The sequence below is a fragment of the Mycobacterium senriense genome, from assembly GCF_019668465.1.
Taxonomy (GTDB): domain Bacteria; phylum Actinomycetota; class Actinomycetes; order Mycobacteriales; family Mycobacteriaceae; genus Mycobacterium; species Mycobacterium senriense.
The window spans coordinates 2,283,871-2,514,556 of record NZ_AP024828.1 but is presented as its reverse complement, the minus strand read 5'-3'; the positions used below and the strand labels follow the sequence as shown (position 1 = coordinate 2,514,556).

211 protein-coding genes, 4 tRNA genes, 1 other RNA gene and 4 pseudogenes (2 of these 220 running past the window's edge) are annotated in these 230,686 nt (G+C 67.9%); 91 read left to right on the top strand and 129 right to left on the bottom strand.

From position 1 onward, the window contains the following. A protein-coding gene (locus MTY59_RS11970; protein ID WP_221045819.1) for a fatty acyl-AMP ligase crosses the window boundary here: on the top strand, nt 1-232 show its end. The gene continues 1,403 nt to the left of window position 1, outside the view; the window shows 232 of its 1,635 coding nt (coding positions 1,404-1,635); its start codon lies beyond the left edge, outside the window; it ends in the stop codon at nt 230-232. 57 nt (nt 233-289) lie between these two features. Then, nucleotides 290-1,099 (top strand): GAF and ANTAR domain-containing protein, encoded by an 810-nt coding sequence (locus MTY59_RS11965; RefSeq protein ID WP_221045818.1) that lies wholly within the window; start codon nt 290-292, stop codon nt 1,097-1,099. Nucleotides 1,100-1,104: 5 nt separating this feature from the next. On the opposite strand, the gene MTY59_RS11960 is transcribed toward MTY59_RS11965, so the two are convergent. From MTY59_RS11960 to MTY59_RS11925, 9 genes and pseudogenes are all read right to left on the bottom strand, one after another. Further along, on the bottom strand, nt 1,105-1,863 hold the full coding sequence (locus MTY59_RS11960) for a GAF and ANTAR domain-containing protein (protein ID WP_221045817.1): 759 nt from the start codon (nt 1,861-1,863) through the stop codon (nt 1,105-1,107). Nucleotides 1,864-1,907: 44 nt separating this feature from the next. Beyond that, the gene (locus tag MTY59_RS11955) at nt 1,908-2,615 is read right to left on the bottom strand and encodes a GAF and ANTAR domain-containing protein (protein WP_221045816.1); all 708 of its coding nucleotides are present in this window, start codon (nt 2,613-2,615) and stop codon (nt 1,908-1,910) included. 333 nt (nt 2,616-2,948) lie between these two features. Further along, nucleotides 2,949-4,185 (bottom strand): annotated as a pseudogene (locus MTY59_RS11950) (fatty acid desaturase family protein). Nucleotides 4,186-4,682: 497 nt separating this feature from the next. Further along, on the bottom strand, nt 4,683-5,372 hold the full coding sequence (locus MTY59_RS27340; protein ID WP_250160809.1) for a PP2C family protein-serine/threonine phosphatase: 690 nt from the start codon (nt 5,370-5,372) through the stop codon (nt 4,683-4,685). A gap of 267 nt (nt 5,373-5,639) precedes the next feature. Continuing rightward, nucleotides 5,640-5,858 (bottom strand): PAS domain-containing protein, encoded by a 219-nt coding sequence (locus tag MTY59_RS27335; protein WP_250160808.1) that lies wholly within the window; start codon nt 5,856-5,858, stop codon nt 5,640-5,642. Continuing rightward, nucleotides 5,849-6,650: pseudogene (locus MTY59_RS11940) on the bottom strand (alpha/beta fold hydrolase). The gene MTY59_RS27335 and the pseudogene MTY59_RS11940 overlap by 10 nt, the downstream one beginning before the upstream one ends. 107 nt (nt 6,651-6,757) lie before the next feature. Then, nucleotides 6,758-6,955: a hypothetical protein gene (locus MTY59_RS11935; protein WP_221045815.1), complete on the bottom strand. Its 198-nt coding sequence runs from the start codon at nt 6,953-6,955 to the stop codon at nt 6,758-6,760. Nucleotides 6,956-7,081: 126 nt separating this feature from the next. Beyond that, complete coding sequence (locus MTY59_RS11930; RefSeq protein ID WP_347881617.1) at nt 7,082-8,215, bottom strand: glycosyltransferase; 1,134 nt, start codon at nt 8,213-8,215, stop codon at nt 7,082-7,084. Between the two features lie 499 nt (nt 8,216-8,714). Further along, on the bottom strand, nt 8,715-10,853 hold the full coding sequence (locus MTY59_RS11925; RefSeq protein ID WP_221046400.1) for an acyl-CoA dehydrogenase family protein: 2,139 nt from the start codon (nt 10,851-10,853) through the stop codon (nt 8,715-8,717). A gap of 341 nt (nt 10,854-11,194) precedes the next feature. On the opposite strand from MTY59_RS11925, the gene kstR reads away from it, so the two are divergent. Next, a complete protein-coding gene (gene kstR, locus MTY59_RS11920) occupies nt 11,195-11,794 on the top strand; it encodes a cholesterol catabolism transcriptional regulator KstR (RefSeq protein ID WP_221045813.1) in 600 nt (199 codons plus the stop codon). Nucleotides 11,795-11,806: 12 nt separating this feature from the next. On the opposite strand, the gene MTY59_RS11915 is transcribed toward kstR, so the two are convergent. Next, nucleotides 11,807-12,886: an Rv3575c family transcriptional regulator gene (locus tag MTY59_RS11915; protein WP_221045812.1), complete on the bottom strand. Its 1,080-nt coding sequence runs from the start codon at nt 12,884-12,886 to the stop codon at nt 11,807-11,809. Nucleotides 12,887-13,090: 204 nt separating this feature from the next. Here MTY59_RS11915 and MTY59_RS11910 point away from each other — a divergent pair, with 204 nt between their 5' ends. From MTY59_RS11910 to MTY59_RS11895, 4 genes are all read left to right on the top strand, one after another. Beyond that, nucleotides 13,091-13,801: a sensor domain-containing protein gene (locus tag MTY59_RS11910; protein ID WP_221045811.1), complete on the top strand. Its 711-nt coding sequence runs from the start codon at nt 13,091-13,093 to the stop codon at nt 13,799-13,801. Between the two features lie 61 nt (nt 13,802-13,862). Beyond that, the gene (locus tag MTY59_RS11905) at nt 13,863-14,621 is read left to right on the top strand and encodes a LamB/YcsF family protein (protein WP_221045810.1); all 759 of its coding nucleotides are present in this window, start codon (nt 13,863-13,865) and stop codon (nt 14,619-14,621) included. Next, nucleotides 14,621-15,538 (top strand): MBL fold metallo-hydrolase, encoded by a 918-nt coding sequence (locus MTY59_RS11900; RefSeq protein WP_221045809.1) that lies wholly within the window; start codon nt 14,621-14,623, stop codon nt 15,536-15,538. The genes MTY59_RS11905 and MTY59_RS11900 overlap by 1 nt, the downstream gene beginning before the upstream one ends. Nucleotides 15,539-15,551: 13 nt before the next feature. Beyond that, nucleotides 15,552-16,793: an SLC13 family permease gene (locus MTY59_RS11895; RefSeq protein ID WP_221045808.1), complete on the top strand. Its 1,242-nt coding sequence runs from the start codon at nt 15,552-15,554 to the stop codon at nt 16,791-16,793. Here the strand turns inward: MTY59_RS11895 and MTY59_RS11890 are convergent. Beyond that, complete coding sequence (locus MTY59_RS11890; RefSeq protein ID WP_221045807.1) at nt 16,790-19,432, bottom strand: LuxR C-terminal-related transcriptional regulator; 2,643 nt, start codon at nt 19,430-19,432, stop codon at nt 16,790-16,792. The two genes, MTY59_RS11895 and MTY59_RS11890, sit on opposite strands and share 4 nt — an antisense overlap. A 170-nt stretch (nt 19,433-19,602) precedes the next feature. Here MTY59_RS11890 and MTY59_RS11885 point away from each other — a divergent pair, with 170 nt between their 5' ends. Further along, complete coding sequence (locus tag MTY59_RS11885; protein ID WP_221045806.1) at nt 19,603-21,012, top strand: FAD-dependent oxidoreductase; 1,410 nt, start codon at nt 19,603-19,605, stop codon at nt 21,010-21,012. On the opposite strand, the gene MTY59_RS11880 is transcribed toward MTY59_RS11885, so the two are convergent. From MTY59_RS11880 to carD, 6 genes are read right to left on the bottom strand one after another with little or no spacing between them, the layout of a single operon-like run. Then, on the bottom strand, nt 21,009-21,962 hold the full coding sequence (locus tag MTY59_RS11880) for a glycerophosphodiester phosphodiesterase (RefSeq protein ID WP_221046399.1): 954 nt from the start codon (nt 21,960-21,962) through the stop codon (nt 21,009-21,011). The genes MTY59_RS11885 and MTY59_RS11880 overlap by 4 nt on opposite strands. Before the next feature lie 44 nt (nt 21,963-22,006). Then, nucleotides 22,007-22,942: a 23S rRNA (guanosine(2251)-2'-O)-methyltransferase RlmB gene (gene rlmB, locus MTY59_RS11875; RefSeq protein WP_221045805.1), complete on the bottom strand. Its 936-nt coding sequence runs from the start codon at nt 22,940-22,942 to the stop codon at nt 22,007-22,009. Further along, the gene (cysS, locus tag MTY59_RS11870; protein WP_221045804.1) at nt 22,943-24,361 is read right to left on the bottom strand and encodes a cysteine--tRNA ligase; all 1,419 of its coding nucleotides are present in this window, start codon (nt 24,359-24,361) and stop codon (nt 22,943-22,945) included. 49 nt (nt 24,362-24,410) lie between these two features. Next, nucleotides 24,411-24,881 carry a 2-C-methyl-D-erythritol 2,4-cyclodiphosphate synthase gene (gene ispF / locus MTY59_RS11865; protein ID WP_415822877.1) on the bottom strand — a complete coding sequence of 157 codons (471 nt, stop codon included), beginning with the start codon at nt 24,879-24,881 and terminating at the stop codon, nt 24,411-24,413. A gap of 14 nt (nt 24,882-24,895) precedes the next feature. Then, nucleotides 24,896-25,609, bottom strand: coding sequence for a 2-C-methyl-D-erythritol 4-phosphate cytidylyltransferase (gene ispD / locus MTY59_RS11860; protein ID WP_221045802.1), 714 nt, complete (start codon nt 25,607-25,609; stop codon nt 24,896-24,898). Between the two features lie 16 nt (nt 25,610-25,625). Then, nucleotides 25,626-26,114 (bottom strand): RNA polymerase-binding transcription factor CarD, encoded by a 489-nt coding sequence (carD, locus tag MTY59_RS11855; protein ID WP_007166539.1) that lies wholly within the window; start codon nt 26,112-26,114, stop codon nt 25,626-25,628. 278 nt (nt 26,115-26,392) lie between these two features. Between carD and MTY59_RS11850 the strand changes: the two genes are divergently transcribed. From MTY59_RS11850 to disA, 3 genes are read left to right on the top strand one after another with little or no spacing between them, the layout of a single operon-like run. After that, nucleotides 26,393-26,953: a copper chaperone PCu(A)C domain-containing protein gene (locus MTY59_RS11850; RefSeq protein ID WP_221045801.1), complete on the top strand. Its 561-nt coding sequence runs from the start codon at nt 26,393-26,395 to the stop codon at nt 26,951-26,953. Between the two features lie 49 nt (nt 26,954-27,002). Continuing rightward, on the top strand, nt 27,003-28,439 hold the full coding sequence (gene radA, locus MTY59_RS11845; protein ID WP_221045800.1) for a DNA repair protein RadA: 1,437 nt from the start codon (nt 27,003-27,005) through the stop codon (nt 28,437-28,439). Nucleotides 28,440-28,445: 6 nt separating this feature from the next. Continuing rightward, on the top strand, nt 28,446-29,519 hold the full coding sequence (disA, locus tag MTY59_RS11840) for a DNA integrity scanning diadenylate cyclase DisA (RefSeq protein WP_221045799.1): 1,074 nt from the start codon (nt 28,446-28,448) through the stop codon (nt 29,517-29,519). Nucleotides 29,520-29,544: 25 nt separating this feature from the next. On the opposite strand, the gene MTY59_RS11835 is transcribed toward disA, so the two are convergent. Then, the gene (locus MTY59_RS11835; RefSeq protein WP_221045798.1) at nt 29,545-30,354 is read right to left on the bottom strand and encodes a hypothetical protein; all 810 of its coding nucleotides are present in this window, start codon (nt 30,352-30,354) and stop codon (nt 29,545-29,547) included. Nucleotides 30,355-30,478: 124 nt separating this feature from the next. After that, nucleotides 30,479-31,096: a carbonic anhydrase gene (locus MTY59_RS11830; RefSeq protein ID WP_065027970.1), complete on the bottom strand. Its 618-nt coding sequence runs from the start codon at nt 31,094-31,096 to the stop codon at nt 30,479-30,481. On the opposite strand from MTY59_RS11830, the gene MTY59_RS11825 reads away from it, so the two are divergent. Next, nucleotides 31,095-31,994 (top strand): HhH-GPD family protein, encoded by a 900-nt coding sequence (locus MTY59_RS11825; protein WP_284145694.1) that lies wholly within the window; start codon nt 31,095-31,097, stop codon nt 31,992-31,994. The genes MTY59_RS11830 and MTY59_RS11825 overlap by 2 nt on opposite strands. A gap of 4 nt (nt 31,995-31,998) precedes the next feature. Here MTY59_RS11825 and MTY59_RS11820 read toward each other — a convergent pair whose 3' ends face one another. Then, a complete protein-coding gene (locus MTY59_RS11820) occupies nt 31,999-32,769 on the bottom strand; it encodes an alpha/beta fold hydrolase (RefSeq protein ID WP_221045797.1) in 771 nt (256 codons plus the stop codon). A 63-nt stretch (nt 32,770-32,832) separates the two neighbouring features. Between MTY59_RS11820 and mhuD the strand changes: the two genes are divergently transcribed. Both mhuD and MTY59_RS11810 read left to right on the top strand, forming a co-directional pair. Next, complete coding sequence (gene mhuD / locus MTY59_RS11815; protein ID WP_007772332.1) at nt 32,833-33,153, top strand: mycobilin-forming heme oxygenase MhuD; 321 nt, start codon at nt 32,833-32,835, stop codon at nt 33,151-33,153. Further along, nucleotides 33,128-34,492 carry a serine hydrolase gene (locus MTY59_RS11810; protein ID WP_221045796.1) on the top strand — a complete coding sequence of 455 codons (1,365 nt, stop codon included), beginning with the start codon at nt 33,128-33,130 and terminating at the stop codon, nt 34,490-34,492. The genes mhuD and MTY59_RS11810 overlap by 26 nt, the downstream gene beginning before the upstream one ends. A 3-nt stretch (nt 34,493-34,495) precedes the next feature. Here the strand turns inward: MTY59_RS11810 and MTY59_RS11805 are convergent, their stop codons facing one another. The 18 genes from MTY59_RS11805 to MTY59_RS11720 all read right to left on the bottom strand — a co-directional run bounded on the left by MTY59_RS11805 (nt 34,496) and on the right by MTY59_RS11720 (nt 51,825). Then, nucleotides 34,496-35,044: a histidine phosphatase family protein gene (locus MTY59_RS11805; protein WP_221045795.1), complete on the bottom strand. Its 549-nt coding sequence runs from the start codon at nt 35,042-35,044 to the stop codon at nt 34,496-34,498. Then, nucleotides 35,041-35,832: a CbtA family protein gene (locus MTY59_RS11800; protein WP_221045794.1), complete on the bottom strand. Its 792-nt coding sequence runs from the start codon at nt 35,830-35,832 to the stop codon at nt 35,041-35,043. The genes MTY59_RS11805 and MTY59_RS11800 overlap by 4 nt, the downstream gene beginning before the upstream one ends. A 9-nt stretch (nt 35,833-35,841) precedes the next feature. Next, complete coding sequence (locus MTY59_RS11795; protein ID WP_221045793.1) at nt 35,842-36,057, bottom strand: CbtB domain-containing protein; 216 nt, start codon at nt 36,055-36,057, stop codon at nt 35,842-35,844. Between the two features lie 188 nt (nt 36,058-36,245). Beyond that, complete coding sequence (gene clpC1, locus MTY59_RS11790) at nt 36,246-38,792, bottom strand: ATP-dependent protease ATP-binding subunit ClpC (protein ID WP_221045792.1); 2,547 nt, start codon at nt 38,790-38,792, stop codon at nt 36,246-36,248. Between the two features lie 323 nt (nt 38,793-39,115). Then, nucleotides 39,116-39,454, bottom strand: coding sequence for a histone-like nucleoid-structuring protein Lsr2 (lsr2, locus tag MTY59_RS11785; RefSeq protein WP_007772320.1), 339 nt, complete (start codon nt 39,452-39,454; stop codon nt 39,116-39,118). Nucleotides 39,455-39,581: 127 nt separating this feature from the next. Beyond that, nucleotides 39,582-41,078 (bottom strand): lysine--tRNA ligase, encoded by a 1,497-nt coding sequence (gene lysS / locus MTY59_RS11780; protein ID WP_221045791.1) that lies wholly within the window; start codon nt 41,076-41,078, stop codon nt 39,582-39,584. Nucleotides 41,079-41,156: 78 nt separating this feature from the next. Further along, the gene (locus MTY59_RS11775; protein ID WP_221045790.1) at nt 41,157-41,972 is read right to left on the bottom strand and encodes a type III pantothenate kinase; all 816 of its coding nucleotides are present in this window, start codon (nt 41,970-41,972) and stop codon (nt 41,157-41,159) included. A 2-nt stretch (nt 41,973-41,974) separates the two neighbouring features. Further along, nucleotides 41,975-42,394, bottom strand: a complete 420-nt coding sequence (panD, locus tag MTY59_RS11770) for an aspartate 1-decarboxylase (RefSeq protein WP_221046397.1) — start codon at nt 42,392-42,394, stop codon at nt 41,975-41,977. Then, a complete protein-coding gene (gene panC / locus MTY59_RS11765) occupies nt 42,394-43,332 on the bottom strand; it encodes a pantoate--beta-alanine ligase (RefSeq protein WP_221045789.1) in 939 nt (312 codons plus the stop codon). The genes panD and panC overlap by 1 nt, the downstream gene beginning before the upstream one ends. Further along, nucleotides 43,329-44,240, bottom strand: a complete 912-nt coding sequence (locus MTY59_RS11760) for a Rossmann-like and DUF2520 domain-containing protein (RefSeq protein WP_221045788.1) — start codon at nt 44,238-44,240, stop codon at nt 43,329-43,331. The genes panC and MTY59_RS11760 overlap by 4 nt, the downstream gene beginning before the upstream one ends. A 62-nt stretch (nt 44,241-44,302) precedes the next feature. Continuing rightward, on the bottom strand, nt 44,303-45,826 hold the full coding sequence (locus tag MTY59_RS11755) for a DUF6779 domain-containing protein (RefSeq protein WP_431190734.1): 1,524 nt from the start codon (nt 45,824-45,826) through the stop codon (nt 44,303-44,305). 126 nt (nt 45,827-45,952) lie between these two features. Next, nucleotides 45,953-46,429, bottom strand: coding sequence for a DUF3180 domain-containing protein (locus MTY59_RS11750; protein ID WP_221045787.1), 477 nt, complete (start codon nt 46,427-46,429; stop codon nt 45,953-45,955). Then, nucleotides 46,429-46,977 carry a 2-amino-4-hydroxy-6-hydroxymethyldihydropteridine diphosphokinase gene (gene folK / locus MTY59_RS11745; protein WP_221045786.1) on the bottom strand — a complete coding sequence of 183 codons (549 nt, stop codon included), beginning with the start codon at nt 46,975-46,977 and terminating at the stop codon, nt 46,429-46,431. The genes MTY59_RS11750 and folK overlap by 1 nt, the downstream gene beginning before the upstream one ends. After that, nucleotides 46,974-47,378, bottom strand: a complete 405-nt coding sequence (gene folB, locus MTY59_RS11740) for a dihydroneopterin aldolase (protein ID WP_221045785.1) — start codon at nt 47,376-47,378, stop codon at nt 46,974-46,976. Before folB ends, folK begins: the two co-directional genes overlap by 4 nt. Beyond that, a complete protein-coding gene (gene folP / locus MTY59_RS11735) occupies nt 47,371-48,222 on the bottom strand; it encodes a dihydropteroate synthase (protein ID WP_221045784.1) in 852 nt (283 codons plus the stop codon). Before folP ends, folB begins: the two co-directional genes overlap by 8 nt. After that, complete coding sequence (gene folE / locus MTY59_RS11730; protein ID WP_221045783.1) at nt 48,219-48,821, bottom strand: GTP cyclohydrolase I FolE; 603 nt, start codon at nt 48,819-48,821, stop codon at nt 48,219-48,221. The genes folP and folE overlap by 4 nt, the downstream gene beginning before the upstream one ends. Nucleotides 48,822-48,837: 16 nt before the next feature. Then, a complete protein-coding gene (ftsH, locus tag MTY59_RS11725) occupies nt 48,838-51,273 on the bottom strand; it encodes an ATP-dependent zinc metalloprotease FtsH (protein ID WP_221045782.1) in 2,436 nt (811 codons plus the stop codon). Nucleotides 51,274-51,411: 138 nt separating this feature from the next. Beyond that, the gene (locus MTY59_RS11720) at nt 51,412-51,825 is read right to left on the bottom strand and encodes a VOC family protein (RefSeq protein WP_221045781.1); all 414 of its coding nucleotides are present in this window, start codon (nt 51,823-51,825) and stop codon (nt 51,412-51,414) included. Nucleotides 51,826-51,931: 106 nt separating this feature from the next. Here MTY59_RS11720 and MTY59_RS11715 point away from each other — a divergent pair, with 106 nt between their 5' ends. Genes MTY59_RS11715 through MTY59_RS11695 form a run of 5 tightly spaced genes read left to right on the top strand, consistent with a single transcriptional unit; the run spans nt 51,932 to nt 57,489 of the window. Continuing rightward, complete coding sequence (locus MTY59_RS11715) at nt 51,932-52,897, top strand: alpha/beta fold hydrolase (RefSeq protein ID WP_221045780.1); 966 nt, start codon at nt 51,932-51,934, stop codon at nt 52,895-52,897. Further along, nucleotides 52,894-54,081, top strand: a complete 1,188-nt coding sequence (locus MTY59_RS11710) for an LLM class flavin-dependent oxidoreductase (protein ID WP_221045779.1) — start codon at nt 52,894-52,896, stop codon at nt 54,079-54,081. Before MTY59_RS11715 ends, MTY59_RS11710 begins: the two co-directional genes overlap by 4 nt. After that, nucleotides 54,081-55,094, top strand: a complete 1,014-nt coding sequence (locus MTY59_RS11705) for a zinc-binding dehydrogenase (RefSeq protein ID WP_221045778.1) — start codon at nt 54,081-54,083, stop codon at nt 55,092-55,094. The genes MTY59_RS11710 and MTY59_RS11705 overlap by 1 nt, the downstream gene beginning before the upstream one ends. A gap of 33 nt (nt 55,095-55,127) precedes the next feature. Next, on the top strand, nt 55,128-56,711 hold the full coding sequence (locus tag MTY59_RS11700) for an HNH endonuclease signature motif containing protein (RefSeq protein WP_221046396.1): 1,584 nt from the start codon (nt 55,128-55,130) through the stop codon (nt 56,709-56,711). 37 nt (nt 56,712-56,748) lie between these two features. Further along, entirely contained in the window at nt 56,749-57,489 is a 741-nt protein-coding gene (locus tag MTY59_RS11695) for an SIMPL domain-containing protein (protein WP_221045777.1), read from the top strand. A gap of 76 nt (nt 57,490-57,565) precedes the next feature. On the opposite strand, the gene hpt is transcribed toward MTY59_RS11695, so the two are convergent. From hpt to dacB, 4 genes are read right to left on the bottom strand one after another with little or no spacing between them, the layout of a single operon-like run. After that, on the bottom strand, nt 57,566-58,177 hold the full coding sequence (gene hpt / locus MTY59_RS11690; RefSeq protein ID WP_221045776.1) for a hypoxanthine phosphoribosyltransferase: 612 nt from the start codon (nt 58,175-58,177) through the stop codon (nt 57,566-57,568). A 50-nt stretch (nt 58,178-58,227) separates the two neighbouring features. Next, complete coding sequence (gene tilS, locus MTY59_RS11685; protein ID WP_221045775.1) at nt 58,228-59,202, bottom strand: tRNA lysidine(34) synthetase TilS; 975 nt, start codon at nt 59,200-59,202, stop codon at nt 58,228-58,230. Next, complete coding sequence (locus MTY59_RS11680) at nt 59,181-60,242, bottom strand: zinc-dependent metalloprotease (protein WP_221045774.1); 1,062 nt, start codon at nt 60,240-60,242, stop codon at nt 59,181-59,183. The genes tilS and MTY59_RS11680 overlap by 22 nt, the downstream gene beginning before the upstream one ends. After that, the gene (gene dacB, locus MTY59_RS11675) at nt 60,239-61,624 is read right to left on the bottom strand and encodes a D-alanyl-D-alanine carboxypeptidase/D-alanyl-D-alanine endopeptidase (RefSeq protein ID WP_221046395.1); all 1,386 of its coding nucleotides are present in this window, start codon (nt 61,622-61,624) and stop codon (nt 60,239-60,241) included. Before dacB ends, MTY59_RS11680 begins: the two co-directional genes overlap by 4 nt. A 104-nt stretch (nt 61,625-61,728) precedes the next feature. Here dacB and MTY59_RS11670 point away from each other — a divergent pair, with 104 nt between their 5' ends. Both MTY59_RS11670 and MTY59_RS11665 read left to right on the top strand, forming a co-directional pair. After that, complete coding sequence (locus MTY59_RS11670; protein WP_221045773.1) at nt 61,729-62,217, top strand: inorganic diphosphatase; 489 nt, start codon at nt 61,729-61,731, stop codon at nt 62,215-62,217. 76 nt (nt 62,218-62,293) lie between these two features. Continuing rightward, the gene (locus tag MTY59_RS11665) at nt 62,294-62,986 is read left to right on the top strand and encodes a hypothetical protein (protein ID WP_221045772.1); all 693 of its coding nucleotides are present in this window, start codon (nt 62,294-62,296) and stop codon (nt 62,984-62,986) included. Here MTY59_RS11665 and MTY59_RS11660 read toward each other — a convergent pair. After that, nucleotides 62,983-64,074 carry a DUF475 domain-containing protein gene (locus MTY59_RS11660; protein WP_221045771.1) on the bottom strand — a complete coding sequence of 364 codons (1,092 nt, stop codon included), beginning with the start codon at nt 64,072-64,074 and terminating at the stop codon, nt 62,983-62,985. The genes MTY59_RS11665 and MTY59_RS11660 overlap by 4 nt on opposite strands. A 128-nt stretch (nt 64,075-64,202) precedes the next feature. Here MTY59_RS11660 and MTY59_RS11655 point away from each other — a divergent pair, with 128 nt between their 5' ends. From MTY59_RS11655 to MTY59_RS11645, 3 genes are read left to right on the top strand one after another with little or no spacing between them, the layout of a single operon-like run. After that, on the top strand, nt 64,203-65,471 hold the full coding sequence (locus MTY59_RS11655; protein ID WP_221045770.1) for a hypothetical protein: 1,269 nt from the start codon (nt 64,203-64,205) through the stop codon (nt 65,469-65,471). Nucleotides 65,472-65,506: 35 nt separating this feature from the next. Next, nucleotides 65,507-66,202: a glycosyltransferase family 2 protein gene (locus tag MTY59_RS11650; protein WP_221045769.1), complete on the top strand. Its 696-nt coding sequence runs from the start codon at nt 65,507-65,509 to the stop codon at nt 66,200-66,202. 13 nt (nt 66,203-66,215) lie between these two features. Beyond that, nucleotides 66,216-66,557 carry a DUF2304 domain-containing protein gene (locus tag MTY59_RS11645; RefSeq protein ID WP_221045768.1) on the top strand — a complete coding sequence of 114 codons (342 nt, stop codon included), beginning with the start codon at nt 66,216-66,218 and terminating at the stop codon, nt 66,555-66,557. Here MTY59_RS11645 and MTY59_RS11640 read toward each other — a convergent pair. Beyond that, nucleotides 66,554-67,498: an NAD-dependent epimerase/dehydratase family protein gene (locus MTY59_RS11640; RefSeq protein WP_221045767.1), complete on the bottom strand. Its 945-nt coding sequence runs from the start codon at nt 67,496-67,498 to the stop codon at nt 66,554-66,556. The two genes, MTY59_RS11645 and MTY59_RS11640, sit on opposite strands and share 4 nt — an antisense overlap. Between MTY59_RS11640 and MTY59_RS11635 the strand changes: the two genes are divergently transcribed. Continuing rightward, on the top strand, nt 67,464-69,281 hold the full coding sequence (locus MTY59_RS11635) for a hypothetical protein (RefSeq protein WP_221045766.1): 1,818 nt from the start codon (nt 67,464-67,466) through the stop codon (nt 69,279-69,281). The genes MTY59_RS11640 and MTY59_RS11635 overlap by 35 nt on opposite strands. A 4-nt stretch (nt 69,282-69,285) precedes the next feature. Here MTY59_RS11635 and MTY59_RS11630 read toward each other — a convergent pair. After that, nucleotides 69,286-69,361 (bottom strand) — tRNA-Thr (locus tag MTY59_RS11630). A gap of 64 nt (nt 69,362-69,425) precedes the next feature. Next, complete coding sequence (locus MTY59_RS11625) at nt 69,426-70,634, bottom strand: DNA polymerase III subunit delta' (protein ID WP_221045765.1); 1,209 nt, start codon at nt 70,632-70,634, stop codon at nt 69,426-69,428. Between the two features lie 154 nt (nt 70,635-70,788). Between MTY59_RS11625 and MTY59_RS11620 the strand changes: the two genes are divergently transcribed. Continuing rightward, on the top strand, nt 70,789-72,417 hold the full coding sequence (locus MTY59_RS11620; protein ID WP_250160807.1) for an adenylate/guanylate cyclase domain-containing protein: 1,629 nt from the start codon (nt 70,789-70,791) through the stop codon (nt 72,415-72,417). Between the two features lie 6 nt (nt 72,418-72,423). Here the strand turns inward: MTY59_RS11620 and topA are convergent, their stop codons facing one another. From topA to cspA, 3 genes are all read right to left on the bottom strand, one after another. After that, nucleotides 72,424-75,234 carry a type I DNA topoisomerase gene (topA, locus tag MTY59_RS11615; RefSeq protein WP_221045764.1) on the bottom strand — a complete coding sequence of 937 codons (2,811 nt, stop codon included), beginning with the start codon at nt 75,232-75,234 and terminating at the stop codon, nt 72,424-72,426. A 214-nt stretch (nt 75,235-75,448) separates the two neighbouring features. Next, a complete protein-coding gene (locus tag MTY59_RS11610) occupies nt 75,449-76,048 on the bottom strand; it encodes a hypothetical protein (protein WP_221045763.1) in 600 nt (199 codons plus the stop codon). A 165-nt stretch (nt 76,049-76,213) separates the two neighbouring features. Next, nucleotides 76,214-76,417, bottom strand: coding sequence for a cold shock protein CspA (gene cspA / locus MTY59_RS11605; RefSeq protein ID WP_007166602.1), 204 nt, complete (start codon nt 76,415-76,417; stop codon nt 76,214-76,216). 283 nt (nt 76,418-76,700) lie between these two features. Here cspA and MTY59_RS11600 point away from each other — a divergent pair, with 283 nt between their 5' ends. Then, nucleotides 76,701-79,079, top strand: coding sequence for a DEAD/DEAH box helicase (locus MTY59_RS11600; RefSeq protein ID WP_250160806.1), 2,379 nt, complete (start codon nt 76,701-76,703; stop codon nt 79,077-79,079). Between the two features lie 249 nt (nt 79,080-79,328). Further along, nucleotides 79,329-80,366, top strand: a complete 1,038-nt coding sequence (locus tag MTY59_RS11595) for a PAS domain-containing protein (RefSeq protein ID WP_221045762.1) — start codon at nt 79,329-79,331, stop codon at nt 80,364-80,366. On the opposite strand, the gene MTY59_RS11590 is transcribed toward MTY59_RS11595, so the two are convergent. The 7 genes and pseudogenes from MTY59_RS11590 to ssd form a co-directional block, all read right to left on the bottom strand. Beyond that, nucleotides 80,363-80,665, bottom strand: coding sequence for an Rv3654c family TadE-like protein (locus tag MTY59_RS11590; RefSeq protein WP_347881616.1), 303 nt, complete (start codon nt 80,663-80,665; stop codon nt 80,363-80,365). The genes MTY59_RS11595 and MTY59_RS11590 overlap by 4 nt on opposite strands. Nucleotides 80,666-80,705: 40 nt before the next feature. Then, nucleotides 80,706-80,999: pseudogene (locus tag MTY59_RS11585) on the bottom strand (TadE family type IV pilus minor pilin); the annotation flags it as partial. Between the two features lie 23 nt (nt 81,000-81,022). Further along, nucleotides 81,023-81,223 carry a DUF4244 domain-containing protein gene (locus MTY59_RS11580; RefSeq protein ID WP_221045760.1) on the bottom strand — a complete coding sequence of 67 codons (201 nt, stop codon included), beginning with the start codon at nt 81,221-81,223 and terminating at the stop codon, nt 81,023-81,025. Nucleotides 81,224-81,241: 18 nt separating this feature from the next. After that, nucleotides 81,242-81,835 (bottom strand): type II secretion system F family protein, encoded by a 594-nt coding sequence (locus MTY59_RS11575; RefSeq protein WP_221046392.1) that lies wholly within the window; start codon nt 81,833-81,835, stop codon nt 81,242-81,244. Nucleotides 81,836-81,896: 61 nt separating this feature from the next. Continuing rightward, on the bottom strand, nt 81,897-82,694 hold the full coding sequence (locus MTY59_RS11570; protein ID WP_221045759.1) for a type II secretion system F family protein: 798 nt from the start codon (nt 82,692-82,694) through the stop codon (nt 81,897-81,899). Continuing rightward, nucleotides 82,691-83,854: a TadA family conjugal transfer-associated ATPase gene (locus MTY59_RS11565; protein WP_221045758.1), complete on the bottom strand. Its 1,164-nt coding sequence runs from the start codon at nt 83,852-83,854 to the stop codon at nt 82,691-82,693. The genes MTY59_RS11570 and MTY59_RS11565 overlap by 4 nt, the downstream gene beginning before the upstream one ends. Beyond that, nucleotides 83,851-84,903, bottom strand: coding sequence for a septum site-determining protein Ssd (gene ssd, locus MTY59_RS11560; RefSeq protein WP_221046391.1), 1,053 nt, complete (start codon nt 84,901-84,903; stop codon nt 83,851-83,853). The genes MTY59_RS11565 and ssd overlap by 4 nt, the downstream gene beginning before the upstream one ends. Nucleotides 84,904-85,397: 494 nt before the next feature. Between ssd and MTY59_RS11555 the strand changes: the two genes are divergently transcribed. Beyond that, the gene (locus MTY59_RS11555) at nt 85,398-86,255 is read left to right on the top strand and encodes an HAD-IB family hydrolase (protein ID WP_221045757.1); all 858 of its coding nucleotides are present in this window, start codon (nt 85,398-85,400) and stop codon (nt 86,253-86,255) included. A gap of 461 nt (nt 86,256-86,716) precedes the next feature. Here MTY59_RS11555 and MTY59_RS11550 read toward each other — a convergent pair whose 3' ends face one another. From MTY59_RS11550 to MTY59_RS11530, 5 genes are read right to left on the bottom strand one after another with little or no spacing between them, the layout of a single operon-like run. Then, nucleotides 86,717-87,475 carry a Fic family protein gene (locus MTY59_RS11550; protein WP_221045756.1) on the bottom strand — a complete coding sequence of 253 codons (759 nt, stop codon included), beginning with the start codon at nt 87,473-87,475 and terminating at the stop codon, nt 86,717-86,719. Between the two features lie 4 nt (nt 87,476-87,479). Beyond that, nucleotides 87,480-89,099 (bottom strand): dipeptide ABC transporter ATP-binding protein, encoded by a 1,620-nt coding sequence (locus MTY59_RS11545; RefSeq protein WP_221045755.1) that lies wholly within the window; start codon nt 89,097-89,099, stop codon nt 87,480-87,482. 47 nt (nt 89,100-89,146) lie between these two features. Beyond that, complete coding sequence (locus MTY59_RS11540; RefSeq protein ID WP_221045754.1) at nt 89,147-90,010, bottom strand: ABC transporter permease; 864 nt, start codon at nt 90,008-90,010, stop codon at nt 89,147-89,149. Beyond that, nucleotides 90,003-90,929, bottom strand: coding sequence for an ABC transporter permease (locus MTY59_RS11535; protein ID WP_221045753.1), 927 nt, complete (start codon nt 90,927-90,929; stop codon nt 90,003-90,005). Before MTY59_RS11535 ends, MTY59_RS11540 begins: the two co-directional genes overlap by 8 nt. A gap of 2 nt (nt 90,930-90,931) precedes the next feature. Continuing rightward, nucleotides 90,932-92,569, bottom strand: coding sequence for a peptide ABC transporter substrate-binding protein (locus MTY59_RS11530; protein ID WP_221045752.1), 1,638 nt, complete (start codon nt 92,567-92,569; stop codon nt 90,932-90,934). Between the two features lie 74 nt (nt 92,570-92,643). On the opposite strand from MTY59_RS11530, the gene MTY59_RS11525 reads away from it, so the two are divergent. Then, nucleotides 92,644-93,441, top strand: coding sequence for a hypothetical protein (locus tag MTY59_RS11525; RefSeq protein WP_221045751.1), 798 nt, complete (start codon nt 92,644-92,646; stop codon nt 93,439-93,441). A 5-nt stretch (nt 93,442-93,446) separates the two neighbouring features. Here MTY59_RS11525 and MTY59_RS11520 read toward each other — a convergent pair whose 3' ends face one another. Continuing rightward, on the bottom strand, nt 93,447-93,989 hold the full coding sequence (locus MTY59_RS11520) for a DUF4232 domain-containing protein (RefSeq protein ID WP_221045750.1): 543 nt from the start codon (nt 93,987-93,989) through the stop codon (nt 93,447-93,449). 137 nt (nt 93,990-94,126) lie between these two features. Here MTY59_RS11520 and acs point away from each other — a divergent pair, with 137 nt between their 5' ends. Further along, nucleotides 94,127-96,076: an acetate--CoA ligase gene (gene acs / locus MTY59_RS11515; protein WP_221045749.1), complete on the top strand. Its 1,950-nt coding sequence runs from the start codon at nt 94,127-94,129 to the stop codon at nt 96,074-96,076. A gap of 13 nt (nt 96,077-96,089) precedes the next feature. Here acs and MTY59_RS11510 read toward each other — a convergent pair whose 3' ends face one another. Beyond that, nucleotides 96,090-96,788, bottom strand: a complete 699-nt coding sequence (locus tag MTY59_RS11510) for a S1 family peptidase (RefSeq protein WP_221045748.1) — start codon at nt 96,786-96,788, stop codon at nt 96,090-96,092. A gap of 251 nt (nt 96,789-97,039) precedes the next feature. On the opposite strand from MTY59_RS11510, the gene MTY59_RS11505 reads away from it, so the two are divergent. Both MTY59_RS11505 and MTY59_RS11500 read left to right on the top strand, forming a co-directional pair. After that, entirely contained in the window at nt 97,040-97,582 is a 543-nt protein-coding gene (locus MTY59_RS11505) for a phage holin family protein (protein WP_221045747.1), read from the top strand. After that, entirely contained in the window at nt 97,583-98,542 is a 960-nt protein-coding gene (locus MTY59_RS11500) for an alpha/beta fold hydrolase (RefSeq protein WP_221045746.1), read from the top strand. 10 nt (nt 98,543-98,552) lie between these two features. Here MTY59_RS11500 and marP read toward each other — a convergent pair whose 3' ends face one another. Genes marP through nth form a run of 4 tightly spaced genes read right to left on the bottom strand, consistent with a single transcriptional unit; the run spans nt 98,553 to nt 101,965 of the window. After that, nucleotides 98,553-99,746: an acid resistance serine protease MarP gene (marP, locus tag MTY59_RS11495; protein WP_221046390.1), complete on the bottom strand. Its 1,194-nt coding sequence runs from the start codon at nt 99,744-99,746 to the stop codon at nt 98,553-98,555. Nucleotides 99,747-99,751: 5 nt separating this feature from the next. Beyond that, nucleotides 99,752-100,567 (bottom strand): NUDIX hydrolase, encoded by an 816-nt coding sequence (locus tag MTY59_RS11490; RefSeq protein WP_221045745.1) that lies wholly within the window; start codon nt 100,565-100,567, stop codon nt 99,752-99,754. 29 nt (nt 100,568-100,596) lie between these two features. Continuing rightward, the gene (locus tag MTY59_RS11485; RefSeq protein ID WP_221045744.1) at nt 100,597-101,253 is read right to left on the bottom strand and encodes a TlpA family protein disulfide reductase; all 657 of its coding nucleotides are present in this window, start codon (nt 101,251-101,253) and stop codon (nt 100,597-100,599) included. Between the two features lie 31 nt (nt 101,254-101,284). Further along, nucleotides 101,285-101,965 (bottom strand): endonuclease III, encoded by a 681-nt coding sequence (gene nth / locus MTY59_RS11480; RefSeq protein ID WP_221045743.1) that lies wholly within the window; start codon nt 101,963-101,965, stop codon nt 101,285-101,287. Nucleotides 101,966-102,138: 173 nt separating this feature from the next. Here nth and MTY59_RS11475 point away from each other — a divergent pair, with 173 nt between their 5' ends. Beyond that, nucleotides 102,139-102,534, top strand: a complete 396-nt coding sequence (locus tag MTY59_RS11475; protein WP_250160805.1) for a hypothetical protein — start codon at nt 102,139-102,141, stop codon at nt 102,532-102,534. 103 nt (nt 102,535-102,637) lie between these two features. After that, the gene (gene crp, locus MTY59_RS11470; RefSeq protein WP_036465140.1) at nt 102,638-103,312 is read left to right on the top strand and encodes a cAMP-activated global transcriptional regulator CRP; all 675 of its coding nucleotides are present in this window, start codon (nt 102,638-102,640) and stop codon (nt 103,310-103,312) included. A gap of 221 nt (nt 103,313-103,533) precedes the next feature. On the opposite strand, the gene MTY59_RS11465 is transcribed toward crp, so the two are convergent. From MTY59_RS11465 to sp36, 3 genes are read right to left on the bottom strand one after another with little or no spacing between them, the layout of a single operon-like run. Then, nucleotides 103,534-104,337 (bottom strand): MBL fold metallo-hydrolase, encoded by an 804-nt coding sequence (locus tag MTY59_RS11465; RefSeq protein ID WP_221045742.1) that lies wholly within the window; start codon nt 104,335-104,337, stop codon nt 103,534-103,536. 5 nt (nt 104,338-104,342) lie between these two features. Continuing rightward, on the bottom strand, nt 104,343-104,798 hold the full coding sequence (locus MTY59_RS11460) for a RidA family protein (RefSeq protein WP_221045741.1): 456 nt from the start codon (nt 104,796-104,798) through the stop codon (nt 104,343-104,345). A gap of 13 nt (nt 104,799-104,811) precedes the next feature. Next, entirely contained in the window at nt 104,812-104,973 is a 162-nt protein-coding gene (gene sp36 / locus MTY59_RS11455) for a Sp36 family protein (RefSeq protein WP_007772224.1), read from the bottom strand. Between the two features lie 70 nt (nt 104,974-105,043). On the opposite strand from sp36, the gene bagA reads away from it, so the two are divergent. Both bagA and bagB read left to right on the top strand, forming a co-directional pair. Beyond that, nucleotides 105,044-106,063, top strand: coding sequence for an ATPase BagA (gene bagA, locus MTY59_RS11450; protein ID WP_221045740.1), 1,020 nt, complete (start codon nt 105,044-105,046; stop codon nt 106,061-106,063). Next, nucleotides 106,060-107,211: an ATPase BagB gene (gene bagB / locus MTY59_RS11445; protein ID WP_221045739.1), complete on the top strand. Its 1,152-nt coding sequence runs from the start codon at nt 106,060-106,062 to the stop codon at nt 107,209-107,211. The genes bagA and bagB overlap by 4 nt, the downstream gene beginning before the upstream one ends. Before the next feature lie 102 nt (nt 107,212-107,313). On the opposite strand, the gene MTY59_RS11440 is transcribed toward bagB, so the two are convergent. Then, entirely contained in the window at nt 107,314-107,664 is a 351-nt protein-coding gene (locus MTY59_RS11440) for a WhiB family transcriptional regulator (RefSeq protein WP_221045738.1), read from the bottom strand. A 350-nt stretch (nt 107,665-108,014) separates the two neighbouring features. Between MTY59_RS11440 and ponA2 the strand changes: the two genes are divergently transcribed. The 5 genes from ponA2 (at nt 108,015) to MTY59_RS11415 (ending at nt 113,737) form a co-directional block, all read left to right on the top strand. Further along, nucleotides 108,015-110,444, top strand: a complete 2,430-nt coding sequence (ponA2, locus tag MTY59_RS11435; RefSeq protein ID WP_221045737.1) for a transglycosylase/D,D-transpeptidase PonA2 — start codon at nt 108,015-108,017, stop codon at nt 110,442-110,444. A gap of 137 nt (nt 110,445-110,581) precedes the next feature. Continuing rightward, nucleotides 110,582-111,541, top strand: coding sequence for a metallophosphoesterase (locus MTY59_RS11430; protein WP_221045736.1), 960 nt, complete (start codon nt 110,582-110,584; stop codon nt 111,539-111,541). Beyond that, nucleotides 111,538-112,644: an L-cysteine desulfhydrase Cds1 gene (gene cds1 / locus MTY59_RS11425; protein WP_221045735.1), complete on the top strand. Its 1,107-nt coding sequence runs from the start codon at nt 111,538-111,540 to the stop codon at nt 112,642-112,644. The genes MTY59_RS11430 and cds1 overlap by 4 nt, the downstream gene beginning before the upstream one ends. Before the next feature lie 61 nt (nt 112,645-112,705). Then, nucleotides 112,706-112,782 (top strand) — tRNA-Pro (locus MTY59_RS11420). 265 nt (nt 112,783-113,047) lie between these two features. Continuing rightward, on the top strand, nt 113,048-113,737 hold the full coding sequence (locus MTY59_RS11415) for a GAF and ANTAR domain-containing protein (protein WP_221045734.1): 690 nt from the start codon (nt 113,048-113,050) through the stop codon (nt 113,735-113,737). Nucleotides 113,738-113,793: 56 nt separating this feature from the next. Here MTY59_RS11415 and MTY59_RS11410 read toward each other — a convergent pair whose 3' ends face one another. The 3 genes and pseudogenes from MTY59_RS11410 to MTY59_RS27835 form a co-directional block, all read right to left on the bottom strand. Then, the gene (locus MTY59_RS11410) at nt 113,794-114,441 is read right to left on the bottom strand and encodes a restriction endonuclease (protein WP_221045733.1); all 648 of its coding nucleotides are present in this window, start codon (nt 114,439-114,441) and stop codon (nt 113,794-113,796) included. 119 nt (nt 114,442-114,560) lie between these two features. Further along, nucleotides 114,561-114,860 carry a DUF4193 domain-containing protein gene (locus tag MTY59_RS11405; RefSeq protein ID WP_221045732.1) on the bottom strand — a complete coding sequence of 100 codons (300 nt, stop codon included), beginning with the start codon at nt 114,858-114,860 and terminating at the stop codon, nt 114,561-114,563. A 197-nt stretch (nt 114,861-115,057) separates the two neighbouring features. Further along, nucleotides 115,058-115,373 (bottom strand): annotated as a pseudogene (locus MTY59_RS27835) (hypothetical protein). Nucleotides 115,374-115,615: 242 nt separating this feature from the next. Between MTY59_RS27835 and MTY59_RS11395 the strand changes: the two are divergent. Next, nucleotides 115,616-116,299, top strand: a complete 684-nt coding sequence (locus tag MTY59_RS11395) for an HAD family hydrolase (protein ID WP_221045730.1) — start codon at nt 115,616-115,618, stop codon at nt 116,297-116,299. Nucleotides 116,300-116,314: 15 nt separating this feature from the next. Here the strand turns inward: MTY59_RS11395 and MTY59_RS11390 are convergent, their stop codons facing one another. Together MTY59_RS11390 and MTY59_RS11385 are read right to left on the bottom strand one after the other, a co-directional pair. Next, a complete protein-coding gene (locus MTY59_RS11390) occupies nt 116,315-116,815 on the bottom strand; it encodes a DUF6328 family protein (RefSeq protein ID WP_221045729.1) in 501 nt (166 codons plus the stop codon). A gap of 219 nt (nt 116,816-117,034) precedes the next feature. Continuing rightward, entirely contained in the window at nt 117,035-117,403 is a 369-nt protein-coding gene (locus MTY59_RS11385) for an STAS domain-containing protein (RefSeq protein ID WP_221045728.1), read from the bottom strand. A 160-nt stretch (nt 117,404-117,563) separates the two neighbouring features. Here MTY59_RS11385 and MTY59_RS11380 point away from each other — a divergent pair, with 160 nt between their 5' ends. The 6 genes from MTY59_RS11380 to MTY59_RS11355 all read left to right on the top strand — a co-directional run bounded on the left by MTY59_RS11380 (nt 117,564) and on the right by MTY59_RS11355 (nt 123,221). Next, a complete protein-coding gene (locus tag MTY59_RS11380) occupies nt 117,564-118,466 on the top strand; it encodes an STAS domain-containing protein (RefSeq protein ID WP_065054536.1) in 903 nt (300 codons plus the stop codon). 22 nt (nt 118,467-118,488) lie between these two features. Then, on the top strand, nt 118,489-118,878 hold the full coding sequence (locus MTY59_RS11375) for an STAS domain-containing protein (protein ID WP_221045727.1): 390 nt from the start codon (nt 118,489-118,491) through the stop codon (nt 118,876-118,878). Then, nucleotides 118,868-119,278 (top strand): ATP-binding protein, encoded by a 411-nt coding sequence (locus MTY59_RS11370; RefSeq protein ID WP_221045726.1) that lies wholly within the window; start codon nt 118,868-118,870, stop codon nt 119,276-119,278. Before MTY59_RS11375 ends, MTY59_RS11370 begins: the two co-directional genes overlap by 11 nt. Before the next feature lie 46 nt (nt 119,279-119,324). Further along, the gene (locus MTY59_RS11365; RefSeq protein WP_221045725.1) at nt 119,325-119,897 is read left to right on the top strand and encodes a SpoIIE family protein phosphatase; all 573 of its coding nucleotides are present in this window, start codon (nt 119,325-119,327) and stop codon (nt 119,895-119,897) included. Continuing rightward, the gene (locus MTY59_RS11360) at nt 119,894-122,128 is read left to right on the top strand and encodes a SpoIIE family protein phosphatase (protein WP_221045724.1); all 2,235 of its coding nucleotides are present in this window, start codon (nt 119,894-119,896) and stop codon (nt 122,126-122,128) included. Before MTY59_RS11365 ends, MTY59_RS11360 begins: the two co-directional genes overlap by 4 nt. Before the next feature lie 82 nt (nt 122,129-122,210). After that, nucleotides 122,211-123,221 (top strand): iron-containing redox enzyme family protein, encoded by a 1,011-nt coding sequence (locus MTY59_RS11355; RefSeq protein WP_221046388.1) that lies wholly within the window; start codon nt 122,211-122,213, stop codon nt 123,219-123,221. Here MTY59_RS11355 and MTY59_RS11350 read toward each other — a convergent pair. The 9 genes from MTY59_RS11350 to selD all read right to left on the bottom strand — a co-directional run bounded on the left by MTY59_RS11350 (nt 123,148) and on the right by selD (nt 132,816). Further along, nucleotides 123,148-123,402 carry a CDGSH iron-sulfur domain-containing protein gene (locus tag MTY59_RS11350; protein WP_221045723.1) on the bottom strand — a complete coding sequence of 85 codons (255 nt, stop codon included), beginning with the start codon at nt 123,400-123,402 and terminating at the stop codon, nt 123,148-123,150. The genes MTY59_RS11355 and MTY59_RS11350 overlap by 74 nt on opposite strands. Further along, nucleotides 123,399-124,088 carry a HemK2/MTQ2 family protein methyltransferase gene (locus tag MTY59_RS11345; RefSeq protein WP_221045722.1) on the bottom strand — a complete coding sequence of 230 codons (690 nt, stop codon included), beginning with the start codon at nt 124,086-124,088 and terminating at the stop codon, nt 123,399-123,401. Before MTY59_RS11345 ends, MTY59_RS11350 begins: the two co-directional genes overlap by 4 nt. Nucleotides 124,089-124,194: 106 nt before the next feature. Then, nucleotides 124,195-124,749 (bottom strand): type 1 glutamine amidotransferase domain-containing protein, encoded by a 555-nt coding sequence (locus MTY59_RS11340; protein ID WP_221045721.1) that lies wholly within the window; start codon nt 124,747-124,749, stop codon nt 124,195-124,197. Nucleotides 124,750-124,780: 31 nt separating this feature from the next. Beyond that, nucleotides 124,781-125,188 (bottom strand): malate dehydrogenase, encoded by a 408-nt coding sequence (locus MTY59_RS11335; protein ID WP_221045720.1) that lies wholly within the window; start codon nt 125,186-125,188, stop codon nt 124,781-124,783. A 190-nt stretch (nt 125,189-125,378) separates the two neighbouring features. Next, nucleotides 125,379-126,365 carry an LLM class F420-dependent oxidoreductase gene (locus MTY59_RS11330; RefSeq protein WP_221045719.1) on the bottom strand — a complete coding sequence of 329 codons (987 nt, stop codon included), beginning with the start codon at nt 126,363-126,365 and terminating at the stop codon, nt 125,379-125,381. 46 nt (nt 126,366-126,411) lie between these two features. Then, nucleotides 126,412-127,497: an NrfD/PsrC family molybdoenzyme membrane anchor subunit gene (gene nrfD, locus MTY59_RS11325; RefSeq protein ID WP_250160803.1), complete on the bottom strand. Its 1,086-nt coding sequence runs from the start codon at nt 127,495-127,497 to the stop codon at nt 126,412-126,414. Then, the gene (locus MTY59_RS11320; protein WP_221045718.1) at nt 127,494-128,477 is read right to left on the bottom strand and encodes a 4Fe-4S dicluster domain-containing protein; all 984 of its coding nucleotides are present in this window, start codon (nt 128,475-128,477) and stop codon (nt 127,494-127,496) included. Before MTY59_RS11320 ends, nrfD begins: the two co-directional genes overlap by 4 nt. Continuing rightward, nucleotides 128,452-131,787 (bottom strand): formate dehydrogenase, encoded by a 3,336-nt coding sequence (gene fdh, locus MTY59_RS11315; protein WP_250160802.1) that lies wholly within the window; start codon nt 131,785-131,787, stop codon nt 128,452-128,454. Before fdh ends, MTY59_RS11320 begins: the two co-directional genes overlap by 26 nt. A gap of 27 nt (nt 131,788-131,814) precedes the next feature. Next, nucleotides 131,815-132,816 (bottom strand): selenide, water dikinase SelD, encoded by a 1,002-nt coding sequence (gene selD, locus MTY59_RS11305; RefSeq protein ID WP_415823003.1) that lies wholly within the window; start codon nt 132,814-132,816, stop codon nt 131,815-131,817. A gap of 45 nt (nt 132,817-132,861) precedes the next feature. Between selD and MTY59_RS11300 the strand changes: the two genes are divergently transcribed. The 3 genes from MTY59_RS11300 (at nt 132,862) to MTY59_RS11290 (ending at nt 135,958) form a co-directional block, all read left to right on the top strand. Continuing rightward, nucleotides 132,862-132,956: transfer RNA gene (locus MTY59_RS11300), tRNA-Sec, on the top strand. Between the two features lie 18 nt (nt 132,957-132,974). Beyond that, entirely contained in the window at nt 132,975-134,267 is a 1,293-nt protein-coding gene (gene selA, locus MTY59_RS11295) for an L-seryl-tRNA(Sec) selenium transferase (RefSeq protein WP_221045714.1), read from the top strand. After that, nucleotides 134,255-135,958: a selenocysteine-specific translation elongation factor gene (locus MTY59_RS11290; RefSeq protein WP_221045713.1), complete on the top strand. Its 1,704-nt coding sequence runs from the start codon at nt 134,255-134,257 to the stop codon at nt 135,956-135,958. Before selA ends, MTY59_RS11290 begins: the two co-directional genes overlap by 13 nt. On the opposite strand, the gene MTY59_RS11285 is transcribed toward MTY59_RS11290, so the two are convergent. Then, nucleotides 135,942-136,406 carry a GatB/YqeY domain-containing protein gene (locus MTY59_RS11285; protein ID WP_221045712.1) on the bottom strand — a complete coding sequence of 155 codons (465 nt, stop codon included), beginning with the start codon at nt 136,404-136,406 and terminating at the stop codon, nt 135,942-135,944. The genes MTY59_RS11290 and MTY59_RS11285 overlap by 17 nt on opposite strands. Here MTY59_RS11285 and MTY59_RS11280 point away from each other — a divergent pair. Genes MTY59_RS11280 through MTY59_RS11260 form a run of 5 tightly spaced genes read left to right on the top strand, consistent with a single transcriptional unit; the run spans nt 136,405 to nt 141,882 of the window. Then, on the top strand, nt 136,405-137,769 hold the full coding sequence (locus MTY59_RS11280; RefSeq protein ID WP_221045711.1) for a DUF7847 domain-containing protein: 1,365 nt from the start codon (nt 136,405-136,407) through the stop codon (nt 137,767-137,769). The genes MTY59_RS11285 and MTY59_RS11280 overlap by 2 nt on opposite strands. Before the next feature lie 24 nt (nt 137,770-137,793). Beyond that, nucleotides 137,794-138,447 carry a DUF4129 domain-containing protein gene (locus MTY59_RS11275; RefSeq protein WP_221045710.1) on the top strand — a complete coding sequence of 218 codons (654 nt, stop codon included), beginning with the start codon at nt 137,794-137,796 and terminating at the stop codon, nt 138,445-138,447. Next, on the top strand, nt 138,447-139,586 hold the full coding sequence (locus MTY59_RS11270; RefSeq protein WP_431190739.1) for a DUF4350 domain-containing protein: 1,140 nt from the start codon (nt 138,447-138,449) through the stop codon (nt 139,584-139,586). Before MTY59_RS11275 ends, MTY59_RS11270 begins: the two co-directional genes overlap by 1 nt. Beyond that, a complete protein-coding gene (locus MTY59_RS11265; protein WP_221045708.1) occupies nt 139,583-140,560 on the top strand; it encodes an AAA family ATPase in 978 nt (325 codons plus the stop codon). Before MTY59_RS11270 ends, MTY59_RS11265 begins: the two co-directional genes overlap by 4 nt. After that, entirely contained in the window at nt 140,560-141,882 is a 1,323-nt protein-coding gene (locus tag MTY59_RS11260; RefSeq protein ID WP_221045707.1) for a DUF58 domain-containing protein, read from the top strand. Before MTY59_RS11265 ends, MTY59_RS11260 begins: the two co-directional genes overlap by 1 nt. A gap of 18 nt (nt 141,883-141,900) precedes the next feature. Here MTY59_RS11260 and MTY59_RS11255 read toward each other — a convergent pair whose 3' ends face one another. Continuing rightward, nucleotides 141,901-142,893, bottom strand: coding sequence for a stage II sporulation protein M (locus MTY59_RS11255; protein WP_221045706.1), 993 nt, complete (start codon nt 142,891-142,893; stop codon nt 141,901-141,903). Nucleotides 142,894-142,970: 77 nt separating this feature from the next. Between MTY59_RS11255 and MTY59_RS11250 the strand changes: the two genes are divergently transcribed. Beyond that, on the top strand, nt 142,971-143,903 hold the full coding sequence (locus tag MTY59_RS11250; protein ID WP_221045705.1) for an RDD family protein: 933 nt from the start codon (nt 142,971-142,973) through the stop codon (nt 143,901-143,903). Here MTY59_RS11250 and MTY59_RS11245 read toward each other — a convergent pair. Continuing rightward, nucleotides 143,900-144,289 carry a hypothetical protein gene (locus MTY59_RS11245; RefSeq protein ID WP_221045704.1) on the bottom strand — a complete coding sequence of 130 codons (390 nt, stop codon included), beginning with the start codon at nt 144,287-144,289 and terminating at the stop codon, nt 143,900-143,902. The genes MTY59_RS11250 and MTY59_RS11245 overlap by 4 nt on opposite strands. Nucleotides 144,290-144,481: 192 nt before the next feature. Here MTY59_RS11245 and MTY59_RS11240 point away from each other — a divergent pair, with 192 nt between their 5' ends. After that, on the top strand, nt 144,482-145,198 hold the full coding sequence (locus MTY59_RS11240) for a PadR family transcriptional regulator (RefSeq protein ID WP_221045703.1): 717 nt from the start codon (nt 144,482-144,484) through the stop codon (nt 145,196-145,198). Between the two features lie 31 nt (nt 145,199-145,229). On the opposite strand, the gene glpK is transcribed toward MTY59_RS11240, so the two are convergent. Next, complete coding sequence (glpK, locus tag MTY59_RS11235; protein ID WP_221046386.1) at nt 145,230-146,756, bottom strand: glycerol kinase GlpK; 1,527 nt, start codon at nt 146,754-146,756, stop codon at nt 145,230-145,232. Nucleotides 146,757-146,891: 135 nt separating this feature from the next. Between glpK and MTY59_RS11230 the strand changes: the two genes are divergently transcribed. Together MTY59_RS11230 and MTY59_RS11225 are read left to right on the top strand one after the other, a co-directional pair. Next, on the top strand, nt 146,892-148,367 hold the full coding sequence (locus MTY59_RS11230; RefSeq protein WP_221045702.1) for a glutamate-cysteine ligase family protein: 1,476 nt from the start codon (nt 146,892-146,894) through the stop codon (nt 148,365-148,367). 20 nt (nt 148,368-148,387) lie between these two features. After that, nucleotides 148,388-149,056 (top strand): class I SAM-dependent methyltransferase, encoded by a 669-nt coding sequence (locus MTY59_RS11225; protein WP_221045701.1) that lies wholly within the window; start codon nt 148,388-148,390, stop codon nt 149,054-149,056. Here the strand turns inward: MTY59_RS11225 and egtE are convergent. The 12 genes from egtE to MTY59_RS11165 form a co-directional block, all read right to left on the bottom strand. Then, nucleotides 149,053-150,210, bottom strand: coding sequence for an ergothioneine biosynthesis PLP-dependent enzyme EgtE (egtE, locus tag MTY59_RS11220; protein ID WP_221045700.1), 1,158 nt, complete (start codon nt 150,208-150,210; stop codon nt 149,053-149,055). The two genes, MTY59_RS11225 and egtE, sit on opposite strands and share 4 nt — an antisense overlap. Beyond that, nucleotides 150,207-151,172, bottom strand: coding sequence for an L-histidine N(alpha)-methyltransferase (gene egtD / locus MTY59_RS11215; RefSeq protein WP_221045699.1), 966 nt, complete (start codon nt 151,170-151,172; stop codon nt 150,207-150,209). The genes egtE and egtD overlap by 4 nt, the downstream gene beginning before the upstream one ends. Continuing rightward, a complete protein-coding gene (gene egtC / locus MTY59_RS11210; RefSeq protein WP_221045698.1) occupies nt 151,172-151,891 on the bottom strand; it encodes an ergothioneine biosynthesis protein EgtC in 720 nt (239 codons plus the stop codon). The genes egtD and egtC overlap by 1 nt, the downstream gene beginning before the upstream one ends. Next, complete coding sequence (gene egtB, locus MTY59_RS11205; RefSeq protein ID WP_221046385.1) at nt 151,891-153,207, bottom strand: ergothioneine biosynthesis protein EgtB; 1,317 nt, start codon at nt 153,205-153,207, stop codon at nt 151,891-151,893. The genes egtC and egtB overlap by 1 nt, the downstream gene beginning before the upstream one ends. Nucleotides 153,208-153,275: 68 nt before the next feature. Then, nucleotides 153,276-154,589, bottom strand: a complete 1,314-nt coding sequence (egtA, locus tag MTY59_RS11200) for an ergothioneine biosynthesis glutamate--cysteine ligase EgtA (protein WP_221045697.1) — start codon at nt 154,587-154,589, stop codon at nt 153,276-153,278. A gap of 180 nt (nt 154,590-154,769) precedes the next feature. Next, a complete protein-coding gene (locus MTY59_RS11195; protein WP_415823012.1) occupies nt 154,770-155,396 on the bottom strand; it encodes a sensor domain-containing protein in 627 nt (208 codons plus the stop codon). A gap of 77 nt (nt 155,397-155,473) precedes the next feature. After that, nucleotides 155,474-156,922 (bottom strand): catalase, encoded by a 1,449-nt coding sequence (locus MTY59_RS11190; protein ID WP_221045695.1) that lies wholly within the window; start codon nt 156,920-156,922, stop codon nt 155,474-155,476. A 180-nt stretch (nt 156,923-157,102) separates the two neighbouring features. Next, on the bottom strand, nt 157,103-157,633 hold the full coding sequence (locus tag MTY59_RS11185; protein WP_221045694.1) for a hypothetical protein: 531 nt from the start codon (nt 157,631-157,633) through the stop codon (nt 157,103-157,105). Nucleotides 157,634-157,787: 154 nt separating this feature from the next. Beyond that, nucleotides 157,788-158,240 carry a hypothetical protein gene (locus tag MTY59_RS11180; RefSeq protein ID WP_250160801.1) on the bottom strand — a complete coding sequence of 151 codons (453 nt, stop codon included), beginning with the start codon at nt 158,238-158,240 and terminating at the stop codon, nt 157,788-157,790. A gap of 160 nt (nt 158,241-158,400) precedes the next feature. Further along, nucleotides 158,401-159,552 (bottom strand): DUF4185 domain-containing protein, encoded by a 1,152-nt coding sequence (locus tag MTY59_RS11175; protein ID WP_221045693.1) that lies wholly within the window; start codon nt 159,550-159,552, stop codon nt 158,401-158,403. 7 nt (nt 159,553-159,559) lie between these two features. After that, on the bottom strand, nt 159,560-160,594 hold the full coding sequence (locus MTY59_RS11170; protein WP_221045692.1) for an aspartate-semialdehyde dehydrogenase: 1,035 nt from the start codon (nt 160,592-160,594) through the stop codon (nt 159,560-159,562). Beyond that, nucleotides 160,595-161,860: an aspartate kinase gene (locus MTY59_RS11165; protein WP_221045691.1), complete on the bottom strand. Its 1,266-nt coding sequence runs from the start codon at nt 161,858-161,860 to the stop codon at nt 160,595-160,597. A gap of 293 nt (nt 161,861-162,153) precedes the next feature. Between MTY59_RS11165 and leuA the strand changes: the two genes are divergently transcribed. Further along, nucleotides 162,154-163,953 (top strand): 2-isopropylmalate synthase, encoded by a 1,800-nt coding sequence (leuA, locus tag MTY59_RS11160; protein ID WP_415823009.1) that lies wholly within the window; start codon nt 162,154-162,156, stop codon nt 163,951-163,953. A 51-nt stretch (nt 163,954-164,004) separates the two neighbouring features. On the opposite strand, the gene MTY59_RS11155 is transcribed toward leuA, so the two are convergent. The 3 genes from MTY59_RS11155 to MTY59_RS11145 form a co-directional block, all read right to left on the bottom strand. Continuing rightward, nucleotides 164,005-164,493: a hypothetical protein gene (locus MTY59_RS11155; RefSeq protein WP_221045690.1), complete on the bottom strand. Its 489-nt coding sequence runs from the start codon at nt 164,491-164,493 to the stop codon at nt 164,005-164,007. Beyond that, entirely contained in the window at nt 164,490-165,056 is a 567-nt protein-coding gene (locus MTY59_RS11150; RefSeq protein WP_221045689.1) for a hypothetical protein, read from the bottom strand. Before MTY59_RS11150 ends, MTY59_RS11155 begins: the two co-directional genes overlap by 4 nt. Before the next feature lie 107 nt (nt 165,057-165,163). Next, nucleotides 165,164-165,319, bottom strand: a complete 156-nt coding sequence (locus MTY59_RS11145; RefSeq protein WP_221045688.1) for a DUF6131 family protein — start codon at nt 165,317-165,319, stop codon at nt 165,164-165,166. Between the two features lie 113 nt (nt 165,320-165,432). Between MTY59_RS11145 and MTY59_RS11140 the strand changes: the two genes are divergently transcribed. Then, nucleotides 165,433-166,104, top strand: a complete 672-nt coding sequence (locus tag MTY59_RS11140; protein WP_221045687.1) for a response regulator transcription factor — start codon at nt 165,433-165,435, stop codon at nt 166,102-166,104. 27 nt (nt 166,105-166,131) lie between these two features. On the opposite strand, the gene MTY59_RS11135 is transcribed toward MTY59_RS11140, so the two are convergent. Next, a complete protein-coding gene (locus tag MTY59_RS11135) occupies nt 166,132-167,124 on the bottom strand; it encodes a DEDDh family exonuclease (RefSeq protein ID WP_221045686.1) in 993 nt (330 codons plus the stop codon). A 122-nt stretch (nt 167,125-167,246) separates the two neighbouring features. Here MTY59_RS11135 and MTY59_RS11130 point away from each other — a divergent pair, with 122 nt between their 5' ends. The 3 genes from MTY59_RS11130 (at nt 167,247) to MTY59_RS11120 (ending at nt 170,598) form a co-directional block, all read left to right on the top strand. Beyond that, complete coding sequence (locus MTY59_RS11130; RefSeq protein WP_221045685.1) at nt 167,247-168,476, top strand: Mur ligase family protein; 1,230 nt, start codon at nt 167,247-167,249, stop codon at nt 168,474-168,476. 4 nt (nt 168,477-168,480) lie between these two features. Continuing rightward, on the top strand, nt 168,481-169,176 hold the full coding sequence (locus tag MTY59_RS11125) for a type 1 glutamine amidotransferase (protein WP_221046382.1): 696 nt from the start codon (nt 168,481-168,483) through the stop codon (nt 169,174-169,176). 141 nt (nt 169,177-169,317) lie between these two features. Beyond that, nucleotides 169,318-170,598 (top strand): MFS transporter, encoded by a 1,281-nt coding sequence (locus MTY59_RS11120; RefSeq protein ID WP_415823014.1) that lies wholly within the window; start codon nt 169,318-169,320, stop codon nt 170,596-170,598. 18 nt (nt 170,599-170,616) lie between these two features. Here MTY59_RS11120 and recR read toward each other — a convergent pair whose 3' ends face one another. Further along, nucleotides 170,617-171,228 carry a recombination mediator RecR gene (gene recR / locus MTY59_RS11115; RefSeq protein ID WP_008263246.1) on the bottom strand — a complete coding sequence of 204 codons (612 nt, stop codon included), beginning with the start codon at nt 171,226-171,228 and terminating at the stop codon, nt 170,617-170,619. A gap of 14 nt (nt 171,229-171,242) precedes the next feature. Beyond that, the gene (locus tag MTY59_RS11110) at nt 171,243-171,587 is read right to left on the bottom strand and encodes a YbaB/EbfC family nucleoid-associated protein (protein ID WP_007772122.1); all 345 of its coding nucleotides are present in this window, start codon (nt 171,585-171,587) and stop codon (nt 171,243-171,245) included. Nucleotides 171,588-171,685: 98 nt separating this feature from the next. Between MTY59_RS11110 and MTY59_RS11105 the strand changes: the two genes are divergently transcribed. After that, entirely contained in the window at nt 171,686-172,447 is a 762-nt protein-coding gene (locus tag MTY59_RS11105; RefSeq protein ID WP_221045684.1) for an Rv3717 family N-acetylmuramoyl-L-alanine amidase, read from the top strand. A gap of 433 nt (nt 172,448-172,880) precedes the next feature. Here the strand turns inward: MTY59_RS11105 and MTY59_RS11100 are convergent, their stop codons facing one another. The 3 genes from MTY59_RS11100 to MTY59_RS11090 all read right to left on the bottom strand — a co-directional run bounded on the left by MTY59_RS11100 (nt 172,881) and on the right by MTY59_RS11090 (nt 175,770). Beyond that, nucleotides 172,881-173,066 carry a hypothetical protein gene (locus MTY59_RS11100; protein ID WP_221045683.1) on the bottom strand — a complete coding sequence of 62 codons (186 nt, stop codon included), beginning with the start codon at nt 173,064-173,066 and terminating at the stop codon, nt 172,881-172,883. A 164-nt stretch (nt 173,067-173,230) separates the two neighbouring features. Further along, nucleotides 173,231-174,862, bottom strand: a complete 1,632-nt coding sequence (locus MTY59_RS11095) for an ABC transporter permease (protein ID WP_221045682.1) — start codon at nt 174,860-174,862, stop codon at nt 173,231-173,233. Further along, nucleotides 174,859-175,770 (bottom strand): ABC transporter ATP-binding protein, encoded by a 912-nt coding sequence (locus tag MTY59_RS11090; RefSeq protein WP_221045681.1) that lies wholly within the window; start codon nt 175,768-175,770, stop codon nt 174,859-174,861. The genes MTY59_RS11095 and MTY59_RS11090 overlap by 4 nt, the downstream gene beginning before the upstream one ends. Nucleotides 175,771-176,287: 517 nt before the next feature. Here MTY59_RS11090 and MTY59_RS11085 point away from each other — a divergent pair. From MTY59_RS11085 to MTY59_RS11065, 5 genes are all read left to right on the top strand, one after another. Continuing rightward, nucleotides 176,288-183,412, top strand: coding sequence for a non-ribosomal peptide synthetase (locus MTY59_RS11085; protein ID WP_250160800.1), 7,125 nt, complete (start codon nt 176,288-176,290; stop codon nt 183,410-183,412). 283 nt (nt 183,413-183,695) lie between these two features. Next, complete coding sequence (locus MTY59_RS11080) at nt 183,696-183,962, top strand: hypothetical protein (RefSeq protein ID WP_221045679.1); 267 nt, start codon at nt 183,696-183,698, stop codon at nt 183,960-183,962. Nucleotides 183,963-183,972: 10 nt separating this feature from the next. Then, a complete protein-coding gene (locus MTY59_RS11075; RefSeq protein ID WP_221046696.1) occupies nt 183,973-196,119 on the top strand; it encodes an amino acid adenylation domain-containing protein in 12,147 nt (4,048 codons plus the stop codon). Between the two features lies 1 nt (nt 196,120). Then, the gene (locus tag MTY59_RS11070; protein WP_221045678.1) at nt 196,121-197,104 is read left to right on the top strand and encodes a class I SAM-dependent methyltransferase; all 984 of its coding nucleotides are present in this window, start codon (nt 196,121-196,123) and stop codon (nt 197,102-197,104) included. A gap of 44 nt (nt 197,105-197,148) precedes the next feature. Beyond that, nucleotides 197,149-197,934, top strand: coding sequence for a class I SAM-dependent methyltransferase (locus MTY59_RS11065; RefSeq protein ID WP_415823101.1), 786 nt, complete (start codon nt 197,149-197,151; stop codon nt 197,932-197,934). Here MTY59_RS11065 and MTY59_RS11060 read toward each other — a convergent pair. Continuing rightward, nucleotides 197,931-198,368, bottom strand: a complete 438-nt coding sequence (locus tag MTY59_RS11060) for an SRPBCC family protein (RefSeq protein ID WP_221045676.1) — start codon at nt 198,366-198,368, stop codon at nt 197,931-197,933. The two genes, MTY59_RS11065 and MTY59_RS11060, sit on opposite strands and share 4 nt — an antisense overlap. An 83-nt stretch (nt 198,369-198,451) precedes the next feature. Here MTY59_RS11060 and MTY59_RS11055 point away from each other — a divergent pair, with 83 nt between their 5' ends. Together MTY59_RS11055 and MTY59_RS11050 are read left to right on the top strand one after the other, a co-directional pair. Further along, nucleotides 198,452-199,843, top strand: a complete 1,392-nt coding sequence (locus tag MTY59_RS11055; RefSeq protein WP_221045675.1) for an FAD-binding oxidoreductase — start codon at nt 198,452-198,454, stop codon at nt 199,841-199,843. Next, nucleotides 199,840-201,150 carry a class I SAM-dependent methyltransferase gene (locus MTY59_RS11050; RefSeq protein WP_221045674.1) on the top strand — a complete coding sequence of 437 codons (1,311 nt, stop codon included), beginning with the start codon at nt 199,840-199,842 and terminating at the stop codon, nt 201,148-201,150. The genes MTY59_RS11055 and MTY59_RS11050 overlap by 4 nt, the downstream gene beginning before the upstream one ends. Nucleotides 201,151-201,154: 4 nt before the next feature. Here MTY59_RS11050 and MTY59_RS11045 read toward each other — a convergent pair whose 3' ends face one another. The 3 genes from MTY59_RS11045 to ffs form a co-directional block, all read right to left on the bottom strand. Further along, the gene (locus MTY59_RS11045) at nt 201,155-203,020 is read right to left on the bottom strand and encodes a DNA polymerase III subunits gamma/tau (RefSeq protein WP_221045673.1); all 1,866 of its coding nucleotides are present in this window, start codon (nt 203,018-203,020) and stop codon (nt 201,155-201,157) included. A gap of 49 nt (nt 203,021-203,069) precedes the next feature. After that, a complete protein-coding gene (locus MTY59_RS11040) occupies nt 203,070-204,362 on the bottom strand; it encodes an aspartate aminotransferase type Ic (RefSeq protein WP_221046380.1) in 1,293 nt (430 codons plus the stop codon). A gap of 85 nt (nt 204,363-204,447) precedes the next feature. Continuing rightward, nucleotides 204,448-204,544, bottom strand: an RNA gene (gene ffs, locus MTY59_RS11035) — signal recognition particle sRNA small type. A gap of 76 nt (nt 204,545-204,620) precedes the next feature. Here ffs and MTY59_RS11030 point away from each other — a divergent pair. Together MTY59_RS11030 and lucA are read left to right on the top strand one after the other, a co-directional pair. Beyond that, nucleotides 204,621-204,709 (top strand) — tRNA-Ser (locus MTY59_RS11030). 90 nt (nt 204,710-204,799) lie between these two features. Beyond that, on the top strand, nt 204,800-205,642 hold the full coding sequence (gene lucA, locus MTY59_RS11025; RefSeq protein ID WP_221045672.1) for a lipid uptake coordinator LucA: 843 nt from the start codon (nt 204,800-204,802) through the stop codon (nt 205,640-205,642). A gap of 124 nt (nt 205,643-205,766) precedes the next feature. Here the strand turns inward: lucA and MTY59_RS11020 are convergent, their stop codons facing one another. After that, nucleotides 205,767-206,147 (bottom strand): hypothetical protein, encoded by a 381-nt coding sequence (locus MTY59_RS11020; RefSeq protein ID WP_221045671.1) that lies wholly within the window; start codon nt 206,145-206,147, stop codon nt 205,767-205,769. A gap of 169 nt (nt 206,148-206,316) precedes the next feature. On the opposite strand from MTY59_RS11020, the gene MTY59_RS11015 reads away from it, so the two are divergent. Together MTY59_RS11015 and MTY59_RS11010 are read left to right on the top strand one after the other, a co-directional pair. Then, on the top strand, nt 206,317-207,384 hold the full coding sequence (locus tag MTY59_RS11015; protein ID WP_221045670.1) for an NAD(P)H-dependent amine dehydrogenase family protein: 1,068 nt from the start codon (nt 206,317-206,319) through the stop codon (nt 207,382-207,384). Beyond that, on the top strand, nt 207,381-208,022 hold the full coding sequence (locus MTY59_RS11010) for a cutinase family protein (RefSeq protein ID WP_221045669.1): 642 nt from the start codon (nt 207,381-207,383) through the stop codon (nt 208,020-208,022). Before MTY59_RS11015 ends, MTY59_RS11010 begins: the two co-directional genes overlap by 4 nt. Before the next feature lie 157 nt (nt 208,023-208,179). Here MTY59_RS11010 and MTY59_RS11005 read toward each other — a convergent pair whose 3' ends face one another. Further along, a complete protein-coding gene (locus MTY59_RS11005; protein WP_221046695.1) occupies nt 208,180-208,338 on the bottom strand; it encodes a hypothetical protein in 159 nt (52 codons plus the stop codon). 59 nt (nt 208,339-208,397) lie between these two features. Here MTY59_RS11005 and MTY59_RS11000 point away from each other — a divergent pair, with 59 nt between their 5' ends. Genes MTY59_RS11000 through MTY59_RS10990 form a run of 3 tightly spaced genes read left to right on the top strand, consistent with a single transcriptional unit; the run spans nt 208,398 to nt 210,306 of the window. After that, nucleotides 208,398-208,571 (top strand): CsbD family protein, encoded by a 174-nt coding sequence (locus MTY59_RS11000; RefSeq protein ID WP_221045668.1) that lies wholly within the window; start codon nt 208,398-208,400, stop codon nt 208,569-208,571. Further along, nucleotides 208,571-209,293 (top strand): cutinase family protein, encoded by a 723-nt coding sequence (locus MTY59_RS10995; RefSeq protein ID WP_221045667.1) that lies wholly within the window; start codon nt 208,571-208,573, stop codon nt 209,291-209,293. The genes MTY59_RS11000 and MTY59_RS10995 overlap by 1 nt, the downstream gene beginning before the upstream one ends. A 26-nt stretch (nt 209,294-209,319) precedes the next feature. Continuing rightward, nucleotides 209,320-210,306 carry an SDR family NAD(P)-dependent oxidoreductase gene (locus MTY59_RS10990; RefSeq protein WP_221045666.1) on the top strand — a complete coding sequence of 329 codons (987 nt, stop codon included), beginning with the start codon at nt 209,320-209,322 and terminating at the stop codon, nt 210,304-210,306. Between the two features lie 12 nt (nt 210,307-210,318). Here the strand turns inward: MTY59_RS10990 and MTY59_RS10985 are convergent, their stop codons facing one another. Continuing rightward, nucleotides 210,319-210,708 (bottom strand): PPOX class F420-dependent oxidoreductase, encoded by a 390-nt coding sequence (locus tag MTY59_RS10985; RefSeq protein WP_221045665.1) that lies wholly within the window; start codon nt 210,706-210,708, stop codon nt 210,319-210,321. Nucleotides 210,709-210,818: 110 nt separating this feature from the next. On the opposite strand from MTY59_RS10985, the gene MTY59_RS10980 reads away from it, so the two are divergent. The 3 genes from MTY59_RS10980 to MTY59_RS10970 all read left to right on the top strand — a co-directional run bounded on the left by MTY59_RS10980 (nt 210,819) and on the right by MTY59_RS10970 (nt 211,980). Continuing rightward, nucleotides 210,819-210,974, top strand: coding sequence for a hypothetical protein (locus tag MTY59_RS10980; protein WP_221045664.1), 156 nt, complete (start codon nt 210,819-210,821; stop codon nt 210,972-210,974). A gap of 178 nt (nt 210,975-211,152) precedes the next feature. Then, nucleotides 211,153-211,350, top strand: a complete 198-nt coding sequence (locus MTY59_RS10975; protein ID WP_221046694.1) for a hypothetical protein — start codon at nt 211,153-211,155, stop codon at nt 211,348-211,350. Between the two features lie 24 nt (nt 211,351-211,374). Continuing rightward, nucleotides 211,375-211,980, top strand: a complete 606-nt coding sequence (locus tag MTY59_RS10970; protein ID WP_221045663.1) for a TetR/AcrR family transcriptional regulator — start codon at nt 211,375-211,377, stop codon at nt 211,978-211,980. Between the two features lie 7 nt (nt 211,981-211,987). Here the strand turns inward: MTY59_RS10970 and MTY59_RS10965 are convergent, their stop codons facing one another. Beyond that, nucleotides 211,988-213,190 (bottom strand): cytochrome P450, encoded by a 1,203-nt coding sequence (locus MTY59_RS10965; RefSeq protein WP_221045662.1) that lies wholly within the window; start codon nt 213,188-213,190, stop codon nt 211,988-211,990. A gap of 10 nt (nt 213,191-213,200) precedes the next feature. Then, nucleotides 213,201-214,034, bottom strand: coding sequence for a mycofactocin-coupled SDR family oxidoreductase (locus MTY59_RS10960; protein ID WP_221045661.1), 834 nt, complete (start codon nt 214,032-214,034; stop codon nt 213,201-213,203). A 119-nt stretch (nt 214,035-214,153) separates the two neighbouring features. Between MTY59_RS10960 and MTY59_RS10955 the strand changes: the two genes are divergently transcribed. Both MTY59_RS10955 and MTY59_RS10950 read left to right on the top strand, forming a co-directional pair. Beyond that, nucleotides 214,154-214,303 (top strand): hypothetical protein, encoded by a 150-nt coding sequence (locus tag MTY59_RS10955; protein WP_221045660.1) that lies wholly within the window; start codon nt 214,154-214,156, stop codon nt 214,301-214,303. Nucleotides 214,304-214,555: 252 nt separating this feature from the next. Further along, a complete protein-coding gene (locus tag MTY59_RS10950; RefSeq protein ID WP_221045659.1) occupies nt 214,556-215,386 on the top strand; it encodes a rhomboid-like protein in 831 nt (276 codons plus the stop codon). Here the strand turns inward: MTY59_RS10950 and MTY59_RS10945 are convergent. Together MTY59_RS10945 and ligD are read right to left on the bottom strand one after the other, a co-directional pair. After that, a complete protein-coding gene (locus tag MTY59_RS10945; RefSeq protein WP_221045658.1) occupies nt 215,327-217,369 on the bottom strand; it encodes a glycoside hydrolase family 172 protein in 2,043 nt (680 codons plus the stop codon). The genes MTY59_RS10950 and MTY59_RS10945 overlap by 60 nt on opposite strands. A gap of 1,289 nt (nt 217,370-218,658) precedes the next feature. Then, the gene (gene ligD, locus MTY59_RS10940) at nt 218,659-219,690 is read right to left on the bottom strand and encodes a non-homologous end-joining DNA ligase (RefSeq protein WP_221045657.1); all 1,032 of its coding nucleotides are present in this window, start codon (nt 219,688-219,690) and stop codon (nt 218,659-218,661) included. Between the two features lie 26 nt (nt 219,691-219,716). Here ligD and MTY59_RS10935 point away from each other — a divergent pair, with 26 nt between their 5' ends. After that, nucleotides 219,717-220,787 carry an ATP-dependent DNA ligase gene (locus MTY59_RS10935; RefSeq protein WP_221045656.1) on the top strand — a complete coding sequence of 357 codons (1,071 nt, stop codon included), beginning with the start codon at nt 219,717-219,719 and terminating at the stop codon, nt 220,785-220,787. A gap of 120 nt (nt 220,788-220,907) precedes the next feature. Here the strand turns inward: MTY59_RS10935 and MTY59_RS10930 are convergent, their stop codons facing one another. Beyond that, nucleotides 220,908-222,155: an HNH endonuclease signature motif containing protein gene (locus MTY59_RS10930; RefSeq protein WP_221045655.1), complete on the bottom strand. Its 1,248-nt coding sequence runs from the start codon at nt 222,153-222,155 to the stop codon at nt 220,908-220,910. Between the two features lie 173 nt (nt 222,156-222,328). Then, nucleotides 222,329-222,619, bottom strand: coding sequence for a CDGP domain-containing protein (locus MTY59_RS10925; protein ID WP_221045654.1), 291 nt, complete (start codon nt 222,617-222,619; stop codon nt 222,329-222,331). Nucleotides 222,620-222,779: 160 nt separating this feature from the next. Between MTY59_RS10925 and MTY59_RS10920 the strand changes: the two genes are divergently transcribed. Then, nucleotides 222,780-223,148, top strand: a complete 369-nt coding sequence (locus MTY59_RS10920; RefSeq protein WP_221045653.1) for a hypothetical protein — start codon at nt 222,780-222,782, stop codon at nt 223,146-223,148. On the opposite strand, the gene MTY59_RS10915 is transcribed toward MTY59_RS10920, so the two are convergent. From MTY59_RS10915 to MTY59_RS10890, 6 genes are all read right to left on the bottom strand, one after another. Continuing rightward, nucleotides 223,145-224,404 (bottom strand): cytochrome P450, encoded by a 1,260-nt coding sequence (locus MTY59_RS10915; RefSeq protein WP_221045652.1) that lies wholly within the window; start codon nt 224,402-224,404, stop codon nt 223,145-223,147. The genes MTY59_RS10920 and MTY59_RS10915 overlap by 4 nt on opposite strands. 35 nt (nt 224,405-224,439) lie before the next feature. Further along, entirely contained in the window at nt 224,440-225,345 is a 906-nt protein-coding gene (locus tag MTY59_RS10910) for a haloalkane dehalogenase (RefSeq protein WP_221045651.1), read from the bottom strand. Nucleotide 225,346: 1 nt separating this feature from the next. Beyond that, nucleotides 225,347-225,832, bottom strand: coding sequence for an NUDIX hydrolase (locus tag MTY59_RS10905; RefSeq protein WP_221045650.1), 486 nt, complete (start codon nt 225,830-225,832; stop codon nt 225,347-225,349). A gap of 6 nt (nt 225,833-225,838) precedes the next feature. After that, complete coding sequence (locus MTY59_RS10900; RefSeq protein ID WP_221045649.1) at nt 225,839-227,194, bottom strand: WS/DGAT/MGAT family O-acyltransferase; 1,356 nt, start codon at nt 227,192-227,194, stop codon at nt 225,839-225,841. Nucleotides 227,195-227,308: 114 nt separating this feature from the next. Further along, nucleotides 227,309-227,692: a DUF1330 domain-containing protein gene (locus tag MTY59_RS10895; RefSeq protein WP_221045648.1), complete on the bottom strand. Its 384-nt coding sequence runs from the start codon at nt 227,690-227,692 to the stop codon at nt 227,309-227,311. Nucleotides 227,693-227,737: 45 nt separating this feature from the next. After that, on the bottom strand, nt 227,738-228,595 hold the full coding sequence (locus MTY59_RS10890; protein WP_221045647.1) for an SDR family oxidoreductase: 858 nt from the start codon (nt 228,593-228,595) through the stop codon (nt 227,738-227,740). 112 nt (nt 228,596-228,707) lie between these two features. Between MTY59_RS10890 and MTY59_RS10885 the strand changes: the two genes are divergently transcribed. The 3 genes in view from MTY59_RS10885 to MTY59_RS10875 are tightly spaced (each overlapping or abutting the next) and all read left to right on the top strand, a layout consistent with a single transcriptional unit that may run on beyond the window. Next, a complete protein-coding gene (locus MTY59_RS10885) occupies nt 228,708-229,793 on the top strand; it encodes an NAD(P)H-dependent amine dehydrogenase family protein (RefSeq protein ID WP_221046379.1) in 1,086 nt (361 codons plus the stop codon). Beyond that, nucleotides 229,790-230,293 (top strand): VOC family protein, encoded by a 504-nt coding sequence (locus MTY59_RS10880; RefSeq protein WP_221045646.1) that lies wholly within the window; start codon nt 229,790-229,792, stop codon nt 230,291-230,293. The genes MTY59_RS10885 and MTY59_RS10880 overlap by 4 nt, the downstream gene beginning before the upstream one ends. Beyond that, nucleotides 230,290-230,686, top strand: partial view of an SDR family NAD(P)-dependent oxidoreductase gene (locus MTY59_RS10875; protein ID WP_221045645.1) — the 5' portion only. Its footprint extends 377 nt past the window's final position; the window shows 397 of its 774 coding nt (coding positions 1-397); the start codon lies at nt 230,290-230,292; its stop codon lies beyond the right edge, outside the window. The genes MTY59_RS10880 and MTY59_RS10875 overlap by 4 nt, the downstream gene beginning before the upstream one ends.

Genomic DNA, 230,686 nt, shown 5'->3' with positions numbered 1-230,686 from the left:
GGCGGTGCGACTGGAAGCGGGACATGCGCGAGAGACGTTCGCGATCGCCGTGGAGTCCAACGACTGGCAGAACACGGCCGAGGTGCGCCGCATCGAGCAACAGGTGGCACACGAGGTGGTTGCCGAGGTCGACGTCCGGCCGCGCAACGTGGTGGTGCTCGAGCCCGGAACAATTCCCAAGACGCCGTCGGGCAAGCTGCGGCGCGCCCACACGTTGGCACTCATCGGCTGACTTTCGGTACTCGACCGAGAGTAAGTTTGTGGTCGAGGGTGTACGCGAGGAGGGAAGTTGGCCGACTTCGACGCCCAACCGAACCGTATGACGCCGCGATTGCCCGAACTCTCCGCTACCCAGCGGGAGGCAGACGCGGCAGAGCTCTACGCGGGGCTCCGTGGAGTGGCCGGGATTGTGGCCGGTGGCCGCGGGGTGATCGACCTTCTCCGGGATGTGGCGGAGTTCGCGTCGCAGGCGATTCCGGGCGCCGACGGTGTCGGGGTCGCACTGATCGATCCGGAGCAGGGCATCTCCGGCGTCCGTACCTGGGCCGCGACAGCGGTGCTCGTCCACGACATCGACACCGTACAAGACAGCGAACTGCACGAAGGTCCGTGCATCACCTGCATGGAGTCCCAACGCCCTACCGTGAGCGGATCGCTGGGCAGTGACATCCGTTGGCCGCACTTCGGTGGCCGGGTGGCCCGCAGCCCGCATGCGCACCCACTCCGCGTTAGCGCTGCGCTGATCGTCGGCGACCAGGTAATCGGTTCGATCAATGCCTACGCAGCAACCCGCGACGCGTTCGCCGACCACGCGGTGCAGTTAGGGTCCCAATTCGCCAAACCCGCCGCCGTTTCGGTGTATAACGCCCAGTTGCTGGCCGTCGCACATGAACGGACACTGCGATTACAGCGGGCATTGGACAGCCGATCGGTGATCGATCAGGCGATCGGCATCATCCGTAGCCGATCGGGTGCGGGCGCGGAGGAGGCATTTCAACGTCTCGCCCAGATCAGCCAAATTGAGAACGTCAAGCTGCACACCGTCGCCGAGCGGCTGGTCGAGGAATCCGCGCGGCGCGCGCGAGCGCGGCGTCGCTGAGGCCGCTAGTGCGGTCGCGCGGCCAGGAAGTCGGCCAACTCCGCCACAAGTATCGGGCGGCAATACCGATCAGTCATCAATCTGCGGGAAACGTCGGTCAAGTGTTCGCCGTGGGCCCGCGCGTAGCTCCGCAACAGTTGGAACGCCTCCTCTACAGATACATCCAGCATTTCGCGGAGGAAGCCCTTGGCCTGCTCGACGATGACGCGGCTGTTCAGCGCGGAGCGTAAATGCGGCACGAGGACGGCGGGTGTGGGTGCGTGTTCCTGGAGGATCGCGACACATGCGATGTGGGCCAGGGTCTGGCCAACGAGCAGATCGGCCTCGTTGAGCCCGCCCGGGCGGGTGCCGAACAAGTTGAGCGCGCCCAACACCATGCCAGCGGCGCGCATCGGGACGGCGTGCACGGAGGCGAAGCCGGCGCCAACGGCGGCGGGGACGAACCGCGGCCACCGCTCTATTGCCCCTTGGATGTCGGCGACCGAGACCGGTTGGCCGGTGGCATAGCAATCCAAGCACGGGCCTTCGTCGGCTTGTAACTGGAAGAGCTCGAGTTCGCGGGCCCGCTCCGACGTCGCGGCCAGCAGGCGGAGCTGGTTCAGCGGGTCGGCGAGCAGAAATCCCGCGGCGTCGATGTCGAGCAGCTCAGCACTGCGCTCCGTGAGCACGGTCAGCAGCTCAACCACGTCGAAGTCGTCGAGCAGGCTGTCGACGAGCGAGACGACGGCGTCGAGTACGCGGGTTTCACGAGGGGTGTCAGTCACTTCGCCCTCTCACTTCCTGGACTGTCTAGTCCGCCAGGCGCACATCAGTCGGCCTCGAGCCGCAGGCGGCGGTCGAGGATGTCGCGCGCGACGTCGGTGGCGCTGCGGCCGGTGGCGTAAGCATGGGCGCGCAGCCGGACCAAGGCCTCGGTCGGCTCGATCTCCAGCTGAGCAACGAGCATGCCGGTGGCCTGGCTGACCTCCGCGCGGCTCAGTGCGTTGAGTTCGGCCCAGGCATTGCTTTTAGGGTCTGCGACCGCCGCCTGCAGGTCAGCGTCCACGAGATCGAGCAGCGAAATGCCTGCGAGCTCTGCGGCGGCGACAGCACTGGTCAGGCCCTCGCCCGGCAGCGGGCCCGGCTGCGCGCGGAAGAGGTCGAGCGCACCGACGAATTCGCCGGCAACCACGACGGGGATCGCGTAGACGCCTCTGATCTGGTGGGCAAGCATGGCGGGCCCGTACGCGGGCCAGCGAGCCTCCTCAGGATCGGCGAGGTCGACGACCAGAACCGGATTCCGCCGGGCGACAGACTCCAGGCACGGGCCCTCCCCGAGGATGAACTGGAGTTCGTCATACATACGGGCAGGTTCGCCGCTGGCGCCCAGCGTTCCGCTGCTCGCGCCGTCGAACACGATGGAGATCGCGGCTGCGTCAACGTCGAGCAGGTCCACGCAGGCCTCGCAAAGGCGGTCCGCGGCCGCTATCCCGCGTCGGCCGTCGACAGCAGCGCGGAGCTGCTCGTGGATTGCCACATTTAGCCGAACAGGAGCCAAGCGGCAGCATTGATGCCCAGCTGGCTCGTTGGGGACGTCATCCTCCCAGCCTGTCACTAATTGGGTCGCTTTACGAGCGCGACGCCGTTGTCGTGGCCGACCGGGCTCGGCGGCCGGGTAAATGTGTCATTGACCGGTGCGGTTGAGGAGGAGAATCCTCAGGTGATCGCCGGGACGAAATCGCGTCTACTACGGTGACGGCGGCGAAGAGATCGATTCGCGGTACGTTGTCGGTCTCGTCAATCGCCAGGTACGGGAGTGACCGAAGCGATAACGACCCACACGGCCGAATTCCGTTTCGTGCCACCTTGATTAGGAGGCGTCAGCGGCGAACGGGCGCCGGCTTCGGCGCCCGCCAGAGTTGCTTCGGGCGATGATCGCGGTCGACAATCCCCGCCGCTTTGCATCCTCGCCTGCACCCGAGCGGCGCGACGGTTCCCTCGCAATCCGAAACCTGTTCTCCGAGGCCGTTTCTGGTGCGTCGTCAGAAGAAGCGGACAGGAACCGGTCCGGCAACGCCAATTTGCAGAGGTACGGACGGTCAGCAAGTACTGACGAACCCACGGGCCGGTCGTGTACGGAAGGTCGTAAGCGACGCACAACGCGCGGACCCGCGCGGCAATCTCGGGGTACCGATTACTTGGCAGGTCGGGGAACAGGTGGTGCTCGATTTGGTAGCAGAGGTTTCCGCTCATGAACGCCATCACCGGTCCGGCGTGGAAGTTTCGGTGCCCAGCATCTGCCTGAGATACCACGCGGCCTTCGTCTCATCCTCCAGCACGGCCTCGGTGAACTTTTCCGCACCATCGGTGAAGTGACCGCAGACGATGACCAGATACGCCCACGCATTGCGCAGTCCGTTGGCCACCACGTTGGCCCCCAGGGTACGGCGCCACCGCCGGCGACTCAGCATAGGGAACAGAACATAGTCTTTGCCGACCTGGCGAGCGATTTTGCGGCGCAGGGCTTTTGCGTGGGCCGATTTACCGGCAGCTGTCTTCTCGCGTTCCTGCACCGAGTACAAGCAGTGCAGTGCCACGCCCCACTCAAACAAGAGGGCCAGCAGCACCGCCCGCAACGGTTGCACCAAGGCGCCCCGCTGCCAATTCTCGTCACGAGTGACGCGCATGATGCCGAACCCGAGGTCGTCGTCGACGCCGACGACGTTCGCGAAGACGTGGTGCCGGTAGTTGTGGGAGTGTTGCCACTGCGAGGAGAGACCGGTACTGGAATGGATTTCGGGATCGTTCATCCAATCCCATTGGCCGTGGCTGACGTTATGGCCGAGCTCCATGTTCTCAATGCACTTGGCCGCGGCCAGAGCCGCCGTGCCGACGGCCCATCCGCGCTTGCCTCTGCTCGTGGCAATGACCAGCCGCGCCGCGATCTCCAGGCAACGCTGAAAAGCGATTGCCCGCACGATGTATGCCCGGTCCTTGGCGCCGCGCGAAACCTCAATATCGCAACGGATCGCTTCCAGATCGGCCGCGAACGCCTCGAGGTCCTCGTCGCTCAGATGAGCGTATTCAGGTAATTCGGTAATAGCCATTGGAAATCATCGAAATTCGGGCGCGTTGATCGGGGTCAGGCCACGACGACGCGCAGCCCGGGACAGTTTGCGAAACGCAGCATGAGTAAATAGGTCCGATCTATGGGAGTCAGTCGCCCGCGAGCCACGACATTAGGGCGCAAGGTCAGCTAAGCCGGACAATTCTCGGTCAGCAGAACTGCGGCATCGGGCGACAAGCTACTTCTGTCGGCCGCGAATACGGCTGCACTACTGGTGCAGTTACCGTCGTTGCCCTCGTCACCGGAGTCGGACCGTACGGCCTGCCCGGACCCCTAGGGATCCGGAGGGCGTTGAGCCATTCTGCTTGACACACCTGCCTTAGCGGCTCTACGCCGTGAGCCCTGACCGTAGGCCTTCGGGGCACACTCATGCAACACGCTGACGCGTGGGCGACCCCGACGCTACCTCAACCGGCGGATCCCCCGCGCTGCGCGTGACTGTGGTGATCGAATCGAGATTCGCGGCCGGTCAGTGAGTTACTGGAACTCGCCGGCGGAAAGCGGCACGCTAAGCGCCAGCACAGCGACGTCGTCCTCGACTCCCGAACCGAGGCCGTCGAGCAACGCGTGGACAGCTTCGACGATGCCTGACGCCGTCGCCGGCGCATGGGATGTTGCGAAGCGCAGCAGGGCCCCTCGGTCGTCGAATCGTTCGCGGCCGACACCGGTACTGGCCTCGGTGAGTCCGTCTGTGTACAGCACGAGGGTGTCGCCGGGCCCGAGATGGAACCTGATGGCCACGAAGCGCGGTTCTGTGACGAGGCCGACGGCGTGACCCCCGATGCTATCCACGTAGTGGGCACCGCCGTCGGCGTGCAATTGCAGAGGAGGTAGATGGCCGCCGCTGCCGAGCTCGACGTCAAAGCCAGTGCCCCGCCTGGTCAGGTTGCCGTAGATCACGGTGCAGAAGCTTTCGCTCCGGGTGCCGAGCTTCTGGCCGAGGACGGCGTGGAGGTTGTGCAACACCTGCACCGGGTCGTCGTCGGATACAGCCGCGGAGCGCAGCACATACCTGGTCAGTCCGGTGACCACCGCGGCCTCAACCCCTTTCCCCACGACATCACCGAGGAAGAAGCCCCACTTCGTGCGGGACAGCGGGAAGAGATCGTAGAAGTCGCCGCCGACGTCGTCATCGGCCGCCGTGTGGTAGTAGTCTGCTGCGTCCAACCCGTTCGGGGGGACAGCACCGGCGGCAGCAACGAGCGGCGTAACGTGTCGGCAAACGCCCGTACCCGGTCGTGCTCGGCCTCGGCCAGCCGGCGCTGTTCCAAAAGCTCCCGCTCGTAGGCCCGGCGGTCGGCCGCGTCGACCGCGCTGATCGCAGCAATTCCGGCTGCCCCTGCGGGCCCGTCTTGACGTTGGCGGTGAGAAACATGGGCAGACGTGCCCCGTCGGCCGCCACGAGGTCGACCGTGACACCGTTGAGTTCACCGCTCATGTGGAGCAGCGGCTCGAAATGGGTCTCGTAGTGGATCCGACCCCAGCGGTGAAGAGATCGCTGAAGAGCGTTCCCTGCAATGCATTTGGTTCATAGCCCAACCAGCGGATCATGGTGTGGTTGACCCGGACGATTCGGCCGTCGGGCTGGGCGATGAGCTGGCCACAGGGACTGTTCTCCCAGAAGTCCTCCAGATTAGGCTCGGTCACGCCCATCGGACGAAAGCCGAAATCGCGGACGCGGTGGCGTCCGGGGCGCCCACCTGGGGGCAGTGGCCAGTGGCATCGAGAGTGATCAATCGACTGTCCGGAACGTGTTCGTGGACATACGCGCCGACCTCGCGCGGTGCGATCGCATCCGTGGCACACTCAATCACCAACGTGGGAACTGGGATCCGTGCAAGGTCGTCGCGGTTGTCGGAAAGGAATGTGGCGCGGGCGAACACGCGAGCATGCGCGGGGTCGTTGCGGCAGAAGGTATCGACCAGTTCGTCCTGCAGCGCGGGCCGATCCGGGGTCCCCATGATGACGGGTGCCATCGCGTGCGACCAGCCACAGGTAATTGAGCTCCAAGGATTCAAGGAGTTCGTCGATATCGGACTGCGAGAATCCGCCCCGATAGCCGTCGTCATCGATGTAGCACGGCGACGGTGTGAGCATGACCAGCTTCGCGAACCGATCGGGCTCGGCGATGACCGCCAGCGTGCCGATCATGGCCGCCACAGAGTGCCCGACGAACACGACATCGCGCAGGTCAAGTTCACGAACTATGTCGACGATATCGGCGGCGTATCCCGTCAGCGACGAATATTTCTGCGCGTCCCAGCACGCCGGATCCGACTCCCCGCAGCCGACGTGGTCGATGAGCAGCAGGCGAAAGTCCCACTGCAGCCGGTCGACGACCCGACGCCACAGCTGCTGATCGCAGCCGAACCCATGCGCGAGGAGGATCAGTGGCCAGTCCGGAGCGCCAACGATCTTGATGTTGTTCCTGGCGTAGACGTCCACGCTTCCACTGTAAGCTGCCCCGCGGCGCGGATCGCCGAGCCGTGACGCGGTGAGGATGCTCTCCCCGCTGCAGGCGAGGACCCGGCGAACCACTGCCCCCGGTGGGATCAATCCCAGAAACGGAACTTCTTCCAACTTTTTTCGTCGCCCGAAACGTCGGACCACTCGTCGCGCGCATACGTGTGCGGTCGTTTGACGCCACTGCGAATGACGTCGAGCGTGCCATCGCTGTGCTTACGGTAGGCGTCGCCGAATCGCATATACCTTTCGATTGCTCCGTCTCGCAGAGTCACGGTAACTGCCATAGTTGAACCTCCAAGATCGCCGGCCAAACGCCGACGGTCGTCCTTTGACAACGAATAGCGTTGCGGCGTCCTGTGATTCGCTTAGCCGCAGCAGATTGTTGGATATCGAAGCCGGTGACGTTGTGGTCATGCCCATACCCGTCGCTGCGCAACGACTTGACGCGCCAGCACCAGATAGGCGCCGGCGACGACCGGCCAGGCCATCTCAGGCGCCAATCGGCGGGCCTCGGCCGCCATCGCACTCGCGAACCGCGGCTCCGTCAGCACACGACGCAGGGCAGCTACCAGCGCATCCGGCTCGTCATGCCCGACGACGATTCCAGCGCCGGTTCCCAGCAGCTCGACGGCGTGTGGGAACGCGGTGGCCACAACTGGCCGGCCACTCGCGACAGCATCGACCAGGGCCCCCGAAGTGACCACATCGGCCGAGTCGTAGGGCAAGACGACGACGGCCGCGGCCTGAATGAGGGCGGTCAGCATCGGGCCGTTGCGGTAACCCGCATCGAAGAACACCGAATCCGCGACGCCACATCGCAGTGCCTGAGCGGTCAAGGCATCGCGATACTCCTCACCAGCGGTGGCGAGCACCCTGGGCTGTGTCGGACCAGCAATCAGGTACCGCGGCCGCCCGGGCAAACCGCTCAACGACCCCATCGCGTCAATCACCCGCTCGATACCCATGCCGGGTCGAAGCAAGCCCCACGTCAACAGGGTCGGTCGACCGCCCCGGATGCACGCGCTCATCGGCACACTCGCTCCGTGCGGGATGACGGCGAGTTTGCGGCGGTCGATATCGAAGCCGCAGCTTAACTTCTCGCCGGCCACGTCGGACATCACGATCACTCGATCGGCCCGCGCGGCAATGGCCTCGAACACGGTACGCTGTTGTCGCGTCGGGCTTTTGAGGACAGTATGGGCGATCACAATCGACGGCACGCGCAGTCTCTCGACGATGTCCAGCACCGCGTCTTCGTCGACGCCTCCGTGTACGCCGTGCTGATGCTGGATGACCGCGACGTCGCTCTGGTTCAACAAGTCAGCGCATGCCGCGACGGAGGCCGGTGAGTCATTGATCAGCTCTCCAATGACGTGGGTGCTCAAGGACGGCGCGGCGTCGGACACTCGCACGACGCTGACGTCGGCGCCATAAGCGGTCAACCCAGAGACAAGCCCGGCGCCGAACCGCGCCGGCCCGCATCGCGTCGGTGGAAAAGCACCCAGGATGCCAAAACTAGGGACATTGGAAATTACCGGGTCCACAATGGGATCCGCCGGTCTACGAAGTGGAGCCAAAGCGCTCAAGCGATCCCAACTGCAGTGGGCACCGGCGTGAGCGGCGTGAGCGGTTGCTCGGCGCGGTCAGCTCGAAATGGCTAACTCATCCCGGATTAGCTGGGCCTACTGATTAGATTGACGATACACCAATAAGCGGTTGATAACGCCGACGCGCAACCTGAGCCCGAAGATCGCGCACTCGCAGCATTCCGCCTCGATCCCACCCATTCATACACCCGTGACGAGACACACTTGAGCACAACGAGTTTCGGTTCACACGGTGGCGGCGTGGTCTGCGCCGCGCCTGCATGCCGCCGCGGTTGCGTATCGAAAGGGGCCCGCAGCCTTGTGTTAAGGCCGCGCGCTGAACTGTCTCAATTGACTATTTCCCTACGCTTTTCGTCTTTAAGGGTACCTTGCGAGCTAGCTATCGGCCGTTGAGGCGGGCGAACCCAGGCAACGACCCCAGTGGTCGAAAGCCTTGTCAGCGCGGCAGGCCGAGAAGTCGCTCCGCCGCGACGGTGAGCAGGATCTGCTCCGTGCCGCCGGCGATGGTCAGGCAGCGGGTGTTGAGGAAGTCGAACACCGCTCGGTCGCCGTCGGCCCGGCGGTCGACCAGCCCGCCGCCCTCGGACACGTCCATCGTGAACTCCGCCAGGGCCTGGCGGTAGCGGACACCGACGAGCTTGCGCACGCTGGACTGCGCCCCGGGGTCTTGGCCGCCCACGGCCAGCTGGGCGATCCGCTGATCCAGCAGCGCGCCGGTCTGCGCGGTAACGATCAACCGCCCCAACCGATCTTGCTGCGCGGCGTCGAGGTCGAGCTCGGCCAGCAGCTCGAGCAGTTCCTCCATCGGGTTGCCCAGCGCCGTTCCGTTGGCCATCGCGACCCGCTCGTTGGCCAGCGTGGTGCGGGCCAGCCGCCAACCGTCGTTCACCTCGCCGACCACCAGCTCGTCGGGAACGAACACGTTGTCCAGGAAGACCTCGTTGAACAACGAGTCACCGGTGATCTCACGCAGCGGACGGATCTCGATGCCCGGGGAACTCATCTCCACCAAAAAGTAGGTGATGCCTTTGTGTTTCGGCGCATCCGGATCGGTACGGGCCAGGCACACGCCCCACTTCGCCTTGTGCGCGGCCGACGTCCACACCTTCTGCCCGGTCAGGTTCCAGCCACCCTCGGTGCGGACCGCCTTGGTGCGCAGCGAGGCCAGGTCCGAACCCGCCCCGGGCTCGGAAAACAGCTGGCACCAAAGGAATTCGCCACGCGTAGTGCCCGGCACGAAGCGCTCGACCTGTTCCGGTGTGCCATGTTCGAGGATGGTCGGCGCCGCCCACCAGCCGATCACCAGGTCGGGCCGGGCCACGCCGGCCGCCGTCAGCTCCTGATCGATCAGCAGCTGCTCGGCCGGACCCGCGCCGCGTCCGTATGGCGCCGGCCAGTGCGGTGCCTGCAGGCCCGCCTCGGCCAGGGACGCCTGCCGCTTCTCCTCGGGCAGCTCGGCGATCTGGGCCACGGCGGCGGCGATCTCCGCCCGCCGGTCCTCGACCTCGGTCAGGTCGATCTCCAGCCGGCGCCGCACACCCGCCTGGGTCAGCGCGGTGATGCGGCGCAACCAGGTCTCGGCCCCGCCCAGAAATCGGCCGATGGCATGCGCCCGGCGCAGGTACAGGTGCGCGTCGTGCTCCCAGGTGCAGCCGATGCCGCCGAGCACCTGGATGCAGTCCTTGACGTTGGCCTTCACCGCGGCGATGCCGGTGCTCGCGGCCAGGGCCGCGGCGATGGAGAACTGGGATTCGTCGCCCTCGGCGGCGGCGCGCGCGGCGTCGGCGGCGGCCACCTCGGCCTGCTCTGCGCGGCACAGCATTTCGGCGCAGATGTGCTTGATGGCCTGGAAGCTGCCGATCGGCTTGCCGAACTGCTCGCGGACCTTGGCGTAGTCGACGGCGGTCTCCAGCGACCAGCGGGTGATGCCTGCCGCCTCGGCCGCCAGCACCGTCGCCGCCAGCTCCTCGACGCGTGCGCGGGTGTCCGACACCACCGTGGCCGTGGCCGAGTTCAGCACCACCCGGGCCAACGGCCGGGAGAAGTCGCTGGCAGCCAGGGGCTCGATCTGCACACCCGCACCGCCGGTGTCGATCAGCAGCCACTTCCCGTCGGCCGGCGCCAACAGCACGGCGCCCTCGGCCACGCCCAGCGCGAACGGCAGGGTGCCCGACGCCTTTGACGTCGCGCCGTCGAACTCGATCTCGCCTTCCAGCGCCAGCCCCGCGAAGCGCTCCCCGGAAGCGAGCGCCCCCAGCAAGTCGGGATCCGAGACCACCAACGTGGCCAACGCGGTGGTGGCTACCGGCCCGGGGACCAGCGCTTTCGCCGCTTCCTCGACCATCGCGCACAGGTCTTCGATGCTGCCGCCCGCGCCGCCCGACTCCTCCGGGATCGCGACGCCGAAGATCCCCAGCTCGGCCAGGCGGGAGAACACCGGCCGCCAGGCGTCGGTCTTGCCCTGCTCCACGTCACGGATCGCCGCGGTGCCGCCCGGCCCCGACGTCGCATTGCGGGCCCAGTCGCGCACCAGGGCGCGCGCGGCAAACTGCTCGTCGGTGACGGTCGCTACCACCTTGAGGACCTCCGCGTCCTTGACTCCACGGACAAGGGGGTTGGACCCCTGTCCTGATTGTGCGATCTGCCCGCCAAGCGGGTATGTCTCCATCACGTGTTGGCACGCAACCCGCTCTCTCGAGACTAGAACGTGTTCTAATAGTGCCAGTGATCGACCGTCAAGTCGAACGCCATTACAGCAGCACAGCGCTTGTCCGCGGCGGTATGGAGGTGGGAAATTCACACGCAGAATGCGTATCGTTTGCAAGCGAACCGCCGGGAACAGGAGCAAACCGTCACATGCCAGCCAACGCAAATCCGAGCCGCGTGTCTGACGCGCAGCCGCGAGAGGTCATAAACGTGGCGGTACTGGCGGAATCCGAACTGGGGTCGGAGGCGCAGCGGGAACGCCGCAAGCGCATCCTGGACGCCACCATGGCCATCGCCTCCAAGGGCGGCTACGAGGCAGTTCAGATGCGGGCAGTGGCCGACCGCGCGGACGTCGCGGTGGGAACGCTCTACCGGTATTTCCCGTCGAAGGTGCACCTGCTGGTGTCGGCGCTGGGCCGCGAGTTCAGCCGCATCGACGCCAAGACGGACCGCACGGCGATGACCGGTGGCACGCCGTTCCAGCGGCTCAACTTCATGGTGGGCAAGCTCAACCGCGCGATGCAACGCAATCCCCTCCTGACCGAGGCGATGACGCGTGCCTACGTGTTCGCCGACGCGTCGGCGGCCAGCGAGGTCGACCAGGTCGAGAAGCTCATCGATTCGATGTTCGCGCGCGCGATGGCCGACGGCGAGCCGACCGAGGACCAGTACCACATCGCCCGGGTGATCTCCGACGTGTGGCTGTCGAACCTGCTGGCATGGCTCACCCGGCGGGCCTCGGCCACCGACGTCAGCAAGCGGCTGGACCTGGCCGTGCGGCTGCTGATCGGCGACACCGAACAGGCCTAGTCTCCAACCGGCTCACGCCGGCGGGCCGGCGGTGCGGCCCCGGACGAGCTCGGTGTCCAGCAGTTCCACGGCCGGCAGACCCGAGCGCGGCGGCTTCAGCAACAGCTCTCCGGCCCTGCGGCCCTTCTGCAGGCTGGATTGCGACACCGTGGTCAGGCCGCGGTTGACGGCCTCGGGCACGCCGTCGAACCCGGTGACGGTCATCTGGCCGGGCACGTAAATGCCGTGCGCGCGCAGGTAATCCATGGCGGACAGGGCCAGGATGTCCGCGGTGCACATGAGCGCGGTGATCCGCGGATTGGTCTCGAGGGCCACCTTGGCGGCCGCGCCGCCCGATTCGGGCAGGTGCTCGTAGCTTTCCACCACGGTCAGGGAATCGGGGTCGACCCCGGCGGCCGACATCGCCTCCCACACGCCGACGATGCGCTCGCGCTGCACGTCGAAGGCGGGTGAGCGCAGCCGGTCGGCGTCCACCAGACCCTGGCGCCGGTCGCGGCCCAGCCGCATGGTCAGCAGCCCGATCTCGCGGTGCCCCAGGCCCAGCACGTAGTCGGCGAGTTCGCGCATCGCGGCGCGGTCGTCGATGCCGACCCGGGAAACGCCGGCCAGCCCTTTGGGTTGGTCGACCACCACGACCGGCAGCCGGCGCTGCAGCGCCACCTGCAGGTAGGGATCGTCGTCGCACACCGAATACACCACGAAGCCGTCCACGCCGGCCGAAAGCACCGCGGCCGTCCCGTCTTTGAGGCTGCGGCTGGGCCCGACGGCCACCAGCAGCAGCCCCTGCCCCAACGCCTCGCACGACTGCGCCACCCCGGTGACGAAGTCCCGCGCGGCCGGGTCGCTGAAGAAGTAGGTCAGGGGTTCGGCCATCACCAGGGCGACCGCGCCGGCCTTGCGGGTGCGCAACGATCGCGCCACCGGGTCGGGGCCGGCGTATCCGAGCCGCTTGGCCGTCGCGAGCACACGCTCACGCAAATCGGGCGAGAGCTGATCGGGCCGATTGAAGGCATTCGAGATCGTCGTGCGCGAAACGTTGAGCTCGTCCGCCAACGACGCCAGAGTCGCACGCCGGCGCGGTGTGGGACTCACGTTCGGTGAGGGTACAGCGGATCGGGGCCCGCGCGTACGCGCTTCAGCGTGCGGGGTCGTAATGGAAACAGTTTTCATCTGGATCGGCCGGGGCGATCGCGAGCGTCTCGTTTCTGATCTACCTGATTTGCTGGCTGATCGGGCGCCGGCAAGAGTCCGCCGCCTAAGCTTGTTACACACATTGGCCCCACGTCGGAGAAGGCAGTGGTGCGCAGGCGAATCGCGTTCCCGGTGCTTGCGGCAGTGTGCGCCCTGACGGCCGGCTGCACCAACGTCGTCGGCGGCCGCGCTTCGCCCGCGGATGCCGTCGGTCCAGTGCCCCAGACCCCGCTGACCGCCGCGGCCCTCGACGGGCTGCTGCTCGATAAGGACCAGATCAACTCCTTGCTCAACGCGGGGATGCGGCTGCGCTACGGCGTGCAGGAGATGTGGGACTGGAGCTCGACTTTCAGCGACAAGAGCTGCCTGGCAATGGACGGCCCGGCCCAGGCAGCCGTCTACGCGGACACCGGCTGGACGGCGATGCGCGGCCAGCGCCTCGACGACAACTTCGATGACCCGGCGGTCCGCAACGACTCCGCCATCCAGGCAGTGATCGCGTTCCCGTCCGCGCGGAAGGCCGACACGTTCTACGACGCCTCGGTGCGACGGTGGTTCGCGTGCGCCAATCGCAAGTTTTCCGAACGTCCCACGGGCAAGCCCGAAATCGTGTGGGCGGTAGGCGAGACCCACAAGGTCGGGGGCACGCTGAGCACATCCGAGGTTCAGGACAGCAGCGACGGCTGGACGTGCCAGCGGGCGTTGACCGCGCGCAACAACGTCGTCATCGACGTCGCCACCTGCGGCTCCTTCCTGCCCGGCGGGTCCGCGGTCGACCTCGCCCAACAGATCGCGGCCAAGGTCACCAAGCGGTAGGCGGGCGCCGCACAGCCGCCTGGCCTAGGCCGGCCCGACCGCGCCCCCATAAGCTGGGCGGGTGGCCGGTATCGACCTCAACGCCGACCTGGGCGAGGGCTTTGGCGTCTGGCGCCTGGGTGACGACGACGCCATGCTCGGCATCGTCACGAGCGCCAACGTCGCGTGCGGTTTTCATGCGGGCGACCCCGCGGGCCTGATCCGGGTATGCCGGTCGGCCGCCGGGCGTGGGGTCCGCATCGGGGCGCAGGTGAGCTATCGCGACCTGGCCGGATTCGGCAGGCGCTTCATCGACGTCGCCGCCGAGGACCTGATCGCCGACGTGGTGTATCAGATCGGCGCGCTGCAGGCGATAGCGCACGCGGCCGGCTCGTCGGTGGCCTACGTCAAACCGCATGGCGCGCTGTACAACACGATCGTGACCCACACCGAGCAGGCCGCCGCCGTGGCCGAGGCGGTGCGCCTGGTGGATGCCGGGCTGCCGGTGCTGGGCATGGCGGGTTCGGCGTTTTTCGACGAAGCCGCCCGCCGCGGGTTACGCACGGTCGCAGAGGCTTTCGCCGACCGGGCGTACCGGCCCGACGGCCAGCTGGTGTCCCGTCGTGAGCAGGGCGCGGTGCTGCACGACCCGGCCGAGATCGCCGACCGGGTGGCCACCATGGTCACCTCGGGGCAGGTCACCGCGACCGACGGCACGCGGCTCGCTTTGACGGCGGAATCCGTTTGTGTGCATGGTGATTCGCCGGATGCCGTGCAGATCGCCGCCGCCGTCCGCGGCCGCCTCGAGGCGTCCGGCGTCAAGATCGGGGCCTTCTGCTGATGCGCCTGAAACTCGGGCGGCCCGACATCGCGCGCTACGCGGACCGGTTCGACGCGCCCCCCGCCGAACCCGGCGCGCCCTCGGTGACCTGGATGGGTGTGGCGACCCTGCTGATCGACGACGGCTCGTCGGCGTTGATGACCGACGGCTACTTCTCCCGGCCGGGCTTGGCCAGGATCGCGGCCGGCAAGGTGGCGCCCTCGCCGGCGCGGGTCGACGGATGCCTTGCCCGGGCGAAGATCTCGCGGCTGGCGGCGGTCATTCCGGTGCACACCCACATCGACCACGTGCTGGACTCCGCGCTGGTCGCCGATCGCACCGGCGCGCAGCTGGTCGGCGGGCAGTCCGCGGCCAACGTCGGGCGCGGGTACGGGCTGCCCGAGAACCGGATCGTCGTCGCGGTCGACGGCGAACCGATTCGGTTGGGCGCCTACGACGTCACCCTGATCGAATCGCACCACTGCCCGCCCGACCGGTTCCCCGGCGTCATCGACGAGCCGGTGACCCCGCCGGTGAAGGCGTCGGCGTACCGCTGCGGGGAATCCTGGTCGGCGCTGGTGCACCACCTGCCCACCGACCGGCGGCTGCTGATCCAGGGCAGCGCCGGCTTCGTCAAGGGCGCCCTGGCCGGCCACCGCGCCGACGCCGTGTATCTGTCCGTCGGGCAATTGGGGCTGCAGCCGCGCTCGTACCTGGTCGACTACTGGACCGAGACGGTGCGCGCGGTGGGGGCGCGACGGGTGATCCTCATCCACTGGGACGACTTCTTCCGCCCGCTGACAAAACCGTTGCGCGCCTTGCCCTATGCGGGTGACGACCTGAACGTCTCCGTCGGCATCCTCGACGAGCTGGCCGCACAGGACGGTGTCGCGGTGCACATGCCCACGGTGTGGCGACGCGAAGACCCTTGGCAGTGAAGCGGATCTGACGTTGGCCCTGACGCTTGCGCTGTTGCTGCTTGCTGTTGTCCTGGCGTTCGCCGTCGCGCGCCCCGGGGGCTGGCCCGAGGCGCTGGCGGCCGTCCCGGCGGCCCTGATCCTGGTCGCGGTCGGCGCGATCTCGATGCACCAGGCGGCGAAACAGATCGCCGACCTGTCCGGGGTGGTCGCGTTCCTGGGTGCGGTGCTGGTGCTGGCCAAGCTGTGCGACGACGAGGGCCTGTTCGAGGCCGCGGGCGCGGCGATCACGCGGGGACGGGTCGGGTCGGGCGGCCTACTGAGGCGGGTGTTCGTCATCGCGTCGGTGATCACCGCGGTGCTGAGCCTGGACGCCGCCGTGGTGTTGTTGACCCCGGTCGTGCTGGCCGCCGTGCGGCGACAGCGCACCCGGGTGCGGCCGTACGCCTACGCCACCGCGCATCTGGCCAACGGCGCCTCGCTGTTGCTGCCGGTGTCGAACCTGACCAACCTGCTGGCCTTCCACACCGCCAACATCTCGTTCACCAAGTTCACTCTGGTGATGGCGGTGCCCTGGCTGGGTGCGGTGGCCGTCCTCTACCTGATCTTCCGGTGGTTCTTCGCCAAGGATCTGCGGGTGCAGCCCGATCCGGAGGAGCTGGGCGTGCCGCCGCGCCCGCCCGTCTTCGTGCTGGTGGTCGTCGCGCTGACGCTGGCCGGGTTCGCGGTGGCCCAGTCCGTGGGGATCGCGCCGGCCTGGGTGGCGCTGTGCGGGGCGGTCGTCCTCGCGGTGCGCAGCCTGCGCCACCGGCACACCTCGGTGTCCGACATCGTGCGCTCGGTGAATGTGTCGTTTCTGGTGTTCGTGCTGGCGCTGGGTGTCGTGGTGCAGGCGGTCATGCTCAACGGGATGGACCGGGCGATGTCGGCGGTGCTGCCGTCGGGTTCGGGCCTGCCGGCGTTGCTCGCCATCGCCGCGATAGCCGCCGTGCTGGCCAACGTCGTCAACAACCTGCCCGCCACGCTGGTGCTGCTGCCGCTGGTTGCGCCGAGCGGGCCGGTGGCGGTGTTGGCCGTGCTGATCGGGGTGAACATCGGCCCCAACCTGACCTATGTCGGTTCGTTGTCGAACCTGTTGTGGCGGCGCGTGTTACGCCAGCACGACGTCGACGCCGGTGTCGGCGAATACACCCGCCTCGGCGTGTGCACGGTGCCCGCCTCGGTGGCGGTGGCGGTGCTCGCGCTGTGGGCGTCGGCGCGGCTGCTGGGTCTCTAGGGCGGGGTCGAGCCGCAGGGGCCCGATCGGATGATCGACGCCAGTTCCTCGCGCGACTGGGCCCCCACCCGCTGGCAGGCCCGGTACACGTGGCCTTCCACGGTGCGCACCGACATCACCAGCTTCTCCGCGATCTCGCGATTGGACAGGCCGGCGACCACGAGTTCGACGACGGCGCGCTGTCGGCCGGACAACTTCAGGCCCGTCGGGGTGTGCAGCGCCGGCGTGTGCAGGCCACCGCACTCGTCGGCCAGTTCCCTGGCCAGCGCCGCGGCGTACATTCCGCGGCGACGGTGTTGGTGTTCGTCGAACACCACCGAGGCCTGCGCGGCCGCGTCGGCGGCCGCGACCCGATCACCGATCCCCCGGTACGCCGCCGAGGCCGCCAGCAGGCCCTCCCCATCGCGGGCCGACAGCGCCTCCGCATGCGATGCGACGGCCTCGGCCAGCGGCAGCGACAACGCGCCGGCCAGCTCCCGCGCCCGCGCCGCGTGCGTGGCGTCACCCCATTGCGCCGCCGCCTGGATGCAGGCCAGCTCGTGGGTGGGCTGGCCACGGTCGCGCGCCAGTCGCACCGCGTCCGTTGCGCATGCTACGGCCTCGTCCAGCCGTCCGCTCGCCGCCATCGCCCACCCCTCGGCCAGGGACAGGCCGGTGTGCATGAACCGAAAGTCGGCCGGCACGCATGACCGCGCCGCGGCGACCGCGTCGTTCGCATCGTCGGCCTGCCCGAGCTTGGCGTGCGCCTCGGCCAGTGCGAAATAGCTCGCCGGCCGCAAACCCGTTGTCACATAGTGTGTTTGCACCCCGGCCGCCGCCTCGTGCACCAGCCGGGCCGCCTCGGCGACGGCGCCGCGAGCCAGCTCGGCGGTGCCGGACAATAGGGCCAGGTTCGCATACGCAAGGCCAGGAATATCGCGGGACGATTCGGCCAGTTGCCTTGCCGTGCTGACGAATTCATCGATCCGACCGGTCAACCGGCAGGCGCGACCGTAGACCGCGCCGAACCAGAACCGCATATGCGATGCCTGAAACGACGTCGTCGCACGCCGCAGCGTCTGCTCGGCCACGCCGGCGAGCTCATCGACCTGACCCAGCGCCCCCATCGCCATGATCAGCGCGAGCGAGGCCATCATCGTATGGAAGCCGGGCAGGTCGAGAAAACCCAAGGCGGCCCGGGCATTCGCGGCCGCGGTTTCGCAGCGCGCCGTCACCGCATCCAGGCAGGCCTGCACCGCCAACCGCTCCGCTCGCTGGGCGGGAGTCTCGGAGTCAAGCGCGGCAAGCCCGTCGAGGATCTCGGCCGCTGCGTTGGGGTCGAAGAGATTCCACATCAGGTTGGCCGCCCGCACGGTCGCCCAGTGATGGCCGTCGGGCAGGTCGCTGCCGGCCATCGCGCGCAGCGCCGACTCGGCCGGATCGCCGCGTCCCTGCAGCGCCAGGTTCATGGCCCGCACCCCCGCCGCCCCGGGCGCACCGGCTTCCGTTGCGGCGGTGGCGAATCGGTCGGCCAGATCCAGATCCAGCAGGGTCATCGCATGGCGCGCCGATTCCAGGTACAGCCCGGGGTCGGGATCGAGGTTCGACTCGAGGCGCAGCAACGCGCGCCGGACCGTGGCCTGCATGTCGGCGTCACCGTCGTCGCCCAGCCGCGCCGCCAGCCTGCCGCGGATCTCCGACAGATACAGCTCGCCGGCGCTCGCGCGGCGCAGCTCACCGAACAGCGGGTGGGCGAGTCTGGCCGTCAAGCCGGCGCCGGTGCGTTCGATGCTCACCAGGCCCATCCGCTCGGCTGCCGCCAGGTCGCTGCGCCGCGCCACGTCGCACAGCACGTCGACGGCCAGCGGCTCACACTGCGACAACGTGTCGATCACCATCGCCACTTCCGGGCTGAGCCGCCCCATCTGACGGCCCACCGTTTCGGACAGGCTCGCCGAGACCGCGACGTCGCCGTCCCACATCCATACCCCGGCCGTCTTGCGCATCCGCCCGGCGGCCACCTGATCCGCCAGCAGCTGCCGCAGGAACAGTGCGTTGCCACCGGTCAGCCTCTGGAACCGCGCTGCGCTGAGCGCATCGACCGGACCGCCCAGCTTGCTCTCGATGACCTCGCGTGTCGCCGCAGCCGAAAATGGTTTGAGATCAAGCCTTTCCAACAACCCGTCTTTCCACAGCGCCGTCACCGCGTCCGGTTCGTCGAGGCCGATGCGTACGGTGACCACCAGCCGTACCCCACCCGACTGCGCCAACTGGTGGACGACCATCGCGGACAATCCGTCCAACAGGTGCGCGTCGTCGACCCCGATCAGCACACGGCGTTGACGCTGTTGCGCGACAAACGAATTGATCACCCGTCGCACATCGGTCAAAGGATCCGACTGCGCCTCGTTCAGAGCCTCGGTCATCGACCCGATGAACGCTCCCAGTGGCAGCGCCTGCGCCGAGTCGGTGCCGACGATCCACCTGGTCCGCTCCCCGGACGCCTCGGCGCGCCGCAGTGCCTCGTGGGCGAGCCGGGTCTTGCCCACTCCGGGGGCTCCGGCGATCACCACGCCCGTGTGGTTGCCGCCCGCACTCAGGGCGCGGCGAATGATTCCCAATTCGCTGGCGCGCCCGGCCAGCGGCTCGGTGCCGATCATTCGGCGACTATAACGGGCCGCGCGCATCGCGCGGAGCCGCTTTGGCGGCGTTCGCTGGCATCGCGAGTAGCCGCCCCGTGGCAATGGCGTAGTCGGCTACGCTGTCGGCCCCCGTTTCCGGCCATGAGCATGGTTTTCGTCGGGTACGCGCTCAGCACAGGCGGTGGGCTATGGCAATGATCGGCGATCACGCGGTGGTCTTGGGAGCGAGCATGGCCGGCCTGGTGGCCGCGCGATCGCTCAGCGAGTTCTTCGGCACGGTCACGGTGGTGGAGCGCGATCCACTGCCCGACATCCCTCCCGAAACGGCCTGCGCTCGTCGCGGTGTGCCGCAGGGTCGCCACCTGCACGGCCTGCTGCCTCGCGGCGCCCTGGTGCTCGAGCAATTGTTCCCCGGCGTCCTCGATGCGATGGTCGTCGACGGCGCGCATCACCTCGACGGCCGTGATCTCTCGCAGCTGTACTACAGCTTGGGCGACCACCTGATGGTGCGTTCGGGGGGCGCCCCTTCGTTCGCCGCCTATCTGGCCACCCGGCCGTTCCTCGAGGAGCATGTCCGAGCGCGACTGCGCCGGATCCCCGGCGTCACGCTGCTCGACGAGCACGACATCGTGGACTTGACCACGACATCGGATCGCCGACGGGTGACCGGCGTCCGGGTGGTCGACCGTCGCACCCGCGACGGCGTTACGCTGAGCGCGGATTTGGTGCTCGATGCCACCGGGCGCGGAGCGCGCACCCCGGCCTGGCTGACCGCCCTGGGCTACCAGCGCCCGGCCGAGGTTCATGTGCCGGTGCAGCTGACCTACGTGAGCCAACGCCTGCGGATGGCGCCGGACGCACTGCACGAATTCGGTTTCATCGTCGGAGCGGTGCCGGGGCGTCCGCGCGGGGTGGGCATGTTGCGCTCGGAGAACGACACCTGGATGTTCACCGTGTACGGCATAGCGGGCCACGGGCCGCAGCCCGACCTGACATCGATGTGCGAGTTCGTCGAGGACTGCGCCCCGGCCCATCTGCTGGCCGCGGTCCGAGCCGCCGAACCCATCGGCGATCCCACCCGGCACGGTCAGCCGACCAGCCAGTGGCGCCGCTACGACAAGATGCAACGCTTCCCGGAAGGCCTGCTGGTGATGGGCGACGCGATCTGCAGCTTCAACCCGATCTACGGCCAGGGCATGACGGTCGCCGCACTGGAGGCGGTGGCGCTGCGCGACTGCTTGTGGGAGGGCACAGAGGATTTGGCGCGGCGATTCTTCCGGGCCGCCGCGGTGCCGATCCGCCAGGCGTGGGAGCTGTCGGCGAACCCGGACCTGTGCCTGCCCGAGATCGAGGGCACGCCACCGCTGCTCACCCGGCTGCTCAACGGCTACATCGATCGCATACTCACTGCGACCGAATACGACGCCGTCGCGGTCGATCGGTTCGTCAGGGTCACCGCACTTATCGATCCCGCTTCCCGACTGCTGCGCCCGGGCATGATGTGGCGGGCCGCGTGCGCGAACCTTCGCCGACCGCGACGCGGCGACGAGCAGCCTGCTCGGGACAACGGCGATCTGGCCGGCAGCATCGCCCGCTAGCCCCGCCGGTAGGACGGCGGCAACGGCATCGCCAGTTCGGCGAGCACGCCGCGCAGCAGCGTCGGATAGTCGGTGATGATGCCGTCGACCCCGTATCCGATCTGCTGACGCATGGCGGCGGTGTCATTGACCGTCCACGGAAGCACCTTGAGCCCCAACGCATGTGCGCGGTCGACGTACGCCTGGCCGGTGACCAGTCGATAATCCGGTGAGACGATGCCGGCGCCCACCATCCGCGCACCGATCAACGGATCGCCGATGAGCGTGGGGTTTTCGCCGGCCAGCCAGGGCGAGTCCGGCACCCAGGTGTGCCCGTCGTACAGGGCCGCCAACGGAATTGACGGATCGGCGCGCCGCACCAGCGGCAGGGTGCGCCAGTCGAAGCTCTGAATCTCCACCCGATCGGCCTTGCCCGCGGACCTGACCGCGGCCAGGATCACGTCGACGAACTCCTGCGGCTCGGCCGATGTGCCGGGCCGGTCGGCCTCCACCTTGGTTTCGATGTTGTAGCGGATCCCGTCGGCGCGATAGGAGTCGGTGAGCGCGAAAACCTGCGGCAGCGTCGCTACCTTGTTGCCCCGCACCACCTCTGCCCGGGGAAACTCATCGAGCAGGCGGCCGCAGTCCAGGGTTTCGACCTGCGCCAGGGTGAGTTCGTGCACGAGCTTGCCGACGTACGGGTACTGCGGGTCACCGGCGAACGCGGGCGCGGTGTCGGCGCACTTTTCGGCCTGGATGGTCGGATCATGCCACACCAGCGGTTGCCCGTCCTTGGTCAGCACGACGTCGAGTTCCAATGTGCTGACGCCCAATTCGAGCGCCTTGGCGAACCCGCGCAGGGACTCCTCGGTGGTCTCCCCGCGCCCCCCGCGGTGGGCCTGCAGGTCGAAGTCGGTCGCCTGGGCCCGGGCAGCGCCGACCGGCCACAGCGCCACGGCCAGCAGCACCACCGCCACCGCGGCACGAAGGCGCGCGGGCCGGCCGGGCAACGGGATTAACCCCTGCGCTGGCGGGTGATTTCGGCGAGTACCACGCCGGCGGCCACCGACGCGTTCAGCGATTCGGTGTTTCCGGCCATCGGGATGGACACGACTTCGTCGCAGTTCTGCCGCACCAGCCGCGACAGCCCCTTGCCTTCCGAGCCCACGACGACCACCAGCGGATCGGTGCCGTCGACGTCGTCGAGCGTGGTGCCACCGCCGGCGTCCAGACCGATCACCCGCAGGCCGCGCCCGGCCCAATCCGTCAGTGTCCTGTTCAGATTCGTGGCGCGCGCCACCGGGATGCGGGCCGCGGCCCCCGCGCTGGTGCGCCAGGCCACCGCCGTCACCGAGGCCGACCGGCGCTGCGGGATCAGCACCCCGTGGCCGCCGAATGCCGCCACCGATCGGACGATCGCGCCCAGGTTGCGGGGATCGGAGATGTTGTCCAGCGCGACCAGCAGCGCCGGCGGCGAGGCGAGCGCGGCGGCAACCAGGTCATCGGGGTGGGCGTAGTTGTAGGGCGGCACCTGCAACGAGATCCCCTGATGCAGGTGGTTGCTGGTCATCCGGTCCAGATCGGTACGCGGTACCTCGAGGATGGAAATCCCCAGATCGGCGGCCCGGGTGACGGATTCGGTGAGCCGTTCGTCGGCCTCGGTGCCCAGCGCCACGTATAGCGCGGTGGCCGGCACCCCCGCCCGCAGGCATTCGAGCACCGGGTTGCGGCCCAGCACCGTCTCGGCTTCGTCGGTTCGGGGGCCGCGCGCCGGCCGACGGCTCTGGGCCTTGGCGCGCTTGGCCGCAGGATGGTTCGGGCGCATATGCGCGGGCGGGGTGGGGCCGCGTCCTTCCAGGCCGCGGCGGCGCTGGCCCCCCGAACCCACGGTCGGGCCCTTCTTGGTGCCCTCCTTGCGGATCGCCCCACGGCGGCGCGAGTTTCCGGCCATCTACTTGTCGCGCTTTTCTTCGTGGGCCAGTAGCGACCACTGCGGCCCGTCGGCGGTGTCGGTGACCTCGATGCCGGCGTGCTTGAGCCGGTCGCGGATCTCGTCGGCGAGCGCCCAGTTGCGTTCCTCGCGCGCCTTCTGCCGGTTCTCCAGCTCCGCCTGGACCAGCACGTCGACGGCCGCGAGCGCCGCCGAGGTTTCGTCGCGGGTCTCCCAGCGTTCGTCCAGCGGGTCGCAACCCAGGATGCCCATCATCGCGCGGATGGCGCCGGCGTGTCGCAGCGCGCCTTCGTGATCTCCGGAGTCCAGCGCCCGGTTGCCTTCGGCGCGCGCCTGGTGAACCTCGGCCAGCGCGGCGGGTACCGCGAGGTCGTCGTTGAGCGCGCCGGCGAATTTCTGCGTCCACTGCCCGGGCTCGACGCCACCGACCCGCACCCGCACCCGGTGCAGGAATTCCTCAACGCCGACATAGGCTTTCACGGCGTCCTGCAGGGCGTTGTCGGAGAATTCCAGCATCGACCGGTAGTGGGCGCTGCCCAGGTAGTAGCGCAGTTCGGCGGCGCGCACCCGCTGCAGCAACGCCGGTATGGCCAGCACGTTGCCCAGCGACTTGCTCATCTTCTCGCCGCCCATCGTCACCCAGCCGTTGTGCAGCCAGTAGCGGGCGAAGCCGTCGCCGGCGGCGCGGCTCTGGGCGATCTCGTTCTCATGGTGCGGGAAGACCAGATCCATGCCGCCGCAATGGATGTCGAATTCCGGTCCCAGATACGTGCGGGCCATCGCCGAGCACTCCAGGTGCCAGCCCGGGCGGCCACGGCCCCACGGTGTCGGCCACGACGGCTCCCCGGGCTTGGCGGCCTTCCACAGCGTGAAGTCGCGCTCGTCGCGCTTGCAGGTGGCCACGCCCTCACCCTGATGGACGTCATCGATCCGGTGGCCGGACAGCTGCCCGTACTCGGGGTAGCTGAGCACGTTGAAGTAGACGTCACCGCCGGCGGCGTAGGCGTGATCGGTTTCGATCAGCCGTCCCATTAATTCGACCATCTGGGTGATGTGCCCGGTGGCTCGCGGCTCGGCCGACGGCGGCAGCACGTCCAGGGCGTCGTAGGCGGCGCTGAAGGCGCGCTCGTAGGTGGCCGCCCACTCCCACCACGGCCGGCCCGCCGCGGCGGCCTTGTTGAGGATCTTGTCGTCGATGTCGGTGACGTTGCGGATGAACGCGACGTCACAGCCGCGCGCGATCAGCCATCGACGCAGGATGTCGAAGGCCACGCCGCTGCGGACATGGCCGATGTGCGGCAGGCCCTGCACGGTGGCGCCACACAGGTAGATGGAGACGTGACCCTCGCGCAGCGGAACGAAATCACGGACGGCACCGGCCGCCGTGTCGTGTAGCCGCAAGCGGGCGTGATCGGTCACGACGTGCCAGCTTACCGGGTAGTTCCCCGGCGCCCGGCGCTGCGCGGGCTTACCCGGTGGGGACCACCAGCGCGGTGGCGATGGCGGCGAGACCCTCGCCGCGTCCGGTCAGCCCCAACCCGTCGGTCGTCGTCGCCGACACCGAGACGGGCGCGCCGAGCAATTCCGACAACACCAGCTGCGCCTCGTCGCGACGCGGACCGACCTTCGGCCGGTTGGCGATGACCTGCACGGCGGCGTTGCCGACCCGGAAGCCGTGCTGCGACACCAGATCCGCGACATGGCGCAGCATGTCGGCGCCGCTGACGCCCTTCCAGCGCGGATCGTCGACCCCGAATACCGCTCCCAGGTCGCCCAGCCCGGCGGCCGAGAGCACCGCGTCGCACAGCGCGTGCGCCCCGACGTCGCCGTCGGAATGGCCGGCACAGCCGTCGGCGTCGGTGAAAAGCAGACCCAGCAGCCGGCACGGCCGGCCGGGTTCGATCGGGTGCACGTCGACGCCCAGCCCGACCCTGGGCAGGGCGGGTAGCGCGGTCACCGGCGCACCACGGTCTCGGCCAGCAACAGATCGAGCTGGGTGGTGATCTTGAACGCCAGCGGATCGCCGTCGACGACCTGGACCTGGCCGCCGACATGCTCGACCAGCGACGCGTCGTCGGTGAAACCGGCGCCGCCGCCGGCCTGGTAGGCCCCGTAGGCGCGCAACAGCAGTTCGGTGGCGAAGCCCTGCGGGGTCTGCACGGCACGCAGCCCGGCGCGCTCCGGCGTCCCCAGGACCACCCCGTTGGCGTCCACGGCCTTGATGGTGTCATGCAGCCGCAGCGCGGGCACCACGGCGTCGTGACCGGCCCGCAGCGCCGCCACCACGCGGGTGATCAGCGCCGGGGGCGTCAGCGCCCGTGCGGCGTCGTGCACCAGCACGTACTCAGGCGGCGCCGTCGGCAGGGCCGCCAGGGCGAGGTTGACGGATTGGGTGCGTTCGGACCCGCCGGCGACGACGGTGGCCTGCCCGGCGCCGACGTGGCCGCCCAGCACCTGCTTGGCCTCGTCGACGCGGTCGGCGGGAACCGCCACCACGACGTGATCGACGACCCCGGAATCCAACAAACCGGCGACGGCGCGCTGCAGCAGCGTGCGGCCGTCAACCAAGCAGAATGCCTTGGGAATTCCTGCGGCCAGCCGTACACCCGAGCCTGCGGCGGGGACGACTGCGACTACTTTGCCTGGGGTGCCCGTCTCCTGGCCCACCGAAGTGTCAGGCCCTTCAGGAAGCGGCGGCCAGAACCTCGTCGAGGATGGTCTCCGCCTTGGCGTCGTCGGTGCTCTCGGCCAACGCCAATTCACCGACCAGAATCTGACGGGCCTTGGCCAGCATCCGCTTCTCGCCGGCCGACAGACCGCGCTCCTGATCGCGACGCCACAGGTCGCGGACTACCTCGGCGACCTTGTTGACATCGCCGGAAGCAAGCTTTTCGAGATTGGCCTTGTAGCGACGCGACCAGTTCGTCGGCTCTTCGGTGTGCGGCGCGCGCAGCACCTGGAAAACCTTGTCCAAACCTTCTTGTCCGACGACGTCGCGGACACCCACGTACTCAGCGTTATCGGCGGGAACTCGAACTGTCAGGTCTCCCTGCGCCACCTTCAAGACGAGATATTCTTTTTGTTCCCCTTTGATCGTCCGGGTTTCGATCGCCTCGACTAACGCCGCACCGTGATGCGGGTAAACAACGGTGTCGCCGACCTTGAAGATCATCTGATTCGAGCCCCTTTCGTTACTTCATCCTAACACGGCCGCCTAGCTACGCGCGAAGCAACGATGCAGGTCAGGGGCACAACACGCGCAGATTAGGGGTTGACATGGGGATCAAGTCGTGCAGTGCAGCACATTACCAACGCCCCGGAAGCGGCCCGGCGGCGGCCTATTCGGGCGCTCCTGCGCTGGTCTGGCGCCCCCCGCTATCGTGCGCGGGACGTTCCTACTACTGTGCATAGTTGCATCAGTCGGACCGGCTCAGCAGGAGGCCTGAGAGAGTGAACCGCTTCAAGATCCGCCTCGGCCTTCCCACGCTCGCCCTCGCCGGGGTGATGGCCGTTCTGGCCGCCCTGCTGAGCGGTTGCGGAGCCGGCCAGGTGTCGCAGATGGCGGTCCAGGAGCCCGCCATCAACGGCAACAAGGTCACGTTCAACAACGTGGCGTTGCGCGACATCCGGATCCAGGCCAGCCAAACCGGCGACTACCTCAAGCCGGGCCGGACCGTGGACCTGGTGCTGGTGGCCGTGAACCAGTCGCCGAACACCGAAGACCGGCTGGTCGGCATCACCACCGACATCGGCACGGTGACGGTCAGCGGCGACCCTCGGCTGCCCGCCGGCGGGACGCTGTTCATCGGCACGCCCGAAGGTCAGAAGGTGGCCCCCGGACCGGTCGGCTCCAACACCGCGGCGGCCAAGGCGACCATCAGTTTGGCCAAGCCGATCTCCAACGGCCTCACCTACAACTTCACCTTCAACTTCGAGAAGGCCGGGCAAGCCACCGTCGCCGTGCCGATTTCGGCCGGCCTGGCGCCGCCCCAGCAAAACCAGGCGGGGTAACCGCCTGTCGTGACGCGGGCTTGTCGTAGCGGCTCGATACCGTCTTGGCGTGGCAACTGCGCGCTCTCAATATCGGTGTTCGGAATGCCGGCATATCACCGCGAAGTGGGTGGGCCGCTGCATGGAGTGCGGCAGCTGGGGCACCGTTGACGAGGTCCCGCTACTCAGTGCGGTCGCCGGCCGGCGTAGCGGCGCGGCCACGGCATCGCCGGCCGTGCCCATCACCTCCATCGAGCCCAACGCCAGCCAGCACCGCACGACGGGTGTAAACGAACTCGACCGCGTGCTCGGCGGCGGTGTGGTGCCCGGTTCGGTCACGCTGCTGGCCGGTGATCCGGGGGTGGGCAAGTCGACGCTGCTGCTCGAGGTCGCGCATCGCTGGGCGCAATCCGGCCGCCGGGCGCTGTACATCTCGGGTGAGGAGTCCGCGGGCCAGATCCGGCTGCGCGCCGACCGCATCGGCTGCGGCAGCGATGAGCTTTATCTGGCCGCCGAATCCGACCTGCACACCGTGCTCGAGCACATCGCCACGGTCAGGCCCGCGCTGGTGATCGTGGACTCGGTGCAGACCATGTCCACCACCGAGGCCGACGGCGTGGCCGGCGGCGTCACGCAGGTGCGCGCGGTGACGTCGGCGCTGACCGCCGCGGCCAAAACCAATGCGGTCGCGCTGATCCTGGTCGGGCACGTCACCAAGGACGGGGCCATCGCCGGGCCGCGTTCCCTTGAGCATCTGGTGGACGTGGTGCTGCACTTCGAAGGCGACCGCAACGGCTCGCTGCGCATGGTCCGGGGGATCAAGAACCGGTTCGGGGCCGCCGACGAGGTCGGGTGTTTCCTGTTGCACGACAACGGGATCGAGGGCGTCGCCGACCCGTCGAACCTGTTCCTGGATCAGCGTCCGGCCCCGGTCCCGGGCACCGCGATCACCGTGACGCTCGACGGCAAACGGCCGCTGATCGGCGAGGTGCAGGCGCTGCTGGCCACGCCGGCGGGCGGATCGCCGCGGCGCGCCGTCAGCGGCATCGACCACTCCCGGGCCGCGATGATCACCGCGGTGCTGGAAAAGCACGCCAAGTTGCCCGTCGGCGCCAACGACATCTACCTGTCCACGGTCGGCGGCATGCGATTGACCGATCCGTCGTCGGACCTGGCAGTGGCGGTCGCGCTCGCTTCGGCGCTGGCCGACCTGCCGCTGCCCACGACGGCGGTGATGATCGGCGAGGTGGGACTGGCCGGGGACCTCCGGCGGGTCAGCGGCATGGAGCGGCGCCTGTCCGAAGCCGCGCGCCAGGGCTTCAGCATCGCGCTCATCCCGGACGGTGACGATCCCCGGCGCGAGATCGTGCCGAACGGGATGCGGGCGCTGCGCGCACCCACCATCGTCGCGGCGCTGGAGCACATGATCGACATCGCCGACCACCGCGGCGGCGCGCCCGCAAACCCGCGGCGGCTGGACGAGTGGCGCGCCGGGCCTGAAGAATGACCTTTTGTGACTCGTCCGACACTGCGTGAGACTGTCGGCCGCCTGGCCCCGGGCACCGGGCTGCGCGACGGCCTGGAACGCATCCTGCGTGGGCGTACCGGCGCCCTGATCGTGCTGGGCAACGACGAGGCCGTTGAGGCAATCTGCGACGGCGGCTTCGCTCTGGACGTGCGCTACGCGCCGACCCGGCTGCGCGAGCTGGCGAAGATGGACGGCGCCGTCGTGCTGTCCACCGACGGCAGCCGCATCGTGCGGGCCAACGTGCAGCTGGTCCCGGATCCGTCGATCGCCACCGACGAGTCGGGGACCCGGCACCGCTCCGCGGAACGGGCCGCGATCCAGACCGGCTACCCGGTGATCTCGGTCAGCCACTCGATGAACATCGTGACCGTCTACGTGGGCGGCGAGCGCCACGTCGTCGCAGACTCGGCGACCATCCTGTCCCGGGCGAACCAGGCCATCGCCACCCTGGAGCGGTACAAGATCCGGCTCGACGAGGTCAGCAGGCAGCTGTCGCGCGCCGAGATCGAAGACTTCGTGACGCTGCGCGACGTCATGACTGTGGTGCAGCGGCTCGAGCTGGTCCGTCGGATCGGCCAGGTGATCGACAACGACGCCGTCGAACTCGGCACCGACGGGCGCCAACTGCGGCTGCAGCTCGACGAGCTGCTGGGCGGCAACGACAACGCCCGCGAGCTGATTGTGCGTGACTATCACGCCAGCCCGGAGCCGCTGTCCGAGGTGCAGATGTCGGCCACGCTGGACGAGCTGGATGCGCTCTCGGATACCGAGCTGCTCGACTTCACCATCCTGGCAAAGGTTTTCGGGTATCCGACGACCAGCGAGGCGCAGGACTCGGCGGTCAGCCCGCGCGGCTACCGGGCGCTGGCCGGCATCCCGCGGCTGCAGTTCGCCCACGCCGACTTACTGGTCCGCTCGTTCGGGACCCTGCAGAACGTGCTGGCGGCCAGCGCCAGCGACCTGCAATCCGTCGACGGCATCGGCGCGATGTGGGCCCGCCACGTGCGGGAGGGACTGTCGCAGCTGGCGGAGTCGACGATCACCGACTCGTTGAGCTAGATCTTGCGCTGAATCGCGTTCAGCCTCAGCCGGCCGGCTGCGGGGGCACCGGCGGCGCCTCCGGCTGGGGCACGGCGCCGGGCTGACCCGGCCCGGGCACCGGACCCGGTGGCGGCGGCGGCTGGTTCATGATGAACGGAACCGGCATCGAGCGCAGATTGCCCAGCTGCACCACGAGGTTGTAGGTGCCCGGCCCGATAGCCGGACGCGGCAGCGGGCAGTGCGGAGCCGAGCCCATGCCCGTCCACGTGACCGCGGTGGTCACCTGCTCGCCCGGCGTGAAGGTTTTGATCAGCGTCTCGTTGGACGGGGCGCAGTCCAGGTTCGACCACAGCCGCTTGTTGTCCAGTGAGTAAACGTAGGCCGCCAGCACCGCGGCGCCGACGTCGCGCTTGCAGGCCACCAGGCCGATGTTGGTGACGACCATGGTGAACTTCGGCTGATCACCGATGAAGTACTGGGGCGCGTTGGTCAGACCCTTGACCGCCAGCGTCGAATCGGGGCAGTCGTCGCCCTCCTTCAGCACCGGCGGCGGCTGGACCGCGGCGGTGGGTGTGGGGGTTTCGGGGTTTTGGCCCTGCGCCGGCGGTGCCGCCGGAGCGGGACCCTCGGGTCCCGGCGGTGGGGGGGCTTGGGGCGCAGGCGATCCCGGCTTGTTCTGAGCGGCACTGGCTTTATCGGCATGGGCGGGCTTGGCTCCCGCGTTCTGCCCCATGAAGGCGATGACGATGGCGGCCACGATCCCGATCACGACGACCGCGATACCAATGGCCAGGCCTCTGCGCCGCCAATAGATCTCGGTGGGTAGCGGGCCACGCGGTTCCAGATCGAGCACGTTCGCAGCGTAGGCCCAGGTCACATCGATTCGGCTGACCCGCCCCGGCGTGTCGCCAGGTTTGCTGGGCAACCGGCGTGTAGTGGCGCTGCGGAACTCGGCCCCGTAGGTGCCCTATCCGGGGCTATTCCCCTATGTCGCCGGCGTGGTCGCACAACTCCGCCCGCCCGTCCGCAAGGTGGTAGGTGACTCCGGCCACCGCGACGGTGCCCGCCGCCACCCGCTCGGCGATGATCGCCGAGCGAGACGTCAGTTGCGCAACGGTTTCGCAGACGTGTCGCTTCTCGAACTCGTCCACGCGGCTCAGGCCCTCGCGCCGGCCCATCAGGATCGATGGGGCCACGCGTTCCACCACATCACGCACGAAACCGCCCGGTATCGTGCCGTCGTCGATCGCGGCCAGGGCCGCCTTGACGGCGCCGCAGCTGTCATGCCCCAACACGACGATGAGCGGCACATTGAGGACCGCGACGGCGAATTCGATGGAGCCCAGCACCGCCGAATCGATGGCCTGCCCGGCGGTGCGCACCACGAACATGTCGCCCAGGCCCTGATCGAAGATGAGCTCGGCGGCCACCCGGCTGTCGGCGCAGCCGAACACGACCGCGGTGGGGCTCTGACCCGCGGCCAGGCTCGCCCGATGCTCAACACTTTGGCTGGGATGCTGTGGCTTACCGGCGACGAATCGCTCGTTACCCTCTTTGAGTGACTTCCACGCGGTTACCGGACTGGTGTTAGGCATGGCTGACATCATGCCGCACGCGCGGATGATCGTCTCCGCGAACAAACTTCTCGACTGGTACGACCGGTCGAGTCGCGATCTGCCGTGGCGGGAGCCCGGAGTGAGCGCCTGGCAGATCCTGGTCAGCGAATTCATGCTGCAGCAGACGCCGGTCTCCCGGGTGCTGCCGATCTGGACCGACTGGGTCCAGCGCTGGCCCACCCCATCGGCCACGGCCGCGGCCAGTACCGCCGACGTGCTGCGCGCCTGGGGCAAGCTGGGTTATCCGCGGCGGGCCAAGCGGTTACACGAGTGCGCGGTCGTGATCGCGCGCGATCACGGCGACGTCGTGCCCGACGACGTCGACACCCTGCTGACGCTGCCCGGTGTCGGCAGCTACACCGCCCGCGCCATCGCCTGCTTCGCCTACGGCCAATCGGTACCGGTGGTGGACACCAACGTGCGCCGGGTGGTGGCGCGCGTGGTGCACGGGCTGGCCGACGCGGGCGCGCCGTCGGCGACGCGCGACCACGCCGACGTGTCGGCGCTGCTGCCCGCCGACGCAACGGCACCGAAGTTCTCCGTCGCGCTGATGGAACTGGGGGCGACGGTATGCACGGCGCGTGCGCCGCGTTGCGGGCTGTGCCCGCTGGACCGGTGCGCCTGGCGGGACGCCGGTCATCCGCCCGCGCAAGGCCCGGCCCGCCGCGTTCAGACCTACGCCGGAACCGACCGCCAGGTCCGCGGTCGGCTGATGGATGTGTTGCGCGCCAACGACTCTCCGGTGCCCCGCGCCGAGCTGGACGTGGCCTGGCTGACCGATACCGCGCAGCGCGACCGCGCGCTGTATTCGCTGCTGGCCGACGGCTTGGTGACGCAGACGCGCGACGGCCGGTTCGCGCTGGCCGGCGAGGAGTAGCCGGTCAGGCCGACGGGCGCGGTGCCCCGAGAAACGATTCGACCGCCTCGCGGTACAGCCGGGGCGCCTCGTCATGAATCAGGTGTCCGGCGTTCGGAGCTCGCAAATATGTTGTCGCGGAACGGGTTTTGGCCATCTCCTGCATCTGTCCGGGCGGGGTCACCGAATTGCCGGCCTCGATGAGCAGCGCGGGGGCGCGCACCGCGCGCCACTGCGCCCAGTAGTCCCGGGTGCCCCACTCGGCGGCGATGTCGATCCAGCGCGCGGTGTGACCGTGCAGCCGCCAACCGGTTTCGGTGCGGTCGAAGGCCTCCAGAAAATACTGGCCGGCGACGGGCCCGAATTCGGCGAAAACCTGTTCGGCGGAATCGAATTCGACCGGAAGGGCATGCAGCCACGGTTCCCAGGGGCCGGTGGTGCGGCCGCGGAAGTCCGGCGCCATGTCCTCGAGCACCAGGGCGGAAACCAGTTCGGGCCGCTCGGCCGCCAAACACCACGAGTGCAGGGCCCCCATCGAATGCCCGACCATCCTGGCCGGGACCGCCAGCGAGCCCACCGCGTCGGCCAGGTCGGCCACGAACCGTTCGGTGCTGATCGGGTGTGGATCGTCGACGTCGCGACCCCGGTGCCACGGGGCGTCGTAGGTGTACACGGTGCCCAGCCGGGTCAGCCAGGGCAGTTGCCGCGGCCAGGTGGTCCCCCGCCCCATCAGGCCGTGCACCAGCACCAGCGGCTCACCGTCTCCCCCGCGGCAAGTCAGCAGTTGGCTGGGCATAGCACCATCTTGCGGGGACCGCCCTCGGCTCGAGCACGGGGATGGGCGGGGTAGCCTAGCGGCATGTCGCCAGTGGTGAAGATCAATGCAATCGAAGTACCCGCCGACGCCGGCCCAGAGCTGGAGAAGCGGTTCGCCCACCGGGCGCATGCCGTCGACAACCAGCCCGGCTTCCTCGGCTTTCAGCTGCTCCGCCCGATCAAGGGTGAGAACCGCTACTTCGTGGTGACCCAGTGGGAGTCCGAAGAGGCATTCCAGGCGTGGGCGCAGGGGCCGGCGATCGAGGCGCACTCCGGTGAGCGGGCGAAGCCGGTTGCGACCGGGGCCTCGCTGCTGGAATTCGAGGTTGTGATGGACGTTGCCGGCAACAAGCAGGCTGGCTAGCGGGCTGTCGGCCTGGCGCCGCGCATTGACGCTGAGCGCGGCGGCCGCACTGGTGGTGACATCGGCGCCCGGGTGCGCCCCCAACCCTTCCCCGCAGGCGAACGCGGCCAATCCGGGACGGCAGATCGACACTCGGACCCCGCCCGGGATCCGGGCGCAGCAGACGTTGGACATGCTCAACTCGGACTGGCCCATCGGCCCGGTCGGGGTCGGCACCCTGGCCGCACCCGACAAGGTCGAGTCGGTGGAAACCACCATGGAGGCGCTGTGGTGGGACCGTCCGTTCGCGCTCAACGGCGTCGACCTCGGCGCGAGCGTCGCGACCCTGCACCTGACCTCGTCCTACGGTGCCCGGCAAGACATCCGGATTCACACCGACGACGGCGGTTATGTCGATCATTTCGACCTCGACACCCAGGCGCCCAGGATCAACTCGTGGCACGACATCGACGCGGTGTTGGGCAAGACCGGTGCGCGCTACTCCTATCAGGTCGCCAAGGTCGACGACGGGCACTGCGACCCCGTGGCGGGCACCAACACGCACGAATCTTTGCCACTGGCATCCATTTTCAAGCTGTACGTGTTGCATGCGCTGGCGGGCGCGGTCAAGAACGGGACGGTGTCCTGGGATGACCAGCTGACCGTCACCGACAAGAGCCGGGCCGTCGGCTCGTCGGGATTGGCTTTGCCTACCGGAGCGCACGTTTCGGTACGCACCGCCGCAGAGAAGATGATCGCCACCAGTGACAACATGGCGACCGACCTGCTGATCGGGAGAATGGGCACGCACGCCATCTCCGAAGCGCTGGCCACCGCGGGTCATCACGACCCGGCCAGCATGACCCCGTTCCCCACCATGTACGAGTTGTTCTCGGTCGGCTGGGGCAGGCCCGACCTGCGCGACCAATGGGAACACGGATCGCCGCAAGTCCGCGGGCAGCTGCTGGAGCAGGCGAACTCGACGCCCTATGACCCGGATCCGATGCGGGCGCACTCGCCGGCATCCTCCTACGGCGCGGAGTGGTACGGCAACGCCGAGGACATTTGCCGCGTCCACGCCACGTTGCAGGCCGATGCGGTCGGCAAGGCCGCACCGGTTCGCGAGATCCTCTCCGCGGTCGCGGGCATCCAGTTGGACCGCAACGTGTGGCCGTATATCGGCGCGAAAGCCGGTGGCCTGCCCGGTGATCTGACGTTCAGCTGGTATGCCGTCGACAAGACGAAACAGCCGTGGGTGGTGAGCTTTCAGCTGAATTGGCCGCGCGATCACGGCCCGACGGTGACCAGCTGGATGCTGAAGATCGCCAAGCAGGCCTTCGCGCTGATCGCCCCGCGCTGAGGCTCACAAGCGCAGCGTCCAACGGCCGCCCCGGAAGTGCAGGACGACCCGGGTGACCGGCTCGACGTCGATCCGCCAAAACGACGCCGGGGTGATGTCCAGCGCCGCCACGATCGCCGCGCGGATCACCGCCGGGTGCGTCACCGCCACCGTGCGTAATGGGTTGGCGGTCAACGACTCCAGCCAAAGCGAAACCCGTGAGATCAGGTCGGCGATCGACTCGCCGCCGTGTGGCGCGGCACCCGGTTGACCCAGCCACGCCTCGAGTTCGTTGGGCGGCAGGACCGCAAGCGACTCGCCGCGCCACCGTCCGCAGTCGAGGTCGGCCAACCGTGGCTCGCTTTCGGCTTGCAGGCCAAGCAGTTTCGCGGTCTGCCGGGTGCGTTGCTCGGGTCCGCAAAGCCGGCGCTGTGCGGAACCGGCGACGCCGTCCATCGCCTCAACCTGGCGGCGGCCGACCGCGTTCAGCGGTTCGTCGGCGGGAAATCGGCCGTCCGCCATGGCATCTGTCATGCCATGCGAGAGCAGGGTCAGCCGGGCGACCTCGGTCACGCCGCGATGCTCGACGCCTGCCCGCCCGGCTCCCGAACCGAAAGCAGCCGCCCGCTGATCGTCGCGAAGACCAGGCCGATGCCCGTCCACAGCACCAGCTGGGTGGCCAGCGACAGCAACCTGAATTCGTAGAGGACGTCGGCGGGAAAGCCCGGATAGACGATCGTCCCGGCGGCGTCGCGCAGCGGTTCGGGTGTCTCGTCCACGCTCGGCAGCAGCACCGCGGCCACGATGATCGCCACCAGATACGCACCCGCCGCGAGCAGCCTTGCGTTCCACGCGCCGAACCGGTCGGCCAGGCGACGCGCCAGCCATACCGCGCCGATAACCAGCACCACCGACACCAGCACCATCGCCAGGTACCAGCCGGTGCGCGCCGCGATCGTGTCGGACTGTCCGACCGCCGGTGGGTTCGGCGGATACTTCACGAACGGCACCACGTACACCGCGCCGAAGGACCCAGCCGCCAACAACAGCGAAAGCGCTTGCGGTTGAGCGGTTTCCGTCCGCGCATAGACGACGCTGAACAACACGGCGAACAGCGCCCCCATGGCGAGGCCGAAGATCAGCACACCGAATCCCAGCCCGGGGCCGGACTGCACGCCGCGGGTGAACAACTCGGCGCCGTGCTCGTGCACGCCATGCGCGTTCTCGGCGTCGGTGCGGCCGTCTTCAAAAGCGATTGCGCGGCCGATGACGGGCTCGGCGCACAGGCGGGCGAAGACGAACGCCAGCACCGCGCCGATGGCACCCGCCAGAAGACCGCCCCCGATCAGGCGTCTCTCCACGAGGCCGGGTCAGTGGCAGGGGAAGCCGAGGAGGTGCCGCGCGTCGTGCACGAATTCGTGCACGTGCGAGTCACTTCCGAACAGCGAGACCGCCCCCTGGTCGACGCCGACGAAGTACAGCGCCAGCAACGCGAGGAAGACGGTCGCGGCGAACCAGAGCGCGGTACGTGCCGCGGACAGGTCAACGGATCGGCTGCGACTGCCGGTTAGCTGCGGGTGGGACACAATCGACTCCTTCTGGGGATAACGCGTCCCCGTGGGTATGACGAGTCTCGGGTCTGACTTTGGACAGTGGCGCGACCGTTCTGGACTTTCACCAGATTCCGTTACACGTCGATGACAACGGTCAGTCTAGGGGGCAGCGAAAACGGGCGGTAGTCCGAGATCGACTACCGCCCGTTTTCCGTTGGTCGCTACTGCGCGTCCGGCCCCGGCTCGCCGGCGCTGTGCGCTCCGGCCTTCGCCAGGTCGGGCTCGGCCGGCGGCTTGCGGGTTCCCGTGAAGGTGAACTTCGCGTCCTCGCCGGAGCTTTCGCCGTCCCAGTTGTCGACGTCGACCGTGACGACCTGCCCCGGACCGACCTCCTCGAAGAGGATCTTCTCGGACAGCTGGTCCTCGATCTCGCGCTGGATCGTGCGCCGCAGCGGACGGGCACCCAGCACCGGGTCGAAGCCACGCTTGGCCAGCAGTGCCTTGGCCTTGTCGGTCAGCTCCATCGCCATGTCTTTGGTCTTGAGCTGCTTGCCGACGCGCTCGATCATCAGGTCGACCATCTGGATGATCTCGTCGCGTGTCAGCTGGTGGAAGACGATGATGTCGTCGATGCGGTTGAGGAACTCCGGGCGGAAGTGCTTCTTCAGCTCGTCGTTGACCTTCTGCTTCATCCGCTCGTAGTTGTTGTCACCGCCGCTCTGGGTGAAGCCCAGGCCGACCGGCTTGGAGATGTCGGAGGTGCCGAGGTTGGAGGTGAAGATCAGCACGGTGTTCTTGAAGTCGACCGTGCGGCCCTGACCGTCGGTGAGCCGGCCGTCCTCGAGGACCTGCAACAGGCTGTTGTAGATCTCCTGGTGGGCCTTCTCGATCTCGTCGAACAGCACCACCGAGAACGGCTTGCGCCGCACCTTCTCGGTGAGCTGGCCGCCCTCTTCGTAGCCGACGTATCCCGGCGGGGCGCCGAACAACCGCGACGCGGTGAACCGGTCGTGGAACTCGCCCATGTCGATCTGGATGAGCGCGTCGTCGTCGCCGAACAGGAAGTTGGCCAGCGCCTTGGACAGTTCGGTCTTACCGACACCGGACGGGCCGGCGAAGATGAACGAACCCGACGGGCGCTTGGGGTCTTTCAGCCCCGCGCGGGTGCGGCGGATCGCCTTGGAGACGGCCTTGACGGCGTCCTCCTGGCCGATGATCCGCTTGTGCAGCTCGTCCTCCATGCGCAGCAACCGGGTGGTCTCGGCCTCGGTCAGCTTGAACACCGGGATGCCGGTCCAATTGCCCAGCACCTCGGCGATCTCGTTGTCGTCCACCTCGGCAACCACGTCGAGATCGCCTGAACGCCACTGCTTTTCGCGCTCGGCGCGCTGACCCACCAGTTGCTTCTCGCGGTCGCGCAGGCTGGCAGCCTTCTCGAAGTCCTGGGCGTCGATCGCCGATTCCTTCTCCCGGCGCGCCTCGGCGATCTTCTCGTCGAACTCGCGCAGGTCTGGCGGCGCGGTCATCCGCCGGATGCGCATCCGGGCGCCGGCCTCGTCGATCAGGTCGATCGCCTTGTCGGGCAGGAACCGGTCGTTGATGTAGCGGTCGGCCAAAGTGGCCGCGGCCACCATCGCCCCGTCGGTGATGGACACCCGGTGGTGCGCCTCGTAGCGGTCGCGCAGACCCTTGAGGATCTCGATAGTGTGCTCCACCGTCGGCTCGCCCACCTGCACCGGCTGGAAGCGGCGCTCCAGGGCGGCGTCCTTCTCGATGTACTTGCGGTACTCGTCGAGCGTGGTGGCGCCGATGGTCTGCAGCTCGCCGCGGGCCAGCTTGGGCTTGAGGATGCTCGCGGCGTCGATCGCGCCCTCGGCGGCGCCCGCACCGACCAGGGTGTGCAGCTCGTCGATGAACAGGATGATGTCGCCGCGCGTGTTGATCTCCTTGAGCACCTTCTTCAGGCGCTCCTCGAAGTCACCGCGGTAGCGGCTGCCCGCCACCAGCGAACCCAGGTCCAGCGTGTAGAGCTGCTTGTCCTTCAGCGTCTCGGGGACCTGACCGTGCACGATGGCCTGCGCCAGGCCCTCGACCACGGCGGTCTTACCGACGCCGGGCTCGCCGATCAGCACCGGGTTGTTCTTGGTGCGCCGGCTCAGCACCTGCATCACCCGCTCGATTTCCTTTTCGCGGCCGATGACGGGGTCGAGCTTGCCTTCCATCGCAGCAGCCGTCAGGTTGCGGCCGAACTGGTCGAGCACCAGCGAGGTGGACGGGCTGCCGGATTCGCCGCCGCGGCCACCGGTGCCGGCCTCCGCGGCCTCCTTGCCCTGGTAGCCGCTCAGCAGCTGGATCACCTGCTGGCGCACCCGGGTCAGCTCGGCGCCCAGCTTCACCAGCACCTGCGCCGCCACGCCCTCACCCTCGCGGATCAGGCCCAGCAAAATGTGCTCGGTGCCGATGTAGTTGTGGCCGAGCTGCAGCGCCTCGCGCAGGCTCAGCTCGAGGACCTTCTTGGCGCGCGGCGTGAACGGAATGTGTCCCGACGGGGCCTGCTGACCCTGGCCGATGATCTCCTCGACCTGGCTGCGAACGCCCTCGAGCGAGATGCCCAGCGACTCCAGCGACTTCGCCGCGACGCCTTCGCCCTCGTGAATCAAACCCAGCAGGATGTGCTCGGTGCCGATGTAGTTGTGGTTGAGCATCCGGGCCTCTTCTTGCGCCAGGACGACGACCCTGCGGGCACGGTCGGTAAATCTTTCAAACATCGGGTTACCTGCTCTCCCTCACATCGGTACAAACCTGTTGGCGGCCCAGTGCCGGTCCCCTGTGGCCGGAATCGCGTACCTGTCTCCACTGTAATGGTCGGCTTGCCAGCGGGCCTAACCTTGTCGTGCCTTCTTCGCTACGGACCCGCTCGGTGTTTCCGGGCAAATCTCACCCGCCGCTGCCAGCGGCGTTGCGCGCCATAACTGAAGAAACGTCGTGGACTTCCATTTCGTTTCCGCGAACCGCCAGGCGATTGTTTCGCGCCCAGCGAAACGACAAACCGGCGCCCGGGCTTGGAGCCCGGACGCCGGTTTGAGGACTGCTAGGTGGCCGCGTGGAATGCGTCGATCACGTCGGCCGGGATGCGGCCACGGGTCGACACGTTGTGCCCGTTACGGCGGGCCCATTCGCGGATGGCCGCGCTCTGCTCACGATCGATCGCGCCACGGCCGCGGCCCGTGCCGGAACGCCCACGGCGACGGCCGCCGACGCGGCGACCGGCCTCCACCCATTGCTTCAGATCCCCGCGCAGTTTCGCGGCATTCTTGGACGAAAGATCAATCTCGTACGTCACCCCGTCAAGCCCGAATTCCACCGTTTCGTCGGCCGCGCCGGCACCGTCGAAATCATCGACCAAGGTGACGGTCACTTTTTTTGCCATTCGCTTACCCTCGCATTTCGTCCTGAGCGGTTACTGAGCAGATTGTCGGACCTCCCCGGTCACCAATCTGCCATAACAGCGAAGCATACTCAATCTGTACGGAAGTCGCACAGTTGAAATCTTTCAACTACGACTGCGGCCGAACAATCGGGAACAAAACTGTCTCTCGAATTGACAGACCGGTCAATGTCATCAACAACCTGTCGATACCCATTCCCGTTCCGGTGCATGGGGGCATCGCATACTCGAGTGCGGCAAGAAAATCCTCATCGAGCACCATAGCTTCGTCGTCGCCCGCGGCGGCGGCACGCGCTTGCGCGGCAAACCTCTCGCGCTGCACCACGGGATCATTCAATTCGGAATACCCGGTGGCGAGTTCGACACCACGCACATACAGGTCCCACTTCTCGGTGACACCCGCAATGCTGCGGTGCTGACGCGTCAAAGGCGTTGTCTCGACCGGAAAATCTCTTACGAACGTGGGAGCGACAAGCGAGTTTCCCACCGTGTGCTCCCACAGTTCCTCGACGATTTTTCCGTGACCATAGCCCCGGTCAGCGGGAATCTCGACGCCGAGCCGATCGGCGATTGCGAGCAGTTGTTCGGCAGACGTCTCAGGGATGATCTCTTCACCGAGTGCCGACGACAGTGACGGGTACATTTGTATCGAAGCCCATTCCCCGTCTATGTCGTAGACACTGCCGTCGGGCAGTGGTAGTTGTCGGGTTCCGATCGCCTCGTCGGCCACCTCTTGAATAAGCTCACGCGTCACTACTGCCGAATCGTCATAGGTTCCGTACGCCTGGTAGGTCTCCAGCATGGAAAATTCCGGAGAATGGGTGGAATCCGCACCTTCGTTTCGGAACACTCGATTTAGTTCGAAAACCCGGTCGAAACCACCGACGACGCACCGCTTGAGGAACAGTTCCGGTGCGATCCTCAAGTAGAGATCGATGTCCAGTGCATTGGAATGTGTGCTGAACGGCCGCGCGGCCGCGCCACCGGCCAGCGTCTGCAACATTGGGGTTTCGACTTCGAGAAACCCGCGCCGTTCCAATGCGTTGCGGATGGCGCGGACGACGGCGATCCGCTGCCGGGCCACGGTGCGCGCCTGCGGCCTAACGATCAGGTCGACATAGCGCTGCCGCACCCGCGCCTCTTCGCTCATGTCCTTGTGCGCGACGGGCAGCGGACGCAGGGACTTGGACGCCATCTGCCAGGAGTCGGCCAGCACGGACAATTCGCCGCGCCGCGAGCTGATCACGTTGCCGTGCACGTAGACGATGTCGCCGAGGTCGACGTCGGCCTTCCACGCGTCGAGGGATTCCCGGCCCACCTTGTCGAGGCTGATCATCACCTGCAGGCTGGTGCCATCACCCTCCTGCAGGGTGGCGAAGCAGAGTTTGCCGGAGTTGCGGGCGAAGATCACCCGGCCGGCGACGCCGACGAGGTCGTCGGTGGCGGTGTCGACCGGCAGATCGGGATGGGCGGCACGGACCTGGGCCAGCGTGTGGGTGCGTTGGACGGCGACCGGGTATGGGTCGTGCCCCTCGGCGAGCAGCCGAGCGCGCTTATCGCGGCGGATTCGGTACTGCTCGGGGATATCCAGATCGTCGGCACTCACGACGTGCCAGCTTAAAGGACTGGGCTTTGAGGCCACGCCGACGGCTTTGCCCGCGCGGTGCGGCGCGAGGCCGGTGTGTCAGCGCGCCGTCTTCAGCCGGCCGCGCTGGGCGTCGCGGTTGCGTTCGAAGATCAGCCGCAGCCCGTGCAGGGTCAGGTGCTGGTCGTAATGGCTGACGGTCTGCAGCTCGGGCAGCAACAGCGGCGCGGTGTGGCCGGTGGCGACGATCGCGACGTCGTCGCCGGCAAAGCCGTCCACGTCCTCGCGGATGCGCCCGACTAAGCCGTCGACCAGCCCGGCGAAACCGAACACCGCGCCCGCCTGCATGCACTCGACGGTGTTCTTGCCGACCACCGAACGCGGGCGGGTCAGCTCCACCCGGCGCAGCGCGGCCGAGCGGGCCGCTGCGGCGTCGGAGGACACCTGCAATCCGGGCGCGATCGCACCGCCGAGGAATTCGCCCTTGGCCGACACCACGTCCACGCAGATCGAGGAACCGAAGTCGATGACGATGGCGGGGCCGTTGAACCGATGGAAGGCCGCCAGACAGTTGACGATTCGGTCCGCGCCCACTTCCTTGGGGTTGTCGACCAGCAGCGGGATGCCGGTGCGCACCCCGGGCTCGATCAGCACGTGGGGCACCGAGGGCCAGTACTGGTCGAGCATCAGCCGCACCTCGTGCAGCACGGAGGGGACGGTGGACAGCGCCGCGGCGCCGGTGAGCCGTTCGGAGTCGTCGCCGATGAGGCCGTCGATGGTCAGCGCCAATTCGTCGGCGGTGATCTCCGCTTCGGTGCGAATCCGCCACTGCTGCACGACGTTTGCGTGCTCCTTGGATCCCGATATCAGCCCGACGACGGTGTGGGTGTTACGGACGTCGATCGCGAGCAGCACGGCTACCGCGCAACGATCCGGGGATCCAGCAGTTCGGCCGCGTCGGCGGGCACGAATGCCGGATCGTGGCCGAGGTCGATCGGCTTGTTGTCGGCGTCGACGAAGACGACCCGCGGCTGGTATGCCCGCGCCTCCGCCTCTTCCATGGTCCCGTAGGCGATCAGGATCACCAGGTCACCCGGGTGGACGAGATGTGCTGCCGCACCGTTGATTCCGATCACACCGCTGCCGCGCTCGCCGGTGATCGCGTAGGTGACCAGCCGGGCGCCGTTGTCGATGTCGACGATGGTGACCTGTTCGCCCTCGAGCAGGTCCGCGGCGTCCATCAGATCGGCGTCGATGGTCACCGAGCCGACGTAGTGCAGGTCGGCCTGCGTGACGGTGGCGCGGTGGATCTTTGACCTCAGCATCGTCCGTAACATCAATTCCTCCAACGTGATTGGGCGTATTCGTGGTGTCCGTCCGGCCCACCGGTGCCGGCGGGTGTTTCGATCTGAATTTCGATGTTGTCCAGCAGCCTGGTGGTGCCAAGCCGGGCCGCGACCAGCAGCCGGGCCGAACCGTGGGCGGGCGCCGGGCCGAGCCCGGCGTCACGCAACTCGAGGTAGTCGACGGTGAGGTCGGGCACGGCGTCGAGCACCGCGCGCGCCGCGGCCAGCGCAGCCGTGCCGCCGTGGTGCGCGGCGTGCGCGCCGGCCGTCAGTGCGGCCGAAAGTGTCACGGCCAGTTCGCGTTGCGTGGGGTCCAGGTAGCGGTTGCGCGACGACATCGCCAGGCCGTCGGATTCCCGGACCGTCGGCACTCCGATCACTTGCGCGTCGATGTTGAGGTCGGCGACCATCTGGCGGACCATCACCAGCTGCTGATAATCCTTCTCGCCGAAGAAGATCCGGTCCGGGCGCACGATCTGCAGCAGCTTGCACACGACGGTGAGCATGCCGGCGAAATGGGTCGGCCGGACGGCGCCCTCCAGCTCGGCGGCCAGCGGCCCCGGCTGCACGGTGGTGCGCAAACCGTCGGGATACATTGCGGCGGCCGTTGGGGTGAAGACGATCTCGACGCCCTCGGAGCGCAGCAGGGCGACGTCGTCGTCCAGGGTCCGCGGGTAGGCGTCGAGGTCCTCACCGGCGCCGAACTGCAGCGGGTTGACGAAGATCGATACCACCACCACCGCGCCGGGCACCCGCTTGGCCGCGCGCACCAACGCCAGGTGCCCGTCGTGCAGTGCGCCCATGGTGGGCACCAGCATCACCCGGCGCCCGGTGTGGCGCAGGGCGCGGCTGACGTCGGCAACATCGCGCGGGGCGGAGTAGACGTTGAGGTCGCCCGCCGTGAAGGCCGGTGGCTTGCCGGGTCTCATGGCGCCAGCACCTCCACGACTTCCTGGGGGGCGTGCGCGCGCTGGGCGGTCCGCAGGGCGTTCACCCGGTACGCCTGCGCCAACTCCGGGCCGACCTGACCCAGCGCGGCCAGATGCCCGGCGACCGCGGCCGCGTCGCCGCGCGCGACCGGACCGGTGAGCGCGGCCTGCCCGCGCTGCAGGGTGTTCTCCAGCGCGGCCCTGGCCAGCGGCCCGATGATCCGTTCGGCGATGCCGCCCGGCTGGTCGTCGACGGATTGTTGGCCGAGCAGTTCGCTGCCGCGCAGCGCGGCGCGCAACGCATCGAGCGCGTCGGCGAGCACGGTCACGATGTGGTTGCCTGCGTGGGCCAGCGCGGCGTGGTAGAGCACGCGGGCGTCCTCGGCGACGCAGAACGGTTCGCCGCCCATCTCCAGGACCAGCGATTGCCCGATCGCGTACCCGATTTCGTCGGCGGCGGTGACGCCGAAGCAGGAATCCGATAGCCGGCCGATGTCCTCGTCGGACCCGGTGAACGTCATCGCCGGGTGAATCGCCAGCGGGATGCAGCCGTTCTGGGCCAGCGGGTCGAGAATGCCGATCCCGTTGGCGCCCGACGTGTGGACCACGATGGTTCCGGGCCGCACCGCCGACGTAGCGGCCAGCCCGGACACCAGGCCGGCGAGTTCGCTGTCGGGAACCGCGAGCAGCAACAGCTCGGCACCGGCCGCCACATCCGGCGGCGTCGCCACCGGCGTATCGGGCAGCCGGCGTTGCGCGCGCTGCCGCGACGCATGGGAGATGGCGCTACACGCCACCACGACGTGGTCCGCGCGCTCCAGCGCGACACCCAGGGCGGTGCCGACCCGGCCGGCCGAGATGATTCCCACCTTGAGCCGAGCGGGGCGCAGACCGTCGAACTGCACCATCGCAGACGACCTCACAGATACTTGTTTCGTTCCGGTCCCACTTCGTGGGTACCGTTCGGTCACTACGACTGTAGTCGATTACCAGGCATTACCCAATGTGAGGAAGCTCCCAGCTCAGCCTTCGCGGCGGCGGCGCCGGCCGCCCTCGGAGGGCTGCACCTGCAGGCGGGCCAGCAGGTCGGCCACCGACTGGCCGCCCGTGGAGGTGCCTTCTGCCGTGCCGCCGGGGTCATCTTGCTCCGCGTCACCGCCGTGCCGTGGCGCCTGCTCGGGGGCGGGCGGCGGCGCCAGGCGTGGTGGCGGCGGCGCGCCGGCGGACGGGCCCGGGTGCATCGGGGGTGGCGGGGGGCGGCGGCGCCGCGGCGGCCGGCGGGGGGCGGCCCGGCGGCGGGTGGCAGCCCGGCCGGCGGCTCGTTATTGGGCGAGAAGTTGCGCACCCCGTAGTCGCGGTACTCGGCCGAGTGGCGCGACCGTGCCCGGCGACCGGAATCGCCGTACGGCGGTGGCGGCACCGGCTCGACGGGCAGGCCGTCCCAGGCCTCGTCGACGCCCGAATGCCGGGCACGCCGCCGGCCACCGGCCGATTCCGCGGACGAATCGGTGCCGGCCCAATTGCTGCCCGGGGCGCCGGGCGGCAACCACTGGCCTTCCGCCGCGGTCGGCTGCCAACCCTGCCCCGGCCACTGCCCCCCGGGCTGTCGCTGCGGATCCTCCGCCGGCTCCGGCTCGGACCGCGGTGCGGGCTCCGGCTGCGGCTCCGGCTGGAACTGGGCCGCGGGCGCCGGCGACGGTTGGTGACGGGACTCGAAGCGCGGCTCGGCCGGTCCCGCATACGGCGACTCCTCGGCGTATGCGGGCTCTTCGGCGTAGGCGGGCTCTTCGGCGTACGCCGGGTCCGGTTCGTACTGGTGACGAACCCGCTCCCGCCGGGACGGCGGCTGCTGACGGGGCGGGATCAGCGGCTCCTCGGGCACGTCGATGATGGCGTCGTCGGCCCGGCCGGCGTTGTCCTGCGGCACCGACGTCACCCGGTCGCTGGCCACCCAATCGACCGGGGTGTCGCGGGGGTTCTCGCCGTTGCGTTCCCACTCGCTGTAGGCGCGCTCCGGTTGCGGCTCGGCCTCGGGGGTGCCGCCGAGGGCCGGGCGGTGCGCGAGGTCGGTGTCGAACAGGATTTCCAGGCTGGTCCGCAGGGCGGAAAGTTCCGCGCGCAACTCGGCCAGATCGTCGGCGGCCTGGGCGCGCAGCTCGGAGGCCAGCTCGCGGCGCAGCTGGGACTCGACGGTCAGCTCGTATTCACGCCGGGCCGAGATCTCGCGGTCCAGCTGCAGGTCGTAGACGAGCTTGAGGTCGCGGACGCGGGACTGATCGGCGTCGCTTTGGCGCCGATAGAGCACGGAAACGAAGGCGCCGGCGACTGCGGCCCACAGCGCCAGGATCACAGCGAGCTTGAGGAGTTCCACCCGATTGGTGAAAACCAGCGCGGAACTGGCCCCGATCGCGAGGACCAGCAACGCTGTCAAGAGCACCCACCCCGGCCTGCGGCCGCCGCGCCGCACCCGGGCGCCGCGGGACAGAACGGTCATGGCCTGAGAGTACCTGCGGGAGGTCAATCCGCGTGTCGCGCGGCTCCGGCGATTCTCGCGCGGGTTACCGGTGGCGTCGCCAGCGAAGGTGATCCCCCGCCGGCGGCCGGCAATCGCGGCGCCGGGCTAGGTTTCCGCACCCTCGCCGTGCTCAGTCTGATCCGGCGGTGATTTGCAGCAATGTTGCAGCCACAGCGCGGCAATCAGCAGCGCCAACGCGCTGACGGCCGCGACCACGGTCCCCGAGGTGTCCTCGGCGGCGGCCCGCAACCAGGACTTGCGCGGCAAAAAGTACACCAGGATGCCGACCCACCAGCCCAGCATCACCGCACCCACCCAGGCCGAGGCCTTGGCGACCATCAGGCTGCGCGCCACCGCAAGCGGGTGCAGCCAGCCCGGACCGGACCCGATCTCGCCCTCGCTGATCCTGGCCCGCACGTAGCGCGCCCACAGCGCCTCGACGACGGCCACCGCCAGCAGCGACAGGCCGGTCCACACGGTGATCGGCGGAAACCACCGGTAGAGGCCCTTGACCAGCAGATATCCCACAAAGGCGGCGCCCACCACCGCGGCGGTGAGGTCACGCTTGCGGGTGGGTCCCATCAGGCCGTGGGCCCCTGATCGCCCGGCCGCTTTCCGTTCGGCCGAAGCGTCAGGCCGGTCGGGCGCACGCCGTCCCGGTCGGCCGCTTCCAGCTGGGCCAGCAGGCCGGCGGCCGGCTGCGGCCCGTCGGCCAGCGTCAGCTGCGCGTCCGGGTCGACATCCAGCCATGGGATGAGCACGAACGCCCGCAGGTGGGCCAGCGGATGCGGCAAGGTCAGGTTGTTCTCCCGGGAGATCACCTCGGTCGGGCCGTAGCAGGCGATCAGGTCGACGTCGAGGGTGCGCGGGCCCCAGCGTTCGCCGCGCACGCGGCCCGCCGCCCGCTCGAACTCCTGCGCCCGCCGCAGCCAGCCCTGCCCGTCGCAGGCCGGGTCGTCGGCGATCAGCACCGCATTGAGAAACGGCGCCTGGTCCACCCGCCCCCAGGGGTCGGTCTCGTACACCGGCGACACGGCGAGCACCTTCTCCCCGAGCCCGTCGACGACCGACTGCAACCGCGCCAGCCGGTCACCCAGGTTGGAGCCGATGGACAGCACGACGCGCGTCATACCGACGACCCGCCCGCCGGGACCACCGACCCGCGGCCGCCGCGGCGCGACCGTCGCACCACCACCGCGACGTCGGCGAACTGCTGCGGGATCGGGGCCTGCGGCTTGTGCACCACCACCTCGACGGCGTGCACGCGTTCGTCGTCCATCACCTGGTCGGCGATCTGGGCCCCGACGGTTTCGATCAGATTGCGCGCGGGGCCGGCCACCACGTCGGCGGCCAATTGGGCCAGCGCGCCGTAGTCGTAGGTGTCGGCCAGTTCGTCGCTGGCGGCGGCGCCGTCAAGGTCGATCCACACCGTGATGTCGACGACGAAGTCCTGCCCGTTGGCGCGCTCGTGGTCGAAAACCCCGTGTTGTCCGCGAACCTTCAATCCGCGCAACTCGATTCGATCAGCCATTGTCTCCAGCCAGTTCCGTGTGCGACCCGTCGGTCCAGGCCGCCACGACCTTGAGGGCGTCGACCGTGGCCCGCACATCGTGCACACGCACCCCCCAGGCCCCGTGCAGTGCGGCCAGCGCGGACACCACCGCGGTGGCCGTCTCACGCCCATCGGGCGGTCGCGGCGAGCCGTCGGCCCCGGCCAACAACGTACCGAGGAACCGTTTGCGTGATGCACCCAGGAGCACCGGGATGCCGGAGGCGACCAATTGCGGCAGGGCGTGCAGCAGCGCCCAATTGTGTTGTCCCGTCTTGGCGAATCCCAGTCCGGGATCGATCATCAGCTTGCCGGGGTCGACACCGGCGGACACCGCGGCGTCGACGCTGGCCAGCAGTTCGTCGCGGACCTCGGCGACCACGTCGCGGTAGTGCGGCGCCGTGTGCGGCCGTTCGGCCGACACCGAACGCCAATGCATCAGTACCCAGGGCACTTTCGCGTCGGCCAGCAGCGGCGCCATCCCGGGATCGGCGCGGCCGCCGGACACGTCGTTGACGATCCGCGCTCCCGCGCACAACGCCGCCCGCGCGACATCGGCGTGCATGGTGTCGATGCTGACGGTGATGCCCTGTGCTGCAAGTTCTTTGACGACGGGGACGACCCGGGATGTCTCGACGTGAGGATCGATCCGGGTGGCGCCGGGCCGGGTCGACTCCCCCCCGACGTCGACGATGTCGGCGCCGTCGGCAACCAGGGCCAAACCCTGCGCCACGGCCTTGTCGGGGTCGAGATAGCGGCCGCCGTCGGAGAACGAATCGTCAGTGACGTTCAGAACTCCCATTACCTGCACAGGCGCCAGACTCACTTACGCAGGATTAGGTCGAGCGCCTCGGCTCGAGAAGCAGCGTTGGTCTTGAACAGGCCGCGCACGGCCGAGGTGGTGGTGACGGCGCCGGGCTTGCGGACGCCGCGCATCGCCATGCACAGGTGCTCGGCCTCCACCACGACCATTACGCCGCGCGGGTTGAGCTTTTTCACCAGGGCGTCGGCGATCTGACTGGTGAGCCGCTCCTGCACCTGGGGCCGCTTGGAATAGAGGTCGACCAGCCGGGCGATCTTGGACAGGCCGGTGACCCGGCCGTCGTTGCCCGGGATGTAACCCACGTGGGCCACGCCGTGGAACGCCACCAGGTGGTGCTCACACGTGGAATACAGCGGAATTTCCTTGACCAGCACCAGCTCGTCGTGGTCCTCGTCGAACATGGTGTTCAGCACGCTGTCGGGATCGGTGTAGAGCCCGGCGAACATCTCGCGATAGGCGCGCGCGACGCGCGCCGGCGTTTCCCGCAGGCCATCCCGGTCGGGGTCTTCGCCGATCGCGTGCAGCAATTCGCGGACCGCGGCCTCGACGCGCTCCTGATCGAACACCCGCGGCGCGCGCATCGCGGTATCCGGCAACGCCATCGAATCCTCCGTTTGCTCAGCCGTGAGCCGGCGGGTTGGACCGGCTTACGTCGTCATCCTGCCGGTCGGGCGAGGCGCCCTCCGGGGCGGGTTGGCCCGGCGGCGGATACGGCGGATACGGCGGGTAGGCGGGACGCGGCTGGCCCAGGTGGCCCGCGGCGCCCTGCTGACCGGGATGACTTTGCTGACCACCCGGGTGACCCTGCTGGCCGGGATACCCCTGGGGCGCCGGGTAGCCACGGGCCGGCTGCTGCCAGTAGGGCTGCTGTCCGGGCTGCGCGGGCGGGTGCCAGTAGGTCGGCTGCTGTTGCTGCGGCGGCCATCCGGGTGCGCGCCAGCCGGCCGGTGCGCCGTAGTCGGGCTGGGTGGGGCCCTGCTGCTCCCCCTGACGATTGCGGCTGCCTTGAGCGCCGTGAGAACCGTTGCCGCCGTTGGCGTTTCGGTCGGCCTCCACCCGGGCGGCGGCAGCGGCTTCGGTGGCCCGCGCGATCGCCGCCTTGAAGGCCGGCTCGGGGGTCGGCGGCGGCCACGGCTCGCCGCGCTCGATGGCCAGCTCGCCGGGTGTCTTGATCGGCGGCTTGTCCGACGGGATGCGGCCGCCGAAGTCGTCGAACACGGTTAGCCTGGGCCGCTTTTCGACTCCGGAGAAGATGGCCTCCAGCTCGGCCCGGTGCAGGGTTTCCTTTTCCAGCAGCTGGCCCGCCAAAATGTCGAGTATGTCCCGGTATTCGGTGAGGATCTCCCACGCCTCGGTGTGGGCGGCCTCGATCAACTTGCGGATCTCGTCGTCGATGTCACGGGCGACCTCGTGTGAGTAGTCCGCCTGCGTCCCCATGGTGCGGCCCAGGAACGGGTCGCCGTGCTCCGAACCGTATTTGACCGCACCGAGTTTGGAGCTCATCCCGAATTCGGTCACCATCGCGCGCGCGATCTTGGTCGCCTGCTCGATGTCGGACACCGCGCCGGTCGTCGGCTCGCGGAAGACCAGTTCCTCGGCGGCGCGTCCCCCCATCGCGAACACCAACTGCGCGATCATCTCCGAGCGGGTCCGCAGGCCCTTGTCCTCCTCCGGCACCGCCACCGCGTGCCCGCCGGTGCGCCCACGCGCCAGGATCGTCACCTTGTAGATGGGCTCGATGTCGGGCATCGCCCAGGCCGCCAGGGTGTGTCCGCCTTCGTGGTATGCGGTGATCTTCTTTTCCTGCTCGCTGATGATCCGGCCCTTGCGGCGCGGCCCGCCGATCACCCGGTCCACCGCTTCCTCCAGCGCGGCGCTGGTGATGACGGTGCCGTTCTCGCGGGCGGTCAGCAGTGCGGCCTCGTTGATGACGTTGGCCAGGTCGGCGCCGGTCATGCCGACGGTGCGCTTGGCCAGCCCGGCGAGGTCGGCGTCCGGGCCGATCGGCTTGCCCTTCGAGTGCACCTCCAGCACCGCTTTGCGACCCGCCAGGTCCGGGTTGGAGACCGGGATCTGCCGATCGAAGCGGCCGGGGCGCAGCAGCGCCGGGTCCAGGATGTCCGGCCGGTTGGTGGCGGCGATCAGGATGACCCCGGCCCGCGGGTCGAATCCGTCCATCTCGACCAGCAACTGGTTCAGCGTCTGCTCGCGCTCGTCGTGCCCGCCGCCCAGGCCCGCACCGCGCTGGCGGCCCACGGCGTCGATCTCGTCGACGAAGATGATGCAGGGGTTGTTCTGCTTGGCCTGATCGAACAGGTCGCGCACCCGGGACGCGCCGACGCCGACGAACATCTCGACGAAGTCGGAGCCCGAGATCGTGAAGAACGGGACACCGGCCTCCCCGGCGACCGCGCGGGCCAGCAGCGTCTTACCGGTTCCCGGCGGGCCGTAGAGCAGCACGCCCTTGGGGATCTTGGCGCCCAGCGCCTGGTAGCGGCCGGGGTTCTGCAGGAAGTCCTTGATCTCGTAGAGCTCCTCGACCGCCTCGTCGACGCCGGCGACGTCGACGAACGTGGTCTTGGGCATGTCCTTGGAGAGCTGTTTGGCCCGCGATTTGCCGAAGCCGAAGCCCATCCGCGCGCCGCCCTGCATGCGGGAGAACATCACGAACAGCCCCACCAGCAGCAGTAGCGGCAGGACGTAGACCAGCAGTTCGCCCAGGATGCTGCCCTGGTTGACGACCGTGCTGACCTTCGCGTTCTTGGCACTCAGCGCGTTGAACAGGTCGACCGCGTAGCCGCTGGGAAACTTGGTGATGACCTTGTCGGAATTGTCGGTGTCACCATTGCCCTTCTTCAGGGTCAATCGCAGTTGCTGTTCGCGGTCGTCGATTTGCGCGCTTTTGACGTTGTCGCCGTTGATCTGGGACATCGCCACGGATGTGTCGACGGGTTTATAGCCGCGGGTGTCGTCGCTGAAGTAGAAGAACGACCAACCGAGCAGCACCACGACAGCAATTGCCGTGATGGTGCGAATCACGTTTTTCCGGTTCATCAATCATCGGCCGTAACGGCCAGGTCCTTCCCCGATATACACGCAGCTGAAAAAGTCCAGGCTACCGCTAGCGGCGATCGCCAGCTCCGGCAGAGCGGTCGCCACCGCTTCTATCAGTTAACGACCGGCAGTTCCCGGCTAGCCGTAATACCGGGCCTCGACCACGTTTCCGTCCGGATCGGCGAAGTAGTACCCCTGCGGTGCCCATCCGCGCGCGCCGAAGCTCCGGTTCAGCCGCGCGCCGGTATCCACGCCCTCGGCCTGAAGCCGCCGGTCCAACGCGTCATATTCGGCCTTCGACAGGGCCAGGCAGACGTGATTCACCGGATGGCCGGCGCTGCCCTCGGTGCGCGTCAAAGTCTCGGTCGCCGAAATGTCTTCGGTGGGCATCAGGTCGATGATGGAGTCCGCACAAATCCGCACGCTCGGGAACGGCGCGTCTCCGGCCTCGTATTCGGCGAAGCGGACCGGTTCCAGCCCGACGACGCGGGTGTAGAAGTCCATCGACGCCCGCGGGTTCCTCGTCCAGAGCACCACGTGGTCCAAGCGCATCGAACCAAGTATTCCCGGCGTGCGCCTTCTCGATCGCCAACCCGGCGCGGACGAGCCAGACGATTCGGGCCTTCTCAGTCAGCAACCGTTGTGCTTTGGTGAGACGATGCCCCCAACCGAACGGTTAGTAGAGACCAATGGTGCGCGGCTACGGGTGATCGAAGCGGGCGACCGCGGCGCCCCGGTGGTGCTCCTGGCGCACGGCTTTCCCGAACTCGCCTACTCCTGGCGCCACCAGATACCCGTCCTCGCCGATGCCGGCTACCACGTGCTGGCACCCGATCAGCGCGGCTACGGCGGTTCGGACCGTCCGGACGCCGTCGACGCCTACGACATTCATCAGCTGACCGCCGACCTGGTCGGGCTGCTCGACGACGTCGGCGCGCAGCGCGCCGTGTGGGTCGGGCACGACTGGGGCGCCGCCGTGGTGTGGAACGCCCCGCTGCTGCACCCGGACCGGGTCGCGGCCGTCGCGGCGATGAGCGTGCCGGTGACCCCGCGCCCGCGCGTCGCGCCGACGACGGCGTGGCGCAAGACCTTCGGCGAGAACTTCTTCTACATCCTGTACTTCCAGGAGCCCGGCGTCGCGGACGCCGAGCTGAACGCCGATGCCGCCCGGGTGATGCGACGCATGATGGGCGGCCTGCGCACGCCCGACGACAAGGCCGCGGCGCTGCGACTGGTGGCGCCGGGTCCGGAGGGCTTCATCGAGCGGCTACCCGAACCCGACGGGCTGCCGGACTGGATAAGCCAGGACGAGCTCGACCACTACATCGCCGAGTTCGCCCGCACCGGCTTCACCGGCGGCCTGAACTGGTATCGCAATTTCGACCGCAACTGGGAGACCACTCCCGAGCTCGACGGCGTGAAGATCTCGGTCCCGTGTTTGTTCATCGGCGGCACGGCCGATCCCGTCCTGTCCTTCACCCGGACCGACCGCGCCGCCGACGCGATCTCAGGCCCGTACCGACAGATGATGATCGACGGCGCCGGGCATTGGCTGCAGCAAGAGCGTCCCGACGAGGTGAATGCGGCCTTACTGGAATTCCTCAACGGATTGGAGCTGCAATGAGCGCGCCGCTGCGTTTCGGTGTCTTTATCACCCCGTTCCACCCCACCGGCCAATCCCCAACGGTGGCACTCGAATACGACATGGAACGCGTCGTCGCCCTGGATCGGCTCGGATTCGACGAGGCGTGGTTCGGCGAACACCACTCCGGCGGCTACGAGCTGATCGCCTGCCCGGAAGTCTTCATCGCGGCGGCGGCGGAGCGGACCAAGCACATCCGGCTGGGCACCGGCGTGGTGTCGCTGCCCTACCACCATCCGCTCATGGTGGCCGACCGGTGGGTGCTGCTCGATCACCTGACCCGCGGCCGGGTGATGTTCGGTACCGGGCCCGGCGCGCTGCCGTCGGACGCCTACATGATGGGCATCGACCCCATCGAGCAGCGTCGGATGATGCAGGAATCGCTCGAGGCGATCCTGGCGCTGTTCCGCGCCGCACCCACCGAGCGAATCGACCGGCACTCCGACTGGTTCACCCTGCGTGACGCCCAGTTGCACATCCGGCCCTACACCTGGCCTTACCCCGAAATCTCCACGGCGGCAATGATTTCGCCTTCGGGACCGCGGCTGGCCGGCGCGCTCGGCACATCGCTGCTGTCGTTGTCGATGTCGGTGCCCGGCGGCTACGCGGCGTTGGAAACCACCTGGGACGTGGTCCGTGAGCAGGCCGCGAAGGTGGGGCGGGACGAGCCCGACCGGGGCGACTGGCGCGTGCTGAGCATCATGCACATCGCGGACAGCCGCGAGCAGGCCATCGACGACTGCACCTACGGGTTGCAGGATTTCGCGAATTACTTCGGCGCCGCCGGATTTGTGCCGCTGGCCAACAGCGTGGAAGGCACCCAGACGCCGCACGAGTTCGTCGCCGACTACGCGGCCAAGGGAAACTGCTGCATCGGCACCCCCGAGGACGCCATCGCCCATATCGAGGACCTGCTCGACCGCTCCGGCGGCTTCGGCACCCTGCTGATGCTCGGCCACGACTGGGCCTCGCCGCAGGCGACGTACCACAGCTATGACCTGATGGCGCGCAAGGTGATTCCCCACTTCAAACGGCAGCTCGAAGCGTCCCGCTCGTCGCACGACTGGGCCAGGGGCAAGCGCGACCAGTTGATCGGCCGGGCCGGCGAGGCCGTCGTCAAAGCCATCACCGAGCACGTCGACGAGCAGAAAGACGCGGTGCACTGATGCGCGCTGCGGTGTTGCGGGACGGCCGGATGGTCTATCGGGACGACGTGCCCGACCCGATACCCGAGGCGGGCCAGGTGCTGGTGGGCGTGCGTGCGTGCGGAATCTGCGGCTCCGACCTGCATTTCGCCGCCCACGGCGCGCAGGTGCTGGAAATGAGCGATCGGGTGGCCGGCGGGTCGGGCGCCATGCACGTCGACCTGGACCACGACATCTTCATGGGTCACGAATTCAGTGCCGAAGTACTCGAAGCCGGCCCCGGCACCGATACCCATCCGCCGGGCACCCTGGTCACCTCGTTGCCGGTGCTGTTGTCCGCCAGGGGCGTCGAGCCGATCGTCTACAGCAACAGCACGGTCGGCGGCTACGCCGAACGGATGCTGCTGTCGGCGCCGCTGCTGCTGCCCATCCCCAACGGCCTGGACTTCAAACACGCCTCCCTCACCGAGCCGATGGCGGTGGGGCTGCACGCGGTCAACAAGTCCGATATAGGGCCCGACGAGACGGCCCTGGTGCTCGGCTGCGGCCCGATCGGGATCGCGATCATCGCCTCACTGCGCGCGAGGGGCGTGGAACCCGTTGTGGCGTGCGACTTTTCGCCCAAGCGCCGCGAGCTGGCCATCGCGATGGGAGCCCACCAGACGCTGGATCCGGCGCAGGGTTCACCCTTCGACACCGTCAAGCCCGCGGTGGTGTTCGAGGCGGTCGGTGTGCCCGGCATCATCGACGACGTACTCCTTCGAGCGCGGCCCGGCACCCGCCTGGTGGTCGCCGGCGTGTGCATGCAACCCGACACCGTGCACCCGTTCTTTGCGATCGCCAAGGAGATCAACGTGCAGTTCGTACTCGCCTACACCCCCGAGGAGTTTTGCCATTCGCTGCGCGCCCTGTCCGAGGGCGACATCGACGTCAGCCCGCTGATCACCGGCGAGGTCGGCCTCGACGGGGTCGGTGCGGCGTTCGACGACCTCGCCGACCCCGAGCGGCACTGCAAGATCCTCGTCACGCCCTGAAGGTTGTCGGTCGGCCCCCCTATAATCGAACGTATGTTCGAGTGGCGATCGGATCCGTCCGCCCTGCTGGAGATGATCGAGTCCACCCACCGGGAGGAGTCGATCCTGGTGGCCCGCCGGCTGGCGGCGGTGGCGGCGCTGCTCCGGCATCGGGTTGCGGTCGCCGAGCGGTCGGACCGGGAATACGCGGAAATCGACGGCTTCGAGCAGACCGCCGCCGAGGTCGCCGCCGCGATGAACCTCTCCCCCATGGGCGCCAGCTACCTGGTGTCCTATGCGGAGGCGCTCGACGTCAGGCTGCCCAACATCGCGGCGCTGTTGATGACGGGCCGAACAGATTGGCGCACAGTGCGGTTGATCATCAGCCGCACCGATCTGGTCACCGACGAAACGCTGATCGCCAAGCTCGACCATTCGCTGGCCGAGCGCATCGGCGACTGGCACGGCTGGTCCAGGCAGCGCATCGTCAACGCCGTCGACGCCGCCGTGCGAACCGCCGATCCCGACGCCGCCCGCGAGCGCCGGCTGACCGCCGAGGGCGAACGCTGCATCGGAATCAGCGCCGCGGCCGACGGGATGGCCGAGGTGCACGGATCGGTCGCGGCCTCGGCCGCCGTCGCTTTCGATCGGCGGCTGTCCCAGCTCGCCAGGCAGGTGTGCCCGGCGGACCCGCGAACCATGGACCAGCGACGTGCCGACGCATTGGGCGCGCTGGCGCAAGGGCGTGAATTGGGTTGTGCCTGCGGCCAAGCGGAGTGCCCTGTCCGGGTGGACGATCGCGATCTCGATGACGATCGGGCCGGCGCGCGCGTCGTCATCAACGTGGTGGCCAGCGAGCGGATCGTCCATGACAATGGAGCCGAGCCCGGCTATCTGGAGGGCTATGGCGTCATCGACGCCGAGCAGGTGCGCCAATTGGCCGCCGCCGCATCCGTACTCGTCGCCAGCCCGGTGACCAGCCCTGTCGAAGCGCTGCGCTATCAGCCGTCCGCCGCTCTGGAGCGGGCCGTTCGATGCCGGGATCTGACGTGCCGCTTCCCCGGATGCAGCCGTCCGGCGGTGGTCTGCGACCTCGACCACACGGTTCCGTTCAACCACCAGCATCCGGCGGCAGGCGGACCCACCACCGCGGAAAACCTCAAATGCCTTTGCCGTCAACACCATCGACTGAAGACGTTCGGTGGCTGGCGCGACAAACAGCTTCCCGATGGCACCGTGGTGTGGACGGCTCCGAACGGACGGACCTATCGGACCTCGCCTGCCGGCGCCGACCTGTTCCCACAGCCGCGCGGCCCGGCATGCATCACGCCGCTCCCGAAACGGCGGGCCAGATCACAACACCGCAGCGCACGAATTGCCCGAGCCCGCAAGCACAATCGCGAGCAACGGCCGATCAACGAGGCCCGGATGCTGCTCGAGCAGGCGCGAAAACAGGAAATCGCGTCGCGCAAGTTCCGAAACCATATGCGCGACATGCTCTTCCTGTTCAAGGGCGTACCGAGCACCAGCCCCTACTGCATCTGGGTGAACGATCCCAGGGAGCCTGAAGAGTTGCCGGCGGATTGGCGCCCCGCCGAGGCCGTTCTGGAGCCCCTGCCCGACGACCCACCCTTCTAGAACCATCGACGGCGGCCCAGCGGCTAGGGTGCCAGGCATGTCGGTCGCAACGAACGCCTCGAAGTTCATCCGCCGATCGATCGCCGTGGCGGCGGCCGGCCTGACGATCGCCGCGATCTCGGCATGCGACAAACACAACCCGCCGCAGCCCGGGGCCAATCCCCGTCAGGTCACGGTTGTGGGCACCGGTCAGGTGCAGGGCGTCCCGGACACCCTGACCGCCGACGTCGGCATCGAATTCACCGCGCCCGACGTCACCACGGCGATGAACCAGACCAACGACCGTCAACAGGCGGTCATCAACGCCTTGACCGGCGCCGGAATTGACCGCAAGGACATCAGCACCACCGAGGTCACCCTGTCGCCGGAATACAACAACCCCGGGCCCAGCGGTACCGCCGCCATTACGGGGTATCGCGCCACCAACGCCATCGCGGTCAAGATTCACCCCACGGATGCCGCGTCGCGCCTGCTGGCCCTCATCGTCGGCACGGGCGGTGACGCCACCCGGATCAAGTCCGTCCGCTATTCCATCGCCGACGATTCCCAACTGGTGAAGGACGCCCGGTCGCGGGCCTTCAACGATGCCAAGGATCGCGCCGATCAGTACGCCCAGCTGTCCGGGCTCCGGCTGGGCCGGGTGCTGTCCATCTCGGAAGCCACCGGCAACACCCCGCCGCCGGTCGGGGCGCCGCGGGCCATGCCGTCGATGGTTCCGCTGGAGCCCGGCCAGCAGACCGTGAACTTCTCGGTGACGGCGGTGTGGGAGCTGGACTAGCGGCGATCGCAAGCGCGGCGTAGCCGGGCGCAGCGGGTCGTCGCCATTGGACTGACCCGACGGATCCGGGCGGGCCCTACTGCTGGTAGACCCTGGGGTCCAGGGTGCCAATGTAGGACAGGTCGCGGTAGCGCTCGTCGTAATCGAGGCCGTAGCCGACGACGAAGTCGTTGGGGATGTCGAAGCCCACATAGGCGATGTCGACGTGGGCGCCCTGCGCGTCGGGCTTGCGCAGTAGCGTGCACACCCGCAGCGAACGCGGGTGCCGCGTCTTGAGGTTGCGCAGCAGCCACGACAGCGTCAGGCCCGAGTCGACGACGTCCTCGACGATCAGCACGTCGCGGCCCTCGATATCGCGGTCCAGGTCCTTGAGAATCCGCACCACGCCCGAGGAGGACGTCGACGACCCGTAGGAGCTGACGGCCATGAATTCGAACTGGGTGGGCAGCGGAATCGCGCGGGCCAGGTCAGTGACAAAGATCACAGCGCCCTTGAGCACGGTGATCAGCAGCAGGTCCTGTCCGGTCTCGGTCGCGGCGTCGCGGTAGTTCTCGCCGATTTCGCGGCCGAGTTCGGCGATTCGCGCCTGAATTTGCGCCGACGTCAGCAGGACAGACTTGATATCCCCGGGGTACAGCTCCACGGGTTGGGCTGGGGTGATCGCCGAGGAGATCTGGGCCACGCCCACAGAGTGCCATGACGACGGGCGAATAACCAACGGCAGCCCCGATATTGCGGCTAATGGATCGGTTTGCCGACCGGCTCGCGCCACAGCGTCAGCACGCCGTCGCGGCGGCCCGCGAACAACCGCTCCTCGGGCAGCGACGACCCGACCGCCACCCCGCCCTGCCCGTGCCATCCGGTGACCAGGGCGTCCACCCCACGAATCTGCTTGTCGGTCAGGTTCGTTGCGCCACCGGCCAACAACCAGGCCCGGATCACCCGGCGGCGCACCGGGGCGTCCAGCGTCGCCAGCGCCTGCACCCGCAGGCCCGAGTCCGCCTTGACCTCGGGCAGGGCCCGGGCCGCCAGCGCGTCGATCAGCTCGGAGTCCTCCCGCAACGACGTCGCGGTGCGGGCCAGCGCCTCGGCCACGCCACCGCCGAGCGCGTCCTCCAGCAGCGGCAGCACCTCGGTGCGCAGCCGGGTCCGGGTGAAACGGCGGTCGGTGTTGTGCGGGTCCTGCCAGGGGGTCAGCCCCAGCTCCGCGCAGGCGGCGTGGGTGGTGGCGCGCCGAACCTCCAGCAACGGGCGGCACCACGGCGGGTCGTAGGGGCGCATCCCGGCGATCGAGCGCACCCCGGACCCGCGGCCCAGCCCCAGCAGCACCGTCTCGGCCTGGTCGTCGAGCGTGTGCCCCAGCAGCACCGGGCCGGTGTGATAGGCGCTCAACGCAGCGTAGCGGGCCGCGCGCGCCGCCGCCTCGGGACCGCCCTGGTTGCCCACCTGCACCCGAACCACTTGAGCCCCAACGCATCCCAACGCGATGGCCTGCGCCCGGGCGGCCTCGGCGACGGCGGCCGACTCGGATTGCAGGCCGTGGTCGACGATCACCGCCGTGGTGGGCCGCAGCGGGGCCGCGACCGCGGTCAGGGCCAGGGAATCGGGGCCGCCGGACAGCGCCACGCACCACTGTTCGACGGCGGCGAGGTGGGTCTTGACGAACGCCTCGACGGCCGCGCGCAGCCGGCCTACAGCACCCGGTCGATCCATCGCTGGGGTTCTTCGATCTCGGCGGGCAGCGGCAGTGTGTCGGGGCCCGTCCAGATGGCGTTGAACCGCGCCATGCCAACCTGGCCGACCACCTGGTCGACGAACGCCTTGCCGCGGGTGTACTGGCTGAGTTTGGCGTCGAGCCCCAGCAGCGCACGCAACAACCGCTGCAGCGGGGGCTGCTTGCGGTGGCGGCGCTCGTCGAACCGGCGGCGGATGGTGGCCACCGACGGCACCGCCATCGGCCCCACGGCATCCATGACGTGATCGGCGTGGCCCTCCAGCAAGGTGCCCAGCACCAGCAGCTGATCCAAGGCCTGCCGCTGCGGTTCGGACTGGACCGCACGCACCAGCCCGAGGATGCCCGACGAGTTGGCGTCGGATTCCGACGTTCCGGCGCCACGGTTGCGGGCGTAGTCGGCGAGCCGGCCGATCACCTGGCCCAAGTCCTCACCGGCATCGCGGGTCAGCAGGGCCAGCGCCTGCGACATGTAATCGGGCAGCCACGGGTTGGCGGTGAACTGCACACGATGGGTGACCTCGTGCAGGCACACCCACAGCCGGAAGTCGGACGGCTCGATCCGGAGCTGGCGCTCGACGGCGATGACGTTCGGATAGACCAGCAGCAGGCAGCCGGTTCTGGCCCCGTCATTGGCGGCGAACGGGTCGTATTGGCCGAGGATCCCCGAGGACACGTAGGCCAGGACGGCGCCGGTCTGCGCGCCGGTGACGCGGCCGGTGAGAAACCCGCGCGGCTCCTCGGCGCCGTTCATCATCACCCGCATCGACTCGGTGGCCGCGGCGATCCAGTCCGGGCGGTCGACAATCCGGGCCGCGGGCACCGCGCCGTCGGTGACCAGGCCGGTGACGTCCCGCACCAGCGGCTCGGCTTTGGTGGACGCGGTGGCGAGTTCGTCCATTACCTGGCGGCGGGTGTAGTCGCTGGACGGCGGACCCGGACGGGCCAGCCGCCGACCGACCGTGGCCGCGAACCGCCAGTCGACGGCGGTGCCCAGCGTCAGGTCCGGCGACGGCGTCATGAGCACCCGCAGGACCACAACCGCGTGGCCAGGGCGTCCATCACGTTGCGGCCGTTCGGGCCGGCGTTGTTGGAGATGAACGCGAAGGTGAGCACCCGGCCGCTGTGGTCCGTGAGCACCCCGGCCAGCGCGTTGATGGCGGTCAGCGAGCCGGTTTTGGCCCGCAACCAGCCCGCCGGGCCCTGGGCCGTGGAGGCGTCGGTGAAGCGATCGGCCAGCGTCCCGCTGCCGGCGGCGATCGGGAGCAGATCCAGCAGCGCCCGCAGCGACGGCTGGTCGGGCCCGGCCGCGGCCTGCAGGACGCCGTCGAGCGTCTTGGCCGTCAGCCGGTCGTCGACAGAGAGCCCACTGGAATCGAGCAGCGCCACACCCGCCGTGTCGACGTGCGCGGTGGTCAGCCGGTTGGTCACCGCGTCGGCGGCCCCGGCGAAGCTGCGCGGCCGGTTGATGGCGGCCGCCACCTCGCGGGCGATGCTTTCGGCCAGCACGTTGTCGGAATGGTCCATCATCTCGGACAGCCGCTGGACCAGCGGCGCCGACTGCACGACCGCCACCTGCCGGGCCCCCGACGGCGCGGTGGCGGTCGTCACCGCGTTGGGGTCCAGGCCCAGCGCCTTGGCCAGTTCGCGCCCGGCATCGAGCGCCGGGGTCCGGGACCGCCGCGAGTTGACCGTCGACGGCTGGATGCGTCCGGCGTCGATCATCACCGACTCGATCGGCGCGATGTCGCCGTTGTCGACGTCGGCGAGGTCCCAGCCCTGCGCCATCGTCGGTCCGCTGAACGCGGAGGTGTCCACCTGCACCGAGGTCGGCGTCACGCCGCTGCGGCGGATCTGTTCGACGAGATCGCTGAGCCGCGCCGACCCCCGATACCAGGTGTCCACGCCGGGCGGCGCCGCCGACAGTGCCGGATCACCCGCGCCCACCAGCACGACCGGCCCCTGCGCGTTTTGGCTGCCGGCCACCACGCGGGTGCTGATCCGGGCCTGGCGGTCCAGCGTCAGCAAGGCCGCGGCCGCCGTGAGCACCTTGTTGGTCGATGCCGGCACCAGCGGCATGTCGTCGCCGACCTGCCACAGCTCTTTTCCGGTGATGGCGTCGGTGACCCGTCCGCCTAACCGGCCCAGGTTGGGGTCGCCCGCCACCGGCGCCAGCATCGCGGCGACGCCGGGTCCGCTGGGTAGCTCGGCGGTGTCGCTCACCGGGACCATGCCCGGCTTCACCGCCGGCGCGTGCGGGGGCGGGATCGGGGCATGCGCGCTGTTGGCGCCGTGTCCGGTCGTGGTGAAAAACGTTGCCGCCACCACTACGGCGACGACAAACGCCAGCACGCCCAACCCGATGAGCACTGGGGTGGATTTTTGCCAGCGAGTACGGGCCATCACTCTCCTGACTGTCTCAACCCATTCTGCCGAATCGGCGGCGACGCGCTCGACTAGGGTGTAGCAGAGCAAAATTGGCCTGCCTAAAAGAAGGAGTCCACGCGGTGGAATTCGACGTGACCATCGAGATCCAAAAGGGCCAGCGGAACAAGTACGAGGTCGACCACGAGACTGGACGGCTACGTCTGGACCGCTACCTGTACACCGCGATGGCCTACCCGACCGACTACGGCTTCATCGACGACACCCTCGGCGAAGACGGCGATCCGCTGGACGCGATGGTCCTGTTGCCGCAGTCGGTGTTCCCCGGCGTCATCGTGGAGGCCCGTCCGGTCGGCATGTTCCGGATGACCGACGAAAAGGGCGGCGACGACAAGGTGCTGTGCGTGCCGGCCGGCGATCACCGCTGGGACCACATCCAGGACATCGGCGACGTTCCGGAGTTCGAGCTGGACGTGATCAAGCACTTCTTCGTGCACTACAAGGACCTGGAACCGGGCAAGTTCGTCAAGGCCGCGGACTGGGTCGGCCGCGAAGAGGCCGAGGCGGAGATCCAGCGCTCGATCGAGCGGTTCAAGACCGAAGGGCACTGAACAACACCGGCGCGTTGATGCTTTCGGCGTAATCGCGCGCTCGCCGCTGCGGGATTCTCGGTGGCATCCTGGCGATGTGACCCCGGTGCTGCATTTCGCCGCGAATTTCTGGTGGCTGGTTTTCCCGCTGGGCGGCGTGATCGGCGGCGGGCTGAGGGCCATCGCCGCGGCCAACGAGCGTCGAGCCGAGCGCCGGATGGAGCGTTACCGGTTGAAGCAGCAGGCCAAGATCGCGGTGGCCGAGGCATCCGGGCGGGGGCGGACCCAAGAGCAAGCCGACCGCCGGGAACTCGCCAAGCTCGTTGCCGCACATGACCGTACCGACGCCCGGTGGTTCGACTATGAGGTCGACATCGCAAAGCTGTTGGACTTCCCGCTGATGACCAACATGCGCGACCCGCTCACCATCGCCTTCCATAAGGCGAAGCGCCGCGCCGACCTGCTACGGCCGGAACCGCCCGACGCCCTGGTGGGTGACCGGGATGCGCTGCTGGACTACCGCGATGCCGTCCACGAGTACCTCAGCGCGTTCGAGATCGCCGAGGCCGAGGCGATCCGGCGGCGGCGCAGCGACTTCTCGGCCGACGACCAGCAGCGGCTGGCGCGCGCCCAGAACCTGCTGCACCTGGCGAACGACGAAGCGGCGACCCGCGAGGAACGCCAGAACGCCTACGCGCGGGCGACCAAGGAGCTCGACGGTTTGATCGCGCTTCCCGCCCCCGCGCGGGCCGCCATCGAACAGCGCATCGCCGGACAGATCGAGGCCTAGACCGTCGCGCCGGCGCGGGCGGCGCGGCGATTGCGCAGGATGCTCCATCCCAGCGCCGCCGCGATGAAGACCACGCCGACCGAGGCGGTGACGGCCTCGGGTACCTCGAACTTCGGCTCGATGGAGGCCAGCATGATCACGGCCAGCGCCCCGATCGCCCAGTGCGCGCCGTGTTCCAGATAGACGTACCGGCCCAAGGCCTCCTGGCGGACCAGATAGATGGTGATCGACCGGACGAACATCGAGCCGACCAGTCCCAGCCCCAGCGCGATGACGATCGGGTCCGAGGTGATGGCGAACGCGCCGGTGACGCCGTCGAAGGAGAAGGCGGCGTCGAGGACCTCGAGGTAACCGAACAGGGCCAGCCCGGCCCAGCGCGTCGCCGGGCCGACCCTGCCGGCGTCGGTGGGGGTGTCGGTGTCGGCCGGCCGGAATGCCCGGCTCAATCCGTTGACCACCAGATAGGTGACCATGCCCAGCAGTCCGGCGGTCAGCACCGTCGCGGCCTCGTCTGCGGAGTGCGTCAATTGCGTGCCCACCAGCACCAGCGAAAGGCCGGTGACCACCAGCGACACCTGCCCCAGCCGGCCGATGCGCGCGAAGGGGATCTCAATCCACTTGAGCCACTTGATGTCTCGGTCATAGAAGACGAAATCCAGGAACAGCATCAACAGGAAGATGCCGCCGAACGCGGCGATCTGGGGATGCGCGGCGATGACGAGCTTTTCGTAGCTGGGCGAGCCGTCCGGAAACTCCAGCGCGCCGTGCGGCGGCGGATGCAGCGCCAGCTCCATGGCGCGCACCGGTTCCAGCCCCGCGGTCGCCCAGACGATGAGCAGCGGGAAGAGCAGTCGCATGCCGAACACGGCGACGAGGATCCCGATCGTCAGGAACATCCGCTGCCAGAAGCGGCTCATCCGCTTCAGGATCGAGGCGTTGATGATGGCGTTGTCGAACGAGAGCGACACCTCGAGGGCGGCCAGCACCAGCAGCAGATAAAGACCTTTGAAGCCGCAGTAGGCATATCCGAGGCACAGCGCCGCCGCGGTGACCACCAGCGAGATCCCGAAGGTGCGCAGAGCGGACATGGATCCTTTCCGACAGCCGATCACACTAGCGAACCGGATCGCCGCGATGGGCGATCGCTGCGGGCCGCATAGAATTTTCAAATTGTGGCGAAACATCGGGGCAGTCGGCCGAAAGCGCCGCGGACCCGATGACCGAGATCAGCGCCTCGCAGGGGCCGGTGGCGCGTGGCAGCATGGCCCGGGTCGGCACCGCCACCGCCGTCACGGCGTTGTGCGGTTACGCCGTAATCTATCTGGCCGCTCGTGACCTGGCGCCGAGCGGGTTCTCGATATTCGGCGTGTTCTGGGGGGCTTTCGGACTGGTCACCGGCGCGGCCAACGGCCTGCTGCAGGAAACCACCCGCGAAGTCCGCTCGACCCCCTACATCAGCGACCTGGCCGCACTGCCGGCGCACGGCGAGCCCCGCACCCACCCGATGCGCGTCGCGATGCTGGTCGGGATCGCCGCGGCCGTCCTGATCGCCGGCAGCTCCCCGCTGTGGAGCGGCCGGGTGTTCGTCGAGTCGCGGCTGCTGTCGGTGGCCCTGCTCAGCGTCGGGCTGGCCGGGTTCTGCGTGCACGCCACCCTGCTGGGCATGCTGGCCGGCACCAACCAGTGGACCCGCTACGGCGCGCTGATGGTGACCGATGCCGTCATTAGGGTGCTGGTGGCCGCGGCCACCGTGGCGCTGGGCTGGCGATTGGTCGGCTTCCTGTGGGCGACGGTGGCGGGCGCGGTCGCCTGGCTGCTCCTGCTGGTGGCCTCGCCGGCCACCCGGGCCACCGCCCGCCTGCTGACCCCGGGCGGCACCGCGACCTTCCTGCGCGGCGCGGCGCATTCGATCACCGCGGCCGGCGCCAGCGCCATCCTGGTGATGGGATTTCCGGTGCTGCTGAAGCTGACCAGCGCGGAGCTCGGCGCGCAGGGCGGGGTGATCATTCTGGCCGTCACGCTGACCCGCGCGCCGCTGCTGGTGCCGCTGACGGCCATGCAGGGCAACCTGATTGCCCATTTCGTCGACGAGCGCAGCGACCGGATCCGCGCGCTGCTCGCCCCGGCGGGGATCGTCGGGGCGATCGGCGCGGTCGGGGTGGTGGCCGCGGGTGTGGTGGGCCCGTGGCTGTTGCGGGTCGCGTTCGGGCCGCAGTACCACGCCAGCAGCGCCTTGCTGGCGTGGCTGACCGCGGCCGCGGTGGCGATCGCCATGCTGACACTGACCGGGGCGGCCGCCGTGGCCGCCGCCCTGCACCGCGCCTACTCGCTGGGTTGGGTGAGCGCCACGGTCGCGTCGGGACTGCTGCTGTTGCTGCCGCTGTCCCTGCAGACCCGGACCGTGGTCGGGCTGTTGTGCGGCCCGGTGGTGGGGATCGGCGTCCATCTACTGGCGCTGTCGCGCGCCGCGCGCTCTACCGGCTGATATGACCTGCACCAACGTGTACCTTGTGGGCTTAGATGGGTACTGAAACGGATGTCGTCTGGGTCGTCATTCCCGCCTTCAACGAAGCAGCTGTCATCGGCGAGGTGGTCGCCGATGTGCGCTCGGTGTTCGACCACGTCGTCTGCGTGGACGACGGCAGCGCCGACGACACCGGTGAGATCGCGCTGAGGGCCGGGGCTCACCTGGTGCGGCATCCGATCAACCTCGGGCAGGGCGCCGCCATCCAGACCGGCGTCGAGTACGCCCGCAGGCAGCCGGGGGCCCAGATCTTCGCCACCTTCGACGCCGACGGCCAGCACCGCGTCAAGGACCTGGCGACCATGGTGGACCGGTTGCGGGCCGGCGATGTGGACATCGTCATCGGCACCCGGTTCGGCACGCAACAAAGCGCCCGGCCGCCGTTCGTCAAGCGGATCGTGCTGCAGACCGCCGCGCGGTTGAGCCGGCGCGGCCGCCGGCTTGGCCTGACCGACACCAACAATGGGCTGCGGGTGTTCAACAAGAAGGTCGCCGACGGCCTGGACATCACCATGAGCGGCATGAGCCACGCCAACGAATTCATTATGCTGATCGACGAAAACCATTGGCGCGTCGCCGAAGAGCCGATCGAGGTGCTCTACACCGAGTACTCGAGGTCGAAGGGGCAACCCTTGCTCAACGGCGTCAACATCATTTTCGACGGGTTCCTGCGAGGACGGCTCCCGAGATGAAAAGGGTTAGAAAATGAACTGGATTCAGGTGCTGCTGATCGGGTCGATCGTCGCGCTGCTGGTCTATCTGCTGCGCTCACGCCGCAACGCGCGGTCCCGGGCCTGGGTCAAGGTGGGCTATGTGGTGTTCGTGCTGGGCGGCATCTACGCCGTGCTGCGACCCGACGACACCACGGTGGTGGCCCAGTGGTTCGGGGTGCGCCGCGGCACCGACCTGATGCTCTACGCGCTGATCATGGCGTTCTGCTTCACCACGCTCAGCACCTATATGCGGTTCAAGGACTTGGAGCTGCGCTATGCGCGGCTGGCCCGGGCGGTGGCGATGGACTCCGCCCAGGCGCCCGAGGTGGTCTAACCGGCCTGCGTCTGCCGGAAGAATTCCACCGTGCGGGCCACCCCGTCGGATAGCTCGACCTTCGGTTTCCAGCCCAGAACCTCTGCGGCCGAACCGATGTCGAGGCAGGAGCGCTTGAGGTCGCCGAGCCGCGGCGGCGCGAACTCCGGATCGTCGGGCCCCCCGACGGCGGCCGCCACCGCCGAATGCAATTGGCGGTCCGAGGTTTCGATGCCGGTGCCGATGTTGAAGCGCTGCCCGCCGCCGGCGTCCCCGGACGCCTTGACGAAGGCGTCCACGACGTCGTCGACGAACACGTAGTCGCGGGTGTTGCTGCCGTCGCCGAAGACCTTGGTGGGCTTACCCGAGAGCAGCGCCTGGGCGAAGATCGCCACCACGCCGGCCTCGCCGTGCGGATCCTGGCGGGGGCCATAGACATTCGCCGGAGCGATGTGTGAGCAGTCCAGGCCGTAGAGGTGCCGGAACGTGTTCAGGTAGATCTCGCCCGCCACCTTGCCCGCGGCATACGGCGACGCGGGGTCGGTCGGCACGGTCTCGGGGGTGGGGTACCGCGGCGGGGTGCCGTAGATGGATCCGCCCGAGGAGGTGTGCACGATCTTGCGGACCTGCGCCCGGCGGGCCGCCTCGGCCAGGCGCACCGTGCCGATGACGTTGACCGAGGCGTCGAACTGCGGGTCGGCCACCGAGTGCCGCACGTCGATCTGGGCGGCCAGGTGGAACACCACCTCCGGGCGGTGCTCGGTGAGGATGGCCTCCAGGTCGGCGGTCACGATGTCGGCCTCGACGAAGGCGTGAGCGGGATTGTCGGCCAGGTGCTCGAGGTTGGTCGCGCGGCCGGAGGCGAAGTTGTCCAGCCCCACCACCGCATGGCCGTCGGCTAACAGACGGTCGACTAGCGTCGAGCCGATGAATCCGGCCGCCCCGGTAACCAGTGCACGCACCGGCCCACCATACATAGCGATCGCGGCCGCCGCGCTTATCGCGGTGCAGCTGGCGGTGCGGGCGGTGCTGGCGTTCGGCGGCTACTTCTACTGGGACGACCTGATCCTCATCGGCAAGGCCGGCACCCACAACCTGCTCGCGCCGTCCTATCTGTTCGACGACCACGACGGGCACGTCATGCCGGGGGCATTTCTGGTCGCGGGCACCATCATCCGGCTGGCGCCGCTGAACTTGACCTGGCCGGCGGTCAGCCTGCTGGTGCTGCAACTGCTGGCGTCGCTGGCGTTGTTGCGCGCGCTGTACGTCATTCTGGGCTGGCGGCCGGTGCTGCTGATCCCGTTCACGTTCGCGTTGTTCACGCCGCTGGCCGTGCCCGGATTCGCCTGGTGGGCGGCGGCGCTGAACTCGCTGCCGATGCTGGCCGCGCTGGCCTGGGTGTGCGCCGACGCCATCCTGCTGGTACGCACCGGCAAACAGCGCTACGCCGTGACGGGGGTGCTGGTCTACTTCGGCGGGCTGTTGTTCTTCGAGAAGGCCGCGGTGATCCCGTTCGTCGCGTTCGCGGTGACCGCGTTGCTGTGTCACGTCACCGCCGATCGGGGCCTGGGGTCGGCGCTGGCCACGGTGTGGCGGGCCGGCCGGCGATTGTGGATCGCTGCGCTGGTCCTCACCGCGGCCTGGATCGCGCTGTATCTGGCGGTGGTCAACCAGCAGCGGTGGAGTTCCGACCTGTCGATGACGGGCCGGCTGCTGATGCGCTCCATCACGCACGGCATCGTGCCGGGGTTGGCCGGGGGGCCGTGGCACTGGGACCGGTGGGAGCCGGCCTCGCCGTGGGCGACGCCCCCGCCGTCGGTGATGGCGCTGGGCTGGCTGGTGCTGGCCGCGATCGCGGCCGTGTCGCTGCTGCGCAAGGAGCGCATCGGACCGGTGTGGCTGATCGCCGTCGGCTACGCCGTCGCCTGCCAGGTGCCGATCTACCTGATGCGGTCGTCGAAGCAGACCGCGCTGGAACTCGCGCAGACGCTGCGCTACCTGCCGGATCTGGTCGTGGTGCTGGCGCTGCTGGCCGCCGTGGCGTTGTGTGCCCCGAACCGGCAGACCGGCCCGCGCTGGCTGGACGCCTCGCCGAAACGCACCGCGGTGGTCGCGGTTTTGGCGGTGTTGTTCGCGGCCAGCAGCCTCTACTCGACGGCCACGTTTTTGACCAGCTGGCGCGACAACCCCGCCCAGCCCTATCTGCGCAACGCCCAGGCTTCGCTGGCCGCGGCCCACGCCGCCTCGGCCGTGCCGCTGCTGGACCAGGAGGTCGATCCGTTGGTGCTGCAGCGGGTGGCCGCACCGGAGAACCTGGCCAGCCACCTGTTCGCGCTGCTGCGGGAAAGACCCGAATTCACGCCCGCGACAACGCAATTGCGCATGTTCGACCGCTCGGGCCGGCTGATCAAGGCGCGGGTCACCTGGGTGCGGACCATCGCGCCCGGGCCGATCCCGCGGTGCGGCTACTTCGCCCAGCCGGACAAGCCGGCCCGCCTGGTCCTCAACGGCCCGCTGCTGCCCGCCGACTGGACCGTGGAACTGAACTACCTGGCCAACAGCGACGGCTCGATGACGCTGAAGATGACGCAGGGCCCCGAGGTCAAGGTGCCGGTGCACCCAGGACTCAACCGGGTCTTCGCCAGGCTGCCGGGCGCCGGCGACGCGATCACCGTGCGCGCCAACACCACCGCGCTGGCGTTGTGCCTCGCGTCGGGCCCGGTGGGCTTCGTCGCGCCCGCGTAAAAGATGGAGCCGCCTGGGGGAATCGAACCCCCGACCTATTCATTACGAGTGAATCGCTCTACCGACTGAGCTAAGGCGGCATACCCGCACGCCGGGCGGCACGAGTCTACGGCAGAAGGGCAGGCACTCCCAAGCCGCCCGCAATCAGTCGCGCAGTTCCTGGCCGATGGTGGCGACCATGGCGTCGACGGCGAACTTCTGCTTGACGTTGATCGCCAGCGCCTCGCGGCATTCGAGCACCGCTTCGATGCAACGCAGCAGCCGCGCGGGCGGGGCGTGGGCGGCCAGCGCCGCGACCTTCTCGGCCATATCCGGATGATTGGCGGACACCGCCCCCGCGTGGGCAGAGGTCATCAGCGCGTCCCGGAAATAGGTGGCCAGGTCGATCAGCGCACGGTCCAGTGCGTCGCGCGAGGCCCGGGTCTGCCGCGACTTCTGCCGTCGCTCAAGGTCCTTCATCGCCCCGGCCGCGCCGCGCATCGCGCCCGCGGTGCCCTTGCCGGTGCCGCCGGCACCCAGGGCGGTGCGCAGTTCCTCGGTCTCGGCCTCGGCGCGGCCCGCGGTCAGCACGACGGCCTCGGCCTCGGCCGCGGCCACCAGCTCTTCGGCGGCGGCGTAGGCCCGCGACGGGGTCGCGGCATCGCGTACCAGCGACAGCGACCGCTCCCGGCGCTCCCTGGCCTCGGGGTCGGTGGCCAGCCGGCGCGCCCGGCCCACGTGGCCGCCGCTGACCGACGCCGCCCAGCTCGCCGTGTCCGGGCTCAGGCCGTCGCTGTCGACCAGCACGTGCGCGATCGCCTCGGTCGACGGCGTCACCAGCGCCACATGCCGGCACCGGGAGCGCAGCGTGATGGCGATGTCCTCGGGATCCACCGACGGCGCGCACAGCAGGAACACCGTCGACGGCGGCGGTTCCTCGACCACCTTCAGCAGGGCGTTGGCGGCGCCCTCGGTCAGCCGATCGGCGTCCTCGATCACCACGACCTGCCAGTGCCCGGTGGCCGGGCGTCGCGACGCGATCTGCACGATCGACCGCATCTCGTCGACCCCGATGGACAGGCCTTCGGGAATCACCCGCCGCACGTCGGCGTGGGTGCCGGCCATGGTCGTCGTGCACGCGTGGCAGCGCCCGCAGCCCGGGTCCCCGTCTGACGTGCACTGCAGCGCGGCGGCGAAGCACAGCGCCGCCACCGACCGCCCCGAACCCGGCGGACCGGTGATCAGCCACGCATGTGTCATAGTCCCGGCGCCCACCGCGTTGTGGCCTGAGTCACCACGAGCGGCTCGGGCGGCGGCCAGCAGCTCGGCCGTCACCGCGTCCTGGCCTACCAGCCGCGTAAACACCCCGGACATCACCGGTAACAGTAGTGGCGCTGCCGACAGATACCGAACGGCCACCGTACCGCGACCATTCCGTTATCTTCGGCGTCGGCGACTGTACCCGAACGACCTGCCGAGATCCTTATTAAGTTTCCGGGAGGTCGGCGGTGACCGATACGGTGGGTTAGTGACAACGGCGGCGGCACTACCGGGGCGGATCAGCGCATTCGTCCGCTGGGTGATGCGCACGCCGTGGCCGCTGTTCTCGCTGAGCATGCTGCAGGCCGACATCATCGGCGCCCTGTTCGTGCTCGGCTTCCTCCGCTACGCGCTGCCGCCCGAGGACCGCATCCAGTTGCAGGATCTGCCGGTCTTGAACGTGGCGATCTTCGCCACCGCGCTGGTGGTCGTCTTCCTCACCGGGTTGGCCGTGACGCTGCGGCTGCTGATGCCGGTGTTCCGGTGGCAGCGCCGCGACAACATGCTCGCCGAGGCCGATCCGGCGGCCACCGAACTGGCCCGCAGCCGCGCGCTGCGAATGCCGTTCTACCGCACCCTGATCAGCATCGTGGCCTGGGCCATCGGCAGCGTGGTGTTCATCATCGCCAGCTGGTCGGTGGCCCGATACGCCGCGCCCGTGGTCGCGGTGTCCACCGGGCTCGGCGCCGCGGCCACCTCGATCATCGGCTACCTGCAGTCCGAACGGGTGTTGCGGCCGGTGGCGGTGGCCGCCCTGCGCAGCGGGGTGCCCGAGAACGTCAAGGCGCCCGGCGTCATCCTGCGGCAGATCCTGACCTGGATGCTGTCCACCGCCGTGCCGGTGCTGGCGATCGTGCTGGCGGTGGTGGCCGACAAGACGTCGCTGCTGCACGCCACCCCGGAGAAGCTGTTCACGCCCATCCTGTTGCTGGCGGTGGCGGCGCTGGGCATCGGGCTGGTCAGCACGCTGCTGGTGGCCATGTCGATCGCCGACCCGCTGCGCCAGCTGCGCTGGGCGCTCTCCGAGGTGCAGCGCGGAAACTACAACGCGCACATGCAGATCTACGACGCCAGCGAGCTGGGCCTGCTGCAGGCGGGCTTCAACGACATGGTCCGCGACCTGTCCGAGCGGCAGCGGCTGCGTGACCTGTTCGGCCGCTACGTCGGCGAGGACGTGGCCCGCCGGGCGCTGGAGCGCGGCACCGAACTGGGCGGCCAGGAGCGCGATGTCGCGGTGTTGTTCGTGGACCTGGTCGGCTCCACCCAGCTGGCCTCGACCCGGCCGCCCGCCGAGGTCGTCCACCTGCTCAACGAGTTCTTCCGGGTGGTCGTGGACACCGTTGGCAAGCATGGTGGTTTCGTCAACAAGTTCCAGGGTGACGCCGCGCTGGCCATCTTCGGCGCGCCGATCGAGCACCCCGACTCACCCGGTGGCGCGCTGGCCGCGGCCCGGGAACTGCACGACGCGCTGCTGCCGGTGATCGGTTCGGCGGAGTTCGGCATCGGGGTGTCATCCGGGCGGGCCATCGCCGGTCACATCGGCGCGCAGGCCCGCTTCGAGTACACGGTGATCGGCGACCCGGTCAACGAGGCCGCCCGGCTGACCGAACTCGCCAAGCTGGAGCCCGGCCACGTGCTCGCGTCGGCCATCGCGGTCAGCGGGGCGCTGGACGCCGAGGCCCTGTGCTGGGACGTCGGCGAGGTGGTCGAGCTGCGCGGCCGTCGGGCGCCCACCCAATTGGCGCGTCCGGTGAACCTGGCCGGCACCCCGGACTCGGACGCCCCTCGGGCTCGCGCCGAAGAGATGTCCGGCGAGGCCATCGGCCCGGGCTATTGAGCCGGATCAGCTGCGCTTGGCGGCCTTCTTCGCCGCCGCCTTCTTGGCCGGGGCCTTGCGGGTCGTCTTCTTGGCGGGACGCTTGGCCGGGCCACGAGCCCGGCGATCGGCCAGCAGTTCGGCGGCGCGCTCGTCGGTGATCGATAAGACGTCGTCGCCCTTGCGCAAGCTGGCGTTGGTCTCACCGTCGGTGACGTACGGACCGAACCGGCCATCCTTGATCACCATCGGCTTGCCCGTCGCCGGATCGGCGCCCAGCTCACGCAACGGCGGCGCAGCGGCGCCTTGCCTGCCACGGCGTTTGGGCTCGGCGTAGATCTTCAAAGCTTCCTCGAGGGTGATGTCGAACATCTGCTCCTCGGTCGCCAGCGAGCGAGAATCGGTGCCGCGCTTCAGATATGGGCCGTAGCGGCCGTTCTGCGCGGTGATCTCCTCGCCGGAGGCGGGGTCGACGCCGACCACCCGCGGCAACGAAAGAAGCCGCAGCGCATCCTCGAGCGTGACCGTCTGCAAGTCCATGGTGCGCAGCAACGACCCGGTGCGGGGCTTGGGACCGGTGGGCTTCTTGCCCTTCTTCGCCGGCGCGGCGCTGCCGTCGTCGTCAGGCGGTGGCTCCGGCAGGACCTCGGAAACGTATGGGCCGTAACGTCCGTCCTTCGCGACGATCTCGTGACCGGTTTCCGGGTCCACCCCCAGCACGCGACCCTCTTGCGGCGTCGCGAACAGCTGCTCGGCCACCTCCAGCGTCAGCTCATCGGGGGTCAGCGAGTCGTTGAGGTTGGCGCGCTGCGGCTTGGGCTCGCCGTCGTCGCCGGTCACCATGCGTTCCAGATACGGCCCGTTCTTGCCCACCCGGACGTACACCGGCCGGCCCTGCTCGTCGTCAAAGAGCCTGATGGAGTTGACTTCTCGCGCGTCGATGCCTTCGAGGTTGACGCCGACGAGTTTCTTCAGGCCACCGGAGCGCGCCACCGAGTCGGCCACCCCGTGCTCGCCGCCGAAATAGAAGTTGTTGAGCCAGTCGGTGCGTCGTTCCTGTCCCGAGGCGATCGCGTCGAGCTCGTCTTCCATCGCGGCGGTGAAGTCGTAATCGACCAGGCGGCCGAAATGCTGTTCCAGCAAACCGGTTACGGCGAAAGCCACCCAGGACGGCACCAGCGCGCTGCCCTTCTTGTGCACATAGCCGCGGTCCTGGATGGTCTTGATGATCGACGAGTACGTCGATGGGCGGCCGATGCCCAGCTCTTCGAGCGCCTTGACCAGTGACGCCTCGGTGTAACGCGCCGGCGGATTGGTGGCGTGGCCGTCGGGGGTCAGTTCGATGGCATCCAGCCGCTGGCCCTGGGTCAGCTGCGGCAACCGGCTCTCGGCGTCGTCGGCCTCGCCGCCGGCCAATTCGTCCACCGTCTCCACGTAGGCCTTCAAGAAGCCCGCGAACGTGATGGTGCGGCCGCTGGCCGAGAACACGACCTCGCGGCCGGCCGATTGGCCGTTGATCCGCAGGCTCAGGGTGGTGCCGCGGGCGTCGGCCATCTGCGAGGCCACCGTGCGCTGCCAGATCAGCTCGTAGATGCGGAATTCGTCGCCGTCGAGTTCGCGGCGCACCGCGTCCGGGGTCGCGAACGTCTCACCCGCGGGGCGGATGGCCTCGTGAGCCTCCTGGGCGTTCTTGACCTTGCGGGTGTACTGGCGCGGCGACGGGGACACGTACTCGGCGCCGTAGAGCTGGCGGGCCTGGGTGCGCGCGGCATTGATCGCGGACTCCGACAGCGTGGTGGAGTCGGTACGCATATAGGTGATGTAGCCGTTCTCGTAGAGCCGCTGGGCGATGCTCATCGTGCGCTCGGAGGAGAACCGCAACTTGCGGCCGGCTTCCTGCTGCAGCGTCGAGGTCATGAACGGCGCATATGGGCGCCGGGTGTAGGGCTTTTCCTCGACCGATGCGACGGTGAGCTGGGCGCCGCGCAGACCCGCCGCCAGCTGTGTGGCGCTCGCCTCGTCGAGAATGGTGACCTCATTGGCCTTGCGCAGCTGCCCCAGCGAGTCGAAGTCGCGGCCGGCGGCCACCCGCAGTCCGTCGACGCCGGTCAGGCGGGCGGTGAAGGTGGGCGGCGACGCCTGCGGGTCGGACACGCTGGCGTCAAGCTGGGCCACGATGTCCCAGTAGGAGGCGCTGCGAAACGCCATGCGGTCGCGTTCGCGCTGCACGATGATGCGGGTGGCCACCGATTGCACCCGGCCCGCCGAGAGCTTCGGCGCGACCTTCTTCCACAGCACGGGGCTGACCTCGTAGCCGTACAGGCGGTCCAGGATGCGCCGGGTTTCCTGCGCGTCGACCAGGTCGATGTCCAGGTCGCGGGGGTTCTCGGCGGCCTCGAGGATGGCCGGCTCGGTGATCTCGTGGAACACCATCCGCTTGACCGGGATGTTCGGCTTCAGGGTTTCCAGCAGGTGCCAGGCGATCGCTTCGCCCTCGCGGTCACCATCCGTGGCCAGATAGAGCTCGTCGACTTCCTTGAGCAGCCCCTTGAGTTCGGTGACCGTGCTCTTCTTCTCTGGGCTGATGATGTACAGCGGTTCGAAGTCCGCATCGACGTTGACCCCGAGGCGGGCCCAGGGCTCCGACTTGAATTTCGCCGGCACGTCGGCGGCGGCCCGGGGCAGGTCGCGGATGTGACCGCGCGACGACTCGACGATGTACCTGGAGCCCAGGTAGCTGGCCAGTTTGCGCGCCTTGGTGGGCGACTCGACGATCACGAGTCGCCGGCGGCTGCCATTCCCGCCGCTGCCGGTGTCCTTTAGTTTCGGGTCAGCCAACTGCCCTTACGCTCCATCCGTGATTGGTCCCCCCTGCGAGACCACCTGCAGGAAGAATGACAGGTCGGCATCGAAAATTCCGGTGAAATTCAGGTACGCAACCGTTCCTTCGCCCTGCGGCATCTGACAATTTCGCACCCTTGGCCGGGCCTGCGCAAACTGACAACCGCGAAAATGACGGAAAGCCGACACAATTTCGGGCGTTGTCCCCAGCCTAGACTCGCGGCCACCGCGATAGCGCCTCATCGCCGCCGGGCGCCTCGCCCACGTTCTCTACCAGGCGCGATAGCCTGCGGCGCCCGCTGATCCGCAGCGCCGGCCGGCCACCGCGGGTGCCGATCAGGGTGGGCGCGATGCCGACGCGCATCAATGCGGACGCCAACGGCGAGTGCGTGTCCGGCGCGTGCGGGTCCAATGCCAGCAGGTAGTGCTCGCCCTCGGGATTTCCGCCCGCCAACGTCCACGCCCGCAGCTCGCGCGGCCCGGGCAGCCAGCGCGGCGGCACGGTCTTGACCGCACCGCGCGTCCATTCGGTGGCCAGCGTGCTCAATGAGGGATCTACCGCCGTGCGCACCAGCGGGGTGTCCTCGTCGGTCCGGCTGATTTCGGCCACCAGGCCCGCCTCCCGGATCATCTCGGCGAGTGCGGAGGCCCGCCAGGTCTGGTCCACGACCACCGACAGCCGCGCGCCCGCGACCCGACTCTCACCGGTGGCACCCACGGTGACGATCTGCCCGGACGCCGCCAGCACCCCGGAAAGATCGGCGACCGCGGGCGGCACCGACTCCGCTGTAAAGAAGGAAAGCTGGCTCACGCCACCGACAGTAGGCCAGGGGGCCCACCCGCGTCTTGAGGTGATCGGCGCGGCGTCCCGGGCCAACGGCGACGCGCACCTGGTCGCGGCGGTAGATGAGGAAACCCCCCGGCCGGACCCGCTGGGCGGGTCTGCGCGGGGGGCGTCCGTTCAGGTCTGCTCGGTCTAGACGGAGCGGACTCCGGTGGCCTGGGGGCCCTTAGGGCTGTGGCCGATCTCGAACTCGACCTTCTGGTTCTCTTCGAGGGTGCGGAAGCCCGAACCCTGGATCTCCGTGTAGTGGACAAACACATCAGCGGAACCGTCTTCGGGGGCGATGAAACCGAAGCCCTTCTCCGCGTTGAACCACTTCACAGTTCCCTGTGGCATCTCTCGATCTTTCCTTTTCTTCTGGGTGCGGAGCATCGCCTTTCGATGCCCCGGGCCTGGTACGACCGCCATACCTCGCTGAGTCGCCGGAACTTCACCCGACCGATTAACCTCGCAGGAACCGCGGCCGCAACGTCGATCCTGCGAAAGTTTTACACGAACACAGAAGCTGCGACCGCAAATAGTCAACCATGTTCATCGCGTCGGCGACAGACTTGTGTCTGCCGCCGATTCGAAGGCCGATTTGAAGGCCGAATTCACGACGGACCTCGGGGGGAGTGAGATGGCGAGTTTCGGCAGCGACCTGCTTGCCGCCGCGCTCGCCGGAACAGCGTCGGACGAGCATCCGCTGCGTCACGTCGCCGAATTGCCACCGCGCGGCGGCCGGCCGCGGGATTGGCCGGCCTGGGCCGAGTCCGACGTGGTCGGCGCGTTCGCCGACCGTGGGATCAAATCACCGTGGTCGCACCAGTTCGCGGCCGCGGACCTGGCGTACGCGGGCCGTCACGTGGTGCTCAGCACCGGTACCGCATCGGGTAAGTCACTGGCCTACCAGCTTCCGGTCCTCAACGCGTTGGCGACCGATCCGCGGGCCCGGGTGCTCTACCTCTCGCCCACCAAAGCGTTGGGCCACGACCAATTGCGGGCCGCGCACGCGCTCACCGCGGCGATTCCGCGGCTGCACGACGTCGCGCCCACCGCCTACGACGGCGACAGCCCAACCGAGGTCCGACGCTTCGCGCGGGAACGTTCGCGGTGGTTGTTCTCCAACCCCGACATGATCCATTTGTCGATCTTGCGCAATCACGCCCGTTGGGGCGTCCTGTTGCGCGGTCTTCGCTTCGTGATTGTCGACGAATGCCATTACTACCGTGGGGTTTTCGGTTCCAACGTGGCGATGGTGCTGCGCCGCCTGCTGCGGTTGTGCGCCCGCTATTCGTCGTCGCCGACGGTGATCTTCGCCAGCGCGACAACGGATTCGCCCGGCGCGACGGCCGCCGAACTCATCGGGCTGCCGGTCGAGGAGGTCACCGAGGACGGTTCACCGCAGGGCGCCCGGACGGTGGCGCTGTGGGAGCCCGCGCTGCGGGCCGACCTGACCGGCGAGAACGGCGCGCCGGTGCGCCGCTCGGCCGGTGCCGAGGCGGCGCGCGTGATGGCCGACCTGATCGCCGAGGGCGCTCAGACACTGACGTTCGTGCGGTCGCGCCGGGCCGCGGAATTGACCGCGCTGGGCGCCCAGGCCAGGTTGGACGACATCGCCCCGGAGCTGTCCCGACAAGTCGCCTCGTATCGGGCCGGTTACCTCGCGGAGGACCGCACCGCCCTGGAGCGCGCGCTGGCCGAGGGCCGGCTGCGGGGTCTGGCCACCACCAACGCGCTCGAACTTGGCGTGGACATCGCCGGACTGGACGCGGTGGTGCTCGCCGGTTTCCCGGGCACGGTCGCCTCGTTCTGGCAGCAGGCAGGCCGGTCCGGGCGGCGCGGCCAGGGCGCACTGGTGGTGCTGGTGGCCCGCGACGATCCGCTGGACACCTATCTGGTGCACAACCCCGCCGCGCTGCTGGACAAGCCGGTCGAGCGGGTCGTGATCGACCCGGCCAATCCCTACATCCTGGGGCCCCAGTTGCTTTGCGCGGCAACCGAACTGCCGCTGGACGAAGCGGAGGTCCGCGCCCTCGACGCCACCGAGGTGGCCGACGGCCTGGTCGACGACGGGCTGCTGCGGCGCCGCGGTGGCAAGTACTTTCCGGTGCCCGGCCTGGAACCCCATGCCGCGGTGGACATCCGGGGCTCGGCGGGCGGCCAGATCGTCATCGTGGAGGCCGACACCGGAAGGCTGCTGGGCAGCGCCGACGCCGGGCAGGCGCCGGCCACCGTCCACCCCGGCGCGGTGTACCTGCACCAAGGCGACAGCTACGTGGTGGACTCGCTGGACACCGAGGAAGGCATCGCGTTCGTGCACGCCGAGGACCCCGGTTACGCGACGTTCGCGCGCGAGATCACCGATATCACCGTCACCGGAACCGGCGAGCGCCTGACGTTCGGGCCGGTCACGCTGGGCCTGGTGCCGGTCAGGGTCACCCATCAAGTGGTGGGGTATCTGCGCCGGCGGCTCTCCGGGGAGGTGATCGACTTCATCGAATTGGACATGCCGGAACACACCCTGGCCACCACGGCAGTGATGTACACCATCACCGCAGATGCTCTGCAGCGCAAGGGCGTTGAGGCGACGCGCATCCCCGGAGCGTTACACGCCGCCGAACACGCGGCGATCGGGCTGCTGCCGCTGGTGGCCAGCTGCGATCGCGGCGACATCGGTGGGCTGTCCACCGCCGTCGGGCCCGATCCCTTGGGCCTGCCCAGCGTCTTCGTCTATGACGGTTACCCGGGGGGCGCGGGATTCGCCGAACGGGGCTTTCGCCAGGCCCGCATCTGGCTGGGTGCGACAGCAGCCGCCATCGAAGCATGCGAGTGCCCCCGGGGATGCCCGTCGTGCGTGCAGTCCCCCAAGTGCGGCAACGGCAACGACCCGCTCGACAAGGCGGGCGCGGTGCTGGTGCTGAAGCTGGTCCTCGCAGAGCTGGCGCAGGGGCCCGGGAGAACAATTTCCGCGGACGACCGACCCCTCGACGGTCGACCCAGCGGATTTGCCTCGTGACGCCCACGCCAAGAACGCGTTTCCTGCTGCTCGAGAAATGGCGGCGTGCTGTCGCGCTGAACGATAAAACGATTACGTGTGCGCCGGCCGCAATCCCGACAATGCGGACGCAGCAGGAAAGTACCAAGGCCCCGACGGCATCGCAAGCACAACGGACGCCGGTGACGACTGCCGGCTGCGGAGGCCTTCGGCGCCCGGCGAATCGGACGCACTCCCCCAGATCCGTCGCCTCCCCGTAAAATCAGCCGCATGGCCCACGACTGGTTGCTCGTGGAGACACTCGGGGGGGATCCCACCGTGGTGGCGCAGGGCCGCCAACTCAAAAATCTCGTCCCCATCACCACCTTCCTGCGCCGCAGTCCCTTTCTGGCCGCGGTTCGCACGGCGATCGCCGAGTCGGTGCAGACCGGCCAGGCCCTGACCAGCATCACGACCAAGCGGGACCGCATCATTCGCACCGAACCGGTGGTGATGTCCGACGGCTTCATCCACGGCGTGCACGTCTGGACCGGTCCCTCCGACGTCGAGCCGCCCGAGCGGCCGATCCCGGGGCCGCTGAAGTGGGACCTGACCCTGGGCGTGGCCACCGACACCCGCGAATCGCTGATCAACAGCGGGAAGAATCCCGAAGTCGAGGTCACCTTCGGCAGGGCCTTCGCCGAAGACCTCCCATCCCGCGAACTCAACCCGAACGAAACCAAAGTGCTGGCGATGGCGGTCAAAGCCAAGCCCGACCAAACACTGTGCAGCACCTGGGATCTCACCGACTGGCGGGGTGAGGCGATCCGGATAGGTTTTGTCGCACGCACGATTCTGGAACCGGGGCCCGACGGCCGGGAGCACTTGGTGGCGCGGGCGATGAACTGGCAGTCCGAGTTCAGGGGCCCGGAGGTATCAACCGATGATCTGGCGCAACGGATCCTCAGCGGTCTGGCCCAGGCCGGGGTGCACCGGGCGCTGATCGACCTCAATACCTGGTCGTTGCTGAAATGGCTCGACGAGCCCTGCGCGTTCTACGACTGGCGCAGCAGTGAGACGGGCAAGCCCCGGGTTCACCCCGATGACCAAGACCTGATGTCCACCATGACAACGGAATTCAGTGGGGGTGCCACCAGCCGGGTGTTGCGGATGCCGGGGCACAACGGGGATTGGGTGCCCGTGCACGTCACCGTCAACCGGGTGGAACTCGAACCGGATACGTACGCCGGACTGGTCTCGCTGCGCCTGCCCACCGACGAGGAATTGACCACCGCGGGATTGTCGCCGAGCCCCGACGCCGCGCCCTAGTCGACTTCTCCCGTCGCCGGCCCCGCCCGCGCGGCGGCCCGCGCCGCGCCGCCGAACGCGATGGTCACCCTCGCGGTGACGATGACATCGAGACCGTCGACCGTACAGCCGATGTCGTCGACCCGCATCTGTCGTGCCACGCCCGCGGCACTGCCGCAGGCCGCATCCACTCCGGAGGTCAGCCGCGCCGCGCCCGCCAAGGCGGCCAGGTCGGCGACCGCCTGTGCGCGGTGTCGCGCCACCACCGCCGAGCCCAGGTACGCGCCGGCGCCGGTCACCGCCAGCAGCACCATGATCATCCAGGCGGCGACCAGCGTGGCCGAGCCCCGCTCACCGCGACGGCTCGGCAGCCGAGACCGCTCTGGCCGCAATGTCGATGGTGGGCAACAACTTCGAATGCGCGACGACGGTGGCCACCAGGAAGTCGCCGTCGCGGCGCAGGTCGACTCGCGCACCACCGGGCGCCAGCCGGCGCGCGGTGGCCACCGCGGACCGTTCGTCGCCGCGCGCCGCCAACCGGGCCGCTTCGCGCGCGGCGTCGACGCAGCGCACCTGCATCGACACCGCGCTGACACCGGCCAGGCACAGCACCAGCACCACCACAAGCGCGGCGATGCCCAGTGCCGCCTCCACGGTGGAGGCACCGGCATCACCTGCTACACCTTGGTGTTGAGCGCACGACCGATGATGTTGGTCAGCGCCGAGACGATCGAATCGCCGGTGACGACGGTGTAGAGCACCGCGCCGAAGGCGGCCGCCGCGATGGTGCCGATGGCGTACTCGACCGTCGACATGCCCGACTCGTCGGTCACCAGCACGGCCACGCGTGCCGAGAATTGGCGAAACATGTTGAGCATCAATCGTTTCCTTTCGTTTCACAGCAGGCCCGACTGCAAGACATCGCCGGCCAGACCGGCTACCACCGGGACGATGCCCAGGCAGATGAACGCCGGCAGGAAGCACAGGCCCAACGGACCGGCGATCAGCACGCCGGCGCGCTCGGCCGCGGCCGTCGCCGCGTGCGCGGCGTCGTGGCGGGACTCCTCGGCCAGCTCGGTGACGCCGCCGGCCAGCGCCGCGCCCGAGGACGCCGAACGCCTGGCCAACCGCAGCAGCGCGTCGATCTGCGGATCGGCCGCGTTCTGCGGACCGGGCGGAATAGACCATGCGACAGCGGGATCGGCACCGAGCGCGAGCAGGTCGGCCGCGCGGCGCAACACCCTGGCCAACTGCGGCGGTGCCGCCGGGGCCGCCGCCGCGGCGGCCGTCGACACGGCCATGCCCGCCGCCATGCACACGGCCAGCACGTCCAGACAGGAGGCGACCGCCAGCGGGTCCGGCCCGCGCGACGGTGCCTGTCCGCGCGGCCGTCGACCGCCAGGCATCGGCGTTCCGGCGCGGCCGCGCACCAGCGAGGGACCGGGGCCGACCCACAGCGCTGCGGCCAGCAGCACCGCCACGACGTTCATGTGCCCCTCCTCCTCATCGCTTCGCTCTGCATCGTCGACGGCGTGGTTCATGCGCCGCCCCTCACGACGCCACCCGCTCGGCGATGCGATCCGCCCACAGCAGCCCGACACAGGCCAGCGTCGACCCGACGAGCAACAGCCACCCGCCCGCGTGCCCACCCAGCAAGAAGCGCAGTGGCCGGGCCCCGATCAGCTGACCCAGCAGCACCCCCAGCACCGGCAGAGCGGCCAGGATCGTCGCGGTGGCCCGCGCGCCGGCCATGCTCGACGCGACGCGAGCCGAGAACCGTTGCCGCTCAGCGATGTCGCGCTGTGCGGCGCGCATCAGGGTGGCTATACCCAGCCCGTTGTCGCTGGCCAGCCGCCAGCACAGCGCGAGCCGCTCCCAGTGCTCGGGCAGCGCAGAGCCGCGGGCCGCGGCGGCCAGGCCGGCCGCGACGTCGGCTCCCAGCCGGGCCCGCGCCGCCACCGAACGCAGCGACACCGCAACCGCGCCGGCGGTGTCGTCGGCGGCGACGCCGAAGGCGCGCACCGGGTGCGAGCCGGCCCGCAACTCACCGACCAGCACCTCGAGCGCGGATTGCAGCGCGTCGCCCTCAGCTGTGGCACGCCGGATGCTTTGCCGGCGCCGATATCGCAGACCCGCGGTCGCGCCCACCACCGCCAGGCACAGGGCGGTGGTCAACGGCAGCAGGACAACGGCCAGGCAGCCGACACCCGCGGCGACGCAACCCGCCTCACGAGGTCCGACGGCCGGGAGCCGTCGGCGTCGTGAGGCCGACAGGCGTCGTCGCGGCGGGGGCCGAACGACGATGAGCGCCAGCGACAACGGCAGCGCGCCGGCCAGCGCGTCGCTCATGCCGGCATCCGGCTGCGCAGCAGGCGCTGTAGCTGCGGGGCGGCATCCGTCATTCCCCGATCCGCATGCCACACGGTGACCGCGCGCACCCGGCCGTGATCGTTTCGCAGCGCGGCGATTTCGGCCAGCCGCCGCCGGCCGGTGCGGTCGCGTTCGACGTGCAGCAGCACCTGCACGGCGGCGGCGAGTTGGCTGTGCAGCGCGGCACGGTCGAGGCCGCCGAGCGCACCCAATGCCTCCAGGCGGGCTGGCACCTCACCGGGGCTGTTGGCGTGCACCGTGCCCGCGCCGCCGTCGTGGCCGGTGTTCAGCGCGGCCAGCAGGTCCACGACTTCGGCGCCCCTGACCTCTCCGACCACGATGCGGTCGGGCCGCATGCGCAGCGCCTGCCGGACCAGTTCGCGTACCGGAACCTCGCCGACGCCTTCGACGTTGGCGCGCCGCGCGACCAGCTTCACCAGGTGCGGGTGCCGCGGCGCCAGCTCCGCGGCATCCTCGACGCAGACGATCCGTTCGCCCGGCGGCACGGCACCCAGCATCGCGGCGAGCAGTGTGGTCTTGCCGGCGCCGGTGCCACCGCTGACCAGAAACGCCAGCCGGGCGCCGATGATGTGGCTGACCAGCGCGGCGGCCGCGGGCTCGATCGCGCCGGCGGCGGTCAGGGCCGCCAGATCCTGGCTGGCGGGCCGCAGGACGCGCAGCGACAGGCAGGTACCCGCGGCCGCCACCGGCGGCAGCACCGCGTGCAGCCGCACCGCGAACCCTCCGGCGCCGATGCCGGTCAGCTCGCCGTCGACCCAGGGCTGCGCGTCGTCCAGGCGTCGGCCGGCGGCCAGCGCCAGCCGCTGCGCCAACCGCCGCACCGCCGCCTCGTCGGGGAAGCGAATCTCGGTGCGTCGCAGGGCGGTGCCGTCGTCGACCCACACCGCATCCGGTGCGGTGACCAACACGTCGGTCGTCCCGTCCGCGCAGAGCAGCGGATCGAGGATGCCGGCACCGGTGAGCTCCGTCTGCAGCACCCGCAGGTTGGCCAGCACCTCGGTGTCGCCGAGCATCCCGCCGGACTCGGCCCTGATCGCGGCGGCCACCACGGCCGGCCCCAGCGGGCCGGCCTCGCCGGCCAACCGCTCACGGACCCGTTCTATCAGCGAACCGCTCACGCCGCCTTGCCGTTCCGCCGCGGCCCGGCGGGCGGAAGCACGCCGAGCACTTGTCGGGCCGCAGCAGCGAGCGCCGAGCGCCGCCCTAACCGCAGGCCGCCGCGGTCGACCTGCTCGGCGAGCTGCGGCTGCGCCCTGATCGTGGCCAACAGCGGCAGGCCGGCGATGTCGGCGATCTCGGCCGGCCGCAATCCGGCGGGCGACGGCCCCCGCACCACCAGGCCGATGTTGGGATTGATGGACGCCAGGACCGGCGCCAGCGCCCCGGTCGCCGCGCAGGCCCGCACGTCACAGCGGCTGACGACCACGACCAGGTCGGCCGCGCTCAGCGCGGCCTGGGCGGCGTCGGTGAGACGACGGGGAAGGTCGCAGATGACGCTGACCGCGCCGCGCCGGCCGGCGTCGATGATGGCGTGCACCGGCCCGGCGTCCAGCTCGTAACCGCGCCGGGTGCCGGACAGCACGCTCACCCCGCGGTGCCGTGGCAGCGCGTCGCGGACGGCCGACCAGTTCAGCCGTCCGTCCTGTAACGCCAGATCCGGCCAGCGCAGCCCCGGCGCGCTTTCGCCGCCCAGCGACAAGTCGAGGCCGCCACCCCAGGGGTCGAGGTCCACCAACAACGCGTCCGTGGCGGCCTGGGCCAGGGCGACCGCGAGCAGGGACGCGCCCGCCCCGCCGCAGCCCCCGATGACGGCGACCGCGTGGCCGCGCGCGCCGTCGTCTCGCGACGATTCGGCGGCCTCGGCAAGCGCGCGGACCAAATCCGCTTCCTGCCCCGGCACCCGCAACACGTGCGCGGCGCCGACCCCCACGGCGGCCGCCCACGTCGTCGTCTCCGGTTCGGCGACCGACAGCACGGTCACGTGATCGCGGCGCGGCAGCGCCCATCGCCCGCAGCGCGCCGCCGCCCGCGCGTCCAGCACGACGGCCGCGGCCGCCGCCCAACTCTTGCGGCTGACCGGAGAACCGTCACCGGCATGCACCACTCGGACACCGGCGGCGGCCGCCACCCGGTCCAACTCGGCGCGCATGTCGGGCTCCGCCAGCATCGCCAACACACCCGCGGATCCCGTCGCGTCAACTCTGGAGCTGCTAGCCACCCGACCACTCTGCGGGGCCGTGACCTTGGCACAACAGTCCCAAATGCGAATTTGTGGATAGAGACGCGAGTGTGCACAAACGCGTCGCGAGGGCACGCCGCCAGCGACTACGGACACACTTTCCCGCAACCCACCCCGGAGCCGAGCCCGGCGCCCTGCGGCGAGAAAAAACTGACCGTAGAAAGGGGACGACCCCCGCCAGGGGGGGAGGAGGCGAGGGTCGTCGTGTATCAGCCCCGGGGGGTCGGGCTGATACACCCTCGGCCGAGGCCGAGTAATGCTTACTATACACATGCCAAGCCGGACTAACGCAAGACATCATTTCCTTAAAAAATAAGCTTGAGCCGCGTAAACACCGCCTCGTTCGCCCCCCGAACCGCCCTGAGCGGCCATTTTCGGTACGGGATCGCGGCGTCGCGGGACTGTCGACCTATGCTGGGTCGGTGACCGTCTTCGACCCCACCGCGGAGCAGTCAGCCGCGGAGCAATCAGCGGCCAGCACCGCTCCGCATGCCCGAACGGCGGCCTTCTTCGACCTGGACAAGACGATCATCGCCAAGTCCAGCACCCTTGCGTTCAGCAAACCGTTTTTCAACCAGGGCCTGCTCAACCGCCGCGCCGTGCTCAAGTCCAGCTACGCGCAGTTCATCTACCTGCTCTCCGGTGCCGATCATGACCAGATGGATCGGATGCGCGCCCACATGACCAACATGTGCACCGGCTGGGACGTCGAACAGGTCAAGTCGATCGTCAACGAGACGCTGCACGACATCGTGACCCCGTTGGTGTTCGCAGAGGCGGCCGACCTGATCGCCGCCCACAAGTTGTGCGGGCGCGACGTCGTGGTGGTGTCGGCCTCCGGCGAGGAAATCGTCGCCCCCATCGCCCGGGCCCTCGGTGCCACCCACGCGATGGCAACTCGAATGGTCGTCGAGGACGGTCGGTACACCGGCGAGATCGCGTTCTACTGCTACGGCGAGGGCAAGGTGCAGGCGATCCGCGAGCTCGCCGCGCGCGAGGGCTACCCGCTGGAACACTGCTACGCCTACTCCGACTCGATCACCGATCTGCCGATGCTCGAATCCGTCGGCCACCCCAGCGTGGTCAATCCCGACCGCGGGCTGCGCCGCGAAGCCGTCGAACGCGGTTGGCCCGTGATGTCCTTCTCCCGCCCGGTGTCGCTGCGTGACCGCATCCCGGCGCCCTCCGGTGCGGCGATCGCCACGACGGCCGCGGTGGGGATCAGCGCCCTGGCCGCCGGCGCGGTCACCTATTCGTTGTTGCGCCGCTACGCGTTCTGAGCACCGCGGCAGGCGACAGCAAACTCGTTAAACGCGCAATCCAAAATGGATTCGGCGCCATTTCGCGAATTGCCCTTGCTGTGCTAGGGGTCTAGTAGTACAAAGGAACCACGGAAGCCCGGTGAGGCCAAGATCGATCCGGAAGAGAAGGTTCGTTCTCCCGACCCGGGCGCCCAGCACGGTGCTCGGCACCCACGCGGAGTCATAGCCGCGAAAATGGCAGAAGTGTTGCGGGCCTGCGAAATTGCGAAAATGCCGAAGGTATTGACGACCCTTTGGGTGGGGTTGCAACCGTAAGCGTCGTGAGTTCGCCGAGGCCAACCCACGCAGCCTAGAGATGCACGCTTGGTAACCGAGCCCCGTGCTAGCGGGCGGCGGACCGAACATTCGGAACGTCGCCCGCTCTACATTTTTCCGGCCAATTTCCGGTGCCCTTTGCCGGTCTTCGGTCACCGCTTCAGCTACCGGTTCGACATCGAGTCCGCGATCGACACGGCCTCTTGCGCACCGGCTTTCATCGCCCGGCAACACAGCACCAACCAGGCCCCCACGCCCTGCGGCGTGCCGTCGGCGAATCCCTGCGCGGCATCGCGATACGCGGCGGGTTGGCGCATCCAGCTGACCTCGGGCACACCCAACCCGTGTGGGTCCAGCCCGCTGGCGATGGTCACCAATCTGGACACCGCGCGCGCCACCACGCCGTCGGAGCTGCCGAACGGTTTGAGCGTCAGCAGTTCGCCGTGGGCGACGGCGGCAAGCACCGGCGCCGGCACCCGGGTGCGTCCGTTCACCAAGTCCCCCAACAACTCCAGTCGCGGACCCACCCCGGCGTCCGCACGTGGGCGACCCAACCGCTCGTCGTCGACCTGCTCCGCCGCGGCCAGGACGTGCAGGCGGGCCAGTGCCTGCAGCGGCGCCCGTCGCCAGATGGCGACGACGGGACCTTCGCCGCCCTCCAGCGCCTGGGCCACGCGCAGCGCCCCGGCGAACACCGGATCACTGATCTGCCCCGCGTCGGCCAGATCCTCCAGCCGGACGGGGCCACCGTCGAGCACCGACGACGCGCGCGCCGCCCGCAGCGCCGCCTCGGCGGCCGTCACCGGCCAGCCACGCAGGTTGGCGCGGTGGCGGTGGGCACGCCCCAGCGCGTCGCGGGCGCGGTCACTGGCCTCGGCGACGCCGGGCAGCTCCATCAGGGGGGCCAGCGGATCTGCTGTCACAACTTCACAACCTATCCCCGTCGTAGTTCGGCTCATGAGGGATGGCGTCCAGCAACTGCCGGGTGTAGTCGTGCCCGGGGTCGGTGAACAGCCGCTCGGTGGGCGCGTGCTCCACGACGCGGCCCGCCCGCATCACCAGGACGTCGTCCGCGATCTGCCGGATCACCGCCAGGTCGTGGCTGATGAACAGGTAGGCCAGGCCCAGTTCGGCCTGCAGCTCGGCCAGCAAGTCGAGGATCTGCGCCTGCACCAGCACGTCGAGCGCCGACACCGCCTCGTCGCAGATCAGCACCTCGGGCCGCAGCGCCAAGGCCCGCGCGATCGCGACACGCTGACGTTGGCCGCCCGAGAGCTCGCGGGGCAACCTGGTCAGCACCGACGCCGACAGCGCCACCTGGTCGACGAGTTCGCGCACGGTGTTCGCACGGTGCCTGCGGTCGCCCACCCGGTGGATACGCAGCGGTTCCTCGATGGCGCGGAACACCGAGTACATGGGGTCCAGGCTGCTGTACGGATTCTGGAAGACCGGTTGCACGCGCCGGCGAAACGCCATCATCGTGTCCCGGTCGGCCGCGTCGGAGATTTGCGTCCCGTCGAAAACCACTGTGCCCGAGGTGGGTTGGAGCAGACCGAGCGCCATGCGGGCCACCGTCGACTTTCCCGAGCCTGATTCGCCGACGACGGCGAGGGTGCGGGCGCGCTGCAGCCGGAACGACACCGCGTCGACCGCGCGAAACTCGCCACGCCGCCACGGTGCGCCGTGCGAATCCCGGTAGACCTTGGTGAGCTCCGAGGCGACCAGGATGTCGTCGCTTCGGGTGGGCGTTCGCCGGCTCACACGCGTCAGCGACGGAGCCGCGGCCACCAACCGCTGGGTGTACTCGTGTTGTGGCTCACGCAGAATAGTTTGGGCGGCACCGGTTTCCACCACGACGCCGCGGTGGACGACGACGACGCGCTCCGCCCGTTCGGCGGCCAGCGCCAGATCGTGTGTGATCAGCAGTAGCGCCGTGCCCAGTTCGTCGGTGAGCCGCTGCAGATGGTCGAGGACCTGACGCTGCACCGTGACGTCGAGCGCTGACGTCGGCTCGTCGGCGATCAGCAGCTGCGGACGACCTGCCAACCCGATGGCGATCAGCGCGCGCTGGCACATCCCGCCCGATAATTGGTGCGGGTAATTGCCCGCCTGCTTCGCCGGATCCGGCATACCGGCCTGGGCGAGCAGCTCCACCGCGCGTTGCCGAGTACGATGACTAGAAGTGTTGGCCCGCAACGCTTCTCGTATCTGAAAGCCAACCTTCCACACGGGGTTGAGGTTGGTCATCGGGTCTTGCGGCACGTAGCCGATGCGACGCCCCCTGATCGAGCGCAGCAGACGACGATCAGCCGAGGTTATATCGATCCCGTCAAACGTGATGCGGCCGCCCGTTATTCGACCCCCCGGGGGGAGCAGCCCGAGGATCGCGGCGGCCGTGGTGGATTTCCCGGATCCCGACTCGCCGACCACGGCGACGGTCTGGCCGCGCAGGACGCTCAGATCCACTCCGGCCACCGCGGGGGCGTGGTCGCCGAACCTGACCTGAAGGCCCTCGACGGTCAACAGCGGCGCTTCCCCGACGGTCATTTTGCGCCGCTCCTCCTCATCGCTGCGCTCTGCATCGTCCCCGGTACTCATGCGCGCCTGGCCCGCGAGGCCGGATCCAGGGCGTCGCGCAGCGCATCGCCCATCATCATGAACGCGAGCACGGTCATCGCCAGCGCGCCGGCGGGATAGAACAGGATCGGCGATCCGGCCCGCAGCCGCGTCTGGGCCAGGTTGATGTCGCCGCCCCACGACACCACCGAGGTCGGCAGACCGACACCGAGGTAGGACAGCGTGGCCTCGGTGACGATGAAGGCACCCAGCGCGATTGTGGACATCGCGATCACCGGTCCCACCGCGTTGGGCAGCGCGTGCCGGAGCAGCGTTTGAAACCTGCTCATTCCCAGCGCTTTAGCCGCGAGCACATAGTCGCTGCCCCGCACCTCCAGCACCGCGCCACGGGCGATCCTGGCTATCTGCGGCCAGCCGAACAGGGCCAGGATCGCGATCACCGTCCACACCGTGCGATGGTGCAGCACCTGCATGAGCACGATCGCGGCCAGCAGCAGCGGCAGCCCGAAGAAGATGTCGGTGACGCGGGAGATGACGGCGTCGAGCCAACCCCCGTAGAAGCCGGCGAACGCGCCCAACACCCCGCCGACGACGAACACCAGCAGCGTGGCGCCCAACCCGACCGTCACCGACGCCCGCGCCCCGTAGATGGTGCGCGCGTAGATGTCGTGGCCCTGTAGGTCGGTGCCGAACCAGTGCGCTGCCGACGGGCTGCGCAGGCTTTGGCCCGGATCGGCATAGCCGGGGTCGGCGTGGGTGAACAACCCGGGAAACAGTGCGACGAGCAGGATTAGGAGGATCAGCACGGCGGCGACGACGAACTTCGGACGGCGGTGCAGCTTTCGCCAGGTTTCACCCCAGAAGCCAGAGTGCTCAGCCATAGCGGATCCTCGGGTCCAGCGCCGCGTAGAGCAGGTCCACCATCAGATTGGTGACCAGATAAATCAGCACCAGCACCGTCACGATGGAGACCACCGTGGGCGCCTCTTGCCGGGTGACGGCCTGATAGAGCACACCGCCCACGCCGTGAATGTTGAAAATGCCTTCGGTCACGATGGCCCCGCCCATCAGCGCGCCCAGGTCGGCGCCCAGGAACGTCACGACCGGGATCAGCGAGTTGCGCAGGATGTGCACGGTCACCACCCGTGGTCGTGACAGCCCCTTGGCGGTGGCGGTGCGCACATAGTCGGCGTGCGCGTTGGCGGCCACCGCCGATCGGGTCAGCCGGACGATGTAGGCGAATGAGACTGAGCCCAAGACGATTCCGGGGAGCAGCAGGCGCCCGAAGGTTGCCCGTTCGCCGACGGTGACCGGTGCGATGCCCAGCTTGACCCCGAACAGGAATTGGGCCAGGAAGCCCAGCACGAAGATCGGGATCGCGATGATGATCAGTCCGGCGATCAGCACCGTGGCATCGAAGAATCCGCCCTGGCGCAGCCCGGAAATCACACCGAACCCCACGCCCAGCACCGCCTCGACGACCAGGGCGATCAAGGCGAGCCGGAGCGTGACCGGAAACGCATGTGCGAGAACGGCACTGACCGGCAAGCCGGAATAGGCGCGGCCCAGGTCGCCGTGCGCAACGCCGCCCAGGTAGCGCAGGTACTGCACGATGAAGGGATCGTCGAGGTGATAGCGAGCGCGCAGCGCGGCGGCCACGGCCGGAGTCAGCGGGCGATCGCCTGCGATGGCGGCCAGCGGGTCGCCGGGCAACAGGAAGACCATGCCGTAGATCAGCAGGGTGGCGCCCAGGAAGACGGGCACCATGACGGCGATCCTGCGTGCGATGTACCAACCCATGTTCACGCCTTGACGATGTTCTCGTAGTCGGGCAGCCCGTTCCAGGTGACCTTGACCGCGCTGACCTCCGGCGACCATCCGACCACGGCGATGTAGTACCACAGCGGCACGGCGGGCATGTCGTGCAACAAGATTCGCTGCGCGATGTTGACCAGCGCGTCGGCCTGCCGTAGGTCGGCAGCCGCCTCGGCGGCGGCCAGCCCGGCGTCGAATTCGGGGCTGGAATATCCGACGTCGTTGGATCCCGCACCGGTGGCGTACAGCGGGGCGAGGAATTCGATCATCGACGGGTAGTCGCCCATCCAGCCGGCCCGGAACGCGGTGTCGATGGTGCGGTTGGTGATCTGGGTGCGAAACCCGGCGAAGGTCGGCTGCGGCGCACCGACGGCATCGATGCCCAGCACGTTCTTGATGCTGTTGGCCACCGCGTCCACCCACTCCTGATGGCCGCTGTCGGCGTTGTAGGCGATGGCGTAGCGCCCGGTCCACGGCGAGATCGCGTTGGCCTGGGCCCAGAGCTGTTGTGCCCGTTCGGGGTTGAAGTCCAGTGCCTCGCTGCCCGGGATGTTCGGATCGAATCCGGGCAACGAGCTGGCGGTGAAGTCACGGGCCGGGCTGCGGGTGTTGTTGAAAATCTGCTGACAGATCTGCGGGCGGTTGATGGCCGCCGACAACGCCAGCCGGCGCAGCCTGCCTTCCTCACCCCCGAAGTGCGGCAGCCGCAGCGGCGTGTCGACGGACTGGCTGACGGCGACGGGCCCGCGGGCGGCGTTGCCGCCCAGGTCGCGCTGGTAGATCGTCAACGCGCTGGACGGGATCGTGTCCAGCACATCGAGGTTGCCGGACAGCAGGTCGGAGTAGGCGGTGTCGAGGTTCGAGTAGAACTCGAACCTCAGCCCCTTGTTGTGTGGCTTACGGTTGCCGCGGTAATCGGGGTTGGGCCGCAGGTCGATTCGGACGTTGTGCTCCCACGCGGGCCCGTCGGGACCGTCGGCGAGTTGGTACGGGCCGTCGCCGATCGGGTGCTGTCCGAAGGCGCTCATGTCCCGAAAAGCCGCCTGCGGCAACGGATAGAACGCGCTGTGCCCCAGTCGCAGTTTGAAGTCGATGGTGGGACCTTTCAGCCGGACGGTGAACTCCCGGTCGTTGATCACCCGTAGGCCGGACATGGTGGTGGCCGTCGGCTTGCCGTCGCCGGCCAGCCCTGCGACAGCGTCGTACCCGTCGATGGGGCTGAAAAAGCTTTGCTGCAGTTGGGCGTTGGTGCTCAGCGCGCCGTAGTTCCATGCGTCGACGAAGGAATGGGCCGTCACCGGCGAACCGTCGGTGAACGTCCAGCCGGGTTTGAGGACGATCCGGTAGTTGACGTTGTCGGTGGTGTCGACCGATTGGGCGACCTCCGGCGACGGATTGCCGGCGGCGTCATACGACATCAGCCCGGCGAAGAGCCGATCGAGGATCCGGCCACCCTGGCTGTCGTTGGTGCCGGTGGGAATCAGGGGGTTCGGCGGTTCCCCGCCGTTGACCACCACCAGATCCGGGCTCAGCGCGCCGCCACCGCAACCGGCCAGCGCGGCGATCGCCAGCATCGCGGCGGCAACCGGGGCCAGCAAGGCCACCGGGGTCCGCATCCGACGCATGACACCCGACCCTAGGGCCTGAAGTCGCGCGACGGTGAAGTGCCGGTACGGGTTAGCCAATTTAGAATCCAGCCGTGACCGTCACATTGCTCGCCGCGGAGGGAACCGCGTTTGGGGCGGGTCGCTTGATGTTCTCGCTCGGTGTGCCCGCAATCGGATTGGTTTGCCTGGTCATTGGGCTGGTGGAGCGCTCGCGCGGCCGTCGACGGGCTTCCGCCTACCCGCCGCCGCAGTATCCGCCTGGCTTTCCGGTCAACCCCGGTTATCTTTACCCGCCACCGCCGGGCTATCCGGTTCCGCCCTATCAGGCCTATCCGGGTCCCGCGGCCGGCTATCCGCCGCGGCCGCGGACGCCGAAGTCGGCTACCACGCTCATCACCATCGGTGTTGTGCTGCTCGTCCTGGGCATCCTCGGCAACGCAGTGCGGGTCCTGTCCGGGCATGGAGCCGATGCCATGCTGAGGGTGGGCCAATGCATAACCGAAAGCGATTACGCGGCAAACCATTACGATCTGCCCGGGAACGGCGGCTGCACCGACCCGGCGAACACCTACGAACTCGCGTTCAAGGGGACTGCCTCGGACACCTGCCCTGACGGCAAACGCGAGCACTCGATCTATGAGCGCACCCGCAACCGCTCGACGACCCTGTGCTTCATGATCAACCTGCGGCAGGACCAGTGCTACCAGGTGATCCGCGACGGTGAAGCCGTGAGCATGAAACCGGACGACTGCAACGAATCAAGCCCGCTGCACGTGAGAGTCAGTCAGCGCATCGACGGCAGCTCGGACAAAACGCAGTGCCCGCCCGACAGCAGGGGCATCGCCTACCCCGTCCCCGCGCGGGTCTATTGCCTGGTAAGAGCCGACTGAGTCGCTCAGACCGCGGTGATCGGGTGCACCTGCAGCGCGCAGGCGTCGATGGTCGCCGACACGGTCACCACGTTGGTGGTGTCCGGCGGATTGACGATCAGGTCGGTATAGGTGGGGCACGGCTTGCCGTCGGCGTCCACGGCGGTGCCTTCGACGATGGCCTGCCCCTGGGTCGATATCGACAGGATGACCGTCGGCGGCTCACTGGCGCCGGCCGCCAGGCCGCCCATGTATCCCCGCAGCGTGGGCTGGGCATGAATCAACGGTCCGCCCGCACCCGAGTCCACCCCGGCGTAGCCGGTGAGCGTGCACGGGTCGGCGCCGCCCGCGAGGCTGAACATCAGGGTCAGCGCGCGATGCCCGACGGCGGCCTCGGCGGGCGAGGCGGTGACGGCGATCTGGTCCGACCAGCACGGCGTCGGCGCCTCGGCGTTGTCGGCGGGCATGGCCGATGCGGGCCACCCCAGCGCGGTGGCCGCCGCGAAGATCGTTGCGGCCCCGGCAAAGCTGGGGATTAGTCGGCGGATGCCCCGCCCATGACCCGGCACACGGGTGATTATCCGGCATCAGGGCACACTTTGACCCCGGATTTGCGCGCGCGGCTACCCCTCGCACAGCTACACCTCACCCGGCTAGGCTCGCAGTCGGCCACTCCAACGGCGCAGTCTCGACACAGGAGAACCCAGTGACCGCCACCAATACCGCAGGTCCGTCGTACCCGCCGCCGGCGCAATTCGCCGAGCAGGCCAATGCCGGCGAGGAGCTGTACCGCGAAGTCGAGCAGGATCGACTCGCCTTCTGGGCCAAGCAGGCCAATCGGCTGTCGTGGGCGACGCCGTTCACCGAGGTGCTGGACTGGTCGCAGGCACCATTCGCCAAGTGGTTCGCCGACGGCCAGCTCAACGTGGCCTACAACTGCGTGGACCGCCACGTGGAGGCCGGGCACGGGGATCGGGTCGCCATCCACTGGGAGGGCGAACCCGTCGGCGAGAGTCGCAGCTTGACCTATTCCGATCTGCAAGCCGAGGTGTGCAAAGCCGCCAACGCGCTGACCGATCTCGGTCTGGTCGCCGGCGACCGGGTCGCGATCTATCTGCCGCTGATCCCCGAAGCGGTGATCGCGATGCTGGCCTGCGCGCGGCTGGGCCTGATGCACAGCGTGGTGTTCGCCGGCTTCACTGCCAAGGCGTTGCAGGCCCGAATCGCCGACGCGCAGGCCAAGTTGCTCATCACCAGCGACGGCCAGTTCCGCCGCGGCAAGCCGGCGCCCCTGAAGGACGCGGCCGACGAGGCCGTCAAAGGCGCCGACAGCCCCGTCGAACATGTTCTTGTGGTGCGGCGCACCGGAATTGAGGTGTCCTGGAACGACGACCGCGACCTGTGGTGGCACGACGTCGTCGACGCCGCCTCCGCCGAACACACCCCGGAGCCCTTCGACGCGGAGCAGCCGCTGTTCCTGCTGTACACCTCAGGAACCACCGGTAAGCCCAAGGGCATCGTGCACACCAGCGGCGGCTATCTGACCCACGCCGCCTACACCCACTACTACGTCTTCGACATCAAGGCCGAAACCGATGTGTTCTGGTGCACCGCCGACATCGGCTGGGTCACCGGACACACCTACGGCGTGTACGGTCCGCTGGCCAACGGCGTCACCGAGGTTCTCTACGAGGGCACGCCCGACTCACCCAGCCAGCACCGGCATTTCGAGATCATCGAAAAGTACGGTGTGACAATCTATTACACCGCACCCACGCTGATTCGCACGTTCATGAAGTGGGGACGCGAGATCCCGGACGCACACGACCTGTCCAGCCTGAGGCTGCTGGGTTCGGTGGGCGAACCGATCAACCCAGAGGCCTGGCGGTGGTACCGCAAGGTGATCGGCGCCGACAAGCTCCCGGTCGTCGACACCTGGTGGCAGACCGAGACGGGCGCCACGATGATCTCCCCGCTGCCGGGAGTCGCTGCGGCCAAACCGGGTTCGGCGATGAGGGCGCTGCCGGGCATCTCGGCCAAAATCGTCGACGACCACGGCGAGCAACTGGTGCCGGGCATCCACAAGGGCGAGCACGTCACCGGCTACCTGGTATTGGACCAGCCGTGGCCGTCCATGCTGCGCGGCATCTGGGGCGATCCCGAGCGATACGTCGAAACCTACTGGTCCCGGTTCGCCGAGCAGGGCTGGTATTTCGCCGGTGACAGCGCTTATTACGACCGCGACGGTGACATCTGGGTGGTGGGCCGCATCGACGACGTCATGAACGTCTCGGGACACCGGCTGTCCACCGCCGAGGTGGAGTCGGCGCTGGTCGGCCACGTCGCGGTAGCCGAGGCGGCGGTGGTCGGGGCTACCGATTCGACCACCGGCCAGGCCATCTGCGCGTTCGTCGTCTTGTGCGCGGATTACCAAGTGCACGACGGGATCGTCGACGAGTTGCGCGTTGAGGTGGCCCGGGAGATCTCACCCATCGCCCGCCCGCGCGAGGTGCACGTGGTGCCCGAACTACCCAAGACCCGCAGCGGCAAGATCATGCGCCGACTGCTGCGCGACATCGCCGAAAACCGCGAACTGGGTGACACGTCGACGCTGCTGGATCCTGGCGTCTTCGACGCGATCAGGGCGGCGAAGTAGTCGCTGCCGCCGGTCAGCCCGGCAGCGGGCTGAACCCCGCACCCGGCCGATGTTTTGCGTTGATGTCGGCGAGGGCGGCGTTGAATGACACCACCACCGCCGGGGTGTGCAGCGGGATGTACTTGATGATGCACGTCGGCAGGTTGTCGCTGAATGCGCCGTGAATCATGCCGACCAGCAGGTTGTTGACGGTGACCGGCGCCCCGGAGTCACCCGGCTGGCCGCACACCTGCATGACGATCGTGCCCGGGTCCTGCCCCGGTCCCCAGGTGACGCCGCACGAATTGCCCGTGGTTCGGCCCTGTTTGCAGGCGATCTGGCCGAAGGCCGGGTCCGGTCCGATGCCGTTGATCACAAAGCCGTTGTAGTTGGCCACCGGTGTCACCTTGGCCGGGTCGAACTTGATCACCGCGTAGTCCAGGTTGTCGTTGCCCGAAACCATGGTGCCCAATACGCCCGCGTTCTCGGCGCCCTCGGCCGACACCTGCGCTCCCGGGCCGCCGCAGTGCGCGGAGGTGAAGCCGATCAGCTCACCGGCCGCATCGCCACCGATTGTGGTCAGGGTGCACATCGTGTCGCCGTTGATGACGATGCCCGCCCCACCACCCATCGGGATCCGGACGTCAGCGGCGGCGGCGCGCGCAAACGAACCCATCGCGGCCACGAGCAGGGTAACCATCGCCACCAGGAAGCATCGGTGCGCCCTCCGCACAGCCCCACTCCTATCGGTAGGCCGGACATCGCGACCGGCTTGGCCGAGTGTAATCGGCCAGGATGTGATGTTCGCGCTCTGGAAGCGCCTTGGCCCCGCGTCGTCGCCGACCGCCTTCTGGCCGAACCGAACTGGCCGTCGGGCGCTCGAACCTGCGGCGCGGTACTCGTCTGGCTTCGTCTATCCGGGCGCCGCATGGCAACATAAACCGCGATGACGCCGAGCCGGGTGACGACGAAAGAGGACCGTCTGTGAGCAAAGCCGATGGCAAGAACGGTGTGCCCAGCACCCTGACCACGATCCCGTTGACCGACCCGCATGCCAAACCCGCCGAGCCGTCGATCGGTGATCTGATCAAAGACGCGACCACCCAGGTCTCCACGCTCGTGCGCGCCGAAGTCGAACTGGCCCGCGCCGAAATTACCCGGGACGTCAAAAAGGGTCTCACCGGCAGCGTCTTCTTCATCGCCGCGCTGGTGGTGCTGTTCTACTCCACCTTCTTTTTCTTCTTCTTCCTCGCCGAGTTGCTGGACACCTGGCTGTGGCGCTGGGTTTCGTTCCTGATCGTGTTCGGGATCATGGTGGTGGTCGGCGCCGTGCTGGCCCTGTTCGGCTTCCTCAAGGTGCGCCGGATCCGGGGACCGCGCGAGACGATTGAATCGGTCAAGGAGACGCGCAGCGCGCTGACGCCGGGCCACGACAAGGGCCCCGGCGGTGCCAAGGCCCTCCCCGAGCCCCACGGCAAGCACGCGAAGCCCGGTAACGGCGCTGCCGGCGATCCATCGGGTTGGTAGATGGCGCCGCCGGATCCGTCGGTAACCCGCATCGACGGGCCGTGGCGCCATCTCGATGTGCACGCCAATGGCATCCGCTTCCACGTCGTCGAGGCGCTGAGCGAGGCCGGCGACCCGCCCGCGACGGCGCGCCCACTGGTGATGCTGCTGCACGGTTTCGGATCGTTCTGGTGGTCCTGGCGTCATCAACTGCGCGGATTACGCGGCGCGCGAGTGGTCGCCGTCGACCGGCGCGGCTACGGCGGCAGCGATAAGCCGCCCCGCGGCTACGACGGCTGGACGATGGCCGGCGACACTGCCGGACTCATTCGGGCGCTGGGGCATTCCTCGGCCACCCTGGTGGGCCACGCCGACGGCGGGCTGGCGTGCTGGGCCACCGCCTTGCTGCATCCGCGGCTGGTGTCGGCGATCGCGCTGATCAGTGCACCGCACCCGGCCGCGGTGCGGCGATCGACGTTGACGCGACGAGACCAGCGTTATGCGCTGTTGCCCACACTGCTGCAATACCAACTACCGTTGTGGCCCGAGCGCGTGTTGACCCGGGACGACGGCGCCGAGATCGAGCGCCTGGTCCGCAGTCGCAGCAGCGGCAAATGGCTTGCCTCCGAAGACTTCTCCGAAACCATCGGCCACCTGCGGACGGCGATTCAGATCCCGGCGGCCGCGCACAGCGCACTCGAATACCAGCGCTGGGCGGCGCGCAGCCAACTGCGCGATGAGGGCCGGCGCTTCATGAAGTCGATGAGCCAGCAGCTCAGCGTGCCGCTGTTACACCTGCGCGGCGAAGCGGATCCGTACGTGCTGGCCGACCCGGTCGAGCGTACGCGGCGCTACGCGCCGCAGGGCCGCTACGTATCCATCGCGGGCGCAGGGCATTTCAGCCACGAAGAGGCCCCCGAGGAAATCAACCGGCACCTGACGAAATTCCTCGAACAGGTGCACCTGACCCGAGCCGGCTGAGCGCGCCCGCTCAACCGACGCAGGAGCCGGTGCCGACCAGCTGGGTGTCACCGATCCTGGACAGCTGACTGGCAACCTCATCGGCCGTCAACACGAATCCGGTGTCGGGATCGTCGACCGCCGCGCCGAACACCACACCGAGCACGTGCCCGTCGAGGTCGATCAACGGCCCACCCGAATTGCCTTGCTCCACACTGGCTCTGATGGTGTAGACGTCACGGGTGACCGGGGCCGGATCCCGATAGATGTCGGGCCCGCTCAGCTTGATCAGCTCGCGAATCCTGGCCGGGGTGGCGGTGAAGTTACCGCCACCGGGATAACCGAGGACTACCACGCTGGCACCGGTTTTCGCGTCGCCCTGCGCGAAAGCCAGTGGGGGCGGGGGCAAACCGGGGACGGCCAGGATCGCGATGTCTACCGCCGGATCGTAGGACACCACCGTGGCGTCCAGCGGACTGCCGCTGGCATAGATCTGCACGCTGTTGGATCCGGCCACCACGTGCGCATTAGTCATCACCCGGTCGGGCGCGATCACGAATCCGCTGCCCTCCAACACTTTCTGGCAGCTGGGGGCCAGGCTGCGCACCTTGACCACGCTGGGCGCGGTGGCCTGCACCACCGGGTTGCCGGCCAGCTCGGGATCGGGTGAGGCGACGGGAATGACCGGGGTGCGGCTGAACGGCTCCAGCACCGCGGGCAGACCGGAGGTGTTCAGCAACGCGGACAGTCGCTTGGGCACCGTCTTGAGCCAGGGCGGCGCAACGTCGTTGACCTGAGCCAACACTCGCGAACCGCGGACCGCGGCGGCCAGTTCCGGCTGGTCCTTGGACTGGGTCAGCGGTGTCGCCAACAACCACGCCGCAGTCAGCACCACGACCAGCTGGACCGCCACCCCGATCACCGAGTCGACCGTTCGGATCGAACGGCTACGGATCGCGCCGCGCACCGCACGTCCCAGCACCACACCGGCGACCTCGCCGATGACGACCAGCGCGAGGATCAAAAACAGTGCGGCAAACAATTTCGCCCGCGGCGCCGCGATGTGGCTGACCAGGTGGGGCGCCAGCAGCACGCCCGCGATCGCGCCGAGCAACACGCCGACGAACGACAACAACGAGCCCAGCGCGCCCGACCTCCAGCCCGAGATCGCGGCGATGAACGCGACCGCCAGGACGGCGACGTCCAGCCACTGCGACGGGGTCATGGAATTCATCGAGATCCGCTCCCGTCGCCGACCAGCGCCATCGCCGCGTCCAACTCCCGCTCGTCGGTGGTGTCCCACGGCTGGGCCCAGCCGGCGACGTCGAGCAGCGCAGAAATCACTTGGCCGGTGAATCCCCAGACCAGCATCTCGTTGAGCAGGAACGCCGGACCGGCCCATCGGCGGCCGAGATCGCCGCGGTACACCATCAGCCGGTTGTCCGGGTTGATGAAGGCGCGCACCGGAACTCGCGCGACGATCGCCGTTTCCGCCTCGTTGACGACGGCCACCGGGCCGGGATCCGGCGAGTAGGCCAGCACCGGCACGACGTGAAACTGCGACGGCGCGATGAACATCTTTTCCATCGTTGCCAAGGGGTAGAGCCTGCTGACGTCGATGCCGGTTTCCTCGCGGGCCTCGCGCAACGCGGTATCGATCGGGCCGTCGTCGGTGGGATCGGCGGCACCGCCGGGAAACGCCGCCTGGCCGGCGTGGTGGCGCAGGGTCGACGCCCGCACGGTGACCAGCAGGTCGGCGTCGTCGGGTAAACCGCCGTCGGGTGCGCCGGATTCCGGACCGGAGAACAACACCAGCACCGCGGCTTCGCGGCTCGCGCCGCGCAGCGTCGCCACCGCCGAGGCGGCCTTGCTGGTGATCATCGCCAGCACGTCGGCCGGCAGGCGGCGCCGGGCCGCGTCGGGCACGTCATCGACGTGGTCGACCAGCGGACGCAGCCAGGACGGGCAGGCGTCAGGCCTCAGCGGAACGGACCCGCGCGGGGGGGCGGGGTCCCCACTCCGCAGGGGCGAACCCCCAGCACTCACGGCCCCTCCAGTCGGTTCAATTTTTCCGCTTATCCCCTGTCGTTACCGATCGCGGCCGCGATCTCATCGGCAGTGGTGAAAGCTCGTGGCAGCGTTTGGGCAACGCTACCGTCCGGCCGCAGGACCACCGTCGCGGGCATCACATTTACCACCCGCAGCGCGGCGGCAACCCGGCGACGACCGTCCTGCAGGGTCGGCAACCGCACCCCGAGCTCGGCCAGCCGCAGCAGCGCCGCGGTCTCGTTCTCGTCTTGATGCACCGTCACCACCGTCACGTCCGAACCGGCCCGACGTTGATACTCGGCCATGGCGGGCAGTTCGGCCGCGCACGGCGCGCACCAATATGCCCACAGGTTGAGGACCACCCGGCGACCGGCCAGCGCGCGGGCGACGTCGACCAGGGAACCGTCGGCGGCGCAGTCGGCCGTCACCCCGCGCAGCGCGGCGGGACCGTCGCCGGTTCCGGCGCCGGGGCACGGCGACAGGTTGGCGCGCTGCCGCGGGCCCGCCAGCGCGGCCGGCGTGTCGGCGTCGCGGTGTTCCCGGTCGGCCACCGGCTGGTCGCTCGCGGGCGTCGGCGTCGAGGCGGACTCGTCGCGCAGCTGGGCGACCAGCGCCACGATCATCGCCGCGACCACCGCCAGAATCGCGATGTGCCAGCGAGCCTTCCGGGTCAGCGTCGGCATGCGGTCCCTGCGCGTCGGTCGCGGGGCGGGCTTACAGCCCGGCCAGCGCGAGCAGGTGCTCGGTCTCCGGGCCCTTCACCAGGGGCGCGGCCAACGCCGGTTCGGTGGGGCCGAGGCCGAAGGAGGGGCAGTCTTTGGCGATCAGGCAGACGCCGCACGCCGGTTTGCGCGCGTGGCAGACCCGGCGGCCGTGGAAGATCACCCGGTGGCTCAGCATGGTCCACTCGCCACGTTCGATGAGCTCACCGACGGAGTGCTCGATCTTGACCGCATCGTTGTCCTCGGTCCAGCGCCACCGGTGCACCAGCCGCGTGAAATGGGTGTCAACCGTGATGCCGGGGACGCCGAAGGCGTTTCCCAGGATGACGTTGGCAGTCTTGCGTCCGACCCCGGGCAGGGTGACCAGTTCGGCCATGGTCGACGGCACGTCGCCGTCGAAGCGTTCGACCAGGGCCTGCCCCAAGCCGATCAGCGAGGACGCCTTGTTGCGGAAAAATCCGGTTGGCCGGATCAGGTTTTCCAGCTCGGCGCGATCCGCCTGGGCGTAGTCCAGCGCCGATGGGTACCGCTTGAACAGTGCCGGCGTCGTCAGATTGACCCGCTTATCGGTGCTCTGCGCCGAAAGGATTGTGGCCACCGTCAATTCGAGCGGCGTGGTGAAGTCCAGCTCGCAGTGAGCGTCCGGAAACGCTTGTGCCAGAGCACGATTCATGCGTCGCGCCCGCCGCACCAAGCCGACTCGAGTTTCCTCGGACCAGCGTCGGGCATCACCGCCGCCGGCCGGGACCGGAGTCGATTTCGAACGCCCGGACGACTTAGCCGCTGTCACCTACGACAGAGTACTGATTTCGTGATCTTGCCGAGACCCCGAGTTGATTCCAGGCGATGTTTACTCTTCGTGTGTCGTGGTTGCTGGTGGCCGGTATTCCGGCGCTGCTGATGCTGGCGGCGCTGGGACTAGGGCGGCTCGAGTCCGAGCTCGCGCCCGGCGCCGTGGCGGTGGCCGACGTCGACGAATTCCTGGAGCGTGCCGGCGGGGTGGACATGCACACGCTGGCCTCCGAGGGCATGCCCGAAGCGCTGGAATACCTGCATCGGCGCGAGCTTGCGCAGCTGTCCGAGGCCCCGGCTAACGGGCGCGGCGGCGGACCGCGTCACGCCGCGCCGTCGTTTTCCGTCAGCTTCGTCGACCGCGATGAGATGACCTTGCCGACCCGGATCCACGGCCAAACGCACGTCAATCCGCAGTTTAGGGCACCTCGACACGCCAATCGTGTGTAGCGTTGGCACGTTAGACACAACGGCGTTCCTCTAGACTCGTCACGCGAGCAAGGGGTTAGCCTGCCCGTATCACATTAATTTTTGGGAAAGTTGAAGAGGCAACGTGGACGAGATCCTGGCAAGGGCAGGAATCTTCCAAGGGGTTGAACCCGGCGCAGTCACAGCGCTGACCAAGCAGCTGCAACCCGTCGACTTCCCCCGCGGACACACGGTCTTCGCCGAGGGGGAACCCGGCGATCGGCTGTACATCATCGTCTCGGGGAAGGTGAAGATCGGTCGCCGCTCGCCCGACGGACGCGAGAACCTGCTGACCATCATGGGCCCCTCGGACATGTTCGGCGAGCTGTCGATCTTCGACCCGGGTCCGCGGACGTCCAGCGCCACCACCATCACCGAGGTGCGCGCGGTGTCGATGGACCGCGACGCGCTGCGCGCGTGGATCGCCGATCGTCCCGAGATCGCCGAGCAGTTGTTGCGGGTGCTGGCCCGACGGCTGCGTCGCACCAACAACAACCTGGCCGACCTCATCTTCACCGACGTCCCCGGCCGGGTGGCCAAGCAGCTGCTGCAGCTCGCTCAGCGGTTCGGCACCCAGGAGGGCGGCGCCATGCGGGTCACCCACGACCTGACGCAGGAAGAGATCGCGCAGCTGGTCGGGGCGTCCCGGGAAACGGTGAACAAGGCGCTGGCCGACTTCGCCCACCGCGGCTGGATCCGCCTGGAGGGCAAGAGCGTGCTGATCTCGGACTCCGAGCGGCTGGCCCGCCGAGCGAGGTAAGCGCGCGCGTAGCGCGGGCGCAACCGAGCGAGACATCCGACCCCGAGCGAGGTAAGCGCGCGCGTTCGGCCGGCCTTTGCCACACCAGCCTCATGGGCACCACCCCGTCACCCGTGAGGCAAGTTCAAAACGTGCTAGCGCCGGCGCTAGCGCGTTTCGGAAGCACTGTGTCCCTCCAGAGCCGGGACTCATGGTGCGGTAGTGACTTATGCGAAACGTGGTTACGCCGACGGGTCCGAGCGCAGGTGATTGAGCTGCACCTGCACCGACCACTCGGCGGCGTCCCACAGCTTCTCGTCGACATCGACATAGACGTGTTCGACGATCCGGCGGGCGCTGGCGTCCTCCCCCAGCTCCCGCACCGCCGATCGCACCTGGTCCAGTCGCTCCCGTCGATGTTCGAGGTAGCCCTGCGCGATGCTTTCCAGATCGGTCAGGTCCGGGCCGTGGCCGGGCAGCACCGTCCGCCGGCCCAGGCCGCGCAGCCGCCGCAGCGATTCCAGGTAGTCCGTCAGGCTGCCGTCCTCCTTGTCGAGGACGGCCGTGCCGCGGCCCAGGACGGTATCGGCGGTCAACACGGCGTCGTCTAGCAGGAAAGACAGCGAATCGGCGGTGTGGCCGGGGGTCGCCATGACCTTGATCTTCAGGCCGGCAGCATCGATCACCTCGCCGTCGGTCAGCTCGCCGCCGAGGCCGCGCAGAAAACCGCTGCCCGCCGAGCGGACGGTCGCGCCGGTCCGCTCGACCAGCTTGTCGATGCCGTCGGTGTGATCGCCGTGCCGATGGCTGATCAGGACCAGGGCGATACGGCCGAGCGCCGCCACCCGTGCGATGTGCTCGTCGTCGTCGGGTCCGGGGTCCACGATGACCAGCTCGTCGCTGCGCGGGCCGCGCAGCACCCAGGTGTTGGTGCCCTCGAGCGTGAGCAGCCCGGGGTTATCGGCCAGCAGGACCGACGCGGTCTCGGTGACCGGCCGCAATTTGGCGTACGCGGGATGGGTCAGCGACCCGGAGGCCTGGGTCACGGCGTTCAGCCGACCTCGACGATCAGCTCCACTTCCACCGGCGCATCCAGTGGCAGCTCGGAGACGCCGACCGCCGAGCGCGCATGTGCGCCCTGCTCGCCGAACACCTCGGCGAGCAGCTCGGAGGCACCATTAATGACGCTGGGCTGGCCGTTGAATCCCGGGGCCGAGGCGACGAATCCGACCACCTTCACCACCCGGGCCACCTCGTCGATACCCACCAGCGAATTGACGGCCGCCAGCGCGTTGAGCGCACAGATACGCGCCATCGCCTTGCCCTCATCCGGGCTGATGCCGACGCCGACCTTACCGGCGGCCAACAGCTTGCCGTCCTGCATCGGGAGCTGACCCGCGGTGTAAACCAGGTTCCCGGTGCGCACCGCCGGTACGTAGGAGGCCAGCGGCGCGACCACCTCCGGCAGCGCGAGGCCGAGCTCCTCAAGCCGGGCCGAAGCACTCATCGGACCCGACCCTTTACTTGGGGCGCTTCAGATACGCGACGTGCTGCTCGCCGGTCGGCCCTTGCAGCACCGACACCAACTCCCAGCCGTCGGCACCCCACTGGTCGAGGATCTGTTTGGTGGCATGCGTCAGCAGCGGAACCGTGACGTACTCCCATGCGGTCGGTTGGCTCATGCCGCGAGCTTATCGGTCGCCGGTGAACCGCTCCGGCCAGCCCAGCGGCCCGTCGGGCTAGCATGCGAAGGTGGCAACCACATCGAGCGGCGGAGCTGCCATCGGCTGGCCGTCGCGCTTGACGAAGGCCCGTTTACATTTCGTGACCGGCAAGGGCGGCACCGGCAAGTCGACCGTCGCGGCCGCCCTGGCACTGACCCTGGCCGCCGGGGGCCGCAAGGTGCTGCTCGTGGAAGTCGAGGGCCGCCAAGGGATTGCGCAACTCTTCGACGTCCCGCCCCTGCCGTATCAGGAGGTGAAGATCGCGACCGCCGAACGCGGCGGTCAGGTTAACGCCCTGGCGATCGACATCGAGGCGGCGTTCCTGGAATACCTCGACATGTTCTACAACCTGGGCATTGCCGGCCGCGCGATGCGCCGCATCGGCGCGATCGAGTTCGCGACGACGATCGCGCCGGGTCTGCGTGACGTGCTGTTGACCGGCAAGATCAAGGAGACGGTGATCCGGGTCGACAAGAATCGGCTCCCGGTTTATGACGCGATCGTCGTCGACGCCCCGCCGACCGGACGGATCGCGCGCTTCCTGGATGTCACCAAGGCGGTGTCCGATTTGGCCAAGGGCGGCCCCGTGCATTCCCAGGCCGACGGCGTGGTGAAGCTCTTGCATTCCGAGCAGACGGCCATTCACTTAGTCACCCTGCTGGAGGCGTTGCCGGTCCAGGAGACGCTGGAAGCCATCGAGGAGCTTGCCGCAATGCAGCTACCGATCGGCAGCGTCATCGTCAACCGCAACATCGCTTCGTACTTGCAGCCGGCCGACCTGGCGAAGGCCGCCGAGGGGGACGTCGATGCGGATTCGGTGCGGGCCGGATTGGAAAAGTCCGGAATCACCTTGAGCGACAAGGACTTCGCGGGCCTGCTAACGGAGACCATCGAGCATGCCACCGTCATCGCTACGCGCGCCGAGATCGCGCAACAGCTCGATGCGTTGAAGGTGGCCCGACTCGAATTGCCCGCCATTTCCGACGGGGTCGACCTCGGTAGCCTCTACGAGCTGTCGGAATCGCTTGCACAGCAGGGGGTTCGATGAGTACCACACCCAAACAGCTTGATATGGCCGCCATCCTGGCCGACACCACCAACCGCGTGGTGGTGTGCTGCGGCGCGGGTGGGGTGGGCAAGACCACCACCGCGGCCGCGATCGCGCTGCGCGCCGCCGAGTACGGCCGCAACGTCTGCGTGTTGACGATCGATCCGGCCAGACGGCTGGCCCAGGCGCTGGGGGTCAGCGACCTCGGCAACACGCCGCAGCGGGTCCCGCTGGTGGCGGAGGTTCCCGGCGAGCTGCACGCGATGATGCTCGACATGCGTCGCACCTTCGACGAGATGGTGATCCAGTACTCCGGACCCGGTCGGGCACAAGCGATTCTGGATAACCAGTTCTATCAAACGGTCGCCAGTTCACTCGCCGGCACGCAGGAGTACATGGCGATGGAGAAGCTGGGCCAGCTGCTGGCCGAGGACCGCTGGGACCTGGTGGTGGTCGACACCCCACCGTCGCGCAACGCGCTGGACTTCCTGGACGCGCCCAAACGGCTGGGCAGCTTCATGGACAGCCGGCTGTGGCGGCTGCTACTCGCGCCGGGCCGGGGCATCGGGCGGTTGGTTACCGGCGCAATGGGTTTGGCGATGAAGGCGATTTCGACGATCCTGGGTTCACAGATGCTCGGCGATGCCGCGGCATTCGTCCAGTCGCTGGACGCCACCTTCGGCGGCTTCCGCGAGAAGGCCGATCGCACCTATGCGCTGCTGAAAAGGCGTGGGACGCAGTTCGTTGTGGTGTCGGCGGCGGAGCCGGATGCGCTGCGCGAGGCGGCGTTCTTCGTCGACCGGCTGTCGCAGGAAGGGATGCCGCTCGCCGGGCTGGTCCTCAACCGCACCCACCCGCCGCTGTGCTCCCTGCCGGCCGAGCGGGCGATCGACGGCAGCGAAATGCTGGACCACGACGCCGACTCCGAGGCGGCGTCGCTGGCCTCAGCGGTGCTGAAGATTCACGCCGAGCGGGCGCAGACCGCCAAGCGGGAGATCAGATTGCTTTCCCGGTTCACCGGCGCCAATCCGCACGTGCCGGTCATCGGCGTTCCGTCGCTGCCCTTCGATGTCTCGGACCTGGAGGCGCTGCGCGCGCTGGCCGATCAGATCACTTCGGTCGGTGACGGCCGCGCAACGGCCGGCTGACTCGATTGCAACTCCGCGGCCCCGGGCCCGTCGTAACAGAAACGTAATGAGGAGCGGGCAGGCCGCTCAGGGCTACGGCCCCGCAATTGGCCAGGTGAACCGTCAGCCGACGCTGCGGGGCCGCCTCTTGTCGAAGAAGTCTGACCAGGAAACCACATCGGGGTGCTGCTTGAGCAGGGCGCGGCGTTGCCGCTCGGTCATGCCGCCCCAGACCCCGAACTCGACCTTGTTGTCCAGCGCGTCTGCCCCGCACTCCTGCATCACCGGGCAATGCCGGCAGATCACTGCCGCCTTGCGCTGGGCCGCGCCGCGGACAAACAGTTCGTCGGGATCGGTGGTCCGGCATAGCGCCCTCGAGACCCACGCGATCCGTTCTTCGGCATCGACACTGCGGAGTACCCCTTGTGCGGCTGCAATGTTTGTCCTACGCGCCGCCGGCCGTATTGGTGACACGAACTGTTCCCTTCCCTACCGGCCGCCCGTCACGGCCGCCCTCCTGGGGTGCAGATCCAGTCTCGCGATCTACGCCACACTGTGTACTTCGGTGTTACCTGAATCTCACCGTGTGTCTAAGTTAGGTGGTCAGGTGGCAATTGCGCAACAGTCCGATAACGCTTTTTTTGGGACGAGCGTCCAGCCTCGTACCAAACGACCGACGAAGAAGTGATCTTGGACGCGCCGTTGCCCGTCTGACCTGTGCCGCAATTCCAATTCGCGCCCGTCGCCGCCGGTGTTGAGATGACGAAATTTTTTGGAGAAAGCGCAGCGTGGCGGCGTGACTGGGGGCCGCTACTGTAGTACCCATGTCAGACCGCCCCCCGGCCGCGCTCACGATCCTCAAGCTCGCGGGGCTGTGTGTGTTGGCCAGCGTCGTCGCCACGGCTCTCCTGTTCCCCTTCGCCGGCGGAATAGGACTGGTGTCCAATCGGGCATCGGAAGTGGTCGCCAACGGCTCGGCTCAGCTTCTCGAGGGCGAAGTGCCTGCCGTCTCGACGATGGTCGACGCCAAGGGCAACACCATCGCCTGGCTGTATTCGCAGCGCCGGTTCGAGGTGCCCACCGACAAGATCGCCAACACGATGAAGCTGGCGATCGTCTCCATCGAGGACAAGCGGTTCGCCGACCACAACGGGGTGGACTGGAAAGGCACCCTGACCGGTCTGGCCGGCTATGCCCGCGGCGACGTCGACACCCGCGGCGGTTCGACGATCGAGCAGCAATACATCAAGAACTACCAACTGCTGGTCACCGCGAAGACCGACGCCGAGAAGCGCGCGGCGGTCGAAACCACCCCGGCCCGCAAGCTGCGTGAGATCCGCATGGCGCTGACGCTGGACAAGACCTTCACCAAGCCCGAAATCCTGACCCGGTATCTGAACCTGGTCTCGTTCGGCAACGGATCGTTCGGCGTGCAGGACGCCGCCCAGACGTACTTCGGCATCAACGCGTCCGACCTGAACTGGCAGCAGGCGGCGCTGCTGGCGGGCATGGTGCAGTCGACCAGCGCGCTCAACCCGTACATCAACCCCGACGGCGCCCTGGCACGGCGAAACTTGGTGCTGGACACCATGATCGAGAACATTCCGCAGGAAGAGGAGGCACTGCGCGCCGCCAAGGCGGCGCCGCTGGGCATCCTGCCGCAGCCCAACGAGTTGCCCCGCGGTTGCATCGCGGCGGGCGACCGCGCGTTCTTCTGCGACTACGTCCAGGAGTACCTGTCCCGGGCCGGCATCAGCAAGGAACAGGTCGCCCGGGGTGGTTACCTGATCAAGACGACGCTGGACCCGGACGTGCAGATCCCGGTCAAGTCGGCCATCGACAAGTTCGCCAGCCCGACGCTGCCGGGCATTTCGAGCGTGATGAGCGTGATCCAGCCCGGCAAGACGTCGCACAAGGTGATGGCCATGGCCAGCAACCGGACCTACGGGCTCGACGTCGACGCGGGTCAAACCATGCGCCCGCAGCCCTTCTCGCTGGTCGGCGACGGCGCGGGATCCGTGTTCAAGATCTTCACCACGGCCGCGGCGCTGGACATGGGCATGGGCACCAACGCCACCCTCGAGGTGCCGGGCCGCTTCCAGGCCAAGGGCATGGGCAGCGGTGGGGCCAAGGGCTGCCCGAAGGACAACTGGTGCGTGATCAACGCCGGCAACTACCGCGGGTCGATGAACGTCACCGACGCGTTGGCCACCTCCCCGAACACGGCGTTCGCCAAGCTGATCCAGCAGGTCGGCGTGACCCGAACGGTGGACATGGCGATCAAACTCGGGCTTCGGTCCTACGCCGATCCGGGCACCGCTCGTGACTACAACCGGGACAGCAACGAGAGCCTGGCCGACTTCGTCAAACGGCAGAACATCGGCTCGTTCACCCTGGGCCCGATCGAGGTGAACGCGCTGGAGCTGTCCAACGTCGCGGCCACCCTCGCGTCGGGCGGCACCTGGTGCCCGCCCAACCCGATCGACAAGCTGGTCGACCGCAAGGGCAACGAGGTCGCGGTGACCACCGAGACCTGCGATCAGGTGGTGCCCGAGGGCCTGGCGAACACCCTGGCCAACGCGATGAGCAAGGACGCGCTGGGCGGTGGGACGGCGGCCGGCTCGGCCAGCGCCGCGGGCTGGGACCTGCCGGTCTCCGGTAAGACGGGCACCACCGAGGCCCACCGCTCGTCGGGCTTCGTGGGCTTCACCAACCACTACGCGGCGGCCAACTACATCTACGACGACTCCACCAACCCCACCGATCTGTGCTCCGCCCCGCTGCGCCACTGCGGCGAGGGCGACCTGTACGGCGGTAACGAGCCGGCGCGCACGTGGTTCACCGCGATGAAGCCGATCGCCCTCAACTTCGGGCCGGTGCAGTTGCCGCCCACCGACCCTCGCTACGTCGACGGGGCGCCGGGCTCCCGGGTGCCCAGCGTCGCCGGCCTGGATATCGACGCGGCGCGCCAGCGCATCAAGGAGGCCGGTTTCCAGGTCGCCGACCAGAACAACTTCGTCAACAGCAGCGCCAAGCAGGGCGAGGTGGTCGGGACAACCCCTAGCGGCGCAACGATTCCGGGGTCGATTGTCACCATCCAGGTCAGCAACGGCATCCCGCCGGCTCCGCCGCCGCCACCGGAAGGCGCGCCGCCGCCGGTCGGCTCGCAGGTCGTCGAGATTCCGGGTCTGCCGCCGATCACGATCCCGCTGCTGGCGCCGCCGCCACCGGCACCCGCTCAGCCGCCCCCGTAGGCGCGATTGCCGCGCTCTCCCCCGCAAGCGGGAGGTACCCCCACCGCACCCCGCTTCGCGGGCCGCGTGGTCGCACGGCCGGGCGTCGTGACCCAAGAGATACGCTGCCAGTCCCCGACCGGCAGTAGGCTGCCAGCATGGCTGATGTTTTGCCCGTCCTGATACGTGCCGGCGCCGCCACAGTAGCTTCGAGCGTCGCCGGCCTCGGCTATGCCGCGTTCATCGAGCGCAACGCGTTCGTCCTGCGCGAGATCACGATGCCCGTGCTCAGCCCGGGCTCGACCCCGCTGCGGGTGCTGCATATCAGCGACCTCCACATGACGCCCGGACAGCGCCGCAAACAGGCGTGGCTGCGCGAACTGGCCGGCTGGGAACCGGATCTGGTGGTCAACACCGGCGACAACCTGGCCCACCCCAAGGCGGTCCCGGCGGTCATCCAGGCCCTGGGTGATCTGCTGTCGCGGCCGGGGGTCTTCGTGTTCGGCAGCAACGACTACTTCGGCCCGCGGGTGAAGAACCCGCTGAACTACGTGACCAACCCGTCGCACCGGGTTCGCGGTGAACCGCTGCCCTGGCAGGACCTGCGGGCGGCGTTCACCGAGCGCGGCTGGCTCGACCTCACCCACACCCGGCGCGAGTTCGAGGTGGCAGGTCTGCACATCGCCGCCGCGGGCGTGGACGACCCGCACATCGACCGCGACCGCTACGAAACCATCGCGGGCCCGGCCAGTCCGGCCGCGAATCTGCGGCTGGGACTCACCCATTCGCCCGAGCCGCGGGTACTGGACCGCTACGCCGCGGACGGCTACCAGCTGGTGATGGCCGGACACACCCACGGCGGTCAGGTGTGCCTGCCGTTCTACGGCGCGCTGGTGACCAACTGCGGTCTGGACCGCTCACGCGCGAAGGGACCGTCCCGCTGGGGCGCCAACATGCAACTGCATGTCTCCGCCGGGATGGGCACCTCGCCGTTCGCGCCGGTGCGATTCTGCTGCCGGCCGGAGGCGACCCTGCTGACGTTGATCGCCACCCCGATGGGCGACCGCGACGCGGCCAGTGACCTGAGCCGTTCGCAGCCAACAGCATCGGTGCGTTGACCGACCAGACCCGGATCGCGGCTCGCGGCCGCTCACGCTGCTGGACAGACAACGCGATCCGGCTGATCCAGGCCGACGCCCGGCGCAGCGCCGACACCCACCTGCTGCGCTACCCGCTGCCCTCGGCGTGGAGCGCGGGCGCTGAGGTCGCGCTGTACCTCAAAGACGAGACGACGCACATCACCGGCAGCCTCAAGCACCGGCTGGCCCGCTCGTTGTTCCTCTACGCGCTGTGCAACGGCTGGATTGACGAGGGCACCACGGTGGTCGAGGCGTCGTCGGGTTCGACGGCGGTGTCGGAGGCCTATTTCGCGGCGCTGCTGGGTCTGCCGTTCGTCGCGGTGATGCCCGCGGCGACGAGCACCTCGAAGGTGGCATTGATCGAATCCCACGGCGGCCGTTGCCATTTCGTGCAGAGCTCCAGCGAGGTCTACGCCGAGGCCGAGCGGGTCGCGCGGGAGACCGGCGGGCACTACCTGGACCAGTTCACCAACGCCGAGCGCGCCACCGACTGGCGGGGCAACAACAACATCGCCGAGTCGATCTTCGAGCAGATGCGCGAGGAGCGCTACCCCGTGCCGGATTGGATCGTGGTCGGGGCCGGCACCGGTGGAACCAGCGCCACGATCGGCCGCTACATCCGCTACCGACGGCACGCCACCCGGCTGTGCGTCGTGGACCCGGAGAACTCCGCGTTCTTTCCCGCCTACGCCGAGGACCGCAACGACGTCGTGATGCCCACCTCGTCGCGCATCGAGGGCATCGGCCGTCCGCGGGTGGAGCCGTCGTTTCTGCCCGGCGTGGTCGACCGGATGGTGTCCGTGCCGGACGCGGCGTCGATCGCGGCCGCGCGGCACGTCAGCGCCGTGCTGGGCCGCCGCGTCGGACCGTCGACGGGCACCAACCTGTGGGGTGCGTTCGGCCTGCTCGCCGAGATGGTCGCCGAGGGCCGCAGCGGCTCGGTGGTCACCCTGCTCGCCGACAGCGGCGACCGCTACCGCGACACCTATTTCAGCGACGAATGGCTGACGGCGCAGGGGCTGGACCCGGCGGGACCGGCCGAGGCGCTGGTGGAGTTCGAGCGATCGTGCTCCTGGAAGTGACCTGCCCCACCGCGGTTTGGCCTCCCGATGGGCCGGTGCGATAGGCTGTCGAAGCTTCAAGCGGGGTGTGGCGCAGCTTGGTAGCGCGCTTCGTTCGGGACGAAGAGGCCGTGGGTTCGAATCCCGCCACCCCGACCAGTTCGACATTGATCGCTCATTCGCCGCTGCGGGCCGGCCATCCGAGCACAGCATCGCAGCCGTGGGCCGTGTTTCTGCCGGACCGGTATCGGGCGCCCTCTCCCGAAACCGGGCCGATATAGTGGATCTCACCGTAATGCTGAGCAAACAGCATTGACATTCGTCGCCGTCAAAAACTCCAAGTGATCGCTCTGCGAGACCGCAGGCTCCTGAACGGTACGGGTCTATGCCTGCCACCGGTCTCGAAGCATGAGGGCGACACTCAGTGACCAATCTTGACGATCTCAGCCTGCTCACCGACGTTCTGCGGGCCATCTATTCGGCGGACTCCGGCGACTTCCCCCAGGTGCTGGACGACCTGACCAGGGCGGCCGCGCACTGGGTGCCGGGCGCCCAGGAAGCGGGGATCACCGTCACCAGCCGGCAGAACGAGATCAGCACGCCGTCGGTCACGCACGACTGCGCCCGGCTGCTCGACGAGTTCCAGCAGCGCCACCTCGAGGGACCCTGCGTCCACGCCGCGTGGACTCGCAAGGTCGTCGTCATCGACGACCTCGAAGCCGATGAGCGCTGGCCGAAGTATCGGGCCGACGCGCTCGAACACACGCCGATTCGCAGCGTGCTCTCGCTGCCCATGTTCGCCGACGAGCTGAGCATGGGCGCGCTCAACTTCTACACCGAGCGCCCGCAGTCCTTCGCCGAAGACTCGCGCCGGATCGCCGCCATCTTCGCGACGCTGGGCGCCCTGGCGTGGAGCAACGTCGTGCGCACCCAGCAGTTCCGGGAAGCCCTGAGCACCCGCGACATGATCGGACAGGCCAAGGGCATCCTCATCGAGCGCTACGACCTCGACGACCAGACCGCCTTCAATACCCTGATCAAACTGTCGCAGAGCATGAACACCCCGCTTCGCGACATCGCGCGCCGGGTGATCGAGGACGCAACCGGGCGCTGACGCCACGGAGGGTGACCGGCGGCCGGGCCGAACATGCCGTGGCCCAGCACATCTCGCTAGCTTTCCCACTCCGGTTCGAGCCGTTGCGGTCTGGCCCGCGGTGCGACCGCGTGTGTGCGCCGCGGACCCCGCACGACGACGGGCTGAATTCGTGTCCAGCTCTGCACCTGGGAGCGGCCCACCAGGCGGCAGTGGTGGGTACCCGCCAACCGGCGGGCCGCCTTGGTGAAGGTCTGGTTGGTCACGACCACCGTCCCGCTACAGCCGTGGTGCAGCGCCCCGGCCACGACCTGCTGGACCGCGGCCACGCCGACCGCCTTCGCCAGCCTCTTGCATTGGACGGCCATGCGGGCGCCGTCTTTCTTGGCGATCAGATCCACGCCGTAGTCACCGGTGCCGGCAGTCGGGGTGACGCTGTAACCCGCGACGCGAAGCTGCGCCGCAACGAATTCCTCGAACTCGGTGCCCGACATCCGGTCGATCGCCCGCAGCCCGGATTTCGACAGTTTCAGGTCCCGTCGTCGGTGCGCGTCGGCCTGGTAGCGGTCCCGCTGTACCGACAGCCACCACGAGATCGCCACGGCGACGGCGAGCCCGCCTAGTCCGGCGAGGCATCCCGCCGGCAGGCTGCCGGTGGCCTTCTGCGTCAAATACCAAGGGAGCGCTAAACCCAGCAGCAGGAGCGACCCGAGTACCTTCTCCATTTGTCCGATGAACCTAGTGGATGCCACCGACAACCCAGGGCGATCCACGCAGGTTCACCGTCGCGCCATGGCCCGGCGAGGTGCGTCACCGGGCCGTGGGGTGTGCCGCCAGGGCGGTGTCAGGCGCAGTCGGCGCACACCGGCGCGCCGGCGCTGGAGACCCGCATCCGGCTGCGGTGCTGCACCAGAAAGCAGCTCGAGCAGGTGAACTCGTCGGCTCGCTGGGGAATCACCGTCACCGACAACTCTTCTCCGGACAGGTCGGCGCCCGGCAGCTCGAAGGGCGCCTCGTTGGGGTCCTCGTCGACCACGGCGGTGGCAGGCCCGTGGAGGGTCGGCGCGAGTTCGCGAAGCGAGGATTTCTCGTGGGTGTCGGCGTCGGATACACGGCGTGCGTCGTAGTCGGTGATGGTCGCCATTGCTGTTCCTTCCTGCGATGGAACGGGTTGACGCACTTTCCTGTACCCACCCGTGGCGCAGGCTGTACCCCGTTTGTGGGCGCGTTACACCGTCGCTGCCGGAAAAAAGTTGTGGCAACCGGGAAATCGGCCGCGAGCATGCTCCGCCCGGTGCCGCCCCGCGGTGGGGTGCCGCACCGACGGCAAACCACGCGTCCTCAGCTGCTGGGCGGTGGCGCCGGTTGGTCGAATGCGCGGCGTGCCAGCGTAGTTCGCCGTCGCGGACGTTGCGGTGGGAGCGCAGCAGCCACGCGGCGCTCAGCGCGCCCAGCGCAACGGCCACGAGCAGGGCGACGGCGCCGCCCACCAGATGTCCGGCCGCCACGGCGGACAGGCCGACGGTCAAGGCGAGGACCGCGACGGCGGAACCGGCGAGGCCGGGGGCGTTGGCGCCGTTCTTGAAGGGTTCTCCGGCGTGCTGACGGGTGGTACGGGCATGGTCGACCGGGGGTTCTTGGGGTAATCCAACGTCATTGCTCGTCGAGAATTATTGTGTGCCAGCATTATTCGTGCGCGTACGGTCACGATCGATCCGCCGTCCGGCACGGCGAAGACGCCCCGCTGTCGCGGATCACGCCGCAGCTGTACCCGTCGCGTCGGTGGCCAAACGAGACCATGCACTGTGTCAGCCGCCCCCAGCCTGGGTATGCCGCGCACATGACTTCACGACCGCGCGTAGGCACGCTTGCCGACACCGACCCCAGGAGCCTGCCCTGATGGCGCGTGGCGGCACACCCGCCGTCCTGTTCGACGTCGACGGCACGCTGGTGGATTCCAACTATCTGCACGTCCACGCATGGCGGCGCGCGTTCGACGCCGAAGGCATGCGGGTCGCGTCCTGGCAAATCCACCGGTGCATCGGCATGGACGGATCCCGGCTGGTCCGAACGCTCTCCGATGACGCCCCGGACGACGTGCAGGAACGGCTCAGCGACAAGCACAGCCAGTACTACCGGGAGATCACCCCGCTGCTGCAACCTTTGCCCGGGGCCCGTGACCTGCTGCGCCGCGTCGCCGAGCTGGGCTTACAGGTGGTGCTGGCCAGCTCGGCGCCCGAAGACGAGCTGGAGATTCTGCGCAAAGTGCTCGACTCCGACGACGTGATCTCCGAGACGACATCGTCGCGGGACGTCGACACCGCCAAGCCCGAACCCGGCATCGTGCGAGTGGCGCTGGACCGCGCCGGCGTGGACGCCCAGCACGCCGTGTTCGTCGGGGACGCCGTATGGGACGCGCACGCCGCGGCCGGCGCGGGATTGCCGTGCATCGGGCTGCTGAGCGGCGGCATCGCCCGCGCGGAGCTGCAGGAGGCGGGCGCCGAACCTGTCTTCGCCGATCCACGCGACCTGCTCGAGCACCTGGACTCCACCCGAATCGCGGCACTCGCGCCGGGCCGCTGACCGACGAGTTTCGCCTCAGTCGCCGCGCGTCCGCAGCATCAGCGGCAGCACCCACCAGAAGAAGGTGAACAGCGGCAGCGCACATGCTCCGGCTATCAGGCCGACATTACGCCCGGCCACCGCGGCGAAAATGATCGTGGTGAGGCCGATCACCGCCAGGCCGAGCAGGCCGAGCCCGGCGAAGGCGCACCGGTGCGCGGCCGATACGAGGACCTGAAGCCGATGACGCCGGAAGAGTAAGCGATGCATCGCGACCGGGGCGATCAGCAAGACGGTCGCGCACACCGCGCACACCACGGTGGCCAGGTAGACGACGCGCATGTGCGGGCCCAGCACGTCGAACCGCTGCTGAAACGGCAGGGTCAGCAGGAAGCCGGTCAGCAGCTGCACCCCGGTCTGCACCACCCGCAGCTCCTGCAGCAGGCTGTTCCAATTGCGGTCCAGCCGTTGAACTTCGGTCTCGCCTCGCTCATCGCGATCCCAACGCTGGTCGTCTTGCGGATGGTCGACGTCCATAGTCCCGATCATCGCACCTGGGCTGCGCGGCGACATCGGTTCGAACGGATGCGCCGCCGATAGAGGTCGAAAAACTCGGGGATAAGTCCCGAAATCGATGCAATGCGGCATCAGACTCACCGCATTTGCGCCAAACATGTTGGCAGGCAACTGAACCCGTCGGGATTCGGCTCGCCGAAATCAGGTCGTTTGGACGGCGCCAGGCCGACGGGTGGGTAGCTAGCCGTTGAGCTTGCCGTCGCGCACCCCGGTCAACGCGTCGTCGAGCGTCGGGTACAGCGGGAAGGTCTTGTCCAGGCCGGTCAGATGGATCGGCCTGCGGGTGGCCGGGCCGCGCGCGACCACGCCGAACCCGGTCTGGTTGCCCAGCTTCTCGAAGGTCGCCGCCAGGATCTTCAGGCCGACCGAGCCGAGAAACTCCACCGCGGAGAGATCGATGATCAGTGCTGCGGGGCTGTCCGCGACGACCGCGCTGATGGCTTGTTCCAGGGCCGGGGCCGTGACCAAATCGATTTCGCCGCTGACACTGACCACGGACACGCCGTCGTGGTCCTCAACTAACGTGGTAATCGAGTCAGGAGCTGACAATGGCAATCCTTTGTCCTGGGCCGTGGCGTGCTACAACCCTAGCCTGCGTTACCGAACTGCGAGAAGAATATGCCCTCTACACGTGCCCCGCGACAACCCACGCTAGTCTCGCAACAGGAACTGCAGACCGCAGGGCGCGACGTGGCACTCGGGAGGCCAGATGTCAGATTCGCCGTCGGATTTCAACAGTACCGGCACTGCAGCACAGACCGTCGGCATTTCCAGTGAGGGGCTCCTTCCCCAGCTGGTCCAGCATCTGCGGCAGAATCGAACCGTCCTGCGAGAGGAATGGGCCCGCCGGATCACCGAGGCCGAGCTGCTCACCGCCATGACGCCGGAGGAGCTGTTCTCCGAAGCCACGGCCGTTTACGACAACTACGTCGAGGTGCTTGAGACCGGTAGCGTCGAGGCGCTGCAGGCCTACGCGCGTGACCTGTCCGAACGCATCATTCCGCGAGGCGTGGAGACCGACGAGGTGCTCGGCATCGTCCTGCTGCTGCGTGACGTGCTCGCCCGCTCGCTATTCGAGAAGTATCAGACCGAGTTCGAGATGCTCAACCGCGTCCTCGACGCCTACGAGCCGGCGGCCAACCGCATCGCCAACACCGTGGGCGTCAGCTTCGTGCAGGAACGCGAGCGCATCATCCGCCAGCAGCAGGAGGCCATCCGCGAGTTGTCGACGCCGGTGCTGCAGGTGCGTGAACAGCTGCTGATCCTGCCGATCATCGGGGTGCTGGACAGCCAGCGCGCCCGCCAGGTCACCGAACAGCTGCTGCGGGCCATCCGCGCGAACCGCGCCAAAGTGGTGGTCATCGACATCACCGGTGTGCCGACCATCGACTCGACGGTGGCCAACCACCTGGTGCAGACGGTCGACGCATCCGGCCTGATGGGCGCCAGCGTGATCATCACCGGCCTGTCCTCCGAGATCGCGCTGACGCTGGTGACGATCGGGCTGGACCTGTCGAAGATGAACGCCGTCGGTGACCTGCAGGGCGGGATCGAGGAAGCCGAACGCCTGCTGGGTTATGAGGTGACCCGCACGGGCGAGCAGACCGGATAACCACCATCGACGCGAGCACCCCATGCCAGTACCGATCCTGAAACAGGGCTCGATCCTCATCGCGTCGGTACAGGCCGCCCTCACCGACTCCGACGCCGAACGCCTCCGCTACGACCTGATGGAACGGGTCAGCCAGTTCCGCGCGCAGGGCATCATCGTCGACGTCACCGCCATCGACGTGATGGATTCCTTCGCCGCCCGGTCGCTGCGGACGATTGCGCACATGACCCGGCTGCGCGGCGCGGACACCGTGATCGTCGGATTGCAGCCGGAGGTTGCCTTCGCGATGGTCCAGCTTGGCCTGGAGTTCGACGACATGAACACCGCACTGGATCTCGAAGAGGGCCTCGCGCTGCTCAATCGCCGAGGCGGAGCGGGGAAGTCAACGATCGGGCTCGACGGTGGCGGCTGATATCGTCGTCGCCATCGACCACCCCGACGACATCGTCGAAGCCCGCAAAGCCGGACACGAGCTCGCCCTTGATTTGGGATTCTCCCTGACCGACGTCACGATGATCGCCACGGCGATCTCCGAGATCGCCCGGAATATCACCAGCTACGCCGGCCGCGGCGCTGTCCGGGTCGCCATCGCCGACCGGGAGGGACGCAAGGCCCTGGTGGTGCGCGCCGAGGATCAGGGGCCCGGCATCGCCGACATCGAACGGGCGATGGAAGACGGTTATACAACCGGACGCGGGCTGGGCCTGGGTTTGCCGGGCGCCCGCCGCCTGATGGACCGGCTCGTCGTCGCGTCCACGCTGGGACAGGGAACCGTCATCGAAATGTGGAAATGGGTCCCCCCTCGTGCATGAGAGCGGTCGGTTCGGACCCATCGAATGGGCAAGGGCGGGGCGGCCTTTGCCCAGCGAATACACCTCCGGTGACCGGGGTATCGCAGTCGATGTCGGCGGTGAGGCCGCGCTGTTCGGGGTGGTGGACGGCCTCGGCCATGGGCCGGCCGCCGCGGAAGCCGCGCTGCGCGCCGTCGACGTGGTCACCCGCGCCGGCTCCGAGCGGGTCGAGGTGCTGATCCAGCTCTGCCACCGCGTGTTGGTCGGCACCCGCGGAGTCGCAATGACGTTGGCGCGGGTGGATTTTGCCGCCAACACGATCACCTGGACCGGCGTCGGCAATGTCACCGCCGACCTGGTGGCCAAGGTGCCAACGGGTATCGAGATTCGTTCCAGCGCACGGCTTATCGGAGGCATCGTCGGCTATCGCATACCGGAAATCAGGCCGGCGCAAGTGGTTCCGATGCGCCCCGGCGACTTGATCGTGATGAGCACCGACGGAATCGCCGAAGACTATCTGGACCACATCGACTTCTCGGCCACCGCTGTCGCTATCGCCGAAGGGCTGCTCGGCAAGGACGCGAAAGAGACCGACGATGCGATGGTGTTGGCGGCGCGTCACAGGGGTGTATCGATTTGAGTGACGACACCGACTTTCACGAGCATTACGAGGCCGCGCTGCGCGCCTATCTGGCCTCACACGACGAGGCGAGCCTGTCGGTCGGCAACGAGCTCGGGCGCAGGGCCCTAAAGGAGCAGATCAGCCTGCTCGACATCGTCGAGCAACATGTCCGCCTGGTATTCGAAATCTCGCAAGACGTGCGCATCGATGCTCCGATCGCGCTGGAGTTCCTCCTGCAGCTACTGGTTCCCCTTGACGTCGCGACGCGCGGCTTCATCGACGGCAACAGACGCTACGCCGAGCAGCGGGCCCGCGCCGAGGGGCTGGCCGACCGCGACAAATTCCGCACCGCACTGGTGAATTCGCTGCAGGAAGGCTTCTTCGTCGCCGATCACGAGGGCTCCGTGGTCGAGATAAACAACGCCTTCATCGAGATCCTCGGGTTTCCCCACGAGGGCCTGCCGTACCGGTGGCCGCACCCCTGGATGGTCGACACGAAGACGGCAGCCGAACAGGTAACGCTGGTTCTGCGCCACGGCAGGGCCGATTACGAAACACCGATCCGCCATGCCGACGGGCATCTGGCGTGGGTGAAGTTCAGCATCAACGCGGTCAAGGAATCCGGCAGCGATCGAGACATCTACGTCGGAACGATCCGTGACGTCACCGCCGAGCGCGCCTTCGCGGCCCGGGAAAGCGCGGTGCTGCGTCTGGCCACCGCTGTCGCGGTCGCCAAGAGCGTGGACGAGCTGCTGTCGATAACCCTCGAGGAGTGCAGAACGGCAATCGATGTGCAACGGGTGATCGCGGTATCGTGGCCGAACGGCGAAGGCGACCCGACGGTCCAAGTGGCGGGCGAGTCCTCGGCCTTATCGTGGCGCACGCTGGATCCATGGTTGCGCAATACTTTTCAAGATGCGCGTCACCAACTGCCGTTGACGGCGAGAACGATTGAGGAACCTGACCATCCCGGCAAGGCACAGGGGTTGATCGCGGTGCTCTCCGGTACCGGAGACCTGGCGTTGTGGCTGGAGCTGCGCACCCCTCGCTGGGTCAGCGGGGAGGATCGGCTGCTGGTCACCGTGCTCATCGGGCACCTGAGCCTGGCCATGCAGCACGTGCGCCAGTTCGAGAGCGCGCGTGAGACGTCGCTGACGTTGCAACGGGCCATGCTCCCGCCGGTTCAGCCGCCGCCGGGTTTCGCCGTTCGCTACGAACCCGCGGTGCCGCCCTTGGAGATTGGCGGTGACTGGTACGACGTGCTGCCGATCGGTGAACACCACATCGGCATCGTCGTCGGAGACTGCGTGGGTCGCGGCCTGCCTGCCGCCGCGATCATGGGTCAGCTGCGCAGTTCCGCGCGGGCGTTGCTGATCAACGGCGCCGAGCCCGCCGTGCTGCTCGATCAGCTGGACTCGGCGGCCTCGCTCATCCCGAACGCGTACTGCACGACCGTGTTCCTGGCGATCCTGGACACCGAGACCGGGGTGCTGCAGTACAGCAACGCCGGCCACATGCCGGCCGTGCTGGCCGGCCCGGAGCCCGGCACGACGACGATGTTGACCGATGCCGCGTCGGTGCCGCTGGCGGTCCGCCGCACCGAGCCGCGTCCGCAGACCACCCAGGTGCTGCCGCCCGGCTCGACGCTGATGTTGTTCACGGACGGGCTCGTCGAACGCAAGCATGAGTCGATCGATGACGGAATCGCCCGTGCGGCAGACGTTCTGGCACAGACCATGACGTCGCCGCTGGATACCGTCGCCGACGTGGTGCTTCGCGAACTTTCCCCGGCGGCGGGGTATGACGACGACGTCGCGATGGTGATCTACCGGCACCAGCACACGCCCCTGCGGATCGAGACCGGCGCCACCGCGGATCAATTGGTCCTCATCCGGCATCGCCTGGCCGACTGGCTGCACGCCGGTGGCGTGACGGAGGACCGGGCCGCCGACATCGTGCTGGTCGTCAACGAGGCGTGCACCAATTGTGTCGAACACGCCTACCGTGGATTCGCCGCCGGAACCATGCTGCTCGAGGTAAGTATCGCCGACGGCGAAGTGCGCACCCGGATCACCGATTACGGGTCGTGGAAGGCGCCGGCCATCCCCCCGGGCAACGGCGGACGCGGCCTACCGCTGATGCAGATGCTCAGCGACTCGATGGAGCTCGATAAAACGGCCGGCGGCACCACCGCGGACATCACCTTCCGCCTGCCTCAACGGCCGTCTGAGGCGCGTGACGGCCGTTAGCGGCCGGCCTGCCCCGCCGTTTGCCCGACCCGCGCAGCGGGTAGACACCGACGTGACCCACGCATCGACACTGACCGAACCCATGCTGCCTGCGGCGCACGGGCCCCTGTCAACAGCCGTGCGCTGCGCGCTGGCCGGTCCACCGTCGGTCGACCACCTGGCGCGTATCGGCTCCTCGGTGCGCGATTCCGATCCCTACGGCCTTGATCTGCAACTGGCGCTGTCGATGTGCTACGAGCTGCACTACCGCGGTCTCGCCGGCGTGGACCCTGCCTGGGAGTGGAATCCCGCGCTGCTGGGGCTGCGCGCCGAACTGGAGCGGGTGTTCCTGGCCGGCGTGCGCCGCGACGTCGGGCACATCGATCCCGATCAGACGGCGGCAGCCGAGATGGAAGCGCTCACGGTCGAACCCGTCGACGGCACCGGTCCGTCGTATTACCTGCGTGACACCGGAACCTGGGAGCAGATGTGCGAATACTTCGTACATCGCTCCCTGTACCACCTCAAAGAGGGCGATCCGCATGCTTTTGCCATCCCGCGCCTGACGGGCGTGGCGAAAGCGGCGTTTGTGGCAATCGAATTCGACGAATACGGCGCCGGACGGGGATCGCGGCTGCACCAGCAGCTGTTCGCCGACCTGCTGAGCGCGGCGGGTCTGGACGCCACGTATTGGGGTTACGTCGACTCGGTGCCCGCCGAATCCTTGGCGGTGGTCAACCTCATGTCACTGTTCGGTCTGCACCGCTCTATGCGCGGCGCGGCGATCGGGCACTTCGCCTCGACGGAGATCACCTCACCGCCGGGATCGCAGCGCATGGTGAAGGCCTTGCGTCGCCTGCAGGCACCGGCGGCCTGCATCGAGTTCTACAGCGAACACGTCGAGGCCGACGCGGTGCACGAACACGTCGTGCGCAACGATGTGGTGGGCGATCTCGTCGCCCAGGATCCACGGCTCGAGCACGACGTCATCTTCGGCATCCGTGCCCATGCGGCAGTCGAAGACCGCTTGGCAGAACGGATTATGACGTCGTGGGGGCGGAATCAGACGTCGCTGCGGAGGCCGCTGGAGCAGACGGGCTTGCCGGCGTCTTGAGGCGCCGGCACCGGCGATGGCTGGTGTCGCAAAGCGGGTAGCGGCCGCTGCGGCGGCAGGTGCAGATGGCCACCATGAAGCGGTCGGATTCGACGACCACGCCGCCGGGCATCTCGATGCGCACCGGACCCGACACCAGCACCGGGCCGTTGGGCACCACCTGCACCCGGGTGGTGGTCATCGCTTCTCCGCGCGGATCACGATCAGCTCTTCTTCCCGGCGCCCGCGCGGGATCAGGCCGACCTCCTCCAGCCACTCCGCCCGGGAAGACATCACCGGGCCGAACGGTATCCATTTGGAGGCAATCACTTTCGCATCCATGCCGGCCCACTTCAGCGAATCCAGGGACTGCTGAACGCCGGCGAGCGCGGAATGCACCAGCAGCAGGGATCCGCCGTCGCGCAGCAGCTTTGGTGCCGACTCACACAGCGGGTCGAGGATCATCCGGCCGTCCACACCGGCGTTCCACGCCCAGGACGGGCCCGCGGTCGGGCAGATCTCTTCCATCTCCGCACCGGGCGGCGTGGGCACATAGGGCGGGTTCGACACGACCACGTCGAACGGCGCTAAATCCACCGCCGCGATCCACGATCCTTCGCGCACATCGACCTCGACACCGGCCACCGCCGCGTTTTCCCGGGCGCAGCGCACCGCTTGCGGGCAGATGTCGAACGCCGTGGCACCGGCGCATCCCATCGCGGCGGCCGCGATGGCGACGAAGCCGCTGCCGGTGCACAGGTCGAGGACCCGCCGCCCCGGGATCAGGCCGGTGTCATGCATCACGTCGACCAGCAGTCGAGAGTCCTCTTGCGGCTGATACACGTTCGGAACGGGCGAGATAGCGGGCTCGGGATACGTGGTTGTCACTGTTGGCCTTTCGAGAACCCTACAAAGATTGCCGTTCATCACGGCTTGGCGGGATAATGCCCGCAAACCGGCGAATTCAAACGGACCAGCCGGAAAGTCTTGGCGGCTAACCCGCCGTCGCATGGGCGAACTGTTTGAGGATGGTCGCGCAGAACGCCGGGAGGTCCGACGGCGAGCGGCTCGTGATCAGATTGCCGTCGACTGCGACCTCCTCGTCGACGACGCGTGCACCCGCATTGCGCAGATCGGTGCGAATGCTGGGATAGGACGTCAGCGTGCGGCCCACTGCCACACCGGCTTCCACCAGTGTCCAGGGCCCATGGCAGATAGCCGCCACCGGCTTGCCCGACCCGACGAAATCACGGACGAAGGACACCGCGGAGCTGTCCATCCGCAGCTTGTCCGGGTTGACGGTGCCGCCCGGCAGCACCAGGCCGTCATATTCGTCCACCGACGCCTCGGATACCTTTCGGTCGACGGCGAACGTTCCGGCCGGTTCGAGATCGTGGTTGCGTGCCTGGATTTCGCCGTCCTTCAGGGACAGCAGCTGCACCCGGGCGCCGGCATCCTGCAGCGCCGCACGCGGCTCTTCGAGTTCCACCTTTTCCACGCCGTCAGCCGCCAGAATCGCTATCGTCTTGCCCTGCAATTCATTTGACATCGTCGAATCCTTTCCTGCATCACCCGTCGGATCAAACAGCTCGTAGCTGCGGAGCGCCGTGTCGAACCCCGCTGGTTCGCAACGCCGTGTAGAGGTCGAGTCCGGCGATGCCGGAGAGCAGCGTGGCCGAAATGACACCCTGGCGCCGGCGCCCCGGCCCGCGGGCGACCACACCCGCGATCAACAGCGCCATGTCCAGGACGTCACCGGCCACGCGGGTCCACACCAGCTGGGGCGGCCCGGCCAGCAGCGCCGCGCCATGGCCGCATTCGCGCACCCCGAGCGCGCGGATCACCCGCCGCGACCGGACGGTGTCGTCCACGCCCGCGATGGCGGCGACTTTCCCCGGGGCCACCATTTCACTCACACCCAGGCCGAAACTGGCGCCGCTGAGCGCCTTGACGAGTGTGGTCGTGGTGTCGCCGCTTTGATCGCTCATACGTTCACTCCCCCTGCTTTTGCCGGATCGCGGATGCCTGCAGGCCGGCTGTGTCGGCAGCAGCGTGTTAAGGCCAACGCACGCCGGAACGCCCGGTTCACGTCCCAGCTCCACCGGCGTCCGACGCGCGTCGGCTGGCTGCGCACGACTGCGAGCCGGATACCCGGGTGCGCGGCGGTCAAACCTGCGATCAGTTTGCTGCGTCGCGCAGCGCCGCCAGCAAAGGCTCCGCAGCTTGGTCGAGGAAGCGTTCCTGGGTTTCGCCGCCGATCTGCACGAGGGCGATGTCGGTGAACCCGGCTTCCCAGTAGGGCCGGACGCCCGCGACGATCGCGTCGAGGTCAGGACCGCAGGGAATGGTCTCGGCGACGTCTTCGGGCCGCACATACTGGGTCGCGCCGGCGAAGCCGGCCGGCGTCGGCAGGTCGGCGTTGACCTTCCAGCCGCCGGCAAACCAGCGGAACTGGTCGTGCGCGCGTTTGACGGCGGTGTCACGGTCGGGGTCCCAGGACACCGGTATCTGGCCGACCACCCGCCCACCCCCGGCGAGATTGGCGGCCTGGCGGGCGCCGTGCCAGGCGTCGACGAGTTCGTTCTCGGGTTCCGTGGCGATCAGATGGTCGGCCAGCTTGGCGAACTTGTCGACGGCCCTGGTGCCGCCGATGGCCACCCCGATGCCGACCGGAACGTCCGGTACGTCCCACAGCCGCGCCGAATCGACGTGGAAATAGTCGCCGGTGAAGTCGACCAGTTGCCCGCCGAACAGCTCGCGGATGATTTTGATGGCCTCGCGCAGCATGTCCTGCCGGCGCGTGACGGTCGGCCAGCCTTTGCCGACGACGTGTTCGTTCAGGTTTTCGCCGCTGCCCAGGCCCAGGGTGAACCGGCCGTCGGACAGGATCTGCACGGTAGCCGCCTGCTGGGCGACGATCGCGGGGTGATACCGCATCGTCGGGCAGGTCACATAGGTGTAGAGGTCGACCCGCTCGGTGGCCTGCGCCACCGCACCCAACACCGCCCAGGCATTCGGCGCGTGTCCCTGCGAAGTGAGCCACGGCGAGAAGTGGTCGCTGCACACGTGAAAGTCGAAACCGCGCTCTTCAGCCGAAACCGCATACCGGACAAGGTCTTTGGGTCCACTCTGTTCGGTCATCAAAGTGTAGCCAAAATTCGTCATGCGTGACGGAGTACCCGGCTACTCCGGGCGCAAACGACCCCGGCGTTCAGTCCGCGGTGGTGATGGAGTCCCCGGTGACGCCGGCCGCCCGGCGGGCGGCGAGCCTGCGCTTCTGCGGCTCGATCGTGTAGCGGGGGTCACCGGCCGATTCCTTGCCCGCCTCGAAGAAGCCGAACCGCAGCAGCGCCGACGCCGTCAGCAACGTCACGCCGGACAGGACGGCGACACCGCGGTGGCGTCCGCCCAGCAGCGCGCCCAAACCCCCTGCGGCGGCAAGCCATTCGCTGAGCGACAGCAGCCGCCCGGGCGTGCCGTGATGCAGCGGTTCCCGGGCCACCGGGTCCATCCGGTACTCGGTGAACCTGGCGGAGATCAGGTCACCGACGGCGCCGATGACCGCCAGCTTGCGGGCCGGCCCCGCCTCGGCGACCCCGGTGGTGATCATGGCCAACCCCGACGCGGCCAGGCTCGCCGAGCTGACGAACACGAACGGCAGGTCCCGATACGCGGCGTTCCAGGTCGGGGTCGCGGTGTCGGTGAGCAGCACCGCGGTGTAGACGGCCAGCGGTGCCGCGAAGACGGCGGCTTCCAGTCCGGCCGGTCCCTCCACGGCGCGCAGGACGGGCCGCAACGGGCCCAACGGGATTCGCTCGCCGGTCATCCGGTCCACCTCGGCGGCCGCGGCGACGCCGATGCCGGCGGAGAAGAAGCTGAGGATCCAGGAGCCGATGCTCATCGGCGAGGTCAGCTTGACCGTCCGCAGCATGTTGACGAAACGCTCGGGGCGGCCTAGGTCCTTCACCAGGGCGACGGCGCCGAGCGACACCGCGATCAGGGCGGACAGCCTGGTGTTGCGGCGCAACGTGTTTCGCCCGGTGAGCTGGGCGCCGGCCGCCAGCAGACCGGATCCGCCGGCGACGCCGCCCAGGAAGAGGTACGCCGCCACCTCGTGTCCCCATGGCGCCGGCTTGACCACCGGACGTCCGTAATACGAGGTGAATTCGGCGTCGGGAACCATCGGCATCTCGCGTGACCCGTCGCCGCCGCCGCGACGGCCCGCGCGCCTGCCTTTGCGGCGCCTGCCGCCCTTGGGTTCCGGCGGGCGGAAGCTGTCGAATTCCGAGGTGCTCACCGGCTGCTCCAGAATGCCCACGCGGCCGCGCCGACCATGCCGGCCGCGGCCATGCTCGCCCGCTTGAACATGGTCTTCAGATCGGCCGTGCACACCCGCGGATCGGGCGGCAGTCCGTACACCTCCGGCTCGTCGAGCAGCAGGAACACCGACCCGGTCCCGCCGACGCCGTCGTTCTCGTTGGCGCCGTAAAGCCTTGCCTCGGTGCGGCCTTCGGCATGCAGCTGCGCGACCCGCTCGCGCGCCTGGGTCACCAGCTCGTCGTGATTGCCGAACTTGATCGACGTCGTCGGGCAGGTCTGGGCGCACGCCGGTACCTGGTCCTCGACCAGGCGGTCGTAGCAGAGGGTGCACTTCTGGGCGACGCCGGTGACGAATTCCTCTTTCGGCTTCCCCGGGCGCTCCACCGGCGTCGCGTACGTGCCGTCGCTGCGCCGTTCGACCACGCCGAACGGGCATCCCGCCACGCAGGTTCCGCAGCCGTTGCACACGTCGTGCTGCACCACCACGGTGCCGAATTCGGTCCGGAACAACGCGCCCGTCGGGCAGACGTCCAGGCAGCCGGCGTGCGTGCAGTGCTTGCACACGTCCGACGACATCAGCCAGCGAAATTCCGGCGTGTGCAGCGGCTGCGAAACAGGCTCTGGTTCCGCGGGTTTCGCGGCGCCGGGAATGGCGGGCATGCCGAGATTGATCAGTGCGCGACCGGATTCGCGGGCCTCTTCGATGCGGTCACGGTCCTGCTCGATGAAGGCGACGTGCCGCCAGGTGCTGGCGCCCAGCGCCCCGGTGTTGTCGTACGACGACCCCAACAGCTCGAGGTCCCCGTCGCGCGGGTTGCGGTTCCATTCCTTGCAGGCGACCTCGCAGGCCTTGCAGCCGATGCAGATCGAGGTGTCGGTGAAGAACCCCTTGCGCGGCTTGCGATCCGACCAACCGGCGTCGGTGGCCGGGTCAGTCGGTCCGATCAGCTGACCCATCCGCCCTCCTCGTGTCCGGCAACCCGATGACGTCCCACACCGCATCGTCGATCCGTACATTGTCCGTCTCGGTGGTGGCGCCCGACCGGGACTGGTATTCGGCGATCAGGCGCAGCAGCTCCTCACCCTGCGGACGACGCCCCGGCCGGATGTCACACGAGCCGGCCTTGGACTCCTGGATCTGCACGTTGGGATCGAGCGTCACGCCGAGCAGGTCGTTGGCCGCGTCGCCGCTGACCACCGCGTCGCTACCCACGCCCCAGTGGTAGGGCAGCCCGATCTGATGCACGGTGTGGCCGTTGATGATCAGCGGGCTGACCCGTTTGGTGACCAGCACCCGGGCTTCGATCGCGGCGCGCGGCGAGATGATGGTGGCCCACCCGTAGGGTTCGAGGCCGCGTTCGGCGGCCAGTTCCGGGGACACCTCGCAGAACATCTCCGGTTGCAGCTCCGACAGGTAGGGCAGCCACCGGCTCATGCCGCCGGCGGTGTGGTGCTCGGTGAGCCGGTAGGTCGTGAAGACGTAGGGGTAGACCTCGGCGCCGGGGTCACCGGCGCTCGGTGCGAACAGATTATCCTTGCGCGGGAACATGATTCGCGCCGGATTGCGCTGCTGCGGGTAGAGCGCGTTGGCGACCGGTGACTCCTGCGGCTCGTAATGCGTGGGCAGCGGCCCGTCGACCACACCCTTCGGCGCGAAGAGCCAGCCCTTGCCGTCGGCCTGCATGATGAACGGGTCGTCCCCGGCCAGCGCGTCGGGACCGCCGAGGTCGGGGTCGGGCCGGCTGCCGGGGGCCCGGTCGGGCACGAAGTCCGGCACGTCGTAACCGACCCAGCGCTTTTCGTCCGAGTCCCACCAGACGTATTTCTTGCGTTCGCTCCACGGCTTGCCGTCGGGGTCGGCCGAGGCGCGGTTGTAGAGCACCCGCCGGTCGGCGGGCCACGCCCAGCCCCACTCGGACTGGCTCGGGGAGTCACCGCCGTGCGGCACCCGGCGAGCTGCCTGGTTGGTGGCGTTCGCGTACACCCCGGTGTAGATCCAGCAGCCGGCGGCCGTCGACCCGTCGGCGCGCAGCTCGGTGTAGGAGGTCAACGGTTTTCCGGTGTCGGCGCCGCCGATCCGGTACCCGTTGACCTCGGCCAGCACCGCTTCCCCATCAGGTTCGCCGTGCTCGTCGGTCGGGTAGTCCCACGTCAGGTCCAGCAGCGGCCGGTCCCGCTCGTCGGTCGAGCCCGCCAGCCGTTGCCGGATCCGCTTGCCGAGTTCGTAGAAGAACTGCAGTTCGCTCTGGCACTGGCCCGGCGGCTCGACGGCCTTGTGACGCCACTGCAACAGTCGCTGGGTCTGGGTGAACGATCCCGCCTTCTCGACATGCGTTGCGGCGGGCAGGAAGAACACCTCGGTCTCGATGTCGGAGGTCTTGAGTTCGCCCGACGCGATCTCCGGTCCGTCCTTCCACCAGGTGGCCGACTCGATGAGGTTGAGGTCGCGGACCACCAGCCACTTGAGATGTGACATGCCCAGGCGCTGCATCCGGCCGTGGGCCGAACCCACCGCGGGATTCTGCCCGAGCAGGAAGTAGCCCTCGACCTCGTCGTCCAGCATCCCCATCACGGTCTGATAGGTGCCGTGCGGACCGGACAGCCGCGGCAGGTAGTCGTAGGCCCAGTCGTTGTCCGCGGTGGCCGCATCCCCCCACCACGCCTTGAGCAGGCTGACGGTGTAGGCATCGGCGTTGGCCCAGAAGCCTTTCTGCTTCTTGGATGCGACCGCGTCGAGGTAGTCGGCGAAGGTGTCGTGCATGCCCGCCTTCGGCATCGGCAGGTAGCCGGGCAGCAGGTTGAACAGCGTGGGGATGTCGGTGGAGCCCTGGATGGTGGCGTGACCGCGCAGCGCCATGATGCCGCTACCCGGACGGCCCACGTTGCCCGTCAGCAGCTGCAAAATCGTTGCGGTGCGGATGAATTGGGCGCCGAGCGTGTGCTGGGTCCAGCCGACGGCGTACGCGAAGCAGGTGGTGCGCTCGCGCCCGGAGTTCTCCACGATGGATTGGGCAAGGTAGTCGAAATCCTCGCGGCTGATCCCGCAGACGTCCTTGACCATCTCCGGGGTGTAGCGGGCGTAGTGGCGCTTGAGGATCTGGAACACCGTCCGCGGGTGCTGCAGGGTCTCGTCGCGCTGCACCCGGGCATGCGCCAGCGGTGGACCGCCGCTGCCGTGCTCATGACCGGCGCCGCTTTCCGAGGCGGTGGCGCCGTGCGTGTGACCGCCGCCGGGGGATTCGATCTGGCCGTTCTCGTCGTAGGCCCAGCTCGACGTGTCGTACTGCCCGGTCTCGGGGTCGAATCCGGAGAACAGGCCGCCGAGATCCTCGGTATCCCTGAACTTTTCGTTGATCAGGGTGGCGGCGTTGGTGTAGGCCACCACGTACTCCTTGAACCACAGGTCATTGGACAGGATGTGGTTGATCAGCGCGCCGAGCAGCACCACGTCCGAACCGGCGCGGATCGGGATGTGCCGGTCGGAGACCGCCGAGGTGCGGGTGAAGCGCGGGTCGACGTGGATCACCCGCGCGCCGCGGGCCCTGGCCTCTTCCACCCACTGGAACCCGACCGGGTGGCACTCGGCCATGTTGGAACCCTGGATGACGATGCAGTCCGCATTGGCCATGTCTTGCAGTGATTGGGTGGCGCCGCCGCGCCCGAAGGAGGCTCCCAGACCGGGAACCGTTGCGCTGTGTCAAATGCGAGCTTGGTTCTCGATCTGAATGGCGCCCGCGGCGGTGAAGAGTTTCTTGATGAGGTAGTTCTCCTCGTTGTCCAGGGTCGCACCGCCGAGCGCGGCGATACCCATGGTGCGGCGCAGCAGGTTGCCCTTCTTGTCGATGTCCTGCCAACTGTTTCGGCGTGATTCCACGAAGCGGTCGGCGATCATGTCGATCGCGGTGTCCAGCTGCAGCGGTTGCCATTCGGTCGCCCGGGGCGGCCGGTAAAGCACCTGCAGTTGCCGGCCGGGTGAATTCACCAGCTGCTCACTCGCAGAACCCTTGGGGCACAACCGTCCTCGCGAGATCGGCGAATCGGGATCGCCCTCGATCTGGACGACCCGCTCATCCTTGACGTACACCAGCTGCCCGCAGCCCACCGCGCAATACGGGCACACGCTTTGCACGACGCGGTCGGCGGTGGTGGTGCGCGGCGTGAGGGCACGGGTGTGTTTCGACGTCACCGCCGAGCCGCGGCCGAGTTTGTCTGTCGATCGCAACTGGCGCAGGACGGGCCATTCCAGAAAAACTTTGCGCAGGGCCATGTCCTCACCCTAGTGCGATCGGCCCGCTCAGCGCACCACGATGGTGTGCTCACCGCGCGGCACCAGCTCGCCGATGACGGGCGCCCCCGGAATCTCCCCGGCGATCAGCAGCCCGCCGGAGGTCTGGGCGTCCGCGAGCAACAGGGCGTCGTCCCGGCCCACGGCCGACAGGTCGACGTGCGGCGCCACCCAGCCGAGGTTTCGCCGGGTGCCGCCGGACAGGTAGCCGGCCGCCAGCGCCTCGCGCGCGCCGTCCAGGTAGGGCACCGCGGCCGAGTCGATCACCGCCGTCACGCCGCTGGCCCGCGCCAGCTTGTGCAGATGTCCGAGCAGCCCGAAGCCAGTGACGTCCGTGGCACATTCGGCGCCGGCCGCCAGAGCCGCGGCGGCCGCCTCGGCGTTGAGCGTGGTCATCACGGCGACGGCCTCCTCGAAGCGCTCCCCGGTGGCCTTGTGCCTGGTGTTCAGGACGCCGACACCGAGCGGCTTGGTCAGCGACAGCGGTGTTCCCGGCTTGCCGGAATCGTTGCGCAGCAGGCGGTTTGGATCGGCGATCCCGGTGACCGCCAGGCCGTACTTGGGTTCGGGGTCGTCGACGCTGTGTCCGCCGGCCAGGTGGCAGCCGGCCAGGCCGCACACGTCCAACCCGCCGCGCAGCGTCTCGGCGGCCAGCTCGAACGGCAGCACCTCGCGCGGCCAGCCCAGCAGGTTCACCGCGACCACCGGGCGCCCGCCCATCGCGTAGACGTCGGACAGCGCGTTGGCGGCCGCGATCCGGCCCCAGTCGTAGGCGTCGTCCACCACCGGGGTGAAGAAGTCGGTCGTCGCGATCAGCGCCGTACCGTCCTGGACGCGGACCACCGCCGCGTCGTCGCCGTTGTCCAGGCCCACCAGCAGCTCACCGACCGCGTGGCGCGGCGGGTTGGATCTCAGCCCGCGGACCACCTCCTCGAGCTCACCGGGCGGGATCTTGCAGGCGCAGCCGCCGCCGTGGGCGTATTGAGTCAGTCGGTACGTCACGGCGTCCATGGTGCCCGCGCCGCGGGGGCTGCGACAATTGGCGCCATGGCTGAAGGAGGCGTGTCCGGTCTGGTGACCGGCGCGGTCTTCAAAACCGTCGAACGGCAGTCGCTGCCGTTGGCGGGTTCAATTCCCGTCCGCCTCCGCCATGTTCTTTCGGGCCCGATATGAGCGATCCACGCCGACGGGTGCCCGGCACCGACACGCTGCTCGCCGATCCGCGGCTGGTCGCGGCGCAGCGGGTGTTGGGCCGCGATCTGGTCAAGTCGGTGATCACGGCGGCCCAGCGGCGGGCGCGGGCCGGCGAGATCGCGCCCGAGCAGGTCGCCGAGCAGGCCGTGGCCGCCCTTCCCGCCACCGCCTCGAGCCTGCGGCCGGTCATCAACGCCACCGGGGTGGTGGTGCACACCAATCTGGGCCGCGCCCCGCTGTCGCGGGCCGCGCTGGACGCGGTGGTCGCCGCGGGCGGGGCCACCGACGTCGAGTTCGACCTGGCGACGGGCCGGCGCGCGCGCCGCGGCCGGGGTGCGCTGGCCGCGCTGGCGGGCGCGGTCCCGACCGCCGGCGGCGTGCACGTCGTCAACAACAACGCGGCCGCGCTGCTGTTGACCGCCATGGCACTGGCTCCCGGCAAGGAGATCGTGCTCAGTCGCGGCGAACTCGTCGAAATCGGTGACGGGTTCCGCATCCCCGAGCTGCTGGAATCCACCGGATCACGGCTGCGCGAAGTCGGCACCACCAACCGCACCAGCTTGCGCGACTACACCCAGGCGCTCGGGCCGCAGACCGGTTTCGTGCTCAAGGTGCATCCGTCCAACTTCCACGTCAGCGGCTTCACCTCGGCCGTCGGCGTCGCCACGCTGGCGCCGCAACTGCGCAGGCTCGGCGTACCGCTGGTGGTCGACATCGGCTCCGGCCTGCTGTCGCCGCATCCGGTGCTGCCCGACGAGCCGGACGCGACGTCGATGCTGGCCGACGGCGCGGACCTGGTCACCGCGAGCGGGGACAAGCTGCTGGGTGGGCCGCAGGCCGGGTTGCTCTTCGGCCGCGCCGAGCTGATCGAGCAGATCCGCCGCCATCCCGCGGCGCGTGCCCTACGGGTCGACAAGCTGACGCTGGCCGCGCTGGAGGCCACGCTGCTGGGCCCGCCCCCGCCGGTGGCGCAGGCGCTGGCCGCCGACGTCGAGCGGCTGCGCGCCCGGGCCGAGTCGCTGGCCGCCGGGCTGTCCGGGGCCATGGCGGTGGACTGCGTCGCGGCCGTCGGGGGCGGCGGGGCGCCCGGCGTCGAATTGCGCAGCGCCGCGGTGAGCCTGCCCGAGTCCTACGCCGCCGCGCTGCGCCTCGGCAGCCCACCCGTCGTGGGCCGCCTCGAGGGCGGCCGCTGCCTGCTCGACCTGTGCACGGTGTCGCCCGAGGACGACGAGCTGCTGGCCGCGGCGGTACGGGCGTGTTCGTCCTAGCCACCGCCGGACACGTCGATCACGGCAAATCAACTCTGCTGCAACGGATTACCGGCATGCGGCCGGATCGGTTGGCCGAGGAGCGGCGCCGCGGCCTGACGATCGATCTGGGCTACGCGTGGACCGAGATCGACGGCCGTCAGCTCGCGTTCGTCGACGTGCCCGGCCACGAAAGGTTCGTGGCCAACATGCTGGCCGGCGTCGGTGCGGTCCCCGCTGTGGTGTTCGTCGTCGCCGCCACCGAGGGCTGGATGCCGCAGTCGGAGGAACATCTGGCTGCCCTGGACGCGCTCGGGGTCGGCCACGGACTGCTGGTGATCAGCAAGGCCGACCTCGCCGATCCGGGCCCGGCGGCCGCGCAGGCGTCCGAAAGGCTTGCCGCCACATCACTTGCCGGCATTCCCGTGGCCATCGGCACCGATCTCGACCGGGTGCGCGCCGAACTGGTGGCGCTGACCGACCGGCTGCCGGCGCCGGACCCCGGCGCCGACGTGCGGCTGTGGGTGGACCGCAGCTTCACCGTGCGGGGCGCGGGCACCGTGGTCACCGGCACGCTGGCCGCCGGCACGGTGCGGGTGGGCGACGAGCTCGAGCACGCCGGACGGCGCGTCACCGTTCGCGGGCTGCAATCGTTGGGCCGCGCCGCGGACGCGGTGGGCCCAGTTTCCAGAGTGGCGCTGAATCTGCGCGGCGTTGACCGGCACGACATCGGCCGCGGGGACACCGTGCGCACACCGGGGGCCTGGCTGGACACCGCGGAGATCGACGTCGCCCTGCGGTCGGCGGACACGCTGCACCGCCAGCTGGTGCTGCACATCGGATCGGCGGCGGTGCCGGTGCTGGTGCGCCGGCTGGGGCCCGCCGGGGCGCGGCTGCGGCTGGCCAGGCCCCTGCCGCTGCGCGTGGGGGACATCGGGTTGCTCCGCGACCCCGGCGAGCACCGGATCGCGGCGGGCGTCGAGGTGCTCGACGTCCGCCCGCCCGGGTTGCGGCGGCGCGGCGCGGCGCGGGCGCGCGCCGAAGAACTGGCCACCGGCGAGGTCGCCGCGCCCGACGTCGCGCGGGCGGCGGACCTGCGCGCCATGGGCCTGCCGGCACGCGGGCAGCCGGTAGGCGACTGGGTGGTGGATCCGCGGTGGTGGACGGCGCGGCGCGAGGACGCGGCCGCGGCGGTGCGGCGCTGGGCGGGTGATCATGACATCGCGGCGGGCATGCCGCTGGAGACGTTGCGACAACAGGTCGGGCTGCCCGCCGCCGACCTCATGCCCAAGTTGCTGGACGGCACGGGCCTCGAGGTGGCCGACGGGTTGGTCCGTCCGCCGGGGGCGGGCCTGCCGGCCCGGGTGGAGAAGGCCGTGTCCGCGGTCGAGGAGTGGCTGGCCGCCGAGCCGTTCCGGGCGCCCGAGGCCGATGAGCTGGCCGAGCTGAAGCTGGGCCCGCGCGAGCTGGCCGCGGCGGTGCGGGCCGGGCGGCTGACGCGGATCGCCGACGGGGTGGTGCTGGGACCCGATGCCCTGGATCGCGCCGCCGGCGTGCTGGCGGCGCTGCCGCAACCGTTCACCGTCAGCGAGGCGCGCCGCGCGCTGGGCACCACCCGGCGGGTGGCGGTGCCGTTGCTGGAGCAGCTCGATGCCCGGCGCGTGACGCGCCGCGGTGACGACGGGACCCGGGTGGTTACAGCCGCTCTTTGACGGCGGCCGAGAGGCGGGCGCCGTCGGCCTTGCCGGCGGCGATCGCGGTGGCGGCCTTCATCACCATGCCCATTTGTTTCATCCCCGGCCGCTCGCCGATTTCCTCGGCGACCTGCGCGATCGCGGTGTCGGCGACGTCGGCCACCTCGGCCTCGGTGAGCGGGGTGGGCAGGTATTCGTCGATGATCCGCCCCTCGGCGTGCTCGTTGGCGGCGAGCTCACCGCGCCCGTTCTGGGTGTAGATCTCCGCGGATTCGCTCCGCTTGCGGGCTTCCTTGGCCAGCACCTTGAGGACTTCCTCGTCGGTGAGGTCCTTGGCCTCCTTACCGGAAACCTCCTCGGTTTGGATCGCGGCCAACAGCATGCGCAGGGTGGCCGTTCGCAACTTGTCCTGGGCCTTCATCGCCGCGGTCAGGTCGGTCCGGATCCGGGATTTGAGTTCCGCCATGTCTGAGACGCTACGCGCCGGGCGGGGGGTCAACGTTGTGAAATGCCCCGGTCGCCGACAGGATGGAGCCCATGACGAACGACGCGCCCGGCTGCAAAGGCCGCGGGGTTCGGTGAGCGCGCCGCCGCCTGGTTATCCGGTTGGTCCGCCACCGGCATTCGGCCCACAACCTGAATACGGTCCGCCTCCGGGCTACGGCCCGCCACCGGCGTACGGCGCGCCCCCGGCGTACGGCGCGCCCCCGGCGTACGGCCCGCCGCCGGGGTATCAACCCCCGCCCGGCTACGGGGCCCCGCCGGGCTACGGGCCGCCGCCCGGCTATGGGCCACCACCCGGATATGGGCCCGCGCCGGGCTACGGATCGCCGCCACCCTTCGGCACACCGCCGGGCTACGCGGCCGTCAAACCCGGGATCATCCCGCTGCGGCCGCTGACCCTCGGCGACATCTTCAACGGCGCGGTCGGCTACGTCCGGGCGAACCCGAAAGCGACGTTGGGCCTGACCGCCATCGTCGTGGTGATCATGCAGATCGTCACCAAGATCGCCTTCTTCGGGCCGCTGGCCGCGGCCGACAGGCTCGCCAGCGATCAGCCCGGCCAACTGAGCTCGGGGGTCCTGGGGGCCTGGTCCGTGTCGGTGGGCGGCGGCATCCTGGTCGGCTGGCTGGGCGGCATGATGCTGTCCGGGATGCTCACCGTCATCGTCGGGCGGGCCGTCTTCGGTTCACCCATCACCATCGGCGAAACCTGGTCCAAGATCCGCGGGCGACTGCCGGCCCTGCTCGGCCTGGCCCTGCTGGAAGCCGTCGTGGTCGCGGCCCTCGCCGGGCTGGTCGCGGTGATCATCGGGGTACTGGCGGCGATCGGCAGCGCCGCGTCGGCCGTGGTGCTGGGCATTCCGCTGGTACTGGTCGTCCTCGCGCTGCTGGTGTTCCTGTACACCGTGGTGCTGTTCGCCCCGGTGCTGATCGTGCTGGAGCGGCTGCCGGTCATGGACGCCATCACCCGGTCGTTCAAGCTGGTGCGCAACGGTTTCTGGCGGGTGCTGGGTATCCGGGTGCTCGCGTTCCTGGTGACGTCCGTCGTCGCCAACGCCGTCGCGGTGCCGTTCAGCATCGCCGGCCAGTTTTTCCAGATCACCTCGTCCGGCACGGCGTTCCTGGTCAGCACGGCGGTTCTGTCGGTCGGGGCGGCCATCGGCGAGATCATCACCGCGCCGTTCAACGCGGGGGTCATCGTGCTGCTGTACACCGACCGCCGGATGCGCGCCGAGGCATTCGACCTGGTGCTGCAGAGCGGAGCCGCCCAAGGGCCGTATGCGGCCGCGTCCACCGACAACCTCTGGCTGACCCGGCCCCTGTAAGGCCGAGCGAGGACTAGCCCAAGGATGCCTTCCATCGACATCGACCGCGATGCCGCACACCGCGCCGCGCAGGACGAGCTCAACCAACCGATCTATTCCAAGGGCTCCGCGCGAGAACATTTCGTCGACTGGATCAACGACCTGATCTACCGGCTGCTGCAGAAGACTTCCTCGGTTCCGGGCGGATGGCTCACCGCCACGGTGCTTTTCATCCTGCTCGCCATCGCGGTGATCGTCGGCATCTACATTCTGCGACGCAGCATGCGCACCCGCCGCGGTGGCGACTACTCGTTGTTCGAAGCCGCCCAACTGACCGCCGCCCAGCATCGCGCGACCGCGGAAAACTATGCGGCCGAGAGTGATTGGGCCGCCGCGATTCGTCACCGGCTGCGTGCCGTCGCCCGCCAGCTCGAGGAGACCGGGGTGCGGACACCCGCCCCCGGCCGCACGGCCAACGAGCTTGCCCGCGACGCGGGTGCCGCGTTGCCCCATCTGGCCGGCGAATTAACGCAAGCGGCAACGGCTTTCAACGACGTCACCTATGGCGAACAGCCCGGGACCCAGGACGCCTACCGGATGATCACCGACTTGGACGACCACCTTCGGTTCCGCTGGCAGGGCGGCCCGCTCGAGCCCGGCCGGGCGCAAGCACCCGAGTCATGGGCGCAGGTGCGGTGATGGCGACGATCACCGATGCCGGTGCTGAGACCACGCCGCGGCGTCGGCGCACCTGGCGCTGGGTGTTCGTCACCCTGCTCGTGCTCGCCGTCATCGCCGGCGTCGACGCGTACCTGAGCGCGCCGCGACCCGGGGCCCGCATGGACGCCGCGTCGACCGGCTCCGACGGTGCCCATGCGCTGGTGGAGTTGCTGCGCGGGGCCGGAGTCGACGTCGTCGTGGCCAACAACATCGCCGACGTCGAACACGCTGCCCGCCCGGACGCGCTGATCCTGGTGGCCCAGAGCCAATATCTCAGCGACACGCTGCTGGACCGGCTGGACAACGTGCATTCGGACCTGCTGCTGGTGGAACCGACCACCCGGACCCGCGAGGCGCTGCTGCCGGGCGTGAAGGTCGCCGGCGCCAACGGCTTTGACCTCGACCCGAATTGCACTCTGCGCGAGGCTGTTCGCGCCGGGTCCGTCCGATTCGGGGCCACCAACACCTACGAGTCCAAAGACGGCCGCGTGATGACCCGCTGCTACGACGGCGCGCTGATCCGCTTCCGCAATGACGGACGCACCATCACCGCCGTCGGCAGCACCGACTTCATGACCAACGGCAGCCTGCTGCAGGCGGGCAACGCCGCGCTGGCGATGAACCTCGCGGGCGACCGGCCCCGGCTCATCTGGTACGCACCCCATCACATCGAGGGTGAATCCTCGCCCAACGCAACGCTTTTCCAGCTGATTCCGCCCAACGTGATCTGGATTGTCGGGCAACTGGTGCTGGTGGTGCTGCTGGTCGCCATGTGGAAGGGCCGCCGGCCCGGACCGCTGGTGGCCGAGGAGTTGCCGGTGGTGGTGCGCGCGTCGGAGACCGTCGAGGGTCGCGGGCGGCTGTACCGGTCCCGACGGGCGCGCGATCGCGCGGCCGCGGCTTTGCGTGCCGCCACGGTGGCGCGGCTGCTGCCGCGGCTCGGCCTGGCTGCGGGCGCGTCGCCGGCGGCGGTGGTGACCACCGCGGCCCAGCGCACCGGCTCGGATCCGGCGTTCGTCTCCTACCATCTGTTCGGTCCGCCCCCGACGACCGACAACGACCTGTTACAACTCGCCCGTGCGCTCGACGAAATCGAAAGGCAGGTCGCACACCCGTGACACAACCCACTACCGCTCAGTCCCCCACCGCTGAATCGGCGCGCGAGGCGCTGCTGGCGTTGCGCGGCGAGCTCGCCAAGGCCGTCGTCGGACAGGAGGGCGTGGTCAGCGGCCTGGTGATCGCGCTGCTGTGCCGCGGCCACGTGCTGCTGGAAGGTGTTCCGGGAGTGGCGAAGACGTTGCTGGTCAGGGCCTTGTCCGCGGCGCTGCAGCTGGAATTCAAGCGGGTGCAGTTCACCCCCGACCTGATGCCCGGTGACGTGACCGGTTCGCTGGTGTACGACGCGCGCACCGCCGCGTTCGTGTTCCGGCCCGGGCCGGTGTTCACCAACCTGCTGCTGGCCGACGAGATCAACCGGACCCCGCCCAAGACGCAGGCCGCGCTGCTCGAGGCGATGGAAGAGCGTCAGGTCAGCGTCGACGGCGAACCGCGACCGCTGCCCGACCCGTTCATCGTGGCCGCCACCCAGAATCCGGTCGAGTACGAGGGCACCTACCAGCTGCCCGAGGCCCAGCTGGACCGCTTCTTGCTCAAGCTGAATGTGACGCTGCCGCCGCGCGACGCCGAGATCGCCATCCTGCACCGGCACGCGCACGGCTTCGACCCGCGCGATCTGTCGGCGATCAAGCCGGTGGCCGGACCCTCCGACCTGGCGGCCGGCCGCGACGCCGTGCGCAGCGTGCTGGTCGCCGACGAGGTGCTGGGCTACATCGTCGACATCGTCGGGGCCACCCGTTCCTCCCCGGCGCTGCAACTGGGCGTGTCACCCCGCGGGGCGACCGCCCTGCTGGCCACGGCGCGCTCCTGGTCGTGGCTGTCCGGCCGCAACTACGTCACACCCGACGACGTGAAGGCCATGGCCCGCTCGACGCTGCGGCACCGGGTGATGCTGCGGCCCGAGGCCGAACTCGAGGGGGCTACGCCCGACGGCGTGCTCGACGGGATTCTGGCGTCGGTCCCGGTGCCCCGCTAGTGGTGCTGACCGGACGCGCCGGGCTGGTCGCGCTGATCTGCGTCCTGCCTATCGCGCTGTCTCCTTGGCCGGCAATCACTTTCGCGGCCCTGCTGATAGCGCTGGCAACCGCGGTGGTCCTCGACATCGTCCTGGCGGCCAGCACGAGCCAACTGCGCTACGTGCGTTCCCCGGATCGCTCGGCGCGGCTCGGGCAGCAGGTGGAGTGCGGCCTGTTGATCCACAACGACGGCGCGCGCCGGTTCCGCGGCCAGATCCGCGACGCCTGGCCGCCCAGCGCGCAGGCGCGGCCGCGCATCCATCCCATCGACATCCCCGCCGGGCAAGACCAGCACGTCCAGACCCAGCTGCAGCCCGTTCGTCGCGGTGACCAGCGCGCGACCGTGGTGACCGCCCGATCGATCGGCCCGCTCGGGCTGGCGGGACGGCAGCGATCGCGACCGGTGCCCGGGCAGCTGCGGGTGCTGCCCCCGTTCCTGGCCCGCAAGCACCTGCCGTCGCGGCTGGCCAAGCTCCGCGAGATCGACGGCCTGCTACCCACGCTGGTACGCGGCCAGGGCACCGAATTCGACTCGCTGCGCGAGTATGTCGTCGGTGACGACGTGCGCTCGATCGACTGGCGCGCCACCGCGCGTCGCGCCGACGTGGTGGTGCGCACCTGGCGGCCCGAACGCGACCGGCGGGTGGTGATCGTGCTTGACACGGGCCGCACGGCGGCGGGCCGGGTCGGTGTCGACCCGACCGCGGCCGATCCCGCGGGCTGGCCGCGGCTGGATTGGTCGATGGACGCCGCGCTGCTGCTGGCGGCCCTGGCGTCGCGGGCCGGCGATCACGTCGACTTCCTCGCCCACGACCGGGTGAGCCGCGCCGGCGTGTTCGGCGCCTCGCGCACCGAACTGCTCGCCCAGCTGGTCGACTCGATGGCGGCCTTACAACCTACTCTTGTCGAATCGGATTGGCGCGCAATGGCTTCCGCCATCGCGCTGCGCGCCCGCCGACGTTCCCTGGTGGTGCTGCTGACCGACCTCAACGCGGCCGCGCTCGACGAGGGCCTGCTGCCCGTGCTGCCGCAGCTGTCGGCCAAACATCACCTGCTGCTGGCCGCGGTCTCCGATCCGCGCGTCGACCAAATGGCCGCGGGGCGTTCGGATGCCGCGGCGGTGTACGACGCGGCGGCCGCCGAACGATCCCGCAACGACCGCGGCGCGATCGCCACCCGGCTGCGCCGCAGCGGGGTGGAAGTCGTCGACGCCCCGCCCACCGAACTCGCGCCCGCCCTTGCCGATCACTACCTGGCGATGAAGGCGACCGGGCGCCTGTAGCCCGCCGGCGACCCCTACTCAGCGCGTCGGAACGAAGTCCGGCGCCTCGGCCATGTCGCCGCTTTCCCCGGCCTTCACCCCACGGCGGCCGAAGTACACGATGTAGGACAAGAACGCCACCTCGGCGATGACGCCGACGCCGACCCGCACGAACGTCGGCAACGGCGACGGGGTCACCAGCGCTTCGATCAACCCCGAGACCAGCAGCACCGCAACCAGACCCACGGCGACCGAGACGACGGCGCGGCCCTGTTCGGCCAGCACCTGGCCCCGGGGCCGGTCTCCGGGCGAGATCACCGACCAGCCCAGCCGCATTCCCGTTGCGCCGGAGAGGAATACCGCCGTGAGCTCCAGCAGCCCGTGCGGGACAAGCAAACCCAGCAGCAGGGCGCCCTTGCCGGCCGGGAACATCAGGCCGGCGATGACACCCAGGTTGGCGGCGTTCTGAAACAGCACAAAGGGAATCGGCACGCCCAGCACCACGGACAGCGCGATGCACTGCGCGGAAACCCAGGAGTTGTTCACCCAGATTTGCAGCGCGAACGCCGCGGCGGGATGCTCGCTGTAGTACGACTCCACGTCGTGGTTGACCAATTGCTGGATGTCGCTGGGGGTTCCGAGCGAGGACTGCACATCCGGGCTGCCGGCGACCCAGAGCGCGACGATCACGACCACGGCGAAGAACGCCGCCGCGGTGGCCAGCCACCACCGCCAGGTGCGGTAGGCCACCACCGGGAACGACACGGTCCAGAACCGGGTGAACGCACTGCTCAGTGGCGCGTGGGCACCCGTCACCGCCGAACGGGCCCGCGCGACCAGGCTCGAGAGCCGGCCGATCAACACGGAATCCGACGACGCCGAGCGCAGCATCGACAAGTGGGTGGAGACCCGCTGGTAAAGCTCGACGAGTTCGTCGATTTCCGCGCCGGACAGCGACCGGCGCCGCCCGATCAATCGGTCGAGGCGGTCCCAGGTCGGGCGATGGGCCAGCACGAATGCATCGACATCCACCCTCGGCAGCCTAATCGCACCGCCGCCAGGACAAAGCGCGGCCGGCCACCCGCACCCAGCCTGTACCGTTCGAAGTTATGTCGGAGGTGGTGACCGGGGACGCCGTGGTGCTCGATGTGCAGATCGCCCAGCTGCCGGTGCGGACGCTCAGCGCGCTGATCGATATCGTGGTCATGGTCATCGGCTACCTGCTCGGGCTGATGTTGTGGGCAGCCACCCTGGCGCAATTCGATACCGCACTGAGCAACGCGATCCTGCTGATATTTACGGTGCTGGTAATTGTCGGCTATCCCTTGGTCCTCGAAACGGCAACGCGGGGACGCTCGGTCGGCAAGATCGCGATGGGCCTGCGTGTGGTGTCCGACGATGGCGGCCCAGAACGCTTCCGCCAGGCGCTGTTTCGGGCCCTGGCGTCGCTGGTGGAGATCTGGATGCTGTTCGGGAGCCCGGCCGTCATCTGCAGCATCTTGTCTCCGAAGGCCAAACGGATCGGCGACATCTTCGCCGGTACGGTGGTGGTCAACGAACGCGGACCCCGGCTCGGGCCCCCGCCCATGATGCCGCCCTCCCTGGCATGGTGGGCATCCTCGTTGCAGCTGTCCGGCCTGTCGGCCGGTCAGGCCGAGGTGGCCCGCCAATTCCTTTCCAGGGCAACGCAGCTCGACCGTCAGCTGCGCCTGCAGATGGGATACCGGATCGCCGCTGACGTGGTGGCCCGCATCGCGCCGCCACCACCACCCGGCGCCCCACCGGAACTGGTGCTCGCGGCCGTCCTCGCCGAGCGGCACCGCCGCGAACTGGCCCGGCTGCGCCCGGTCATGCCCGCGCCGGGACCGATGGGGCCGGCGCCATGGCCACCGCCCGGCCGTGCATACCAGGGCCCGCCAGGCTGGCCCGCCCCGCCGCCGGGCGCGGCGCCGCAACGATCCGTCGGATGGCCTGACCCGCGATCGGGAGGTCCCGGCCCGGGAGACCCCGGCGGGCCGGACGGTTTCTCAGTGCCGCACTAGCCGGCCACACTCGCCGCCATGAGGGCGACGTCGATGATCAGCAGTGCCCACCCGCACAACGGAACCGCGATGCCGGCGCGTCGTTTCGCGGTGAAAAACGAGATGATGATGACGACCACGGCGACCGCGGGCGCACCGTAGAACGCGACGCCGAAATCGATCCCGCCGTGGCCCAGGTTGGGACAACTGCGGTCGCTGCAGCCGTCGGTGCTCATCACGGCACCGAGCGCGAAGAGCATCACGATCGCGGCCGCGGGCACCGTCGCCAGCGCCAGCCCCCAGTTGATCCACGTCCGGCGATTGCGCCGCCGGGCACCGTCGGGCCGCCCCAATCCGGCCGCGCCTGCGCTGCCGCTATCGACCTGCAGGTTGTTGTCAGCGTTCATCTCACTACTTCCTACCCGTCGCGTGGTGCATGCAAACCGGCCCACGGGCGGTCGTTGTCACATCTCCGCAGCTCAGCGGCAATTCAGCGAAAAGACTTCAATATATTTAGTTGCATCGCGATAGTTTCCGATATATCGTGATGTTTCGAAGCGCACGATCGGTGCGCGACCCACAAACGTAAGGACAGAAAAATGAGCAACCCATTCACTCCCCCCGAAGGACCATTCGCCGGCCGGCCCGGTTTCGGATTCGGCTTCGGCTCCGGCCCGGTTGACCGGCGCGCCCTGCACGAGGCACGGCGCCACGCCCGACGGGACTTCCGCGAGCATCTGCGCGATCACGCCGGTGGCCACGACGGTCCGCTCGGCTTCGGCCCCGGTTTCGGTCCGGGCTTCGGCCCCGGCTTTGGCCCGGGCTTCGGCTTCGGCCCCGGTGGCCGGCGCGGCGGATGGCGCCGTGGCGGCCCGGGTCGCGGCAAGCGCGGCGACGTACGAGCGGCCATCCTGACGCTGCTGGCCGAGCAGCCGATGCACGGCTACGAAATGATCCACCAGATCGCCGAGCGCAGCAATGGACTGTGGAAGCCGAGCCCCGGTTCGGTGTACCCGACACTTCAGTTGCTCGACGACGAAGGCCTGATCACCGCGAGTGAAACCGAAGGCAGCAAGAAGCGTTTCGAGCTGACCGAACAGGGCCGCGCGGTGGCCGAGAAGATCGAGACCCCGCCGTGGGACGAGATCACCGAAGGTGCCGACCCGGGTCACATGAATCTGCGGGCGGCCGTTGGCCAATTGTTCGGCGCGGTCGGGCAGTCCGCCCACACCGCTTCGGCCGAGCAGCAGCAGCGCATCGTGGACATCCTCAACAATGCGCGGCGCGAGATCTACGGCATTCTCGGCGAAGACTGAGTGCCTTTGGCGGGCCCTGGATCGGGCGGCGTCACGTGACGTCGACCCAATCCAGGGTCCGCCGCACGGCTTTGCGCCAGCCCGCGTAACCCGCGGCGCGCTGCTCGTCGTTCCAGGCCGGCGCCCAGCGCCTACCCTCTTGCCAATTGGCGCGCAGGTCGGCCGGATCGGCCCAGAACCCCACAGCCAGACCGGCCGCGTAGGCGGCGCCCAGCGCGGTCGTCTCGGCGACCACCGGGCGCACCACGTCCACGCCCAGCACGTCGGCCTGGATCTGCATGCACAGGTCGTTTCCGGTGATACCGCCGTCGACCTTCAAAACCTCAAGGTGCACACCAGAATCCGCCGCCATGGCGTCCACCACGTCGCGGCTCTGGTAGCAGATCGCCTCCAGTGTTGCGCGCGCCAGATGCGCGTTGGTGTTGAAGCGGGACAGGCCGACGATCGCGCCGCGCGCATCGGATCGCCAGTAGGGCGCGAACAATCCGGAAAACGCGGGAACGAAATAGACTCCGCCGTTGTCGTCGACCTGGCGTGCCAGCGATTCGCTTTGCGCGGCACCGCTGATGATGCCCAGCTGATCGCGCAGCCACTGCACGGCCGCGCCGGTCACCGCGATCGAACCCTCGAGCGCGTACACGGGTTTGGCGTCCCCGAACTGATAGCAGACGGTGGTCAGCAGCCCGTTGTCTGACCGCACGATGGTCTCGCCGGTGTTGAGCAGCAGGAAGTTTCCGGTGCCGTAGGTGTTTTTGGCTTCGCCCTCGGACAGGCACACCTGACCCACCATCGCCGCGTGCTGATCGCCGAGCATCCCGGTGATCGGTACCTCGCCGCCGGCCGGTCCGGTCTCCGACGTCACGCCGTAGGGCTGCGGCGACGACGACGGCCCGATCTTCGGCAGCATCGCACGAGGGATGGCGAAGATCGACAAGAGCTCGTCGTCCCAGTCCAGGGTCTCCAGGTCCATCAGCATGGTCCGGCTGGCATTGGTCACGTCGGTGGCGTGTACGCCGCCGCGCGGCCCCCCGGTCAGGTTCCACAACACCCAGGTGTCGGCGGTGCCGAACAGGGCGTCACCGTTTTCGGCGGCCGCGCGCACCCCATCGACGTTCTCCAGGATCCACTGCAGCTTGGCACCGGAAAAATAGGTGGCCGGGGGCAGGCCGGCCTTGCGCCGGATCACGTCGCCGCGACCGTCGCGTTCGAGCGCCGACGCGATCCGGTCGGTGCGGGTGTCCTGCCAGACGATCGCGTTGTAATAGGGCCGCCCGGTCTTGCGGTTCCACACCAGAGTCGTCTCGCGCTGATTCGTGATCCCCAGCGCGGCAATGTCTTTCGTACTCAGGTTGGCCCGATTCAGCACCGACGTCAGCACCGAGGAGGTGCGCTCCCAGATTTCGACCGGGTCGTGCTCCACCCAGCCGGCCCGGGGCAGGATCTGTTCGTGCTCGAGTTGATGGCGGGCCACTTCGGCACCCTCGTGATCGAAGATCATGCAGCGAGTGCTGGTGGTCCCCTGGTCGATCGCGGCGACGAATTCGGCGAACTCGGCCAACTGCTCTCCTCCACCCGTGAGCTCGGACACGTTTACGGCAAAAGTCCATCATGGTCTACCCACCAGGCGCACGAGGCCGCAACTGCGACTCGCGAGAGCTTGCGTTACGGGCGGTAACCCTGTTGCATCTGCGGTGTGGGCGAAGAGGTCAGGCGCACCACGTACGACAGCGCACACCGGCAGGAATACCGGCGCAAGATACAGCTGTGTCTGGACGCCTTCGAGACGATGCTTGCCCAGTCAAGCTTCGATTCCGAGCAACCGCTCACCGGCATGGAGATCGAGTGCAACCTGGTCGACGCCGACTACCAGCCGGCCATGTCCAATCGCCACGTGCTGGACGCCATCGGCGATCCGGCGTACCAGGTCGAATTGGGCGCCTACAACATTGAATTCAACGTTCCGCCGCACGCGCTGCCCGGGCACACCGGCCTGGATCTCGAGGCCGAGGTGCGGGCCAGCCTGAACGAGGCCGAGAACAAGGCCGTCGCCGCAGGCGGTGCCCACATCGTCATGATCGGCATCCTGCCCACCCTGATGTCCCAACACCTGGACCACGGCTGGATGAGCGAATCGAAGCGATACGCCGCCCTCAACGAATCGATCTTCAACGCTCGCGGCGAAGACATCCCCATCAGCATTTCCGGACCCGAGCCGCTGAGCTGGCACACCTCGACGATCGCACCCGAATCCGCGTGCACCAGCATGCAATTGCATCTGCAGCTGGATCCGGAGACGTTCGCCGCCAACTGGAATGCGGCGCAGATCGTGGCCGGCCCACAGTTGGCACTGGGGGCCAACTCGCCGTTCTTGTTCGGGCACCGGCTGTGGGCGGAAACCCGTATCGAGCTGTTCGCGCAGTCCACCGACACCAGATCCGATGAGCTGAAATCCCAAGGCGTGCGGCCGCGGGTGTGGTTCGGCGAACAGTGGATCAGCTCCGTCCTCGACTTGTATCAAGAGAACATCCGCTACTTCGAATTCCTGCTGCCCGAGGTGTCCGACGAAGACCCGGTCGCCGAGCTGAGTGCCGGGCGCATCCCACACCTCGCCGAATTGCGGCTGCACAACGGCACCGTCTACCGGTGGAACCGTCCGGTGTACGACGTGGTCGACGGCCGCCCCCATCTACGGCTGGAGAACCGGGTATTGCCGGCCGGGCCGACCGTCATCGACATGCTGGCGAATTCGGCCTTCTTCTACGGCATGCTGCGCAGCATGTCCGAAGCCGACAACCCGTTATGGACCGCCATGGATTTCGGTGTGGCGGAAGCCAATTTCCTGGCGGCCGCGCTGGACGGCATCGACGCCCGGCTGCGCTGGCCCGGGCTGGGCGAGGTGACGGCACGCGAACTGGTGCTCGACACACTGCTGCCGATCGCCGACGAGGGGTTGCAGCGGTGGGGCGTCGACGCCGAGGTCCGCGACCGGTTCCTGGGGGTCATCGAGGGCCGCGCGCGAACCGGTCGCAACGGCGCCAGCTGGCAGGTGTCCACCGTGCGGGCCCTGCAGGACGGCGGCATGAGTCGGCCGGCGGCATTGGCCCAGATGCTGCGGCGATACTGCGAGCACATGCACGCCAACGAGCCGGTGCACACCTGGGAATCCTGACCGCGGGTAGGTTGGACACCGTGGCGCCTGATCAAATTGTCGACTGGGACAACGTATATCGCGAGCAGGGCGAGTTCGAGGGCCCGCCGCCGTGGAACATCGGTGAGCCGCAGCCCGAACTGGCCGCCCTGATCGCGGCCGGGAAGTTCCGCAGCGACGTGCTGGACGCCGGCTGCGGAGTCGCCGAGCTGTCGTTGACCCTGGCCGCCCAGGGCTACACCGTGGTCGGCATCGACCTCACCCCCACGGCCGTCGCGGCGGCCACCAAGGCCGCGGCCGACCGCGGCCTGACCACGGTCACCTTCGTGCAGGCGGACATCACGTCGTTCACCGGCTACGACGGACGGTTCTCCACCGTGGCCGACAGCACGCTGTTCCACTCGTTGCCGATCGAGGGCCGCGAGGGGTACCTCAGCTCGGTACACCGCGCGGCTGCTCCGGGAGCCAGCTACTTCGTGCTGGTCTTCGCCAAGGGTGCTTTTCCCGACGAATGGGAGACCAAGCCCAACGAAGTCGACGAGGACGAGTTGCGCGACGCGGTGAGCAAGTACTGGGAGATCGACGAGATCCGGCCGGCCTTCATCCACGCCAACATTCCGCCGACCCCCGACGGCCCGCAGCACGACCGCGACGAGAAGGGCCGGATGAAGATGCCGGCCTACCTGTTAACGGCGCACAAAGCCGGCTAGCCGGTCGCGGTCGCCGCGGCGGCGGCGATGAGCGCCTCAGCGAACGTCTCCAGGTCTTCGGCCGTGGTGTCCACGTGCGGCGAGATCCGCAGCACGGGTTCGGTGAGCTCCAGCGGCGCCCGCTGCAGGCCGGCAAACGTGGTCAGGATCCGCCGCTCGGCCAGCAGCCAGTCGCGCACCATTTGCGGGTCGCCGCCGTCGTTCGGCGCCAAAGTGGTGATGGCACTGGGTTCTTCGACCTCTTCGACCACCGTCCAGCCGGTCACATCGGCCAGCACCGTGCGGCTCATGCTGCCCACCTCGGCCAGCCGCGCACACACCGCCTGCGGTCCGTACGCCAGATGCTCGCCCAATGCCAGCGAAAAACCCACCCGCGCGGCGACATTGGCCTCGCCGAACTCCAGCTGTTCGGCCACCGTCGGCGAGCCGTCATTGCGGGCCCAGTCCGGCGTGGCCAGCCGTGGGCGCAGGCTTTCCATCAGCTCGCGGCGCACCCCGAGCATCCCCACACCGCGCGGACCGGCGATCCACTTGCGCGACGAGGAATACGTCACGTCGGCGCCCACCGCGCAGTCCACCTGGCCCAGCGCCTGGGCCGCGTCGACGACGAGCGGCAGCCCCAACTCCCGGCAGAGTCGGGCGACCATCGAAACCGGTTGCACCACACCGCAATGGCTGGCCACCGCGGTCAGATGCACCAGGTCGGGCGGATCGGTCTGCAGGGCCAGCGCCGCGTCGTCCAGCGTGACACGGCCGTCTTCCCGGGTCGGAAGCAGCTGACGGTCGAATCCGTGCGCGGCCAGCATCGCCAGGTTGGGCCCGTATTCGCCGGGCAGGCAAGCCACCGTTCGGCGCTCGGCCGGCCAGCTGCCCAGCAGCAGGTCCAGGGCGTTCAGCGAGCCAGTGGTGAAAACCACCTCGGCATCGCCCATTCCGGTCAGCGCGGCGAACGCGACTCGACCGGCGTCGAGCACGGGCGTGGCCGCCTCCGCCGCGACATAGCCGCCGAGCTCGGACTCGTTGCGGGCGTGCTGCGCGGCGGCCTCGAGCACCGCCAGGCTCTGCCGCGAACAGGCCGCGTTGTCCAGGTGCAGCCCGGCCATCGGCGGGCGGGCCGACCGCCATTGATCGGCCAGCTCGGTGGCGCCGGTCACTTCACGGCCAACGACAACCCGAAGTCGCCCGCCTCGTCGGTCCACCACCGGGTGCGGCGCAACCCCGCGGTGGCCAATTCACCAGTCACCTTGTCGGAGTGGAACTTACACGACACTTCGGTGAGCATTTCCTCGCCGGCATCGAAGTCGACGGTCAGCTCGAGCGCACCGACCCGCACCCGCTGGCGGCGGTCGGACCGCAGCCACATCTCGATGCGTTCCTCCGCCGCGTTCCACCGGGCCACATGCCGGTAGGCGTCGACGTCGAAGTCGGCGTCGAGCTCCCGGTTCACCACCGTGAGCACATTGCGGTTGAACGCCGCCGTCACCCCGGCGGCGTCGTCATAGGCGCGCACCAGCCGCTCGGTGTCCTTGATCAGGTCCGTACCCAGCAGCAGGCTGTCGCCGGGCCGCATCTGCGCGGACAGTGCCGCAAGGAATTCGGCGCGCGGTCCGGGCGTGAGGTTGCCGATCGTCGACCCCAGGAACACGAACAGCCGCCGCCCCCCAACGGGGATCTCAGTGAGGTGCTCTTCGAAATCGCCGCAGACGGCCTTGATTTCGACGCCCTCGTATTCCTGCTGGATGGCCGCGGCGGCGGTCGACAGGATGCTGGCGTCGACGTCGAACGGGACGAACCTGCGCAGCGAACCCAGCGCGCGCAGCGCGTCGAGCAACACCCGAGTCTTCTCCGATGTCCCGCTGCCCAATTCCACCAGGGTGTCCGCCTCGCTGGCCGACGCCACTTCGGCGGCGCGCGCCCGCAAGATCTCGGCCTCGGCGCGCGTCGGGTAGTACTCCGGCAGCCGGGTGATCTGGTCGAACAGATCACTGCCCACCGAGTCGTAAAACCATTTGGGCGGCAATTCCTTTGGCGTCCTCTGCAGGCCGTTCAGCACGTCGCGGCGCAACGCGTGGTACGCCGAGTCGGCGGCCAGGTGGTTCGACAGCGACAGCGTCATCAAGATCCTCTCGACTGATTCAGCGGTGTCATCGTGACACCGTTCGCGGTGACTTCGACAAGGTGGCGGTCCGGCACGTCCTCCCAGTCGGAGTCGTTGTCGTAGGGTTCGCTGGCCAGGACCACTCCGTCCGGCCGGCGCAGGATGGACAGCGTGTCACCCCATGCCGTGGCCAGCATGCGAGAGCCGTTGGCGGCCAATATGTTCAGCCTGGCGTTTGGATCGGCCGCGGCGACCTCTTCGATGGTCTCACCCAGCGCGTCGAGACCGCGCTCGAAGATCGTGGCCGCCAGTATCGCGCTGTCACAGACCGATTCGGCACGCGCCGCCGCCGGCAACACGGCGCGGTCGACGATTCCGTTGTGCGACAACAACCACTGCCCGTCGGTGAACGGCGCGCACGCGCTGGCCTCGATCGGCATGCCGACGGTGGCCGAGCGTACCGCGGCCACCACGCAGTGGCTGCGCAGCGCGGGCGCGATCGAGTCGAACGACACGTCGCCCCACAGCGGCGCCTGGCTGCGCCAGCGGCGGGGCAGCCCGTCCTGCGGGGAGCCGGACGAGGTGTCGAAAAATCCCACGCCCCAACCGTCGGCGTTGAGCAGGCAATGCTTTTGCCTGCGCGGCGCGTAGGACTGCACCCGCAGGCCGAACGGCGGGTCGAGCACCAGCGAGGAGACCGTGACGTCAGTCCCGAGCCAGCCCAGGTGCCGACACATCAGGCGCGATCCCCGCCGTCGGGGACGTCCCACGCCAGCCGGACCCCGGAGAAGATCTGGCGCCGGTAGGGGTGGTCCCAGTTGCGGAAACTCGGGCGCATGATGCCGGGCTCCACGGCCCACGAGCCACCGCGCAGTACCCGGTAATCGCCGTCGAAGAAGGGCTGCGAATAGCGCTCGTAGAGCATCGGGACGAACCCCGGCCAGGGCCGCAGCGGGGAAGTGGTCCATTCCCAGACCTCGCCGAGCATCTGCTCGGCCCCGCACGGCGAAGCGCCGCCCGGGTAGGCGCCGACGGGCGCCGGCCGCAACGCGGTGCCGCCGAGGTTGGCCAGCGCCTCGTCCGGTTTGCGCTCGCCCCAGGGATACCGGCGCCGCGTGTTGGTGGACGGATCCCAGGTGCAGGCCTTCTCCCATTCCACCTCGGTGGGCAGCCGGGCACCGGCCCAGGCCGCGTAGGCCTCGGCCTCGAAATAGCTGACGTGCTGGACGGGTTCGTCGGCCGGGATGTCCTCGACGTGGCCGAACCGGGTGCGGGTCGTGCCGTCGGAGCTCCAGAACTGCGGCGCGGTCAGGCCCGCGGCCTGGCGGTGCTGCCAGCCGCGCTCCGACCACCAGCGCGGCTGGTCGTAGCCGACGTCGTCGACGAACCGGCGCCATTCGCCGTTGGTGACCGGGACCCGTCCGATCCGGAACGCGGGCAGGTCGACGACGTGGGCGGGGCGCTCGTTGTCCAACGAATACGGTTCGGCGGCGGCGTCCACGCCGAGTACGAATTCGCCGCCGGGCACCAGCACCGACGTACCGGCCAATCCTGCTCGACCGGCCGGCAGCACGGACGCGTCCCGCAAAAGCGGTGCGCCACTGCGTAAATTCAGCGCCTGCAGCATGGTTTCGTCGTGCTGGTTTTCGTGGCTGACCACCATCGCGTACACGAACGCGGCGTCGTCGCCGGCGGGATCGTCGGGTAACGCGTCGAGCGCGTCGAGCACGGCCGAGCGCACGGTCCGGCAGTAGGCCCGCGCCTGGCCCGGCGACAGGAGCGGCAGATCGACCCGGCTGGCGCGCGAATGCACGAAGGCGTCGTAGAGCCCCTCGACCGCCGGTGGCAGCATCCCGGGGCGCGCAATGTCACCACCGCGCAACAGCCACAGCTCCTCCTGCTGACCGATGTGCGCCAGGTCCCACACCAGCGGGCTCATCAGCGGGTCGTACTGGCGATAGAGTTCCGCGTCGTCGAACTCGACCAGACGCAGCGTCCGCGCCCGCGTCCGCGCCAGATCGTCGGCGATGCCCTGCCGGCACGACGACCGCAAGCGCGGCGCTGGGGGCACCTCCCGCTTGCGGGGGACCGGGCGCAGCGGGTCGGAATCATCAGGAGACGTCACGGCACCCCTTGCGCGAGTCGCGCCACCGTGGGGGCCAGGCCGTGCTCGACCACCTGGTCGGAGAAATCGTCGCCGGGGCAGCGCCCCTGGTCGACCAGGCGGACCAGCCGCTGCATCGAATCGCCGAGTTCGGCGGGTGCCTTCGCGGCGGCGATGGCCATGCACGCGTTGGCCGCCGCGTACAGCCGCCGGTCCCGCAGCCCCACCCGGGCCGCGGCGTCCCAGGCGGTGGCCACCGGTTCGACGGCCTCGGCCGCGATGTCGGCGGCGGCCGGGTCGTCGAGCAGGACCGTCAGGGTGAATGCGACGGCGGGCCACAGCGCATCGGGCACGCTGTCCAGATAACGGATCTCCAGCCACTGCCTGGGCCGCACCGGCGGGAACAGCGTGGTCAGGTGGTATTCCAGGTCGGCGACGCTGGGGCGACGGTCCCCGAGCAACTCGCGGCCGTCCACCCAGTCGGCAAAGGGCACCCAATGCATGACGGCCTCGGCGTCGGGGTTGTGCACCAGCATCACCGGGGCCTTGAGTGCATACCGCGCCCAGTCGGTGCCCGGGTCGTCGCCGCTGGCGCCCAGGATGGGTCCGCAGCGCGCCGAGTCCATCCGGCCCCACACCCGCTGCCGGCTCGACACCCAGCCGGTGAAGTCACCGTCCAGCATCGGCGAGTTGGCGGTGATCGCGATCATGGTGGGCCCCAACGCATGTGCTAGGCGCACCCGCGCCGCCCAGCCGTCGCGCGGCCCGGCGTCCAGGTTGACCTGAATCGATGCGGTGGACGTCATCATCGCCGCACCGGCCTCCCCGGAGTGGCTGGTAGCGAAGAACTGTTCCATGGCGCGGTACCTGGCGCCTGGGTTGATGCGCTTCGGCGGGCGCAGCGGGTCGGCGCCGAGGAAGACCAGGCCCAGCCCGGCCGCAGCAAACGCCGGCTGCAGCACGGCCTGATCGCGGCGCATAGCATCGATGGCCGGCACCACGCCGTCGGCCGGCGGCCCGGACAGTTCGACGGCGCCGCCCGGTTCCACGGTGATCCTGCTGCCGCCCGGCAGCGCGGGCAGCGCGTCGAGCACATCGGCGATCTCGCTCCAGCTCGGTCTGCGGTGCGGGTCGGCCGGGTCGTGGCAATGGGCCTCCAACTCCAGGCCGACACGGCCCAGCGGGGCGTCCACCAGACATCCCTCGGCGATGTATTGCGCGACGGCCGCGGAGTCGGCCAGCTCGGCCAAGTTGACCTCGGGCGCGGGTCCGACACCAGGCACGCTCGACTCCGACTGCGAAGCCGCGGCAGTGATCGGCGCGAACGTCATATCACGATCCCTTCGGGCCCGGGCAAGCGCAAACATGCTCCTGCGGACCGCTTCCCTGCGCAGCTAATCGAACGTTAATCGGCACCACTTCGTCTAGTGCTTCATCTACCAGATGCCCCCGACATATTCCCTTCTCCGCACTTCGAGGTGCCCGGGACAGACGGTTACCCAATCGCTCGATTATTGACCCAGCGCGTTCTGCATCGCCCCTGCTAGCACGTTCACCGCAGGTCCGGCGTTGCCGGATTGGCACACTTTCGCCTGCAGCAACACGTTTTCGCGCAGCCTGGTTTGATTGAAGCACCGGCGGTCGGTGCCCGCCTCCTGCTTCGTCCAGTTCTCGTCGGCCGGGCCGGCCGGCCCGCCATCGAACGACCACACCTGCGTGCTGCCGTTGTCCAGGTGGAGCGCGGTCGTTTGTCCCGAACAACCGACCGTTCGATCAACCACCCGATGGAAAGCCCGACCGGCGGCATCGTTGGTGGCGAACACCCCCACGGCCTGTTTGACCAGATGGGTCTGGTCGGTGGCCGAAGTCTGGGTGAGGGCTCCGTTGAACGACGCCAGGTCGGGATCGTTGTACACCTCGGGCAAGCCGATGTCGGCCCAGTTGTTGCAGTCCGGCAGGTCCACCCAGTCACCTTGCCCGGGCTGGGTGGACACCGATTCCCACCCCATGGGCCCGCCGACGATGTTGCCGACCGACCCCTTGCCCAGCACGGCGTAGTTCACCACGCCCGGCTCCGACGGGTGCGCGGCCGCGACCGGCGTTGCGGCCGTGCCCGCCAGGACCAAACCGATGGCCATCGCGCCCCCGAGCAGCCGGGCAACCTGCGTAACCCGCATGGTCATGCAGCGATCATGCCAGGCGCACCGACGCGCGGTCAGCCCCCGTTGCCCCGCACGCCTTCCTCGACCAACTTGGCGAGGTCGGGATCGACGTTGCGCCAGTACTCGAACACCCGCGACAGCACCGGCTCCTTAACACCCTGAGAGACGTGGCCAATGATGTTGTGCGCCAGGCGTTCCCTGGCCGCATCGTCGAGGACCTCGCGGACCATGGTGCCGGCCTGCCCCCAGTCGTCGTCCTCGGCGTGCAGCGTGTAGGCCGAGCGGACCATGTCCCCGTCGGCGTGCCAGCGGATCTCGGCGGCCCGTGCCGGGTCGGCCTGCGGCCCGCCGTAGGAATTGGGCGCATAGACCGGGTCGGACACGTTGTTCATCCGCATGGCGCCGTCTTTGGAGTAGCTGTTCACCTCGACTCTGGGGGTGTTGACCGGGATCTGCCGGTAGTTGGTCCCCAGCCGGGCGCGATGGGCGTCGGAGTACGAGAAGCCGCGCGCCTGCAGCATCTTGTCCGGGCTCAGGCCGGTGCCGGGCACGGTGTTGTTCGGCTCGAAGGCTGCCTGCTCGATCTCGGCGTGGTAGTCGGTGACGTTGCGGTTCAGCGTCATCCTGCCGACGTCGATCAACGGGTAGTCGCCGTGCGGCCACACCTTGGTCAGGTCGAACGGGTTGAAGCGGTAGTTCTTGGCTTCCTCGTACGGCATGATCTGCATTTTCAGCGTCCAGCTCGGGTGATCGCCGCGTTCGATCGACTCGAACAGGTCGCGCTGGTGGTAGTCGCCGTCCTCGCCGGCCAACCGGTCGGCGTCCTCCTGGGTCAGGAACTCGATGCCCTGATCGGTGATGAAGTGGTACTTCACCCAGAAGATCTCGCCCGCCGCGTTGATCCAGCTGTAGGTGTGGCTGCTGTAGCCGTTCATGTTCCGCCAGGTCTTGGGGATTCCCCGGTCGCCCATCAGCCAGGTCACCTGGTGCGCCGATTCCGGGGACAGGCTCCAGAAGTCCCACTGCATGTTGTGGTCGCGCACATTGCTTGCCTGCAAGCGCTTCTGGGACCGGATGAAGTGCTGGAATTTCAGCGGGTCGCGCATGAAGAAGACCGGCGTGTTGTTGCCGACCAGGTCGAAATTGCCCTCGCTCGTGTAGAACTTCAGCGCGAAGCCCCGCGGGTCGCGCCAGGTGTCTGGACTGCCCCGCTCGCCGGCGACGGTGGAAAACCTGGCCAGCATGTCGGTTTTGGTGCCGGGCTGGAACACTGCTGCCCGGGTGTATTGGCTGACGTCATTGGTCACTTCGAAATGGCCATATGCGCCACCACCTTTGGCGTGTGGCTGGCGCTCCGGGATACGCTCCCGATTGAACATCGCCATCTGTTCGATCAGGTAGTGGTCCTGCAACAGAATCGGGCCGTCTGGGCCGATCGTCAGCGACTGGTCGTCGCTCGGCGCAGCGATGCCGGCGTCATTGGTCGTGAACCGCTCAGTCATTTCGCTCTCTCCTCGTCACCGGGCTGAAGGCCGCGGTGCCCGAGGACCTTCCGGCCTGCAATCAAGTATTCCCCTCATCTTGACCAGGTCAAGAAAATGCGGGCGGCTTCCGGTCGTTCGCCCACTACGGGTTGATACCCATTCCGGGCACGATTTAAGGCGTGACCTGAGCGGGCGCCGTCAGGGCCGCGGCGCGGGCGCGCCGGGCGGCGGGCTGACAGGCGGCTGGCCGGGGCCGCTGACGCCCGGGCCACCCGGTCCGCCGGGACCACCGGGTCCGCCGGGGGGCATGGGAACGATCAAGCCAGGACCGCCGGGCCCAGGCCCATATCCCCATGGCCCGTTGTCGGGTCCCGGACCACCAGGACCGCCGTACCACGGTCCGTAGCCGCCGGGGGCGCCGTACTGCCCAGGCCCGTTGCCCGGCCCGGGGCCAGCGGGTCCCCAGGGCCCATTGCCCGGCCCGGGACCGCCGGGGCCGCCCGGGTGGAACATGCCGTGGTGATGGTGGCAGTGGTGTTGGTGCATCCAGATGGAGGCGCCGACAAAGAACAACGACGTAAGGATGAAGACGACGCCGGCGACGATCACCACCCAGGCGGCCGCCGTGTAGAGCCGCGGCGGATTCACCCGGTGCGTGGGTGCTGGCGGCGGCGCGGTGACGGGTGCGGCTGGGGTCGACTCGGTGTGTGGTTCGGGTGTCTCGCTCATGCCTTGCCATATTGCCCCGCGCGCGGGATACCCAACAGGTCTCGGCGACAAAATTGTTGTGAATCGAGATGCGGCGGTTAGACGCCGGTGACCGCAAAAGACAGGTGGCCCGGCGCTCGCAAGGAGCGCCGGGCCACTGGTTGACAACGGTTTTTCAGTTGGTCAGCACGATGATGCTCGGGACCTGACCCGTCGCGGCCGCGGAGTGGAAGACCGACGGCGGGAGCTGGCCGGGGGCCATGCCGCTGGGACGCACGCCCGACGGAGCCGGTGCAGTGGTGGTGGCTCCCGGACCGTTCTGTCCGCCCTGACCGCCCTGGCCACCCGGTGCGCCCGGGCCGCCGAAGTTGCCGGGTCCGCCAGGACCGCGGTGGTGAACCATCGCGTGGTGGTGCTTGTGGTGGTGGCCGTGATGGCCGCCGCGGTGGCCGAGGATGAAGCCGGTGAAGAAGATGACCGCGACGATGAACACGATCCCGGCGACGATGGCGACCCACGCGGCGAGTTGGAAGACCCGCGGGGCCCGGTAGGCCGCCGCCGCTTCCGCGGCGACCGGTGCAGTGGCGGTGGAGTGCCGCACAGTGGGGGTTTCAGATGTTTCACTCATGAGACAAATGATGAAGCCGTTAACAGTAGTGGCGGCTATGCGCTACTTATGTAGCAGCTGTGAACTAAAGCCCCCGCTCAGCGGGCATATCGGACCGGGAAAGCCCCGGCGATCACCCGAACGGTCAGCCGCCCCGGAACGGGCATCGGAACGACGGGCCCTACTCGGGCCGGAACGGGTTGACCGCGAACTGGATCACCCGGTACGGCGCGGCCACCCGCGCGCGAGTGTCCCACTGGCTCACGAAAATTCGCAGCTCATCCAGCGTGGAGCCGGGCGAAATGTAGCCGCCGTACGGTTGCGCGAGCCGATTGTCGTAGGGCGGCGGCAGGCTCTCCGCCGGATCCGGCCACTCGTCGTGCTGCACCACCGTGGTGACCGGTGCGTCGCCCAGGCCCGTCGGGTCATTGGCCACCCGGACCTCAATGTTGCCGGTGACGGCATTGAAATAGGACAGCACCGCCTTGCCGTCGATCTGCCGAATGCACATCTCGCCCACCGCCTCCGGCCACAGCGGCGTCGGCGGCTTACCCCAGCCCCCATTCGGACCGGCCGCCCAGCCCTGCCACCGCGACCGGTCGGTGAACGTCTGTGGGGTGGCCCGGTACAGCAGCACCGGGTCCCTGCGGGTGAAACTGTCGGCGACGATGTACACCCACCCGCCGGGCGAGTCCGGGGTGGGAATCGGGTCGTAGTAGCCGCTGATCTGCGTCTGCGAGCCGCCCTGATACGACGCGGGCCGCTTGGATCCCGGGATCGTCTGCCAGCCCGCGCGCGCCGGCTCCGCGCTCACCAGCCGTGAGGTCTGCGGCTCGAGGTTCTTGGTCGTCGTCACCATCAGGTAGTTGCGCCGGTTGATCTGCACCACCCCGGCGGGCAGCTGCGAGACGCCCGGCGGGGCGGGTTCGGCCAGCAGCGGATTGCTGATGCCGGTGACCCCGGTGTAGCGCACCCCGCCGGGGTCGTCGACGGACGAGGTGTCGACGCGCAACGCGACCGGCGCGTACCAACCGCCGAAGCCGACGCCCTGACCCGCGAAGCTGTCGCCGCACACCTGGAGCAACTCGGCGGGGAACTCGACGAACTCACACAGGTCGGTCGCGCCGATGCCGTAGTCCCCGGTCGGCGTGCCGGTTCCCGCGGTGGGCCCGATTCGCAACACCTGACCGGGCGCCAGCGGCTGCAGCACGGGTTCCGGGGCCGGCGCCGCCGGATCGGCGTGCGCGACGCTGGAAAACCAGTGTGGCACAACCAAACACACCGCGGCGAACAGTGAGCACCGCGCGATCAGGCGAGTGTGGGTGGTGCTCACCCGCTTGTCACAGCTGGGCGGCCAGCAGCTCGGCGATCTGGATGGTGTTCAGCGCAGCCCCCTTGCGCAGGTTGTCACCGGAGATGAACAGGGCCAGCCCGCGGCCGTCGGGCACCCCGGGGTCGTGCCGGATCCGGCCGACCAGGGATTCGTCGACGCCGGCGGCCGCCAACGGGGTCGGCACGTCGACCACCTTGACGCCGGGCGCCCCGTCGAGCAACTCGCGGGCCCGCTCGGGCGACAGCGACCGGGCGAACTCGGCGTTGATCGACAGCGAGTGCCCGGTGAACACCGGCACCCGCACGCAGGTGCCGCTGACGGCCAGGTCGGGGATGCCCAGGATCTTGCGGCTCTCGTGGCGCAGCTTCTGGTCCTCGTCGGTCTCACCCGAGTCATCGTCCACCAGGGAGCCGGCCAGCGGAACCACGTTGAAGGCGATCGGCGCCACGTAGGTCTTGGGCGTCGGGAACTGCACCGCTCGGCCGTCCTGCACCAGCTGCTCGGCGCCGTCGATGACCGCACGCGCCTGCGTGGCCAGCTCCTCGACCCCGGCGATCCCGCTGCCGGACACCGCCTGATAGCTGGACACCACCAGGCGTTGCAGCCCGGCTTCCTCGTGCAGCACCTTCAGCACCGGCATCGCTGCCATGGTGGTGCAGTTCGGGTTGGCGATGATGCCCTTCGGCCGGTTGGCGGCATCCCTGGCGAAGTTCACCTCCGACACCACCAACGGCACGTCGGGGTCCTTGCGCCAGGCCGACGAATTGTCGATCACCGTCACCCCGGCCGCTGCGAACCGCGGCGCCTGCACCAGCGACATCGTCTTTCCGGCGGAGAACAACGCGATGTCCAGGCCGCTCGGGTCCGCCGTCGCGGCGTCTTCGACCTCGATCTCCTGGCCGCGAAATTCCAGCTTGCGGCCCTGCGAGCGCGACGACGCGAAAAACCGAACCGACGTCGCGGGGAAGTCCCGCTCGTCGAGCAACCTGCGCATCACCTGGCCGACTTGGCCGGTGGCGCCCACAACTCCGATGGCAACCATCTATCTACCCGTCCCCGCATACACCGTCGCCGACTCCGCACCGCCGAGTCCGAACGCTTCGTGCAACGCCACGACGGCCTTATCTAGTTCGGTGTCGCGGCACAGCACCGAGATGCGGATCTCGGAGGTGGAGATCAGCTCGATGTTGACGCCCACCTGGGCCAGGGCCTCACAGAACGTGGCGGTGACCCCGGGGTGGCTGCGCATGCCCGCCCCGATCAACGACACCTTGCCGACGTGATCGTCGTAGAGCAGCTGGCTGAACCCGATCTCTTCCTTGAGCGCGTCCAGCTTCGCCACCGCGGTGGGCCCACTGTCGCGCGAGCAGGTGAATGTGATGTCGGTCTTGCCGTCCTCGACCTTGGACACGTTCTGCAACACCATGTCGATGTTCACGTCGGCATCGGCGAGCGCCCGGAAGACGCGGGCGGCGTAACCGGGGATGTCGGGTATGCCGACGACGGTCACCTTGGCCTCGCTGCGGTCGTGCGCGACTCCGGTCAGGATGGGGTCTTCCATAGCTATGTCCTTGATCGATCCGACGACGACGGTGCCTGGGTTCTCCGAATACGAGGATCGGACATGCACCGGAATGTTGTAGCGGCGTGCATATTCCACGCAGCGCAGCATCAAAACCTTGGCGCCGCAAGCCGCCATCTCGAGCATCTCTTCGAAGGTGACCGTGTCCAGCTTGCGGGCGTTGTGCACGATCCTGGGGTCGGCACTGAAGATGCCGTCGACGTCGGTGTAGATCTCGCAGACGTCGGCGCGCAGCGCCGCGGCCAGGGCCACCGCCGTGGTGTCGGAACCGCCGCGACCCAGCGTGGTCACGTCGCGGGTGTCCTGGCTGACGCCCTGGAATCCGGCCACCAGCACGATGCGCCCCTCGTCGAGCGCGGTCTGCAGCCGTCCCGGAGTGACGTCGATGATCTTGGCGTTGCCGTGCGTGCCGGTGGTGATCACCCCGGCCTGCGATCCGGTGAACGAGCGCGCCTGCGCACCCAGCGATTCGATGGCCATCGCGACCAACGCGTTGGAGATGCGCTCACCGGCGGTGAGCAGCATGTCGAGTTCGCGCGGCGGCGGGGCCGGGCATACCTGCTGGGCCAGATCCATCAGGTCATCGGTGGTGTCGCCCATCGCGGAGACGACGACTACTACGTCGTTGCCCTGCTTCTTGGTAGCGACGATGCGCTCGGCCACCCGCCGGATCCGGTCGGCGTTCGCCACTGAGGATCCGCCGTACTTCTGCACGACGAGCGCCACGTTCTTCCTGCCTCTCCGGCCCTGCGCACTTCAATTTCGGGTATAAGTCCACAACAGAATACGTGCCACCGCAGGGTGATTTACGTCGCGATACCTGCCTCCCCGGCCTGCGCATTCGCTATCGTCTCAGCGGCATTTTTACCAAGGAGCCAAAAGCGGTAAAGTGCAGGACGTGCAGCGGGTGCTCCTCCTCGGACGCCGCGACGGGGTCTGATCCAGACCGGCCTCCCGTCGCGGGTGTTCGCGATGCGCCGGTCTGAAGTCCCCCCTTCTGAGATTCCGGAGCGATCACCGTGACTACCAATCCCGACGCATTCAGCTCGACACGAACCATCGTCCAGCCGGCCGGCCCCCCGGGCCCCGGACAGCCCGCGTGGAACCCGCAGCGGGGCTCGTCGATGCCGGTCAACCGATATCGGTCCTTCGCCGAAGAGGTCGAGCCCGTCCGGCTGCCCGACCGCACCTGGCCCGACCGCGTCATCGGCAGCGCGCCGCTGTGGTGTGCGGTCGATCTGCGCGACGGCAACCAGGCGCTGATCGACCCCATGAGCCCGGCACGCAAACGCCGCATGTTCGACCTGTTGGTTCGCATGGGCTACAAGGAAATCGAGGTCGGATTCCCGTCGGCCAGCCAGACCGACTACGACTTCGTCCGCGAGATCATCGCCGACGGCGCCATCCCCGACGACGTCACCATCCAGGTGCTGACCCAGTGCCGGCCCGAACTGATCGAGCGCACCTTCGAGGCGTGCCACGGCGCGCCGCAGGCCATCGTGCACTTCTACAACTCGACGTCAATCCTGCAGCGCCGCGTGGTTTTTCGCGCGGACCGGGCCGCGGTGCAAGCCATTGCGACCGAAGGCGCGCGTAAGTGCGTGCAGGAGGCGGCCAAGCACCCGGGCACCCGGTGGCGGTTCGAGTATTCGCCGGAGTCCTACACCGGCACGGAGCTGGAGTACGCCAAGCAGGTGTGCGACGCCGTCGGCGAGATCATCGCGCCGACGCCGGACAACCCGATCATCTTCAACCTGCCCGCCACGGTGGAGATGGCCACGCCCAACGTCTACGCCGATTCGATCGAGTGGATGAGCCGCAACCTGGCCAACCGGGAGTCGGTCATCTTGAGCCTGCATCCGCACAACGACCGCGGAACCGCCGTCGCCGCAGCCGAGTTGGGCTATCAGGCCGGTGCCGACCGCATCGAGGGATGCCTGTTCGGCAACGGCGAGCGCACCGGCAACGTCTGCCTGGTGACGCTGGGGCTGAACCTGTTCTCCCGCGGTGTGGACCCGCAGATCGACTTCTCCAACATCGACGAGGTCCGCCGCACGGTCGAGTACTGCAACCAGCTGCCGGTGCACGAACGTCACCCCTACGGCGGAGACCTGGTCTACACCGCGTTCTCGGGCAGCCACCAGGACGCCATCAACAAGGGCCTGGACCAGATGAAGATCGACGCGGACGCCGCGGACACCGACGTCGAGGACATGCTCTGGCAGGTGCCGTACCTGCCGATCGACCCCAAGGACGTCGGGCGCACCTACGAGGCGGTCATCCGGGTCAACTCGCAGTCCGGCAAGGGCGGGGTGGCCTACATCATGAAGGCCGATCACGGCCTGGCACTGCCGCGACGGCTGCAGATCGAGTTCTCCCAGGTGGTGCAGAAGATCACCGAAGGGGAAGGCGGCGAGGTCAGTCCCAAGGAGATGTGGGACGCCTTCTCCGAGGAGTACCTGGCCCCGGTGTCGCCGCTGGAGCGGATCAAGCAGCGCGTCGACGCGTCCGAGGAAGACAGCGGCGTGACCCGCATCACCGCGACGGTCAAGCTCAACGGCGCGGAGACCGAGATCAGCGGGCAGGGCAACGGCCCCCTGGCCGCGTTCGTTCACGCGCTGGGCCGTGTCGGTTTCGACGTGGCCGTCCTGGACTACTCCGAGCACGCCATGAGCGCCGGCGACGACGCGCAGGCCGCTGCCTATGTCGAGGCGTCGGTGGGCGGTCGCACGGTGTGGGGCGTCGGCATCGCGCCGTCGATCACCACCGCTTCGCTGCGTGCCGTCGTGTCGGCGGTCAACCGCGCCGCCCGCGGGTGACGCCGTGCCGGCGGAGGGTCTCCGCCGGCACGGGTGTGGGCTGCCGCAGCGCTACACCGCAAGCAACCGCTCAAAGAAGTCGCGGTAGTGCATCAACGCCAGGCGGAGGTCTTCGGTGGACGCCTGCTCGCCGCGCGCCCACTGCTCCTCGAGGCGCGAGCGCGCGTGGGCGAAGCCGTTCGTGAGCCGATCGACCACATCGGAGACCAAAACATCGGCCTTCTGCACGCAATCCTTCGGGTCGTCGACGAAGGCGGCCTGCACACCAGCCCACCGCGCGCGCAAGTCCGCGAGGTCGTTATCGGCGAAAAGCAGCTGTTCCGTTGATGATTCGTCCGCTGCCCGGGCGTTCGAGCGATCCTCGGTTGCGATTTGGGTTTGGTTCGCTGCATCGTCGACGGCCGGCGGCGCACTCGCGGGCGCCGACGGCTCGACCGGCGCGGTTGGTGCGCTGTGATCACCCACCTGGCCAGTGGTCTCGGGGACCGCGGGCTGGGACTCGTCGTAGGAATCAGTCAATGGACGATCATGTGTGGTCATGCGCTCGCCTCCTGTGACGCATCGTCGTTTGTTGTTGTCTCGAGCAACTTTTGGAACAGCGCCCGATAGTGCACGAACGCCTCCCGCTGCTCCTCGGTGCTGACTTCGCCCCGCAAATGGATGCCGTGCGCTGCGCGGTAGTTGTCGACAACCCCTGGATGATCCACCGAGATGTCGGCTGCCCGCCGTTCGAAATCGTCGATGGGATAACCGCGTTCACGCATCACCTCGGTCACCAGCCGATCGGCGACACCGACGGCGGTTGCCGGATTATCGACGAACCCGGTCTGCACCTGCTGCCAACGGGCGCTGAAGTCCGACAGCGCCGATGGCGTCAACGGAACTATGTCGAGCTTGTTCCGTTCGCGTTCCCTGGCGGTCAATTCCTGCTCCGCCACGTTGGGATCTCCGGCCTGCGACACCAGGCGCTCGTACTCGCCGCCATAGTGCTTTTTCAGCCGGTCTGTTTTCCGGCGACTGCTCACCACTTTCGCAGCGATGGCGAGTACTGCCACAACAATCACGATGGAGACTGCAATCAAAATCCACTCCCAGGTGGGCATTTCGTGCTCCTCTCGTACTCATGTCGAATAACCCGGGCGCTGTCGATGCAAACGTTTTTCGTGACGTGCAACGTGTAGCCCGAGGTCGGGCGTCTCGATTGCGGCGATCAGAAGTAATGACGACGGCCGCCGACGGCGCGGCCGGTGGAACCGAGGATCGCCAGGATCACGCCGACGATGACGAGGATGATGCCGATGGTCCACAGCACCGCGATCTTGAGCAGAAAACCTGCGATCAGCGCGATGATGCCAAGGATGATCACGATGTGCCTCCCTCTGAGGTTGATACTGGCTATCTGGTTGCGCCAGCGATGAGTTCAGTGCATCACCCTTAAGGGGGGTGGCAATACACCCCTAGGGAGGTAATCTCGCCGACATGCCGCCGCCTTCCCCTCGCGCACCGATCACGGTGGCGCTTGTCGACGACTACGACGTCGTCGTGAAGGGCGTGGCCAACATGCTGGACCCATATCGCGAACGTGTAGTTATCGCCGAACTCGACTCCACCATGCCCGTCGCTGACGTGGTCGATATCGTTTTGTACGACTCGTTTGCCCAACCCGAATCCGACCACGAGGAGATCGGGATTCTGGTCGCCAACCCTCGTGCGCGCCGAGTTGTGGTCTACACATGGAACTTTCACCCCGACCTCGTCGAGAGCGCTCGGCAACATGGGGCTCACGGCTACCTCTCGAAGACCCTGCCGGCCCGCGAGCTGGTCGCCGCGTTAGAAGCAGTGCATTCCGGCGAGGTGATCGTCAGCGACATATCCGGCCGGGCGCGCAGCGCGCCCGGACTCGACTGGCCCGGCCGCGGCGAAGGGCTCAGCGACCGCGAGGCCGAGATCCTGGCGCTGATCACCCAGGGCAAGAGCAACGCCGATGTGGCGCGGCTGACCTACCTGAGCCCGAACACCGTGAAGTCCTACATCCGGAACATCTACCGCAAGCTCGGCGTCGGAAGCCGCACGCAGGCCGTGCTGTGGGGCGTGCAGCACGGGTTCACCCCCGACCACCACCGCATCGAACACTGGCGCGGCGGGCCCTGATTTGGCGTGGCGGGCACAGCCGCCTGATCAGAACAGCGCCAGCTGCTGGTCCAGCGTGCTGGCGTCGGTGAATTCGTCCATGCTGGTGCCGCCGATGACGGCGCCGACGCTGTCCATGAAGTGCGCGTCGGAGATCACCGGCACCCCCAGTTGCCGGGCGAGGTAGCCCTTGCCGTGCTCGGGGGCGGGATCATTGCAGACCACCAGCGAGGTCTCCCGGTCGACGACGTCGGTGTAGGCCAGCCCGGCGTGCAGGATGCGCTCCACGAGTTCCTCGTGGGTGCGGCCGACCTCGGCGGCCAGGGCCACCCGCATGCCCTGCACCAGCGGACGGCCCCCGACGTAGGGGCCCGGGTTGAGATACGGGCAGGGCATCCGGGACGCCAGCACCTTCAGCGGTCGCAGTTCGTCGTGGGTGACCCGGCCGTTCGGCCAGCGGCGCCGGGTCACCGGGTGGATCGGCAGCCAGATGTCGCCCGCGCGGGCCACCTTGAGCGCCGAGGCCAGCACACCGGTCAGCACCATCGCGTCGTCGAAGGCGTCGTGCGGCCGCTCCTGGGTGATGCTCCAATGCGCGGCGAGCGTCTCCAACCGCAGGTTCTCGACGCCGAGGTCCAGCCGCCGGGCCAGCTCGACGGTGCACATGACGCTGTCGACGGGCAGTTCGGTCTCGGCCAGTTCGGCCTCGGCGGCCAGAAACGCGTAGTCGAACGCCACGTTGTGGGCCACCAAGGTGCGGCCGCGCAGCACCTCGGCCACGTCGCCGACAATGTCGGCGAACTGGGGCTGGTCTTCCAGCATGGCGGCGGTCAGGCCGTGCACGTGGGTGGGGCCGGGGTCCACGCCGGGGTTGAGCAGGCTCACCACGGAGTGTTCGACGTTGCCGTCGGCGTCCAGGCCGAGGGCGGCAACGCTGATGATCCGCGCCTGCCCCGGCCGAAAGCCCGAGGTCTCGACATCAACGACGGCCCAGCCGGCGTCCGGCTCGCTGGCCGGCCGACCCCAGGACACCCCGCTCATGCACTGAGGATGGCACGGCAGACCGACATCACCCGGCCGCTACGCGCCGTGTCGGCTCGGAAATCGAAGACGGCGGCGCTCGGAATTCGAAGACCGCGGCGGCACACATTTAAACTTCCCGGGTGATCACCACCCGCGCCCGTCTGGCCCTCGCCGCAGGAGCGAGCGCGCGCTGGGCGTCGCGGCTGACCGGACGTGGGGCCGGGGCGATGATCGGCGGCCTGATCGCGATGACGCTGGACCGCTCGGTTCTCCGGCAACTCGCCGCCGGCCGGCGCACCGTCATCATCACCGGCACCAACGGCAAGTCCACCACCACCCGGATGACGTCGGCCGCGCTGGCGACGCTGGGCGGGGTGGCCACCAACGCCGAGGGCGCCAACATGGACGCCGGCCTGGTCGCCGCGCTGGCCGGCAACCGCGATGCGCCGCTGGCGGCCCTGGAAGTCGACGAAATGCACGTCCCGCACGTTTCCGATGCCGTCGAGCCCGGCGTCGTCGTGCTGCTCAACCTGTCGCGCGACCAGCTGGACCGGGTCGGCGAGATCAACGTCATCGAACGAACCCTGCGCGCCGGCCTGGCCCGGCACCCGAAGGCGGTCGTCGTGGCCAACTGCGACGATGTGCTGATGACGTCGGCGGCCTACGACAGCCCGAACGTGGTGTGGGTGGCCGCGGGTGGCTCGTGGTCGAACGACTCGGTCAGCTGCCCGCGCAGCGGCGAGATCATCGTCCGCGACCGGGGGCATTGGTACTCCACGGGTGCGGACTTCAAACGGCCCAGCCCGCAATGGTGGTTCGACGACGACGCCCTCTACGGGCCCGACGGCCTGACCCTGCCGATGCGGCTGGCGCTGCCCGGCGCGGTGAATCGGGGCAACGCCGCCCAGGCCGTCGCGGCCGCGGTCACGCTGGGCGCGGATCCCGCGTCGGCGGTCGCGGCCGTCTCGGCGGTCGACGAGGTCGCGGGGCGTTATCGGACCGTCCGGGTCGGTGCGCACGCGGTGCGCGTCCTGCTGGCCAAGAACCCGGCCGGCTGGCAGGAGGCGCTGTCGATGGTCGACAAGCACGCCGCCGGGGTGGTCATCTCGGTCAACGGCCAGGTGCCCGACGGGGAGGACCTGTCGTGGCTGTGGGACGTGCGTTTCGAGCACTTCGAGCAGACCGAGGTGGTGGCCGCCGGGGAGCGCGGCACCGACCTTGCGGTGCGGCTGGGCTATGCGGGCGTCGAGCACACCCTGGTGCACGACACCGTCGCCGCGATCGCGTCATGCCCGCCAGGGCGGGTGGAGGTCGTCGCCAACTACACCGCTTTCCTCCAGCTGCAACGAGCGTTGGCGCGCCATGGCTGAGTCGGTGGTGCGGATCGGGCTGGTGCTGCCCGACGTGATGGGGACCTACGGCGACGGCGGCAACGCCCTGGTGCTGCGGCAGCGTCTCCGGCTGCGCGGCATCGCCGCCGAGGTCGTCGAGATCACGCTGGCCGACCCGGTGCCCGAGTCGTTGGACCTGTACACGCTGGGCGGGGCGGAGGACTACGCGCAGCGGTTGGCCACCCGGCACCTGATCAAACACCCGGGCCTGCAGCGCGCCGCCGAACGGGGCGCCCCGGTGCTGGCGATTTGCGCGGCCGTGCAGGTGCTCGGGCACTGGTATGAAACGTCGGCCGGGGAACGCGTCGACGGCGTGGGCATGCTGGACGCGACCACGTCACCGCAGGAGACGCGCACCATCGGCGAGCTGGCGACCAAGCCGCTGCTGGCCGGTCTGACCGAGCGTCTCACCGGTTTCGAGAACCACCGCGGCGGCACCGTGCTGGGACCGGCGGCGTCGCCGCTTGGCGCGGTGGTCAACGGCGCGGGCAACCGGTCCGGCGACGGCTTCGACGGCGTGGTGCAAGGCAGCGTGATCGCGACCTACATGCACGGCCCGTGCCTGGCCCGCAACCCGCAACTAGCCGACCTGCTGCTGGGCGCGGTGGTCGGCGAGCTGCCGCCGCTGCCGATGCCGGAGGTGGACCTGCTGCGCCGCGAACGGCTGGCGGCACGCTAGGAGTTCCACGCAGCAAAGTTTTGGGTAAAAGACGTGTCGATGAGCATCCGACGCCGCCGGTACAGCTGCGCACACAACGACACCCGAGACGCCGGTTCGGCTGTGCGCCGAGACACCCTGGCCACGGCCATCGGCAATTTCATGGAGTGGTACGACTTCGGCGTCTACGGCTACATCGCGACCATCATCGCGCAGGTGTTCTATCCGGGTAACAGCGTCAGCGCGGTCCATCTCGTCGCCACCTTCAGCACGCTGGCGGCGGCGTACGTGGTGCGGCCGCTCGGTGGGTTCGTCCTCGGCCCGCTCGGTGATCGTGTCGGGCGCAAGCGGGTTTTGTTGATCACGATCTCGCTGATGGCAGCCGGGACCACTATGACCGGGTTGCTGCCCGGCTACGCCACCATCGGCATCTGGGCGCCCATCCTGCTTCTGGTCGCCCGGGTCTTTCAAGGCTTGTCGACCGGCGGTGAGTTTGTCGGCGCGATGACATATCTCGTTGAGCGGGCCCCGGACGGCAAACGGGGCAAGATGGTCGGGTTCCTGCCGCTGGGCAACCTGGTCGGGTTTGTGCTCGCCGGGTTGCTGGTGACCGCACTACAGGCCTGGCTACCGAGCCGCGACATGTTGGCGTGGGGCTGGCGGATCCCGCTGCTGCTGGGCGCGCCGGTCGGCGTCCTCGCCCTCTACCTGCGGCTGCGGATCGAGGAGTCACCCGCCTACAAGCAGGTGAGCGGCAACCCGGATAGCCCGGCTGACCGGGGCTGGCAGCAATTTCGGCGCACGGTGGTGGAGCAGTGGAGGCCGATGGTGATCTGCGCGGCGATTGTGGTGACCTCACAGGTCCCCGACTTCATGCTCACCGGTTACTTGCCGACTTACCTTAAAGTGGTTGTGCACGTGGGTAACACGGCTGGGCTGGTGGTCATCGTGGCGACGTTGGCGATCCTGATGGCGTCGGTGGTGTTCGTCGCCATGTTGTCCGACCGTGTCGGCGTCAAGCCGATCATGTGGACGGGCTGCGGATTGCTCGTTCTGGCGTCGGTCCCCGCCTTCTTGCTGATGCGCCTCGGCGGCATCCTTCCGTTGATCTTCATCGGTGTGCTGCTGGTCGGACTGATGGAACTGTGTTTCGACAGCACCACGCCCCAAGCTTTGCCGGCACTGTTCCCGACCAGGGTGCGCAACGGAGCGCTGGCAATCTCGTACAACATCGCGCTGTCGACCGTCGGCGGAACCACTCCGGTGATCGCTCAAGCGCTGATATCCAGCACCGGCAGCGCCATGGTGCCGGCCTACATGCTGATCTTCGCGGGCTTGGTGGGGACGGTCACCCTTCGATTCATGCCGGAAGTCGCCGGCAAGCCACTGCCGGGATCCGGGCCTTCGGTCGACAGCGAGGCCGGCGAACTGACCGGCGCGTGAAGGCTCGCGACCGGCGCCTCAGACCATGGCCCGGCGCCCGGCCAGCGCGCGACCGAGCGTCAGTTCGTCGGCGAACTCCAGGTCACCGCCCATCGGCAGGCCCGACGCGATCCGCGTCACGGTCAGCCCGGGGATGTCGCGCAGCATCCGCACCAGGTAGGTGGCCGTCGCCTCGCCCTCGGTGTTCGGGTCGGTGGCGATGATCACCTCGGTGATGTCGACGTCGTCGACCCGCTCCCCGATCCGACTAAGCAGCTCGCGGATCCGCAGCTGATCGGGCCCCACCCCGGACAACGGGTCGAGCGCACCGCCCAGCACGTGGTAGCGGCCGCGGAATTCGCGGGTGCGCTCGACGGCCTGGACGTCCTTGGGTTCCTCGACGACGCAGACCTGCGAGCCGTCCCGGCGGGGATCCGCGCAGATCCGGCACCGCTCGTTGTCGGAGACGTTGCCGCACACCGCGCAGAACCGCACCCCGTCGCGGACCTTCGCCAGCACCGCGGTCAGCCGGTCGATATCCGGCGGTTCCACCGACAACAGGTGGAAGGCGATGCGCTGGGCGCTTTTGGGCCCGATGCCCGGCAGCTTGCCGAGCTCGTCGATCAAATCCTGGACGGGTCCTTCGAACATGTCGGTCGCGGAGCCTAAAGCCCCTGCGCCGGCGCGGGCGGCTGCCCCGGTGGCGGGCCGAAGCCGCCGGCCAGCGACCCCAGCCGCTCCTGGGCCATCCGGGTGACCTGCTTGGACGCGTCGCCCATGGCGCCGACGATCAGGTCCTGCAGGGTTTCGACGTCCGACGGGTCGACGACGGAGGGATCGATCTTCACCGCGACCACCTCGCCGCTGCCCTTCACGACGACGCTGACCAAGCCCCCACCGGCCTGACCATGCACCTCAGCGTTCGCCAATTGTTGCTGGGCCTCCATCAGCTTTTGCTGCATCTGCTGCGCCTGGGCCAGCAGCGCCGACATATCGCCTCCGGGTTGCATGACAATCCCCTCGCATCTTGGTCTCGAGTTGGTTTCGCTCGTGAGTCTCCGGCGATTCGAAACCCCCAGCGTAGACCGCGCGGCGTTAGCTTTGCGCCGTGGACCTACGACTGAGCAGGCGTGTCGGCGTCAGGACGATCATCTGCATGATTGTTGCTGCGTCGGCCATCGTCATCCCCAACGCCGTGGCAACCCCCTCCAACATCGCCGGCATGGTGGTTTTCATCGATCCGGGCCACAACGGCTCAAATGACGGCTCCATCAACCGTCAGGTGCCCACCGGCCGCGGCGGCACCAAGGACTGCCAGACCAGCGGGACCGCGACCAACACCGGCTATATGGAGCACACGTTCACCTGGGACACCGCGCTGCGGGTGCGTGCCGAGTTGAGCGCCCTGGGAGTGCGGACCGCGCTGTCCCGCGCCAACGACAACGGCCTGGGGCCGTGTGTCGACGAACGCGCGAACGCGGCCAACGCGCTGCACCCCAACGCGGTCCTGTCCATCCACGCCGACGGCGGCCCGCCGTCCGGCCGGGGATTCCACGTCAACTACTCGGCCCCGCCGCTCAACCAGGTCCAGGCGGGCCCGTCGGTGCAGTACGCGCGGATCATGCGCGACCAGATGCAGGGCTCGGGGATCCCGCCGGCCAACTACATCGGCCAGAACGGCCTTTACGGCCGCTCGGACCTCACCGGCCTGAACCTGGCGCAGTACCCGTCGATCCTGGTCGAGTGCGGCAACATGAAGAACCCCGCCGATTCGGCGCTGATGGAGTCGGCCGAGGGCCGGCAGAAATACGCCGACGCACTGGTCCGCGGGGTGGCGGGCTTCCTGGCCTCGCAGGGCCAGGCGCGCTGAGGCTGCGGTTGAGTATTCGTTCCAATACTTCGGCGTGGGCAATCGGGTCGCCCGGACACGTGTGAATTCCTCGGCCGAATGCGATGTACTGCAATAGATTTGCCGCGCCGTTCAAACCAGCACGCTCGGCCGGTGTCGATCGATCAGGTCCTCGGTGAAGAAGTCGAGGTACTCGAGTCCACCCACTCCACCTCGCGAGCGTTACTACCCGAGGTTTGTTGGGCCCGCCACAATCGTCCGGCACGGAATCGCGTAGGACACAATGAAAGACCCCCGGTTCCAGCTACACAATCGAGTAGTACCTGTCGCCGATCGACGCCGGCCCACGAGCTCGCGAGTCCCGCACATCCACGGATCCTCGTTTAGCTGAGCTCGCGCGAGATGCCGTGCCGGGAAGGAACGCCGCCCATCAATCGGTCGCTCTTCGGCGAGCTCATCGCGACAGCTTGGTCACGTTCTGAGCTTGTACACTGCCGAGCTGATTCGCTTCGGCGTACAGATCATTGGCGCGCTCCTGTTCTGCCGCAAGCTTTTCCAGTGCCGCGATGGCGCGCCTGAGGAGGTCGATAGATTCCTCGACAGACTCCTTCATTTCGTTGAAACCGGGTATGAATCCCATCTGGGGTCCCCTCCTATCGGGATCTTCCCTCGCTTGCAAGCCGAAACTTCACGCCGTCTTCTCTGATCAGCGTTGGTCCGTCCGGCCATCGTAGGCCAGCAAACCAGAGCGCGCCTCGCTAACGGGTTCACGATCCACGCCGCCCATTCGGACGGCCCGTTACCTCAGGTTGCCAAATCGCGCTGTACGTAGCCATACACTCCGAGCGCGGCAAGGACAGCGCCGACGAGCAGGAAAATGGCGGTGGCCGCCCAATTGGGCGGTGCGTCGGGCACGGCAGCGAGGTGCGTCCACGGCGACAGGTTGGCCGCCCAGCCAGGGGCGTTCGTGGACTTCATGATGACGTTCACCAGAAACCCGCCCACAACCGGCAGTGCGCCGATTGCGGCGGCAGCGGAGGGGAGCCACCCGGCGCCCACGGCGGCCGCCCCGGCCGCGAGCAACGCCACCGGAACGGAATTCAGCGCACCTGCAAGCGAAGCGCTCAACTGCAGTGGTGCGCCGGTGATTTCGGCTCCGACCCAGATGCCCATTGCGGCCGAGCAATGCAGGGCTACCACCCCGCCAACCGTGACCATGATCTCAGCCGACATCAGATGTACACGCGAAATGGGCTGGGCGAAAAGCAAGTTCAATCGACCTGCCGTCTCGTCGGCGACCATCGCCGCGAGACGCACAGCGGCGTACAGCCCGGTGGGAACGGCGAGCACGCCGAACAGAACCGCAGCGCCGACATTCACCAGTTCATGGCCGCCCATCCCGGCGGGCGCGGCGAGTTTAGCGATGCGCGGGTTTGTCTGAAACAACTTGAGAATCGAGGGGAGCAATACGCCGACCAGGAAGAAGTACGCGGCGATACCCGTTGCCCAGCCGAGCGTGGTCCGGACGGTCCGGCGAAAGGCGAACCCACCGATCGACTGCAACGAGCGTGTTCGTGGAGGACGGCTGACAGGCACCGTCACCACCCCGTCGCCCAAATCGCGGTGGCTTGCCGTGAAGAGGGCCGCACCGGCCAGCACTATCGGAAACGCGCCCAGCACGATCAGCGGGATGATGCGGTTCTCGGCGTATGGCGCCGACCGGGCGGCAAGCCCGAACGGGGTCATCCAGGCCGACCATGCCAATTGATGCGAGCCATCGGAGATCATGCGCAGCATCAGGCTTACACCTAAAGCTGCGGCCGTAAGTCCCGTGGCGCCGGATCGGCTCGGCATGACTTGCGCGGCGAGCAGCGCCATCGTGGCGAAAGTTGCAGCGATACAGGCGGTTGCGACCGCATAGATCACCGCACCAGTTGGTTGAGTGCGAGCCGCCAGAAGGCCCGCCGCTATCGCCACACCGATCAGCGCCGAGCATCCAATAAGAGCGGCCAGGCATCGGGTGACCACATCAGCCATTCGCAGGCGTCCGGCGAGGAGCAGATCCCACCGCCGGTTATCCTCCTCACCGCGGGTAATGCGTGTGGCGGCAAGCATGATCCATCCGCTCGCGATTACCGAAACGGCTGTGCCGGTACGCCATACGGTGAAACCGCCGGGATTGTCGAGAGCGACCGGCGGGCCCGACAAGACCCTTATGGCGGGATTCTCGGCGAGTACACGAAGGTCTGATTGATTCAGCAACGCGCCGATCGGTTGGTACTGGAAGGCGACCAACGCCGACATGACTCCGCAGATCAGGGCGGCCAGCACGGCACCGCGACGAAGCTGGCGCACGGCCAGCCGACTCACGGCCTGCCCCGGCGCGAGTTGCGGCCCTGCGGCCAACGACGAACCGGGCAGCGTGGCCGTTGTCATCGCGCGGAATCGCCGTAGTAGTCGAGAAAGATCTCCTCGAGTGTCGGCTCGTGCACCGCGAGCGCGGTGATGTCAGCTGCGGCGAGCGCTCGAAGCGCGCCCGCCGGCGGTCCAGTTAGGTTGAACCGCAACCGTTCACCGTCCAGCTGTTCGACACCCGACACGGTCGCAACGTCCTGCAGGAAAGGCTGACCGCCGCGATAGGACACCTCGACCACGGTCCGATGCAACCGGCGTAGATCGGCGATGCTGTCGACTTCGACGAGTCGCCCGGCACGCAGAATCGCTACCCGGTCGCACACGGCTTCTACCTCGGCCAACTGATGAGAGCTGAGGAACACCGTCTGGCCTCGCTCGCGCGCTTCGGCGACACAGCCGCGAAATTCCCTTTCCATCAACGGGTCCACACCGCTTGTCGGTTCATCGAGCACCAGAAGCGGCGCCCGTGTCGCGAATGCAGCAACAAGTGCCACCTTCTGTCGGTTGCCGGTCGAATATGTTTTGGCCGGCTTGTCGAGCTCGAGATCGAAACGATCGACCAACTCGTCGCGGTAGGCCGCATCGACACCGCGGCCCAAAGAGCCAAGCAGCTCAAGGATTTCCGCGCCCGTCAGTCGCGGCCACAGCGCAACATCAGCGGGCACGTATGCGATGTGACGATGGGACCGGCGGACGTCATGCGCAGAGCAACCGAATATCTTCGCAGTGCCCGCGGTCGGGCGAATCAATCCGAGCAGCAGGCGAATCGTCGTCGACTTGCCGGCACCGTTGGGGCCCAAGAATCCGAACACCTCGCCGGGCGCGACGCTCAGACTCAGATCCTCCACGGCCGCGATGCGGCCGAACCGTTTTGTCAGTCCGTCGACCCGGATAGCAGGTTCGACCGCAGTCCGCGCCGAGAGTTCCATGACCCGAAGGGTAAGTCACCCGGCGTAAAGACCGGCTTTGTTCGACCGGAAATCGCCTTTGCTGATTCGCGTCGGCTGAGCCGAGACGATGTTCGCTAGCGCGACTAACAAGCACTGAAAGTTCATCAGCTTAGCAAGGTCGAGACCGTCATGTAGTGATAAGGTACGAGCCAAAATAGCACGTCAGGTCAAGGTCAGGAGAAGCCTTGGTCGGCCGGTTGTTGCGTCGCGCGCGCGAGTTACTGAGCTGCACTGGCAGTCCCATCACGGACTTTGCCATACCCGGTGTCCAGTTGGCGGATCCTGCACCTGTACTACAGCACTACTCCATCTGGGCTCCTGACCACTCGACTTATCTGTGAATTCTGACGAGGCCCGCTTGAGGGGCCATACGGTCCGCACATGACAGCCAGTCGGAAGGTCTGGATGGTGAGTTCACTGGTCGAAAAGTTTGGGCGAGAGACTGGAAGCGGGCCGCCCTGCCGATAAGTAGGCACTTAGCAGGTGGGGTAGTCGGATGGAACTGGATGACCTGGTTTTACCGCTGACGCGGGGACAACTAGACATTTGGATTGCGCAGAAAACGGGCAGCTTCGGTGCGAAGTGGCAGCTGGGCGAGCTGATCCGAATCCAGGGTGCCATCGAGCCGGAGTTGCTTCAGCGGTCAATTGTCCAAGCGGTGCGCGAGGCCGAACCGCTTCGAGCCGGGTTTCTCGAGCTGAATGGCAAGGTTTTCCAGAAACCGGTTGATTACCCGGACGTTGAGCTTGCTCGTTATGACCTGACCGGCTCGCCGGATCCCGCACAGGACGCCCATCGGCTGGCATCATCGATCCAACGCATCCTGATGCCCCTCGCCGGCCCGCTGTTCAAATTTGCATTGATGCAGACACAGGTAGATGAATTTTATTGGTTCGTGTGCTGCCATCATATAGTAGTAGACGGCATCGGTATTACTCTTGTTTGTCACCGAATCGCGGAAATCTATAATGCAATTGCTGCTGGAGCATCTGCCTCGCCCGCTTTTTTCGGGTCGCTGAAGGATCTAATCGATTGCGAATTAGAGTACGAATCGTCGACCGATTATCTGAATGATCGGGCTTACTGGATCAGGAACATTCCGCAGGAAAGCGAACCGCGTTATCGGTTGCCGGCGGCCGCCGACGATGGCAGTGGTCCGGACGAACCATCTGAACCCGTGCAATTGGACCCTCCAGCCGTGGCTGGCATCCAAGTGCTGTCCCAGGCCTGCGGGGTGCGTCGATCTTCGGTGATCACCGCAGCGTGCGCGCTCCTGGTACGCGCGTTCGACACCGAGAGTCCGGAGGTAGTGCTCGACTTTCCGGCAAGCAGGCGAGTTCGTCCAGAAACCCATACGGTGGCCGGAATGATTTCCGGGTTCGTGCCACTGACGTTGAAAACTCCGCCTGAACTTTCAATCGCGGAGTTTTGTAAAAATGTCGACACGTGTATGCGCGAAGCGTTACAGCATCAACGGTTCCCGGTGCATTCAATCGATTACAACGCGCGCCTTCGCGGCTCTGGACAGGCGTCGAATCGAGTCGTAGTTAATTTTATTCCAGGCACACATCTGGGGGATCTCGCCGGTGCTCCGGCATCAGGAACCCTGACCCATGCCGGCCCCGTCGAATTCGCGCTGATCTTTTTCAGAGACGGTGATCAGCTCTTCCTCAGCACGGCGGGTCCCGGACAATTGTTTTCCAACTCCGATGCCCGCGATCTAGCCCAGCGGTTGGGGCGGGTGTTGGTGGCGATGGTTGCTGAGGTGGGGCGGCCGGTGTCGTCGGTGGATGTGCTTGGTGAGGCCGAGCATGTCCGGCTTGGGGTGTGGGGGAATCGGGCGGGGTGGACCCGGCTGCCGGTGGCGGTGTCGATTCCGGTGGTGTTCGCCGAGCAGGTGGCCCGCAACCCGCAGGCGATCGCGGTCCGCGCGGGGGGCCAGTCGATGACCTATCGGGAACTGGATGCGGCGGCCAACCGGTTAGCGCATCGGCTGGCTGGCCGCGGGGTGGGCCCGGGCCAATGTGTGGCGCTGCTGCTGGAGCGTTCCGCCGAGGCGATCGTGGCGATTTTGGCCGTGCTCAAGACCGGGGCCGCCTACCTGGCGATCGACCCCGCCGTGCCCGCCGCGCGGCTGCGGTTCGTACTCGCCGATGCCGCACCAGCAGTAGTGCTGAGCAGCACCGCACTGTCCGCCCGCCTGCACAGGGTGGACGTGGCGGTCCTCGACCTGGCCGATCCCGGGCTTGACGCCCAGCCCGACACCGGATTGCCCCCGCCGCACCCGCACGACATCGCGTATCTGATCTACACCTCGGGCACCACCGGCACCCCCAAAGGCGTGGCCATCACCCACCACAACGTGACCGCGCTGCTGGCCCACCCCGATGCCGGGCTGCCCACCCCCGGCGTATGGACCCATGCCCACTCGCTGGCCTTCGACGTCTCGGTGTGGGAGATCTTGGCCCCGCTGCTACGCGGGGGCCGGCTGGTGGTGGTCGACGAGACAGTGGCCGCCTCCCCCCCAGAGCTGCACCAACTGCTGGTCGCCGAAGGCGTCAGCGTGTTGACCCAAACCCCCTCGGCCGCAGCGATGCTCTCCCCACACGGGCTGGAGACCACCACACTGGTGACCGTCGGAGAAGCCTGCCCCCTGCCAGTCGTCCACCAATGGGCCCCCGGGCGGGTGATGCTCAACGCCTACGGCCCCACCGAAACCACCATGTGCGTGACCATCAGCACCCCCCTGACCGCCGCCACCCCCGTGGTGCCGATCGGCGCCCCGGTCCCCGGGGCCACCCTGCACGTCCTGGACCCCTGGCTACGCCCCGTCCCGATCGGGGTGATCGGCGAGCTCTACATCGCCGGGGCCGGGGTCGCGGTGGGCTACCTGGGCCGACCCGCACTCAGCGCCACCCGCTTCATCGCCAACCCCTACGGCCAACCCGGGGCCCGGATGTATCGCAGCGGGGACCTGGTGCGCTGGGGCCCCGATGGCCAACTGCACTACCTCGGACGCGCCGACGAACAAGTCAAGATCCGCGGCTACCGCATCGAACTCGGCGAAATCCACACCGCGCTAAGCGCACTCGACGGCGTCGAGCAAGCCGTCGTCATCGCCCGCCACGACCACCCCGGCCACCCCCGCCTGATCGGCTACATCACCGGCACCGCCAACCCCACCCACGCACGCACCCAACTCGCCGAACAACTCCCGGCCTACATGATCCCGGCCGCCATCATCACACTCGACACCCTGCCGCTAACCCCCAACGGCAAACTCGACACCCACGCCCTGCCCGCACCCGACACCCCAGACCTGCACGACTACCAAGCCCCCAACACCGTCCTCGAAGAAATCCTGGCCACCATCTACGCCCAAGTCCTCGGACTCGACCAAGTCAGCATCAACGACTCCTTCTTCGACCTCGGCGGGGATTCGCTATTGGCCATGCGTTTGTCTGGGGCGATCAACACAACACTGGATGCCGACGTTTCGGTCCCGACCGTGTTCGACGCGCCCACGGTTGCCCAGTTGGTAGGCCATATCGGCGTGGGTTCGCGGCGGCTGCAACCCTTGGTGGCAGCAGAGCGGCCAGCGGTGGTGCCGTTGTCGTATGCCCAGCAGCGGTTGTGGTTTGTCGACCAGTTGCAGGGACCCTCCCCGGTGTACAACCTGGCCGCGGCATTGCGGTTGAACGGGCGCCTCGATACCGACGAATTGCGCGCGGCGATGGCGGATGTGGTCGGCCGTCATGAAAGCCTGCGCACGCTGCTTGCCGCGCCCGAGGGGATCCCCCAGCAGCTAGTACTGTCGCCCGAGCGAGTCGACTTCGGTTGGGATCTTGTCGATGCCACCAGCTGGTCGGCGGATCGGTTGGAGGAGGCCATCGGCGCGGCAGCGCGTCGCGGTTTTGACCTGGGAACCGAAATCCCTTTGCGCGCAACACTTTTCTGCGTCGCCGAGGAAGAACATGTGCTGGTGGCCGTGGTCCACCACATCGCTGCCGACGGCTGGTCAATCGGCCCGCTGATCAGGGATCTGGGTGTGGCCTACTCCAGTCGGTGTGCCGGGCAGCCCCCTGGCTGGGCGCCGCTGCCGGTGCAGTACGTCGATTACACACTGTGGCAACGAGCGCAGCTGGGAGACCTCGACGACAGCGACAGCCCCATCGCCGCGCAACTGGACTACTGGGAGCAGGCCCTGGCTGGGCTGCCCGAGCGGCTGCAGCTGCCCACCGATCGGCCCTACCCGCCGGTGGCCGATCAGCGCGGGTCCAACGTCATCGTGGATTTTCCGGCCGAGCTGCAGCAGCAGGTTGCACGATTGGGCCGCGAGCACAATACAACCAGTTTCATGGTGATTCAGGCCGCCGTGGCGGTGCTGTTGTCGAAGGTCAGCGCCAGCCCCGAGGTGGCCGTCGGGTTCCCAATCGCCGGACGACGCGACCCCGCACTGGACGAACTGGTGGGTTTTTTCATCAACACCTTGGTGCTGCGCGTCGACGTGTCGAAGGACCCCACCACCGCCGAACTGCTGGACCAGGTGCGCAGACGCAGCCTGGCCGCCTACGAACACCAAGACGTGCCCTTCGAAGTGCTTGTGGAGCGACTCAATCCGTCAAGGTCGTTGGCTCACCACCCGCTGATTCAGGTGATGGTCGGCTGGCAGTTCGCCGGCGATAGCGATCCCGCGGCGGAGCTGGCATTGGAGGGCCTGCAGGTCACGTCGCTACCGGTGAACACCCGCACCGCCCGGATGGATCTGGCGTTCTCCTTGGCCGAACGCTTCACCGAGGGCGGTGACCCCGCCGGGATCGGCGGAACGGTGGAGTTTCGCACCGATGTGTTCGACGCGGCCAGCGTCCACGCGCTGGTCGGGCGCTTGGAGCGGGTGCTGGTGGCGATGACCGCCGACCCGGCGCAAAGGATTTCGTCGATCGATGTACTCGACGAGGGTGAGCACGCCCGCCTCGATGAACTCGGCAACCGTGCGGTACTGACCCAGCCCGCAACCGAAGCATCGATTCCGGCTGTGTTCGCCGAGCAGGTGACCCGTGCCCCCGATGCAGTGGCGGTGACCTTCGAGGGTCGCTCCCTGACCTACCGCGAGCTTGATGCGGCCGCCAACCGGTTGGCGCATCTGTTGGCGGGCCACGGCGCCGGCCCCGGTCAGTCTGTGGCACTGCTGTTTTCGCGGTCGGCTGATGCGATCGTGGCGATTTTGGCCGTGCTCAAGACCGGGGCGGCGTATCTGCCGATGGATCCGGCGCTGCCGGCGGCCCGGATCGAGTTCATGGTCGCCGATTCCGGACCGATCGCTGCGATCACCACGGCGTGCCTGCGCTCCCGGTTCGATAAGTGCGAGCTGGCCGTTTTCGATTTCGACGACCCTCGCGTCGATTCCCAACCCAATACCGCCTTGCCGAACCCGGCCCCTGATGACCTGGCACACATCGTTTACACCTCTGGCACAACCGGGGTGCCCAAAGGTGTGACCGTCACGCACCACAACGTCACTCAGATGTTCGACGCACTGGATATCGGGGTGGAGTTGGCACCCCACCAGGTGTGGACGCAGTTTCACTCCTACGCCTTCGATTTCTCGGTCTGGGAGATCTGGGGTGCGTTGCTGTTTGGCGGGCGGCTAGTGGTGGTGCCTGACTCGGTGGCGCGCACACCGGAGGACTTCCACGCGATGCTGGTCGACCAGCAAGTCACCGTGTTGACCCAGACCCCGTCGGCGGTGGGGATGCTTTCGCCGCAAGGGTTGGAGTCGGCGGCGTTGGTGATCGGTGCGGAACCCTGCCCCGTCGAGTTGGTGAACCGGTGGGCGCCGGGACGCGTGATGGTCAACGTGTACGGCCCGACCGAGACGACGATGTGGGCGTCCAAGAGTGCACCTCTGGCGGCGGGGTCGGGGCCGCCGCCGATCGGCTCGCCGATTGCGTGGGCGGCCTTCTTTGTGCTGGATGCCTGGTTGAACCCGGTGCCGGCCGGAGTGATCGGCGAGCTGTATCTGGCGGGCCGCGGGGTGGGCGTTGGGTATGTGCGCCGGGCCGGGTTGACCGGGTCACGCTTCGTGGCGTGCCCGTTCGGCGGGCCGGGGACGCGGATGTATCGCACCGGAGATCTGGTCCGCTGGGGCCCCGATGGGCAGCTGCACTACCTTGGACGCGCCGATGAACAAGTCAAGATCCGCGGCTACCGCATCGAACTCGGCGAAATCCAAACCGCGCTAAGCGCATTGGACGGCGTCGAGCAAGCCGCCGTCATCGCCCGCGAAGACCGCCCCGGCGACAAACGCCTAGTCGGCTACATCACCGGCACCGCAGACCCCACCCAGGCGCGGACCGCCCTGGCCGAGCGGCTACCGGCCTACATGATCCCGGCGGCGGTGGTAGTCATCCAGGCGCTGCCACTGACCCCCAACGGCAAACTCGACACCCGCGCCCTGCCCGCGCCGGAATACACCGTTGGTCCCTATCGGCCTCCGGGCAGCGCCATCGAGGAGATCCTGGCCGGCATCTACGCCCAGGTGCTGGGGCTCGACCGGGTCGGCATCGACGACTCCTTCTTCGACCTGGGCGGCGACAGCATCTTGTCGATGCAGGTAGTGGCCCGCGCCCGGGCGGCGGGGCTGATCTGCCGCCCCCGCGACGTCTTCGTCGAGCAGACCGTGGCCCGGCTGGCCCGGGTGGCCACGGTCGCCGACGGCATCGCCGGGGTGGTCGATGAGGGTGTCGGGCCGGTGATTGCGACTCCGATCATGTGCTGGCTGCGGTCCGTGGACGGCCCGATCGATGAGTTCAACCAGACCATCGTCATGTCCGCCCCCGTCGGGGCCACCGAGTCTGACGTCGTGGCGGTGCTGCAGGCGTTGCTGGACCGGCATGCCATGTTGCGGCTGCGCGTGGATAGCGACGGCGCCGACGGCTGGTCGCTGTGGGTGCCCAATGCCGGGTTGGTCGATGCCGGCGCATGTCTGCAACGGGTCGACGTGCTCTCGGATGATGCCCTGGTGGCGGCCCGGGCCCGGCTGAACCCGGCCACCGGCAGCATGCTCAGCGCGCTGTGGGTAGCCGACACCGGCCAGTTGGCGATGATCATTCACCACCTGGCCATCGACGGGGTGTCCTGGCGAATCTTGCTCGAAGACCTCAACATCGCCTGGGCCCAACACCACAGCGGCCAACCGATCGCCCTACCACCAGGCGGCACCTCGTTCGTCCGATGGTCAACGCTGCTCGACCAGCACGCCCGCCACCCCCACGTCGTGGCCCACGCCGACACCTGGAAACAGCTGACCGCGACCCCGGCCAGGCTGCCCGCCGTGCAAGCAGCAGTGGATACCTACGCCAGCGCCGGACAGCTCACCGCGCAGCTGGACAGCGAGCTCACCCGCATGCTGCTCGGCGAGGTGCCCGCAGCCTTCCACGCCGGCGTGCAAGACATCTTGTTGATCGCCTTCGCGATGGCACTCGCCCAGTTCTTGGGACACCGGCGACACCCCGATCGGCATCGACGTCGAAGGCCACGGCCGCCACGAGGAACTGGCCGCCGAGGTCGACCTGTCCCGCACCGTGGGGATGGTTCACCACCAAATACCCGGTGTCCTTGACCGTGGGCCGGGCTGCCCTGGTCCCAGGTGCCCTGACCGGCGCACCCGCGCTGGGCGCGGTGATCAAGGACGCCAAAGAACAGCTGCGCACCCTGCCCGATCCATTGACCTACGGTCTGTTGCGCTATTTGAACCCCGAGGTCGATCTGCCCCACCGCGATCCCGCCGATCGGATTCAACTACCTGGGACGGCTAGGGGGCCGCGGCCGCCGAGCTTTCCGAGGAGCTGTGGCGGATCAGTCCGGACGGTAAGTCGGCGGCCGCGGCGGCCGTGGCCATACCCATGCCGCTTGGGCACACCGTGGAACTCAACGCGGTCACCGAGGACGCCGACACCGGTCCCCTGCTACACGCCACCTGGACCTGGGCGCCCTCGGCACTGGATCACACCCAAGTCAACCGCCTGGCCCGGCTGTGGTTTGACGCCCTGGCCGGCATCTGCGCCCATGTGCGCGGCGGTGGCGGCGGGCTGACCCCGTCGGACATCGCGCTTGCCGGGCTGAGCCAGCAACAGATCGACGAGCTGGAGCGCCAATATGCGGATCGCTGACGTTTTGCCTTTGACTCCCCTCCAGCAGGGGCTGTTCTTTCATGCCAGCACCGCACAGGGTCACGGCGACGATGTTTATGCGTCTCAGCTAGACATCACCGTGACCGGCACGCTCGACCCGGACCGCCTGCGCGAAGCGGTACAGACCGCGATCGACCGGCATCCCAACCTGGCGGCTCGCTTCTTCGAACGGTTCGGGGAGCCGGTTCAGATCATCCCGGCCGATCCGGCGCCGGGGTGGCGGTACGCCGACCTCGCCGCCGGGGACGGCGAATCCGGCGTCGATGAGCATTTCCGGCAGATTTGCGCAGCCGAACGCGCCGCGGTGTGCGATCTGGCTGGAGGGCCGGCCTTCCGGGTGGCCGTGATCCGCACCGCCGCCGAGCAGTACCGGTTGGTCCTGACCAACCATCACATCGTGCTCGACGGCTGGTCGCTGCCGATCCTGCTGCAGGAAATCTTCGCCGCCTATTACGGACAGCGACTGCCCGCGGCCGCGTCGTATCGGGAGTTCGCCGCCTGGCTCGCGACGCGTGACCTGGAAGCCGCCCACACCGCTTGGCGTTCGGTGCTGGCCGGCTTTGACACGCCCACCCTGGTCGGCCCGGCGAATCGGTTGGGGCTCGGTCGTCGCGGGGTCGCCTCATCGCGGCTATCCCTCCACACCACGCAATCGCTAAGCGAACTGGCCCGCTCTCGCCACACCACCGTCAACACCGCGCTGCAAGCCGGTTTTGCACAACTCCTGACATGGCTGACCGGCCAGCACGACGTCGTGTTCGGCACCGCAGTCTCGGGTAGGCCGGCCGAGCTGGTCGGTGCGGAATCGATGGTTGGCCTCTTCATCAACACCGTGCCGGTGCGGGCGCGTATCACACCGGCCAGCACCACCGCCGACCTGCTCGATCAGATGCAAACGGCCTACGCCGACACGCTGGAACACCAGCATGTGGCACTCAGCGAGATTCACCGAATCACCGGTCAGGACAAGCTGTTCGACACCTTGTTCGTGTTGGAAAACTATCCCGTCGACACCGCGACCCTGTCCGGCGGCGACCACCAGCTGGCCATTACCGAGTTCACCGGCCGCGAGTACAACCACTACCCGCTGACGGTGCAAGCCACCCCGGGCCGCCAACTGGGGCTGCGCGCCGAGTACGACACCGACGTGTTCGACGCCGACAGCATTCAGGCGCTGATCGACCGGTTTGAGCGGGTGTTGGTGGCGATGACCGCTGACCCGAACCAGCGGCTGTCGTCGATTGATCTGCTCGACGCCGGTGAGGTTGCCCGGTTGGACGCGGTCGGCAACCGCGCCGCGTTGACCCGATCGGGGCCGCCGCCGATGTCGGTTCCAGCGCTGTTCGCTGAACAGGTGGCCCGCGCTCCAGAGGCGGTGGCGGTGACCTTCGAGGGCCGCTCCATGACCTACCGAGGACTCGAGGAGGCCGCTAACCGGTTGGCGCACCACCTCATTGGCCATGGGGTCAGCGCCGGGCAGCGGGTGGCCTTGCTGTTGGAACGTTCGCCCTCGGCCATCGTCGCGATGCTGGCGGTGTTGAAGACCGGCGCGGCTTATCTGGCCATCGACCCGGCGTTGCCGGGCGCGCGGATCGGATTCATGGTCGGCGACGCCGCCCCGACGGCCGCGATCACCACCGCCACGCTGCGCCCCCGGCTGAACGAGGGCGACGTCACGGTCATCGACGTCGACGATCCCCGAATTGCCACGCAACCCAGCACGGCATTGCCGGGGCCCGATCCCGGCGATATCGCTTACCTGATCTACACCTCGGGAACCACCGGTGTGCCCAAAGGTGTGGCGATCACGCACGGCAATTTGACCCATCTGGCGGATTCGCAGCCCGTACTTCTGCCGGCGAAACAGGTTTGGACACAGTGCCATTCATATGCGTTCGACTTCTCGGTGTGGGAGATCTGGGCCGCGCTGCTCACCGGTGGGCGGTTGGTGGTGTTGCCCGATTCGGTGGTGAACTCACCACCGGACTTTCACTCCGTGTTGCTCAGCGAACGCGTCAACGTGTTGACCCAGACCCCGTCGGCTGTGGGGGCGCTGTCGCCGGAGGGGCTGGAGTCGACGGCGTTGCTGCTCGGCGGTGAGGCGTGTCCGGCCGAGGTGGTGGATCGATGGGCGCAGGAACGGGTGGTGGTCAACGCATACGGCCCTACCGAGACCACCGTGTACGCGTCGATGAGTGTTTTGACGGCGGGGGCGGGGACGCCGCCGATCGGCTCGCCCGTACCGGGCGCGGCGTTGTTCGTGCTGGATGGGTGGTTGCGTCCGGTGCCGATCGGGGTGGTGGGTGAATTGTATGTCGCCGGTGCCGGCGTCGGGGCCGGTTACCTCGGCAGGGCCGCGCTCACGGGATCGCGCTTCATAGCGTGTCCCTGCGGTGTGCCCGGAGCGCGGATGTATCGCACCGGGGATCTGGTGCGCTGGCGCGCGGATGGACAGCTGCACTACCTCGGGCGCGCCGACGAACAGGTCAAGATCCGCGGCTACCGCATCGAACTCGGCGAAATCCAGGCTACGCTGACCGCACTGGACGGCGTCGAGCAGGCGGTCGTCATCGCCCGCGAGGACCGCCCCGGTGACAAGCGCATCGTCGCCTATTTCACCGGCACCGCGGACCCCACCGACCTACGCACTGAACTAACCCAACGGCTACCGGCGTACATGGTGCCAGCCGCGGTCATGGGCATCGAAGCGCTACCGCTGACCCCGAGCGGAAAACTCGACGCGCGCGCCCTACCGGCACCGGATTACTCAGGGCGCGGGTATCGCAGCCCGGCCACTCAGGCACAGGAAATCTTGGCCGGCATCTACGCCGACGTTCTAGGGCTCGACCGTGTCGGCGTCGATGACTCATTCTTCGATTTGGGCGGGGACTCCCTGTCGGCAATGCGCCTGATCGCCGCGGTCAATACCGGCTTGGACACCAATCTTTCGGTGCGTACCGTGTTCGAGGCGCCCACGGTGGCTCAGCTGGCCCCACATATCGCTGTCGGTGGGGGTCTGTTGGAGCCGTTGGTGGCCGGTGCACGTCCGGCGGTGGTGCCGTTGTCGTACGCCCAGCAGCGGTTGTGGTTCCTTGACCAGTTGCACGGTCCCTCCCCCGTCTACAACATGGTGGCGGCGTTGCGGTTCGACGGGGCCCTGGATACCGAGGCGTTGGGTGCGGCACTGGCCGACGTGGTGGCCCGCCAAGAGAGCCTGCGCACCCTGTTCGTGGCGCCCGAGGGGATCCCCCAGCAGACGGTCGTCGCTGCCGAGCGGGTCGACTTGAGGTGGGATGTTGTCGATGCCGCCGGCTGGTCGGCTGATCGGCTGGCCGAGGCCATCGACACGGCCGCGCATCACACCTTCGATCTGACCGCTGAAATCCCTTTGCGGACAACGCTTTTCCGTCTCGCCGATGACGAGCATGTGTTGGTGGCCGTGGTGCACCACATCGCCGCCGACGGCTGGTCGATCACTCCGCTGGTGGCTGATCTGCGGGTGGCTTACACAAGCCGGTGTGTCGGCCTGGCCCCGGACTGGGCGCCGTTGCCGGTGCAGTACATCGATTACACGCTGTGGCAGCGCGCGCAGCTTGGTGATCTGGCCGATGGCGATAGCCGCATCGCCGCGCAGCTGGCCTATTGGGAGCAGGCGCTGGCCGGGCTACCCGAACGGCTGCAGCTGCCCACCGATCGGCCCTATCCGCCGGCGGCCGATCAGCGCGGCGCCAGTGTGATGGTGGACTGGCCGGCGGAGTTACAGCAGCAGATTGCTCGGGTGGGCCGCGCGCACAACGCGACCAGTTTCATGGTGGTTCAGGCGGCCCTGGCGGTGCTGTTGTCGAAGATCAGCGCCAGTTCCGATGTGGCGGTGGGGTTCCCGATCGCCGGGCGTAATGACCCAGCGCTCGATGAGTTGGTGGGTTTCTTCGTCAACACCTTGGTGCTGCGAGTAGATCTGACAGGCGATCAGACTCTCGCAGAGCTGCTGGCCCAGGTGCGCCAGCGCAGCCTGGCCGCCTACGAACACCAAGACGTGCCCTTCGAAGTGCTTGTGGAGCGACTCAACCCGACGCGGAACCTGACCCATCACCCGCTGGTGCAAGTGGCGTTGGCCTGGCAGAACAACGAGCCCGCGAACCTGACACTCGGTGATCTGCAGGTTAGGTCGCTGCCGGTCGACACCCGCACTGCCCGTATGGATTTGGCGTTTTCATTGGCCGAACGCTTCAGTGAGGCCGGTGAGCCCGCCGGGATCGGCGGAGCGGTGGAGTTCCGCACCGATGTGTTCGATCTGGGCACCGTTGAGGTGTTGATCGCGCGGTTGTTGCGGGTGTTGGTGGCAATGGTTGCTGATCCGGGGCGGCGGGTCGCGTCGGTGGATCTGCTAGATGAGGGTGAGCAGGCCCGGCTCGAGGAGTTCGGTCAGCGCGCGGTGTTGACCCGGCCCGCGCCTGCCGCGGTGTCGATTCCAGAGGCGTTCGCCCAACACGTGACCGGCTGCCCGGAGGCAGTCGCGATCAGCTGCGGTGAGCGTTCGTGGACCTATCGCGAACTCGACCAAGCCGCCAACCGGTTGGCGCATCTGCTGGCCGGCCATGGCGTGGGCCCGCGACAGTATGTGGCGCTGCTGCTTTCGCGTTCAGCCGAGGCGATCGTGGCGATGCTGGCGGTCCTGAAAACCGGGGCGGCCTACCTGCCGATCGACCCGGCGCTGCCGGCGGCGCGGATCGAGTTCATGATCGTCGATGGCGCGCCGATCACCGCGCTCACCACCGCCGAACTGCGCCCGCTGCTTAACGGGTGCGACGTGGCGGTCATCGAGGTCGACGATCCCGCCATCGCCACCCAACCCAGCACCGCCTTGCCGGGGCCCGATCCCGCCGATATCGCGTACCTGATCTACACCTCGGGCACCACCGGTGTGCCCAAAGGGGTGGCCATCACCCACCACAACGTGACCCGGCTGCTGACATCACTAGACACCTGGGCGACACCGGAACAGGTGTGGGCGCAGTGGCATTCGCTGGCCTTCGACGCCTCCGTTGAAGAGATCTGGGGTGCGCTGCTCCACGGTGGACGCCTGGTGGTGGTGCCCGAGTCGGTGGCCAGCTCAGCGCACGACCTCCACGCCCTGCTACTCGCCGAGCGCGTCAGCGTCTTGAGTCAAACCCCGTCGGCGGTGGCGACGCTGTCGCCGCAGGGACTGGAGTCGATGGCGCTGCTGGTGGCCGGTGAGCCGTGCCCGGCCGAGGTCGCCAACCGGTGGGCGCCGCACCGCAGGATGGTCAACGCCTACGGCCCCACCGAGACCACGATATGTGCATCCAGGACCGCGCCGTTGACTGCCGGGGCCGGCACCCCGCCGATCGGCGCGCCGGTGCCCACCGCGGCGCTGTTCGTGCTCGACGGGTGGTTACACCCGGTACCGATCGGGGTGCTCGGCGAGCTATATGTGGCAGGCGCCGGCGTCGGGCTCGGTTATCTGCGGCGCGGTCCCCTAACGGCCTCGCGGTTTGTGGCCTGCCCCTTCGGGAAGCCCGGAACACGGATGTATCGCACCGGGGATCTGGTGCGCTGGCGCCCCGATGGGCAGCTGCAATATGTCGGGCGCGCCGATCAACAAGTCAACATTCGCGGCTACCGCATCGAACTCGGTGAAATCCAGACCGCCCTGGCCGCACTGGACGGAGTCGAGCACGCCGCGGTGATCACCCGCGAAGACCACCCCGGCGCCAAGCGCCTCATCGGCTACATCACCGGTACCGCAAACCCCACCCAAGCACGCGCCGCCCTGGCCCAACAGCTCCCCGCCTACATGATCCCCGCCGCAGTCGTCGCACTCGAAACGCTGCCCCTCACCCCCACCGGCAAACTCGACACCCACGCCCTGCCGGCACCCGAACACACCACCGGCCAATACCGCGCCCCTAGTGACCCGGTAGAACAAATCCTGGCCCACACCTACGCCCAAGTCCTGGGGCTCGACCGGGTTGGAGTCGACGACTCATTCTTCGAGCTGGGCGGCGACAGCATTTTGTCGATGCAGGTGGTGGCGCGGGCCCGCGCGGCCGGGGTTCTGTGTCGGCCGCGCGATGTTTTCGTCGAGCAGACCGTGGCCGGGCTGGCCCGGGTGGCCGCCTTGGCCGACGATGAAGCTGACGCGATCGATGAGGGCATTGGGCAGCTGCCAGCCACCCCGATCATGCGTTGGCTCGGAAGCATCGATGGCCCGGTGCAGCAGTTCAACCAGACGATGGTGGTGCAGGCTCCCGCGGGGGTGACTGAGGCCGACGTGGTAGCGGTGTTGCAGGCCTTGGTGGATCGGCATGCCATGCTACGACTTCGCGTCGACGACGACGCTGGGGCGTGGTCGTTGACGGTGCCCGAGGTGGGGTCGGTGGATGCCCGCGAGTGCCTGCAATCGGCGGACGAATGGTGCGATGCGGCGCTGGTGGGGGCGCGGTCGCGGTTGAACCCGGCCGCCGGCGTGATGGTGAGCGCGCTGTGGGTGGCTTCGGCGGGCCAGTTGGCGTTGATCATTCATCATCTGGCCATCGACGCGGTGTCGTGGCGGATTTTGTTGGAGGACTTGAATATCGCCTGGGCGCAGCACCGCGGCGGGCAGCCGGTGTTGTTGCCGGCGACCGGGACGTCGTTTGCCCGGTGGGCGGAGCATCTCACTGAACACGCCCGGACCTCGAAAGTTGTTGCCCAGGCACAGGTGTGGAAGCAGGTGGCGGCGACCCCTGCCGTGCTGCCCGCGGTGCAGCCGGCGGTGGATACCTATGCAAGCGCCGGGCACTTGTCGGTGTCGCTGGATGATGTTGACACGACCCGCATGCTTTTGACTGAGGTGCCCGCGGCATTTTATGCCGGGATACACGACATTCTGCTGATCTCGCTTGGCTTGGCAGTGGCGGAGTTTTCGAGCAACGGCGGCGCGCCGATCGGCATCGACGTCGAGGGCCACGGGCGCGCCGAGGAACTGGCCGCCGATATTGACCTGTCCCGCACCGTGGGGTGGTTCACCACTAAATATCCGGTGTCGTTGGCGATGGGTGGGCTGTCTTGGGCGCAGGTGGTTACCGGTGAGGCCGCACTGGGGAGGGTGATCAAGGACGCGAAAGAACAGCTTCGCGCCCTTCCGGACGGCCTGAGTTACGGTGTGCTGCGCTACCTGAACAGCGATGTTGACCTGGACGGGTCTGACCCGCCGATCGGGTTCAACTATTTTGGGCGTCAGGGCGCCCCCGGGACTGGTCTGGACGAAGATCTTTGGCAGATCTCCCGGGACGGGTCGTCAGTCACCAGCGCGGCAATGGCGATACCCATGCCGCTGATGCACACCGTTGATGTCAACGCCGTCACCATCGACACCGACGCCGGTCCGCAGCTGCACGCTACCTGGACATGGGCGCCCTCCGCACTAGATCACGTGCAGGTCAGCCGGCTGAGCCGGCTGTGGTTTGAGGCCCTGTCCGGTATCTGCGCGCATGTGCGAAGTGGTGGGGGCGGGCTGACCCCGTCGGATATCGCGCCGGCCCGGCTGAGCCAACACCAGATCGATGAGCTTTACCATCACTATGAGATCGCCGACGTGCTGCCGTTGACTCCCTTGCAGCAGGGTCTGCTGTTTCACGCCAGCACCGTGCAGGGCAACGACGACGATGCGTATGCGGCGCAGCTGGCTTTCACCATGACCGGCCCGCTTGACCCGCAGCGGCTGCGCGATGCGGTGCACGCGGTGGTCACCCGGCATCCCAACCTGGTGGCCCGATTCTGCCAGCGGTTCGACGAGCCGGTGCAGATCATCCCGGCCGATCCGGTGGCGGGGTGGCGGTATGTCGACCTGGCCGGTGGCCCTGAGCTCGACGACGTCGATGTCGAGGAGCAGATCGCGCGGGTGTGCGCCGACGAACGTGCCGCGGTCTGCGATCTGGCCGATCAGCCGGCCTTTCGGCTGGCTTTGCTGCGCATCGCGGCGGATCGGCACCGGTTGGTGCTGACCAATCATCACATCGTGCTCGATGGCTGGTCGCTGCCGATCCTGCTGGGCGAGATATTCGCCGATTATCGCGGGCAGCGGCTGGGCGCAGCCGGGTCGTATCGCCCGTTTGTGACCTGGTTGGGCGGTCGTGACCTGGAGGCCGCGCGCGCGGCCTGGCGTGAGGTGTTGGCCGGTTTTGACACCCCCACGTTGGTGGGCCCACCGGGCCGGTTAGAGCAAGGACCACGAGGCGATGCCGTGTTTCGGGTGCCTGAGCAGATCACGCGGGCCGTTAGCGAGCTGGCGCGCTCGTGTCATACCACCGTCAACACCGTGTTGCAGGGCGCCTTCGCGCAGCTGCTGATGTGGTTGACCGGTCAGCACGATATCGCCTTCGGCACCACGGTCTCGGGGCGGCCGGCCGAGGTGGCCGGTGCGGAATCAATGGTGGGCCTGTTGATCAACACTGTGCCGGTGCGGGCGAACATCACGGCGGCAACTACCACAGCGCAGCTGCTCGACCAGCTGCAAGGCGCCTACAACGACACACTCGAGCACCAGCACCTGGCGCTTGCGGAAATCCACCGCGTCACCGGTCAACAGCAACTGTTCGACACCGTTTTCGTGTACGAGAACTATCCGTTCGACACCGGCGAGTTGGCGGGGGCCGACGAGTTGGCCATCACCGATGTCACCGGCCGCGTAGCCAACCACTACCCGCTTGTGGTGGAGGCCTCGCCGGGCAGCGAGCTGGGTCTTCGCGTCGGATACGACACCGATGTTTTCGACGCGGCCAGCATCGAGATGCTGATCGAACGGTTGCAGAAGGTGTTGGTGGCGATGACCGCCGACCCCACCCGGCGGCTCTCGTCGGTGGATCTGCTCGATGATTCTGAGTACGCCCGGCTGGATGGGTGGGGCAACCGGGCGGTGTTGACCCAGCCCGCAACCAGCGGTGCATCGATTCCGGTGTTGTTCGCCGCGCAGGTGGCCCGCACCCCGGAGGCGGTGGCGCTGAGCTTCGAAGGCCGCTCCATGACATACCGCGAGCTCGAGGAAGCCGCCAACCGGTTGGCGCATCTGTTGGCCGGCCAGGGTGCGGGCCCGGGTGAGCGTGTGGCGCTGCTGCTTTCCCGTTCGGGCGAGGCTATCGCGTCGGTTTTAGCGGTGCTGAAAACCGGGGCGGCTTATCTGGCGATCGACCCGGCGGTGCCAGCGGCCCGGATGGAGTTCATGGTTGCCGACGCCGCGCCGATCGCCGCGATCACCACCACCGAGCTTGCCGACCGGCTCGACGGATATGACCTGGTGGTCATCGATGTCAGTGATATCGAGGGCACCGCTGTTGACACCCAACCCAGCGCCGCACTGTCGGCGCCGGGTCCGGATGATATCGCCTACCTCATCTACACGTCCGGCACCACCGGTGTCCCCAAGGGCGTGGCCATTCCCCATCACAACGTGACCCAGCTGTTGGAGGTGCTGGAGGCCGACCTGGAGCTCTCGCCGGGACAGGTGTGGACGCAGTGTCATTCTTTGGCCTTCGACTTCTCGGTGTGGGAAATCTTCGGTGCGTTGTTGCACGGTGGGCGGTTGGTGGTGGTGCCCGATTCGGTGGTCCGCTCACCGGAAGACTTGCACGCGGTGCTGGTCACCGAAGAGGTCAGCGTGTTAAGCCAGACCCCCTCGGCGTTTTATGCGCTGCAGAACGTTGATGCGCAGCACTGGTGGCAAAGCTCGAGCACGGCGTTTGAACGCCAGGTGACACGCTGGCTCGGCTTGTCCGTATCGCGATCACCTGAGTTGGAATATCAGCTCAAGCTGCAGACGGTGGTGTTTGGCGGTGAAGCGCTAGAACCGCAGCGTCTTAGGACGTGGTTTGATAACCACCCTGGATTACCGCGCTTGATCAACATGTATGGCATCACCGAGACGACGGTGCATGCCTCGATGCGGAAGATCGTCGCCGGTGACGCCGATAGCACTGTCAGCCCAATCGGGGTGCCATTGGCGCATCTTGGCTTCTTGGTGCTGGATCGCTGGTTGCGGCCGGTGCCAGCCGGTGTGGTCGGGGAGTTGTATGTGGCCGGTGCCGGAGTGGGGTGCGGATATTGGCGGCGGGCGGGCTTGACGGGGTCGCGGTTTGTGGCGTGCCCGTTCGCGGCGGGACAACGTATGTATCGCACCGGAGATCTGGTGTGTTGGGGTGGTGATGGGCGGCTGCGGTATCTGGGGCGCGCGGATGACCAGGTCAAGATCCGCGGGTATCGCATCGAGCTCGGTGAAGTTCAGGCCGCGCTGGCCGGGCTGGATGGGGTGGAGCAGGCGGCGGTGATCGCCCGCGAGGACCGCCCCGGCGACAAACGGATGGTCGGCTACGTCACCGGGACAGCAGACCCGGCCCAGCTCCGGGTCGCGCTGGCCCAACGACTCCCGGCCTACATGGTTCCGGCCGCGGTGGTGGTGCTAGAGGCGTTGCCGCTGACGGTCAACGGCAAACTCGACAAACGGTTGCTGCCGGCACCGGGGTACTCCGCTGGGGAGTATCGGGCCCCGGCCACCCCCACCGAGGAGATCCTGGCCGGGATCTACGCCCGGGTGCTGGGGATCGAGCGCGTCGGGGTCGACGACTCGTTCTTCGATTTTGGCGGGGATTCGCTTTCCGCGATGCGGGTGATCGCCGAGATCAATAAAGCCCTTGATATCCACCTTTCGGTGGGTGCGATTTTTTACGCGCCATCGGTGAGAAGCCTGAGCCAGCAGTTGGGCACAAGTGCCAGCTGGGACAGCTTTGTGTCCGTGCACGGCGCCGCAGACGAGGACGACACCACCAAGGTGCACGCCCGCGACCTCACCCTGGACAAGTTCATCGACGCCACGACGCTGGCCGCCGCGCCGGGGCTGCCGGGGCCGAGCGCCGAGGTGCGGACGGTCCTGCTGACCGGGGCGACCGGCTTCCTCGGGCGCTATCTGGCCCTCGAGTGGCTGGAGCGGATGGAGCTGGTCGACGGCAAGCTGATCTGCCTGGTGCGCGGCGAGACTGATGAAGAAGCGAGGAGTCGACTCGACAAGACCTTCGACAGCGGCGACCCCGGACTGCTGCGGCACTTCCAGAAGCTGGCCGCCGATCATCTGGAGGTCATCGCCGGCGACAAGGGCGAAGCCTACCTGGGGCTGGACCAGCAGACCTGGCAGCGGCTGGCCGACACCGTTGATCTGATCATGGATCCCGCGGCCCTGGTCAACGGCGTCTTCCCCTACAGCGAGCTGTTCGGGCCTAACGTCGTGGGCACCGCCGAGCTGATCCGGTTCGCGCTCACCACGAAACTCAAGCCCTACAGTTACGTGTCGACTTCCGACGTGAGAACCCAGATCGATTCGTCCGCGTTCACTGAGGATGCCGACATCCGGGTCATCAGCCCCACCCGCACGAACGATGGCAGCTACGGCAACGGCTACGCCAACAGCAAGTGGGCCGGTGAGGTGCTGCTGCGCGAGGCTCACGACCTGTGCGGGCTGCCGGTCGGAGTGTTTCGCTGCGACGTGATCCTGGCCGACCCCACATACGCGGGTCAGCTCAACGTGTCGGACACGGTCACCCGGATGGTGCTGAGCCTGGTGGCCACCGGCATCGCGCCCGGCTCGTTCTTCCGGCTCGACGCCGAGGGCAACCGACAACGCGCGCACTTTGACGGGCTGCCCGTCGGTTTCATCGCCGAGGCGATCGCCACGCTGGGTGCCCAGGTGGTCACGTCTTTAGCGGGCTTTCAGACCTATCATGTGATGAACCCGCACGACGACGGCATCGGGCCCGACGAGTTTGTCGACTGGCTGATCGAGGCCGGTTACCCGATCCAGCGCATCGCTGACTTTGGGGAGTGGTTGCAGCGGTTCGAGACCGCTCTAGGTGCCCTGCCGGATCGACAGCGCGAGAACTCGGTGCTGCAGATGTTGCGGTTGCGTCCTTCCGAGCAGTTCGAGCTTCCCGAGCCGACCCGAGGGGCGTTCGGGCCGACCGACCGATTCCGCGCTGCGGTGCAAGAAGCAAAAATCGGCCCCGACAAGGACATCCCGGACATCCCGCATGTCTCGGCCCCGATCATCATTAAATACGTAACCGACTTGCAACTGCTCGGACTGCTCTAGCTTGCTTGAAAACGCCATTCTGCACACGCCCATCGACAATCCCGGGAGGAACAAAATGCGCCGAATTGCCCTTTCGATCTACTGGGGGTTCTTGGTGGTTGTCCGCTCCTTCAGCCTGGTGCGACAGAAAACTGCCGCAGCTTATTACACGACCCTCGGAGACGACGCCATCGACTTTCTGGATGAAGGGTACGTCGACGACTCCAAGCCGTTATGGCTCAACCTCGGTTACTGGAAAGAGGCTCGCACCTATCCCGACGCTTGCGTCGCGATGGTCGAGCTGCTGGGAACGCGCGCCGGGCTGAAACCAGGCGATGAAGTCCTCGACGTCGGCGTCGGTTTCGCCGAGCAAGACTTTGTTCTTCTCGATCGCTTCAAGGTGTCTCGGATCACGGGCATCGACATCACCCCCGTCCACATCAACAAGGGTCGGGAACGAGTCGCCAAGCGCGGGCTGGAGAATCAAATCGACCTTCGGCTCGGGTCGGCGACCGCGATGGAGTTTCCTGACGCGTCGTTCGACAAAGTCTTGGCCCTGGAATGCGCATTCCACTTCGACACGCGTGAGGAATTCATGCGCGAGGCATTTCGCGTCCTCAAACCCGGAGGAACCATCGCGATCGCCGACATGCTCCCGGTTCCAGGCAGGAAATCCGGCCGGGTGAACGTTTTCGCCCGGAGGTACGGCCACATTCCCGAGGCCAATCTGTATGACCGCGAGGAATACCCACGGCGACTGTCTGCGGTGGGTTTCGGCGATGTCCTCGTGGAATCGATCCGGCAAGACGTGTTCCCCGGGATGGCCAATTACAGTCGGCAGCGCCTTGAGGGAAAGAAAAAGATGGATGAGGTGGTCGTGGAAGTCTCGGAAGACGATCGCGCCCAGTGCCGTGGCGTAGAGATCTGGGAACGAGGGAGCGGTTTGACGGACTATGTGATGGTGTCGGCGCGGAAGCCTTTGGACATGGGAGTTCCAGGGAAATGAACTTGTGGCTGTTTTGTGTCGAACCGCGGCTCGCTTAATCCATCATGGTCCCCATGGATACGGCAACCCCCGACATTGCCAACATGCCCCGAGGCGGGCCGAACGCCTCGTGGTTGGACCGGCGGCTGCAGACCGACCGGCTGGAATACCTGGACCGCGACGACGTCGACGATCTGAAGCGCAAGGTCATCCAAGCACTCGACCGCAGCGGACGACGACGGTTTTTAGGTAATTACACCTTGTGCGCGCGGGCGGCGCTTCGCGAGGTGAGCGATATCGCCTCGCCGAAGATCCTCGAACTCGGGTGCGGCCTCGGCGGGCTGTCGCGCAAGCTACTGGAGTATCGCCCCGCTGCTCAGGTGACGGTCACCGACATCGATCCCGAGTTCGTGGCCGCCGTCGCCGCCAGCGACCTCGGCAGCAACCCACGCGCCACGGTGCGGCAAATGGACGCCACCGCAATCGACGCCCCCGACAGGTATTACGACCTCGCGGTGTTTGCGTTGTCGTTGCATCACCTGGCGCCCGAGCAGGCCGCCCAAGTATTCGCCGAAGCGACCCGGGTAGCGAAGAAGTTGATAGTCATCGACCTCAGCAGGCGGCCGCCGCCGCTCCAGTTGATGATGTTGGCGCTCATACTGCCGTTCACCAGGCTGAAGCCGTTGTTACACGACGGGATCATCAGCTCGCTACGCGCCTATAGCCCGTCGGCGCTGCGTGCGCTCGCCCAATATGCCGACCCGGCAATTACCGTCGAGTTCCGCGCTCGACCGTGGGGTGCGACGGTGATGGTTGCCGTCCGCCCGGCAACCGGACAATCAACCGTCTAGCCTTCGAGTTCCTTCTTGAGGTTGGCCAGCACCTCGCCCTGAATCCTCTTCAGCCCCAACGGCGCAAAGGTCTTTTCGAAGAAGCCCTTCACACCGCCGGCCCCGGTCCAGGTGGTTTTCACGGTGACGCTGGAGCCGGGTCCGGCGGGAGCCACCGTCCAGTTGGTCACCATGGACGAGTTAGCGTCCTTCTCGATGACGGTGTGCCCGGCGACGTCGACGTTGACCTGCACGTCGCGCACGCGTGACTTGGTGGCCTGCAGCTTCCACTTGGCGACCGTGCCCGGCCCCTGCCCGCCCTGCAGCACCTGGTATTCGCTGTACTGCGGAGAGAGAATTTTCGGGCGGACGGTCTGATAGTCCGCGACGGCGGCAAGGGTTGCCGCAGGCTCCGCGTTGATCAAGATGGTGCTCTCCGCATTCACCTGTCCCACAGCGACCCCTCCTTATCGAAGATTTTCCCCGGTGCCGGCCCTTTCCACGGGTGCACGGGCTGTTGTCGAAGACTAGGGTATATGTGGTGCCTGTCCCTGGATCTGCACTATCGGCCCACAAGTCCGGCGTTGACCGGATGCTGGCAAGTTATCGATCTATTCCCGCAACGTCGGCCGTCCGGCTGGCCAAGCCGACGTCAAATCTGTTCCGCGCCCGCACCAAACGCGATGCACCAGGCCTGGACACGTCCGGGCTGACCGGAGTCCTGAGCGTGGATCCCGAAACCCGCACCGCCGACGTGGCGGGCATGTGCACGTATGCGGACCTGGTAGCCGCGACGCTGCCGTACGGTCTTTCGCCGCTGGTCGTCCCGCAGCTGAAGACCATCACCCTGGGCGGCGCGGTCAGCGGCTTGGGCATCGAGTCGGCGTCGTTCCGCAACGGCCTGCCGCACGAATCGGTGCTGGAGATGGACATCCTCACCGGCGCTGGCGATTTGCTCACCGCCTCGCGCACCCAGCATCCCGACCTGTTCCGCGCCTTTCCGAATTCCTATGGGACGCTTGGCTATTCGACCCGGCTTCGGATCGAACTGGAATCCGTCGCGCCGTTCGTGGCGCTGCGGCACGTCCGATTCCGCTCGCTGCCCGATCTGATCGCGGCCATGGAACGCATCATCGACACCGGCGGGCAGGGCGGGACACCGGTCGACTATCTCGACGGGGTGGTCTTCAGCGCCGACGAAAGCTACCTGTGCGTGGGCCGGCGGACCAGCACGCCCGGCCCGGTCAGCGATTACACCGGCCGCAACATCTACTACCAGTCCATCCGGCACGACGGCCCGGGCCTGGAAGCCACCAAGGACGACCGGCTGACGATGAACGACTATTTCTGGCGCTGGGACACCGACTGGTTCTGGTGCTCACGCGCATTCGGCATGCAGAACCCGCGGCTGCGGCGCTGGTGGCCGCGCCGCTACCGGCGCAGCAGTGTCTACTCGAAGCTGATCTCCATGGACCGCCGCTTCGGGCTGTCCGACCGGATCGAGACGCGCAAGGGCCTGCCGGCGCGCGAGCGGGTGGTGCAGGACATCGAGGTGCCGGTCGAACGGACCTGCGACTTTTTGGAGTGGTTCCTGGACAGCGTGCCCATCACACCAATCTGGTTGTGCCCGTTGCGTCTACGCGACCACCACGGCTGGCCGCTGTACCCGATGCGCCCGGATCACACTTACGTCAACGTCGGCTTTTGGTCGTCGGTGCCGGCCGGCGCCACCGAGGGTGCCACCAACCGGATGATCGAAGCCAAGGTGGACGAGCTCGACGGCCACAAGTCGCTGTATTCGGACTCCTTCTACTCCCGCGAGGACTTCGACGAGTTGTACGGCGGCGAGGCCTACAACACCGTCAAGAAGACCTACGACCCCGACTCTCGTTTACTCGACCTCTACGCGAAGGCGGTGCAACGGCGATGACGACGACAAAAGAACCCCACCGCTCATCGACCGGCAAACTGAGCATGGCCGAGATCCTGGAGATCTTCGCCGCGACCGGGCGACATCCGCTGAAGTTCACCGCCTACGACGGCAGCACCGCCGGAAGCGAGGACGCCGAACTGGGTCTGGATCTTCGCAGCCCCCGCGGCGCCACCTACCTGGCCACCGCACCCGGCGAGCTCGGCCTGGCCCGCGCCTACGTGGCCGGTGACCTGCAGGCCTATGGCGTCCATCCGGGTGATCCGTACGAACTGCTGAAGACGCTGACCGACCGGGTGGAATTCAAGCGGCCGCCGGCACGGGTACTGGCCAACATCGTCCGCTCGATGGGTTTCGAACGGTTGGTGCCGGTCGCACCGCCGCCGCAGGAGACGCCGCCGCGGTGGCGCCGGGTCACCGACGGGCTGATGCATACCAAGGCCCGCGACGCCGAGGCCATCCATCACCACTACGACGTCTCCAACACCTTCTACGAACTGGTGTTGGGCCCGTCGATGACCTACACCTGCGCGGTGTATCCCGACGCCGAGGCCACGCTGGAAGATGCGCAGCAGAACAAGTACCGGCTGATCTTCGAGAAGCTGCGGCTACAGCCGGGCGACCGGCTGCTCGACGTCGGCTGCGGCTGGGGCGGCATGGTGCGCTACGCCGCGCGCCGCGGTGTCCGGGCGATCGGCGCGACCCTGTCGGCCGAGCAGGCGAAGTGGGCGCAGCGGGCGATCGCCGACGAAGGGCTGACAGAGCTGGCCGAGGTGCGGCACTCCGACTACCGCGACGTGGGCGAGGCGCAGTTCGACGCCGTCTCCTCGATCGGGCTGACCGAGCACATCGGTGTCAAGAACTACCCGGCCTACTTCGGGTTCTTGCAGTCGAAGCTGCGCACCGGCGGTCTGCTGCTCAACCACTGCATCACCCGGCACGACAACACCTCGACCTCGTTCGCCGGGGGGTTCACCGATCGCTACGTCTTCCCGGACGGGGAGCTGACCGGCTCGGGCCGCATCACCTGCGCGATCCAGGATGCGGGCTTCGAGGTGCTGCACGCGGAGAACTTCCGCCATCACTACGCGATGACGCTGCGCGACTGGTGCCACAACCTGGTCGAGCACTGGGACGTGGCGGTCGCCGAGGTCGGTCTGCCGACCGCCAAGGTGTGGGGCCTGTACATGGCGGCTTCGCGGGTGGCGTTCGAGCAGAACAACCTTCAGCTCCATCACGTACTGGCAGCCAACGTCGACGGGCGGGGCGACGACGACCTGCCGCTGCGGCCGTGGTGGACGGCCTGACCCGCTACCCGTTGTCGATTGGGCGGGCGCCCAGCTCGCTCTGCAGCAATTCGAGCGCGACCTCTTCGGGGTCGCGGCGCGGCGCCGACGGCTCGTCGCGGACGGCTTCGGCGAGCATGTGTTCCTCTTCGTCGCGGCGCGCGGAGTCCACGTCGGGCGCGGGCTCGGCGACATTGGTCGCCGAGGGGCCGGCTCCCCCACCGGCGGGTGGTGGTGGCGCGGCCGACGCCGGTGCGCCTGCCTCACAGCGCACCCGCCAGTTGACGCCCAGCGCGTCTTTGAGCGCTTCGGCGATGACGTCGGCGTTGCGCTGCTCGCAAAGCCGCTTGGCCAGCGGCGCCGATTCATGGCTCAGCACCAACGTGTTGCCCTCGATGGCCCGCACGGTCGCCCCGGCCAGCATCACCTCGGTGGTGCGGCTGCGCTGCCGCACCTTTTCACGCACCGTCGGCCACATGCTGCGCACCGCAGCGGTGTTGAGTTCACCTGGCACAGAGGCTGTTTCGGCCACCGGCGCCGCCGCCGGGGCGGGCGCCGCGGGCGTAGGCGATTCGGCTGCGGGGGCCGCCGTGGGCTCGGGCTTGGGCTCGGGTTTCGGTTCGGCCTTGGCGGTGGCCGCCGCGGAGGGCCGGGTGAACCGGACGGGTGGCTCGGGTTCGGCCGGTGCTGGCGCGCTGCGCGGCGCCGCGGCGGGGGCTTCGGAGCCGGGAATGGACATGTCCAGCCGGGTCTCGATCCGCTCGACGCGTTGCAGCAGCGCCGCTTCGGTGTCGCTGGCCGAGGGCAGCAGCAGACGCGCACACACGACTTCGAGCAGCAGCCGCGGCGCCGTCGCACCGCGCATCTCGCCCAGCCCCGCCTGCACCGCCTCGGCGTAGCGGGTCAGGGTCGCCGGCCCGATTCGGGTCGCTTGCTCACGCATCCGCTCCAGCACGTCCTCCGGCGCGTCCACCACCCCGCGGCTGGCCGCGTCCGGGACGGCCTGCAGCAGGATCAGGTCCCGGAACCGCTCGAGCAGATCGGTGGCGAACCGTCGCGGGTCATGCCCGGCATCGATCACCGACTCCACCGCACCGAACAACGCCGCGGCATCGGCGGCGGCGAGGGCGTCCACGGCGTCGTCGATCAGCGCCATGTCGGTGGCCCCCAGTAGGCCCAGCGCCCGCTGATAGGTCACGTGGGAGCCCTCGGCGCCGGCGACCAGCTGGTCCAGCACCGACAGGGTGTCGCGGGGCGAGCCGCCGCCGGCGCGGATCACCAGCGGGTAGACGGCGTCGTCGACGGCGACGCCCTCCTGCTCGCAGATCCGCCCGATCAACGACCGCATGGTCTTCGGCGGCAACAACCGGAACGGGTAGTGATGCGTGCGCGACCGGATCGTCGGCAGCACCTTCTCCGGTTCGGTGGTCGCAAAGATGAAGATGAGGTGTTCGGGGGGCTCCTCGACGATCTTCAGCAGCGCGTTGAAACCCGCCGTCGTCACCATGTGCGCCTCGTCGACGATGAACACGCGGTAGCGCGATTGGGCGGGGGCGTAGAACGCGCGGTCGCGCAGCTCGCGGGTGTCGTCCACACCGCCGTGGCTGGCGGCGTCGAGCTCGACCACGTCGATGCTGCCCGGCGCGTTGGGTGCCAGGGCCTGGCACGAGTCGCAGACCCCGCACGGGGTGGCCGTCGGGCCCTGAGCGCAGTTCAGCGAGCGGGCCAGGATGCGCGCCGAGGAGGTCTTTCCGCAGCCCCGGGGCCCGGAGAACAGGTAGGCGTGGTTGATCCGCCCCGCTTCCAGGGCAATGGACAACGGTTCGGTGACGTGCTCCTGCCCCACTACTTCGGCGAAGGTTGCCGGGCGGTATTTGCGGTAGAGGGCCACGGTCAGCAGGCTACCGGCGCACGCTGACGATGCGGATCCGGCAGGGTCGTCAGCTCACACTCGACGCGGACGACGCCAGCAGCGATTCGGACGCCGCCAGCAGCGCGCAGGTGGCCAGCCCGTCGACGGCGTCGCGCAGGTCCGGCAGCGACGGGAAGGTCGGCGCGATCCGGATGTTGGTGTCCCTCGGATCTTTCCGGTACGGGAAGGATGCGCCCGCCTCGGTCACCGCGATACCGGCGTCCTTGGCCAGCGCGACGGTCCGCTTCGCGGTGCCCGGCAGCACGTCGAGGCTGATGAAGTAGCCGCCCTTGGGGTCGGTCCACGACGCGATCTTGGAGTCGCTGAGACGCTGATCGAGGATCTCGGCGGCCAGCGCGAACTTCGGCGCCAGGATCTGCTGGTGCTTCAGCATGTGCAGCCGCACCCCGTCGGCGTCGCGGAAGAAGCGCAGGTGCCGCAGCTGGTTGATCTTGTCGGGTCCGATCGACTTCTTCCCCGCATATTGCAGGTACCAGGCGATGTTGCCCAGCGATCCGCCCAGGAAGCTCACGCCGGCGCCGGCGAAGGTGATCTTCGAGGTGGACGCGAACACGTAGGGCCGATGCGGATTGCCTGCCGCGGAGGCCAGCCCGAGCACGTCGACCTGCCGGATGAAGTCGTGGGTCAGGGTGTGCACCGCATACGCGTTGTCCCAGAACAGCCGGAAGTCCGGCGCCGCGGTCCGCATCTGGACGAGCCGCAGGACGTTGTCCCAGGAGTACGTGACCCCGGTGGGGTTGCCGAACACCGGCACCGTCCACATGCCCTTGATGGCCGGGTCGGCGGCGACCAGCTCTTCGATCAGGTCGACGTCCGGGCCGTCGGACAGCATCGGGACGGGAATCATCTCGATGCCCATCGTCTCGGTGATGGCGAAGTGCCGGTCGTAGCCGGGGGCCGGGCACAAGAACTTGACGCTCGGTTCGTCCTTCCAGGGCCGCTGCGAGTCCACGCCCCCGTACAACATCGAGAAGGCGACCAGGTCGTGCATCAGTTCCAGGCTGGAGTTGTTGCCCGCGATCAGGTTCTGCACCGGGATGCCGAGCAGCTCCCCGAAGATGGCCCGCAGCTCGGGCAGGCCGTGCAGGCCGCCGTAGTTGCGGGTGTCGGTGCCCTCGCTGTCGCGGTAGTCGTCCCCGGGCAGGCTCAGCAGCCGGTTGGACAGGTCGAGCTGGGCGGGAGCGGGTTTGCCGCGGGTCAGGTCCAGCGCGAGCTTCTTGGCCTGCAGATCGGCGTAATCCTGCTGGTGCCGCGCGTGTGCGCCGGCGAGTTCTTCCGGGCTGAGGGACTCCAGCGACACCATGGACCCTTTCGCTGTCGAAGGCGGGAAACCAGTGGCGATCGCAAGCGCGGCGGAGCCGGGCGAGGCGGGTCGCCACTCATGGATATAGGGGACCCCGCGCACCCGACAGAGCCCATTGACCCTTGCTGCCTTCCGGCCCTGGGGGAGTTCACAGGATAGACGCCGCGCGGGGTCCAGCGACGAGTCTAATACCTGCCCTGGAGTCGACGGCCAGCAGCTGGCGGGGGCCATCGGGGCCTCGGTTACCATGGCCACGGAGGATTCGCCTAGTGGCCTATGGCGCTCGCCTGGAACGCGGGTTGGGTTAACAGCCCTCGCGGGTTCAAATCCCGCATCCTCCGCCATTGGTCCGCCAAAGCGGACACGCACGAATTGATATGGATTCGGGTCGGCCGGCTTTAGGCTGGCGCGAAATCACCAGCACGAGGAGGGGCATGGGGCGCAAGGTCGCCATCCCGTGGCACGCGACATTTTCGATCGCTGCCGGCTTCCTCTACTTCTTCTTCGTGCTGCCGCGCTGGCCCGAGCTGATGGGCGACACCGCGCACACGTTGGGGACGGCGCTGCGCATCGTGACGGGTGCGCTGGTCGCGCTCGCGGCGCTGCCCATGGTGTTCACCCTGCTGCGCACCCGCAAGCCCGAGTTGGGGACGCCGCAGCTGGCGCTGTCCATCAGGATCTGGTCGATCGTGGCCCACGTGCTGGCCGGGGTGCTGATCATCGGCACTGCGATCAGCGAAATCTGGTTGAGCCTGGACGCCGCCGGACGGTGGTTGTTCGGCATCTACGGCGCCGCCGCCGCGATCGCGTTGCTCGGCATTTTCGCCTTCTACCTCTCCTTCGTCGCCGAGCTGCCCCCGCCGCCGCCCAAACCGATCAAGGCTAAGAAGCCCAAGGAGCGTCGCGTGCGGCGCAAGAAGGGCGCCGAGGCCGAAGCCGACGAAACGGAAGAAGCCGACGCCGACGAGGCCGACGAGGACGAGGCGCAGACCGCCGAGGCGGCAGCCGAAGAGACCGAAGAAGCCGAGCCGGCCGAACCGGCGGCGGCCCCCGACGAAGTCACCGCCGAAACCACCGAAACGGCCGAAGCCGAGGCCGCACCGGAACCGTCGACCGACGCGACGCCCGTCGAAGACACCGAGGCGGCCGGCGACGAGGGCGACGAGTCGAAGGCCAAGTTGCGCAACCGGCGCCCGACCGGCAAGGGATCGCACCGGATGCGGCGCAGGCGCACCCGGGCCGGCGTGGCCCTCGACGAAAACACCGAAGAGGACTAGTCAGCGACGCCGCAGCCGCTCTGCGTAGGCGGCGATGCGTCGCAGCGTCTCGTCGGTGTCCCACATGCGGCGAACCTCGTCATCGACCCCGCGGTGCTGATGTCGATGACGATCATTTCTCCGATCAGCGGCTGACGGCCGCGAGGACCACGGGGATATCCGTGTTCTCGTCGGTGTGATAGCTCGCGCAGACGCGGTGGTAGCCGTCGGCGATCTGTAGCGGAACCCCGGTCATGAAGTCGCCGCGCACCAGCAGGATGGGCGACAGCGGCAGGCCCTTCTCGATCTTGGTCAGGTCCGCCGCGACGTGCGGGTTGTCGACCGGCAGCAGGCCCAGCTGCGCCGCCCGCAGGATGTCTTTGGCCTTTTTGTGCGTCACGGTGCCGGACTTCAGCTTTTTGACCACCTTCTTCACGGTCTGCCCGTCCGCAAGCATGACGAGATAGTCCGCTGCCGCCGGAAAGTCATGGGCCTCAGGCTTTTCCAGCCATTTCACGCTGAGCATCGTGTTCCTCCCTGTGCCGGCTCCGACATCGACGCAGCCTACCGGCTCGGCCCCGCGAAATTTGGGATCGGCAGCGACCGGCGCGGGACGCCTTCCGCGCCGAAATTTCGTCCTCAGAATCTGCCTATTAGGCCTACTAAGAACCCCGGTCATTCCCTATGCTGAGCGAGTGCCAAACACCTATCGCGTCGTTCAGTGGAACACCGGAAACGTCGGCAAGAGCTCACTGAAATCGATCGTCACCAACCCCACCCTGGAATTGGTGGGCTGCTACGCCTGGTCGCCGGAGAAGGCGGGCCGCGACGCCGGTGAACTCGTCGGGCTCCCGCCGCTCGGCATCAAGGCGACCAACGACATCGACGAGGTGTTGGCGCTGAAGCCGGACTGCGTGGTCTACAACCCGATGTGGATCAACGTCGACGAACTGGTCCGCATCCTGTCCGCGGGCGTCAACGTGGTGACCACCGCGTCGTTCATCACCGGACACAACCTGGGTGAGGGCCGCGAGCGGATCCTGGAGGCCTGCGAGAAGGGCGGCTCCACGATCTTCGGGTCCGGCGTCAGCCCGGGCTTCGCCGAGCTGCTGGCCATCGTGTCAGCCATGGTGTGCAACCGGATCGACAAGGTCACCGTCAACGAGGCCGCCGACACCACGTTCTATGACTCCCCGGAGACCGAGAAGCCGGTCGGCTTCGGCCAGCCGATCGACCATCCCGACCTGCCGGCGATGGCCGCGAAGGGCACGGCGATTTTCGGCGAGGCCGTCCGGCTGGTGGGCGACGCGCTGGGGGTCGAGCTCGACGAGGTGAAGTGCGTCGCCGAGTTCGCCCAGACCACCGAGGATCTCGTTATGGCGTCCTGGACCATCCCGGCGGGGCACGTCGCGGGCACCTACATCAGCTGGCAGGGCATCGTCAACGGCAAAGTCCTGATCGACCTCAATGTCCGGTGGAAAAAGGGGCAGACGCTCGAACCCGATTGGCAGATCGAGCAGGACGGCTGGGTCATCCAGATCGACGGGCAGCCGACGGTCACCACCAAGGTCGGCTTCCTGCCGCCGCCGTACTTCGAGGCCACGACGCTCGAGGAATTCATGGACCTCGGACACATCATGACGGCGGTGCCAGCCATCAACGGGATCGCCGCCGTCGTCGCCGCGGCGCCGGGCATCGCTACCTACGCCGACCTTCCGCTCACGCTGCCGCGCGGCAACGCGTATGTCAGCATTGATCGGTGAGTGCGCGCGGCATCACTCGCATCCTCGGCATTGCGGCCGCGACGGCATCGGTGACCGTCAGCGGGCCGCCCGGCATCCCTGCGGCGCAAGCCGATCCGTGCCCGGCCGTCGAGGTGGTGTTCGCCCGCGGCACCGGCCAGGACGTCGGCGTCGGCGAGATTGGTCAGGCCTTCGTCGACTCGCTCGGATCGCAGATCGGTGGGCGTTCGATGAGCGTCTATCCCGTCAATTACCCGGCGACAGCGGATTTCGCGTCGAGCGCGCAAGCCGGCGCCGACGACGTAGTCGCTCACGTCAATGACATGATCGGGCGCTGCCCCGGCACGCGGCTGGTGCTCGGCGGCTTCTCCCAGGGCGCCGGCGTCATGGATCTGGCGACCAGGGCCCTGCCGCCCCAGGCCATTGATCATGTGGCGGCGATCGCCGTCTTCGGTAATCCCACCAGCGAGCGTGCCGGCAATTTCACCGGCGTCGTCTTTTCGTCGATCGGCCCGCCGTATGCCGCCAAGACCATCGAGATGTGCGCCGACGGCGATCCGGTATGTTCCTCCTCTGGCGGCAGCCTCATGGCGCACGGCTCGTACGTGCAGTCCGGGATGACGGACCAGGCCGCCACGTACGTCGCAGGGCGGGTGTAACCGGACGCTCAACTCTCGCCCGACGCCGCGGCGTCCGGGACATTCGCCCGTCGCCGTGCGGGTTGCGTAGCGGACGGGCAAGGCCCGCAACGGATCCCGTGTCGAACGACGGCGTCATCGCCTCGTGACGCCTCGAGCGTTCACCGGGCTGGAGCTATCAGCCCAGATGTTCCGGTGGCTCGGGTTTGATGCCGGGGGCTTGTTCGGGGGGTGAGTCGCTCAGGTAGCGCCTCAGCCGCATCAGCTGATTGACCACCATGCCGATGCCGAGCAGCATCAACACCACCACTACTGCCACCACGATTGCGGTGCTCACAAGTCCATGATGACAGCGCGGGGTTTCGACAGCTCCTGTTGAGGGGTAGCCAGCATGTCATGAGCAACGAAGACAAAGCGAAGAACAAGATCGAGGACCTCGGGGGCAAGGCCAAGGAGGCCGTCGGCAAGGCGACCGGAGACCACGACACCAAGAACGAGGGCAGGGCGGACCAGGCGAAGTCCAGCCTGAAGGACGCCGGTGAAAAGGTGAAAGACGCCTTCAAAAAGTAATGAGGGGTCGCGCGGCGCTGGCCGCCGTGTCGCCGCGCCGGCTGTCGGTGTCCGCGCTGTCGGCTGCGGCGGTGTTCGGCTCGTTCGTGCCGAGCGCGACGGTTCCGTCCGCGGCGGCCGAGCCGTGCCCCGACGTCGAAGTCGTTTTCGCCCGGGGATCCGGCGAACCGCCCGGCGTCGGCGGGATCGGTCAGCCGTTCATCGACGCGTTGCGCTCACAGATCGGCGGCAGGTCGCTAACCGTCTATCCGGTCAATTACCCTGCAAGCACTGACTTTTCGAACCCCGACTTCCCCGTGACCGTCGTCGGCGGAATCCGGGACGCCAGTTCGCACATCGAGTCGATGGCGGCGAATTGCCCCAACACCAAAGAGGTGCTCGGTGGCTACTCGCAGGGCGCGGCGGTGGCGGGCTACACCACCTTGGCTGCGGTGCCCCCGGGCGTCCCCGCATCCGCGGTGCCCCCGCCGATGCCGCCGGACGTCGCGAAGCACGTGGCCGCCGTGACGCTGTTCGGCACGCCGTCGGGTGAGTTCCTGCAGAAGTACAACGCGCCTCCGCTGACCATCGGGCCGCTGTATCAGCCCAAGACGCTCGAGTTGTGCGCGCACGGTGACCCGATCTGCGGCAACGGCGACGGCAACGACTTCGCCGCGCACACGTCGTATCCGATCAACGGCATGACAAACCAGGCCGCCAACTTCGCCTCCAGCCACCTCTAGGTTTGGCGGTCTTGCAGAATGAGCCCATGCGGGTTCTGATCACGGGCGGCACCGGGTTCGTCGGCGGGTGGACCGCCAAGGCCATTTCCGACGCGGGGCACTCCGTCCGGTTCCTGGTCCGAAACCCCGACAAGCTGCAGACCACGGTCGCCAAGCTGGGCGTCGACGTGTCGGACTTCGCCGTCGCGGACATCACCGATCGCGTCGCCGTGCGCGAGGCATTGCAGGGATGCGACGCCGTCGTGCACAGCGCCGCGCTGGTCGCCACCGATCCGCGCCAGACGCCCGAGATGCTCGCCACCAATATGCAAGGCGCCCAGAACGTCCTGGGTCAGTCCGTCGAACTCGGCCTGGATCCCATCGTCCACGTGTCCAGCTTCACCGCGCTGTTTCATCCGGACCTGGAGACGCTGACCGCGGACCTGCCGGTGGTGGGCGGCGCGGACGGATACGGAACGTCCAAGGCGCAGGTCGATATCTATGCGCGGGGCCTGCAGGATGCGGGGGCGCCGGTCAACATCAGCTATCCCGGCATGGTTTTGGGTCCGCCGGTCGGCGACCAGTTCGGCGAGGCCGGCGAGGGGGTGCGGGCGGCCGTGCAGATGCACGCGATCCCGGGCCGCAGCGCGGCATGGCTCATCGTCGACGTCCGCGACCTGGCCGCGCTGCACGCGGCATTACTCGAGACCGGACGCGGACCACGCCGCTACACCGCCGGCGGTCACCGGGTGGCCGCGGGCGACCTCGCAAACCTGCTCGGCGAGGTCGCCGGGACCCCGATGGTCGCGGTTCCGATCCCGGACACGGCGCTGCGCGTCGCGGGCGCGGTGCTGGATCGCGCGAACCGTTTCCTGCCCTTCGAGACGCCGTTCACCTGGGCGGGCATGCAGTACTACACGCAGATGCCGGCGTCCGACGATTCCCCGAGCGAACGAGAACTCGGCATCAAATACCGGGATCCGAAAGAGACGGTGGCGGACACCTTCGAGGCCATTCGCGCCGCAGGCGGCTGACCGCGGGGCGCCTCAGCCGGCGGGCTTGATCTCCAGGCCGACGTGCACCTTGTCGATGCCACCGCGGACGATCGAGTGCACGTAGAACCACGGCGCGTGGTACCAGTACCGCTTGAGGACGGCGTTGTAGACGCGTCGCGTCTCGGACTTCGGTAGCACCCGGGCGACCGCTTGGACCTCTTCGCTCTTGGGCTTGCCCAGCGCCGCGCTCTTGGCGATCGTCACCCTGGGAGTGTTGTTGATGCGCTTGGTTTTCCACGACCCGTCGTCGGTGATCACCAACAGCGTGTCGTCGCCGTCGGGCACGCCCCAGATCGGTGTCGGTTTCGGACGGCCATCCTTGGTGAATGTCGTCAACAGCAAGTACTTGGATTGGATGACGTCCTTGAAGCTGGGGGCCACGAATGTTCCTTACCTATGCGGGATTGCCCATCCCTATCCCCGATAGTTAAGAAACTTAAACGTGGTGGTAGCCCTGCAGGTCACGAGGCCGCGGTCGAAATGGATTGGCTTTGCTCGATCATCCGAATGTGCTGATCGGTTCGGCGGAACACGTTGCCGAGGCGCTGCATTCGCGCCGGGAAACAATGGGCATCAACTACGTCACGGTGCAACAGGCACAGATCGACTCCTTCGCGCGGGTGGTGGCCCGCCTGCACGGACGGTAAGCCTTGACCGCCGCGACCGCAGGTGCAAGCATGTCAGCATCGCTGGTTTGGGCGATCGCCCAAACCAGCTGGCTGACGGTTTCTCGCAGAATGAGACGGCTCAATGGCAAAACGAACTAGGTACAGCGACTATCACGATCGGTATGCGAACTGGGGCCGCTTAAACAACGGCGAAGTAATGGACAAGCCCGAAAATCTGCTGATGCCCAGCAGTCGAGGCCTGGTCAAGCTCGATGAAAAGGCCTGGTACGCAACGCTGCTGCACCTGCCCTATTCGATGATCATGGTCTCCTATGCCCTCAACGTGTTCAAGCAGAACCGCATCCCGGACTCCGGCGCCGCGTTCTTCGACGTGGTTGCCGAACCGGCCCCCTGACACGGCCTGTGATAAGACCACACTATGACCGCATTCCAGCGACCGAAGGCGCGTGATTCGACCACGCGCGACATGCTGGTGGCGGCGACGAGTCAGATCATGGTCGAGGAGGGCTACGCCGCCGCCACGTCGCGGCGGGTGGCCGCCAAGGCCGGCGTCAAACCCGCCCTGGTGCACTACTACTTCCCCACCATGGACGAGTTGTATCTGGCCGTCTTCCGCAGCGGCGCCGCCGTCTACCTGGAGCGTCAGCAGCAGGCATTGGCCTCCGACCGCCCGCTGCACGCCTTCTGGGACACGCTCACCGCACCCAAGGACACCCGGCTGCTGCTGGAGTTCATGGGACTTGCCAACCACCGCAAGGAGATTCGCGCCGAGATCTCGGCGTGGTCGGAACGCTGGCGGGAACAGCAGATCACCGCGTTGAACTTCATCGTTCGCGAACACGAGCTCGATACCGACGAATTCCCGCCCGCGGCCCTGGCGGTGATCATCGCCTCCATCGGGCGCACCCTGATCCTCGAGCAGGGGCTCGGCACCAGCGGTGGGCACGACGAGGCGGTCGCATTGGTCAACCGCTTGCTGGACCGGTTCGAGATGCCCGCCCCGAAGAAACGCCGGACCACCTGAGCTGTTCTCAGGGCAACGCGATCCGCAGCCGCTCCCAGCCGCGCACGGTCGACGTCGACGCCAATTGCGCGGTGTCGTAATCGATGTCCCATTCGGGCCACCGGTTGAGGATCTCGTCCAGCGCGACGCGGCCCTCGAGGCGGGCCAGGTTGGCGCCCAGGCAGTAGTGCACGCCCTTCCCGAAGGTGATGTGCGAGATGTTGTCGCGACGGATGTTGTAGGTGTCCGGATCGGTGTAGCGGCGGTGGTCGCGATTGGCGGCGCCGAACAGCAACAGCATGGCGCTACCGGCCGGGACCGTCGTGCCGTAGCACTCGAAATCCTTTGCCATCCACCGTGCGACGTGCGGACCGGTGGGTTCGAATCGCAACGTCTCGTCGATGGTACGGGTCAACAGTGACCGGTCCTCGTAGACCTCGCGGCGCTGGTCGGGGTGCTCGGCGAGCACCTTGGCCAGCCAGCCGATCAGCCGGCCGGTGGTCTCGTTGCCCGCCCCGGCGACTACCTGGGTGTAGTGCAGCACCTCTTTTCGGGTCAGCTTGCGGTGCACCCCGTTGGCGTCGTCGAATTCGACGTTGAGCAGCGTCGTCATCAGGTCGTCCGAGGGGTTCTTGGAGCGCCATTCGACGTAGTCGGCGTAGATCCGCCCGTCGGCGATGGAGTCGGCGTGGGCGACCTTTAACGGCGCACCCGGTCTGGTGCGCAGGTTGGCGTCATTGGCGTCACGCACCGAGATCTGTTCGGACTCCGGGATTCCCAACAGCATGCCGATCACGCGCATCGGCATCATGGATGCCAGCTCGGCGATGATGTCGAATCCACTGGAACCGACCAGCGGGTCCAGGCAGCGAATGCAGTACTGCCGAATCTGGTCCTCGAGGGCGGCCATCCGGCGGGGGGTGAACACCCGGGACATCAGGTTACGCAGCCTGGAGTGCTCCGGCGGGTCCTGGAACATCATGACGCCGCCGGGCATGTCGAATTTAGACTGGACGAGTTCGAGGATGTCGCTTCGCCGGTTGGAGAAGGCCTCCCAGTTGGCCAGTCCGTGCTCGACGTCGGAATGCCTTGACAGCGCCCAGAAGTCGTAGCGTTCGTTGTAGTAGATCGGCGCCTCTTCGCGCAGCCGCGCGTAGATCGGGTAGGGGTTGGCATTGATGTTGACGTCGTAGGGGTCGTAGTAGACGTCGGTGCCGTTGGTGACGGTCATCGATACTTCCTTACTTCAGGCAGCTGCCGGCATCAACCGGCAGCGCCACGCCGGTGATATATCGCGCTTCGTCGGAGGCCAGGAACAACACGGCATTGCTGATGTCCTGGGCGGTGACCCACGGGATCGGCAAAGTGTGGAAGGTTTGGCAGATCGGCGCGAGGTCGTCCGGCCCGGGGTCCTGCAGATCGGGGCGGAAGGCGTGAAAGGTGCCCTGGTTGATCAGCAGCGGAGTGTTCACATGGGTCGGCAGCACGGCGTTGACCCGGATCATCTTGTGCCCCAATTCAACTGCGAACGCCCGCATCAGTCCGATTACCCCGTGCTTGGCCGACGTGTAGTGGCCGGTGTGTAAGTAGGCCTTCTTACCCGCGACCGACGAGGTCAATATGATCGAACCGCCGCGGTCCCCGTTCAGCATGTGCGGGACACCGGCTTTGACCGTCTTCCACACCCCGCTGAGGTTGACGTCGATCATCTCCTGCCACAGCGCCTCGTCGGTCTTGTGCAGCTTGCCGGTCATCGTGCCGATGCCCGCATTGGCGACGATGACATCCAGCCGCCCCAGCTGTTCCACGCCACCGTCGACCGCCGCCTTCAAAGCGTCGTACTCACGTACGTCTACTTCGGCGGTCACGACGCGACCTCCGGCGTCCTTGACCATGCCCGCGGTGATGTCGAGGTCTTCCGGCGTGGCGGCGGGCGCCGGCGAGCCTTCGAATCCACGGCAGATGTCGACCGCGATGATGTCGGCACCCTCCTGCGCGAGCCGGACGGCGTGGCTTCTGCCCTGCCCCCGTGCCGCGCCGGTCACGAATGCGACCTTGTCGTCCATCCGACCCATGCATCCTCCACCCTCGACTTTGGGCGATCGCCCAAAAATGTGGCGCAGGCCATGTTTAGCAGCATGGCGACGAGTCCGTCAAGACTGCAGGGCCGGGATCGATCAGCGTCGCCGCGAGCATGGACCACGGGCGCGGTGTCGTTCAGCGACGTGGCCATCGCGGTGGCACCCTCGAAAAGCACGGCCAGCTGCTGGCCGAGCAGATGCGGATCGGCGGCACCGGTTTCGCGGGGACGGCGACCAGGCGGCCGCTGAAGTCCCGCTTGTAGGTCCGCACAATTTCGTCGGTCGTGGCCGGCGATCCGGCCGACTCCACGGCCGCGTTGTGAAAGGGCCAGCCGCGCACGACGTCCGATTGGCGCAGACTCGCCATCGTCACCGCCGATGATGCCGTCGCCGCGATCGCATCTTTTTAAGGAGACGTCACGGAGCCGTCCCGGCTTCGTGAAGATTTGCGGCATGGGTGTGAAAGCTTCGTTAAGAACGAGGCGCGCCGCCCGCCGGACCCGCACCGTGGAACCATGACGTTCGCCGCTACCCGCGACGGCGCCCTGCGCTGGACGCAGGCGCCCCTGCGCGCTGTGCCCGCTGCGGCGTCGGTTCGAGTCACGGCCACCTATGCGGTCATCCTGCTCGCGATCTACCTCATCCTCGCGGCGCTGGGCCCGCACGCGCACGAGGTCGCCGTGAACCGAATGAGCACAAACGTTCACAACCTTGGACGCGGCCATCTGGGCACCTTGATCGGGAGCGCATTCGTCAACGACGGCGGCGACCTGTTCTTCTGGCTGCCCGGACTGGTCTGCCTGCTGGCTTTGGGTGAACTCATGTGGTGCGGCCGGGGTCTGCTCGTCACCTTCGCCGTCGGCCACATCGGCGCCACGGTGATCGTCGCGGTCGGGTTGGTTGCCGCCATCGAGACGGGGATGCTGCCCGGCTCGGTCGCCCGGGCCAGTGACGTGGGCACCAGTTATGGCGCGGTATGCGTGCTCGGCGCGTTCACAACGGCGATCCCGGCGCGCTGGCGCGGGGCATGGGCGGGCTGGTGGCTGGGTACCGCGGTGGTGGCGGCCGCGGGTGCTGACTTCACCGCTGTCGGTCACGTGGTGGCGTTGCTGCTCGGCATCGGATTGTCTTTTCGGATGCGGCCGGCCGCCGTCTGGACACCGTTGCACCAGGCCTTTCTCATGGTCGGTGTCACGTTCGGCTATCTGGTGCTTGCCGGGCCTTCACTGATGGCACCGGCCGGCGGCCTTGCCGGTGCACTCATCGGAGTGGTCACCAATCGCTCCCTAGCCAGAGGGCCCCGTCACTGTGTCGACGTGGTAGCGGCTGGCGGTCCAGAGCGGTGAGTCGGCGGTGGGCGTCAGGGTGACGGTCACCTGCGCCTTGCCCGCGGTCGCCGACTGCGGCACCAGGTAGGTGTCGTCCAGCCAGCGGTGAAAGGTGTTGCTGCGCGGCTGTAGCCAGTTGCCCGTGGATACGCCGTCGACGGCGACGTCCGCAGATTGAAATCCGGTCGCTTGATCCGAGGTGCGCCGCAGCAGGACGCCGTGGTTGTCCGGATCGATCTGGACGTGAAAGGTAATCGGGCCCTGGGTGGTACGGACCGAGCCGACCACGGGCAGGGTGTCCTGAGTGCCCTCGTATTCGCTGACCAGCAGCTGGTCGGTCGCGTCGGAATCGGCGTAGCCGTGCAGGACTCGATTTGCGGGATCGGTGGGGCCGACGTCGTCGCCGGCGGTGATGCCGGCGTCGGGCTGCGTGTAGAGAAATGCGGTTGAGCCGTAATCGGGTTGGACCATATTCCTCTTCCCGTGCTCGATGCCGAATCGGATCCCGGAGTGGTAGCCGATCGCCTCGGCCAGCATGATCCGGTACATGGCGACGCAGTAGTCGGCGCAGCCGCCCGTAGCGGTGCGTTGATCGGGCTGGCCGTTGAGTGGGTCACTGAAGTGGGTGCCGTTCTTGAAGTACCACCCGCCCTCGTAGAGGTCCTCGGTGCCGGTGCCGTACCACTGCGGGGAGGCGGCGCCGTCGGTGTACACCCGCTCGGCGCCTTCGAGAAAGTAGGGGGCGTCATCGCTGAACGCCGTCCTGGTTCGAAAGCCGCGAATGGTGTGACTGACGCCGACGAATTTGCCGCGTCCCTGTTCCTCGGCGAACACCCAGTCCTGGCCCGCGGCCGTCGGCCCGGCGTGCGAGCGCGCGGTGAAGTAGCCGGCGCGGCCGCTGGTCAACGCGGGCGCCCATTGGGGGTCGGGTGTGGTGACGACGTCGCTGACTACGCCCATGACCGGGGTGGCGCCGGCGTTGACGAGTGTGACACGGGCCGACTGCGCGAAAGGCATTGGCCACCAATCGCATAACACCCACGATCCATCTGGTTGGGCGCTGGTCCCGAACATCAACGATCGCACGGGGTTCATACCGAGGCCTGCACCGAAGAATTCCCCGAGTGGCGAGTCGACCATGGTTCGGCCGTCGAACTCAATCTGCAGCCGCAAGTCGCCCAGCCGTTCCGCAGCTGATTCGGGCAGTTGCAGCCGCAGCTCCGAGATGCTGGCCGAGCCAGTCGATTCGGCGATGGTTTGCGCGGCGCCGGCGGCCAGGTCGCTGACCCGAGTGCTGTGCGCCGCGCCGGCTGCCGCCGGTTTGGGGTCAACCGCACCGGCCGACTTGAGCGTGTCCAGCACATCGAGCGCGGGATCGGATGGTGAGAACGTGTTCACCCCGTCGCCATCGGGAAACTGCCGATAGTCGACGTGGTAATACTCCAAATGCGATGTGACGCTGACCCGCATCGAGCGCCGGTAGGGCATCGGTACCTTGATGTAGACGCCGCCCGGCGATTGTGCGGCGTTGGCCACCAGCGGCCATACGAACGGGGCCCCCGCCTTGCCGTCGACCAGCGATTGCAATGGTGTGTCTACAACGGCCTGCCCGTCCAGCTCGATGCGGATGTTTCCGAGTGCTCGCACATTGCCGCCATCGCGGGTCAGCCAGATCGAATCGATTTCTCCGGCATCGTGATCCTCCGCGATGATGCAGCCGGCACCGCCGGTTCCCAGGCACCCGCCAATGCCGTTGCGATTGCCGGTGGACATGTCGAAATCGCCGCCGCTGCGGTCAAAGCTCGATACCTGCAGAGTCTGCGAACCGGGGTTCAAATAGGGCAATCGGTCCAATCGGCGGTAGGTGTCCCAGCCGACCATTCGTGCGCCCGATTGGTTTGTGTCGGGTGCGGCCGGCTCTGCGCCGACCACCCCGGCACCGGGAATTGCCAATAGCAGCAACGCGAATACCGCGGAGCTCACCCGCGCCGCCACCGACATAGGCACTGAGCCTACTTTTGTCGGTCTCGTGGACGGATGGTCCGACCGCAACTTGTCAATCGACGGGTAATTCCGTACTCGCAGTTCAGGGGTAGGGGAAATTCCGTACCGGAAGTTGGATTTAGGCGCGTTGGGTAAGCTTGTATCCCGTTTCAAGACAACGTCTTTAAGCCGACCCGGATCTCACGGAATTCGGGTAAGGCGATCGAAAAGCGTGGTCTTCGCAACTCAAGGAGCGCAAAGCGCGACGATTGCATTCAACTACCTGCCTTGCGGCGCGGTAGGACCCGCTTTTCGCGGGAATTCAGGGCCGCACACTGTCGCGACGATTCGAATTCGTGCGTTCGTTACCCGTCGGGATTCAGTCAGGTGACGTAATTAATCGAAATTACTCATTCCCGTACTCGTCCGAGTGCTCGACGCGTAACATACCTACTCTCGGGCGTTAGATTTCTCCCTACGGACGGAGTGGTCATGTCTGGTCTGAAATACAAAGTTGTTATTGGTCTTCTCCTCACCTTCACCGCCCTCACGGCTTCCGGCTGCACAACGCCGGTAACAATCGACTGCGGACCTAACCTGACCTGCACAATGTAGGTCTGCCGGGTAACCGGCAGGGTCGCAGCTACTCGCACCCATTACTCGGTACGGCCCACATTCGGGCCTATTGAGTGCTCCCCAAATGACATTGGGTGCCAGTCCTCGCACGGCTACATGCCGCGACGTACCGACGTAGCGGATACTGCCGTGACCGCATCGGCCAAGGCCACGTGACGTGAAAACACCTGGGCCTCGCAGCTTTTGCGGACAGCTGGTTGCGTGTCCGGCTACCCCCGGCCACAACGCCGGCGCTCAAACCATTCGGGGGCGTGCGCACGTTTCGGGCCGTGCGCACGCTTTACGCGAATTGCTTGCTGCCTTTGCATGGGTTGGCGGTAAGCTAATCGCCTCAGCGCGGCAATGCTGAAAAAGTGGTTGGCACCGGCACCTCGGCAGTTCGGGCGGGGGAATTCGTGTCGTTTGAATCCGGTTGGCAATTCCGGAGTTAACACTGATTCGGCGTTTCCCCGTCGAGGCCGGCACCGCTGCAATTCGGCTTGCCCGATGACCCCAATTGTCACTGTGACAAATCGCCTTAAGCCACTGCGGCGCAAGAGAATCACTTCCCGCGCCCGGTTCGCGGGTGCTACGTTGCGGTCCTCACGCGGGGCAAACCGGCTCACCTAGGCGAGAGGGGTAAACGCGGGCCAACCGCCGGCCGCGGTTCCGATCCGCCGATTGATTTCCAGCTAGCCCTTGTCGCTTTTGAGATCTCGATCCCGGCTGGGCTGAACGCGTTTGGGCTCGCCGGGCATTTTCGGATAGTTCGGCGGATACGGCATATCCCCGAGCCCGCGCTCTTCGTCGGCCTCGGCCATTTCCAGTAGGGAAGCGATCGATTGGACCGCATCATCCATAGCGGCCCAGGGGTCTTCTCGGTCTCGGACCAGATCGGGCACCGTTGCCATGGTGTAGTCGTCCGGCTCGGCGTCGGCCAGCTCCTCCCACGTCACTGGCATCGATACCGTCGCGATCGGGGTGCGCCGCACCGAATACGCCGACGCCATGGTGCGGTCCCGGGCGTTCTGGTTGAAGTCGATGAAAATGCGTTCGCCGCGCTCTTCCTTCCACCAGGATGTGGTGACGAGGTCGGGCGCCCGGCGCTCGACCTCGCGGGCCAGGGCGATGCCGGCGCGGCGCACCTCGATGAAATCCCAGTCGGCGGCGATCCGCAGAAAGACGTGGATCCCGCGACCACCCGAGGTCTTCGGATATCCGACCAGACCCAGCTCGTCGAGCAGCGGCCGCAACACCTCGACCGCGACGATGCGCGCCTGCTCGAACGCGACACCGGGCTGCGGGTCCAGATCGATGCGCAATTCGTCGGGATGGTCGGTATCCGGGCAGCGCACCTGCCACGGGTGCAAGGTGACGGTGCCCATCTGTGCCGCCCACACGACCGCCGCCGGATGAGTCACCTTCAGCGCGTCAGCCGTCCGCCCGGACGGAAACGTCACCAGGCATGTCTGCAGGTAGTCGGGATGGTGCTGCGGGATCCGCTTCTGGTAGATCTCCTCGCCGTCGATACCGTCCGGGAAACGCTGCAGGTGGGTGGGCCGGTCACGCAGCGTGTCGAGCATCGGACCGCCCGCAACGGCGCGGTAGTAGTCCACCAGGTGTCGCTTGGTTCCCTTCGACCCCAGTTTTGGGAAATACACCTTGTCCGGATTGGTCAGGCGCACCGCAATGCCGTCGACGTCGAGCTCTTCTGCAGCAGCCATACCGTTGATTCCAGCACAATCAGGCTATGGACCTCCCTGTCATGCCGCCGGTGTCGCCGATGCTGGCGAAATCGGTGCGCTCAATTCCCAATGACGCGTCCTATGAGCCCAAGTGGGACGGCTTCAGGTCGATATGTTTCCGCGACCACGACCAGGTCGAGCTGGGCAGCCGCAACGAACGGCCGATGACGCGTTATTTCCCCGAGTTGGTCGCAGCGGTCAAATCCGAGCTGCCGGAGCGCTGCGTGATCGACGGCGAAATCGTCATCGCCACCGATCGCGGGCTGGATTTCGAGGCGCTGCAACAACGCATCCACCCGGCCGACTCACGGGTGCGAATGCTCGCCGAGACCACGCCTGCGTCGTTCATCGCGTTCGACTTGCTCGCGCTCGGCGACGACGACTACACCCGACGGCCCTTCAGCGAGCGGCGCGCCGCCCTCGTCGACGCCCTGGCGGGCTCGGGACCCTCGATCCATGTCACGCCGGCGACGACCGATCTGGGCACCGCGCAGCGCTGGTTCGACGAATTCGAGGGCGCCGGCCTCGACGGCGTGATTGCCAAGCCGCTCGACATCACCTACCAGCCGGACAAGCGGATCATGTTCAAGATCAAGCACGAGCGGACCGCCGACTGTGTGGTCGCCGGCTATCGGGTGCACAAATCAGGTGCCGGCGCGATTGGTTCGCTGTTGTTGGGTCTGTATCAGGATGACGGCCAGCTCGCGTCGGTCGGCGTGATCGGCGCGTTTCCGATGGCCGAGCGGCGGCGGCTGTTCGACGAACTACAGCCGCTCGTCACCGATTTCGAGAATCACCCGTGGAATTGGGCCGCGCACGAAGCCGGCGAGCGGACTCCTCGTAAGAACGAATTCTCGCGCTGGAACGCCGGCAAGGATCTGTCGTTCGTGCCGCTGCGGCCCGAGCGGGTGGTCGAGGTCCGCTACGACCACATGGAAGGCCGGCGATTTCGTCATACCGCACAGTTCAATCGGTGGCGTCCGGATCGCGAACCACGCTCGTGCACCTACGAACAACTCGAACAACCGGTGACGTTCAGCCTCGGCGAGATCGTGCCGGGACTCGGTTCGGGCTAGGACGGTGGTCGATTCCCGGCCGGGCGGCGGCGTCTGAGCCGGGATGTCGGTTTCGATTGTCACACTTCCGTTGTCGCGCGTATCGCGAACGAATTTTTGATACCGGTGCTGGTGAGCTACCTAGTTGGTTGTCGGTGGTGGTTGCGGCTGGAAGGGTTCGTACCACCACCAGTCGGCGCGCTCGCCGGTGGGCCCGGGACACGGCGGGACGGCGGGTGGGGCAAGGTTGGGAGGACGCGCGAGCGACCCCGGGTGCAGTGATCGCCCGGAGCTGTCGGTGACGCCGAGATCGTCGGCGGGTCCGGTGATGGTGATGACGCCACGATGGTGCAACCGGTGGTGATAGGGGCATACCAACACCAGGTTGGCCAACTCGGTGGGGCCGCCGTCTTCCCAGTGCCAGATGTGATGGGCGTGCAGACCGCGGGTGGCGCCACAGCCGGGAACCACGCACGCGGGCTGGCGGTGCTCAAGGGCTCGGCGCAGCCGCCGGTTGATCACCCGCGTCGCACGCCCGGCACCAATGACCTCACCGTCACGTTCAAACCACACTTCACACGTGACATCACAGGTCAGGTATCGGCGCTCGGCGTCGGTGAGCAGCGGACCCAAATGCAGCGCGGCGGCACGCTGCTGAGCGTCGACATGCACCACCACAGTGGTGTGATGGCCGTGCGGCCGGCGGGCCGCCTCGGCATCCCATCCGGCCTCGACCAGGCGCATAAACGCGTCGCCAGTGCTGGGCAACGGCGGCGCGATATCGGAGGCACGCTCGTCATTGCCGCGATCGTGCTGCCACTCGGCGATCAGCGCATCACGATGAGATGCCAACGCCGCGTCGAACTTCGCCGCATCCAGGTGCGGAAGTTTGATCCGCCAACAGCAAAACTCCTCACCGGAGGTCTTGGTGATTGAGCGCTGCGGTTCAGGCCCAGAATCGGGTTCGGGTCGCGGTTCCAGCTTGACCGCGGTGCGCAGCTGGTTGACTGTGGCAACCCCGGCCAGCTGCGCGTAGTGCTCATCAGATCCCTCACCGGCACGCGCCGCGATGACGCCGACCTGATCCAGCGACAGTCGCCCCTCCCGCATGCCCTGCGCGCAACGAGGAAACGCCTCGAGCCGGCGCGCCACGGTGGTCATCGTGTGGGCGTTTGCCGATGACCAGCCCATCTTCCAGGCCAGCAACGCCGGGACCGACCGTGCGCCCGTGGCGCCGCAAAGCTCATCGCGATCGATCTCGGCGACGATCTCCACAATGCGCCCATCAATGGCATTGCGCTGACCGGCCAACTCCGACAACTCCTCGAAGAGCACCTCAAGACGCTCAGCAGGGCCCACCGCCACCGGAGGCGATGCAGTCGACGACATAACCTCATCATCGCAACCGGGTACGACAAATCCCGGCCACCCAATACAGCGCTGGCAAGTGATCGTCATTATCAAGCCGCCGTGACGACCGCGGACCCCGAATCATCAGCCAAGTCAGGTTTCAGTCTTGGCGACATGATTCCGGCCTCGACTCGGGCCGAGGCGGCGGCCGCTCAGCCGTCGATGTGTGTCGGTGGGTCGCCGAAGGTGAAATCCGAGGGCTGCTGACCGGGACCCATCAGACCGCAGTGATTGTCGGGCACGAGGTAGGAACTGGCGCCGTTGGGAACCAGGCGGGTGACTGCGACGCAACGTTGCCAGGTGCCGTCGGGCTGGACGGGTCCGTCGCACTTACTGAGTACGGGTCCCCCGTACCGACACCCGGCGCCGGCCGGCGGCGCCGAGGCGATGAGTTGCGCGCCCAACAGCAGGACAGCAAATCCTCCGACGATGCACCGCGTCATGGTCGTCTCCCGTCACGCCGCCGCTGTGGCGTTGCCGAGTGCGTGGGGTGGCAATCGCCGTCGACAGCCCAGTCAGCTACGGATGACGCTACCGCTTCGGCCACCTTGAACCCACGGTTTGGCGGCGTTTAATCGCGTCCGAAGCGGGCACGCGGCCACCATGTCAGTCACAGCCTTTCAAGATCTTCCGTTGGCCGATCGTGACCGCAAGTGGGATGGCGACGCGGCCGAAAAGCGGGTCCGTAAGTGGGCCGGTGCCGAGGACAGGCCGAACCAGAAATACCGCGACGCGCACGTCTGGTACGACAGCGACAAACAGGACAACTTCACGGCCTACAAGCTGCTGATCGCCGACGTCATCGACGGCGAGCTCAAGGCCGTGCCACGCGCGGTGATGGCGGCCGGCGCGATCATGGACGGCGCGCGCGGCGGTATCGACGTGCCCGAGTCCGATGTCGATCGGATCAAGAGCCACTTGGCGAAGTACTACAAAAAGATGGGCGAAACCCCGCCGTGGGAACGGGACTAGACCGCGACCATGAGCTGCGACAGCCCGCGCAGCGTGACATTGGTCTTGTATTGCGGCTCACTGTCCAACCTGGCGTTCGGGAAACGTGCCGTCACCGCCGACAGGGCCAAACCTGCTTCGAGCCGAGCCAGTGGCGCGCCCAGGCAGTAATGCGCTCCGCGACCGAATCCTAAGTGCCGCAGCGCTTTCCGGTCGGGGTCGAAGACGTCGGGGCGGTCGTATTCGGCGGGATCGCGCTGGGCGGCGGCGGTCAGCAGCATCATGATGTCGCCCGCGGCCACGTCGATGCCCCCAATTGCCATGTCGTCGCCCGCAGTTCGGGCGATCATCTGCACCGGCGGGTCGTAGCGCAACGTCTCCTCGATGACCGCCGGGGCGCGGGTGGCGTCGGCGCCGAGCGCGGTCCATTGCGACGGTTGGCGCAGCATCGCCAGGACGGCGTTGCCGATCAGGTTCACCGTGGTCTCGTGACCGGCGACCAACAGCAGGACACAGGTGGAGACGATCTCCTCCGCGCTCAGCTGGTCGCCCGACTCTTCCACGGCGATCAGCCCGGACATCAGATCGTCACCGGGCCGCGAGCGTCGCCGGTCGATCAGGCCATGCAAGTAGGCGCGCAACCACATTCCGGCGTCCATCCGCTCCTTCAGGTTCTCCGACGGCGTTCCGGTGAAGGCGACGAAGGGGTCCAGGGACTGCGCCAGCAGCGCGGACACTCTGCTGAATTGCGGTTCGTCCTCGATCGGTACGCCGAGTAGCCGGCAGATGACCGCCACCGGCAGTGGATAGGCGAGGTCCTCGACGACTTCGAACCGTCCCCGTTCGGCGATCCGGTCGAGCAGCCCGTCGATCAGCGCGGTGATGTCGGGTTGCAGCGCGTTCACCACCTTCGGCGCGAACGCCTTGCTGACCAGTTTGCGCAGCCGGGTGTGATCCGGCGGGTCCTGGAACAGGAATCCCGGCGGGGTTTGTGGCGGCGCCTCGGCACCGGCCTCGATGAGCTGCCGGGTCTGCGCCTCGATCTGCGCGCGGGCGGCCGTCGACTTGAGCCGGTCGTTGCTCGATGACGGGTGGCGCAGAACTTCGTCGCAGTCGCGGTAAGTCGAGAACACCGCGAGGTTGCCCTCCGACAAGGCGAATGATCCGCGTTCGCGAAACTGCGCGAACAGCGGGTACGGGTCGGCACGGACCGCCGGGTCCAACAGCCGCACCAACAACTCGTCGGGTTTTGTGGACTCGGTCGGCGCTGTCGTCATGCCGACATTGTGCCCGCCACCCGGCAGCGCCCGACTCAGCGGCGCACGAACTCCACGATGTGGCCGGCCAGTTCCGCTCCGGCGTCCTCCTGCAAGAAATGGCCGGCATCGCGAATCACCGGGTGGCCTATCCCCTGCGCGCCGCGCATCTCGCGCTGGAATATGGCGGCCATCGGCCCGGTGATCGGGTCGCTGTCACTGAAGGCGACCAGCATGGGTGTCGAGCTCACCGACAGCCTGGCCCAGGCGGTCTTGTTGGCCGCGGCGGCGGGATCGTCCGGTGACGTGGGCACCAGGCCGGGCATGGCGCGAGGCCCGGCGCAGTACTGGTCGGTGGGGAACGGAGCGTCGTAGCCTGCGCGCTCCTGCTGGCTCATCTGTCGGCGACAACCACCCTGCACGAACGCGCTGACGTTGAGCGTCGGCGCCGACGTGATGGCTTCACGGAAGCGCCACCAGACGTCGGCCATGGGCTGCTCGCCGTTCGGCAGCCCGGTGTTGGCGACGACCACCCGCGCGAACCGCTCGGGATGCTCTGCGACAAGCCGCAATCCGATCAGCCCGCCCCAGTCCTGGCCGACCAGGGTGACGTTGCAAAGGTCGAGCAGATCGAAGGCCACCGCTCGCATCCACTCGACGTGGCGCGCGTAGCTGTGGTCTTCGAGGCGGGTGGGCTTGTCCGAACGGCCGAACCCGACCAGGTCGGGGCAGATGACTCGATGCCCGGCAGCAGCCAGCACCGGAATCATCTTGCGGTACAGATATGACCACGACGGTTCGCCGTGCAGCATGAGAATCGGATCGCCGCTTTCCGGCCCGTCCTCGACCCACGCGACGCGCAATGTGCCGCCTTCATCGTCGGACACTTCGCCATACCTTGGGGCGTAAGGAAAGTCGGGGACACCGTCGAATCGGTCGTCGGGTGTTCGCAGCGTTTGCATGTCACGTCCCTTCGAATAGTCCGGCCAGGCCCGGATCCGCCATCAGGCGATCGAGAAAGCCGAGCTGCCCCTTCAGCAATTTGATGCGCGCGGTCGTCACCGAGAACCAGTCGACGCGATCGACCTCGGGAAACTCGCGCAGCTTGCCCGATCCTCTCGGCCACTCCAATTCGAAAGCGTTGCTGCGCGCGTCGGTGACGTCGAGGTCGGCGTGCACGGCGAAGGCGGTCACCACCTTTCCGCCGGACTGCTTGCACTGACCCAGGTCGATTCGCGGGCCGGCCGGCACCGCCAGCCCCAGCTCCTCGGCGAACTCACGCCGCGCGGCAGCCCAGGGGTCCTCCCCGTCGGTGTACTCGCCTTTCGGGATCGACCACGCGCCGTCGTCTTTGCGGGCCCAGAATGGCCCACCCGGGTGCGCGATCAATACCTCGACGACGCCGTCGCAGGTCCGGTACAACATCACGCCCGCGCTGAGTTTGGCCATCGAGTTCTATTCTCCCACAGCGTGTTCCAGATCCTTGAGCGAGGACTCCAGGTGCGCGAGCAGGCGTTGCAGATGCGGCACGCTGCGCCGGCAGCCCACCAGACCGAAGTCCAGATTGCCGGCGTTGCTGACCAAGGTGATGTTCAGCGCCTGGCCATCCAGCGCGATGGACAGCGGGTAGTTGCCGTCGAGCCGGGCGCCCCCATAGTAGATCGGCTGCGTCGGTCCCGGCACGTTCGAAATGATGATGTTGAACGGGGGTGACGTCGACGCGACCCAGCCCGGGACCGCCGCCAACGCCAACGCCGACGTGTTGACGGCCGACAGCGCCAACGCCTGAAGACGCGGCAACTGCGAGAAAACCTTCTTGTTGCTGCGCATCGAGTCGCTGATGGTCAGCAGACGCTGGGCGGGATCGTCGGCGTCGGTCGCGAGATTGCACAGGATGGCCCCGACCCGGTTGCCACCGGCGTCGGCCTCTTCCTCGGTGCGCAGGCTCACCGGGACCATCGCGATCAGTGGCGTGTCCGGCAGCGCGTCGTGCTCGAGCAGGTAATAGCGCAGGGCGCCCGAGCACATCGCCAGGACGACGTCGTTCACCGTGACCCCCGCGGCCTGCTTCACGCATTTGATGCGGTCCAGCGACCAGGACTGCGCCGCGCAGCGGCGGGCGCCGCCGATCTTGACGTTCAACATGGTCTTCGGCGCCCCAAAGGGCAGAGTCAGTTGCTGTTCGAACAGCGCCGCACGCGCCAGCCCTATTGTCGAAGGGGCAAGTGCAGCAAGGGATCCCGCCGTGCGGACCAACGAGCTCAACGGAGACGACGGGCCGGATCTGCGCTGAGGTTTGCGCAGACTCCACGGGGCGCGGATCTCTAAGTCGTCAGGGTCGGTGGACAGCGAGCGCTGCATCAACTTCTGCGCGGAGACGCCGTCGATCAGCGCGTGGTGCACCTTGGTGTAGATCGCGAACCGGCCATCTTTCAGGCCTTCGACGATGTGCGTCTCCCACAAGGGACGGTGGCGATCCAGCAGGCTGCTGTGCCATCGCGAAGTGAGCTCGAGCAATTCGCGAACTCGTCTAGGCGACGGCAGTGCCGAGCGCCGGACGTGATACTCGATGTCGACGTCGTCGTCGTAAGACCAGCCCAGGTTTGCGATTCCGCCGACAAAGCTCGCGGGATGCTTGCGAAACGTGGGCTGAAAATCCGGCTGCGCGGCCAGGCTCTTGTAGAGGTCAGTAACGAAGCCGCGGCCGGCGCCCGGCGGCGGCTTGAACAACTGCAAGCCTCCGACGTGCATGGGATGTTCGCGAGACTCTCCCAGGAGAAAGATCGCGTCGGTGGGCTTTATCAGTTCCATCCACCTATTAGACCCATTTCGGTCTGATCCGGAAAGGCATAGCGTGATCGGACCGGCGCCGGGCCCGCCTCGGCGGCGGCCACACGGCCCGGCCGTGCCGCGGGCGGCGTCAGGTCACTCGGATGCCATCGACCATGCCGAAGTCGCGATCAAATCTCCACGCTCCAGGCCGGCGACGCGAAGTTCGTGCACCTTGGCGTACTCCTGGGTCGTCACCATGTCGATGAAGGCCTGTGGGTTTGGGTACTCGACGACGAGAATCGCGTCCCACCAAGGTCGTTCGCCGTCGCCGATCACCACCGACGGCGCTCCCCCGGCATAGCGCAGGGTGGCGCCGACGCGTTGCAGGTGTGGCGCCACTTCCCGGCCGTACTGCAGATAGCTCTCGACGCCGCCCTCGGCTTTGAACTTCAACAGGTTGACCATCACCACCGGCGCGTCAACCGGTCGTGCCGCAAGCGCAGCGAATTGCTCGGGCGTTGGTTCCAAGCCGGCCATGTGAATCTCCTTGCGCTTGTTTTGTTCTGCAGGTGGCCCGGGGTGCTACAGCAGATCGGTGATGGTTTTCAAGCCCGCGTCGTAGAGCACGCCGGGCAGCATCCCGCCGTCGCATTCGACGGTGGTGCCGTTGACGAAGTCGGCCTGCCCGCCGGCCAGGAAAACGCAGACCCGCCCGACTTCGGCGGGCTCACCCGCACGGCGCAAGGGCACGGCGGCGAAATACTTTGCGCCATCGGGGTCGTCCTTGGGCAGCACGAAGGACCGGAAGTTCTCGGTCATCGTCGGGCCCAACGCCACACAGTTGACCCTCACCTTGGGTCCCCACTCTTCGGCCAACGAACGGGTGAGGTGGTTGAGGCCACTCTTGGCCGCCCCGTAGGAGACCAGGGTTGGTGATCCCGCCGGATGTCCGGCGCCGCTGGAGACGTTGATGATGCAGCCCACGCCGTCCTGGTTCTGCATCTGCCGATAGGCACGGATCGCGAACCACAGTGGGCCGATGAGATTCATCTGCACGGCGAACGCGTGGAACAGCGCCGTCCGCGCGTAGTCGTCATCGTCGGCGGGCGCGCCCTGAATGCGTTGCACCAGTTCGGGAATGCTCTCGGCATGCGGCGCCGGGACGGTGCCGCCGGCATTGTTCACCAGGATGTCGACCCGTCCATGCGTGACCACGACGTCCGCGACGAACGCGTCGATCGAGCGGTAGTCACCCTGATCGCAAACCTGTTGGGAAGCGCGGTCCGCCCAGTCTGGTTCGATGCCTGGGATGCCGTCGAGCGGTGAGCGCGAGCAGCCGATCACGGTCGCTCCGGCGCGCAGCAGTTCGTGGGCGATGCCCACGCCCACGCCGCGGCTGGTGCCGGTGACGATCGCGATCTTGCCGTCGAGGACGCTCATCAACAGACCCCCTCACCGAACGGTCGATTATTGACAGTCACTGTCAGCAAGTCATAGCCTGCCATTTCATTCGCCGATGTGTAAAGGCCGCACACCGTCAGGGAGGTCAATGATGAGCAGCCCGTCCAAGCTTCGTGTCGTCCAGTGGGCCACCGGGGGCGTGGGGAAAGCGGCGATCGCGTGCGTCATCAATCACCCACAGCTGGAGCTGGTGGGGTGCTGGGTGCACAGCGCGGACAAGAACGGCGTCGACGTCGGCAAGATTATCGGGACGCAGGAGCTCGGTGTCAAAGCCACCACCAGCATCGACGAAATACTGGCGCTGGACGCCGACTGCGTGATGTACAGCCCGCTGATACCCAATGACGACGAGGTGATCGCGATCCTGCGATCCGGGAAGAACGTGGTCACCCCGGTCGGCTGGGTGTACCCCGACCCGGGCAACGCGCGTCACCGAGCCGTTGCCGACGCGGCGACGGAAAGCGGTGTGACGCTGCATGGTTCGGGAATCCACCCCGGAGGCATCACCGAGCGGTTCCCGCTGATGGTGTCCTCGCTGTCGTCGGCGATCACGCATGTGCGTGCCGAGGAGTTCTCCGACATCCGCACCTACAACGCACCGGACGTGGTGCGCCACATCATGGGATTCGGCGGCACACCCGAGGAAGCGACCCAAGGGCCGATGGCCGGACTGCTCGACGGGGGCTTCAAGCAGTCGGTCCGGATGATCGCCGACCACATGGGATTTCGCATCGATCCCAACATCAGGACCATCCAGGACGTCGCCGTGGCGACCGCCGATATCGACTACGAGCCCTTCCCGATCACGACCGGCACCGTGGCCGCGCGCCGGTTCCGCTGGCAGGCCCTGGTTGACGGCGAGCCGGTCATCACCGCGGCCGTCAACTGGCTGATGGGCGAGGAGAATCTCGAGCCGGCCTGGAATTTCGGCGACCGCGGCGAACGCTTCGAGGTCGAGATCACCGGCGATCCCGATGTGAGCCTCACCTTCAAGGGTTTGCAACCGGAGACGATCGCGGAAGGCTTGGTGAAAAACCCGGGCGTCGTCGTCACCGCCAACCACTGCATCAATGCCATTCCCGACGTCTGCGCCGCCGAGCCGGGCATCAAGACCTACCTCGACTTGCCGTTGTTCGCCGGGCGCCCGGCCCCGAATCTTTCGACGGGTAAGCGGTGACGGACAACGGCGTCCTCGGCGACGTCTCGTTCTGCCACCTCGTCGTCGGCGTGACCGACATGGACCGTGCCCTGGCGTTCTACCGCGATGTGCTGGGCATGGAGATCGTCTTCGAAACCCTCATCTCCGGAGAGCCTTTCGACGCGGCATTGCACTCGAACCGCAAGCAGGAGGGCCGAGTGGTCGGCGGACTGCTGGGCGGGTTGATGATCGAGCTCCTCTCGATCGGCACCAACCCGCCCCCACAGAAGCAGCGCCGAGGCATCACCGGCATCCACAACGTGTCGCTGTCTGTGACCGATCTGGACGACACGCACCGCCGCATCATCGACGCCGGCTACACCCCCGACCAAGACCCCTTCGAGATCGGCGGCGTCCGAATGTTTTTCGTCAAGGACCCGGATGGGACACCGGTCGAGTTCATCGAACTACCCGACGGGGCGCGAAGCACCTACGAAATGCACCGCGGCATACAGCTGCAGATGGGACCCGTCAGATGACGTACAGCCACCCGGATTCGATGCGCGGTCACGTCGCGATCGTCACCGGCGCCGCCCAAGGTGTCGGTAAGGGCGTCGCCGCCGCGTTGCTCGAACGCGGTGCCGAGGTGCTGCTGGTCGACATCCAGGAAGAGGCCCTCGGCCGCACGGCCACCGAGCTCAAGGTGACCGGGCGGGCGGACCAACTCGTCGCCGATCTGCGTGACCCGGACAGCGCGCAGCGGATCGCGGCCGCGGCCGTTGACGCCTTCGGCAGCGTGCACGGCCTGGTCAACAACGCCATCGCCACGAACGAGCCCAAGGCGTTCGTCGACATCACCACCGAAGACCTGGCTCTGGGCTACGACGTGGGCCCCCGCGCGACTTTCCTGCTGATGCAGGCCGTGCACCCAC

Coding starts and splice junctions, on each gene's coding strand:
- MTY59_RS11500 (WP_221045746.1), top strand. CDS start 97,583: ATGGCGCCGCCGGATCCGTCGGTAACCCGCATCGACGGGCCGTGGCGC.
- MTY59_RS11275 (WP_221045710.1), top strand. CDS start 137,794: ATGCCTTCCATCGACATCGACCGCGATGCCGCACACCGCGCCGCGCAG.
- MTY59_RS10905 (WP_221045650.1), bottom strand. CDS start 225,832: ATGGCCAAACTCAGCGCGGGCGTGATGTTGTACCGGACCTGCGACGGC.
- MTY59_RS11700 (WP_221046396.1), top strand. CDS start 55,128: ATGTTCGAGTGGCGATCGGATCCGTCCGCCCTGCTGGAGATGATCGAG.
- MTY59_RS11545 (WP_221045755.1), bottom strand. CDS start 89,099: ATGACCGTCGGGGAAGCGCCGCTGTTGACCGTCGAGGGCCTTCAGGTC.
- MTY59_RS11410 (WP_221045733.1), bottom strand. CDS start 114,441: ATGGAGAAGGTACTCGGGTCGCTCCTGCTGCTGGGTTTAGCGCTCCCT.
- MTY59_RS11540 (WP_221045754.1), bottom strand. CDS start 90,010: ATGGCTGAGCACTCTGGCTTCTGGGGTGAAACCTGGCGAAAGCTGCAC.
- MTY59_RS10890 (WP_221045647.1), bottom strand. CDS start 228,595: ATGAGCGTCCTCGACGGCAAGATCGCGATCGTCACCGGCACCAGCCGC.
- nth (WP_221045743.1), bottom strand. CDS start 101,965: ATGAATCGTGCTCTGGCACAAGCGTTTCCGGACGCTCACTGCGAGCTG.
- folE (WP_221045783.1), bottom strand. CDS start 48,821: ATGGCGTTGCCGGATACCGCGATGCGCGCGCCGCGGGTGTTCGATCAG.
- lucA (WP_221045672.1), top strand. CDS start 204,800: ATGGGGCGCAAGGTCGCCATCCCGTGGCACGCGACATTTTCGATCGCT.
- MTY59_RS11350 (WP_221045723.1), bottom strand. CDS start 123,402: ATGACCACCACCCGGGTGCAGGTGGTGCCCAACGGCCCGGTGCTGGTG.
- panC (WP_221045789.1), bottom strand. CDS start 43,332: ATGAGACCCGGCAAGCCACCGGCCTTCACGGCGGGCGACCTCAACGTC.
- recR (WP_008263246.1), bottom strand. CDS start 171,228: ATGTTCGAAGGACCCGTCCAGGATTTGATCGACGAGCTCGGCAAGCTG.
- MTY59_RS11720 (WP_221045781.1), bottom strand. CDS start 51,825: ATGCGCTTGGACCACGTGGTGCTCTGGACGAGGAACCCGCGGGCGTCG.
- MTY59_RS10970 (WP_221045663.1), top strand. CDS start 211,375: ATGACCGCATTCCAGCGACCGAAGGCGCGTGATTCGACCACGCGCGAC.
- MTY59_RS11460 (WP_221045741.1), bottom strand. CDS start 104,798: ATGAGTGCTTCGGCCCGGCTTGAGGAGCTCGGCCTCGCGCTGCCGGAG.
- carD (WP_007166539.1), bottom strand. CDS start 26,114: ATGATCTTCAAGGTCGGCGACACCGTTGTTTACCCGCATCACGGTGCG.
- MTY59_RS11485 (WP_221045744.1), bottom strand. CDS start 101,253: ATGCCGACGCTGACCCGGAAGGCTCGCTGGCACATCGCGATTCTGGCG.
- clpC1 (WP_221045792.1), bottom strand. CDS start 38,792: ATGTTTGAAAGATTTACCGACCGTGCCCGCAGGGTCGTCGTCCTGGCG.
- MTY59_RS11635 (WP_221045766.1), top strand. CDS start 67,464: ATGAATCCGGCCGCCCCGGTAACCAGTGCACGCACCGGCCCACCATAC.
- MTY59_RS10925 (WP_221045654.1), bottom strand. CDS start 222,619: ATGACGCGGTGCATCGTCGGAGGATTTGCTGTCCTGCTGTTGGGCGCG.
- MTY59_RS11750 (WP_221045787.1), bottom strand. CDS start 46,429: ATGGGACCCACCCGCAAGCGTGACCTCACCGCCGCGGTGGTGGGCGCC.
- ligD (WP_221045657.1), bottom strand. CDS start 219,690: ATGGCTGCTGCAGAAGAGCTCGACGTCGACGGCATTGCGGTGCGCCTG.
- MTY59_RS11140 (WP_221045687.1), top strand. CDS start 165,433: ATGCCGCCGCCTTCCCCTCGCGCACCGATCACGGTGGCGCTTGTCGAC.
- MTY59_RS11190 (WP_221045695.1), bottom strand. CDS start 156,922: ATGACTGAGCGGTTCACGACCAATGACGCCGGCATCGCTGCGCCGAGC.
- MTY59_RS11085 (WP_250160800.1), top strand. CDS start 176,288: ATGGAACTGGATGACCTGGTTTTACCGCTGACGCGGGGACAACTAGAC.
- MTY59_RS11150 (WP_221045689.1), bottom strand. CDS start 165,056: ATGCCCACCTGGGAGTGGATTTTGATTGCAGTCTCCATCGTGATTGTT.
- MTY59_RS11475 (WP_250160805.1), top strand. CDS start 102,139: ATGTTTACTCTTCGTGTGTCGTGGTTGCTGGTGGCCGGTATTCCGGCG.
- MTY59_RS10975 (WP_221046694.1), top strand. CDS start 211,153: ATGGACAAGCCCGAAAATCTGCTGATGCCCAGCAGTCGAGGCCTGGTC.
- MTY59_RS11760 (WP_221045788.1), bottom strand. CDS start 44,240: ATGGTGCAGTTCGACGGTCTGCGCCCCGCTCGGCTCAAGGTGGGAATC.
- rlmB (WP_221045805.1), bottom strand. CDS start 22,942: ATGGCCGGAAACTCGCGCCGCCGTGGGGCGATCCGCAAGGAGGGCACC.
- MTY59_RS11820 (WP_221045797.1), bottom strand. CDS start 32,769: ATGCCCAGCCAACTGCTGACTTGCCGCGGGGGAGACGGTGAGCCGCTG.
- folK (WP_221045786.1), bottom strand. CDS start 46,977: ATGACGCGCGTCGTGCTGTCCATCGGCTCCAACCTGGGTGACCGGCTG.
- MTY59_RS11000 (WP_221045668.1), top strand. CDS start 208,398: ATGAGCAACGAAGACAAAGCGAAGAACAAGATCGAGGACCTCGGGGGC.
- MTY59_RS11065 (WP_415823101.1), top strand. CDS start 197,149: ATGGTCCCCATGGATACGGCAACCCCCGACATTGCCAACATGCCCCGA.
- MTY59_RS11890 (WP_221045807.1), bottom strand. CDS start 19,432: ATGATCGGCACCGAGCCGCTGGCCGGGCGCGCCAGCGAATTGGGAATC.
- MTY59_RS10915 (WP_221045652.1), bottom strand. CDS start 224,404: ATGACGACAGCGCCGACCGAGTCCACAAAACCCGACGAGTTGTTGGTG.
- MTY59_RS11650 (WP_221045769.1), top strand. CDS start 65,507: ATGGGTACTGAAACGGATGTCGTCTGGGTCGTCATTCCCGCCTTCAAC.
- MTY59_RS10945 (WP_221045658.1), bottom strand. CDS start 217,369: ATGTCGGTGGCGGCGCGGGTGAGCTCCGCGGTATTCGCGTTGCTGCTA.
- MTY59_RS11180 (WP_250160801.1), bottom strand. CDS start 158,240: ATGAGTGAAACATCTGAAACCCCCACTGTGCGGCACTCCACCGCCACT.
- MTY59_RS10895 (WP_221045648.1), bottom strand. CDS start 227,692: ATGGCCGGCTTGGAACCAACGCCCGAGCAATTCGCTGCGCTTGCGGCA.
- MTY59_RS10960 (WP_221045661.1), bottom strand. CDS start 214,034: ATGGGTCGGATGGACGACAAGGTCGCATTCGTGACCGGCGCGGCACGG.
- ponA2 (WP_221045737.1), top strand. CDS start 108,015: ATGTCAGACCGCCCCCCGGCCGCGCTCACGATCCTCAAGCTCGCGGGG.
- egtA (WP_221045697.1), bottom strand. CDS start 154,589: ATGACGTTCGCGCCGATCACTGCCGCGGCTTCGCAGTCGGAGTCGAGC.
- MTY59_RS11935 (WP_221045815.1), bottom strand. CDS start 6,955: ATGGCAGTTACCGTGACTCTGCGAGACGGAGCAATCGAAAGGTATATG.
- egtC (WP_221045698.1), bottom strand. CDS start 151,891: ATGTGTCGGCACCTGGGCTGGCTCGGGACTGACGTCACGGTCTCCTCG.
- cspA (WP_007166602.1), bottom strand. CDS start 76,417: ATGCCACAGGGAACTGTGAAGTGGTTCAACGCGGAGAAGGGCTTCGGT.
- MTY59_RS11355 (WP_221046388.1), top strand. CDS start 122,211: ATGCTGCCTGCGGCGCACGGGCCCCTGTCAACAGCCGTGCGCTGCGCG.
- MTY59_RS10950 (WP_221045659.1), top strand. CDS start 214,556: ATGACGTTCGCCGCTACCCGCGACGGCGCCCTGCGCTGGACGCAGGCG.
- MTY59_RS11660 (WP_221045771.1), bottom strand. CDS start 64,074: ATGTCCGCTCTGCGCACCTTCGGGATCTCGCTGGTGGTCACCGCGGCG.
- MTY59_RS11335 (WP_221045720.1), bottom strand. CDS start 125,188: ATGAGCGATCAAAGCGGCGACACCACGACCACACTCGTCAAGGCGCTC.
- dacB (WP_221046395.1), bottom strand. CDS start 61,624: ATGGCCCGTACTCGCTGGCAAAAATCCACCCCAGTGCTCATCGGGTTG.
- MTY59_RS11285 (WP_221045712.1), bottom strand. CDS start 136,406: ATGGCGGAACTCAAATCCCGGATCCGGACCGACCTGACCGCGGCGATG.
- MTY59_RS11695 (WP_221045777.1), top strand. CDS start 56,749: ATGTCGGTCGCAACGAACGCCTCGAAGTTCATCCGCCGATCGATCGCC.
- MTY59_RS11900 (WP_221045809.1), top strand. CDS start 14,621: ATGCGCCTGAAACTCGGGCGGCCCGACATCGCGCGCTACGCGGACCGG.
- MTY59_RS11655 (WP_221045770.1), top strand. CDS start 64,203: ATGACCGAGATCAGCGCCTCGCAGGGGCCGGTGGCGCGTGGCAGCATG.
- MTY59_RS27335 (WP_250160808.1), bottom strand. CDS start 5,858: ATGGGCGTGACCGAGCCTAATCTGGAGGACTTCTGGGAGAACAGTCCC.
- MTY59_RS11580 (WP_221045760.1), bottom strand. CDS start 81,223: ATGCTCAACATGTTTCGCCAATTCTCGGCACGCGTGGCCGTGCTGGTG.
- selD (WP_415823003.1), bottom strand. CDS start 132,816: ATGGACGCCGTGACGTACCGACTGACTCAATACGCCCACGGCGGCGGC.
- MTY59_RS10955 (WP_221045660.1), top strand. CDS start 214,154: ATGGACCACGGGCGCGGTGTCGTTCAGCGACGTGGCCATCGCGGTGGC.
- egtD (WP_221045699.1), bottom strand. CDS start 151,172: ATGACGCTGTCGCTGTCGAACCACCTGGCCGCCGACTCGGCGTACCAC.
- MTY59_RS11095 (WP_221045682.1), bottom strand. CDS start 174,862: ATGACAACGGCCACGCTGCCCGGTTCGTCGTTGGCCGCAGGGCCGCAA.
- MTY59_RS11715 (WP_221045780.1), top strand. CDS start 51,932: ATGCCCCCAACCGAACGGTTAGTAGAGACCAATGGTGCGCGGCTACGG.
- MTY59_RS11090 (WP_221045681.1), bottom strand. CDS start 175,770: ATGGAACTCTCGGCGCGGACTGCGGTCGAACCTGCTATCCGGGTCGAC.
- MTY59_RS11245 (WP_221045704.1), bottom strand. CDS start 144,289: ATGAACGCTGACAACAACCTGCAGGTCGATAGCGGCAGCGCAGGCGCG.
- MTY59_RS11430 (WP_221045736.1), top strand. CDS start 110,582: ATGGCTGATGTTTTGCCCGTCCTGATACGTGCCGGCGCCGCCACAGTA.
- MTY59_RS11340 (WP_221045721.1), bottom strand. CDS start 124,749: ATGTCAAATGAATTGCAGGGCAAGACGATAGCGATTCTGGCGGCTGAC.
- MTY59_RS11375 (WP_221045727.1), top strand. CDS start 118,489: ATGCCAGTACCGATCCTGAAACAGGGCTCGATCCTCATCGCGTCGGTA.
- bagB (WP_221045739.1), top strand. CDS start 106,060: ATGAGTACCACACCCAAACAGCTTGATATGGCCGCCATCCTGGCCGAC.
- selA (WP_221045714.1), top strand. CDS start 132,975: ATGAGCGATCCACGCCGACGGGTGCCCGGCACCGACACGCTGCTCGCC.
- MTY59_RS11170 (WP_221045692.1), bottom strand. CDS start 160,594: ATGGTTGCCATCGGAGTTGTGGGCGCCACCGGCCAAGTCGGCCAGGTG.
- marP (WP_221046390.1), bottom strand. CDS start 99,746: ATGACCCCGTCGCAGTGGCTGGACGTCGCCGTCCTGGCGGTCGCGTTC.
- folB (WP_221045785.1), bottom strand. CDS start 47,378: ATGGCTGATCGAATCGAGTTGCGCGGATTGAAGGTTCGCGGACAACAC.
- MTY59_RS11320 (WP_221045718.1), bottom strand. CDS start 128,477: ATGGGTCAGCTGATCGGACCGACTGACCCGGCCACCGACGCCGGTTGG.
- MTY59_RS11080 (WP_221045679.1), top strand. CDS start 183,696: ATGCCGCTTGGGCACACCGTGGAACTCAACGCGGTCACCGAGGACGCC.
- MTY59_RS11645 (WP_221045768.1), top strand. CDS start 66,216: ATGAACTGGATTCAGGTGCTGCTGATCGGGTCGATCGTCGCGCTGCTG.
- MTY59_RS11570 (WP_221045759.1), bottom strand. CDS start 82,694: ATGAGCGACGCGCTGGCCGGCGCGCTGCCGTTGTCGCTGGCGCTCATC.
- MTY59_RS11680 (WP_221045774.1), bottom strand. CDS start 60,242: ATGACGCCGTCGCCGGACCTGACGCTGGGCACCGCCGTCGACTGGCGG.
- MTY59_RS11755 (WP_431190734.1), bottom strand. CDS start 45,826: ATGACCGTTCTGTCCCGCGGCGCCCGGGTGCGGCGCGGCGGCCGCAGG.
- MTY59_RS10995 (WP_221045667.1), top strand. CDS start 208,571: ATGAGGGGTCGCGCGGCGCTGGCCGCCGTGTCGCCGCGCCGGCTGTCG.
- MTY59_RS11600 (WP_250160806.1), top strand. CDS start 76,701: ATGGCGAGTTTCGGCAGCGACCTGCTTGCCGCCGCGCTCGCCGGAACA.
- ssd (WP_221046391.1), bottom strand. CDS start 84,903: ATGCTGGCGGAGCCCGACATGCGCGCCGAGTTGGACCGGGTGGCGGCC.
- MTY59_RS10900 (WP_221045649.1), bottom strand. CDS start 227,194: ATGGAACTGATAAAGCCCACCGACGCGATCTTTCTCCTGGGAGAGTCT.
- MTY59_RS11330 (WP_221045719.1), bottom strand. CDS start 126,365: ATGACGAATTTTGGCTACACTTTGATGACCGAACAGAGTGGACCCAAA.
- MTY59_RS11120 (WP_415823014.1), top strand. CDS start 169,318: ATGGAGTGGTACGACTTCGGCGTCTACGGCTACATCGCGACCATCATC.
- sp36 (WP_007772224.1), bottom strand. CDS start 104,973: ATGAGCCAACCGACCGCATGGGAGTACGTCACGGTTCCGCTGCTGACG.
- lsr2 (WP_007772320.1), bottom strand. CDS start 39,454: ATGGCAAAAAAAGTGACCGTCACCTTGGTCGATGATTTCGACGGTGCC.
- MTY59_RS11155 (WP_221045690.1), bottom strand. CDS start 164,493: ATGACCACACATGATCGTCCATTGACTGATTCCTACGACGAGTCCCAG.
- panD (WP_221046397.1), bottom strand. CDS start 42,394: ATGTTACGGACGATGCTGAGGTCAAAGATCCACCGCGCCACCGTCACG.
- MTY59_RS11395 (WP_221045730.1), top strand. CDS start 115,616: ATGGCGCGTGGCGGCACACCCGCCGTCCTGTTCGACGTCGACGGCACG.
- MTY59_RS11100 (WP_221045683.1), bottom strand. CDS start 173,066: ATGGGATTCATACCCGGTTTCAACGAAATGAAGGAGTCTGTCGAGGAA.
- MTY59_RS11280 (WP_221045711.1), top strand. CDS start 136,405: ATGTCTGAGACGCTACGCGCCGGGCGGGGGGTCAACGTTGTGAAATGC.
- MTY59_RS11135 (WP_221045686.1), bottom strand. CDS start 167,124: ATGAGCGGGGTGTCCTGGGGTCGGCCGGCCAGCGAGCCGGACGCCGGC.
- MTY59_RS11535 (WP_221045753.1), bottom strand. CDS start 90,929: ATGGGTTGGTACATCGCACGCAGGATCGCCGTCATGGTGCCCGTCTTC.
- MTY59_RS10935 (WP_221045656.1), top strand. CDS start 219,717: ATGGACCTCCCTGTCATGCCGCCGGTGTCGCCGATGCTGGCGAAATCG.
- MTY59_RS10930 (WP_221045655.1), bottom strand. CDS start 222,155: ATGTCGTCGACTGCATCGCCTCCGGTGGCGGTGGGCCCTGCTGAGCGT.
- MTY59_RS11195 (WP_415823012.1), bottom strand. CDS start 155,396: ATGGCCATCGGTTTGGTCCTGGCGGGCACGGCCGCAACGCCGGTCGCG.
- MTY59_RS11020 (WP_221045671.1), bottom strand. CDS start 206,147: ATGCTCAGCGTGAAATGGCTGGAAAAGCCTGAGGCCCATGACTTTCCG.
- mhuD (WP_007772332.1), top strand. CDS start 32,833: ATGTCGCCAGTGGTGAAGATCAATGCAATCGAAGTACCCGCCGACGCC.
- MTY59_RS11705 (WP_221045778.1), top strand. CDS start 54,081: ATGCGCGCTGCGGTGTTGCGGGACGGCCGGATGGTCTATCGGGACGAC.
- MTY59_RS11380 (WP_065054536.1), top strand. CDS start 117,564: ATGTCAGATTCGCCGTCGGATTTCAACAGTACCGGCACTGCAGCACAG.
- MTY59_RS11625 (WP_221045765.1), bottom strand. CDS start 70,634: ATGTCCGGGGTGTTTACGCGGCTGGTAGGCCAGGACGCGGTGACGGCC.
- MTY59_RS11405 (WP_221045732.1), bottom strand. CDS start 114,860: ATGGCGACCATCACCGACTACGACGCACGCCGTGTATCCGACGCCGAC.
- MTY59_RS10990 (WP_221045666.1), top strand. CDS start 209,320: ATGCGGGTTCTGATCACGGGCGGCACCGGGTTCGTCGGCGGGTGGACC.
- MTY59_RS11885 (WP_221045806.1), top strand. CDS start 19,603: ATGGCAATGATCGGCGATCACGCGGTGGTCTTGGGAGCGAGCATGGCC.
- MTY59_RS11825 (WP_284145694.1), top strand. CDS start 31,095: ATGGCTGACATCATGCCGCACGCGCGGATGATCGTCTCCGCGAACAAA.
- MTY59_RS10885 (WP_221046379.1), top strand. CDS start 228,708: ATGAGCAGCCCGTCCAAGCTTCGTGTCGTCCAGTGGGCCACCGGGGGC.
- MTY59_RS10920 (WP_221045653.1), top strand. CDS start 222,780: ATGTCAGTCACAGCCTTTCAAGATCTTCCGTTGGCCGATCGTGACCGC.
- MTY59_RS11270 (WP_431190739.1), top strand. CDS start 138,447: ATGGCGACGATCACCGATGCCGGTGCTGAGACCACGCCGCGGCGTCGG.
- MTY59_RS11110 (WP_007772122.1), bottom strand. CDS start 171,587: ATGCAACCCGGAGGCGATATGTCGGCGCTGCTGGCCCAGGCGCAGCAG.
- MTY59_RS11390 (WP_221045729.1), bottom strand. CDS start 116,815: ATGGACGTCGACCATCCGCAAGACGACCAGCGTTGGGATCGCGATGAG.
- MTY59_RS11250 (WP_221045705.1), top strand. CDS start 142,971: ATGTCGGAGGTGGTGACCGGGGACGCCGTGGTGCTCGATGTGCAGATC.
- MTY59_RS11240 (WP_221045703.1), top strand. CDS start 144,482: ATGAGCAACCCATTCACTCCCCCCGAAGGACCATTCGCCGGCCGGCCC.
- MTY59_RS11595 (WP_221045762.1), top strand. CDS start 79,329: ATGGCCCACGACTGGTTGCTCGTGGAGACACTCGGGGGGGATCCCACC.
- MTY59_RS11590 (WP_347881616.1), bottom strand. CDS start 80,665: ATGATCATGGTGCTGCTGGCGGTGACCGGCGCCGGCGCGTACCTGGGC.
- MTY59_RS10910 (WP_221045651.1), bottom strand. CDS start 225,345: ATGCAAACGCTGCGAACACCCGACGACCGATTCGACGGTGTCCCCGAC.
- MTY59_RS11710 (WP_221045779.1), top strand. CDS start 52,894: ATGAGCGCGCCGCTGCGTTTCGGTGTCTTTATCACCCCGTTCCACCCC.
- tilS (WP_221045775.1), bottom strand. CDS start 59,202: ATGGATCGACCGGGTGCTGTAGGCCGGCTGCGCGCGGCCGTCGAGGCG.
- MTY59_RS11185 (WP_221045694.1), bottom strand. CDS start 157,633: ATGAGCGAGACACCCGAACCACACACCGAGTCGACCCCAGCCGCACCC.
- MTY59_RS11575 (WP_221046392.1), bottom strand. CDS start 81,835: ATGAACGTCGTGGCGGTGCTGCTGGCCGCAGCGCTGTGGGTCGGCCCC.
- MTY59_RS10965 (WP_221045662.1), bottom strand. CDS start 213,190: ATGACCGTCACCAACGGCACCGACGTCTACTACGACCCCTACGACGTC.
- MTY59_RS11530 (WP_221045752.1), bottom strand. CDS start 92,569: ATGCGTCGGATGCGGACCCCGGTGGCCTTGCTGGCCCCGGTTGCCGCC.
- ftsH (WP_221045782.1), bottom strand. CDS start 51,273: ATGAACCGGAAAAACGTGATTCGCACCATCACGGCAATTGCTGTCGTG.
- MTY59_RS11050 (WP_221045674.1), top strand. CDS start 199,840: ATGACGACGACAAAAGAACCCCACCGCTCATCGACCGGCAAACTGAGC.
- MTY59_RS11830 (WP_065027970.1), bottom strand. CDS start 31,096: ATGCCTAACACCAGTCCGGTAACCGCGTGGAAGTCACTCAAAGAGGGT.